170 protein-coding genes, 6 tRNA genes, 2 rRNA genes and 1 riboswitch (1 of these 179 cut by a window edge) are annotated in these 172,905 nt (G+C 28.9%); of the genes, 72 read left to right on the top strand and 106 right to left on the bottom strand.

Going from position 1 to position 172,905, the window contains the following annotated elements; genetic code table 11:
- Nucleotides 1-315 precede the first annotated feature (315 nt).
- Genes ACTTBI_RS07615 through ACTTBI_RS07600 form a run of 4 tightly spaced genes read right to left on the bottom strand, consistent with a single transcriptional unit; the run spans nucleotide 316 to nucleotide 4,333 of the window.
- Entirely contained in the window at nucleotides 316-1,320 is a 1,005-nt protein-coding gene (locus tag ACTTBI_RS07615; protein WP_440653531.1) for a hypothetical protein, read from the bottom strand.
- Nucleotides 1,286-1,543: a hypothetical protein gene (locus ACTTBI_RS07610; protein ID WP_440653529.1), complete on the bottom strand. Its 258-nt coding sequence runs from the start codon at nucleotides 1,541-1,543 to the stop codon at nucleotides 1,286-1,288. The genes ACTTBI_RS07615 and ACTTBI_RS07610 overlap by 35 nt, the downstream gene beginning before the upstream one ends.
- Complete coding sequence (locus tag ACTTBI_RS07605; RefSeq protein WP_440653527.1) at nucleotides 1,543-2,937, bottom strand: aldehyde dehydrogenase family protein; 1,395 nt, start codon at nucleotides 2,935-2,937, stop codon at nucleotides 1,543-1,545. The genes ACTTBI_RS07610 and ACTTBI_RS07605 overlap by 1 nt, the downstream gene beginning before the upstream one ends.
- Entirely contained in the window at nucleotides 2,903-4,333 is a 1,431-nt protein-coding gene (locus tag ACTTBI_RS07600; protein WP_440653526.1) for an AMP-binding protein, read from the bottom strand. The genes ACTTBI_RS07605 and ACTTBI_RS07600 overlap by 35 nt, the downstream gene beginning before the upstream one ends.
- 126 nt (nucleotides 4,334-4,459) lie before the next feature.
- Here ACTTBI_RS07600 and ACTTBI_RS07595 point away from each other — a divergent pair, with 126 nt between their 5' ends.
- The gene (locus tag ACTTBI_RS07595; RefSeq protein ID WP_440653524.1) at nucleotides 4,460-5,584 is read left to right on the top strand and encodes a radical SAM protein; all 1,125 of its coding nucleotides are present in this window, start codon (nucleotides 4,460-4,462) and stop codon (nucleotides 5,582-5,584) included.
- Here the strand turns inward: ACTTBI_RS07595 and ACTTBI_RS07590 are convergent.
- From ACTTBI_RS07590 to ACTTBI_RS07570, 5 genes are all read right to left on the bottom strand, one after another.
- Complete coding sequence (locus tag ACTTBI_RS07590; protein ID WP_440653522.1) at nucleotides 5,581-6,507, bottom strand: class I SAM-dependent methyltransferase; 927 nt, start codon at nucleotides 6,505-6,507, stop codon at nucleotides 5,581-5,583. The two genes, ACTTBI_RS07595 and ACTTBI_RS07590, sit on opposite strands and share 4 nt — an antisense overlap.
- Before the next feature lie 29 nt (nucleotides 6,508-6,536).
- Nucleotides 6,537-9,289: ribosomal RNA gene (locus ACTTBI_RS07585) — 23S ribosomal RNA — on the bottom strand.
- 130 nt (nucleotides 9,290-9,419) lie between these two features.
- Nucleotides 9,420-9,495 (bottom strand) — tRNA-Ala (locus tag ACTTBI_RS07580).
- 12 nt (nucleotides 9,496-9,507) lie between these two features.
- Nucleotides 9,508-9,584, bottom strand: a tRNA-Ile gene (locus tag ACTTBI_RS07575).
- Between the two features lie 98 nt (nucleotides 9,585-9,682).
- Nucleotides 9,683-11,157 (bottom strand): 16S ribosomal RNA (locus ACTTBI_RS07570).
- Together the 16S and 23S rRNA genes with 2 tRNA genes alongside form the textbook arrangement of a ribosomal RNA operon.
- Before the next feature lie 337 nt (nucleotides 11,158-11,494).
- On the opposite strand from ACTTBI_RS07570, the gene ACTTBI_RS07565 reads away from it, so the two are divergent.
- Nucleotides 11,495-12,787, top strand: coding sequence for a peptidoglycan DD-metalloendopeptidase family protein (locus ACTTBI_RS07565; RefSeq protein WP_440653521.1), 1,293 nt, complete (start codon nucleotides 11,495-11,497; stop codon nucleotides 12,785-12,787).
- On the opposite strand, the gene ACTTBI_RS07560 is transcribed toward ACTTBI_RS07565, so the two are convergent.
- From ACTTBI_RS07560 to ACTTBI_RS07540, 5 genes are read right to left on the bottom strand one after another with little or no spacing between them, the layout of a single operon-like run.
- Nucleotides 12,784-13,224 (bottom strand): DUF4167 domain-containing protein, encoded by a 441-nt coding sequence (locus ACTTBI_RS07560; RefSeq protein ID WP_440653519.1) that lies wholly within the window; start codon nucleotides 13,222-13,224, stop codon nucleotides 12,784-12,786. The genes ACTTBI_RS07565 and ACTTBI_RS07560 overlap by 4 nt on opposite strands.
- An 11-nt stretch (nucleotides 13,225-13,235) precedes the next feature.
- Entirely contained in the window at nucleotides 13,236-14,078 is an 843-nt protein-coding gene (prmC, locus tag ACTTBI_RS07555; RefSeq protein WP_440653518.1) for a peptide chain release factor N(5)-glutamine methyltransferase, read from the bottom strand.
- The gene (gene prfA / locus ACTTBI_RS07550) at nucleotides 14,079-15,152 is read right to left on the bottom strand and encodes a peptide chain release factor 1 (protein ID WP_440653516.1); all 1,074 of its coding nucleotides are present in this window, start codon (nucleotides 15,150-15,152) and stop codon (nucleotides 14,079-14,081) included.
- 2 nt (nucleotides 15,153-15,154) lie between these two features.
- Entirely contained in the window at nucleotides 15,155-16,249 is a 1,095-nt protein-coding gene (gene ispG, locus ACTTBI_RS07545) for a flavodoxin-dependent (E)-4-hydroxy-3-methylbut-2-enyl-diphosphate synthase (protein ID WP_440653514.1), read from the bottom strand.
- A 4-nt stretch (nucleotides 16,250-16,253) separates the two neighbouring features.
- On the bottom strand, nucleotides 16,254-17,465 hold the full coding sequence (locus tag ACTTBI_RS07540) for an aspartate kinase (RefSeq protein ID WP_440653513.1): 1,212 nt from the start codon (nucleotides 17,463-17,465) through the stop codon (nucleotides 16,254-16,256).
- A gap of 76 nt (nucleotides 17,466-17,541) precedes the next feature.
- Between ACTTBI_RS07540 and ubiG the strand changes: the two genes are divergently transcribed.
- Nucleotides 17,542-18,264, top strand: a complete 723-nt coding sequence (gene ubiG / locus ACTTBI_RS07535; RefSeq protein WP_440653511.1) for a bifunctional 2-polyprenyl-6-hydroxyphenol methylase/3-demethylubiquinol 3-O-methyltransferase UbiG — start codon at nucleotides 17,542-17,544, stop codon at nucleotides 18,262-18,264.
- Here the strand turns inward: ubiG and ACTTBI_RS07530 are convergent.
- Together ACTTBI_RS07530 and argJ are read right to left on the bottom strand one after the other, a co-directional pair.
- Complete coding sequence (locus ACTTBI_RS07530; protein ID WP_440653510.1) at nucleotides 18,261-18,689, bottom strand: DUF1178 family protein; 429 nt, start codon at nucleotides 18,687-18,689, stop codon at nucleotides 18,261-18,263. The two genes, ubiG and ACTTBI_RS07530, sit on opposite strands and share 4 nt — an antisense overlap.
- A 39-nt stretch (nucleotides 18,690-18,728) precedes the next feature.
- Entirely contained in the window at nucleotides 18,729-20,030 is a 1,302-nt protein-coding gene (gene argJ / locus ACTTBI_RS07525; RefSeq protein ID WP_440653508.1) for a bifunctional glutamate N-acetyltransferase/amino-acid acetyltransferase ArgJ, read from the bottom strand.
- Between the two features lie 65 nt (nucleotides 20,031-20,095).
- On the opposite strand from argJ, the gene secA reads away from it, so the two are divergent.
- Nucleotides 20,096-22,630: a preprotein translocase subunit SecA gene (secA, locus tag ACTTBI_RS07520; RefSeq protein ID WP_440653507.1), complete on the top strand. Its 2,535-nt coding sequence runs from the start codon at nucleotides 20,096-20,098 to the stop codon at nucleotides 22,628-22,630.
- A 3-nt stretch (nucleotides 22,631-22,633) separates the two neighbouring features.
- On the opposite strand, the gene ACTTBI_RS07515 is transcribed toward secA, so the two are convergent.
- Nucleotides 22,634-23,728 carry an acetyl-CoA carboxylase carboxyltransferase subunit alpha gene (locus ACTTBI_RS07515; protein WP_440653506.1) on the bottom strand — a complete coding sequence of 365 codons (1,095 nt, stop codon included), beginning with the start codon at nucleotides 23,726-23,728 and terminating at the stop codon, nucleotides 22,634-22,636.
- 104 nt (nucleotides 23,729-23,832) lie between these two features.
- Nucleotides 23,833-23,920, top strand: a riboswitch (glycine riboswitch).
- Nucleotides 23,921-23,999: 79 nt separating this feature from the next.
- On the opposite strand from ACTTBI_RS07515, the gene ACTTBI_RS07510 reads away from it, so the two are divergent.
- Entirely contained in the window at nucleotides 24,000-26,162 is a 2,163-nt protein-coding gene (locus ACTTBI_RS07510) for a malate synthase G (RefSeq protein WP_440653504.1), read from the top strand.
- Here ACTTBI_RS07510 and recR read toward each other — a convergent pair.
- The 5 genes from recR to kdsB all read right to left on the bottom strand — a co-directional run bounded on the left by recR (nucleotide 26,149) and on the right by kdsB (nucleotide 30,429).
- Nucleotides 26,149-26,760: a recombination mediator RecR gene (gene recR / locus ACTTBI_RS07505; RefSeq protein ID WP_440653503.1), complete on the bottom strand. Its 612-nt coding sequence runs from the start codon at nucleotides 26,758-26,760 to the stop codon at nucleotides 26,149-26,151. The two genes, ACTTBI_RS07510 and recR, sit on opposite strands and share 14 nt — an antisense overlap.
- A gap of 3 nt (nucleotides 26,761-26,763) precedes the next feature.
- Nucleotides 26,764-27,081 (bottom strand): YbaB/EbfC family nucleoid-associated protein, encoded by a 318-nt coding sequence (locus ACTTBI_RS07500; RefSeq protein WP_440653501.1) that lies wholly within the window; start codon nucleotides 27,079-27,081, stop codon nucleotides 26,764-26,766.
- Entirely contained in the window at nucleotides 27,074-28,723 is a 1,650-nt protein-coding gene (gene dnaX, locus ACTTBI_RS07495; protein ID WP_440653499.1) for a DNA polymerase III subunit gamma/tau, read from the bottom strand. The genes ACTTBI_RS07500 and dnaX overlap by 8 nt, the downstream gene beginning before the upstream one ends.
- Nucleotides 28,724-28,864: 141 nt before the next feature.
- The gene (locus ACTTBI_RS07490; RefSeq protein ID WP_440653497.1) at nucleotides 28,865-29,698 is read right to left on the bottom strand and encodes a prephenate dehydratase domain-containing protein; all 834 of its coding nucleotides are present in this window, start codon (nucleotides 29,696-29,698) and stop codon (nucleotides 28,865-28,867) included.
- Complete coding sequence (kdsB, locus tag ACTTBI_RS07485) at nucleotides 29,698-30,429, bottom strand: 3-deoxy-manno-octulosonate cytidylyltransferase (protein ID WP_440653495.1); 732 nt, start codon at nucleotides 30,427-30,429, stop codon at nucleotides 29,698-29,700. The genes ACTTBI_RS07490 and kdsB overlap by 1 nt, the downstream gene beginning before the upstream one ends.
- Nucleotides 30,430-30,522: 93 nt before the next feature.
- Between kdsB and ACTTBI_RS07480 the strand changes: the two genes are divergently transcribed.
- The gene (locus ACTTBI_RS07480; RefSeq protein WP_440653493.1) at nucleotides 30,523-31,062 is read left to right on the top strand and encodes a c-type cytochrome; all 540 of its coding nucleotides are present in this window, start codon (nucleotides 30,523-30,525) and stop codon (nucleotides 31,060-31,062) included.
- On the opposite strand, the gene argF is transcribed toward ACTTBI_RS07480, so the two are convergent.
- Nucleotides 31,054-31,983: an ornithine carbamoyltransferase gene (argF, locus tag ACTTBI_RS07475; RefSeq protein WP_440653492.1), complete on the bottom strand. Its 930-nt coding sequence runs from the start codon at nucleotides 31,981-31,983 to the stop codon at nucleotides 31,054-31,056. The genes ACTTBI_RS07480 and argF overlap by 9 nt on opposite strands.
- A 2-nt stretch (nucleotides 31,984-31,985) precedes the next feature.
- Nucleotides 31,986-33,152: an aspartate aminotransferase family protein gene (locus ACTTBI_RS07470; RefSeq protein ID WP_440653491.1), complete on the bottom strand. Its 1,167-nt coding sequence runs from the start codon at nucleotides 33,150-33,152 to the stop codon at nucleotides 31,986-31,988.
- A gap of 170 nt (nucleotides 33,153-33,322) precedes the next feature.
- Here ACTTBI_RS07470 and ACTTBI_RS07465 point away from each other — a divergent pair, with 170 nt between their 5' ends.
- Complete coding sequence (locus ACTTBI_RS07465) at nucleotides 33,323-33,817, top strand: GcrA family cell cycle regulator (RefSeq protein WP_440653489.1); 495 nt, start codon at nucleotides 33,323-33,325, stop codon at nucleotides 33,815-33,817.
- Here ACTTBI_RS07465 and ACTTBI_RS07460 read toward each other — a convergent pair.
- Nucleotides 33,814-34,800, bottom strand: coding sequence for a complex I NDUFA9 subunit family protein (locus ACTTBI_RS07460; protein WP_440653488.1), 987 nt, complete (start codon nucleotides 34,798-34,800; stop codon nucleotides 33,814-33,816). The genes ACTTBI_RS07465 and ACTTBI_RS07460 overlap by 4 nt on opposite strands.
- 17 nt (nucleotides 34,801-34,817) lie before the next feature.
- Here ACTTBI_RS07460 and ACTTBI_RS07455 point away from each other — a divergent pair, with 17 nt between their 5' ends.
- Genes ACTTBI_RS07455 through ACTTBI_RS07390 form a run of 14 tightly spaced genes read left to right on the top strand, consistent with a single transcriptional unit; the run spans nucleotide 34,818 to nucleotide 47,243 of the window.
- The gene (locus tag ACTTBI_RS07455; RefSeq protein ID WP_440653486.1) at nucleotides 34,818-35,429 is read left to right on the top strand and encodes a ribonuclease D; all 612 of its coding nucleotides are present in this window, start codon (nucleotides 34,818-34,820) and stop codon (nucleotides 35,427-35,429) included.
- The gene (locus ACTTBI_RS07450; protein ID WP_440653485.1) at nucleotides 35,429-36,397 is read left to right on the top strand and encodes a KpsF/GutQ family sugar-phosphate isomerase; all 969 of its coding nucleotides are present in this window, start codon (nucleotides 35,429-35,431) and stop codon (nucleotides 36,395-36,397) included. Before ACTTBI_RS07455 ends, ACTTBI_RS07450 begins: the two co-directional genes overlap by 1 nt.
- A gap of 8 nt (nucleotides 36,398-36,405) precedes the next feature.
- Nucleotides 36,406-36,975, top strand: a complete 570-nt coding sequence (lptC, locus tag ACTTBI_RS07445; RefSeq protein ID WP_440653484.1) for an LPS export ABC transporter periplasmic protein LptC — start codon at nucleotides 36,406-36,408, stop codon at nucleotides 36,973-36,975.
- On the top strand, nucleotides 36,976-37,752 hold the full coding sequence (locus ACTTBI_RS07440; RefSeq protein ID WP_440653482.1) for an ATP-binding cassette domain-containing protein: 777 nt from the start codon (nucleotides 36,976-36,978) through the stop codon (nucleotides 37,750-37,752).
- A 6-nt stretch (nucleotides 37,753-37,758) separates the two neighbouring features.
- Nucleotides 37,759-39,084: a 3-phosphoshikimate 1-carboxyvinyltransferase gene (aroA, locus tag ACTTBI_RS07435; protein ID WP_440653480.1), complete on the top strand. Its 1,326-nt coding sequence runs from the start codon at nucleotides 37,759-37,761 to the stop codon at nucleotides 39,082-39,084.
- Nucleotides 39,081-39,737 (top strand): (d)CMP kinase, encoded by a 657-nt coding sequence (locus tag ACTTBI_RS07430; protein WP_440653478.1) that lies wholly within the window; start codon nucleotides 39,081-39,083, stop codon nucleotides 39,735-39,737. The genes aroA and ACTTBI_RS07430 overlap by 4 nt, the downstream gene beginning before the upstream one ends.
- The gene (locus tag ACTTBI_RS07425; RefSeq protein WP_440653476.1) at nucleotides 39,737-41,464 is read left to right on the top strand and encodes a S1 RNA-binding domain-containing protein; all 1,728 of its coding nucleotides are present in this window, start codon (nucleotides 39,737-39,739) and stop codon (nucleotides 41,462-41,464) included. Before ACTTBI_RS07430 ends, ACTTBI_RS07425 begins: the two co-directional genes overlap by 1 nt.
- 16 nt (nucleotides 41,465-41,480) lie before the next feature.
- Nucleotides 41,481-41,771, top strand: coding sequence for an HU family DNA-binding protein (locus ACTTBI_RS07420; RefSeq protein WP_440633301.1), 291 nt, complete (start codon nucleotides 41,481-41,483; stop codon nucleotides 41,769-41,771).
- Complete coding sequence (gene pyrF / locus ACTTBI_RS07415) at nucleotides 41,761-42,453, top strand: orotidine-5'-phosphate decarboxylase (protein ID WP_440653475.1); 693 nt, start codon at nucleotides 41,761-41,763, stop codon at nucleotides 42,451-42,453. The genes ACTTBI_RS07420 and pyrF overlap by 11 nt, the downstream gene beginning before the upstream one ends.
- A complete protein-coding gene (locus tag ACTTBI_RS07410; RefSeq protein WP_440653474.1) occupies nucleotides 42,450-43,079 on the top strand; it encodes a phosphoribosylanthranilate isomerase in 630 nt (209 codons plus the stop codon). The genes pyrF and ACTTBI_RS07410 overlap by 4 nt, the downstream gene beginning before the upstream one ends.
- The gene (trpB, locus tag ACTTBI_RS07405) at nucleotides 43,069-44,298 is read left to right on the top strand and encodes a tryptophan synthase subunit beta (protein ID WP_440653536.1); all 1,230 of its coding nucleotides are present in this window, start codon (nucleotides 43,069-43,071) and stop codon (nucleotides 44,296-44,298) included. Before ACTTBI_RS07410 ends, trpB begins: the two co-directional genes overlap by 11 nt.
- Nucleotides 44,298-45,098: a tryptophan synthase subunit alpha gene (gene trpA / locus ACTTBI_RS07400; RefSeq protein ID WP_440653472.1), complete on the top strand. Its 801-nt coding sequence runs from the start codon at nucleotides 44,298-44,300 to the stop codon at nucleotides 45,096-45,098. Before trpB ends, trpA begins: the two co-directional genes overlap by 1 nt.
- Nucleotides 45,095-46,024, top strand: coding sequence for an acetyl-CoA carboxylase carboxyltransferase subunit beta (locus ACTTBI_RS07395; protein WP_075505966.1), 930 nt, complete (start codon nucleotides 45,095-45,097; stop codon nucleotides 46,022-46,024). The genes trpA and ACTTBI_RS07395 overlap by 4 nt, the downstream gene beginning before the upstream one ends.
- Nucleotides 45,978-47,243, top strand: a complete 1,266-nt coding sequence (locus ACTTBI_RS07390) for a bifunctional folylpolyglutamate synthase/dihydrofolate synthase (protein WP_440653470.1) — start codon at nucleotides 45,978-45,980, stop codon at nucleotides 47,241-47,243. The genes ACTTBI_RS07395 and ACTTBI_RS07390 overlap by 47 nt, the downstream gene beginning before the upstream one ends.
- On the opposite strand, the gene ACTTBI_RS07385 is transcribed toward ACTTBI_RS07390, so the two are convergent.
- The 4 genes from ACTTBI_RS07385 to ACTTBI_RS07370 are packed head-to-tail and all read right to left on the bottom strand — an operon-like array spanning nucleotide 47,240 to nucleotide 50,865.
- Nucleotides 47,240-47,557, bottom strand: a complete 318-nt coding sequence (locus ACTTBI_RS07385) for a thioredoxin family protein (protein ID WP_440653468.1) — start codon at nucleotides 47,555-47,557, stop codon at nucleotides 47,240-47,242. The two genes, ACTTBI_RS07390 and ACTTBI_RS07385, sit on opposite strands and share 4 nt — an antisense overlap.
- A 34-nt stretch (nucleotides 47,558-47,591) precedes the next feature.
- Nucleotides 47,592-49,028: an exonuclease domain-containing protein gene (locus ACTTBI_RS07380; RefSeq protein ID WP_440653467.1), complete on the bottom strand. Its 1,437-nt coding sequence runs from the start codon at nucleotides 49,026-49,028 to the stop codon at nucleotides 47,592-47,594.
- 15 nt (nucleotides 49,029-49,043) lie between these two features.
- A complete protein-coding gene (locus ACTTBI_RS07375) occupies nucleotides 49,044-49,730 on the bottom strand; it encodes a hypothetical protein (protein WP_440653466.1) in 687 nt (228 codons plus the stop codon).
- A 37-nt stretch (nucleotides 49,731-49,767) separates the two neighbouring features.
- Nucleotides 49,768-50,865 carry a DNA recombination protein RmuC gene (locus ACTTBI_RS07370; protein WP_440653464.1) on the bottom strand — a complete coding sequence of 366 codons (1,098 nt, stop codon included), beginning with the start codon at nucleotides 50,863-50,865 and terminating at the stop codon, nucleotides 49,768-49,770.
- Nucleotides 50,866-50,896: 31 nt separating this feature from the next.
- On the opposite strand from ACTTBI_RS07370, the gene ACTTBI_RS07365 reads away from it, so the two are divergent.
- The gene (locus ACTTBI_RS07365; protein WP_440653463.1) at nucleotides 50,897-51,028 is read left to right on the top strand and encodes a hypothetical protein; all 132 of its coding nucleotides are present in this window, start codon (nucleotides 50,897-50,899) and stop codon (nucleotides 51,026-51,028) included.
- Here the strand turns inward: ACTTBI_RS07365 and hisG are convergent.
- From hisG to ACTTBI_RS07300, 13 genes are all read right to left on the bottom strand, one after another.
- On the bottom strand, nucleotides 51,011-51,706 hold the full coding sequence (hisG, locus tag ACTTBI_RS07360; RefSeq protein WP_440653462.1) for an ATP phosphoribosyltransferase: 696 nt from the start codon (nucleotides 51,704-51,706) through the stop codon (nucleotides 51,011-51,013). The two genes, ACTTBI_RS07365 and hisG, sit on opposite strands and share 18 nt — an antisense overlap.
- Complete coding sequence (locus tag ACTTBI_RS07355; protein WP_440653460.1) at nucleotides 51,696-52,538, bottom strand: sulfotransferase domain-containing protein; 843 nt, start codon at nucleotides 52,536-52,538, stop codon at nucleotides 51,696-51,698. The genes hisG and ACTTBI_RS07355 overlap by 11 nt, the downstream gene beginning before the upstream one ends.
- On the bottom strand, nucleotides 52,535-53,581 hold the full coding sequence (locus tag ACTTBI_RS07350) for an ATP phosphoribosyltransferase regulatory subunit (protein WP_440653459.1): 1,047 nt from the start codon (nucleotides 53,579-53,581) through the stop codon (nucleotides 52,535-52,537). The genes ACTTBI_RS07355 and ACTTBI_RS07350 overlap by 4 nt, the downstream gene beginning before the upstream one ends.
- Nucleotides 53,559-54,953 (bottom strand): histidine--tRNA ligase, encoded by a 1,395-nt coding sequence (hisS, locus tag ACTTBI_RS07345; RefSeq protein WP_440653458.1) that lies wholly within the window; start codon nucleotides 54,951-54,953, stop codon nucleotides 53,559-53,561. The genes ACTTBI_RS07350 and hisS overlap by 23 nt, the downstream gene beginning before the upstream one ends.
- A gap of 312 nt (nucleotides 54,954-55,265) precedes the next feature.
- The gene (locus ACTTBI_RS07340; protein ID WP_075505957.1) at nucleotides 55,266-55,478 is read right to left on the bottom strand and encodes a cold-shock protein; all 213 of its coding nucleotides are present in this window, start codon (nucleotides 55,476-55,478) and stop codon (nucleotides 55,266-55,268) included.
- Nucleotides 55,479-55,559: 81 nt separating this feature from the next.
- A tRNA-Phe gene (locus ACTTBI_RS07335) sits at nucleotides 55,560-55,634 on the bottom strand.
- A gap of 4 nt (nucleotides 55,635-55,638) precedes the next feature.
- Nucleotides 55,639-55,854 (bottom strand): translation initiation factor IF-1, encoded by a 216-nt coding sequence (infA, locus tag ACTTBI_RS07330; RefSeq protein WP_023854397.1) that lies wholly within the window; start codon nucleotides 55,852-55,854, stop codon nucleotides 55,639-55,641.
- Nucleotides 55,855-55,856: 2 nt separating this feature from the next.
- Complete coding sequence (hisD, locus tag ACTTBI_RS07325; protein ID WP_440653457.1) at nucleotides 55,857-57,140, bottom strand: histidinol dehydrogenase; 1,284 nt, start codon at nucleotides 57,138-57,140, stop codon at nucleotides 55,857-55,859.
- A 7-nt stretch (nucleotides 57,141-57,147) separates the two neighbouring features.
- Nucleotides 57,148-57,540, bottom strand: a complete 393-nt coding sequence (locus tag ACTTBI_RS07320) for a DUF2948 family protein (protein ID WP_440653456.1) — start codon at nucleotides 57,538-57,540, stop codon at nucleotides 57,148-57,150.
- The gene (gene murA / locus ACTTBI_RS07315) at nucleotides 57,537-58,799 is read right to left on the bottom strand and encodes a UDP-N-acetylglucosamine 1-carboxyvinyltransferase (RefSeq protein ID WP_440653454.1); all 1,263 of its coding nucleotides are present in this window, start codon (nucleotides 58,797-58,799) and stop codon (nucleotides 57,537-57,539) included. The genes ACTTBI_RS07320 and murA overlap by 4 nt, the downstream gene beginning before the upstream one ends.
- Before the next feature lie 3 nt (nucleotides 58,800-58,802).
- The gene (dcd, locus tag ACTTBI_RS07310; protein ID WP_440653452.1) at nucleotides 58,803-59,363 is read right to left on the bottom strand and encodes a dCTP deaminase; all 561 of its coding nucleotides are present in this window, start codon (nucleotides 59,361-59,363) and stop codon (nucleotides 58,803-58,805) included.
- Between the two features lie 97 nt (nucleotides 59,364-59,460).
- Nucleotides 59,461-59,661 (bottom strand): hypothetical protein, encoded by a 201-nt coding sequence (locus tag ACTTBI_RS07305; protein ID WP_075505952.1) that lies wholly within the window; start codon nucleotides 59,659-59,661, stop codon nucleotides 59,461-59,463.
- Between the two features lie 173 nt (nucleotides 59,662-59,834).
- A complete protein-coding gene (locus tag ACTTBI_RS07300) occupies nucleotides 59,835-60,557 on the bottom strand; it encodes a TVP38/TMEM64 family protein (protein WP_440653450.1) in 723 nt (240 codons plus the stop codon).
- 94 nt (nucleotides 60,558-60,651) lie between these two features.
- On the opposite strand from ACTTBI_RS07300, the gene rpmH reads away from it, so the two are divergent.
- Genes rpmH through ACTTBI_RS07250 form a run of 10 tightly spaced genes read left to right on the top strand, consistent with a single transcriptional unit; the run spans nucleotide 60,652 to nucleotide 68,038 of the window.
- Complete coding sequence (rpmH, locus tag ACTTBI_RS07295; protein ID WP_023854404.1) at nucleotides 60,652-60,792, top strand: 50S ribosomal protein L34; 141 nt, start codon at nucleotides 60,652-60,654, stop codon at nucleotides 60,790-60,792.
- Between the two features lie 4 nt (nucleotides 60,793-60,796).
- The gene (gene rnpA / locus ACTTBI_RS07290; protein ID WP_440653449.1) at nucleotides 60,797-61,138 is read left to right on the top strand and encodes a ribonuclease P protein component; all 342 of its coding nucleotides are present in this window, start codon (nucleotides 60,797-60,799) and stop codon (nucleotides 61,136-61,138) included.
- On the top strand, nucleotides 61,138-61,386 hold the full coding sequence (gene yidD / locus ACTTBI_RS07285) for a membrane protein insertion efficiency factor YidD (protein ID WP_440653448.1): 249 nt from the start codon (nucleotides 61,138-61,140) through the stop codon (nucleotides 61,384-61,386). Before rnpA ends, yidD begins: the two co-directional genes overlap by 1 nt.
- 1 nt (nucleotide 61,387) lies before the next feature.
- Nucleotides 61,388-63,064: a membrane protein insertase YidC gene (gene yidC / locus ACTTBI_RS07280; RefSeq protein ID WP_440653447.1), complete on the top strand. Its 1,677-nt coding sequence runs from the start codon at nucleotides 61,388-61,390 to the stop codon at nucleotides 63,062-63,064.
- Nucleotides 63,064-63,930 (top strand): acetylglutamate kinase, encoded by an 867-nt coding sequence (gene argB / locus ACTTBI_RS07275; RefSeq protein ID WP_440653445.1) that lies wholly within the window; start codon nucleotides 63,064-63,066, stop codon nucleotides 63,928-63,930. Before yidC ends, argB begins: the two co-directional genes overlap by 1 nt.
- Nucleotides 63,927-64,598: a pyrimidine 5'-nucleotidase gene (locus tag ACTTBI_RS07270; protein WP_440653443.1), complete on the top strand. Its 672-nt coding sequence runs from the start codon at nucleotides 63,927-63,929 to the stop codon at nucleotides 64,596-64,598. Before argB ends, ACTTBI_RS07270 begins: the two co-directional genes overlap by 4 nt.
- 4 nt (nucleotides 64,599-64,602) lie before the next feature.
- Nucleotides 64,603-65,430, top strand: coding sequence for a 2,3,4,5-tetrahydropyridine-2,6-dicarboxylate N-succinyltransferase (gene dapD, locus ACTTBI_RS07265; protein WP_440619350.1), 828 nt, complete (start codon nucleotides 64,603-64,605; stop codon nucleotides 65,428-65,430).
- A gap of 1 nt (nucleotide 65,431) precedes the next feature.
- Nucleotides 65,432-66,589 carry a succinyl-diaminopimelate desuccinylase gene (gene dapE, locus ACTTBI_RS07260; RefSeq protein WP_440653441.1) on the top strand — a complete coding sequence of 386 codons (1,158 nt, stop codon included), beginning with the start codon at nucleotides 65,432-65,434 and terminating at the stop codon, nucleotides 66,587-66,589.
- Nucleotides 66,586-67,515 carry a histone deacetylase family protein gene (locus ACTTBI_RS07255; protein WP_440653440.1) on the top strand — a complete coding sequence of 310 codons (930 nt, stop codon included), beginning with the start codon at nucleotides 66,586-66,588 and terminating at the stop codon, nucleotides 67,513-67,515. Before dapE ends, ACTTBI_RS07255 begins: the two co-directional genes overlap by 4 nt.
- Before the next feature lie 31 nt (nucleotides 67,516-67,546).
- Entirely contained in the window at nucleotides 67,547-68,038 is a 492-nt protein-coding gene (locus ACTTBI_RS07250) for an SET domain-containing protein (RefSeq protein WP_440653438.1), read from the top strand.
- On the opposite strand, the gene truA is transcribed toward ACTTBI_RS07250, so the two are convergent.
- From truA to ACTTBI_RS07225, 5 genes are read right to left on the bottom strand one after another with little or no spacing between them, the layout of a single operon-like run.
- Complete coding sequence (truA, locus tag ACTTBI_RS07245; RefSeq protein WP_440653436.1) at nucleotides 68,018-68,758, bottom strand: tRNA pseudouridine(38-40) synthase TruA; 741 nt, start codon at nucleotides 68,756-68,758, stop codon at nucleotides 68,018-68,020. The two genes, ACTTBI_RS07250 and truA, sit on opposite strands and share 21 nt — an antisense overlap.
- Nucleotides 68,759-69,679, bottom strand: a complete 921-nt coding sequence (gene fmt / locus ACTTBI_RS07240) for a methionyl-tRNA formyltransferase (protein ID WP_440653434.1) — start codon at nucleotides 69,677-69,679, stop codon at nucleotides 68,759-68,761.
- Nucleotides 69,680-69,681: 2 nt separating this feature from the next.
- Nucleotides 69,682-70,200, bottom strand: a complete 519-nt coding sequence (gene def / locus ACTTBI_RS07235; protein ID WP_440653433.1) for a peptide deformylase — start codon at nucleotides 70,198-70,200, stop codon at nucleotides 69,682-69,684.
- 24 nt (nucleotides 70,201-70,224) lie between these two features.
- Nucleotides 70,225-71,982 (bottom strand): hypothetical protein, encoded by a 1,758-nt coding sequence (locus ACTTBI_RS07230; RefSeq protein WP_440653431.1) that lies wholly within the window; start codon nucleotides 71,980-71,982, stop codon nucleotides 70,225-70,227.
- Entirely contained in the window at nucleotides 71,957-72,139 is a 183-nt protein-coding gene (locus ACTTBI_RS07225) for a hypothetical protein (protein ID WP_440653430.1), read from the bottom strand. The genes ACTTBI_RS07230 and ACTTBI_RS07225 overlap by 26 nt, the downstream gene beginning before the upstream one ends.
- Nucleotides 72,140-72,196: 57 nt before the next feature.
- Between ACTTBI_RS07225 and ACTTBI_RS07220 the strand changes: the two genes are divergently transcribed.
- Both ACTTBI_RS07220 and aroB read left to right on the top strand, forming a co-directional pair.
- Nucleotides 72,197-72,709, top strand: coding sequence for a shikimate kinase (locus ACTTBI_RS07220; protein ID WP_440653429.1), 513 nt, complete (start codon nucleotides 72,197-72,199; stop codon nucleotides 72,707-72,709).
- Nucleotides 72,696-73,799, top strand: a complete 1,104-nt coding sequence (aroB, locus tag ACTTBI_RS07215) for a 3-dehydroquinate synthase (RefSeq protein WP_440653427.1) — start codon at nucleotides 72,696-72,698, stop codon at nucleotides 73,797-73,799. Before ACTTBI_RS07220 ends, aroB begins: the two co-directional genes overlap by 14 nt.
- On the opposite strand, the gene ACTTBI_RS07210 is transcribed toward aroB, so the two are convergent.
- Nucleotides 73,791-74,051: a BolA family protein gene (locus ACTTBI_RS07210; RefSeq protein ID WP_440653426.1), complete on the bottom strand. Its 261-nt coding sequence runs from the start codon at nucleotides 74,049-74,051 to the stop codon at nucleotides 73,791-73,793. The genes aroB and ACTTBI_RS07210 overlap by 9 nt on opposite strands.
- A gap of 17 nt (nucleotides 74,052-74,068) precedes the next feature.
- On the opposite strand from ACTTBI_RS07210, the gene ACTTBI_RS07205 reads away from it, so the two are divergent.
- Genes ACTTBI_RS07205 through ACTTBI_RS07195 form a run of 3 tightly spaced genes read left to right on the top strand, consistent with a single transcriptional unit; the run spans nucleotide 74,069 to nucleotide 77,360 of the window.
- Nucleotides 74,069-74,602 carry a J domain-containing protein gene (locus ACTTBI_RS07205; protein ID WP_440653425.1) on the top strand — a complete coding sequence of 178 codons (534 nt, stop codon included), beginning with the start codon at nucleotides 74,069-74,071 and terminating at the stop codon, nucleotides 74,600-74,602.
- Nucleotides 74,586-75,560: a cobaltochelatase subunit CobS gene (cobS, locus tag ACTTBI_RS07200; protein ID WP_440653424.1), complete on the top strand. Its 975-nt coding sequence runs from the start codon at nucleotides 74,586-74,588 to the stop codon at nucleotides 75,558-75,560. The genes ACTTBI_RS07205 and cobS overlap by 17 nt, the downstream gene beginning before the upstream one ends.
- Nucleotides 75,561-77,360, top strand: coding sequence for a cobaltochelatase CobT-related protein (locus tag ACTTBI_RS07195; RefSeq protein WP_440653423.1), 1,800 nt, complete (start codon nucleotides 75,561-75,563; stop codon nucleotides 77,358-77,360).
- Here the strand turns inward: ACTTBI_RS07195 and ACTTBI_RS07190 are convergent.
- Together ACTTBI_RS07190 and ACTTBI_RS07185 are read right to left on the bottom strand one after the other, a co-directional pair.
- Nucleotides 77,357-78,637 (bottom strand): ActS/PrrB/RegB family redox-sensitive histidine kinase, encoded by a 1,281-nt coding sequence (locus tag ACTTBI_RS07190; RefSeq protein ID WP_440653422.1) that lies wholly within the window; start codon nucleotides 78,635-78,637, stop codon nucleotides 77,357-77,359. The genes ACTTBI_RS07195 and ACTTBI_RS07190 overlap by 4 nt on opposite strands.
- Before the next feature lie 2 nt (nucleotides 78,638-78,639).
- On the bottom strand, nucleotides 78,640-80,703 hold the full coding sequence (locus ACTTBI_RS07185; protein ID WP_440653421.1) for a DNA gyrase subunit B: 2,064 nt from the start codon (nucleotides 80,701-80,703) through the stop codon (nucleotides 78,640-78,642).
- 294 nt (nucleotides 80,704-80,997) lie between these two features.
- On the opposite strand from ACTTBI_RS07185, the gene ACTTBI_RS07180 reads away from it, so the two are divergent.
- On the top strand, nucleotides 80,998-81,654 hold the full coding sequence (locus tag ACTTBI_RS07180) for an FkbM family methyltransferase (protein ID WP_440653419.1): 657 nt from the start codon (nucleotides 80,998-81,000) through the stop codon (nucleotides 81,652-81,654).
- Between the two features lie 3 nt (nucleotides 81,655-81,657).
- Here the strand turns inward: ACTTBI_RS07180 and ACTTBI_RS07175 are convergent.
- From ACTTBI_RS07175 to ACTTBI_RS07135, 9 genes are all read right to left on the bottom strand, one after another.
- Nucleotides 81,658-81,747, bottom strand: a tRNA-Ser gene (locus ACTTBI_RS07175).
- A 2-nt stretch (nucleotides 81,748-81,749) separates the two neighbouring features.
- The gene (gene lepA / locus ACTTBI_RS07170; RefSeq protein ID WP_440653417.1) at nucleotides 81,750-83,558 is read right to left on the bottom strand and encodes a translation elongation factor 4; all 1,809 of its coding nucleotides are present in this window, start codon (nucleotides 83,556-83,558) and stop codon (nucleotides 81,750-81,752) included.
- 5 nt (nucleotides 83,559-83,563) lie between these two features.
- Nucleotides 83,564-85,972 carry a phenylalanine--tRNA ligase subunit beta gene (gene pheT / locus ACTTBI_RS07165; protein WP_440653416.1) on the bottom strand — a complete coding sequence of 803 codons (2,409 nt, stop codon included), beginning with the start codon at nucleotides 85,970-85,972 and terminating at the stop codon, nucleotides 83,564-83,566.
- Complete coding sequence (pheS, locus tag ACTTBI_RS07160; protein WP_440650647.1) at nucleotides 85,969-87,036, bottom strand: phenylalanine--tRNA ligase subunit alpha; 1,068 nt, start codon at nucleotides 87,034-87,036, stop codon at nucleotides 85,969-85,971. Before pheS ends, pheT begins: the two co-directional genes overlap by 4 nt.
- Nucleotides 87,037-87,076: 40 nt before the next feature.
- Nucleotides 87,077-87,433, bottom strand: coding sequence for a 50S ribosomal protein L20 (rplT, locus tag ACTTBI_RS07155; RefSeq protein ID WP_440633264.1), 357 nt, complete (start codon nucleotides 87,431-87,433; stop codon nucleotides 87,077-87,079).
- A 2-nt stretch (nucleotides 87,434-87,435) separates the two neighbouring features.
- A complete protein-coding gene (gene rpmI, locus ACTTBI_RS07150; RefSeq protein WP_023854436.1) occupies nucleotides 87,436-87,642 on the bottom strand; it encodes a 50S ribosomal protein L35 in 207 nt (68 codons plus the stop codon).
- 53 nt (nucleotides 87,643-87,695) lie between these two features.
- Nucleotides 87,696-88,241 (bottom strand): translation initiation factor IF-3, encoded by a 546-nt coding sequence (infC, locus tag ACTTBI_RS07145; protein ID WP_075505925.1) that lies wholly within the window; start codon nucleotides 88,239-88,241, stop codon nucleotides 87,696-87,698.
- On the bottom strand, nucleotides 88,242-90,158 hold the full coding sequence (gene thrS, locus ACTTBI_RS07140; RefSeq protein ID WP_440653414.1) for a threonine--tRNA ligase: 1,917 nt from the start codon (nucleotides 90,156-90,158) through the stop codon (nucleotides 88,242-88,244).
- Nucleotides 90,159-91,313 (bottom strand): glycosyltransferase family 4 protein, encoded by a 1,155-nt coding sequence (locus ACTTBI_RS07135; protein ID WP_440653412.1) that lies wholly within the window; start codon nucleotides 91,311-91,313, stop codon nucleotides 90,159-90,161.
- A gap of 42 nt (nucleotides 91,314-91,355) precedes the next feature.
- Here ACTTBI_RS07135 and ACTTBI_RS07130 point away from each other — a divergent pair, with 42 nt between their 5' ends.
- Nucleotides 91,356-92,102, top strand: a complete 747-nt coding sequence (locus ACTTBI_RS07130) for an alpha/beta hydrolase (protein ID WP_440653410.1) — start codon at nucleotides 91,356-91,358, stop codon at nucleotides 92,100-92,102.
- Here ACTTBI_RS07130 and gltB read toward each other — a convergent pair.
- On the bottom strand, nucleotides 92,095-96,600 hold the full coding sequence (gltB, locus tag ACTTBI_RS07125) for a glutamate synthase large subunit (RefSeq protein WP_440653409.1): 4,506 nt from the start codon (nucleotides 96,598-96,600) through the stop codon (nucleotides 92,095-92,097). The two genes, ACTTBI_RS07130 and gltB, sit on opposite strands and share 8 nt — an antisense overlap.
- Nucleotides 96,600-98,039, bottom strand: a complete 1,440-nt coding sequence (locus tag ACTTBI_RS07120) for an NAD(P)-dependent oxidoreductase (protein WP_440653407.1) — start codon at nucleotides 98,037-98,039, stop codon at nucleotides 96,600-96,602. Before ACTTBI_RS07120 ends, gltB begins: the two co-directional genes overlap by 1 nt.
- A 182-nt stretch (nucleotides 98,040-98,221) precedes the next feature.
- Here ACTTBI_RS07120 and ACTTBI_RS07115 point away from each other — a divergent pair, with 182 nt between their 5' ends.
- The gene (locus ACTTBI_RS07115) at nucleotides 98,222-98,986 is read left to right on the top strand and encodes an undecaprenyl-diphosphate phosphatase (protein ID WP_440653405.1); all 765 of its coding nucleotides are present in this window, start codon (nucleotides 98,222-98,224) and stop codon (nucleotides 98,984-98,986) included.
- Here ACTTBI_RS07115 and ACTTBI_RS07110 read toward each other — a convergent pair.
- From ACTTBI_RS07110 to aceE, 3 genes are read right to left on the bottom strand one after another with little or no spacing between them, the layout of a single operon-like run.
- A complete protein-coding gene (locus ACTTBI_RS07110) occupies nucleotides 98,983-99,876 on the bottom strand; it encodes a DMT family transporter (protein WP_440653403.1) in 894 nt (297 codons plus the stop codon). The two genes, ACTTBI_RS07115 and ACTTBI_RS07110, sit on opposite strands and share 4 nt — an antisense overlap.
- Nucleotides 99,877-99,882: 6 nt before the next feature.
- Nucleotides 99,883-101,145 (bottom strand): 2-oxo acid dehydrogenase subunit E2, encoded by a 1,263-nt coding sequence (locus ACTTBI_RS07105; protein ID WP_440653402.1) that lies wholly within the window; start codon nucleotides 101,143-101,145, stop codon nucleotides 99,883-99,885.
- Nucleotides 101,145-104,186, bottom strand: coding sequence for a pyruvate dehydrogenase (acetyl-transferring), homodimeric type (aceE, locus tag ACTTBI_RS07100; RefSeq protein WP_440653401.1), 3,042 nt, complete (start codon nucleotides 104,184-104,186; stop codon nucleotides 101,145-101,147). The genes ACTTBI_RS07105 and aceE overlap by 1 nt, the downstream gene beginning before the upstream one ends.
- 147 nt (nucleotides 104,187-104,333) lie before the next feature.
- Here aceE and ACTTBI_RS07095 point away from each other — a divergent pair.
- Nucleotides 104,334-104,410 (top strand) — tRNA-Arg (locus ACTTBI_RS07095).
- A 117-nt stretch (nucleotides 104,411-104,527) separates the two neighbouring features.
- The gene (locus tag ACTTBI_RS07090) at nucleotides 104,528-104,953 is read left to right on the top strand and encodes a PaaI family thioesterase (protein WP_440653399.1); all 426 of its coding nucleotides are present in this window, start codon (nucleotides 104,528-104,530) and stop codon (nucleotides 104,951-104,953) included.
- A 1-nt stretch (nucleotide 104,954) separates the two neighbouring features.
- Here ACTTBI_RS07090 and ACTTBI_RS07085 read toward each other — a convergent pair whose 3' ends face one another.
- The 4 genes from ACTTBI_RS07085 to ACTTBI_RS07070 form a co-directional block, all read right to left on the bottom strand.
- On the bottom strand, nucleotides 104,955-107,276 hold the full coding sequence (locus ACTTBI_RS07085) for a TRAP transporter permease (RefSeq protein ID WP_440653398.1): 2,322 nt from the start codon (nucleotides 107,274-107,276) through the stop codon (nucleotides 104,955-104,957).
- 72 nt (nucleotides 107,277-107,348) lie between these two features.
- Complete coding sequence (locus ACTTBI_RS07080; protein WP_262590104.1) at nucleotides 107,349-108,353, bottom strand: TAXI family TRAP transporter solute-binding subunit; 1,005 nt, start codon at nucleotides 108,351-108,353, stop codon at nucleotides 107,349-107,351.
- Nucleotides 108,354-108,435: 82 nt separating this feature from the next.
- Nucleotides 108,436-109,662 carry a pyridoxal phosphate-dependent aminotransferase gene (locus ACTTBI_RS07075; protein ID WP_440653397.1) on the bottom strand — a complete coding sequence of 409 codons (1,227 nt, stop codon included), beginning with the start codon at nucleotides 109,660-109,662 and terminating at the stop codon, nucleotides 108,436-108,438.
- Complete coding sequence (locus ACTTBI_RS07070; RefSeq protein ID WP_440653396.1) at nucleotides 109,663-111,624, bottom strand: acetoacetate--CoA ligase; 1,962 nt, start codon at nucleotides 111,622-111,624, stop codon at nucleotides 109,663-109,665. It abuts the gene before it with no gap.
- 174 nt (nucleotides 111,625-111,798) lie between these two features.
- On the opposite strand from ACTTBI_RS07070, the gene ACTTBI_RS07065 reads away from it, so the two are divergent.
- Genes ACTTBI_RS07065 through ACTTBI_RS07050 form a run of 4 tightly spaced genes read left to right on the top strand, consistent with a single transcriptional unit; the run spans nucleotide 111,799 to nucleotide 115,882 of the window.
- Complete coding sequence (locus ACTTBI_RS07065; RefSeq protein ID WP_440653394.1) at nucleotides 111,799-114,276, top strand: helicase-related protein; 2,478 nt, start codon at nucleotides 111,799-111,801, stop codon at nucleotides 114,274-114,276.
- A 4-nt stretch (nucleotides 114,277-114,280) separates the two neighbouring features.
- Nucleotides 114,281-114,697: a TerB family tellurite resistance protein gene (locus ACTTBI_RS07060; protein ID WP_440653393.1), complete on the top strand. Its 417-nt coding sequence runs from the start codon at nucleotides 114,281-114,283 to the stop codon at nucleotides 114,695-114,697.
- A complete protein-coding gene (fdxA, locus tag ACTTBI_RS07055) occupies nucleotides 114,694-115,020 on the top strand; it encodes a ferredoxin FdxA (RefSeq protein ID WP_075484280.1) in 327 nt (108 codons plus the stop codon). Before ACTTBI_RS07060 ends, fdxA begins: the two co-directional genes overlap by 4 nt.
- On the top strand, nucleotides 114,962-115,882 hold the full coding sequence (locus ACTTBI_RS07050) for a CarD family transcriptional regulator (protein ID WP_440653392.1): 921 nt from the start codon (nucleotides 114,962-114,964) through the stop codon (nucleotides 115,880-115,882). Before fdxA ends, ACTTBI_RS07050 begins: the two co-directional genes overlap by 59 nt.
- Nucleotides 115,883-116,241: 359 nt before the next feature.
- Here the strand turns inward: ACTTBI_RS07050 and ACTTBI_RS07045 are convergent, their stop codons facing one another.
- Both ACTTBI_RS07045 and ACTTBI_RS07040 read right to left on the bottom strand, forming a co-directional pair.
- Nucleotides 116,242-117,360: an AMP-dependent synthetase/ligase gene (locus ACTTBI_RS07045; protein WP_440653391.1), complete on the bottom strand. Its 1,119-nt coding sequence runs from the start codon at nucleotides 117,358-117,360 to the stop codon at nucleotides 116,242-116,244.
- Nucleotides 117,341-117,940 (bottom strand): AMP-binding protein, encoded by a 600-nt coding sequence (locus ACTTBI_RS07040; protein ID WP_440653389.1) that lies wholly within the window; start codon nucleotides 117,938-117,940, stop codon nucleotides 117,341-117,343. Before ACTTBI_RS07040 ends, ACTTBI_RS07045 begins: the two co-directional genes overlap by 20 nt.
- A gap of 204 nt (nucleotides 117,941-118,144) precedes the next feature.
- On the opposite strand from ACTTBI_RS07040, the gene ACTTBI_RS07035 reads away from it, so the two are divergent.
- Both ACTTBI_RS07035 and ACTTBI_RS07030 read left to right on the top strand, forming a co-directional pair.
- On the top strand, nucleotides 118,145-118,393 hold the full coding sequence (locus ACTTBI_RS07035) for a winged helix-turn-helix domain-containing protein (protein WP_440653387.1): 249 nt from the start codon (nucleotides 118,145-118,147) through the stop codon (nucleotides 118,391-118,393).
- A gap of 189 nt (nucleotides 118,394-118,582) precedes the next feature.
- Nucleotides 118,583-119,944, top strand: coding sequence for an Eco57I restriction-modification methylase domain-containing protein (locus ACTTBI_RS07030; RefSeq protein WP_440653386.1), 1,362 nt, complete (start codon nucleotides 118,583-118,585; stop codon nucleotides 119,942-119,944).
- On the opposite strand, the gene ACTTBI_RS07025 is transcribed toward ACTTBI_RS07030, so the two are convergent.
- A complete protein-coding gene (locus ACTTBI_RS07025) occupies nucleotides 119,913-120,680 on the bottom strand; it encodes a HincII family type II restriction endonuclease (RefSeq protein WP_440653385.1) in 768 nt (255 codons plus the stop codon). The two genes, ACTTBI_RS07030 and ACTTBI_RS07025, sit on opposite strands and share 32 nt — an antisense overlap.
- Nucleotides 120,681-120,728: 48 nt before the next feature.
- Between ACTTBI_RS07025 and ACTTBI_RS07020 the strand changes: the two genes are divergently transcribed.
- Both ACTTBI_RS07020 and ACTTBI_RS07015 read left to right on the top strand, forming a co-directional pair.
- A complete protein-coding gene (locus ACTTBI_RS07020; protein WP_440653384.1) occupies nucleotides 120,729-121,166 on the top strand; it encodes a hypothetical protein in 438 nt (145 codons plus the stop codon).
- Between the two features lie 534 nt (nucleotides 121,167-121,700).
- A complete protein-coding gene (locus tag ACTTBI_RS07015) occupies nucleotides 121,701-122,279 on the top strand; it encodes a tyrosine-type recombinase/integrase (RefSeq protein WP_440653382.1) in 579 nt (192 codons plus the stop codon).
- On the opposite strand, the gene ACTTBI_RS07010 is transcribed toward ACTTBI_RS07015, so the two are convergent.
- From ACTTBI_RS07010 to ACTTBI_RS07000, 3 genes are all read right to left on the bottom strand, one after another.
- Nucleotides 122,276-122,539: a hypothetical protein gene (locus tag ACTTBI_RS07010; RefSeq protein ID WP_440653381.1), complete on the bottom strand. Its 264-nt coding sequence runs from the start codon at nucleotides 122,537-122,539 to the stop codon at nucleotides 122,276-122,278. The two genes, ACTTBI_RS07015 and ACTTBI_RS07010, sit on opposite strands and share 4 nt — an antisense overlap.
- A gap of 10 nt (nucleotides 122,540-122,549) precedes the next feature.
- Nucleotides 122,550-122,634, bottom strand: a tRNA-Leu gene (locus ACTTBI_RS07005).
- Between the two features lie 82 nt (nucleotides 122,635-122,716).
- Nucleotides 122,717-122,896, bottom strand: a complete 180-nt coding sequence (locus tag ACTTBI_RS07000) for a hypothetical protein (protein WP_440653380.1) — start codon at nucleotides 122,894-122,896, stop codon at nucleotides 122,717-122,719.
- 184 nt (nucleotides 122,897-123,080) lie between these two features.
- On the opposite strand from ACTTBI_RS07000, the gene ACTTBI_RS06995 reads away from it, so the two are divergent.
- On the top strand, nucleotides 123,081-123,347 hold the full coding sequence (locus ACTTBI_RS06995; protein ID WP_440653379.1) for a hypothetical protein: 267 nt from the start codon (nucleotides 123,081-123,083) through the stop codon (nucleotides 123,345-123,347).
- Nucleotides 123,348-123,381: 34 nt separating this feature from the next.
- Here ACTTBI_RS06995 and ACTTBI_RS06990 read toward each other — a convergent pair whose 3' ends face one another.
- From ACTTBI_RS06990 to ACTTBI_RS06975, 4 genes are all read right to left on the bottom strand, one after another.
- The gene (locus ACTTBI_RS06990; RefSeq protein WP_440653377.1) at nucleotides 123,382-124,200 is read right to left on the bottom strand and encodes an NUMOD3 domain-containing DNA-binding protein; all 819 of its coding nucleotides are present in this window, start codon (nucleotides 124,198-124,200) and stop codon (nucleotides 123,382-123,384) included.
- Complete coding sequence (locus ACTTBI_RS06985) at nucleotides 124,190-127,558, bottom strand: TM0106 family RecB-like putative nuclease (protein WP_440653376.1); 3,369 nt, start codon at nucleotides 127,556-127,558, stop codon at nucleotides 124,190-124,192. The genes ACTTBI_RS06990 and ACTTBI_RS06985 overlap by 11 nt, the downstream gene beginning before the upstream one ends.
- Nucleotides 127,559-127,639: 81 nt before the next feature.
- Nucleotides 127,640-128,371 (bottom strand): hypothetical protein, encoded by a 732-nt coding sequence (locus ACTTBI_RS06980; RefSeq protein WP_440653375.1) that lies wholly within the window; start codon nucleotides 128,369-128,371, stop codon nucleotides 127,640-127,642.
- A 1-nt stretch (nucleotide 128,372) separates the two neighbouring features.
- Nucleotides 128,373-129,545 carry a hypothetical protein gene (locus ACTTBI_RS06975; RefSeq protein ID WP_440653374.1) on the bottom strand — a complete coding sequence of 391 codons (1,173 nt, stop codon included), beginning with the start codon at nucleotides 129,543-129,545 and terminating at the stop codon, nucleotides 128,373-128,375.
- 82 nt (nucleotides 129,546-129,627) lie between these two features.
- On the opposite strand from ACTTBI_RS06975, the gene ACTTBI_RS06970 reads away from it, so the two are divergent.
- From ACTTBI_RS06970 to ACTTBI_RS06960, 3 genes are all read left to right on the top strand, one after another.
- Entirely contained in the window at nucleotides 129,628-129,891 is a 264-nt protein-coding gene (locus tag ACTTBI_RS06970) for a hypothetical protein (protein ID WP_440653372.1), read from the top strand.
- A gap of 285 nt (nucleotides 129,892-130,176) precedes the next feature.
- Entirely contained in the window at nucleotides 130,177-130,464 is a 288-nt protein-coding gene (locus tag ACTTBI_RS06965) for a hypothetical protein (RefSeq protein WP_440653371.1), read from the top strand.
- Entirely contained in the window at nucleotides 130,461-130,757 is a 297-nt protein-coding gene (locus ACTTBI_RS06960) for a hypothetical protein (RefSeq protein ID WP_440653369.1), read from the top strand. Before ACTTBI_RS06965 ends, ACTTBI_RS06960 begins: the two co-directional genes overlap by 4 nt.
- A gap of 10 nt (nucleotides 130,758-130,767) precedes the next feature.
- Here ACTTBI_RS06960 and ACTTBI_RS06955 read toward each other — a convergent pair whose 3' ends face one another.
- Nucleotides 130,768-132,036 carry a tyrosine-type recombinase/integrase gene (locus tag ACTTBI_RS06955; RefSeq protein ID WP_440653368.1) on the bottom strand — a complete coding sequence of 423 codons (1,269 nt, stop codon included), beginning with the start codon at nucleotides 132,034-132,036 and terminating at the stop codon, nucleotides 130,768-130,770.
- 208 nt (nucleotides 132,037-132,244) lie between these two features.
- Here ACTTBI_RS06955 and ACTTBI_RS06950 point away from each other — a divergent pair, with 208 nt between their 5' ends.
- Genes ACTTBI_RS06950 through ACTTBI_RS06940 form a run of 3 tightly spaced genes read left to right on the top strand, consistent with a single transcriptional unit; the run spans nucleotide 132,245 to nucleotide 133,842 of the window.
- Nucleotides 132,245-132,850 (top strand): YqaA family protein, encoded by a 606-nt coding sequence (locus tag ACTTBI_RS06950; RefSeq protein ID WP_262590097.1) that lies wholly within the window; start codon nucleotides 132,245-132,247, stop codon nucleotides 132,848-132,850.
- On the top strand, nucleotides 132,843-133,325 hold the full coding sequence (locus ACTTBI_RS06945; protein ID WP_440653367.1) for a disulfide bond formation protein B: 483 nt from the start codon (nucleotides 132,843-132,845) through the stop codon (nucleotides 133,323-133,325). Before ACTTBI_RS06950 ends, ACTTBI_RS06945 begins: the two co-directional genes overlap by 8 nt.
- Complete coding sequence (locus ACTTBI_RS06940) at nucleotides 133,309-133,842, top strand: demethoxyubiquinone hydroxylase family protein (protein ID WP_262590095.1); 534 nt, start codon at nucleotides 133,309-133,311, stop codon at nucleotides 133,840-133,842. The genes ACTTBI_RS06945 and ACTTBI_RS06940 overlap by 17 nt, the downstream gene beginning before the upstream one ends.
- Here the strand turns inward: ACTTBI_RS06940 and ACTTBI_RS06935 are convergent.
- The gene (locus tag ACTTBI_RS06935) at nucleotides 133,839-134,408 is read right to left on the bottom strand and encodes an HNH endonuclease (RefSeq protein ID WP_440619280.1); all 570 of its coding nucleotides are present in this window, start codon (nucleotides 134,406-134,408) and stop codon (nucleotides 133,839-133,841) included. The genes ACTTBI_RS06940 and ACTTBI_RS06935 overlap by 4 nt on opposite strands.
- 47 nt (nucleotides 134,409-134,455) lie before the next feature.
- On the bottom strand, nucleotides 134,456-135,106 hold the full coding sequence (locus ACTTBI_RS06930) for an alpha/beta hydrolase (protein WP_440653366.1): 651 nt from the start codon (nucleotides 135,104-135,106) through the stop codon (nucleotides 134,456-134,458).
- Nucleotides 135,107-135,155: 49 nt separating this feature from the next.
- On the opposite strand from ACTTBI_RS06930, the gene ACTTBI_RS06925 reads away from it, so the two are divergent.
- Nucleotides 135,156-135,359: a twin transmembrane helix small protein gene (locus ACTTBI_RS06925; protein ID WP_440653365.1), complete on the top strand. Its 204-nt coding sequence runs from the start codon at nucleotides 135,156-135,158 to the stop codon at nucleotides 135,357-135,359.
- Here ACTTBI_RS06925 and ACTTBI_RS06920 read toward each other — a convergent pair.
- Nucleotides 135,356-135,865, bottom strand: a complete 510-nt coding sequence (locus ACTTBI_RS06920) for a TlpA family protein disulfide reductase (protein ID WP_440648225.1) — start codon at nucleotides 135,863-135,865, stop codon at nucleotides 135,356-135,358. The two genes, ACTTBI_RS06925 and ACTTBI_RS06920, sit on opposite strands and share 4 nt — an antisense overlap.
- A gap of 24 nt (nucleotides 135,866-135,889) precedes the next feature.
- Here ACTTBI_RS06920 and argH point away from each other — a divergent pair, with 24 nt between their 5' ends.
- The 3 genes from argH to ACTTBI_RS06905 all read left to right on the top strand — a co-directional run bounded on the left by argH (nucleotide 135,890) and on the right by ACTTBI_RS06905 (nucleotide 139,336).
- Complete coding sequence (argH, locus tag ACTTBI_RS06915; protein WP_440653364.1) at nucleotides 135,890-137,281, top strand: argininosuccinate lyase; 1,392 nt, start codon at nucleotides 135,890-135,892, stop codon at nucleotides 137,279-137,281.
- Between the two features lie 127 nt (nucleotides 137,282-137,408).
- Nucleotides 137,409-138,623 carry a diaminopimelate decarboxylase gene (lysA, locus tag ACTTBI_RS06910; protein ID WP_440648221.1) on the top strand — a complete coding sequence of 405 codons (1,215 nt, stop codon included), beginning with the start codon at nucleotides 137,409-137,411 and terminating at the stop codon, nucleotides 138,621-138,623.
- An 11-nt stretch (nucleotides 138,624-138,634) separates the two neighbouring features.
- Nucleotides 138,635-139,336, top strand: a complete 702-nt coding sequence (locus tag ACTTBI_RS06905) for a lysophospholipid acyltransferase family protein (RefSeq protein ID WP_440648219.1) — start codon at nucleotides 138,635-138,637, stop codon at nucleotides 139,334-139,336.
- Here the strand turns inward: ACTTBI_RS06905 and dnaN are convergent.
- From dnaN to mutM, 4 genes are all read right to left on the bottom strand, one after another.
- A complete protein-coding gene (gene dnaN, locus ACTTBI_RS06900; RefSeq protein ID WP_440648217.1) occupies nucleotides 139,333-140,445 on the bottom strand; it encodes a DNA polymerase III subunit beta in 1,113 nt (370 codons plus the stop codon). The two genes, ACTTBI_RS06905 and dnaN, sit on opposite strands and share 4 nt — an antisense overlap.
- Nucleotides 140,435-141,853, bottom strand: a complete 1,419-nt coding sequence (dnaA, locus tag ACTTBI_RS06895) for a chromosomal replication initiator protein DnaA (RefSeq protein ID WP_440653363.1) — start codon at nucleotides 141,851-141,853, stop codon at nucleotides 140,435-140,437. The genes dnaN and dnaA overlap by 11 nt, the downstream gene beginning before the upstream one ends.
- Nucleotides 141,854-142,169: 316 nt before the next feature.
- On the bottom strand, nucleotides 142,170-142,430 hold the full coding sequence (gene rpsT / locus ACTTBI_RS06890) for a 30S ribosomal protein S20 (protein ID WP_262590084.1): 261 nt from the start codon (nucleotides 142,428-142,430) through the stop codon (nucleotides 142,170-142,172).
- Nucleotides 142,431-142,478: 48 nt separating this feature from the next.
- A complete protein-coding gene (mutM, locus tag ACTTBI_RS06885) occupies nucleotides 142,479-143,342 on the bottom strand; it encodes a bifunctional DNA-formamidopyrimidine glycosylase/DNA-(apurinic or apyrimidinic site) lyase (RefSeq protein ID WP_440653361.1) in 864 nt (287 codons plus the stop codon).
- A gap of 29 nt (nucleotides 143,343-143,371) precedes the next feature.
- On the opposite strand from mutM, the gene ubiE reads away from it, so the two are divergent.
- Genes ubiE through ACTTBI_RS06855 form a run of 6 tightly spaced genes read left to right on the top strand, consistent with a single transcriptional unit; the run spans nucleotide 143,372 to nucleotide 148,478 of the window.
- Complete coding sequence (gene ubiE, locus ACTTBI_RS06880) at nucleotides 143,372-144,076, top strand: bifunctional demethylmenaquinone methyltransferase/2-methoxy-6-polyprenyl-1,4-benzoquinol methylase UbiE (RefSeq protein ID WP_440653360.1); 705 nt, start codon at nucleotides 143,372-143,374, stop codon at nucleotides 144,074-144,076.
- Nucleotides 144,076-145,644: a 2-polyprenylphenol 6-hydroxylase gene (ubiB, locus tag ACTTBI_RS06875; protein WP_440653358.1), complete on the top strand. Its 1,569-nt coding sequence runs from the start codon at nucleotides 144,076-144,078 to the stop codon at nucleotides 145,642-145,644. The genes ubiE and ubiB overlap by 1 nt, the downstream gene beginning before the upstream one ends.
- Before the next feature lie 8 nt (nucleotides 145,645-145,652).
- Complete coding sequence (coaBC, locus tag ACTTBI_RS06870; RefSeq protein ID WP_440653356.1) at nucleotides 145,653-146,858, top strand: bifunctional phosphopantothenoylcysteine decarboxylase/phosphopantothenate--cysteine ligase CoaBC; 1,206 nt, start codon at nucleotides 145,653-145,655, stop codon at nucleotides 146,856-146,858.
- Nucleotides 146,858-147,295: a dUTP diphosphatase gene (gene dut, locus ACTTBI_RS06865; RefSeq protein ID WP_440653355.1), complete on the top strand. Its 438-nt coding sequence runs from the start codon at nucleotides 146,858-146,860 to the stop codon at nucleotides 147,293-147,295. The genes coaBC and dut overlap by 1 nt, the downstream gene beginning before the upstream one ends.
- A complete protein-coding gene (locus ACTTBI_RS06860; protein ID WP_440653353.1) occupies nucleotides 147,292-148,047 on the top strand; it encodes a HesA/MoeB/ThiF family protein in 756 nt (251 codons plus the stop codon). The genes dut and ACTTBI_RS06860 overlap by 4 nt, the downstream gene beginning before the upstream one ends.
- Nucleotides 148,038-148,478, top strand: coding sequence for an SH3 domain-containing protein (locus ACTTBI_RS06855; RefSeq protein WP_440653351.1), 441 nt, complete (start codon nucleotides 148,038-148,040; stop codon nucleotides 148,476-148,478). The genes ACTTBI_RS06860 and ACTTBI_RS06855 overlap by 10 nt, the downstream gene beginning before the upstream one ends.
- Here the strand turns inward: ACTTBI_RS06855 and ACTTBI_RS06850 are convergent.
- The 4 genes from ACTTBI_RS06850 to ACTTBI_RS06835 form a co-directional block, all read right to left on the bottom strand.
- Nucleotides 148,475-149,068, bottom strand: coding sequence for a DUF3501 family protein (locus ACTTBI_RS06850; protein WP_440653349.1), 594 nt, complete (start codon nucleotides 149,066-149,068; stop codon nucleotides 148,475-148,477). The genes ACTTBI_RS06855 and ACTTBI_RS06850 overlap by 4 nt on opposite strands.
- Before the next feature lie 2 nt (nucleotides 149,069-149,070).
- Nucleotides 149,071-150,402, bottom strand: coding sequence for a (Fe-S)-binding protein (locus ACTTBI_RS06845; protein ID WP_440653347.1), 1,332 nt, complete (start codon nucleotides 150,400-150,402; stop codon nucleotides 149,071-149,073).
- Nucleotides 150,403-150,561: 159 nt separating this feature from the next.
- Nucleotides 150,562-150,978, bottom strand: a complete 417-nt coding sequence (locus ACTTBI_RS06840; protein WP_262590070.1) for a rubrerythrin family protein — start codon at nucleotides 150,976-150,978, stop codon at nucleotides 150,562-150,564.
- Nucleotides 150,979-151,084: 106 nt separating this feature from the next.
- Nucleotides 151,085-151,513 (bottom strand): Fur family transcriptional regulator, encoded by a 429-nt coding sequence (locus ACTTBI_RS06835; protein WP_440653346.1) that lies wholly within the window; start codon nucleotides 151,511-151,513, stop codon nucleotides 151,085-151,087.
- 94 nt (nucleotides 151,514-151,607) lie between these two features.
- Here ACTTBI_RS06835 and fabA point away from each other — a divergent pair, with 94 nt between their 5' ends.
- From fabA to ACTTBI_RS06820, 3 genes are read left to right on the top strand one after another with little or no spacing between them, the layout of a single operon-like run.
- The gene (gene fabA / locus ACTTBI_RS06830; RefSeq protein WP_440653345.1) at nucleotides 151,608-152,108 is read left to right on the top strand and encodes a bifunctional 3-hydroxydecanoyl-ACP dehydratase/trans-2-decenoyl-ACP isomerase; all 501 of its coding nucleotides are present in this window, start codon (nucleotides 151,608-151,610) and stop codon (nucleotides 152,106-152,108) included.
- Nucleotides 152,108-153,319: a beta-ketoacyl-ACP synthase I gene (gene fabB, locus ACTTBI_RS06825; RefSeq protein WP_440653343.1), complete on the top strand. Its 1,212-nt coding sequence runs from the start codon at nucleotides 152,108-152,110 to the stop codon at nucleotides 153,317-153,319. Before fabA ends, fabB begins: the two co-directional genes overlap by 1 nt.
- Nucleotides 153,320-153,322: 3 nt before the next feature.
- Nucleotides 153,323-154,108, top strand: a complete 786-nt coding sequence (locus ACTTBI_RS06820; protein ID WP_440653342.1) for an enoyl-ACP reductase FabI — start codon at nucleotides 153,323-153,325, stop codon at nucleotides 154,106-154,108.
- A 76-nt stretch (nucleotides 154,109-154,184) separates the two neighbouring features.
- On the opposite strand, the gene pnp is transcribed toward ACTTBI_RS06820, so the two are convergent.
- From pnp to ACTTBI_RS06760, 12 genes are all read right to left on the bottom strand, one after another.
- On the bottom strand, nucleotides 154,185-156,257 hold the full coding sequence (pnp, locus tag ACTTBI_RS06815; RefSeq protein ID WP_440648192.1) for a polyribonucleotide nucleotidyltransferase: 2,073 nt from the start codon (nucleotides 156,255-156,257) through the stop codon (nucleotides 154,185-154,187).
- Between the two features lie 57 nt (nucleotides 156,258-156,314).
- The gene (gene rpsO, locus ACTTBI_RS06810; RefSeq protein WP_075485648.1) at nucleotides 156,315-156,563 is read right to left on the bottom strand and encodes a 30S ribosomal protein S15; all 249 of its coding nucleotides are present in this window, start codon (nucleotides 156,561-156,563) and stop codon (nucleotides 156,315-156,317) included.
- Nucleotides 156,564-156,575: 12 nt separating this feature from the next.
- Complete coding sequence (gene rbfA, locus ACTTBI_RS06805) at nucleotides 156,576-156,944, bottom strand: 30S ribosome-binding factor RbfA (protein WP_075485631.1); 369 nt, start codon at nucleotides 156,942-156,944, stop codon at nucleotides 156,576-156,578.
- Nucleotides 156,944-159,160 carry a translation initiation factor IF-2 gene (infB, locus tag ACTTBI_RS06800; RefSeq protein ID WP_440653341.1) on the bottom strand — a complete coding sequence of 739 codons (2,217 nt, stop codon included), beginning with the start codon at nucleotides 159,158-159,160 and terminating at the stop codon, nucleotides 156,944-156,946. Before infB ends, rbfA begins: the two co-directional genes overlap by 1 nt.
- 10 nt (nucleotides 159,161-159,170) lie before the next feature.
- The gene (gene nusA / locus ACTTBI_RS06795; RefSeq protein ID WP_440653339.1) at nucleotides 159,171-160,724 is read right to left on the bottom strand and encodes a transcription termination factor NusA; all 1,554 of its coding nucleotides are present in this window, start codon (nucleotides 160,722-160,724) and stop codon (nucleotides 159,171-159,173) included.
- A 97-nt stretch (nucleotides 160,725-160,821) separates the two neighbouring features.
- Complete coding sequence (metK, locus tag ACTTBI_RS06790; protein WP_440653337.1) at nucleotides 160,822-161,991, bottom strand: methionine adenosyltransferase; 1,170 nt, start codon at nucleotides 161,989-161,991, stop codon at nucleotides 160,822-160,824.
- Complete coding sequence (gene lnt / locus ACTTBI_RS06785; RefSeq protein ID WP_440653336.1) at nucleotides 161,984-163,522, bottom strand: apolipoprotein N-acyltransferase; 1,539 nt, start codon at nucleotides 163,520-163,522, stop codon at nucleotides 161,984-161,986. Before lnt ends, metK begins: the two co-directional genes overlap by 8 nt.
- A 1-nt stretch (nucleotide 163,523) precedes the next feature.
- Nucleotides 163,524-163,985, bottom strand: coding sequence for an rRNA maturation RNase YbeY (ybeY, locus tag ACTTBI_RS06780; RefSeq protein WP_440653335.1), 462 nt, complete (start codon nucleotides 163,983-163,985; stop codon nucleotides 163,524-163,526).
- Nucleotides 163,978-164,973: a PhoH family protein gene (locus ACTTBI_RS06775; RefSeq protein WP_440653333.1), complete on the bottom strand. Its 996-nt coding sequence runs from the start codon at nucleotides 164,971-164,973 to the stop codon at nucleotides 163,978-163,980. Before ACTTBI_RS06775 ends, ybeY begins: the two co-directional genes overlap by 8 nt.
- Nucleotides 164,974-164,976: 3 nt before the next feature.
- On the bottom strand, nucleotides 164,977-166,302 hold the full coding sequence (gene miaB / locus ACTTBI_RS06770) for a tRNA (N6-isopentenyl adenosine(37)-C2)-methylthiotransferase MiaB (RefSeq protein WP_440653332.1): 1,326 nt from the start codon (nucleotides 166,300-166,302) through the stop codon (nucleotides 164,977-164,979).
- Between the two features lie 6 nt (nucleotides 166,303-166,308).
- Nucleotides 166,309-166,719 carry a Fur family transcriptional regulator gene (locus ACTTBI_RS06765; RefSeq protein WP_440653331.1) on the bottom strand — a complete coding sequence of 137 codons (411 nt, stop codon included), beginning with the start codon at nucleotides 166,717-166,719 and terminating at the stop codon, nucleotides 166,309-166,311.
- 9 nt (nucleotides 166,720-166,728) lie between these two features.
- Nucleotides 166,729-167,115, bottom strand: coding sequence for a peptidase M22 (locus tag ACTTBI_RS06760; protein WP_440653330.1), 387 nt, complete (start codon nucleotides 167,113-167,115; stop codon nucleotides 166,729-166,731).
- 7 nt (nucleotides 167,116-167,122) lie between these two features.
- On the opposite strand from ACTTBI_RS06760, the gene ACTTBI_RS06755 reads away from it, so the two are divergent.
- Nucleotides 167,123-168,124, top strand: a complete 1,002-nt coding sequence (locus ACTTBI_RS06755) for a polysaccharide deacetylase family protein (RefSeq protein ID WP_440653329.1) — start codon at nucleotides 167,123-167,125, stop codon at nucleotides 168,122-168,124.
- On the opposite strand, the gene ACTTBI_RS06750 is transcribed toward ACTTBI_RS06755, so the two are convergent.
- From ACTTBI_RS06750 to murJ, 4 genes are read right to left on the bottom strand one after another with little or no spacing between them, the layout of a single operon-like run.
- Nucleotides 168,121-169,188: a glucosaminidase domain-containing protein gene (locus ACTTBI_RS06750; protein WP_440653327.1), complete on the bottom strand. Its 1,068-nt coding sequence runs from the start codon at nucleotides 169,186-169,188 to the stop codon at nucleotides 168,121-168,123. The genes ACTTBI_RS06755 and ACTTBI_RS06750 overlap by 4 nt on opposite strands.
- A 6-nt stretch (nucleotides 169,189-169,194) precedes the next feature.
- Nucleotides 169,195-169,734, bottom strand: a complete 540-nt coding sequence (locus ACTTBI_RS06745) for a NifU family protein (protein WP_440653325.1) — start codon at nucleotides 169,732-169,734, stop codon at nucleotides 169,195-169,197.
- A gap of 56 nt (nucleotides 169,735-169,790) precedes the next feature.
- Nucleotides 169,791-170,792 (bottom strand): tryptophan--tRNA ligase, encoded by a 1,002-nt coding sequence (gene trpS, locus ACTTBI_RS06740; protein WP_440653324.1) that lies wholly within the window; start codon nucleotides 170,790-170,792, stop codon nucleotides 169,791-169,793.
- A 4-nt stretch (nucleotides 170,793-170,796) separates the two neighbouring features.
- A complete protein-coding gene (gene murJ, locus ACTTBI_RS06735) occupies nucleotides 170,797-172,320 on the bottom strand; it encodes a murein biosynthesis integral membrane protein MurJ (RefSeq protein WP_440653323.1) in 1,524 nt (507 codons plus the stop codon).
- 118 nt (nucleotides 172,321-172,438) lie between these two features.
- Between murJ and ACTTBI_RS06730 the strand changes: the two genes are divergently transcribed.
- A protein-coding gene (locus ACTTBI_RS06730; protein ID WP_440653321.1) for an NADP-dependent malic enzyme crosses the window boundary here: on the top strand, nucleotides 172,439-172,905 show its 5' portion. 1,822 nt of this gene lie beyond the right edge of the window; only the first 467 of its 2,289 coding nucleotides appear in the window; it begins with the start codon at nucleotides 172,439-172,441; the stop codon falls past the right edge of the window.

Raw genomic sequence — 172,905 nt, 5'->3', positions numbered from 1 at the left:
GGAGATAGGCTCATAAATTTTTTATATATAATTTTTTCAAAATAAATTAAAATTTTTTTTAAATACTTATTTATAAAATTTTTATCTATATATTCAGTGTTAATTATTAATATATTCTTTGATTGTTTATTTTTTTTTAAAATAATTAAACAATAAAATAGAGAAATTATATTTTTTGGATAAAAAATATTTGGGCTTTTCATTTATAAGTAAAATATATAAAGTATTTCTTTTTGTTTTGCTTCTAAATTTCTATTCGAAAGTTTTTTTTAATTCAAACTCCTTATAGTTACATTAGTTTGATATTATTGGTTTTTATAATATGTTTGGTCTATCTAAATCAGAATCTCCTTTAAAAAATCGAACTTTTCTTTTTATATCTGAAGAGCATTTAAAAGCATAACCTAATTTTATATTTTTTTTAACAAATGGTTCAAAATAATTTGGTATTATAAGTTTTAACTTTTTATACTTTTCTACATTTTCTAGACCTGATTTTTTCAAAATATCCTCCCTTATTCCATATGAATAAATGTCTATATATTCAGAGTCATATTTTTTTAATAAAAACAAAAATAATGATTTACCATAACTGAAATTATTCTCTTCACCTAAAAAGTCTATAATTCTTATTGCAAATCTATTATCAAACTTACAAACCCTAAAAACAAATATTCCAACAGTTTTTTTTTTATTGGTTATTTTGTATAAAATATAATTATAAAAAGGATGTTTTAGATATCTGTTAATTAGATATTTATCTGTTTTCCTTGGATATTGATGTGTGAAAACATTTTTATCAATCTCATTTATTTGTTTTATATTAGTCATTTTCGTAAAGTTATTAGTTATTTTAAACAACTTTTCATTTGTAAAATTTTTTGGAGAAATCAATTTTTTTGATTTTTTTTTTGCTGCCAAAAAATAATGTTTCATATATCCACAATTAAATTTAAGCAATTTTTGAAATAAAAATGACTCATTGGTACCCCCCAAACCAACTAACAATTTAACTTTCAAATTTTTTAATAAATAAAAAAATAATTTTGACCCTTTTGAAATCTCACTAGAAGACCAAATTGACATGAATATTGTATCATTTTCTAAATTTTTGTCATATCTGCTTGTTGGAATATATCCCTGCGCAGCCTTAATTATTTTTTCTGTCTCGAGTACAAAAAAATTGTAATAATTTTTATGTAAATATTGCCAATCAAAAAGTTTTTTAGATTTATACAAAATATGTTTGCTTTTAAAATTTTTTTTTAAAAATTCTAAAAGTACTTTACGTTTTCTTTTTTTTATTTTGTAAATTTTCACTTTTTTGTATTATAGAAGATAGTTGTAAGACAGTTAATTTTTTTTTTTCAAATATTTTTTGATGGTCTAAAACTATTTTATTTTTTTTTTCAATATAAACCAGTAACTCTATAAAACTAAATGAATCTAACTTATCACTTGAAAATAAATCTAGATTATCTTTAATATTAATTCTTTTATTTTTAAGCCAGTGAATTAAAGTTTTAGAGTATTTTTTGTTCATTAATTAACTATTAAAGATTTGATTTCTGAATACGTTTTAATACCCGATACACCCGTCTCTCTATTTAATCCAGATTCCTTAAAACCTCCAATAGAAAGTTCTGGATAATTTTGAGAAATATTTCCATTAATCCAAATTCTTCCAAAATTAATCTCTTTTGCTAAATTTAACGCTTTCTTTTTATTTTTAGTCCATATTAAAGCTGATAAACCATAGTTTGTATTATTCATAAGATTAATTAAATTTTTTGTTTTGTTAAAAGTTTCTATTGTCAATACTGGTCCAAAAATTTCATCGTCTAATATTGATGAATTTTTATTTTTTTTAAATATTATTGGATAAACAACTCGATTTTGATCATCAAATAATTTTTTTCTTTTATACAAAACTGGGATTTTTTTTTTTATACCACTTGAAACAATTTTTTTAATTTTAAGATACTGATTTAATGTAGTTGTGCTTTGATAACTTTTAATTTTGTCTAACTTATATTTCAATTTTTTCATAAAATTTATATAAATTTTAGAGTGAATATATAATCTAGAGCCTGATACACAGCATTGTCCAGCGTTATGGACAAATGAAAAGAGTATATCATCTACAGCTTTATTTAAATTTGCATCATGAAAAATTGCCATTGGATTCTTGCCGCCTAATTCAAGACTTAATCTTTTTAATGATTTGGCAGATTCTTTATAGATTTCTTTTCCTGATTTTGTAGATCCTGTAAAGGATATCATATTGATATCTTTATCTTTAATTAAGTTTTTTCCTGTTTCTACATTTCCTGTAATTAAATTAATTGTTCCAACTGGAAATCCTTTATTTTGAATTTTATCTATAAAATAATTAATTGATAAACTACCATTTTCGCTTGGTTTAATTATGACACTATTACCTGCAGCTAAAATATATGGAAGTCTTTCAGACAATACAATCATGGGAAAATTCCACGGTATTATCAAACAAACAATACCAACTGGATCCATATATTCAATTAGTTTTACGTTTTTTTTATTTATTATTTTATTTTTTTTTTTTTTAACTTCTTTACTCGCATGTTTCCAAAGATCTGCACATGCCAACATTTCTTTTTTTGCGTTAAAAAAATTTTTTCCCAATTCAACACTTTCTTTAAGGGCTAAAGTATTTGCTTCTTTTTTTATAATTGAGGATATTTTTTTTAAAATTTTTGATTTTTTAATATTTGAAAAAGCTTTAAATTTTTTTGCACCAATCTTTGAAGAATTAACGCATTTTTTTATATCTTCTTTATTACAAATCGGTAACTCTACCTCTGTCCCATTGTAAGTATAGTGTTTATAAAACTTGGCACCTAAGGGTTTTTTCCATTGATTATTATAAAATAATTTCTTTAATTTTATTTTTTGCATCTAATTTTATTAATTGTCTTTTAATTATTTTTCCTGAAGAAGTTTTTGGCATTTTTGTTAATAATATTATTTTGTCAGGTTTTTCCGTCTTATACATTTCTTTTTCACTTAATTTAATTAGTTTTTTTATTTTCTTATCTAAATTTTTTTTTGAGTCTAACACAATATATATATTTAATTTTTCGTCTGATAAATCATTTTGGATTCCAACTGCTGCCACTTCTTCAACAAAACTATATCTGATTAATAGATTTTCGATATCTTTCAAATAAATCAATTCTCCTCCTTTTTTTAAAATATCTTTTTCTCTTCCTGTTAAAACAATTTGTTTGTTTTTTACATATCCAGTATCTTGGGAATTGAAATAACCTTGACTATCTAATTTAATTTTTCTTTTTTTGCCTGAAATTAATAAATGCTTACATAAAAAAGTACTTTTAAAAAATAATATTTTCTTATTCTCAATTGTTTTTATTTTAAATTTACATCCACTAATTATCTTTCCCACAGTATCTAATTGTAAATTTCCATAAATTTCATTTGTTAATGGACCTCCCATTTCTGTAATTCCATAGCATGATCTTATTTTGGTTTTAAACTTGCGAAAAAAAGTCTTTCTTATATTAGGATATAAATTATTTGAAGTTGATAAAAATTTAATTTTATTATTTTTAATTATATCTCTTGCATTAGGAGGACTAAAATTTGATATCATCGAATAAATAGAAGGGACCAAGTACACAAGATTTATTTTAAAATTTTTAATGTTAAACCATATTTTAAAAACACTTTTTACACTGAAAGTATCTACAACAAATACTTGACTAGATGTCCAAATACATGAAATGAATGTATTTACTATACCTGCCATATAAAATTCAGGAAGGCAATGCAAAACTCTCGTCTTATTGTTAAGCTTTATAAGTTTGGAATATGAATAAGATGAACCTAAAATATTATTAGCGCTGTGAACTATACCTTTAGGATCTCCAGATGTGCCTGAAGAAAAAGTAATTAAAAAATTATGGTCATTAAAATTTAACTTATTTGTATTTGAATACAGCTTATTTTTTAAAGTAAAATTTTTTAATACTTTAGATGCATTAATTGATTTCTTAATTCTATTAAGCCTATAATTGGGCAAATTAGGGTCTAAAGGGCAGATCGTTATATTAGAAAAAATTGCAGCAAGATAAAATATAAGAGTTAATGATCTATCTTTAAATTGTATAATTAAAGTCTTTTTTTCAAGTTTCTTTTCTTTAATAAAATTATTAATTTGAATGATTTTTGATAATAATTCCTCATAATCAATTTTCTTTTCATTGTAGGTAATTATTTTCGTAGAGGCATTTTTTAAAAAAATATTTAAGAATTTTTTTTTAAAATTTGTCATATATGAATTTATCTTGTTTAAGATATTAATAGTGAATTATTCGGACTTTACAATAATCTAATAGATGGTAAAAAATTCTATATGGCTAAAATGCAATTACTTTCAAAATTATACCAAAAAAAAGTTTTGAATAAAATTAATAAAGATTTAGTTGAAGGTGAAAACAAAGCACCTTTTGTAATCGAATTGGACCCAACTACAGTTTGTGATTTAGCATGTCCTGGTTGCATAAGTGGAGATTTATTAAACCAGAAGAATCCTTTGGACAGGGGTTTTTCAAAAGACAAAATAAAAGAAATCACTGATGATATAATTAAATCTGGAGTATCAGCAGTAATTCTTATAGGCGGTGGTGAACCATTAGCTCATCCAACAACTATCGAACTAATCAAAAGACTTGGAGAAAATGATGTACAAATTGGTTTAACAACAAATGGTACATTAATGGGCAGATATATAGATATAATTGCCAAATACGTATCTTGGACAAGAGTTTCTATGGATGTTGCAACAGATGAAATGTTTAAAAATTTAAGACCAACTAAAACTGGAAAATCAAAATTTAATCTAGTCGTTGAAAATATGAAAAAACTTGCTAATAAAAAAAGAGGAATATTGGGATATTCATTTTTATTAAGAACGATGGCTGATGGATTAATAGAAAATCCTGCTGGGTCAAATATAGGTGTAATTGAACATACAAATGTATATGAAATTTATGATGCAGCAAAACTATCTAAAGAGATAGGTTGTGATTATTTTGAACTTAAACCAAGTTATGACGATTTTCATCAAATAGTTATGCACAGTGAAAAAGACATACAAATAGCAAAAACACAATTAGAAATGTCAAGAAATCTTGAAGATCAAAACTTTAGAGTATTAGAGTCTGTAATGTTGAGATCTGCTTTAAAAAGAGAAAAGGTTGGTGAACAAGAAAAAAAATATAAAAAATGTCAAAGCGCTAACTTAAGGACACTTATAACCCCCTCAGGTTGTTATGTTTGTCCATATTTTAGAGGAGAAAATTCAAAAAAAATTGGTGACTTAAGATTTGAGACACTAAGTGAAATGTGGAATGGAAAACTAAGAAAAAGAGTTATGGATAAGTTAAATCCTAGTATTGATTGTAGTAATTTGCATTGCATAAGACATGAAACCAATCAAGAGGTTGATTTTATAATTGACCAATTTAAACACAAAAAAAAAATTAAAGATAAAGCTCTACCAAGAAAAGATTATTTTATTTAATTTTTTTTTAAGACTATTCTTAAATGATTTCCTAAACCCTTATTATCAATGATTTTTTGTTTTTTTTGTATTTCTTTTTTAATAGAGAGATTTATTTTTAATTTTTTTTTTGATCTTAAATAAGAAAAATAGTCTGCTAAATCAAATCCAAAAGTCTCATTATATAATATTTTAAATTTTTTTTTAATTAACTTTTTAATTGTATTTTTATGAAAATAAGTCAAGTGAATAGGTGGTATTACAAGATTTTGATCTTCCTGCATCAAATAAAATCCTACAGAGTTGCAATTCGGTGTAAAAAATAAAATGATTCCATCTTTATTCAGCATTTTGTGACACATATCTATTATTTCCGCTGGGTCTTCAAGATGCTCTATCACATCAAACAAAGTGATAATGTCGAACTTATATTTTTGTAAGTTTGTAAGATTATTAATAAACGTTATTTTTTTTTTTAATTTTAATTTTTCATTAAGATTTATTTCATAACCAAAGCACTTATAATAATTTTTTGCTAAATCTAAAAACCAGCCATTACCACAACCAAAGTCTAATAATTTTCCTTTGCTTTTAAATTTTTTGATTAAATTTATCCTATCAGTTCCCATAATTTTTTGTCTTAATTTTACAGAACTGTCGTAAAAAATTTTGTACTGATTTAATTGGCTTTTACTATCATAAACATCGGCTAAATTTTTAGCTTTCTTACCGGAATAGCCTGTTAAACAATCTAAACAAGTATAAATATTTATACCGTTCTTTTTTAACCATAATTTTTTATTTGTTGATTTACAAATAGGGCAACTGTTTACAGTAATCCATCCACTATTCAAATTTACGTTTTTGTGAACTTTTATAAGATTTTTTTGAACAGATTTATGGAATGAAATAGATCTCAGTTTTTCAAACAGTCTAATATCCATAAAATTTATTTAAAATTTTTTTCAGTGCATAAATCAAGCCAATTGAGCTATTAGTACTGGTCAGCTGCACGCATTACTGCGCTTCCACATCCAGCCTATCAACGTGGTGGTCTACCACGGCTCTATAGGAAGAACTAGTTTTGAGGTGAGTTTCCCGCTTAGATGCTTTCAGCAGTTATCTCGTCCATACTTAGCTACCCGGCACTGCAGCTGGCGCTACAACCGGTCCACCAGTGGTATGTTCAACCCGGTCCTCTCGTACTAGGGTCAACTCCTCTCAATTCTTCTACACGCATAGCAGATAGGGACCGAACTGTCTCACGACGTTCTGAACCCAGCTCACGTACCACTTTAATTGGCGAACAGCCAAACCCTTGGGACCTGCTCCAGCCCCAGGATGTGATGAGCCGACATCGAGGTGCCAAACACTGCCGTCGATATGAGCTCTTGGGCAGTATCAGCCTGTTATCCCCGGCGTACCTTTTATCCGTTGAGCGATGGCCCTTCCACTCAGAACCACCGGATCACTATGACCGACTTTCGTCTCTGCTCGACTTGTCAGTCTCACAGTCAGGCAGGCTTATGCCATTGCACTCTACGAACGATTTCTGACCGTTCTGAGCCTACCTTCGCACGCCTCCGTTACTATTTGGGAGGCGACCGCCCCAGTCAAACTACCCACCATACAATGTCTTGATGCCGGATGACGGCAATCAGTTAGATACCAAGAAAAACAAAAGAGGTATTTCACTGGCGACTCCACACAAGCTGACGCCTATGTTTCAATGTCTCCCTCCTATACTAAATATGTTTTTCCTAATACCAATGTAAAGTTGCAGTAAAGGTGCACGGGGTCTTTCCGTCTAACTACGCGAACTCCGCATCTTCACGGAGAATTCAATTTCACTGAGTTGATGTTGGAGACAGCGGAGAAATCGTTACGCCATTCATGCAGGTCGGAACTTACCCGACAAGGAATTTCGCTACCTTAGGACCGTTATAGTTACGGCCGCCGTTTACTGGGGCTTCAGAAGTTAGCTTGCACCAACCGCATTAACCTTCCAGCACCGGGCAGGCGTCAGACCCTATACATCCACTTACGTGTTAGCAGAGCCCTGTGTTTTTGATAAACAGTCGCTTCTCCCTGGCTTGTGCCACCCATCTTTAGTTGCCTAAAAACAGGTCTTCCTTATCCCGAAGTTACGGAAGCATTTTGCCGAGTTCCTTCAACATCATTCTCTCAAGCGCCTAAATATACTCTATTAATCCACCTGTGTCGGTTTAGGGTACGGTCTAATGATGGAGCTATTTCTTGGAACCTTTTCGCGGCAAGCTCAATCCATTAAGAACTCACAACTTACAAGATCCGTCACTACCATCTGGTTAAGGAATATTAACCTTATTTCCATCGACTACGGCTTTCGCCCTCGCCTTAGGTGCCGACTAACTCTGCGCGGATTAACCTTGCGCAGAAACCCTTGGATTTTCGGCGAAGAAGTTTTTCACTTCTTTTATCGTTACTTATGTCAGCATTCGCACTTCTGATACCTCCAGGATCCCTCGCGGGTATCCCTTCACAGGCTTACAGAACGTTCCGCTACCAGTTGTAATTTTCGAAAAAATTACAAATCCACAGATTCGGTATATGATTTTAGCCCCGTTACATCTTCGGCGCAGAAACTCTATTAGACCGGTGAGCTGTTACGCTATCTTTAAAGGATGGCTGCTTCTAAGCCAACCTCCCGGCTGTTAAGGAATTTCCACATCCTTTCACACTTAATCATAATTTGGGGACCTTATCTGGTGGTCTGGGCTCTTTCCCTCTCGACCATGGACCTTAGCACCCACAGTCTGTCTGCTGAAGAACAACATTTAGCATTCGGAGTTTTATTAGGTTTGGTAAGAATCTCTTCCCCCTAGCCCATTTAGTGCTCTACCTCTAAATGTCTATTTATTCAACGCACTACCTAAATAGTTTTCGCGGAAAACCAGCTATCTACGAATTTGGTTGGCCTTTCACCCCTTACCACAAGTCATCCAAAGACTTTTCAACGTCAACTGGTTCGGTCCTCCGGTTGGTGTTACCCAACTTTCAACCTGCTCATGGTAAGCTCATTCGTTTTCGGGTCTAATTCATAAAACTAATCGCCCTATTAAGACTTGCTTTCGCTGCGCCTACACCTAGATGGCTTAAGCTTGCTTTATAAATTAAGTCACTGACCCATTATACAAAAGGTACGCCGTCACTCTAAAAAGAGCTTCGACTGATTGTAGGCATGCGGTTTCAGGTTCTATTTCACTCCCCTAATAGGGGTTCTTTTCACCTTTCCCTCACGGTACTAGTTCACTATCGGTCACTGAAGAGTATTTAGGCTTAGAGGGTGGTCCCCCTATATTCGAGCAGGATTTCACGTGTCCCGCTTTACTCAAGAATTTTGTTAAACATTACTCATACGGGACTATCACCCTCTATGGTTAGCATTTCCAAACTATTCAAATTTTTTTAACAAAACTGCTGGCCTAGTCCGCGTTCGCTCGCCACTACTAACGGAATCTCAATTGATTTCTTTTCCTCTGGTTACTTAGATGTTTCAGTTCTCCAGGTTGTCTCTTTAAACCTATTTATTCAGTTTAAAGTACCACATAAAGTGGTGGGTTTCCCCATTCGGAAATTTTCGGATCAAAACTTACATACAGCTCCCCGAAACTTATCGCAGTATATCACGTCCTTCATCGGCTTTCAGTGCCAAGGCATCCACTACACGCCCTTAAACGCTTGATTTATGCACAGAAAAAAATTCTGTGTAGAATCAAATTTTTATTTTGAACATTAGCTAATAACATTACTAATGTTCGGATATAGATATTGATATTAATTAATAATTTTTACAATTTTTTATAACTAAGTGTTTTGGTGGAGGATAGCGGGATCGAACCGCTGACCTCCTGAATGCAAATCAGGCGCTCTCCCAGCTGAGCTAATCCCCCATGATCTTAAATTGGTGGGCCGAGAAAGACTCGAACTTTCGACCCCACCCTTATCAAGGGTGTGCTCTAACCAACTGAGCTACCGGCCCCTATGCAAAGAGAAACACTACTTTAAGAAGAGAAATGAGGACGGTCAACATTACCTGTATATTATTTAGAACGAAATTTGACTTTCATTCATCCTTAGAAAGGAGGTAATCCAGCCGCAGGTTCCCCTACGGCTACCTTGTTACGACTTCACCCCAGTCGCTGACTATACCGTGGTCAAGGGTTTTAAACCTTGCCTTAAGGTAGAACCAACTCCCATGGTGTGACGGGCGGTGTGTACAAGACCCGGGAACGCATTCACCGTGGCACGCTGATCCACGATTACTAGTAATTCCAGCTTCATGCACTCGAGTTGCAGAGTGCAATCCGAACTGAGGTATCTTTTAAGGATTTGCTTGACCTCGCAGTCTTGCTTCCTGTTGTAGATACCATTGTAGCACGTGTGTAGCCCAACACGTAAGGGCCATGAGGACTTGACGTCATCCCCACCTTCCTCCAGCTTATCACTGGCAGTTCTTTCAGAGTGCCCAACTTAATGATGGCAACTAAAAGTGAGGGTTGCGCTCGTTGCGGGACTTAACCCAACATCTCACGACACGAGCTGACGACAGCCATGCAGCACCTGTGTTTCGTCCGGCCGAACCGAAAACTCTAATCTCTTAGAGTTGCGACGAACATGTCAAGTGTTGGTAAGGTTCTGCGCGTATCTTCGAATTAAACCACATGCTCCACTACTTGTGCGGGTCCCCGTCAATTCATTTGAGTTTTAACCTTGCGGTCGTACTCCCCAGGCGGTGTGTTTATCGCTTTCGCTGCGACACTGAAAATAAATTTCCAACGTCTAACACACATCGTTTACGGCATGGACTACGAGGGTATCTAATCCTCTTCGCTACCCATGCTTTCGTTCCTCAGTGTCAGTAATGATCCAGAAAGCTGCCTTCGCAATTGGTATTCTTTCTAATATCTACGAATTTCACCTCTACACTAGAAATTCTGCTTTCCTCTATCATACTCTAGCTGAAAAGTTTTAATGGCAGTTCCAGAGTTAAGCTCTGGGATTTCACCACTAACTTTTTCAACCACCTACGAACTCTTTAAGCCCAGTAATTCCGAACTACGCTAGGTCCCTTCGTATTACCGCGGCTGCTGGCACGAAGTTAGCCGGACCTTCTTATTCGGGTACAGTCATTTTCTTCCCCGACGAAAGAGCTTTACAACCCAAAGGCCTTCTTCACTCACGCGGCATCGCTGCATCAGAGTTTCCTCCATTGTGCAAGATTCCCCACTGCTGCCTCCCGTAGGAGTTTGGGCCGTGTCTCAGTCCCAATGTGGCTGATCATCCTCTCAAATCAGCTATTGATCACAGTCTTGGTAGGCCATTACCCTACCAACAAACTAATCAAGTGCAGGCTCATCCAATGGTGCATAAAGCTTTCTCCGTAAAGACTTATCCGGTATTAGCACAAGTTTCCTCGTGTTATTCCAGGCCAAAGGGTAGATACCTACATGTTACTCACCCGTCTGCCACTAAGTATTGCTACTTCGTTCGACTTGCATGTGTTAGGCGTGCCGCCAGCGTACGTTCTGAGCCATGATCAAACTCTCAAGTTTAAAAACGGCGCACACTAGCTTCCATATAAATTTTAAGAATAAAATTTATATGTGATTGAAGTGTGTACGACAAATTTTTGGTAACCTTAACCGTCCACACTTCTCTTCTTAAATTTTGACTTTTAAAATAGCTAATTGAGCAAAAAAGGCTCAATAATCCTCACTAATTTATTGTGTTAACAATAATTTTACTGAGAAAGTTCAGTGCTTATAGGCTAAAAATAATGGAAATCAAGCATTTAAGAATAAATTTTTAAATAAAAACACCGCATTTTAAGGGCTTTTTTTTGATTTTTACCACTCTCTAAACTAATAATTGTGTTCACTTAAATATAAAATGTTTAAAAATCTATTTAGTAAGATTAAAAAAAATATTGAAATTTTTGGCTTAATTTTATTGATTATTCTTACTGCTATCTCCACTAGTTATTTTAATTCAACAAAAAAAGAGAATTTAGAAATCTATAATAATTTTACTGATAACATCTATTTTAAAAAAACTCTTACACACATAGTTGAAAACCTTGAACCAAAATACAAAAAAATAAAACATAAAATAAGATCTGGTGAAACATTTGATAAAATTTTAGAGAATTATCTAATACAAAAAACAGAAATATTAATAATAAAAAATGCTTTAAGAAAAAAAGTTAATCTTAATAAATTGAATACTAAACAAATTATTGAGTTCAGCTTAGATAAAACTACTAATCAAATTAATGAATTTACCTTTCAGATATCAAATAAACAAAAAATATTTTTAGCAAGAGATAATTCTAAAAATACTTTTAATGATGAAATTATATCAATTAAATTGGATAAAAAAATAATCTACAAAGAAAACTTAATTATACAAAGTCTATATAAAGCTGCGACAGCTGAAAAAATACCAGCAAATATAATAATTGAATTTGCTAGGATATATGGTTTTCAAGTAGACTTTCAAAGAGATATAAGGAAACAAGATAAGTTTCAAATAATGTACGAAGTTTTACTTAATGATAAAAATGAAATCATTGAAACAGGAGAAATACTTTTCGCTAATTTAAAATTAAGTGGTCAAGATAACGGGCTTTATTATTTTGATAAAGAAGGAAGCGAAGGTCATTATGATAAAAATGGCAAGAGTGTTAAAAAAGCTTTAATGAAAACTCCAATTAATGGAGCAAGACTTTCGTCTCCTTTTGGTATGAGAAAACATCCTATAGATGGATTCAATAAAATGCATAGAGGTACCGATTTTGCTGCACCCACAGGAACACCTATAATGGCATCTGGTGATGGTGTTGTAAAAAAAGCTGGATGGTGTGGTGGAGGTGGAAACTGTGTAAAAATAAGACATAATTCAACTTATCAAACAGTGTATGCTCACATGTCAAAATTTGCTCGTGGCATTAAAGCAGGAGTAAGAGTAAAACAAGGCCAAACAATAGGTTACGTTGGTTCTACCGGTAAGTCTACTGGACCTCATTTACATTACGAAGTGATTGTTAACGGAAAAAAAGTTAATTCTCAAAAACTAAAACTTCCTTCTGGTAAAATTTTGAAGGGTAAGGAAAGAAAATTATTTGAAACAAATAAAATTAAACTAGATGTTCTTAAATCAGAAAAAATTATAGGTTTAAATTAATTAGCCTCTGCTGGTGTTTCAGCTTGAATATCTAAGTTAGAATTATCTTTTAAATTTTTTTCAGAAACATCAACATTTTCTGATTGCTTATTTGTTTCTTTTTCATTTTCATCAGACTTCCCTTCTAAATTTCTCTCTTTTTTGAAGCTTTCTCTTTCATTTAGAATTCTCGTAAAATGATCAGCGTGCTGAAGGTAATTTTCAGAAAGAATTTTATCACCATTTGACAAAGCCTCTCTTGCTAAATCATTATACTTTTCAATTAATTTTGGCGCATTATGGTTATTTCTACCTGGTGACTTCCTTTTAAAATTGTCACCGTTAGAAAAATTTGAACTAAATTTCTGTCTATCACCACTTGACTTAAAGTTTCTATCGTTTCTTCTAAAATTATTTCTTCTATTATTGTTATTGCTGTTATTTCTAAATGTTACCATGATTTAAATAGTTATATCTTTGTGCAGATTATACATCGATCATTATAAGCAAGATCTTTTAGAGCACTATTTATATAAAAACCCTCTTTATTTAATAATTTAATTACTTTATTTTTTTGATCAAAACCAATCTCTAAAATAAATTTACCATTTTTTTTAATCAGCTCAGATGATTTTTTAATAACTTTTCTGATTTCTGATAAACCATCTAATCCACCATCTAGTGCTATTTTTGGTTCAAACCTAGCAACTCCTTTATCCAAATATTTTATAATATGTTTTTTAATATAAGGAGGATTAGAAACTATTAAATCATATTTGCCCAAACTAAATTTGTCAACATTAGATTTATATAATTTTAGTCTAGTATGGACTTTTAAAATAGTTGCATTCATATTGGCTATTTTTAGACAATTTTTACTTATATCTATTCCCGTTCCATAAAAATCTTTTCTCTCTTTTAATATAGACAAAAGTATACATCCAGATCCTATGCCAATATCTAAAATACTAAGTTTACTTTTATTTTTTGTTAAATTTAAAATATTTTCAACAATTAGCTCAGTATCAGGACGAGGTATTAAAGTATCTTCTGTTACAAAAAATTCTGAATTCCAAAATAACTTTTTATTAGTTAAATGCGATATCGGCCTACCTTTGGACCTTTCATTAATTAGTTTTTGAAACAAATTTAAATTTATTTCTTCTATTTTTTCTTGAGAATTAAGAATTAAGTATTTTTTATCTTTATTAATTGCTTTTGACATTAAAATTTCTGAGTCCAAATAAGGATTTAAACAAAATTCATCCTTTAATATTTGAGCACCTTGAGTTATTGCTGATTGAATATTCATTTATTTTAAATTACTTAAACTTTCTTCTTGTGCTTGCAGTGTAAGTGACTCAATCATTTCATCAAAGGCTTCACCTTCAAGAAATTCCTCTAATTTGTGCAAAGTTAAATTTATTCTATGATCTGTAACTCTACCCTGTGGAAAATTATAAGTTCTAATTCTTTCTGATCTATCTCCAGTACCAATTTTAGTTTTTCTATCTTGTGATCTTTCTTGATCAATTCTTGATCTTTCAAGTTCATATAATCTTGCTCTTAAAATTTTCATTCCTTTTGCTTTATTTTTGTGCTGTGATTTTTCATCTTGTTGAGAAACTGATAAACCAGTGGGTATATGAGTTATTCTAACAGCGCTATCGGTTGTGTTAACTGATTGTCCTCCTGGACCACCTGCTCGAAAAACGTCAATTCTTAAATCAGAGTCGTTTATTTTTAAATCTACTTCTTCAGCTTCAGGTAATACGGCAACAGTGGCCGCAGATGTATGCACTCTTCCTTGTGTTTCAGTATCTGGAACTCTTTGAACTCTATGTACACCACTCTCATATTTTAATGTTGAATATATATTTGTACCTTTAATAGATGCAATTACCTCTTTTAAACCCCCAGCATCACTTCTTGAAATAGAAATAAGTTCTAATGACCATTTTTTTTTATGACTTACTTTTTCATACATTTTGAAAAGGTCTGAAGCAAATAAACTTGCCTCTAAACCTCCCGTTCCAGCTCTTATTTCTATTATTGCATTTTTTTTATCTGCTTCATCTTTTGGTAGTAGAAATAATTTTAATTTTTTTTCATTGATCTCGTGTTGAGATTTCAAATCAACAAGTTCTAACTCAGCCATATTTTTTAATTCTTTATCTGATGAGTTATCCTCTAATATTTTCTGTAATTCTTTTTTTTCATTTTCGAAAGATAAATATTTTTTAGCATTTAAAATTATTTCATTAACATCTGAATACTCCTTTGACTTTTCAGCAAACACTTTATTATCTAAACTTCCTGATGATAGATCTTTTTCTAGTGTAGAATGTTTTGTAATTAATTCTTCAATAGTCTTTGTTGGTATCATTGTTAATTTTCTAATTCAGAGGCCTTTTTTTCAACTTCTGATACGACTTTATTAACTATATCATTAGTTGATACTTTTTCACTTTGCACTCCAGATAAATAAAGCATATTATTACCTTTTCCACCTCCAGTTATTCCAATATCAGTTAAAGCAGCCTCACCAGGACCGTTCACAACACAGCCAATTATAGATAGGGTAATTGGAGTTTTTATGTGTGATAATTTTTCCTCTAAAATTTTAACCGTATCAATCACTTGAAACGCTTGTCTTGCACAAGATGGGCAAGAAATTATTTTAACTCCTCTATTTCGTAATCCTAAAGATTTAAGTATTTCATTTCCAATCTTAACCTCTTTTACAGGATCATCTGACAAAGAAACTCTTAAGGTGTCACCTATTCCATCTAATAGCAATGAACCAAGTCCTATTGAAGACTTAACACTTCCTGATACAAAACTTCCAGCCTCAGTTATTCCAAGATGAAGAGGATAATCGGTAGCATCTGAAAGCTGCCTGTAAGCAGCAATCGACAAAAATACATCAGAGGACTTGACACTTATCTTGAAATTAAAAAAATCTTGATCCTCTAATATTTTAATGTTTCTTTTTGCACTCTCTACTAATGCCTCAGGGCATGGTTCTTTATACTTTTCTAGAATATCTTTTTCCAGAGAACCTGCATTAACTCCTATTCGAATTGAACAATCATTATTTTTTGCTGCACTTAATACCTCATAGATTTTATTTTTATCGCCAATATTTCCAGGATTTATTCTTAAACACTTCGCTCCATTTTCTGCAGCTTCTATAGCTCTTTTATAATGAAAATGAATGTCTGCAATTACAGGTATCTGAACATTTTTTGTGATTTCTTTTAAAGCTTTTGAAGAATCTTCATCGGGACAGGAAACTCTTACCAGGTCAGCACCCTCTTCATGAATTTTATTTATTTGTTCTATAGTAGCTGAAATATCTGTAGTCAAAGTATTAGTCATTGATTGAACTGATATTGGATTGTCACCACCAACTTTAACATTACCAACGTTAATTACTTTAGTTTTTTTTCGATTTATATTTCTAAATGGTCGTACATTCATAAATTTAATCAAGTTTAAATTCTTTATGAAGAGCAGCTATTGCTTTTTTTACATTTTTTGATGAAACTAATACTGAAATTTTAATTTCAGATGTTGATATAACTAAAATGTTTATTTTTTTTGAAGCTAAAGCTTGAAACATCCTGTAAGTAATTCCAGGTGTTGTAATCATCCCAACTCCTATTATAGAAACTTTGGAAAGATTTTTATCAAAAGAAAGTTTTTTATAAGATATCGATTTATTTTGCTTAATTAATTTCTCAGTTTTTTTCAGATCATCAGATTTAATTGTAAAAGTTAAGTCAGTATCTTTACCGTTTTGAGAAATATTTTGTACAACCATATCAACGTTAATTAAATTTCTTGATAGTGGTCTAAAAACTGAAGCAGCAACACCAGGTCTATCTTTAACTCCTACAATTGTGATCTTAGCATCATTTTTAGTTGAAGATATCCCGGTAATTATTTGATCGCTAAACGCCTTTTTAGAGTCTGTTATTAATGTACCTGGTTTATTAACAAATGAAGACTTAACTTTAATATCAATATTATTTAACTTTGCATCTTGAACCGATGTTGGTTGCATCACTTTTGATCCTAAAGATGCCATTTCCAACATTTCGTTATAAAATATTTTTTTAATTTTCTTTGCTTTTTTATGTTGTCTTGGATCAGTAGTATAAACACCATCGACATCAGTATAAATAATACATTCATCAGCTTTAATAAATTTTGCTAACATTATTGCAGTTGCGTCCGAACCACTTCTTCCTATTGTGGTAATTCTATTTTCATTATTAATTCCTTGAAAACCAGTAACAATTGGGATCCCACCTTGTTTGACATAATTATTTAATTCTTTTGTAATTATCTTATTTATTCTTGCTCCAGAATAAGGTCCATCAGTAATTATTGGTAATTGCCAAGAAACCCATGACCTAGACTTAAAACCATCATGAGTAAGTCTTCCAGCAATTAAAGCACATGAAACTTGTTCTCCAGTGGATACAAGTGCATCATATTCAGATCTGCTAAAATTATTACTAATTTGCTTCGATTTTTTTACAAGCTCATTGGTCACTCCACTCATTGCAGATGAAATCACCAAAACTCTATTTTTTTTCTTTTTATAAGCAGCTATAATTTTGCATACTTTTTTTATCCTATCGATACTACCAACAGAAGTTCCACCAAATTTTAGTACAATAGTTTTCATGATCAGTTGAATTAATATAATTTAATTATAAATTGATAAAGTACATCTTAATTGTTATGTCAACTAATTATATATTATGAACAGTATTAATAAAAAAGAAATAGAAAAATTTTCAAATATGGCGGCCGAATGGTGGGATCCAGAAGGAAAATTTAAAACTCTTCATAAATTTAATCCTATAAGAATAAAATATATTAAAGAAAATATAATTAAAGAATTTCAACTTAAAAATAAAAAATATCCTCTTTCTGGAATAAATGTCCTTGATATTGGATGTGGAGGAGGATTGTTATCTGAGCCCATGTATAGATTAGGAGCTAATGTTACAGCAATCGATGCTTCAAATAAAAATATTGCCATAGCAAACCTACATGCAAAAAAAAACAATCTTAATATAAACTATATATGTTCATCGCCTGAAAAACTAAAAACTACAAAAAAATTTGATGTAATTTTGAATATGGAGATTGTTGAACATGTTGAGGATGTCGATTTTTTTTTAAAATCATGTGCTAATCTTTTAAAAAAAAATGGATTAATGTTTGTTGCAACTATAAATAAAACCTTAAAATCTTATATATTTGCAATTGTTGGTGCGGAATATGTTTTGAGATGGCTTCCTATTGGCACCCATGAATGGGAAAAGTTTGTTAAGCCTGAGGAATTAAAAAGTATTTTAATCAAAAACAATCTAAATCTCAAAAAAATTGATGGAATGAATTTTAACATTCTGAAGGATGAATGGAATGTTTCAAAAGATTTATCAGTAAATTATATTGCTGAATTTAAGAAAAACTAATTTTCTTTTTCATCAACCCAAGGAATTAATTGTGTATCTATGCCCTCTTCTTTGAGCTCTTTAACGTCTTTCTGAGAGGCTTTACCATATATCCCTTTTGTAGGTTTCTTACTATTGTAATGAATAGATCTAGCTTCATAAGCAAAATTATCCCCAACGTACTTAAAATTATCTTTTATAAACTTTTGATAATTTTTAATTGTTTTTTTAATTTTTTTATACTTCTGAGTATCAAATTTTTCTTCATTTTTAGCTTTTCTACTTATTAGCTGAGGAGCCATTAAAGTTTTTTCAACTTTTTCAGAATTACAGTTGTGACAGATTAAAAGTTTTTTCTTTTTTAATTTTTCATATTCTGATGAAGAAGAGAACCAACTATCAAACTTTAATTCACAGTCGTTACACAAAAGTTTGTATTTTATCATAGTATAGAATTAGTTATCAAAATTTAAATTTCAATATGTTCAACTTCTATAATCAGCATTAATCTCAATATAATTTTTTGTAAAATCCATAGTAAAAGCAGTAAAGCTTTTAGGACCAGTAAACAAATCTACATTGATGTCTATATTTTCACCTTTCATATACTCAGCTACTAATTTTTCATCATAGTTCTTGTATAATTTTCCATCCTGAATTATTTGATAATTTCCAAGTTTCAAACCTAATTTATTTAAATTTATTTTTGGTCCTGCTTTTCCTATTGCCATCACTATTCGTCCCCAATTTGGATCTTCTCCCGCAATAGCTGTTTTTACCAAAGCTGAATTTGCTATTGAGAAAGCAATTGTCTTTGCATCTTGTTCACTTTTGCTTTTATTAATATTTATAGTGACAAATTTTGATGCTCCTTCTCCATCAGAAACTACTCTCTTTGCTAAATTTAACAAAACATTGTTCAATGCTTTGTCGAATTTTTTTAGTTTTATATCATTAATACTTTTAATATTTGAATTATTTGCTTTATTTGTTGCAAAAATACTAACCATATCATTTGTGCTAGTGTCCCCATCACACGAGATAGCATTAAATGTATCTGTAATATTTTTTTTTAATAATTTACTCAAAATATCATTCGATAAGTTGGCATCTGTAAATATGTATGCCAAGGTAGTTCCCATGTTTGGAAAAATCATACCCGAACCTTTGGCGACACCATAAATTTTTACCTCTTTATCTCCAATTTTACATTGTTCCATCGCAAGTTTTGGTTTTGTATCAGTGGTCATTATTGCTAATGCTGCTTTCATCCAAAGAAATTTGTTTTGTGTATAGTTGATTTTTTTAATCAAGTTTGGAATTTGAACTATTATCTTTTCACATGGAAATGTTTCACCTATTGTACCTGTGCATCCAAAAATAATTTCCTTTGAAGTAATTTTCTTTGGATAATCTTCATCCTCAGCTTGTTTTTTTGATAATTGCTCAGAAGTTAAATCAGCAATTTTTGCGAGACTTGCATAACCTTGTTTACCTGTGAAAGCATTTGCATTTCTAGTATTTACAATAAGAGAATAAATTTTTTTTGATTTTTGATTTATATTCCATTTAATATTTTCTGAGATAATTTTTGATTGTGTGTAGACAGAGGCATGATTTGCACCATCTCTAAAGTAAAACATTACCAAATCATCTCTTTTAGTTTTATATAAATTTGCGCTTAGAGCTGAAATAGATAAGCCATCTATATGATCAAGGTCCTGGAAATCCATCATTCTGGTATTTTTTGATTTCGAGGTTAAAAAATTTGTTAAATTAATACCCATGATATTTAAAATAATTGTTTAATACATATATTAAACAATATATTTAAAGAATAAATCAAATAGTCATGTTTAACCCACTTAACCTAATTACAAAATTTATCAAATCTAGTAATCAAAAAGAGCTAGATAGAATTGGAAAAATTGTAGAGAAAATAAATTCATACGAGGAACAATTCATAAAATTAAGTGATGAAGACTTTCCAAAAAAAACAGTTGAATTTAAAAATCAATTAAAAAATGGAAAAAGTTTAGACGAAATTCTACCTGAAGCATTTGCACTAGTAAGAGAGGCTGCAAAAAGAACAAGAAAAGAAAAGCACTTTGATGTTCAACTTATTGGGGGGGTAGTTCTTCACGAAGGTAAAATTGCTGAAATGAGAACGGGTGAAGGAAAAACAATTACTATTGCTTTAGCGGCGTATTTAAATGCGCTTTCTGAAGATGGAGTTCATATAGTAACAGTTAATGATTACTTAGCAAAAAGAGATTCGATGGAAATGGGTCTCATATATAATTTTCTAGGTCTTACTTCTGGATTTATAAATAATGACCAAGATGATCTAGAAAGAAAGAAAAACTATAATTGTGACATTACTTATGCAACCAACAGTGAATTAGGATTTGATTATCTAAGAGATAACATGAAGTTTTCTCAAAAAGAAATGGTTCAAAGATCTCATGCATTTTCAATTGTAGATGAAATAGATTCCTGTTTAATTGATGAAGCAAGAACTCCACTTGTAATTTCTGGAGCTGCAGAAGATAAAACTGCTCAATACCTAGCAATAGATAAACTTGTTAAAATTTTAAATAACAAAGATTTTGAAATAGATGAGAAAGAAAAAAGTATACTTTTAACAAACGAGGGTATTGATAATGTTGAAAAACTTTTTTCTAATGCAGGTATCTTAAAAAATGATAATTTTTATGATCCAGAAAATCTTCATTTAGTTCACCACGTAAATCAAGCACTGCGTGCAAATCATTTATTTGAAAAAGGAAAAGATTACATAGTAAAAGATGGAGTTCTTAAAATCATAGACGAGTTGACTGGTAGAATTTTAGAAGGAAGAAGATTTGGAGATGGTCTTCATCAGGCTCTTGAAGCTAAAGAAAAAATTCAGATACAAGCTGAAAATCAAACTTTAGCATCTATTACCTATCAAAATTATTTTAAACTATATAAAAAAATATCAGGTTGCACCGGTACCGCAGTCACAGAGTCTGAGGAATTTTTTGAGATATATAATCTTTCAGTAGTTGTAATACCAACAAATAAAGAAATGATCCGAAAAGATTATAATGATTTGATCTTTAGAACTGAAAAAGAAAAAAATGATGCAATAATTAATAAGATCATTGAAAAACATGAAATTGGTCAACCAATTTTAGTTTTCACATCTAGTATCAACAAATCTGAAGTTTATTCTAAATTATTAAATGAAAAAAATATTAAACACGTAGTTTTAAATGCAAAGAACCATGAAAATGAAGCCGAAATTATTGCAAATGCTGGAAAAGAAAAATCTTTGATAATTACAACCAGTATTTCTGGTAGAGGTGTTGACATCCAGCTTGGTGGTAAAAAAGGATCAATTCCTGATGATCAGTTAAAAATAGATAAAGAAAAAATTAAATCTCTAGGTGGCTTATTTGTAATTGGTACAGAAAGAATGGAGTCTAGGAGAGTAGACAATCAAGCAAGAGGAAGAGCTGGACGACAAGGAGATGAAGGTAGTTCTGTATTTTATGTAAGTTTAGAAGATGATTTGATGAGAATTTTTGGCTCAGAATCTATGAATAATATGCTTGAAAAACTTGGTTTAAAAGATGGTGAAAGTATTGATCACCCTTGGATCAACAAAGCATTAGAAAGAGCTCAGCAAAAAGTTGAAGCCAGAAATTTTGATATCAGAAAAACACTTATCAAATTTGATAATGTTTTGAATGACCAAAGACATGTTGTGTTTTCTCAAAGAAAAAACGCAATGAATAGTGAAAATATTTTTGATTATTCCAACAAATTTTTAAAAGAAATATCAGAAGACTTGATAAAATTAAAAATTCAAAACCTATCTAATCCAAAAAGTAATGAATTTAATAATAAAGTTAGGCAAATTGTTGGGAAAAGTTTTAATGATACTGAACTTGAAAGTTTGATTTCTGCAAAAGATAATGAACTGAAAGAGCAAATATCCTCAAAATTTAATGAGACACGTAATGAAAGAATTAAAGTTCTAAACGAGCAGCATGCAAAAGAAATTGAAAAAAGAATATTTTTGCAAACAATAGATTTGAATTGGAAATCACATATACAATATTTAGAACAACTTAGACAAGTGATTGGATTAAGGTCTTACGGTCAAAGAGATCCTTTAGTTGAATATAAAAAAGAAGCTTTTGATTTATTTTCAAATTTATTAGAAAAACTAAAATTAGACTACGTTACAATTTTAATGAACTTAAAAGTTATAACAGAAGAAAGATCTTCCAATGAGGAAAGAGTAAATCCAAAACCACAAGCCAAAAAAATGGGAAGAAATGAACCTTGCTTTTGTGGATCAGGCAAGAAGTTTAAACATTGCCATGGAGCTTTATAATTCTTAAACAAGAAAAAACAAAGAAGCTAACAATAATAAACCTGCACCAATACCAAATAATAATTTTTTTGATTTGAAAATATTGTCAAAATTGTTTTTCTTAATGGTCAAATTGCTTAAATCTTCTACATTGTTCATAAAACCATCATTTCTTCCAATTTTTAAAAATTTATTTTTTCTTTCATTCATTATTTCTTCTGACGTCATTTCTTTATATTGATCTAAATTTTTAGAAATAGATTTTCTAATATTGTCTAGCATAAGATCTCTATCCCTGTGAGCGCCACCTAAAGGTTCTGGGATTATTTCATCAATAACTTTTAATTTTAATAAATCTTTTGCGGAAAGCTTCATTGCTTTTGCTGCATCAAGCATTTTTTTTGGATCTCTCCATAATATAGTTGCACAACCTTCAGGAGATATAACCGAATAAATAGCATTTTCTAGCATGATAACTTTGTTAGACGATGCTAATGCAATCGCACCACCTGATCCACCTTCACCTATAATTATTGCAACAGTTGGCACCTTAAGTTCCATACAACATTCAATTGATTTTGCTATTGCCTCAGCTTGACCTCTTTCCTCTGCACCAACACCAGGATAAGCACCTGGCGTGTCTATAAAAGAGATAATTGGAATTTTAAATTTATTTGCTAAATTCATTAATCGAATAGTTTTTCTATAACCCTCAGGTCGCATCATCCCAAAATTTCTTTGAATTCTGCTATCCAAATCCTCACCCTTTTCTTGACCAATAACTAAAACTGACTGACCATTAAATTTTGCAAAACCAGTAAGTACAGATTTATCTTCACCATAATAACGGTCTCCAGATAAAGAAATAAAATCTTCGAATAAATTATCTATGAAAAATTTAGACTTTGGTCTGTCTTCATGTCTTGCAACCATGGTGGTTTGCCATGGATCTAGGTTTGAATATATATCATTTAATTTTTGATCTAACTCAACTTGTGTTTTTGAAATTTTTTGCGTATCTACTTCTGACAATCCCTCTTGATTATAGGGATCCTTTAATTTTTCCAATTCTGTCTCTAAATCTTTAATCTCAGTTTCAAAATTAAGATAATTTTTCATAATACGGTTATAGCGGATGGTTAATTCATAAAAAAGGCAATAAAATGATATTTAATTTAAAGTGTAATTGTTATTAATTGACTCTTTTCTAGAAGAAGATACATATTTTGCTATCGGGAGAGACTAATAGATTTAGCACCGAAGGAGCAACCACCCCGGAAACTCTCAGGTAAAAAGGACCGATAGTTGCATAACACTCTGGAAAGAGAATTAATTCCGCCGAAGGAGCAAAACTCTCAGGCAAAAATACAGATGGGGTAATTTAGGTGATATGCAGGAAAAATATGTAAATATAAATACTTTAAAAGTATCTGAAAAACTTTCTCAATTTATTAGCGACGAGCTATTAAAAGAAACAGATCTATCTGTTGATAATTTTTGGTCTGGGTTCGACAAAACAGTCAATGAATTAGCACCTAAAAATAAAGAATTAATAAAATTTAGAGAAGACTTACAAAAACAAATAGACAATTGGCATATAAAAAATAAGGGAAATGAATTTAATTTTTCAGAATATAAAAAATTTCTTACAGAAATTGGTTATTTGAAAAAAGAAGGTGATGATTTTGAAATATCAACTCAAAATGTTGATGAGGAAATAACAAGTATTGCTGGACCTCAACTTGTTGTACCAGTAATGAATGCGAGATACGCATTAAATGCTGCTAATGCTAGATGGATGAGCTTATACGATAGTCTGTACGGAACAGATGTAATTGAACAATCAGAAGATAGTGTATCTGAAAGATACGACCCATTAAGAGGTGAGATGGTAATAAAATATGGAAGAGATTTTTTAGATAAATATTTTCCTTTAGCAGGATTGAGTTGGCAAAAAATTACAAGTTTTGCGGTTAAGTATGGAAAATTTAAAGCTCTAAAAGGTGCTGATATTTATGATTTGGTAGATGAGAATAAGTTTATTGGCCATAGGGGTGAAGCTGACAACCCGTCTGCTATAATTTTAAAAAATAACAATTTACATATAGAAATTTTAAAAGACTCAAGAGCTTTTGCAGCTCAACAAGATCATGCTGGGATTAGTGACATAATTTTAGAATCTGCGATGTCAACTATATGCGATAACGAAGATAGTGTAGCTGCTGTAGATGCAGAAGATAAAATTGTTTGTTACAGAAATTGGCTGGGTCTGATGAAGGGTGATCTAAAATCAAAATTTGAAAAAGAAGGAAAATTATTTGAGAGAAAACTCAACCCTAACAGAAGCTATATTTCAAAAGATGGAAAAGGTTTAAAGCTTCATGGAAGAAGTTTACTGCTAATTAGAAATGTTGGTCACTTAATGACTAATCCATCAATAATATTAAAAGATGGTAGTGAAGTTCCAGAAGGAATTATGGATGCCTTCATTACTACAGCTGCAGCACTTCATGATATTAAGAAAAAAACCAATTCAAGATCTGGTTCTATTTATATCGTGAAACCAAAAATGCATGGACCAGATGAAACTGCATTTACTGATTTGCTTTTCTCAAAAGTTGAAGAAGTTTTAGGTTTACCAAAATACACCTGCAAGATTGGAATAATGGATGAAGAAAGAAGAACCTCAGCTAACTTAAAAGAGTGCATTAGATCGTTAAAAAATAGAGTTTTTTTTATAAATACAGGTTTTCTAGACAGAACTGGCGATGAAATGCATACTTCAATGGAAGCTGGTCCAATGATTAAAAAAGGTGAAATGAAAACTTCAAAATGGATTACAGCATATGAAAATAACAATGTTGATATTGGTTTAAAATGTGGATTTTCTGGAAAAGCTCAAATTGGAAAAGGAATGTGGGCAATGCCTGATAAAATGAAAGATATGATGGAGCAAAAAACTGGGCATTTAAAAGCAGGTGCAAATTGTGCATGGGTTCCATCTCCAACTGCTGCAGCTTTGCATTCGCTACATTATCATGAAATAAATATTTTTGATGAACAACAAAAAATTAAAAATAGAGAACAAGCAAAGCTTGATGATCTTTTAACAATACCTACTGCTGATAGACCAAATTGGTCTGTAGATGAAATTAATAAAGAAATTTCTAACTCAGCTCAAACTTTATTGGGTTATGTTGTGAGATGGATCGATCAAGGAGTTGGGTGCTCCAAAGTACCAGATATAAATAATGTAGGTTTGATGGAAGATAGAGCTACACTTAGAATTTCATCTCAACATATTGCAAATTGGATACATCACGGAATTACAACAAAAATTCAAGTTGTAGAAATTCTTAAAGACATGGCTAAAATTGTAGATGATCAAAATAAAAATGACTCTAATTACGTAAGAATGAGTGATAACTTTGAAAACTCAATTGCATTTCAAACTGCTTGTGATTTGGTATTTAAAGGAAAAGAACAACCATCTGGTTATACTGAACCTTTGCTGCATTTAAATAGACTTACTAAAAAGTCTAATCTGAATTAGAAGCTAAGTTAGAACGATTTTTAAAAGCAGAAAACAAAGTCCCATCGTCTAAACTTTCAATTTCACCACCTACAGGTAAACCCTGTGCAAGTTTTGTAATTTTTACATTAGAATTTTTTAAGCTATCTTGAATGTAGTAAGCAGTAGTTTGACCTTCAACAGTTGCACTTGTGGCTAATATAACTTCTTCAATTTTATCTCGATTAACTCTCTCAACCAGCGAATTTACAAGTAAATCTTCTTTTCTTTGACCTACTGATGAAATGGTGCCTCCCAGAATATGAAAATACCCTTGATAAATATTTGAATTTTCAATCGACCATTGATCGGCAATGTCTTCTACAACACAAATCTTTAAATATTTATTTTTTGTGTTTTCACAATTTATACATCCAGCTGAAATTGATTTAAGTGAACCACAAGAATTACATCTGGTTACATTTTTATAAACTTGAGCCAATGTGTTTGCCATTGGTTTTACTAATTCATCACGGTTATTAATGAGTTTTAAAACAATCCTTTTGGCAGATTTTGGTCCTAAACCTGGAAGCTTTGAAATTAATTTTATTAATTCCTCAATCTCGTTAATATTTTGCATCTACTATAGTGGCCACTTAAAACCAGGTATTCCAAATCCACCTGTAGCTTTTGATATCTCTTCTGATGTTTTCGACTTTAATTGTGATTTGGCGTTATTATGCGCAGCTACAATTAAATCTTCTATTATTGATTTGTCTTCTTTCATTATTTCATCTGACAGTTTAATTGATTGCATTTCACCTTCTCCATCCAAGACGATTTTTGCTGAATTTGAGCCAGAAATACCCTCTACTCTAATCTCCTTAATTTTTTGCTGACTCTCTTTCATTTTTGCTTCGAGTTCTTTTGCTTTATCTAATATTTTATTAAAATCAGTCATTATCTTTATCCTCCTTAATTATCGATTTAACATCTACCAGTTCTGCATCAGGAAAATTTTCCATAAAGTTTTTATAAATTTCAGTTTCTTTAGCTTTTTCAATTAATATTTTTTTTTCATTTTCTTTCTTTTCTCTAATTGAGAGATCCCCTTTTGATTTACTAAGTGTGATAATCCATCTTTCTTTTGTCCAATCAAAAAGCTTTGAGGAAAGATCCTTTACAAAATCTTTATCAAGGCTGTCATTAAATGAAATCTCAATCCTATTTTTTTCAAATTTAACCAAATTGACATTTTTCTCTAATTCAAATTTAAGTTTTAATTCTCTTTTACTTGTGCAAGTAGCAATTAATTCATGAAAAGAATTAATTTGAGTTTTAATTTCTGCTTTAACTTCAGTTTGTATTTCAGGATTCTTTTTTTCTTCTTGAGAAATATTTTTTATTTGGTCAATAATTTTAGTCTCTTTTTTTATTTCAATTTTGCTAGTTGAGTTTTCTTCTTTGGATTTAGTATCTATTTGTTTAACTTGTTTTACAGAACTTAAGTGCATTAATCTAATCAAAAACATCTCAATTGATAAATGTTGATTTGATACAATATCTAATTCTTCTAACGACTTGATAGAAAATTGCCAAAATAAAATTAATACATCTGGTTGGATTTGATTAGAAATATTTTTTATTTTGTTAAATTCTTCATCATTAAGAGAAAAATTTGTGCTTTCTAAAGTTAAAGAATTTATATTTTTAAAGTAATATAATAGTTCTAAAAAATCATTTAAAAATATTTTTGGTTCAACTCCCTGATCATATATTTTTCTATAAATTTTTATTACTTTTTCTTCTTCTCCTCTTAATATCAATTCAAATAAATCAATTAATTGTGATTTATCAAAATAACCAAAAATCTTTTGAGCAGAATTTAGATCTAGTTCTTTATCATTATCTAAACTCAATAACGCTCTATCTAATAGAGATAATGCATCTCTTACTGAACCCTCTGATATTTTTACAATTAATTTTAGAGCGTCATCCGTAACTTTTCCGTTTTCTTTATCTTTAATTTTTTTTATAAAATCTAACAATTCAGAAGATTTAATCCTTGAAAGATCAAAACGCTGACACCTTGAAACAACTGTTATAGGAATTTTTTTTATTTCTGTTGTGGCAAATATAAATTTTAAATATGAAGGTGGTTCTTCTAATGTTTTTAGTAAAGCATTAAAAGCTTGTTTACTTAACATATGAACTTCATCGATTATAAATATTTTGTACTTTGCTGAAGTTGGCCCATATCTAGAAAACTCAATTAGATCTCTAACATCATCAACTCCTGTCTTGCTGGCCGCATCCATTTCAAGTACATCAATGTGACTTGAATTTGCAATCGACTGACAATTTTCACACAAATTATCAATACACATTTTTTCAATACCATTTGAGCAATTCAATGCTTTTGCTACAATTCTTGCAGTTGTAGTTTTTCCAATCCCTCTAATTCCAGTAAACAAATATGCATTGGGTACTTTGTCAGCTTTTATTGAGTTTATAATTGTTTCAGCAACAACTTCTTGACCAATAAGGTCCTCCCATACTTGAGGTCTGTATTTAAGAGCTAGTACTTTTGAATTGTTATTCATAAATTTTTTAAGGAGACTAGAACCTGAATAACTGTCTCTACGACTGCTTCCGTTAAGATCTGGTCGGGTTCAAGCAGCATCCACCTCTAGCCTCCAAATCTATTATAGCAGTTAAAATTTCTAATCTACAAGAAAAGATTATTATTTTTTTTGTCTCAAACTATCCGCTTCAAAAACACCTAGGACGTGAAAATCCTCACAATGTAAGCCCAGCTCCTCAAGAGATTTTTGAACCTTTGGATCTTCTATATGTCCATCCAAATCACATAAGAAAAAATAAGAATCGAAAGAGTTTTTTTCAGGGTAACTTTGAAGCTTGGTAAGATTTACTCCATTGATAGCAAATCCTCCAAGCGATTGATAAAGAGCTGCAGGTTTACTTTTTAGTTTAAATAAGAATGAAGTTATATATTTTTTATTTCCAAACTCAGGTTGAGATATATTTTTTCCCATAACAAGAAACCTTGTTAAATTTCCACTCTCGTCTTCTATATTTTTTTTGATTACATCAAGATTATAAATTTCAGCACTTAAAGATGATGCTATTGCTGCTTGTTTTTTGTCTTTTGTTTTAGAAATCATCTCAGCTGATCCAGCTGTGTCAGCTCTAATATGTTCAGCAATATTATTTTCTTTTATGAAATTTGAACATTGCGATAAACCCTGTGCATGAGAATAAACTTCTTTTATATCAGATAGTTTAGCTCCTGGCTGACCTAATAAATTATGTTCGATTTTTTGAAAGTGCTCTTGGTAAATATTCAACCTATGTTTAAAAATTAAATATTCGACTCCTATATTCCCTGTTATTCTGTTAGACTCTGGTATTATAATTCTACAATCAGGTTCTTCCGAAGCTTTATTAAAACAATCATCAAAAGTTTTGCAAGGTAAAATTTCAGCATCAGGGTCAATTGAAACTGCTGCTAAATGAGAATAGGCTCCAAATGTTCCTTGAAAATATATTTTACCCATCAGGACTTATATTCCATTATTTTTTTTAAGGCCAGATAATCTTCCTCTGTGTCAACTCCTATGGGAGCTTTGTTGGCTAGAGCAACATTTATTTGAATATTATTGTCTAGAGCTCTAAGTTGTTCTAATTTATTTTCAATTTCATTTTTTGATTGTGGTAATTCAACAAAGTTTTTAAGAATTTGTGATGAATAACAGTAAATTCCAATATGGTGATAAACATTTAAGGTATTTTCAGATTTCCTTAGAAATATTTTTGCTTTAGAAAACGGGTCATCTTCTAAATTATTTTCAGTAATAACTTTAACTATATTTTCGTTTGTTAAGTTTAATTTATCTTCAACTTTAGCAGCCAGAGTTCCTATTTTTGCTTTATGATCTATCATCATTTGGTTTAGATTTTTAATATCCTGAATATTTATTGCTGGTTCATCACCCTGAAGATTCATTATAAAATCAACATTATCTAAGTTAAGTTTTTGATAAGCTTCATATATTCGGTCTGTGCCAGTTTTATGTTTATTGTTGGTTAAAATCGCATTTCCTCCATTATTTTTAACATCATTGACAATCTCTTGATCCTCTGCAGCAACAATTACCTCTCCAATATTTGCCTCTTTTGCCTTATTAAACACATGTGAAATAATTGAAATATCATTAATTTTTAATAATGGTTTTCCTGGGAGCCTAGTTGCGGATAATCTAGAGGGTATAATTATAAGAGTTTTCATCAATCACTAATTAAAATAGAGGCAAATTTGTACATTAAATTTTAGTCAAATTTTAATTTATCATGTTATACGTTCAAAACTAAATTTATAAAAATGGATTCTTTTGAAATTAACAAAATTGTAGCTGCAGTTCTAATGGTTGCACTTCTTGTAATTGGTATAGGAAAATTATCTGATGTAATTTTTCATGTAGAAAAGCCAGAAACTCCAGGTTACACGGTGGAAGTTGAACAGGTATCTACCGCATCATCTTCTACAACAACTGCTGCAGAAGAAAAAATCGACATTGCTGCATTAATGGCCATGGGGGATATAGCAAGTGGAGAAAAAATATTTAAAAAGTGTGCAGCCTGTCACTCAATAATTAAGGGTGGGAAAAATGCTATAGGTCCAGCTTTATATAATGTCGTTGGAAGAAAAGTTGGAGCAGTCGAGGATTATAAATATTCAAAAGCATTAGCTGCTTATGAAAAAGAATGGACATTTGAAGAGCTAAATGGATTTTTAAAAAAACCTGCAAAATATATTAAAGGTACAAAAATGGCTTATGCAGGTTTAAGAAAAGAAGTAGATAGAGCGTCTGTAATTAAGTATCTAAATGAAAATTCAGATAGCCCAGTTCCACTACCTTAATTTTCCAAAACAATACAATAGTATACTTTTTTGAACATGAACTCTGTTAAGAGCCTGTATCCATACATGAGATTTTTTTCCTAAGAAAATGTCTTCAGACACTTCATTCCCTCTAGGCAGACAATGCAAAAAAATACAATTCTTATTTGCAAAACCCATTAATTTTTTATCAATTTTAAATTTTTTAAATGCCTGAATTTTTTTCTTTTTGTTTACTTTGTCATTTAGTGAAATAACTTTATCAGAAAAAATTACATCAGCTCCTTTAGCAGCTTTTTTTGGGTCATTATAAATATAAATTTTTCTCTTATTTTTTTTCACCCAACTTCTTACTTCTTTTCCTGGTTCAAAATTTTTTGGACAACCAATGCTTAATTTGAAAGAAAATTTAACTGAAGCAGCAATTAAACTATCCAAAACATTATTTGAATCACCAATCCAGCAAATATTTAATTTGGAAATAGGTTTTTTTGTAATCTCTTCAACTGTAAAAACATCTGAAAGAACTTGAGTTGGATGAGAGGACGGGCTCAAACCATTAATCACTGGAATAGACAAATATTTTTTAAAATCCTCAATTTTTTTGTCACTATCTGTTCTCAACATAAATCCATCACCATAAGTTGATAAAACCTTTGCTGTATCAGATATACTTTCACCACCTTGTCCTAAATGAAGTTCATTGGATCTAAGTGTTACAGTACCTCCTCCAAGCTGTTTAATTGCTAAATAAAAGCTCATTCTTGTTCTTAAGCTTGGTTTTTCAAACATTTGGATCAAAATTTTACCTTTTAGTGGAGCACCTTTATCTGTCTCTAATGTGTTAAGTTTTTTTCTAGAACTTTTTCTTTTTTTTGCATCAGTAATTATTTTTCTTAAATCTTTACTAGGAATATCTTTTAAATTTATAAAATGTTTCATAACTATTTAAATTGGCTGCAAACTTTATTTATAATTTTTAAAGCTTCATCAAGTTCACTTTTTTTGACATTAAGAGGTGGTAAAACTCTGACGACATTTTCTGCAGCACGAATAGTTAATAATTTATTTTCCATTAGTTTTTTAATAAAATTTGTTTGATCTTGATGCAGCTGTATTCCAATTAAAAAACCTCTTCCTCTTATTTGTTTAATAATAGTAGGATATTTTTCCTTAATTTTGTTTAAGTTTGATAAGAAATATATAGATAATTTTTTTACATTATTTAAAAACTTTTTATTTGAAACTATATCCATTACTTTATTACCAACTGACATAGCTAATGGATTACCTCCAAATGTAGATCCATGAGTTCCGGGTACCATGCATGCAGCTACTTTTTTATTCATAAGGACTGCTCCTATTGGAAACCCTCCTCCAATCCCTTTAGCTATTGGGACTATATCTGGTTTTACTTTAGATTTTTCAAATGCAAAAAAATCTCCAGATCTACCTATCCCACATTGAACTTCATCCAGAATTAAAAGAATTTTTTTCTTATCGCACAATTTTCTAAGCTCTTTTAAACAGAAATCTGGAATAACTTTAATTCCTCCCTCTCCCATTATCGTTTCAACCATTATAGCTGCAGTATTTTTTGTGATTTTCTTTTCTAATAATTTGTGGTCTCCAAAAGTAAAGTGATCAAATCCTTTTACTTTAGGGCCAAATCCCTCTGTCATTTTTTTAGAACCACTCGCATAAATTGCAGCTAATGTTCTCCCGTGGAAAGAATTTTTTATACATAAAATTCTATTTTTATTTTGTTTGCCTATTGAAAAAAAATATCTTCTTGCAACTTTAATAGCTGCCTCTGTAGCTTCTGCCCCGCTATTTTGAAACATCACATAATCCGCGAATGTTTTTTTACATAGTTTTTTTGCTAGATTTTCTCCCTCAGGAATTTGAAATGCATTTGATACATGCCAAAGCTTTTTTGATTGGTTGTTTATAGTTTTGATTAAACTTGGATGAGCATGACCTAAAGAATTAACAGCAATACCCATAACAAAATCAAGATATTTTTTTCCATCAGTGGAGTAAAGATAGCTTCCCTTACCATACTTAAATGAAATTTTTTTTCTGTTATAATTTTTTGCTAAATTGCTCATAAATTAAATTTGTTTTTATAAATTTTATTTCATAGATACAAGTTATGATTGAAAAACTAATTTTATTTGGGCTAAGCTTTTATTGTTGATAACTCTAATTTTTTCATTGTTTCAATTAAATTAATAACAGTATATTGTCGTTTTAAAAATAATTAACACAACATATAGATATGAGTTGGACTGAAGAAAAAGTTTCAAAATTAAAGGAATTATGGGGCAAAGGCAACACAGCTAGTCAAATAGCTGAGATCATTGGTGGTATTAGTAGAAACGCAGTAATTGGAAAAGCTCATAGATTAAATCTTTCAGCAAAAATCAAAACTAGAACTGCTACTTCTAATAAGCATTTTGAAAATTCAAATGAGCAAAATAACGTTCAATCAAAAAGAGGTCGTAAAAGTAAATTTAAATCATTAATTATTGAAAAAGATTTTGAACCAGAAAATCCTAAACAATTAGAAGAGCTAGATGAGAATTCATGCAAGTGGCCAATAGGTCATCCAGATGAAAAAGAGTTTTATTTTTGTGGCAGATCCTCTTTAAAAGATTTCTCTTATTGCAAACTTCATTTACTTTATGCTTATCAACCAAAAGGTAAAAAAGAAGAAGTTACAGAAAAAGAGGAAGTTCCAGAGTTTATTGATAATAAAATTCAATCTGCTTAAATTTTTGTTTTAATATCTATATTATCTGAATTATATTTTTCTGTGGAAAATTGACCACCTTCCCTCCACATATAGCAATATTTTTTAACTTCTTCATCGAAGTATCTCAAACTAGGTACGCCTATGTCCGAATTAGATTTATATTTTCCAGATAAAACATTATCATATTTTAGAAGTTTTAACTGATCTCTAGTCAAAAGTGGTTTTGGCAGCATTTCAAAAAATCTCGCTGACACTTGTGCTAAGGGTAAAGGCATTGGTATTAATAATCTTTTCTTTCCAATTAAATTTAATAATTTTTCTATTATTTCTTTAAATGAAATTATTTCTGGACCAACACATTCAATTATTTTGGAATTAACATTATTCGAAATAACATTAAAAATAACATCTGTTAAGTCAGAGCAATGAATTGGTGCAAACTTGGTTTTGCCTTCATAATAGAGTGGAAATATTGGCAATCTATTTAGAATTGTCATAAAATTTGTTGTAAAATTATCATCTACTGAATAAACAATTGAAGGTCTAATAATTGTAGCTAAAGGAAAATGTTTAAGAATCCTTTCCTCTCCCTCTAATTTACTTTTAGCATAATCAGAGTCTATGGCTTCGTTTATTCCAAGTGCTGATAGATGAATAAAATGCTTTAGTTTGTATTCTTTTGAAAGTTTAGATAACAAAGAAGGAAAAATTGTGTGAATATTTTTGAATGTATTTATCTTTTTCGACTCAAATAATATCCCAACTAAATTTATGCATACGTCTGCTTTTTCAAAAAGCTTTCTAAGTTTTTGTTCTTCAAAAATATTAGATTCAACAATATCTATATAACCTGCATTTGCTTGAGTTTTTATAATGTAGCTTTTTTGATGAATGTTTCTCGTAACAACAGTTACTTGATAATTTTTCTTTGTAAGCTTCCTAATTAAATTTCGACCAATTTGACCACTTCCACCAAAAATTAGACAATTTTTTGCTTTCATATATATATGTTTAAAATATGAGTAATAATATTCAACTTCACAAAAACGATCTACCAGATGATTTAAATTTAGGCAATATAATTGCCGTGGATGGTGAGTTTATGGGTCTAAATGTCAAACGTGATCCATTATGCTTAATTCAACTATCTTCTGGCAACTCAGATGCACATATAATTCAATTAGACAGAGAAAGTTATCGTGCACCTAATTTAGTAAAACTATTAAATGATGAAAATATAACAAAAATTTTTCATTATGGACGCGCAGACATAGCGCATATTAAATATTATTTAAGAACAGAAACTAATAATATTCTAGACACAAAAATTGCATCTAAACTTGCAAGATCTTACTCCGATAATCACTCTCTGAAAACATTGATTAAAGAATTTATAAATATTGATATTAGTAAACAATTTCAAAGTTCAGATTTTGGAGGAAATCTAAATCCTGCACAGCTAAAATATTGTGCTAATGATGTAATTTATTTACACAAAATACATGATAAATTAGTAAATATATTAATTAGAGAAAAAAGAATGCAACTTTATGAAGATTGTTTAAAATTCATGAAAACTCGAGTTGATCTAGATCTAGCACTATTTAGAGATGATGTCTGGTCGCACTAATGAATAGAAAAAAATTTATATCTGTAGCAAAAAATGTAATAAATCTTGAAATAAAAGCACTTCAAAATCTAAAAAAAAGTTTAAATCAATCGTTTGATCAGGCGGTTAGTCATATTTCTAAATGTCATTCTAAAGTTATTCTATGTGGAGTAGGAAAATGTGGACACATTGCATCAAAGATTGCAGCTACACTAGCTTCAGTTGGTACACCATCATTCAGTTTATTGGCAAGTGATGCATCTCACGGTGATCTCGGAATGATTTCTAAAAAAGATATATTAATTTTAATCAGCAACTCCGGGGAGAGCAGTGAGCTTAAAAATATAATAAAGTATGCTAAAAGAAACAAAATTTTTTTAATTGGAATAGTATCTAGAAAGGAGTCTATTCTTTACAAAGCTTCAGATATAAAACTTTATATACCTAAAGCAGTTGAGGCCGAAGGTATAATTCCTACTGCAAGCACAACCATGCAGCTCGCCCTAGGAGATTCGCTCGCGATTGCATCTATGAAATATAAAAAATTTGGAAAAATGGATTTCAAAGAGCTTCATCCTGCAGGAAGCCTAGGCGCACAACTCAAAACAGTCGAAGATATTATGATTACAGGAAATAAAATACCTTTCGTAAATGAAAATTTAAAAATAAACGATGTAATAAAGATATTAACAGAAAAAAAATTGGGAATTTTAGTAGTTCTTAATAATAAAAAAAAAACTGTAGGTATTATTACTGATGGACAAATTAGAAGATTTACAGAAAAAAAAATAAACTTTGATTTACTAACAGTTAAAAAGATTATGACAAAAAAACCAATCTTCGTAGATAAAAATGAGTTAGCAGTCAAAGCCCTTTCGGTAATGAACAATAAAAAAATTACATCTTTGTTGGTAAATGTAAAGAGTAAACCCTCTAAAACGATTGGGGTTATACATATACATACTATTTTGCAATCAAATATTACTTAATAATTTAAATGAATTATAAAAATTTTTTTATTATTTTAATAATAATTTTTGCAATTTTTACAATATACACAAAATACATAAAAAAAAATAATTCAATTAAAAGCCAAGAAAATCTAGATAAAAATTATGAAACTAGATATTCCTCAAATATAATTAAAGATGTTGAGTACACTACAAAAGACGATAACGGTAATGAGTATTTGATTAAAGCTTTGGAGGGCGAGATAGATTACGCAAACACAAACATTATTTATTTAAAAGATGTGTCTGCATTAATTAAACTAACTAGTGATGAAGAAGTAATAATTTTTTCAGATTTTGGAAAATATAATTCTACAAATAATGATACAATTTTTTCAAAAAATGTCATAATAAATTACAATAGTGATAAAATAACTGGTGAATATCTTGATTTTTCAATTAATAGAAACTCAATGTTAATTTCTAAAAATGTAACCTATACTAATCAAACAAATTTACTAAAAGCTGATGTTGCTGAAATGAATTTGGAAACTAAAGATATAAAAATTTTTATGCATGAGAAAAATAAAAAAGTAAATTTAAAAAGTCTAAATTAAATGGCAATTATAAAAAAATTTAGAATTAAATCATTTAAAAATAGTAATTCAATTATTGAATTTAATGATATTTCTTTATCATATGGTAATAGATTAATTTTAGACAATTTAAGCTTTAAAATTAATGAGGGTCAAATTTTTGGAATGCTAGGACCCAATGGTGTTGGAAAATCTACAATATTTAATCTCATAACAGGATTAATTAACCCAAAAAATGGAAAAATTAAAATAAATGGACAGGATGTTACTGACTATCCAATTTATTTTAGAACAAAAAAATTTAAACTAGGATATGTTCCACAGTATGGAGGATTTTTTAGCGATCTTACTCTTTATGATAACCTAAGAGCTATTAGTGAAATTGTAGTTGACAATAAAGCATACAGGCTCGAAAGAGTTAATTATTTAATTTCTAAATTCGAACTTGATAACTTAAAAGATATTAAGGCAAAATTTTTATCAGGTGGTCAAAAAAAAAAATTAGTTATAGCCCTTTCTTTATTGAGTGAACCAAGAGTACTATTGTTAGACGAATGTTTTGCTGCTTTGGATGTTTTAACTATAAAAATGTTGCAGGAAACAATAGTAAATTTACAAAGTGAAAATAGAATAACAATTTGTATTTGTGATCATCAGGCGCGAGACTTATTATCTTGTGTGGATGAAGCAATGATACTAAATAATGGAAAAATTGTTGCAAAAGACACACCCTCCAACTTAGTCAATAATATAAATGCAAAAAATGCATATTTTGGCGACAACTTTAAGTTCAATTAATTTGTAATGTCTAATGTTGTAAAAATTATAAAGAAAATTAGGAATTTTAAAAAAACTATTGAGGTGCCTGGTGATAAAAGCTTAAGCATTAGATGGGTACTCTTTGCATCATTGGCAAGTGGAACATCAAAAGCAAAAAATCTTTTAATGTCAGAAGATGTATTAGCTGCGATAGAGGCAGTAAAAAAATTAGGAATTAAAGTAATTATAAAAAAGAAAGTGTGTAAAATTTATGGAAAAGGAATTGATGGCTATAAATATAAAAAAAACCTCACAATAGATGCTCAAAATTCGGGTACTCTTGGAAGACTTATTCTTGGACTGTTAGTAAATTCTCCAGAGCCAATAAATTTAATTGGAGATAAAAGTTTATCAAAAAGAGATTTTAAAAGAGTATCAGATCCTTTAAGCAAGTTTGGAGCTAAATTTAAATTAAGGAGTAATAATTTTTTACCGCTAAAGATCTATGGATCATCTAAGCTAAAACCAATTAAATACAATGAAAACAAAGGATCAGCTCAGTGCAAAAGTTCAATTATCTTTGCAGGAATGAGAACTGATGGCACAACAACAATTAAAGCAAAAAAATCAAGAAACCATACTGAGCTATTATGTAAATTTTTGAAATTACCAATAAGTATTAAAAATAATATAAATGTTGATGAAATTAAAATTAAAAAAGTAAAAAAAATTAATACTTTAAATTATGATATTCCATCTGATATTAGTTCTAGTGCATTTTTCATAGTCCTAACAGCACTCTCTAAAAATTCAGAATTAATAATTAAAAATGTAAATATAAATGCATCTAGGATCGGTATCATAACTATTTTAAAAAAAATGGGAGTGAGAATAATTTTTAAAAATCAAAAAACTTATAAAGGTGAAAAAAAGGCTGACATAAAAGTAGTGAGTGCCAATAATATAAAAGCAATTAATTGCCCTCCTGAATTGAATAGTGGTGCGATTGATGAATTTTTAGTTATATTTTTAGTTGCTGCCAAAGCGAAAGGTGTTTCTTATTTTAGTAATCTGGGTGAATTAAATCAGAAAGAGAGCCCAAGGTTAATGTGGGCTGAAAAAATTTTATCAAATTTAGGAGTAAAAACAATCACAACTAATGACACTATTAAAATTTATGGCAAACCTGACCTAAATTTAGATTTTGACAAAAAAATTACAATTAAAAATTATTTAAAAGATCATAGAGTTTTTATGACAAGCTTGATTGCAGCCTTAAGTTTTGGTGGAAGATGGGCTATTCACGATAAAGATTCAATTAACACTTCGTTTCCAAATTTTTTAAAAATTATTGACGACTTAAAAAAATGATTAAAAGAAAAAATATTTTAAAAATTGCTATTGATTCACCTGCTGCAGCAGGTGCTGGAACACTTGCAAAAGCTATATCAAAACATTATGATCTATTTTATCTTGATACTGGAAAAATTTATAGATTTATTGGTTATCTTAAAATTAAATACCCAAAAAAATTTAATATTAAATTTATAAAATCAAAAATTAAGTTATTAAAAATAAAAGATCTCTCAGATAATAATTTATTGTCTGATGAGGTTGGAACCGAAGCTTCCATAATTTCTAAAATTATATCTATAAGAAAAATGGTTCATTCTTTTCAAATCAATTTTGCATACAACCCACCTAAAAAATATAAAGGTTCTTGTTTAGATGGGAGGGATATCACATACAATATTATTCCTGATGCTGATTTTAAATTTTATATAACTGCAAATGTAAAAACTAGAGCATTAAGAAGATATAAAGAGTTAAAAGGGCTAAAAAAAAAGATAACGTATCCAGAGGTCTTAAAAAGCATTAAAAAACGCGATAAAAGTGATTTTAATAGAAAAATATCTCCGTTAAAGAAAACAAAAGATTCACTATTGATTAATACGACAAACCTTAATAAAAGGTCATGTTTTTTAAAAATAAAAAAAATAATAGACAGGAAAATAAATAATTAATGGAAATTTATAAAGATTTATCTAGTCCAGCATCTCAAGAATTCGAAAAATTACTAAGTAGTCAGCTTTCAAAAGTTCAAATAGAAGAAGGTAAAATAATTGAAGGTAAAATTAATAAAATTACTGAAAAATTTGTATTTTTATTTGTTGAAGGTTTAAAGTCAGAACCAGTACTTGATATTAATGAACTAAAAAGCATGGGTCTTTCTGAAAAGATTAAAGTTGGAGAAACTATACCAGTTTTACTAGAAAAAATTGAAGATAAACATGGTGAGGTTTTAGTTTCTGCAAGTAAAGCTCAAAAAATTAAAGGTTGGGATAAATTAGTAGAAGCATATGAAAAAAATGAGCCCATCATGGGAAAAATTACATCCAAGTGCAAAGGTGGGTGCATAGTCGAACATATAGATACTGGCTCACTTATGTTTTTACCTGGTTCACAGATTAGTGATAAACCTTTAAAAGATATAAGTCATTTAATGAATGAGCCACAAAAATTTGCGCTTATCAAACTAGACAAGGTTAGAGGGAATGCCTGTGTATCCAGAAGAGAAATAATTTCATCCTTCAAAAAAGAAGATAAAGCAAAAATAGTTGAAAAATACAAAGTTGGTGACATTATAAAAGGTGCTGAAGTAAAAGGATACAGCTCATTTGGTTGCTTCTTTAATGTAAACGGTGAATTAGATGTATTAGTACATTTGCAAGAGATTTCTTATTCAAGAGTAAATCATCCTGATGAAGTATTTAATATAGGTGAAAAACATGACCTAAAAGTTATCAGTGTTGATAAAGAAAAATTACAAGTTGGATGTTCGGTAAAACAGTTATCTCCAGATCCTTTTGAGCATATTGAAAATTACGAATTAAATAAAATCTACAAAGTTAAAGTAGTAAAACTAATGGACTTTGGAGCTTTTTGTGAGCTAGAACCAGGTTTAACAACCTTACTTCATTCAAGCGAACTAAGCTGGACTAAAAAAAATATTTCAGCAAAAAAAATGTTTAAAGTTGGAGATGAAATAGATTGTGTAATTACTGAAATTGACAAAGACAAAAGACGTGTTGCAATATCACATAGATTGACTCAAGATAATCCTTTTGAAACATTTGAGAAAAAATATCCTGTTGGTACAATTGTTGAGGGAGAAGTTGTAAATAAAAATGAATATTCTTTATTTGTTAAAATTGAAGATTTAGATATTGATGCTTTTTTACATTGCAATGATTTAACTTATTTAAATAATGGTGAAGAAGAACTTTCTAAGTATAAAAAAGGTGATAAGCTTAAAGTTAAAGTATTGGAAATAAAATCTTCAGAACAAAAGATTAGGGTTGGTCTAAGGCAAACTCAAGCAGATCCGTTTGACTGGTTTAAAGATAAGTCAAAAAATCAAACAATAACTGTTAAAGTTGTTACGACTGATAACAAAGGACTTATAGTAAGACCAGAAGGTTGTGAAATGGACTTCCAGATTAAAAAATCTGCAATAGCAATTAATGCTGCTGATGCTAGACCAAGTAGATGGACAGGTGGTGAGAAATTAGATTGTGCAATCGCAGATTTGGACATGAATAAGAGAAAAGCTACATTAAGCATTAGATTACTTGAAGAAATTGAGAAAAAAGAAGCTCTTGATAAATATGGATCTGAAGGTTCTGGTAAAAACCTACCTTTTTCATCATTATCTGAGGATTTAAAGAAAAAAGAAGAAGAGAAAGAATAATTGAAGAAGTTATAAATTGGCTATTGTAAAATCAAAGCTTTTAAAACAACTCTCTCAAAACTACCCAAATTTCTTAAAAAAAGATTTAGAGAAATTTACTGATATAATTTTAAATGAAATAAAAAGATCACTTCGTAGAGGAGATGGAGTAGAATTAAGAAATTTTGGAACATTTAGAGTTAAGACTCAAAAAGCCTCCATTAGAAGAAATCCAAAAACTGGTGAAAAAGTTGCAGTTCCTGAAAAGAAAGTAATATCATGGAAAATGAGCAAGGAAATGTTTAAAAAGATCAATAATGAAGAATAAAATTATATTCGTTGCATGTGATACTTCTAATTTAGATCAAATAAAGAAAATTCTTAAAAATATTAATACAAAAAAGTTAAAAATTATTCCAAAATTTGGATTACAGTTTTTTTACTCAAAAAATGGAAGAAAATTTTTAGAAAAATACAAATCAGATTTTTGGTTGGATTTAAAAATAAATGATATTCCACAAACAGCTCTTTCTGCAGTTGATAGTTTGAAAGATTTAAAAAAATGTAAATACATTACTGTGCATGCAAATGGTGGGCTTAATATGCTTAAAGCTATCAAGGAAAAAACCAAACAAATTAATAATAACTTAAAAGTACTCGGAGTTACTGTATTGACCAGTCTTAACAATAAATCGTTAAAAGAAATTGGTCATACTAATACAGTTGACCAACTAGTTTTAAAACAAGCTGATATTATTAAAAAATCAGGATGTGATGGGATAGTTTGTTCTGCAAAAGAAGCAAAAATGGTTAGAAAAAAATACAAAAATTTATTGGTCATCACACCTGGTATAAGATTGCCAGGTGACAATACAAACGATCAAGCTAGAGTAACGACACCAAAAGATGCTTTCAAAAATAAAGTTTCGGGAGTTGTAATTGGAAGATCCCTTACACAAGGGAATATAAAAAATAATATTAAAAAATTAATTGATCATTTAAATAAATGATCAAAGGTTGTAAAATCTGTGGGATTTCAGATCCAAATACTTTAAATTTTTTAATTAATCATCCTCACCCACCAACTTTTATAGGATTTATTTGCAACTATCCAAAAAGTTCTAGGTATATTGAATATGAAAATTTAAAAAAACTTTTAAGTATTGGTCCAAAAGAAAGTTTTTACGTTGCTGTTCTCGTTAAACCGAATATAGATATTTTAGAGAAAATTAAAAACTTACCTTTTGATTATTATCAATTGTATGATTGCACACCAGAGGAAATAAGACAAATAAAAGAAAAATATCAAAAGAAAATTATTACAGCTTTCACAATTAAATCAGAGACTGATTTGGACGATTATAAATTATATTTTGATCATACTGATATTTATCTATTTGATAGTAAAGGCTACGAGAAGAGTCAGTCTTTTAATCATGATTTGATTAAAAATATCAAACTAAATAAGGAATTAATGATTGCCGGAAATATTCAATACAATGATGAGCTTAAAAATTTCAAAAATTTGGCAAATTTTATAGATTTATCTGGTGGTGTAGAAACATCTGGATTAAAAGACCTATCCAAATTAGAATTTTTTTTAAATAAAGTTAATGAAATTAAAAATGAAGCTTAAAAAAGGTGTTCCATTAATTGATCAACATGATCAACAGGGGTTTTGGGGAGGAAAATTTGGAGGTAGTTTTATACCTGAAACTTTAAAAAAACCAGTAGAGGATTTAACAAAAGAATTTAAGAAACTTAGAAATAATAAAGCCTTTTTAAAAAAAAAAGATTATTATTTTAAAAATTATATTGGATCCCCAACCTCTTTTGTGAAATTAGAAAATTTGTCCAATCATTTAGGTGGAGCTCAAATTTGGGCAAAAGTAGTTTCTGAAGCAAATGGAGGTGCGCATAAAATCTATAATGCCACTGTTCATGCACTAATTTGTAAAGCTATGGGTAAAAAATATATCGTTGGCGATACTGGAGCTGGATATGCAGGAAAAATGTTAAGTATGGCGGCTAAAAAATTTGGTCTTAAATGTAAAATTTTTATGGGTGCTAAAGATATTAAAAGACAAAAACCAAATTGTGACGCTATGAGAAAAAACGGAGCAGAAATTGTACCAGTTTATTCTGGAAGTCAGACTTTAGTTGATGCAGTGAGTGAATGTATGCGATATTGGGTATCTAATTGTGATAATACACACATGTGCGTTGGTAGTACTGTTGGACCAAATATCTTTGTAAAAATATGTGGTTGGTCAACTGCACAAATTTCTAGAGAATTAAGAACACAGCTTAAAGAAGAATTTAAAAAAATTCCAAATAAAATTAAGTTAATTAATTGTGTTGGAGGTGGTAGTTCTGCATATGGATTTTGGAGTGAGTTTATTGATTTTGATAAAAAACAAATAGAATTAATTGGTGTAGAAGCTGGAGGTCCTAAAAAATCTAAACTTCATGCAGCACCACTAAGTAGAAATGCAAAAGTTGGTATTTTACATGGAGCAGCTTCATATGTTTGCCAAAATAAAGAAGGACAAATTAATGATACAGAATCTATAAGCGCTGGTTTAGATTATCCTGGTGTTAGTCCTATTCATTGTTTTTTAAAAGATACAAAAAGAGCAAGATATACTTATGCAACAGATGAAGATGCACTTAATGCACATGTAATGGTAACTAAATTTGAAAAACTTAATCCAAGTTTAGAACCAAGTCATGCTTTTGCTGAGGCAATAAAAATTGCTCCAAAATTAAGCAAAGATACAATTATAATTGTTAACTCTTGTGGTGATGCAAAAAAAGATAGAGATATTTTAAGAGAAAGATTGGGAAAACATTAATGAACTCTTTACTTAATAAAGCTTTTTTAAATGCGAAAAAAGAAAATAGACCTGCCTTACTGACCTATACAGTTGCAGGTGATAATACTAAAAAAAAATCTTTAGAAATTCTTAATTCTATTTCTGACTATGCTGATATTTGTGAATTGGGTTTTCCTCACAACACTCCCATAGCTGATGGAGGTCAAATCCAAACTAGCGCCTATAGGGCAATTAAAAATGGTATTAAAATTAACGATGTATTTTCAATTGCAAAAAATTTTAAGAAATCAAAAAAAAATACACCAATTATACTAATGGGTTATTACAATATGATATTTCAGTACAATGAAAATAAATTTTTAGACAGATGTAAAAAATCAAAAGTAGATGGACTGATTGTTGTAGATTTACCTTATCCAGAAAACAAAAGTTTTGCATCAAAATGTAAAAAAAAAGGAGTAAATTTTATTCAGCTGGTCTCACCTACTACATCTCAAATCAGATTAAAAAAAATAATAAAAGATTCACATGATATGGTTTACTATATAAGCATGTTATCAACTACAGGAGGAAAATTGAAAGTATCTCCTAAGAAAATCTTGGAAAGATACAACAAAATTAAAAATCAAAATAAATCGAAAAATGTTGTGATTGGCTTTGGTATTACAGAAAAGACGATTAAATCACTTAAAAAAGCTGATGGTTTGGTAGTTGGTAGCGCAATATGTAAAGAAATATCCAAATCAATTGAAAGAAGACAAAATACTGTCACAAATGTTACTAATATCGTTAAAAGATTAAGAAATAAAATTCAATGAACTGGATAACCAAAATTATTAAAGCAGGTGAAAAGATAAAAACTGCTATACGTGAACGAGCTACTAAAGAGGATATTGCAAAAAGTGAATGGACAAGTTGTTGTCGTGGACCAATTCTAAAGAAAGATTTGGAAGCAAACCTTTGGGTATGTCCAGATTGTAATAAACATCATAGAATTAAACCTAAACAAAGATTTGATATTTTATTTGGAAAAAACAATTATGAAGTTTTTAAAACTCCCATTCCAAAAGATGATCCCTTAAATTGGACAGATTCTAAATCTTATAAAGATAGGTTAAAAAGCGCTCGTAAGAAAACTGGATTAGATTGTGGGATGATGGTTGCATCTGGGACAATCAATAATATTAAAATAACAGCTGTTGCATCTGATTTTGATTTTTTAGGAGCATCGATGGCCGCTGCAGAAGGTGAAGCATTTTTATATGGAATTCAACATGCAATAGAAAATCAAACACCATTTATATGTATAAGTGCTGGTGGAGGGATGAGAATGATGGAAAGTTTAATTTCATTATCTCAAATGACAAGAACCACACTTGCAATTAATGAATTAAAGAAAAATGGTTTACCTTACTTGGTCTGCATTACGGACCCTACTGCAGGAGGAATAACTGCTTCCTATGCAATGTTAGGAGATATTCATATTGCAGAGCCAGGCGCTTTAATTGCATTTGCAGGTGCAAGAGTTATCCAAGGAACAGTAAAAGAAGAATTGCCTGAAGGTTTTCAAAAAAGTGAGTATGTTGAGAAAACTGGGTTTGTTGATTTAATCGTAGAAAGAAGAGATCTAGCATCTAAAATAGGAACTTTATTATCAATATTGTTAAAACAAAATTCTGCTATAAGTTCTGAGCAAAATGAAACTTCAGAAGATACTCAGCAATTTTCAAAAGTTGCATCCTAAAGAAATAGATTTATCTTTAGATAGAATTCAAAATCTTTGTAAAAAATTAGGAAATCCCCAAGATAAAATTAAAGCCATATCAGTTGTTGGAACTAATGGAAAAAATTCTACCATCCAGGCTATTTATGCAATTCTTAAGGAAGCAAATTTAAAATGCAATGTTTATACGAGCCCACATATACAAAAAATTAATGAAAGATTTGTATTTAATAATCAGGAATTAAATGACGAGGAATTAGCTGATTTATTAGAAGAGGTTGAAAAAATTAATAATAACAATCCAATAACTGTTTTTGAAATGTTATCAGCTTGTTTTTTTTATAAAGCTGCCCAATCTCCTGACAATATCAACTTAATAGAAAGTGGTTTATTCCACCGTTTTGATGCTACTAATATTTTAAAGAGTAATCTTGCAAGTATAGTAACCTCTATAAGTAAAGACCATCTCGACTGGCTTCCGAAAGAAAATCAAACAATTGAGCAAATTGTTTTTGAAAAAACATCAGCCTTACTTAATTCAAATATTATTATCGCTAAACAAAATAAAAAACAGACAATGGAATGTATTAAAAAAACTATTAAAAATAACTCTTCAAATAAGTTATTTTTTAATGAAGACTATAGTTATTCAATTCAAGAGAATGGTTTTTTTTACTATGAGGATAAATTTGGAAGTTTAAAACTTCCTTCACCGAACGTTCTTGGTCAGTTTCAACTAGAAAATATATCAACTGCTATTGCAACTATAAGAACTTTAAATCTTGGAATTGAAGATACTAAAATAGAAAATGGTATTAAAAAAATACATAATCTTGCAAGATTACAGGAAATTAAATCTGGAAAACTAAAAGAACTTGTAAAAAATAATACATTATTAATTTCTGGAGATCATAATCCTGATGGAGCTAGAGTGGTAAACGAATATCTCCAAACTTTAGATTGTAATAAACACATTATCTTAGGTATGATGTCCAACAAGGATCATAATGAGTATATTAGTTATTTTAAAAATATCTCAACCTTGACCACTATTGATGTTCCAAACCAACCTAATTCAATTGGCGGAAAAGACTTAAAAAACAAACTAAATTCATTCAAAAATGTTCAGTACAAAGAGGATATATTTGATGCAATCAAGTCTATTTCGGTCAAGAAAAACGATGTAATTTTAATTACAGGTTCTCTTTATTTAGCTGGAGAAATACTTAATTTGAATTAGATATTTTTTTCTAAAAATTCTTTCATGTGGCTTTCGGGTACTCCGCCAACTTTTCTATCTACTTCAATACCTTTTTTGTAAATAATAACAGTTGGTACCCCTCTTATACCAGCAGCACTTCCAGTATTTATTCCACCATCTTCTACATCAGCATAATAAAAACCAGCTTTACTTTTGTATTCATCAGCTAACTTATCCATTACTGGTTTTAAAGCTTTGCAAGGTCCACACCAGGCAGCTGAAAACTGGATTACTGAAACATCTTCATTTTTGATTTTACTATCAAAATCTTCATCTTTAAAATCTATAAGCATAAATCCTTTCTATAAATTAAAGTTTTAAAGTCAACTATGCAATTTCATATTTTTTTTCAATAGACATAATAAATTCGTTTATTTCATCTAATTTTTTTAGTTCTTCTTCATCATCTCTATTAGATGCTTGGTCTCTCAAGGTGTCTATTTCGGTGTAAGCCATTGCTATAGTTTGCCACTTTTCTCTATTTTTGCTCAAAATTCTTCTAGCTATTTCACTTTTAATATTTTTATATAAATCAGGTGGTAATACGTGAGGTGCTTCTTGGTAAATAATTTTTTGTCCAAACCAAGCACATCTCTTATCTTGAAATTTATCTAATAATCTTAATTTGTCATCCCATGACGAACTGTGCCAAGTTTTAAATAAAGCAGTGTCTTTGTTTGGAATAAATTTCTCATATAAAGTCTCCTCAGGAAGTAAATCTTCTTGATTTTGAGTTTGTGCCTTCTCTTCTGCAGCTTCTCTATTAATGATTTGAATATTTTTACACAAGTTTTCACTAGATCTAACTAATTTAGCTCTTTTTTGAATTGCCTCTAAATCTAGATCTGCATAGACTTTTTCTTTTAAAGCAAATTTTTTATTCAATACAACAGGCGCTTTATTTGTTTTTATAACTCTTAGAGCTTTTGGACTAATTTTTTTAAGACTAGCTTTAAGCTCATTAACTGACATGTTTAGAAAGGGCTCTGGATCTCTTCTTAAATCCCATAAATATCCCCAAGAAGCATAAGTTGGGTGAAAACAATGTTCTGGATGCAATGTTGATACTAAATACATCATATTTCTTCCTTTAACATTTTCAAATATTGAATAAATACCCTCTCCTTTTAAAATTGATTCCACACTACTTTTTGTAGAGGTAGTTAAAAATTTTTCCCAATTATCGTTATGCTTTTCTTTTATAATCCTTAAAATTTTTAAACTTGTAAATGCATCATGATATGCAGTGTGTTGTTGTGAAGTATCAAATCCTTGTTGTCTTGCTAAACCTTCAAGAGCAAGACTTTCATTTCCAGCATCTGTTAGTTCAGTTTTTAAAGTTTCAGAATTAATTGTTTGTGCAGCTCTTGCAACATGAAGACCGTCGTGTTCTTTATTTGGAGACGAGTGAGTAATATAAGGATATCTGTTACCTTTAAAAAAATTAAAATGAAACATACGTCTATCAAAATTTAAGTTACTCCATCCCATGAATAATGCTGGTGCAGCTTTTGAGAAGAAGTTTTCAACTGCTCCTAAGAATTCATAATGAGAATAGTTCCCTTTTGTAAGTAAATCTATACTTGTTGAGTTTACCAATAGAGCTTTAGCACTTGGCACTTCTCCTTCTGGCATTCTGCCTCTGATATTTAACTTACCAATTTCATTTAAATTTTTATCAACAACAACTGCTCCAACCTCAATAATTGATCCCCAAATAGTGCTATTAGTTGTTTCAGTGTCGTAGATTACAAATTTGTCCATATTTTCTTATATATTTTAAGTTAAATTAGATAGTTCATGAAATTTTTTTAATCTTCCTAAAAACAAATTTTGATAAATGACTAAATCATGTCCTTGAATTTTAAATTCTTGGAATAATTTATCTACAGTGCAGACCAAAATAACACAAGAAGTGATATTGGAGTTATACACAACATTATGAGCTAAAGAATACGCGCTGGTTTGTAATAACCATGAATCGATATACTCAGCTTTCTTTGGTTTATTACTTTGTTTAAAATCTATAATTGTTTCTATTCCCTCATAAACTCCAACACAGTCCGCAGTGCCAGCATACTTATCTGGATAGTACAGTGTACACTCAACACCCCATATTTCTTCCAATCTATTTTTTAAACCATGATCTATTATTTCTTTTGCCATCAATTTATATTGTTCATTATCATCAAAAAAACTTAAATTTTCTCTCCCAAGCAAATAAGATTCTAAGTAGTTATGCATCTGTGAGCCTCTGCTGCTTGCTGCTTTTGTGATTGCTTCAGCTTCTTTATATCCTGTTCTCTCTCTCCAATTTGCTAATGCTGCTTTATCCTCTTCAGATTTAGTAACATCTAAAATTGAAGTGACACTTGGTAATTTTTCTTCTCCCAAAAGATATCTTCTAATGCCATCAACAGTTGCTCTTGAAGATTTTGGATAATCATATTTACGATTCCATTGCATGAGATTTCTTATAAAGGGTATTATCAAAAAAAAGAAATTAATTTTTAATTTGTCTTTGTTTATCAACAAATTTTTCAACGTTATCTGTTTGTACAGCTTTCTCAACTTGTTCTGGATCTTTTATACTTTCCAAAGTTCTATTTATTGATCTTGCATCTGTTCCAAATTTATCAACCACACCCATAGCATCTTCTAATTTTTTTCTAAGAACTACTATGTTGTCAAAGTGTTTTGAAAATCTTGTGCTTATTGTTTTTAAATGATTATAAATTTCAGTTGCTCCCTTTTGAACTTTCAAGGATTGAAATCCCATGTGTAAAGATTGCAAATATGCTGATAAAGTATTAGGGCCACAAATTACAACTTTATATTTTTTCATTAATTCTTGAGTTAATAATTCTTTTGTACTTGGATCTTGGTATTCAGTTAATTCTTTGTACAAACTTTCTGTAGGGGCATACACAATTGCAAAGTCAGTAGTTTTTGGTGGTACAATATATTTTTCATTTACACTTTTAGCTTTTGCTTTAAATGCAGTAGCTAATTTTGCTCTAGCATCGGCAACTAACCTTTTATCTTCCGCGTCATGACCATCGGTAATTGCTTTAAATTTCTCCACCGGAAAATGACTATCAACTGGAACTAAAACATCACCTTGTAGCTTAATAGCAAATTCTACATTCTCACTTGTATTTTCTTTCATTTTCACATTTGTCATGAATTGAGAAGCTGGTAGTAAATCTTTAATCAGTGCATCCAAACTAAACTCTGCAAGAGTTCCATATTTTTTAACTCCAGCCAAAATTTTTGTTATTCCTTCTTGGCTTTGGTTTAATAGTTGAACTTGTTGATTAAAATTTCCAACTTTTTCATCTACTTTAGTTAAAGCTTCTGTCATATCTTTTGTTACTCCAGTAGACAGATTGTTAAATGAAGTGGACATTGCTCCAAGTGAGCTATTGATTGTTGTATTTAAGGTATCCTTTAAACTTGAGATTTCAGATTTTAAATTAGCTATTTCTTCAGCTTCTTTATTTTCTTTTTGATCTTCAGGCTTAGATCTCAAATTTAAGTAAAGAATTGCCGAAACTACTCCAAGCAACAGAATTAAAATAACTAAAAATATAACTTCCATGAATCACTTTATATCATATATAAAATATGTAATGGAATTATTATTAATATTTAAAATTATTATTGGTTTAGGAATACTAGTTGGTATTTATGCAATCCTTAGAAACCTAGATATTATTAAAATTATTCTTATTTATTGGAAAGATTTAATTCTTAGAAAGTAATCTAGCTAAACTTTGAAGTGATTTATTTTTAGACGATGATTTAGATATCATCATACAAGCCTCTGATTTTAATATTTCACCATCTTTTAAAACTCTTAAATTATTGGCTTTTAAAGTTTCTCCTGTTGAAGTGATATCAGTAATTATTTCTGATGAACCAGTAAAAGGATATGCCTCTGTAGCACCTAAACTGTCTACTAATTTAAATTGAGTAACCCCTTTAGAAAATAAAAATTCTCTTGTTAAATTTGGATATTTGGTTGCAACTCTTAATCTTTTCTTTTTCTTATCTCTAAAATCAAATGCTATTTCCTCTAAATCAGCAATAGTTTGAACATCAATCCAAGGATCTGGAATTGCAACCACTAATGAAGCCTTTCCAAAATCATATTTTTTAATAACATTAATTTTCTTTTGAATATTTATTTCACTCTCTTTCAACAAATCGAATCCAGAAAATCCTAGATCTAAAGAACCATCTCCAAGTCTCTCTATAATCTCTCTTGCATGAAGATATAAAATTTTAACATTTTTCTTTTGTTTTATTGAACCTAATAAATCTCTTTCTCCTCTTTCTGAAACTAGATTTAATTTATTTTTTCTAAATATATTTAGTATATCTTTTCTAAGTCTGCCTTTACTAGGAATTCCAATATTTATCATTTCTTTAGTATTCATATTTTTTAATTTGTTCTTTGAATAAAGAATTCATTTTTTCAATTAAATCTTTTTCTAACAATTTTTTGTAATCATTATCTTTTCCAAGATTAAAGAATTTTATCTTTTCACCTGTAAGTTTGCTTGAAATAGCTTCATTAAAGCCAAATTCATTTTCCATTTTTTTTAATTTATTAAATTCACAGCTTGAAATTGTTTTTTTTGCTTTTTCTCTTTGAAAAGAATTTTTTTTATTTGTTAATTTGCTGATAAAACTAATTACTTTTTTGAAAGTAACAAAAGTCTCTAGTTGTAAATCTTCGTATCTAATAGTTAGAACCGGGAATTTTTTACATTCAGACCAACTTTTTTCATGTATAGACCAAGAAAAAAGTGGGTTGAAACCAAGGTATCTGTTATCTTTTTTTTCAACAATTGCTTTTTGCTCTTGCAACATGAATTCTAAGGCATCTAATTTTTTTATCTGATAATGATTAGATAAAGAAGTTAACACGTTTCTTGGATCTCTAACTATATGTATTGCTCCTATTGAATTATTTTCATCAGTAAAACTATTTCCATTTATTTTGCATAAGGCGTTGTGAGTTTTTAAAAATTTAATTTTTTTATCTGAGTTAATAGATCTTTGTTCACTAATCCAATATTTAGCGGTACTTTCAGGTTCCAAAAAATTATCTGAATATTTTTCAAAATAATATGAACTTGGAAATGATTTAATATTATTTAAAATTTGAAAATTAAAGTTACCATCCTTAGTAAAATAATATGTTGACAATAAAGAACGTAACCAAGTGTTCCCACTCTTTGGATAAGATGCAATCCATATAATCATAAGTTTAATGCCGCTCCTACTGCTGGTATTTTTTTTTTTGACCCAAGATCAGAAATTAATCGATCATAACGACCACCATTTATAATATTTTTTAATTTATTTTTTGATTTAATATCAATTTTAAAAACCATTCCTGTGTAATATTCTAATTGTCTTCCAAATGAAGTTGAAAATACAACATTTAATTTTGAAACTTTGTTGTTAGAGACAGGAAAATATCTTTGATCAACCACCAAATTAATTCTATTTTTTTTAAAAAATTTATTTAACACAGATGCAGCCTCATTGATTGGGCATTTGATTTTTAAGAATTCTTTAATAATTTTTGATACACCTTTACCTTTACTAGCTCTTCTTGGATCTTTAATTTTGTTATCAAATCGGTTTAATATCTCATTAATTGTTCTTCCTGCTATTACGTTTGATAAATCTTCTTTTAGCATTTTTAAATATCGCTTTTTATCTATTTCAACGATTGTTGGATCTACATCAGAGTTTGTTTCCAATCTTTTTAAAAGATCATTAAAGTAATCTTCTCTCCAAAAATGTCTTGATAATCTTAACTTCCATCTTTTCGGGATATCTAGTTTTGAAATTAACAAATTAAATATCTCAACATTTCCTATTGTCAATTTACCTGAAGAATATTTAATATTTTGTAGAGATTTTAATGAGGTGTTGATAATTTCTTTGTCATCATTTTTTTCATCTTTAGAGCCTAAAATTTCAAATCCAATTTGATCTCGGATAATAGAATCACTTTTATTTTCAGATTTTCTATAAGCTTGACCACTATAGAAAATTTTTTCTTTTCCTTTTAGATTATTTTCTAAATATCTTAAGCAGGATGCAATAGTTAAATCTGGTCTAAGACACAGCTCACTTCCATTTTGATCAGTAAATGAAAAAATAAATTTTCTAAAGTTTTCACCTGACCTTTGAACAATATGATTAGCCTCAATAACTGAGGGTAAATCTATATATTTGTAACCCTTAGATTTTACTGATCTAAGAATTCTTTCAGATAAGTTTTTTGATTTCATCTATTAAATCTGATTTTGGAAATGTTTTGTTATTTTCACCTTTAACACCTTTAAGATTTTTTATCGTTACTGTGCCTTTATTAAATTCATTGTCACCACATATAACTGCTACATTTAATTCACGCTTATTTGCTAAGGTTAATTGCTTACCTAAATTTTTCTTTGTGTCTAAAAAAATTTCTGCATTAATGTTATTTTCTCTTAATTGATCTACAATTTCGTAATAATTTTTTAGATATTTTTCCTCCATCACACAAACTAAAACAGGCTTTTGATCATCCACATTAATCTGATCCAATTGTAAAAGTGCAAACAACAATCTATCTACACCAAAACTAATTCCTGTGCCTGGAATATCTACCCCTTTAAATCTTGAGATAAGCTTAGCATAAGACCCTCCTGAGCAAATACTGCCTATATCAACTTCTTTTCCTTTATTATTTGTAATTTTAAAATTTAGGTTAGTTTCAACAATAAAATCAGAATAATAAGCTAAACCTCTAACAATAGTAAAATTGGTTTGTACTTGATCTAAATTAGAACCAAATCCTAAAATTTCAAAAACTTCCTCAAGCTCTTTAATTCCTTCTTGAGACAATGGATTTTTTAAATTTTCTTTTAATTGTTTTAAGTCTTTTATTTTTAAAAAATTTAATATTTGTGATGCTTGTTCATCTGTTAGATCAGCGCCTATTGTAACTGCGCCGCTTGCATCTTTTCTCTCTTTTTTAAGAAGATCTTCAACACCTTTTATACCAAATCCAGGTTTATCTAATTTATCAATAGCTCTAATTACTTTTAATTGCTTGTCTTCAGATATTTTTAAATCATCAATTAAACCTTGTACAATTTTTCTATTACTAATATTGATCATAAATTGATCTTTATTCAAACCACAATCTAAGAGTGTACTCGAGATTAAATTGCAAAGTTCTGCATTAGCTTGGGCTGAATTAACATTTCCAACAATATCAAAATCGGCCTGCATGAACTCTCTGTATCTTCCATTTCCTGCTTTTTCATTTCTAAAAACATTTTGAATTGCATATCTTTTGTAAATTGATGGAAGCTCTTGGTTATTTTGAGCAACAAATCTAGCTAAAGGACTAGATAGATCATATCTAAGTGTAATATTTTTATCGCCATCTTTGAATGAAAATACATCAGACATAGGGTTGTCCTCGTCTTCTGCTAAAAACGAACCAATATTTTCGCTGATCTCAAAAGAAGGAGTTTCTAATGGTTCAGCTCCAAATTTTATAAAATTTTTTTCAATCACTTTTAAAAGTTGTTTTTTTAAAACTAACTTTTTATTCCAACGATCTTCAAATCCAGATGGTAAGGAAGGATTGAGTTTTTTATCTTTTTCCATTTTAGTGGTACTTTGGGTAGGTTACGCTCCTACGACTTCGGATCCACAAACCGACGTGATACTATTTCACCACCAAAGCTTATCCTTTAGTTATTATCTTATTTTATGTGGAATGAAAATTATAATATAAATAAATAGCCTAATGGCTATGGAAACAGTTTCTGTGAGTACTTCTATAAGTAATTCTGTATGTAATATTTATATTCATAAGCAGCGTTTTAGACAAAAATTATTAATATACAAGGCTTAAATAAAAAAAGGACGTTGATCTACTAAATGTAGAAATAACGTCCTTTAGAAATTTTACGAAAATTAGTCTATTTTTTTTAAATTTACTGCAGAAGGACCTTTGGGACCGTCTTCTAATGTGAATTCAAGTTTATCACCTTCATTAAGAAATCTCATTCCAGCAGCTTTTACAGCTGAAGCATGTACAAAGGCATCTTTCTCTTTGTCGTCTCTCTCTATAAAGCCATATCCCTTTTTACCATTATACCATTTTATTTTACCTTGTAGTGTACTCATCTTATTTCTTTGTCCTTTTGTTATTTATTATATTAATTAAGTTAATTTCTTTTACAGTTATTTCAAGATCAAACTTTGTGGTGGTGGCTGAGGAAGGATTCGCACCTCCGACACAAGCCTTTTCAGGGCTCTGCTCTACTCCTGAGCTACTCAGCCTTATTTATCCTCTAAAGATAATTCTTCCTTTAGTAAGATCGTAAGGTGTCATCTCCACAGTTACATTGTCACCTTGAAGAACTCTGATTCTGTTTTTTCTTAACTTACCTGCTGTGTGAGCTGTAACCGTATGACCATTCTCTAGCTTAACTCTAAACATTGCATTCGGGAGTAGGTCTATCACAGTCCCCTTGAATTCAAGTAAGTCTTGTTTTGACAAATTTATTTTCTCCTTATTCTTTTTAATACTGATTGAGCATGCCCAACCAGGCCTTCATAATTTGCAAGTGTTATAACTGATGGTCCAAGACTTTCAATACCCTTTTTTGATAGGTTTATGTATGAAATTCTTTTGTAGAATTCGTTTACACTTATACCACTTGAATATTTTGCTGATCCGTTAGTTGGTAAAACATGGTTTGAACCTACATTATAATCCGTCATAGCCATAACAGCATATTTTCCTAAACATATTGATCCTGAATTTTTTATTTTTGAAACAATAGATTTATAATTTTTAACATTTAACTCTAAATGCTCTGGAGCTATTTTGTTAACAATATCTATAATTTTTTTATCTGAATTTACATGCATTAAAATTCCATTATTTTGCAAACTTCTCTTTGCAATAGATTCTCTTGGAATTTCTTTTAATTGTTTAATTATTTCAGTTTTAACTTTATTTAATAAGTTTTTATCTTTTGAAATTAATATGCACTGTGCAAGATCATCATGTTCTGCTTGTCCTATTAAATCACTAGCAATCCATTCTGGATTTGAATACTTGTCACAAACTATTGTAACTTCAGAAGGACCAGCAGTCATACCCTCAATTCCAACATCTCCAAAAACTTCTTTTTTTGCAGCTGCAACGTAAGCATTTCCAGGTCCTACAATTTTATCAACTTTTTTTATTTTTTTAGTTCCGTAAGAAACTGCAGCAATAGCAGATGGTCCACCTATTGAGTAAATTTCATTAATTTTACATTTTTTAGCAGCATACAATACTGCAGGATTTTGTTTTCCTTTATAGCCTGGGTTAATCATAACTATTCTTTTTACGCCAGCAACAATAGCTGGAATTGCATTCATCAATACACTAGATGGATAGGATGCGGTTGAACCAGGTACATAAATTGCAACCGAATCTATTGGCAAATATTTATACTCAAGTTTATTTTTAAATTTATCAGTGTAAGAAATATTTTTGAATTTTTGTAATGAATGAAATTTATAAATCCTGTTGTAAGCAGTATCGATAGATTTTTTTACTTTAGAATTTAATGATTTAATTGATTTTTGAATTTGATTTGAGCTAGGTTCAATTATTGAATTTTTATTAAATTTTTTCTCATATTTTAATAAAGCTTTATCACCATTTTTTTTAACATCTTTAATAATGTTAGTGACTGAAACAAAACTTGATTGAACTTTTCTCTTTCTTTGAATTAACAAATCATCCAATAATTTGTCAAAATTTTTCTTACTGTTATCTAAAACTTTCATCTCTACTTTATTTTATTTCGCTTTGATCCTCTAATATTGCTTCAATCGTTTCAGCGGTCAAAGCGATATGAGCATTGTTACTAAAAAAGAGATTTATTTCATAAACATCGTTATTTTTCAAATAATCTATTCCTACTAATTCTAAAACCAATTCTTGATTTGATTGATCAATATTTTTTGACTTTACCTTATCAACAAAATCAAATCTGCAGATACTATTGACTTTTTTGTCCTCATTTTCATTTTCTACTTTAATACGTTCAATTGATAACAAAAATACTTTATTAGATTCTAAATACTTAATATCTGAAACCTTTACTTTAGCTCCTGAACTACAAGCTGAAATCATTTGTAATCCTTCTTTGTCTGTAGCAATAATTTTAGCTAAATATTTGTTCATCTTTTTAATCTTTTTATTTTAACACCAATATCTTTTAATTTATTTTCAATTTTTTCATAACCACGATCTAAATGATAAATTCTATTAATTACAGATCTTCCTTGTGCAACTGAAGCTGCTAAGACAAGTGCCACTGATGCTCTTAGATCACTAGACATTACTTCTGCACCAATAAATTTCGTATTACCCCCAATATAAGCTTTATTATTTTTAATCGTAATATTCGCACCTAATCTTTGTAATTCAGCAACATGCATAAATCTATTTTCAAAAATATTTTCTGTAATTGAACTTTTTCCTTTTGCTTTACACATTAAGACCATTAATTGCGCCTGTAGATCTGTTGGAATTCCGGGAAACTCTTTTGTTTTAATATTTTTAATAGACTTAATTTTGTCTGGTCCATTAATATGAATTTTATTTTTGCTTACTTTTACTTTGGCGCCAGTTTTTTTTAATAAATTAAGTTCTGTATTTATTATTTTTGGATCTAGATTATTTATTTTTAAATTCCCTTTAGCTAGAGTTGCAGCTACACAAAAAGTACTAGCTTCAATTCTATCAGCCATTACAGAATAATTTGTTGATTTTAATGAACTTACTCCTTTGATAATACAAGTTCTCCCTATCCAATTAATTTTTGCACCAGCTGAATTGAGAAAGTTAGTAAGGTCTTTTATTTCTGGCTCAACAGCACAATTTCTTAATATTGTTTTTCCTTTTGCCAAGCATGCAGCAATTATAGAATTTTCAGTTGCACCAACAGTAATTTTTGGAAATCTAATTAACGCTCCTTTAAGTTTGCCAAAAGATTTTGCTAAAATGTAACCGTCTTTAATTTCATAATTCATGCCAAGTTTTTCTAAAGCTGACAAATGATAATTAACTGGTCTTGCACCAATTAAGCAACCACCTGGTAATGATGTTTTTGACTTATGATATTTTGCAACTAAGGGTCCTAATACTAAAATTGAACCTCTCATTGTTTTAACTAATGAATAACTAGCAAAAGTTTTCATATTTTTATTGTTTGAAATTTTTGCAGTTTTTTTATCTTTAGAAAGTTCAATTTTTGATCCAAGAGACTTAAGTAAATTAAGCATAGTGCTAATATCTTTTACTCTTGGTAGGTTTTTAATAGTTACCGGTAAATCAAAAAGTAGTGTAGCTGCTAATATTGGTAATGATGCATTTTTAGAGCCTGATATTGAAACTTTGCCCTTTATTTTGCTAGGACCATCAATCAGAAATTTGTCCATAACTTACTTTTTAATTTTAGCAACCTGAATAGTAGTTTGTCCCTGATATTTACCGTTCTTAGATTTATAAGTTGTCTCTGGTTGAGTTTCTGATTTAAAAAATAAAAATTGAGCTATACCTTCATTGGAATAAATTTTTGCTGGATTAGGTGTAGTGTTGCTTAACTCTATAACTATATTTCCTTCAAATTCGTTTTCAATAGGAGTTACATTACAAATTATACCTGTCCTTGCATAAGTGCTTTTGCCAACACATATACAAAGTACATCTTTTGGAATTCTGAAATATTCTACTGTTTTAGCCAAAACAAATGAGTTTGGAGGAATAACGCAATGTGGTCCCTTTTTCTCTATAAAGTTGTCATCTGAAAAATTTTTTGGATCAACTAATGAATTATTTACATTAGTGAATATTCTATATTCATCAGAGATCCTAACATCATAACCCATGCTACTTAATCCATATGATATTTTTCCCTCCGCAACTTGATGATCCAAAAATGGTTCAATCATGTTGTGCTCTTTACACATCTTCTTAATCCACGAGTCAGGTTGAATAGACATTACTTAGATTTTTTTTTGTTTTTTTTTTGGAATAGTTTTCTTTTTTTTAAGTTTTTTCTTAAAGCTAAGCTCAGACGCTCATTTTTATCTTTTGAACTCATTCTTTGTTGGGATTAGTCAAAAAATCTAACGATATTGGTTTATTAGGATCTAATGGTTTTGATGTGGGCTCTTCTTTTTTTGGGCCTTCTTTAGCTAAACGTTTAGCTTTTTTTTCTGCAAGCTTTCTTTCTCTTTTAGCTTGCTTCTCCATAAGCTTGTTGCCTTTTGTGGATTTATAATCGTAGTGAATTCCCATAACATTTTTTTTAGTAGATATAGATCATTATAATCAAAAAATTAAGGCAATAATTTGAAAAAAATGCTTTATTATCAATAAATTACTAAATGTATTTTAGCTCCTGTAGTTAAATGGCATAACAAGTCATTGGTAATGACTAGTTCCCTGGTCAGTACAGGGTGGGAGCACCATTAATTTCTGTAAAATTTTTTTCTAAAAATAATTGAAAACACAATTAGTACAAAAAACGCTAAAAGAGGAACATAAATATCTGGGGAAAAGATAATATCCATTATTCCTGGAACTTCTGAATTTTGGTCGATTACTTTTTCAATCCCACTTCCAATTGAAACTGCCAAAAAAATCTGAGGTATTATTCCTAAAAAAGTTGCAAATAGAAAATTTTTTACTCTTACATTAAATAATGTTGGCAATAGACAACTTATTTGCCAAGGAACTCCTCCAATAAATCTGTAAACGAATAAATAAAAAAATTCAGATTTTTTAAATTTAATTTCAAGATTTTGAAATTTATTAAGAAATTTTTCTCTAATTAAATCTCTTAAAAAATAATTTCCAAATATATATAAAAAAGTTGCACCTACACTTAAACCAGTAACCACAACTAATGTTCCAATCCACTTGCCAAAGATAAAGCCGCCCATTAAAGCCACAGGAGATCCAAAGCCTAGAAAAGGAAATACCCAAAGCACTGTTAGAAACAAAAAAGAAATTGAAACTAAAAATAAATTAGAATTCTTCAACTCAATTAAATAAGATCTGTTATTTCTCAAAAAATCATAAGATGTAATCTCCTGAAGACTGAATTTTGAAAAGAAAAAATATAAAAATAAACTAACAATTAATAAGTAAGATAAACCTATAAATAGTTTAATTTTTTTTGTTTTTTCCATGAATATTGTTATTTTATTCCTAAATCTTCTATTTGCTATTTTTATTATTGCTAATATAAAGGGGCAAAATTTATAAAATTTAATCAATTTATTTATGAAAAGAACATACCAACCTTCAAACAAAAAAAGAGCAAGAAAACACGGCTTTAGATCAAAAATGAAGACTAAAGGTGGAAAGAAACTTTTAGCTAGAAGAAGAGCCAGAGGAAGAAAATCTTTAACTGTATCAGTGTAAATTAATGAAAAGCAAAATTGTTGCTCTTTCAAAAAACGAAGAATTTAAAAATTTACTTAAACAAAAAAAGTTCTCGAATAAGTACGTAACTATTTTCTTTGGTAAATTAATGAATAAAAATAATAATAAACTCAATATTAGCTTTGTAACAAAAAAGAAATTAGGGAATGCAGTTAAGAGAAATAAGATTAAAAGAAGATTAAGGAATATTTTTAACGAAGCAGTTAAAAAAATATCAATAAATTTTAACTATTCATTCCTTGTTATCGCTAAGTCATCTATGCTAAATAATGAATACAAATTAATAAAAGAAACTCTATTTCAGGATTTTGAAAAAATAAAATAATGAATATTTTTACAAATATATTAATTAAAATTATCAAAAGTTATAAATATCTGATTAGCCCTCTATTTGGACATTCTTGTAGATATTTACCTACTTGCTCAGAATACAGTATTGATGCACTTAAAGAATTTGGTCTGTTAAAAGGATCATTTTTAAGTATTAAAAGAATCTTATCTTGTCACCCAATCAAATTTTTGGGTGGTGGTGAAGGTTTTGATCCTGTTAAAAAAAATACAAAATTAAAATAATATGGATACTAAAAATATAGTAGCGGCAATTTCATTATCAGCAGCAGTTATAGTTCTGTATTCACTATTTTTTGCTCCTCCACCAATTACTAAAGAAAATATGACTGAAGGAAATAAAGTTGAACAAAACAGCGATACACCTTTACTAGATCAAAAAGAAAATGTTGCTGAAATTTCTAGAGAAGAAGCTTTAAATCAAAGTGAAAGAATTAATTTTGAGAATGAAAGTATTGTTGGTTCTATTTCACTTAAAGGTGGTGTAATTGATGATCTAACTTTTAAGCAATATAATGTCAGTCTAGACTCACAGGAAAAAGTTACACTTCTTTCACCAAGAAATTCAAAAGATGGTTATTTAATTGAAAGTGGTTTTATTACATCTGATAAAAATGTTGAAATTCCAAATTCAAATTCTATTTGGAAAGTTTCAGGAAATAATAAATTAACAGATCAATCTCCTATAAAAATATCTTGGACAAATGATCAAGGTATTACATTTGAAAAAGAGATTGCCTTAGATGACAAATATTTATTTTCAATTAAACAAAGTGTGATCAATCCTACAGATAAAAAGTATGATTTTTATACTTATGGGCAAATCATTAGAAATGAAATGCCTGATATATCTAACTTCTATATCCTTCATGAAGGATTAGTGGCAACACTTGATGATGAACTTATTGAAGAAGATTACGATGATATACAAGAAAAGAAATTCTCAAGAACAGCTCAAAAAGGATGGCTAGGGATTGGAGATAAGTACTGGGTAACTTCACTAATTCCACCTAGAGAAAAAGAATTTAAAACAACATTTGATTATAAAGATAAGTTCAGAGCAAATTTCGTTTCAACTGAGCCATTGGAACTTAATGAAAATTCATTGATTGAAGAAACCTTACAAATCATTGTTGCTGCAAAAAGAGTTGATGTAATTGATGGATATGCTGAATCTTTAAACATTGATAAATTTGACTTAACAATTGATTGGGGATTTTTATACTTTATTACCAAGCCATTATTTTTTGGAATAGATTATTTCTTTAAATTACTTGGAAATTACGGCTTAGCTATCATAGCAATTACAATTTGTATAAGATTAGCATTTTTCCCACTTGCAAACTTTTCGTTCAGAAGCATGGCAAAAATGAAAGCCTTACAGCCTGAAATGGCGAGACTAAAAGAGCTACACAAAGATGACAAAATGAAATTGCAACAATCAATGATGGCTCTCTATAAAAAAGAGAAAGTAAACCCGATGTCTGGTTGTTTACCAATACTAGTACAAATTCCAGTTTTCTTTGCTTTATACAAAGTTTTATTTGTAACGATTGAAATGAGACAAATGCCTTTTTATGGCTGGATACAAGATTTATCTGAGAGAGACCCTACCTCTTTGTTTAATCTATTTGGGTTATTGCCTTATGATGTACCATCATTTTTAGTCATTGGAGTATGGCCTGTTGCAATGGGTGTTTCTATGTGGGTTCAACAAAAATTAAATCCTGCTCCAACAGATCCGATGCAAGCAAAAATATTTATGTTCTTTCCATTATTCTTAACAATAATTTTGGCACCTTTCCCAGCAGGGTTGGTAATATATTGGACAGTAAATAATATTTTAACTATGGCACAACAAGTTTTCATAATGAAACGAACCACTGTTAAAACAACAACTTAATGTTGGATATTAAAGAAGAAGAATTAAAAACAATTCTACCATTAGATGGTCCTTCAACAGAAGAAGTACAGAAATATTTAGAAAAATATAACGATGAATATATTGTTATTAAATGTGGTGGTAGTGTTTTAATTGATCAAAATCTTTTTGATATTTTTATTAAAGATATTTCAACACTAAATAAACTAGGATTTACTCCTATTATTGTTCATGGAGGTGGAAAAAGAATAAGTAATAAACTTAATGGGATAGGTTTAGAAAGTAAATTTATAAAAGGATTAAGGGTAACTGACAAAGAAACTATTAAAGTTGTTGAAGAAGTATTAATTGATTTTAATAAAGAAATCATCAATGCTCTAAATAAGCAAAATTGCGAAAGTCAGAGTATTAATTCTAAAGAAAATAATATTTTAACAGTTATCCAAGAAAATGAAGAGCTTGGTTTTGTAGGCTCTCCTACAAATTTAGATCAATCAATAATAGATAAAATTATAGCAGATAAAAAAGTTCCTGTTATTACACCCTTAGGTTTAGATAAAAATGATCAAACTTATAATGTCAATGCAGATACTGCAGCTGGCTATATTGCTAAAAAAATTAACGCAAGAAGATTAATTATATTAAGTGACGTAGAAGGTGTTTTGGATAAAAATAAAAATCTAATTCCAGAAATTAATTCAGAATCTATAAAAGACTTAATAGATAATGAAACAATTACGGGTGGCATGATCCCAAAAATAAATAATTGCTTAGATGTTGCTAGTAACGGCGTAAAAGGAGTTGTTATAATAGATGGAAGAAAAAATCATTCTGTTCTATTTGAACTTTTATCAGATGGGGGATCTGGAACTTTAATTAGACAATGAAAAATTTAAGCCATATTAAAAATATTTTATTTGATTGTGATGGTGTTCTTTATAGCGACCTAGAGGCAGTATTTGGTCAAGTAAGCCGAAAAATGACTGAATATATCTCGAGTAAACTTAATATAGATTTAAAAAAAGCTAAAGAACTTCAGACAAATTACTTTCACAAATATAACACAAGCTTAAATGGTCTAATGATTCATCATGAAATTGATCCTAAAGAATTTTTAGATTTTGTTCATGATATTGATTTATCTTTTTTAGAAAAAGATACAGCATTAAGGTATGAGTTAGAGAATATAAATTTAAGAAAATTTGTCTTCACTAATGGTAGTTACAACCATGTAAAGCACATCACTACAACATTAGGAATTGACGACCAATTTGAAGGTATATTTGATATCGTGGATGCAGAATATCACCCAAAACCAGAAGCTAAAGCTTTCGATTTAATGGTAGAAAAATTCAAAATTGATCCAAAAGAAACTTTGTACATTGAAGATATAGCAAAAAACTTATCGATAGGTAAAGAGCGAGGAACAATTACTGCTTGGTTAATTAATGATGAGGAATGGGGCAAAAAAGAATCTAATAAAGAATATATTGATTATAAAATTGAAAATCTTACTTTATTTTTAAAAGAAATAAGGTTATTAAAAAACCAATAAAACTATGAGCATAGAAAACATTATAAATGAAGCTTGGGAAAACAAAGATCAAGTTAATCAAAATTCAGATCAAAAATTAAAAGATACTATTAATCAAGTAATAGAAGATCTAGATAGTGGTAAATCTAGAGTTGCTGAAAAAATTGATGGTGAATGGGTAACTCATCAACATCTAAAAAAGGCAATTATGCTAAGTTTTAGAATTCATGGAATGGAAACTTTAGATGGTCCCTACTCAGCTTGGAGAGATAAAGCTCATTTGTTAAAAGGAAAAACAGCCGGATGGTCAAATGCTGATTTTGAAAAAGCAGGTTTTAGAATGGTACCAAATACTGCAATGAGAAAAGGATCATATGTTGCTAAAAATGTTGTTCTAATGCCAAGTTATGTAAATATTGGTGCTTACATAGATGAAGGAACAATGATGGATACATTTAGTCGTGCAGGTAGTTGCTGTCAGATTGGAAAAAATTGTCATATTTCAGCTGGAACTGGTATTGGTGGAGTTTTAGAACCAGCACAAGCACTTCCGACTATTATTGAAGATAATGTTTTTGTAGGTGCTATGTCAGAAGTTGTGGAAGGGGTAATAGTTGGTGAAGGTTCAGTGCTAAGTATGGGTATGTATATTGGTCAATCAACTAAAATCGTTAATAGAAAAACTGGTGAAGTAACTCACGGTAAAATACCTCCATACTCAGTCGTTGTTCCTGGATCATTACCAGACAAAAACAACCCCGCTGCACCCTCATTGTATTGTGCAGTAATCATCAAACAAGTAGATGAAAAAACAAGATCCAAAACATCAGTAAACGATCTTTTAAGAGATTGAAATGCAAACCATTAATGAATTACAATTAGCCAAAGAGCTAATTCGTTACCCGTCTATAACACCAATAGATGCTGGGGTAATGAAATTCTTAGAAAAAAAATTAAGAAAACTTGGTTTCAAAACTAAAATATTAGAGTTTCAGGAAAAAAACACTAAACCAGTAAAAAATCTTTATGCAAGACTTGGAACCAAAGGTCCAAATTTTTGCTACGCTGGTCACTTAGATGTTGTACCTGCTGGAAACTTAAAAGATTGGACAGTAAATCCTTTTAGACCCTCAATTAAAAAAGGACATTTAATTGGAAGAGGGGCAAATGATATGAAAAGCTCTATTGCAGCTTTTGTTTCTGCAGTCAGTATTTTTGTTAAAAATAATAAAAAATTTGATGGATCTATAAGCTTACTAATTACAGGTGATGAAGAAGGAATTGCTATTAACGGTACAAAAAAAGTTGTTGAATACTTAAAAAAAAGAAAAGAGAAAATTAATTTTTGTTTAGTTGGAGAACCAACTAATCCAAATAAATTGGGAGAAATGATTAAAATTGGTCGAAGGGGAAGTATGACCGGCAGACTTTCAGTCATAGGTGTTCAAGGTCATGTTGCTTATCCTCACAGAGCTAACAATCCATCAACTACTCTTGTTCAAATATTGAAAGAATTGAAGGAAATTAAATTTGATAAAGGAACAAAAGATTTTCAGCCAACAAACCTAGAAGTTACAAAAATAAATATTGATAATACTGCTGATAACGTAATTCCAGGTTTAGCTAATGCAACTTTTAACATTAGGTTTAATAACAAACATTCATCGAATTCAATTAAAACAAAAATAAATAAAATATTGAAGAAAATTTGTAATAAAAATAATTCAAATTACAAAATTGAATATAGTGTATCTGGTGAAGCTTTTTTAACTAAACCAAATCAAACTACATATATGATACAAGATATAATTAAAAAGATTACAAAAATTAAACCTGAACTCTCAACAACAGGAGGAACATCTGATGCAAGATTTATTAGAAAAATTGCTCCCTGTTTAGAATTTGGTTTGGTCGGAAAAACAATGCATAAAGTAGATGAGGCAGTTTCTTTAGGTGATTTAAAAAAATTAACTTTAATTTATTCAAATATTTTAAAGAATTATTTTAAGTGAAAACAGCTTTAATTACTTCTGATGCATACAAAAATCACAATACAGGAGATGGACATCCTGAAAAAATAGATAGAGTTACAGCTGTTATTGATAACTTTAAAAGATTAGATAACAAAAATTTAATTTGGAAAAAGCCTTCAAAATTTGAAAAATCAATATTAATAAAAACTCACTCTTCTAAGTATATTGATCATGTCGATCAATCGTACCCTCAAAATGGATTTAATTTCTTAGATGGAGATACAGTTATCTCCCCTGGTAGTAAAGAAGCAACAAAAGATGCTGTTGGATCAATTATAGCAGCGATTGACGGTGTTGAAAAAAAAGAATTCAAAAATGCTTTTTGTGCAGTAAGACCCCCAGGCCATCACGCAGAAAAAGAGAAAGCAATGGGCTTTTGTATTTACAACAATGTTGCAGTTGGGGCTAATTATTTAATTGAAAAATATGGTTATAAAAAAATAGCTATAATTGATTTTGATGTCCATCATGGAAATGGGACACAAGATATTTTTTTCAACAATGAAAAAGTTTTATATATTTCCACTCATCAATTTCCATATTATCCAGGTTCAGGTTCGGAAAAAGAGATTGGAAAATTTAATAATATTTTAAATATTCCACTTGAGGCTGGAACAAGTGCTAGAGAATATTTAAATGCATATGAACTGGTATTAAAAAAATTAAATGAATTTAAACCAGAATTTCTTTTATTTTCTGCAGGTTTTGATGCTCATATTGATGATCCTTTGGCGCAATTAAAACTTAATGCTGAAGATTATTATACAATTACAAAAAGAACTTTAGAAATTTCAAAATCATTTTGTAGAGGTAATGTAGTATCTATACTAGAAGGTGGATATGACTTAAAAGCACTACAAGATAGTACTCAAAGACATGTTGATGCTTTAATAGAATTTAATTGATAATTCCCAATAAAAAACTAAATAAAACTGAATGAAATTATATAAAATTAAAAAATCTGATATCGATAAAAAAGGTAGAGGACTTTATGCTACTAAAGATATCAAAGAAGGTACAAAGATAATCGATTACGTTGGTAAACTAATTACAAAAAAACAAACTGAAGAGTCTGATAAATATGATAATAGTAAACCAATCTATTTATTTACTATTAACAAAAGATATGACCTTGATGGAGATTTTTCATGGAATACTGCAGGATTAATTAATCATTCTTGTGACAATAATTGTGATTATGATGGTAGAGGTCTAAAAATTTGGGTTAAAGCAATTAGAGATATCAAAAAAGGTGAAGAATTTACCTGTGATTATGGTTTTGGTTATGATGAAAATTACAAACAATTTCCCTGTAAGTGTAAGTCAAAAAATTGTTGTGGGTACATTGTAAGAGCAGAATCTAGATGGCGAATAAATAAAAAATTTGCCATGAGTAATAAAAAAAAACTAATAAAAAACTCTAGATAAAAATAATCCTGTAGGTGGTGCTGGTGGAGCGCACAGCGATCTTTTTTTAGACTTTAGAGCTTTATCAAATTTTTTTAAATCCCATTTCTTTTCACCTAAATATTTTAAACAACCAACCATAGATCGTACCTGCTGTTGAAGAAAAGATTGAGATTTAAACTGAATTTCTATTTTATCATTTAAAGATTTTAATTTTACAAAATCCATCGTTCTAATTGGACTCTTAGCATTACAACTTGAGGCCCTAAATGTTGAGAAATCTTTAGTGCCAACTAATTTTTTTGCCCCTAATTTCATCAAATCTAAATCTAATTTTTTTCTTACATGCCAGACTTGGTTTTTTTCAATTACAGGTGAACTTGTTCTATTTAAAATGACATATTTATAAAGTCTCTTTTTTGCAGAAAATCTTGAGTGAAAGTTACTGGTTCTTTTTCTTATTTTAAGGATTGCAATATTTTCATTTTTTAAAAAATGATTAATTGAGTTAATAAATTTATCTAAGCTCAATAATTTATTTTTTAAATCAAAATGTGCGGACTGCTCGATTGCATGTACACCAGCATCTGTTCTACCTGATCCAACTATAGTAATGTTTTCTTTTAATAACTTTCTAATTTTGTCTTGGAGTATTCCTTGAATAGTTTTATTTTTTTTTTGAATTTGCCAACCTTTATAATTTGTGCCTAAATATTCTATCAAAAGCTGATATCTAAACATTTATATCTTTGAACCTTTTTTTATCTGCGAACCTTGCATAAATTCACCAATATTTTGAGGTCTTTTCCCTTGCCTCTGAATTTCCTTAATAATTATCGATTGATTATTACCACAAGCAATTTCAAGATTATCACTCAATACTGACCCTGGATTTCCTTGAGCTCTTCCAACTTGAGCTTTTAGAATTTTATATCTTTCTCCATTAAATATAAAAAATGCTCCTGGTGATGGATATAAACCGTTTATCTTGCCAATAATTTTTTCAGCATTTTCATCCCAATTAATTTGACCTTCAATTTTTTGAATTTTAAATGCATAGGTTGCATTCGAATGATCTTGCTCAATAAAATTTGCTTTACCATCTAAAATATCATCTACGTTATCTAAAATTTTTTCTGCTGCTAAGTTAGAAAGCTTTTCACTAATTTCTAACGCATTCAAATTTTCATTAAGTTGAATTTTATAATTATTACAAACTGGTCCCGTATCTAATTTTTCAGCAATTTTCATTATACTTATTCCAGTTTCTTGATCTAAATTCATAATTGATCTTTGAATTGGTGCGGCACCTCTCCATTTGGGCAGTAATGATGCATGTATATTTATAAAACCTGTTTTAGTTAAGTTTAGAAATTTTTTAGGTATGATTTGTCCGTAAGCAACAACTATTGCTAAATCAACATCTAAAGAATTTAAAAAATTATACTCCTCTTCATTATTTAAAACTGGTGGTGTTCTATATTCTAAATTTAAAGTTTCAGAAATACCTTGTATTGGAGACTTATTAATTTTTTGTCCTCTTTTTGATTTTTGGGGTGGCTGTGTATAGACACAAGAAATATTATATCCATTTTGATATAAAGATTTTAAAATTGGTACAGCAAACATGGGCGTACCCATAAAGACTAACTTTTTTGCCATTTTTAAACTTCAGCTGTATTTGATTTTAATTTTGAAAGTTTCTTTATGATCATTGATTTTTTTAGCTTTGAGAGATAATCGATAAACAAAATCCCTTCCAGATGATCCATTTCATGCTGTATGCATGTTGCAAGCAACCCATCTGCTTTTAATAGATGTTTCTTACCATTGTAATCTAAATATTCTACCTCACATTTGCTTGGTCGATCTATTTCAGCAAATTGATTTGGTACAGATAAACACCCTTCTTCATAAGTTGCCTTAAGCGAGTCTTTATTTTTTATTATTGGGTTTACAAAGTATCTAGGCTCTTTTTTATTTTCATCCTTACTTATATCCATCACTATAATTCTTTTTGGTATACCAATCTGAATTGCTGCAAGACCAATGCCGTTTGCATCATACATTGTATCGAGCATATCATTCATTAGTTTTTGTTCTTCACTTCCTACAGACTCTACAGGCTTTGATACTTGTCGAAGTAATTTGTTTGGTTCTGTAATAATCGTTCTTATCGCCATAAAATTTGTATGTTATTATAATTTTTATACTTTTAAAGGAAGAACTTTTAGTAATAGCTTATTTCTTATTAAATCAGCATTTATTTGATTTAGTGTATTCGAAATAAAATAAAGTCTTTTTTCATCAATATTTTCTATTTTGTTATTACCTATTATCTCAATTATTGACAATAAAACTGTTCCAACTTCATTTGCCTCTATCAAGTCCACTAAACTTCCATCTAGCTCATAAGGCTTTTGTGAAAACAAACTGTCATACTCGCTTGGTATTTCTACTCCATCTGATTTCAGACTTTCTATAAAAATTATATCTTTAGTGGACAAAGTTTCATTACTAAAAATTATTCTATCTAGAAATTTTTTTAAATCTTCTTGTATTTCAGATTTTGAATAATCTCCTCTAAAATAATTTACCCACTTAGATTGATGTAAAATATTATTATTGTATTGAATTTTTTTGAACTCTGAATCCTGATTTTTTGAATAATTATTGTAAAAACTTAAATAATCCGAAGGAACATCATCTACTTCAATTTCTTTCAAAAAGTTATTGAGCTCTATATCAAAAGCTAATCCAATGTTGTTGTCCTCAAATAGCTGCTTCAACAACTGTAAAAATTCCAATTTCAATTCTGTTTCACTCGTTAAAAGTGCTCTTTGATAAATTAATGCTCTTGCTTCTAACGGAGACAGCGACTTGTAAGTATCAGTTGCACTTAACAATTGATCAATATTAAATTGAAATTTTTTATAATATTCAAATAAGTCTTTTTCAGAAAAAATTTTATAATTTGCAGCTTTCTCAATAATTAAGATTTTATCTTGATCATTTATGTCAACATTACTTAGATCTGGTAGTAAATTTGAATTTGATAGATATTTCCAAATTAATTGAGGCGTATTTTCATTGGGTTCAAATGAAAATTCTGGATTTGTTCTATGAGCTAAATGAAACTCAAATACTGAACTTTCAGAGACTTCCTTAGATGCTTCATCAATATAACCAAACAGGTAATTCATTTTATTTTCAAAATATTCATCTTGAAAACCTAACTCTTTTTTAAGATCTAGAATTAATTGGGCTTCTTCATTTTTTCCATAATTAACTAAACAATATAAATTTAATTTAGATAAATATTCATCTTCAACTGGTTCTTTAATTTTTGTAAAAAATTCACAGGTCTTTTTTATATCTTGGCCTGATAAATAGTTGTCTAATAAATGTGTAGTTAGTTTAGGATGAGAATTTACAATTTGATTATTAACCAAAAATTCTTCAATAAGTTCTAAATTAGAATTTTTAATTAACCAATCAGATTTAAATTTTAAAAATTCATTTTCAGTAATATTTTGATTAGGATAATGAGCATTAGTTAATAATGAGATTTCCATAATTTCTAAAGCGTCATTAGAAAGATTAATTTTCTCTAAACTGTTAAATAAATTTTTTAACTTTTGACCATCAGATTTCGTCCACATATCAATAGTCAAACCATATTCTTCGGGATCATATAATCCTACGATTTTGACTTCTTTTGATATTAAATTTTCATCTAATTCTATTGAGCCAGTATTTTTATCTGACTGCATATCAAAGACACTTATTTGATCGTTATTATTTTCATCTTCAATAACAACTACTTCCTCAACAGTTTCATTTTCCTTTTTTTCGAGATTCCATATATCAATTGGATTATCTTCTGCGTGAATAGGATTTAAAATAATTAAATTGCTTAAAAAAATAATAAGGAATTTTTTATTTAACAATTTTAAAATTTTCATTTGGAATAATTTTTTGAATTTCCTTTTTAGGAGCAGGAAAATCAATTGAATTAAGGATTAAAAGAACGCCAAGAACAATTACTAGTCCAAAAATAGATTTAACAACTAGTCCAATTATACTTTTTTTACCTGAACTTGTATTTTTGTTGAATTGCATATAACTTTAGTTAATTTCAAATTAAGACATATTTGTGTTTTTTCAATATTTAAACTTATGAAATCAAAAAAAAATCTAGTTTTTCTAGGTATGATGGGTTCTGGTAAGAGTTCTATAGGCTCTTTGGTAGCAAAAAAATTTAAGTTAAATTTTGTAGATGTAGATAAAGAAATAGAAAAAAATTTAAATACATCAATTCGAAAAATATTCGAGACAAAAGGAGAAGAATATTTTAGAAAAATTGAAGAAAAAACTACACTTAAAAAATTAAAACTTAGTTCTACAGTTATCTCTCTTGGGGGAGGTGCTTTTGCAAATAAAAATATTAGAAATGAAGTTTTAAAAAATCATTATTCATTTTGGTTAAATTGGGATGAAAAAATTTTAGTTGAAAGAATTAAAAATAGTAAAAAAAGACCTTTAACAATTAATGCTACAGATAATGATTTAATTGATTTAATTAAAAAACGAACTAACATTTATTCTAAAGCCTTATATGAAATCAAATGTGATAATCTTACAAAAAATGAAATAGTAAGCAAAATTAAAGAAATTTATGAAACCAATTAAATTAAAAATTGAAACAAAAACACAAAAATACCCAATAATAATTGGATCAAATTTAATTACTAACCTATCAAAGATAACTAAGAATAATTCCTTAACATTTAATCAATGTCTTCTTGTGGTTGATAAAAATATACCAAAAAAATTTATCACTAAAATAAAAAATTCATTAAAAAAAAACAAAATACATATATGTTTTTTTAATGCCAGTGAGGCCAATAAAAACTTTAATATTATTAATAAGATCCTAGAAATTTTATTAAATAAAAACTTTTCTAGAGATGACTGTTTAATATCAATAGGTGGGGGTATTACAGGTGATGTAAGTGGTTTTGCATCAAGTATCTTTAAAAGAGGTATGAAATTTATAAATATACCAACAACACTTTTATCTCAAGTTGACTCTTCGATTGGTGGTAAAACTGGCATAAATTCACATTATGGAAAAAACCTAATTGGTAGTTTTTATCAACCAAACTTAGTGATATCAGATGTTGATTTTCTTAAATCGCTGCCAAAAAGAGAGATTGTTTGTGGATATGGTGAAATTTTAAAGCATTCTCTAATAAGAGACAAAAATTTCTTCAAATTTTTAAATAAGAACGTGAATAAAATTACTAAACTGAGTTCTCCATTTATTGAAAAAGCAATTTATGAAAGCTGTAAAATTAAAAAAAGTGTGGTCGAAAAAGACGAGAAAGAAAAAAATATAAGAAAAGTTTTAAATTTTGGACATACATTTGGTCATGCTTATGAAGCAAGCTTAAATTACAATAAGAAATTAAATCACGGTGAAGCAGTGATTCTAGGCATAAGGACAGCATTAAGTTTTAGTTTAAATTTAAAAATACTTAAAAAAAGTGATTACAATCTAATATTAAATCATATCAATAATTTAAATCTAGCAATATCTGTTAATAAATTTTTTAAAAAAAAAGATATAAATAAAATATTATTTTTCATGACAAAGGATAAAAAAAATAAATCTCAAAAAATTAATTTAGTACTTTTGAAAAAAATTGGATCTCCACAAATTAATATTGAATATCCAAAAGAAAGATTGAAAAAATTTTTTAATGGTTACTTAAGATAGTTGAATTTGAATTGAGTGAATAGTTTCTTTCAATTCTTTCTCTAATACTTTATAAATTTTTTTATTACTTTCAATTCTGTTCATATTTTTTAATTCATCAGAAACTATTCTTAATTTTAAATGATATTTACCTTCTTGATTACCTTTGTGATTTTTATGTAGAAAAGATTTATCTTCTATATCTATACTTTGAACATTTATTTGATCTGATAATTTTTTTTTTATAATTGCAATTAATTCATTTATATCCATATAGTGAATATTATATCATGAAAAATATTTGTGACTGGAATAATTGTAATGAAATTGGTGAATACAGAGCACCGATTGAGAAGGATAATAGCAGGAAATATAGAATGCTTTGTCTAGAACATGTTAAAGAATTTAACAAAAATTGGAATTATTTTTCTGGGATGAGTGATAATCAAGTGATCAATTTTTTAAAGTCAGATATGACTTGGCACAAACCCACTCAAAATTTTAGTTCTTCAGATAATTTTTTTAAAGTCCTATGGAACACAACATTAAAAGATGAATTTGATAAAGATAAATTCAATGGAGACTATAATCATATGCGTCAATTTAAATTTGATCATAAAGATATTAAAGCATTTGGAATATTGGGAATATCTGTGGGTTTAAAGTGGCAAAAAATACAAGAAAAATTCAAAGTGCTTGTTAAAAAATTTCACCCTGATATGAATGCCGGAAACAAAAAATACGAGGAAAAATTAAAACTAATAACTTTAGCTTACACACAGCTAAAAAATACTTATAGAGAAAAAATTGATACCAAATCTTAACATTCAACCTGACATCAAAGTTTCATTAAAACAATCTTTTGGAATAGATTCCGAAATGGAAGTGGATGCCTTTTCAAAAAGAAGTGAATATGTACCTGAAATAGATAAAAATTATAAATTTGATAGAGATACTACACTTGCAATCATTTCAGGATTTGCATTCAATAAAAGAGTATTGGTACAAGGATATCATGGTACTGGAAAATCAACACACATAGAGCAAATAGCTGCAAGATTAAACTGGCCTTGTATTCGAGTAAATTTAGACAGTCACGTTAGTCGAATAGATTTAATAGGTAAGGATGCAATTGTCCTTAAAGATGGAAAACAAGTAACACAGTTTAATGAAGGTATTCTTCCATGGTCAATTCAAAATCCAGTTGCTCTAGTATTTGATGAATATGACGCTGGAAGACCTGATGTTATGTTCGTTATTCAAAGAGTGTTGGAGGCTGAAGGAAATTTCACGCTACTAGATAAAAACAAAGTAATTAGTCAAAATAAGTATTTCAGGTTATTTGCTACATCTAATACTGTTGGGCTTGGTGATACTACTGGACTTTATCACGGAACACAGCAAATTAATCAAGGTCAAATGGATAGATGGAATATTGTAACAACATTAAACTACCTAAGCTTAGATAGAGAAATGGATATAGTTTTATCAAAGAATAAAAATTTAAATAATGCTAAGGGAAAAGAAAAAGTTGCTAATATGATTAAAGTAGCATCCTTAACTAGAAAAGGTTTTATTGCTGGAGATATATCTACTGTAATGAGTCCAAGAACAGTTCTTCATTGGGCTGAAAATTCTGAAATTTTTAAGGATACAGGATATGCATTTAGAGTAACCTTTTTAAATAAGTGCGATGATATTGAGAAAAATACAATCGCGGAATATTATCAAAGATGTTTTGGTGAAGAATTGTCTGAGTCCTTGATCAATATTCAAATTTAAATGAGCAATAAAGATACAAATTTAAAAGAAAAATTTAGAATCGCTTTATCTTCAACAGCAAAAGTTATCGCAGACGATATTGATATAAACAACAAATCTTCTGAAGATAAAAAGACGAAAGATATTTCGTCTTTTGAAATAAATGATCTAACTAGTCCAAGTGATTTTATAAAATTAAGAGCTGAAACAGACTCTACGGCACTTAAAAAAAGATTTTCTAATGAAAAAATTTACAGAAAAAATTTGCCTTCAAACACTTCCTCTAGATCTTTATATAATATAGCTGAAAAGATTAGATATGAAGCCCTAGGAGGCAAAATGTTGAAAGGAATTCAAAAAAATTTTTATGAAAACTATTCACAAATAATTAATCGTAAAAGAAAAGATCAGCTTAAAACGAAAGAAGACGTTCCTGTTGCTGAAGCATTTGAGCTATATATGCTTAAAAATTTTCATAATATAGACCTAAATCCTTTAACATCTAGAATGCTTAATTTCTGGGAAAAAGATTTTGAGCAATCAATTAAAAAACATAAAGAGTTTTTGTTAAATAATTTAGAAAATCAAAATACTTATAGTTCTAAATTTTCCGAAATACTCGAAGAAATGGATATTTTTGAAAGCAATGAAGAAGACCAAGAAGAGGAGGAAAATCAAGATCAAGGTCAAGACAATCCCTCAAATGATGACCAAAATAAAGATAATGAAGATAGCAAAGATGAAAATGATGAACAACAAACAGAGGCATCCGTTGATGCTGATTATAGTATAGATGAGTTTAATTTGGATGAGCAGTTGTCTGATGTTGAGTCTGATGAGCAAAACTCTGAGCAGGTAATTCAAAAGAAAATTGATAATATAAATCTTGATTACAAAATATTTACTACACAATACGACGAAGTGGTTAAAGCTGAAAATCTAGAAAATGCAGATGAGGCTACTAAACTTAGAAAAAATTTAGATCAACAGTTAATTGGTTTCCAAGATGTAATTACTAAGTTAGCTAATAAACTTCAAAGACAATTACTGGCAAAACAAAATAGGGCTTGGGAATTTGATTTAGAAGAAGGATTGCTTGATAGTTCAAAGTTACCAAGAATAATAATGGATCCATATAATTCTTTGTCATTTAAAAAAGAAAAGGACCTAGACTTTAAAGATACAGTTGTAACTTTACTTATTGACAATTCTGGTTCTATGAGAGGAAGACCAATAACGATTGCTGCTATATGTGCGGATATTCTCTCGAGAACACTTGAAAGATGTTCAGTCAAAGTAGAGATTTTAGGATTTACCACAAAAAACTGGAAAGGTGGACAGAGTAGAGAATTTTGGACTAAAAATTCAAAACCAAAAACACCTGGCAGACTTAATGATCTTAGACATATAATTTATAAAGGTGCAGATATACATTGGAGGCAAGCAAAAAATAATTTAGGCCTGATGTTAAAAGAAGGTTTGTTAAAAGAAAATATTGACGGAGAAGCTATATCTTGGGCATACAACCGTATTAAAAAAAGAAAAGAGGAAAGAAAAATTTTAATGGTAATTTCTGATGGAGCTCCAGTTGACGACTCGACACTTTCAGTAAATTCAGGAGATTTTTTAGAAAAACATTTGAAGAAAATGGTCAAATTTATTGAGAATAAATCTGATATTGAAATTTTAGCGATTGGTATTGGACATGATGTTTCGAGATATTATGATAGAGCTATAAAAATTACTGATGTAAATGAGTTGGGAGATGTAATGATATCTCAACTTAGTTCTTTGTTCGAAACAAAGAAAAAATTTCATTAAATATTAAATAAATCTGTATTTCTCCATTTAATTATTACTTCTGCACCAGATCTTGTTTTAGAGTTTCTGCAAATCACAGCAGCAAAATTTTTTTCTAACAGTGTTTTTCCTATAAACAAACCTAAACCAAGTCCTGTTTTTGATTTATCTTGAGGATTATTTGATTTTAAATATGGCTCTCCTATTTTTGATAAAATATCTTTTGGATAACCTGGACCATCATCTTCAATACTGATTTCGGTAATTTCACTATCACTCTTTAAATTTATGAAAATATTTTCATCAGAAAATTTATTAGCATTACCTATAAAATTTCTTAGTCCATAGACAATTTCTATAGATTTAACTATTTTTTTCGAATTAGAGTCTTGATCAAAATTAAAAATAAACTTCTTTGTACTTATCTCTTTAAATGAATTTAAAATTTCATTTAGATAATCTCTAATTGTAATATCTACATCAATAAACTCATCCTCTTCGTCTGGATTTAAAGTTAATTTTTTTAATATTTCATTACACCTTTCAACCTGACTAGATAATAAATTAATATCTTTTTCTACCTCTTTGTTACCCTCAAATTGTTTTAGTAATTCTTGAGTAATTATTTTTATAGTTGAAAGCGGTGTTCCTAATGAATGAGCGGCTGCTGCTGCTTGACCGCCCAAGGACAATAGTTCATGTTCTTTGGCCATTACTTCTTCCATTTTCGTAAGAGCTTCTTTTCTTAACCTAGATTGAGTTCCGAATGTCATTGCAAAATAATTTAAAAAAACAAGAGCAACAATCAAAGCGATTGGAATAGAATAATAATAATAAGGGCTTACATGAAAATGATCCCCAAGTGGAGAAGGTAATTCTGTTGAATAAAAAGTTAAAAATACAATTGATAAAGCTGTTAACAATACAAGCATAGTATTTGTTCTAAAACTTAAATTAGATGATGAAAATACACTTGGAATAATTATAAAAATAACAAATGGATTAAGAATTCCACCTGACAAGTAAAGTAAAATAGCTAATTGCAAAATATCAATAACTAAAAAAATGAAAGCTGATCTGTCTGACAATTGAGTTTTTTTATAAATAAAAATTAAGTAAAAATTACTTACGATTCCAATAAATATAATTAAATTAGAAGTTGTAAAATTAAATTTAAAATCTAATACAAAGTATACAAAATTAACTGCAATTAACTGTCCAATTATACCAATCCATCTTAAGGTAATATAAGTAGATTTTTTGAATGAATGGTGTTTTGAAGTTTCAAAAAACTTCATTTTTAAATATCAAGATTTTTTACATTAATAGCATTTGAGACTATAAAATCTTTTCTTAATGCAACATCACTACCCATTAGTGTGTGGATAAGACTTTGATCTTTTTTAAGATCTTTAGAGTACTGAACTTGAAGCAAATTTCTAGTTTCAGGGTCTAAAGTTGTATTCCACAACTCTTCTGGATTCATCTCGCCGAGACCCTTGAACCTTTGTATGTTCATTTTTGATTTTTCTAAATCTAAAGAATTTAAATAGTCTTTTGACCCCTTTTTCAATTTCTTCAATTCCTTGTTATTATTTACGATATAATCCTCTAATTCTTTTTCATCTTTAATATAAATCCCTTTTGAACCTTTATTAATTTTAAATAATGGTGGTTGAGCTAAATAAACATGACCATTTTCAATTAATTTATTAAATGGTTTGTTATTAAAAAAAGTTAATAACAATGCTCTTATGTGAGAACCATCAACATCAGCATCAGTCATTATAATTATTTTACCATATCTTAAATCTTTTAAATCTATTTCCTGAGATTTAGGATCAAGTCCGAGTGCATTAATTAATGTTACTATCTCATTTGAAGAAATCATTTTTGCAAGAGCTTTTGTTCTTAGATCTGAACCATTACCATTGCCATTACCATTTTTTTTAAAATTTATGTCCTCGACATAAGTATTTAAAATTTTACCTCTAAGAGGCAAAACAGCTTGATTTGCTCTATTTCTTCCTTGTTTAGCGGAACCACCTGCCGAGTCTCCCTCAACTATAAACAATTCAGTACCCTCTTGTTTTCCTATCTGGCAATCAGCTAATTTTCCTGGTAATCCACTTAACTCAAGGGCTCCTTTCCTTCTTACATTTTCTCTAGCTTTTCTTGCAACATCTCTAGCCATAGCTGCCTGAATAACTTTAGCCAAAACTATTTTAGCAACAGATGGATTTTGATCAAACCATATTGATAATTTTTCATTAACCAAAGTTTCAACAATCATTCTTACCTCAGACGACACCAGCTTATCTTTAGTCTGTGAAGAAAACTTAGGATCAGGAATTTTAGTTGAAAGCACACATGTTAAGCCTTCTTTAATATCATCTCCTGAAATAGCTAATTTATTCTTCTTTAATAAATTATTTTCATTAGCATATTTGTTTACGACTCTTGTAAGAGCGCTTCTAAAACCTAATAAATGTGTACCACCATCTTTTTGATGAATATTATTTGTATATGGAAATATATCTTCTGAATAACCTGCATTCCATTTTAATGAACACTCTATTTCAATGTTATTTTTTTTGCCTTCAATGTAAATAGGTTTTCGAAATAAATCATTACCATTTTTATTTTGTAGTTTTTCTCTTTTTTCATCTAAAAAATCTACAAACTCCAAAACACCACCATCGAATTTAAATTCAGATGTTTTTTCTTTTTTTTGACTAGCATCAGTAAAAATTATTTTAATACCTTTATTTAAAAATGCTAACTCTCTCATCCTTTTAATTAAAATGTTTGCACTAAATTTAATTGACGAAAATATATCTTTAGAAGGCAAGAATGTTATTTGGGTACCCGTATTTTTAGATTTTCCAACTACTTTGAGGGGAGATTTTGCTTCACCATTTTTAAATTCTATAAAATGTTTTTTTCCATCTCTATTTATTTCTAATTCTAGTTTTTCTGATAATGCATTAACAACTGAAACACCAACTCCATGTAGTCCACCAGAAACTTTGTAAGAGTCATGATCAAACTTACCACCAGCATGAAGTTGAGTCATAATTACTTCAGCTGCAGATTTTTTTTCCCCTTTATGCATGTCAACAGGAATACCTCTTCCATCGTCATTTACAGTAATTGTTCCATCGGAATTAATTTTTACACTAATATTTTTACAATGACCTGCTAAAGCCTCATCAATGGAGTTATCTACAACCTCATAAACCATATGATGTAAACCTGTACCATCGTCGGTGTCTCCTATATACATCCCTGGTCTTTTTCTGACTGCCTCAAGACCTTTTAGAACTTTGATAGAATCTGCTTGATATGTATTTTTGTTTGTCATTTTTTTAATTTTTTGGAAAAACTAATCATATCACTTTTTAATAATTATTGTTGATAATTAACAACTTTTATCAAAAAAATGCTTTTAAAATACATTTAAAAACAATGAGATTTTAGATATTTAATGTCCTCAAATCATTTATATGTAATTTCATCGGAAAAAATAAAAAATTTAATGATATTCAGGAAACTTCTTAAACTCCCTATTTTAAAAAGGCTTATACCAAGTGTACTCATTAGATTATTAAAATTTTTAAAAAAAAATAGAGGCTATTTCAAAATTAAAAATACTAAAATGTTTCTAGATTTTCTAGATCCAATAGATAGGGAATTAATATTACACAATGAATTTGAAAGTACGGAAATTAATCATCTTATAGAAAAAATTAATATCAATAAAATTAAATTTTTTTTAGATATTGGTGCTAATTGTGGGTACTATTCTTTAACAATTGGAAAAAATGTCAAACATATTTCCATTATAGCCTTTGAACCTAACAAAGAGGCTTTTTATAAATTTTCAAAATCATTAGATATAAATCCTGATTTATCAAAAAAAATTAATTTGAATAATTTTGGATTATCTAATGTTTCAAGTAAGCTAAAGATGCAGACAATGGTTAAATTTGGATATCAACAAACAGGAGGCGCTGGAGTAACCAATAATGATGCTGTTTTAAAAAATCATGATAGTTTTTTTGCAGACTTTAAAATTGGTGATGACTATTTAAATTTAAGAGATGAAAAATTATCCCTAAAAATTGATGTAGAGGGACATGAATTAAATGTTTTGGAAGGTATAAATAAGACTCTTGTGAACAATAAATGTATTTTACAAATTGAAATTTTTGAAAAAAATTTTAATTCAGTTAATAATTATCTCTTAGCTATAGGTTATAAAAAAATTTTTGAAGTAAAAAATAGATCTAATTTTTTTTATAATAATTTTTAATTATGGCGGAGAGAATGGGATTCGAACCCATGAAAGAATTGCTCCTTTACACGCTTTCCAAGCGTGCGCCTTCAACCACTCGGCCACCTCTCCAATTATTTTTCTTTTGAAATTTTAAGAACACCAATAAATGCCTCTTGAGGTATTTCCACTCTTCCAAATTGTTTTGATCTGGCCTTACCCTTTTTTTGTTTTTCTAATAATTTTCTTTTTCTATCTGTAGCTCCACCACCATGAATTTTTGTTAAAACATCTTTTTTAAATCCTTTGATAGTTTCTCTAGCAATAATTTTTCCTCCAATTGCAGCTTGAACAGGAATCATAAAATTATGTCTTGGAATTAAGTCTTTTAATTTTTCACAAACTTCTCTCCCAGTTTTTTGAGCAAAATCTTTATGTATCATCATAGCTAAAGCATCAACAGGTTCAGCATTAACTAAAATACCAAGTTTTACTAGATCACCTTCTCTATGCTCAATAATCTCATAATCAAAACTTGCATATCCACTCGTCATGGACTTAAGTCTGTCGTTAAAATCAAACACAACCTCATTTAGAGGAAGTTCATAATTTACCACTGCTCTACTGCCAGAGTAACTAAGGTTGGTTTGCACTCCTCTTTTGTCCTGGCACATTTTAATTATTGAACCTAAGTACTGATCTGGAGTAATAATGGTTGCCTTTATCCAAGGTTCTTCAATGTATTTTATTAATGTAGGATCAGGTAAGCTTGATGGATTTTGTAAATCCATGGTATCACCATTATTTAAATGAACTTTATAAACTACACCAGGAGTTGTTGTTAATAAATTAACATCAAATTCTCTTTCAAGTCTTTCTGTCACAATTTCTAGATGAAGCAAACCTAAAAACCCACATCTAAATCCTAATCCTAAAGCTGAAGATGACTCTGGTTCAAAAGAAAAACTTGCATCATTTAATTGTAACTTTGCTAAACCATCTTTTAATTTTTGAAACTCTGAGCTATCTACAGGGAACAATCCACAAAATACTACAGGTTTACTTGGTTTAAAACCCGGTAAAGCATCTTTTAATGGTTTTGTTGCATCACAAATTGTATCTCCAACTTTTGTCTCTGATAACACTTTTATACCTGTTGTGATAAATCCTATTTCTCCTGTTTTTAGTTCAGTAATATCAACTGGCTTTGGTGTAAAAACACCAACTTTTTCTACAATATATTCTTGATTTGTAGACATCATTTTAATCTTCATGTGTTTAGAAAGTTTCCCATCAATTACTCTAACTAATATGACAACACCTAAATAAGTGTCGTACCAACTATCAACTAGTAAACATTTTAAATTATATAAACTCTCACCTTTTGGTGCTGGTAAAGTCGTTATAATTTGCTCTAAAATATCTTCTATTCCCTCTCCAGTTTTTCCTGAACAAGGAATTGCATTCTCGGTATCTATCCCAATAACTTCCTCTATTTGTTTTTTTGTTCTTTCTAAATCAGAAGCTGGTAAATCTACTTTATTTAATACTGGGACAATTTCGTGATTTGTATCTAATGCTTGATATACATTTGCTAAAGTTTGAGCTTCAACACCTTGTGTGCTATCCACAATCAAAATTGAACCTTCACACGCATATAATGATCTACTTACCTCATAGCTAAAGTCTACATGACCTGGGGTATCTATAATATTTAAAATATATTCTTTTCCGTCTTTAGCTTTATAATTTAACTTTACTGTTTGAGCTTTAATGGTGATACCTCTTTCTCGTTCAATATCCATTGAATCTAAAACTTGAGCTTTCATCTCTCTTTCAGTCAAACCACCACAACTATGAATTATCCTATCTGCAATTGTAGATTTTCCATGATCAATATGTGCAATAATTGCAAAATTTCTTATATTATCGATTGAACTCATTGGCTTTAGGATCGAATTTTAGCACCAGTTTTATTTTCTACTGTTTCTATAATTAACTTATTTATTTGGTCTAAATCCGCTTCTTTAAGAGTTTTTTCTTGAGATTGAATTGTAACGCTAATCGCAATTGATTTTTGGTTTTGAGGAATATTATCGCCCTCATAAACATCAAAAACATTAATGTTAGAAATCATATGTTTATCAACATTTGATAAGACATTTACTAAATCTTGAGCATTAATTTTCTTATCAACTATAAAAGCAAAATCCCTTTCTGACTTTTGATAATCTGAAACAGAATATTTTGTTTTTTGATCTTTTAATGATTTTTTTGGTAATTTTAAATTATCAAGAAATATTTCAAAACCTACTAGAGATTCAGTCTTCATATCTATTTGCTTAATGATATTTGGATGAATTTCACCAAAGTATGCGGCTACACTTTCTTTACCTCTGTTTAAAAATAATCTTCCTGATTTACCTGGATGATAATAATCAGGTGTTCCATCATCAATATAAAATTTTTCTGCATCGTAACCTGCTTCAACTAAAGTTTGAACTACATCTTTTTTAATATCAAAAACATCTATATTTCTCTCTTTTTCTAACCAAGAAAGTCGAGATTTTTTTCCAGCAGATAAACCACAGACTACTATATTTTGTTCACCAGGTTGTTTTCCAAAAAATGTTGGTCCTATTTCAAAAATAGATAGATCTTTAATACCTCTATCAATATTTTTGCTCATATACATAATTAAATTGGAAAATATCGAATTTCTTAAAACTCCTAATTCTGAACTTATAGGGTTCACAATTTTTAATTCATCATTTTGTCCTTTGAAATAATCATTATATTTCGCATCTGTGAAAGACCAAGTAATTGCTTCCAAATAACCTTTTGAAGCAACAGATCTTTGGAGGAAATGAAACAATTTTTGAGTTTGTGTTAAAGTAGATTTTTTTCTCTCTTTGATAGGTTCTTCTATCTTTATTTTATCATAACCAACTATTCTTACCAATTCCTCAACAACATCTATTTCCTGAGTAATATCTGGTCTCCACGATGGGATACTTAGTTTAAAAACTTTTTTATCTTTTTTGCACGTAAAACCTAAGTTGTCTAAAATTTTTAACATATCTTTTGTTAAAATTTTAAAACCTGTAACTTTTTCAAACGAATTTGGATCAAATTTAATTATTTGATTTTTAAATGTACTGATTTTTTGAATATCTAGCTTACTAATTTCACCACCACAAATTTCTTTAATTAAAAAAGCTGCTTTATTTAAACCTTCTTCAATTGATAATTGGTCTATTCCCCTTTCAAATCTAAATTTTGCATCTGTATCAATATTTAATCTTTTTGCTGTTCTTCTAATTGATCTTGGATCAAAATAAGCTGATTCGATTAAAACATTTTGTGTATCCATTTCTGTTCCAGATCTTGTGCCCCCAATGATACCACCAAGTCCCAACACACCTTGATCATCACTAATTACACACATATCATCTTCAAGTTTATAGGTTTTGTTATCTAAAGCTGTAAACTCTTCGCCAGATTTTGAGTTTCTAACAATTATACCTTTTTCAATTTTATCAGCATCATATGCGTGTAATGGCCGGTTAATATCAATCATTACATAATTTGTAATATCAACAATTGCTGAAATAGGTTTTTGACCTATAGAAATTAATTTATCCTTTAACCACTTTGGACTTTCAGTATTTTTTACATTTGTTACCAAACAGCTTCCAAAAGAAAAACATCCTTGATTTTTTTCGTTTGTAATTTTTACTTTAATTGTTTGAGATTTTTTCGATTTTATTTTTTGTTCTTTAATCTGTTTTAATTTACCAAAGCCTGAAGCTGCTAAATCTCTAGCTATTCCTCTAACACCAAGACAGTCTGGTCTGTTGGGTGTGATTGATAAATCAATCAAATTAGAACTAGATTGAGTAAAAAAACTTTTTCCGATACTGTTGTTGTATTTCGAAGACAAAAGCTCAGTAATTCCATCACTTTCTTCAGACAAATTCAGTTCTGATTCAGAACAAAGCATACCATAGGATGCAACATCTCTAATTTTTGCTATAACTAATTTAGTTTTATTTTTTGGAATAACCGCACCAGGAGGAGCATAAACAGTAATTAAACCTTCTCTAGCATTTGGTGCACCACATACGACCTTCTTAATCTCTTTTTCACCTACATCAACATCACAAACTTTTAAACGGTCTGCATTAGGATGTTTTTCAGTTTTTAAAATTTTTGCTACTTTGAATAAATCTAAACCTTCAGATAAATTTTCAACACTTTCAACTTCAAGTCCAATATCAGTTAATTTCTCAAGTAACTTCTCTTCCTTGGCACTTACAGATAAATGATCTTTTAACCAATCAAATGTTATCTTCATCGACTTAGACCTCTATAATTTGTAGGAACATCAAGAGGATCAAATCCAAAATGATTTAACCATCTGTAATCACAGTCAAAAAAAGCTCTTAAATCATTAATACCATATTTTAGCATAGCTAACCTGTCTATACCTATACCAAATGCATATCCTTGGTATTTAGCAGGATCAACTTTAACATTTTTTAAAACATTTGGATGAACCATTCCACATCCTAAAATTTCAAGCCACTGATCCCCTTCTCCTATAACAATTTTACCATCTTTAATTTCGTAACCAATATCTACTTCTGCAGATGGTTCTGTAAAAGGGAAATGACTTGGTCTAAATCTCATTTTGATTTTTTCCACTTCAAAGAACTCTTTTATAAAATAATTTAAACATCCCTTTAAATGACCCATGTTAATATCTTTATCTATATGAAGGCCCTCAACCTGATGGAACATTGGGGCATGTGTTTGGTCACTATCTGATCTATATGTTCTACCTGGGGCAATAATTTTAAACGGTGGCTTGTCTTTTAACATAGTTCTAATTTGAACTGGTGAAGTATGCGTTCTTAACAAAACTTCCTTATTTTCGTCTAAATAAAAAGTATCGTGCATATCACGAGCTGGGTGATTATCTGGAGTATTTAGTGCAGTAAAATTATTATATTCATTTTCTACATCTGGTCCTTCTTCAACACTAAAACCTATTTCTGAAAATATAGATGAAATTTCATCTATAGTTTGAGATACAGGATGAATTTTTCCTCTAACAAAAGGTCTTCCAGGTAAAGTTATATCAACTTTTTCTTTTTCAAGTTTTTGATTAACTTCTTTTGTTTCTATTTCTTTAATCTTTTCCGAAATTAAAGATTGCAGTTCATCTTTTATTTTATTCAAGTCTGCTGCAAAAGTTTTTCTGTCAGACTCTGGTATTGATCCTACAGTTTTGAATAAAGATGAAATTTGACCATTTTTTCCAAATAACTCTGTTTTGATTGAATTGATTTCATCTAAGCTTAGCTCATTTTTGAGCTTTGATAAAAATTGATCTCTAATATTTTTTATGTCTGACATATTAGTAGATTATTTCCTTAAGAAATAAAAACAATAGAGATTAATTTAAAGCGGATTGAGCTTTTTGTACAATTGTTTTAAATGCTTCTGGACTATCGTAAGCAATTTCAGCTAAAATTTTTCTATCTATTGCAACACCACATTTACTTAAACCATTAATGAATTTTGAATAAGTCATACCTTCTGCTCTTACACCAGCATTAATTCTTTGTATCCATAATGATTTGAAATCTCTTTTTTTATTTCTTCTATCTCTGTAAGCATATTGCATGGATTTCTCCATAGCTTGTTTAGCAACTCTGATAGTATTTTTTCTTCTGCCCCACTGACCTTTTACAGCTTTCAAAACTTTTTTATGTTTTGCTTTGCTTGTTACGCCTCTTTTAACTCTTGCCATTATTACCCTCTTAAACTGTAAGGCATGTATGATTTAACAATTTTGCCATCTTGTTTAGACAAAGTCGTAGTGCCTCTTAATTTTCTAATTTGTGAATTCGTTCGTTTAATCATACCGTGTCTTTTACCTGCTTGAGCAGATATAACTTTGCCCTTAGCTGATATCTTAAATCTTTTTTTTGCTGAGCTTTTTGTTTTTAATTTTGGCATAATTCTGCGGACTTATACAAAGAATGTTGAAATTTTACAACCTCTATTAAGGCTTATAAAGGTTGAATTACCATGATCATTTGCTTCCCATCAAATTTGGGTTGCAACTCTACTCTACCAATATCCTTCATATCCTCTTTAATTTTACCCATCAGTTCATTGCCTAAATGAGAGTGTTGGAGTTCTCGCCCTTTAAATCTGATAGTAAATTTAACTTTATCTCCTTTGGAGATAAATTTTTTTGCATTTTTGACCTTAAATTCATAATCATGAGTTTCAGTTACAGGTCTCATTTTGATTTCTTTTAATGAAATTATTTTTTGTTTCTTTTTTGCAAGATTTGCTTTTTTTTGTGCATCATATTTATACTTTCCCATATCCATTATTTTACAAACAGGTGGGTTGGCATTAGGTGCAATTTCAATTAAATCCAAACCTTGGTTTTTTGCCATTGATATAGCTTCATTAGTGCTTATCACTCCAAGATTTTCACCATCACTTGCAATAACTTGAACGTCAGGTGAAGATATTCGGTTATTAGATCTTGGACCTCTATCCTTTGTTCTTCTTTGAAAGTAATTTTGTTTGAAATCTGCCACTTAGTTTGATGATGCTTTATTTAAATCAGAAAAAGTATTTAAAAATGAATCTATATCCATATTTTCTTGTTTATTAGAGTCTAACCTTCTAATCGTTACTGAATTGGAGTCAACTTCTTTTTTACCACAAATTAATAAAAGAGGTATTTTTGCTAAAGAATGATCTCTAATTTTATAGTTTAAATTATTATTTTTAATATCAACTGCAGAACTAATGCCTGCACCTTTAATTTTTTTAGACACTTCAATAGCATAATTATTAAATTCCTCTGAAATTGGAATTACCATTGTTTGTAAAGGTGAAATCCAAAAAGGAAATTTACCAGCATAATTTTCAATCAATATTCCAATAAATCTTTCTAATGAACCAAACAACGCTCTATGAAGCATAACAGGAACTTTTTTTGTTCCGTCTTTATCAACATATGATGCGTCTAATCTTCCAGGTAAATTTAAATCAACTTGTAAAGTTCCACATTGCCAATCTCTTCCAATAGCATCTCTTAAAACAAATTCAATTTTTGGCCCATAGAAGGCGCCTTCACCTTTATTAATACTATACTCTAACTTAGAAGCTTTAACTGCTTCAAGAAGTGAAGCTTCTGCCTTATCCCAAACCTCATTATCTCCAACTCTAACCTCTGGTCGATCAGCATATTTTAAAATCACATTTTCAAATCCAAGATCTTTATAAATATCTAAGATTAAATTTGTTACATTTAAACATTCACTCGTAATTTGATCTTCCGCACAAAAAATATGCGCATCATCTTGAGTAAAAGCTCTAACTCTAAGCAAACCATGTAAAGCACCTGATGGTTCGTAACGATGAACCTTACCAAATTCTGTGATACGTAATGGAAGATCTCTATAACTTTTCAATCCCTGATTAAATACTTGTATGTGACCAGGACAATTCATTGGTTTTATTGCAAACACTTTCTCATCAGGAGTTTCTGACGTGTACATATTTTCTCCATACTTTTCCCAGTGACCAGATTTTTCCCACAATTGTCGGTCTAAAATTTCAGGTGTATTTACCTCTTTGTATCCAGCAGCATCCTGTCTGCTTCTCATATAATTAATTAATTTTTGAAATAATGCCCACCCTCTCTCATGCCAAAAAACTGAGCCTGGACTTTCTTCTCTAAAATGAAACAAGTCCATTTCTTTTCCTAATTTTCTATGATCTCTTTTTTCTGCTTCTTCTATTCTTTTTAGATGCTCATCTAAATCTTTTTGAGAAGCCCAGCTTGTACCATAAATTCTTTGAAGCATTTCATTGTTGGAGTCACCTCTCCAATAAGCTCCTGAAACTTTCATTAATTTGAAGTATTTTCCAATTTTACCTGTTGAAGAAAGATGTGGTCCTCTACAAAGATCATGCCAATCTCCATGAAAATAAATTGAAACATCTTCATTCTCCGGTATTGCTTCTATTAACTCAGCTTTATAAATTTCACCTTTTTTTTTAAAATGATCTATGGCTTTATTTCTGTCCCAAACTTCCCTTTTGGTAATCTCATCTCGATCAACAATTTCTTTCATTTTATTTTCAATCTCTGTTAAATCATCTTCTGTAAACGGATCTTTTCTAGCAAAATCATAATAAAATCCGTTTTCAATTACAGGGCCAATAGTAACTTGTGTTCCAGGGAATAATTCTTGCACTGCCATCGCTAATATGTGAGCAGTATCATGTCTAATAGTTTCTAGACCTTCAGGATTTTTAGATGTGAAAATTTTTACTGAACAGTCTTTCTCAATTAAATGATCTAAGTCCTTTAACTCGCCATCTATGCTTATAATCATTGCTTGTTTGGCTAATGATTTGCTAATTTTTTGCGCTACTTCCAATCCAGTAACTTTGTTTGGGAAATCAATATTATTTCCGTCAGGTAATGTAATTATAGGCATTTAATTTATTAATCTTTTATACTCTGAATAAGTAGAAAAGCACATTTTTTCAACATTAAATTTTTGAACTATATTTTTTCTTCCTTCAATACCAATTAATTTTAATTGAGTTTCGTCAATAGTTAGAGTTTTTAAAATTTTCTGACTTAATGACTTTGCGTCACCTGCTTTAAATAAATAGCCTGTTTTTTCATCAATGACCGTCTCATTAGAGCCACCAATATTACTTGCAATAATTGGTTTCTCCATAGACTGGGCCTCTACAGAAACTCTACCAAAAGCTTCTGGCTCAATAGAAGCTGAAACAATTATATCAGAAACTTTGTAAGCTAACGCCATATCTTTACAGTGATCGATAAATCTTAACTGTTTAGTCAACCTATATTGTTCTGAAAGCCTTATTAGTTTTTTTTTATACAAATCTCTTCCCTGATCACTTCCAAGGATAACAGCATAAAATGCCTCATAACCTAATTCAATATTTACCAAATTGATTGCTTCAATAAATACCTCTTGTCCCTTCCAGGTAGTCAATCTACCAGGCAAGAGCATAATCTTTTTATCTTTTTCTATTTCCCACTGTTTTAATAATTTTTTCTCTTCAGTTTCAAGTTTTGTAGTAGGGTCAAAATAATCAACATTAATTCCTCTATATATTACTAATAATTTTTTTTTTTGATTTAAGTAATTTGAATAATTTTCTTTGATATGTGAAAAAATAAAGTTTGATCCTGCAATAATTAAGTCAGATCGAACCATTACTGAATTATATAATTTTTTCAAATTACTTTTAAAATTATAAGTTCCATGAAATGTAGTCACAAACTTTCTACTTGTTATCTTGGAGGCCATTAAACAAGACCATGCAGGCGCTCTACTTCTGGCGTGTATGATTGAAATATTATTAAATAAAATAATAAAAGTTAAAATTATCGCATTAATTAAAATTAATATTGGATTTTTACTTTGAACTGGAAGTCTAAAAACTTTTACTTTATTTTTATCTACAAATTTAAGTAACTCACCACCACTAGTAACTATAAATGATTTGCAACCGTTTTCTGGCAAATAGTGAGCAATATCATAACAGCCGGTCTCTGCGCCGCCATATCCAAGTTTTGGAATTACTTGCAAAACTTTTAAATTAGATGACATTTGATATGATTATATATTAATTAGCAATTCTTATAAACGATTATGGCAAATTTCAGATTCCACACAATTTCAAAGTCTAAGAAAATTAGACATATTTGCAAAATTTATAAAAATTCCCCATTCATTGTTTTCTTACATGGATTTATGTCAGATCTTGAAGGAAAAAAGCCAGAAGCTTTTTTAAAATTTGCAAGAAAAAATAAAATAAGTTTTCTTGCTTTAGAATATTCGGGTCATGGAAAATCTACAGGTAAATTCACAAATGGAAATATTTCGAAGTGGACTAAAGAAACTTCTACATTAATAAATAAATATATAAAAAATAATAATTTTTATGTCATTGGTTCAAGTATGGGTGCTTGGATTGCTTTAAGACAATTCAAAATATTTAAAAAACAAATTATGGGATTTTTAGGAATTGGGTCAGCACCTGAGTTTTTAGAAAATTTGATGTGGAAAAAATTCTCCAAAAAAATAAAGCAAGAAACAATCCAAAAAGGTATATATCACCTAAAACATGGGAATTATGAGTATCCAATCACTTATCAGCTTATAAAAGATGGAAGAATAAATAGAGTTTTAAATAAAAAAATAAATTCAAAAATTAATGTTACCATGGTGCATGGTGAATATGATGAAGCTGTACCAGTAAGTTATTCTAGAAAAGTTTTAAATCTATTTCCAAAAGCAAAAAAGAAATTGATCGTTGTAAAAAAGGGTGACCATAGCTTATCAAATAAGAAATGGCTTAATATAATCTTAAAAGAATTAAAATTATTAATTAACTAACTTCTTTTATAACTTTTTTTAAACTGATAGGGTTTTTAAGTTTATCTAACATTTCTTTAGGACAAACTTGAATGAAATTATTAATTTCATTATCATAATTTTTAATTATTTCTTTAGATAACAAAGATCCTGTCTCTTCATGATGTTCTTTGATTAAATTTTTTAAATTTTCTTTCCAAAAATCTGTTTCAACATTCTGCCAAACAACTGACTCTGGGTTTACTTTTTTTTCAAATTCTTGGGATTTATCATAGATAAAAGCCATACCACCTGTCATACCAGCAGCAAAGTTATCTCCAACATCTCCTAGAATTACTACTGTTCCACCAGTCATATACTCACAACCATTCGAGTCACATCCCTCAATAACTGTAACTGCACCTGAATTTCTTACAGAGAATCTTTCACCAGCTTGACCAGCTGCAAAAAGTTTTCCAGATGTTGCTCCGTATAGAACTGTATTTCCTAAGATAGTATTTTCATTTGAAATTAAGTTACTTTCTTCTGGTAGTCTTATAGAAATTGTAGCTCCTGAAAGACCTTTGCCGACATAATCATTTGCATCCCCTTTTAATACCAACTTCAAACCTTTGGATGAAAAAGCTCCAAAAGATTGGCCAGCTGACCCTTTAAAATTTAATACTAAAAAATTATCATCAAGTTTTTCATAGCCATATTTTTTATATAAATGGTGAGAAATTCTTGTCCCAACTGCTCTATGAGTATTTTTAATTAAATATTCTTTTTCAATTTTTTCAGAATTATCTAAAGCCTTTTCAATCTCAGGCCATATTTCTTGGTCTAGAGTATCTGGCACCAAATTAATTTCTTGGTTTTCACAGTATCTAGTATTGTTCCCAGTATCTGCTTGAACAAATAAAGGGTTTAAATCTAAATCATCTAAATTATCTGAACCTTTGCTAACTTGTCTAAGTAAGTCAGTTCTGCCAATAATATCATTTAATGATTTAAAACCTAATTTAGCTAAAATTTCTCTAACCTCAGTTGCTATAAACGTAAATAGATTAACAACCTTATCTGGTGTTCCAGTAAATTTTTCTCTTAATTTTTCATCTTGAGTACAGACACCAACAGGACATGTATTCGAATGACATTGTCTTACCATTATGCATCCCATTGCAACTAGAGCAGTTGTTGCAACTCCATACTCTTCTGCTCCCATCATAGCAGCTATAACAACATCTCTACCTGTTTTGATTCCCCCATCAGTTCTAAGTGTAACTGTATGTCTAAGATTATTTAATGTTAAAACCTGATTAGCCTCTGTTAATCCCATCTCCCATGGAATACCTACGTATTTTACACTTGTTTGCGGGGTAGCTCCGGTTCCACCGTTATGTCCCGAAATTAATATTATGTCTGCTTTTGCTTTAGCAACTCCTGCAGCAATAGTCCCAACTCCTGAGGATGCAACTAGTTTTACTCCAATCCTTGCTTTTGGATTAATCTGTTTTAAATCATAAATAAGCTGCGCAAGATCTTCTATTGAATAAATATCATGGTGTGGTGGAGGAGAAATTAGTGTTACTCCAGGCGTTGAGTGTCTTAATTTTGCTATTTCATCTGTAACTTTGAAACCTGGGAGTTGTCCGCCTTCTCCTGGCTTTGCACCTTGTGCAATTTTTATTTCAATCTCATTGCAATTGTTTAAATAATTAACTGTTACACCAAATCTTGCTGAAGCTATTTGTTTTACTCTTGAGTTTGCACTATCTCCGTTATCTAACACTTTAAATCTTTTTTCATCTTCACCACCTTCACCGCTACAAGAAGCTCCTTTAATTCTATTCATACCTGTAGCCAAAGTTTCATGTGCCTCTTTAGATAAAGCACCATGAGACATGCTTCCGCTTCCAAATCTTTTTAAAATATTTTCTATTGGTTCTACTTCTGAAATATCTATAGCTCCCTTTAATTTTTTTTCTCTAAAATCAATTAAGTCCCTTAAATTTATTGGTGGTAAATTATAAATACCTTCTGCATATCTTTTATAAGCGTCATAAGAATTAGAACCAACTGCACTTTGAAGTAAATGTATAAGTTTGCCCTGATATTGGTGTGTTTCTCCATTTTTTCTATATCTATAAATCCCTCCAATAGGAAGAATTGTATCAGTGCTTTCAAATGCTTCTTTATGAATTGTTCTTATTTTTTTTTCAATTCCAGTAAGTCCAATACCAGAAATTTTAGACACAACTCCTGGAAAATAATCTGAAACAATAGTTCTGCTTAATCCAACAGTCTCAAAATTGCATCCACCTCTGTAAGAACTTAAAACAGAGATACCCATCTTAGACATGATTTTTAATAAACCTGCATTGACAGATTTAATGTATCTTTCAACACATTCTTCAAAGCTAAACTTTCCAAATAATTTTTTTTCAAATCTTTGATATAAACTGTCAAACGCCAAATAAGGATTGACTGTTGTTGCTCCAACACCGATTAAAGTTGCAAAAGAGTGTGTATCTAATGCTTCTCCAGATTGGACATTTATTGACACATAGCCTCTTAATTTTTTCTCAATTAAAAACGAGTTGATTGCGCCAACTGCAAGCAGCATTGGAATTGGAAGTTTTGAAATTGATAAATCTTTATCGCTAAGAATTAATTGTGTAACACCCTGTCTAACAGCAATTTCCGCATCTTTTTGAATTTTTTTAATAGCTTCGTACAAACTACTACTTTCTTCAAAGGTACAGTCAATTATTGTTGAATTGTTTCCAAAAAAATTGATGAATTTTTCAAACTGAGAATTAGATAAAACTGGGCTATTTAGAACGTAAATATTCTGTTTTGTTAGATTATCAAAATCTAGAATATTGCCTAGATTTCCAAATCTTGTTTTTAAACTCATCACTTTGTTTTCTCTCAAAGAGTCTATTGGCGGATTCGTAACTTGGCTAAAATTTTGTCTAAAAAAATGATACAGAGGTCTATATTTATCTGATAGTACTGCTAAAGGAGTGTCATCGCCCATAGATCCTGTAGCCTCTTTTGCATCCTCAGCCATAGGGTGTAAAATTAATTCAAGATCCTCTAAACTAATCCCAAAAGTATATTGTCTTCTTCTTAAATCATCCCCTGAAAAAGAATTTTTTTCATCCTCAATCGTTAGCTTGTCATCTAAATCGATTATTTGTGAATTAAAATGTTTATACTCTTTTGCTAAGTAATCCTTAATTTGTTTATTACTAAATACTTTACCTTTTTCAATTCTTACTCCTATAATTTCTCCAGGACCTAATCTTCCTTTTGATAAAATTCTTTTTTCATTCAGTTCGATCATCCCAGTTTCTGAGCCTGCAAACAACAACTTATCCTTTGTAATTGCATATCTTAAAGGCCTTAATCCATTTCTATCATTTGCTGCAATAACCCACTCATTGTCAGTTCCAGCTATAGCGGCAGGTCCATCCCAAGGTTCCATTGTGCTATTTAAAAAATTAAATAATTGCTGATGATCTTTTGGCAAAGTCTTATTCTTCTTAGACCATGCATCAGGAACTAACATTAGTTTAGCTAATGGCGCAGGTTGACCTGAAATGTTTAATAATTCGAAAACATTATCTAAAGCTGCAGAATCTGAGGCTCCTTGTTGAATAACTGGCTTAAGATTTTCTATATCATCAAATAATGGACTATTCATTTCTTGTTCATGAACTTTCATCCAATTTTTATTTCCTCTATATGTGTTAATTTCTCCATTATGTGCAATTGCTCTAAATGGTTGAGCAAGATTCCAACTTGGAGCTGTGTTGGTTGAAAACCGCTGATGAAATATTGCGTATCTTGATACAAATCTTTCATCATTTAAATCTAAATAAAATTCTGAAATTGCTTCGGCTAAAAACATTCCTTTGTAAATAATTGATTTTGAACTTAACGAACAAATATAAAAATTATTTAATGATTTTTTGAAAGCTTCGTTTTCGATTTTTCTTCTTGTCTCATAAATTCTTCTCTCCAAATCTTTATTGGTAAGTTCTTTATTATGAGGTTTGAAAAGTACCTGAATAATTTCAGGCATAGTTTGAAAAGCTTTTTCACCTAAAACCTTTGGATTAACAGGAACTTGTCTCCAGCCATAAATATTAAAATCATTTTTCGTTAATTCGCTTTCAACAATTGTTTTGCAGCTCTCTTGTGCTGCATAGTCATTACGTGGAAGAAAAATCATTCCTACGCAGATTTCAGAATTATCGTGCTTGTGTCCAGTAACCTCAATTTTTTCAATAAAAAAATCTTTTGGAATTTCTAAGTGAATTCCAGCTCCATCTCCTGTTTTCCCGTCAGCATCTACCGCACCCCTATGCCAAACAGCCTTTAAAGCCTCAATTCCATATTCAACCACATTCCTGGATTTTTTCCCCTCTGTTGAAGCTATCAAACCCACTCCACAAGCATCATGCTCCATATCTTCAGAATAGACATTGTTTTTCTTAAGTAGATCAAAATTTTTTTTATAAGTTTTCATTAAGCAACTTTTTTCTCATTTTTGGATTTTGTTTCTAAATAATTTTTTATTGAATCTGCTGCGTCTCTCCCATCTTTAATTGCCCATACAACTAATGAAGCTCCTCTAACAATATCCCCAGCAGCAAAAACACCACTTAGATTAGTTTCCATAGTATCAAAATCTGTTTTTATTGTTCCCCATTTTGTAACTTGAAGTTCATTGCTATCAAATAAATTAGGTAAATCCTCTGGATCAAATCCAAGAGCTTTAATAACCATATCTGCTTTTATTTCATAACTTGAATCTTCTTGTACTTCAGGTTTTCTTCTGCCAGTTTCATCTGGTTCACCTAATTTTATTTGATCTACAATTAAATTTTCTACCTTATTAGTTCCTTTAAATTCTTTAGGACTAGACAACCATACAAATTCAACACCCTCTTCTTCAGCATTTGCAACTTCTCTTGCTGAACCAGGCATATTTTCTTTATCTCTTCTGTATAAGCATTTTACTGATTTTGCTTTTTGTCTAACTGAAGTTCTCACACAATCCATTGCTGTATCACCTCCGCCAATTACAACAACATCTTTTCCCTCAGCATTTAGAATTCCCTTGTCAAATAATTCAACGTCATCACCCAATCCTTTCTTATTTGATGCTGTAAGAAAATCCATTGCTGGAAAAATATTATCTAAATCATTACCTGGTAAATTAACTTCTCTTGCTTTGTAAACTCCTGTTGCAATTAATACTGCATCATGTTTTTTTCTTAATTGCTCTAAGCTTGCATCCTTACCAACTTCGAAATTTTGTATGAATTCTATTCCACCATCTTTTAAAAGCGTTGTTCGTCTTTCAACTATTTCTTTTTCTAATTTAAAATTTGGAATTCCATATATTAACAATCCTCCAGCTCTATCATAACGATCGTAAACTGTAATTTTATACCCATTTTTTCTTAACTGTTCTGCTGCCGCTAATCCAGCAGGACCAGCTCCTATAATTCCAACACTTTGATTTTTTTCATTTGTAACTTCAATTGGTTTAACCCAACCTTGTTCCCAGGCGTTATCTGTTATATATTTTTCAACGGAACCAATTGTAACTGTTCCATGACCAGACTGTTCAATTACACAATTGCCCTCGCATAATCTATCTTGCGGACAGATTCTTCCACAAACCTCAGGCATATTGTTAGTGCTTTGGGAAAGCTCATATGCTTCTTTTAATCTTCCTTCAGCAGTTAACTTTAACCAATCAGGAATATTATTACTTAAAGGACAATGAACTTGACAGAAAGGAACTCCACATTGAGAACATCTGCTTGATTGTTCTTTAGCTTTTTCATTGATATATTCGTCATATATCTCGTTAAAATCCTTTTTTCTTTGATCAACTTCTCTTTTAGGTGGAGTTTGTTGACCTATTTTTACAAATTTTAACATTTTGTCAGTCATAAAAATTATAATTTTCGGCAAATTATATAATGATTTTATTTAATAAAGCATTAAATAGGTCATATTTATTGACCTTTAATCTCTCATTTTTGTTATAAATAAACAGGTTTCTAATAAATGCATAGCTACTATGATCAAATCGTATTGTTTGAAATATAAGCTTTATAAGCTACGAAGAAATTATGTTTCAGAATATTATAGAAGTTTTAATCCTTTCAGCAATTCAAGGGGTTTCAGAATTTCTTCCGATAAGTTCTTCTGCACATTTAATTTTAGTTTCAAGCTTATATGAATTTAAATCTAGCTCATTACTAATTGATATAAGCCTTCATCTAGGATCTCTTTTTGCAATAGTTTATTACTTTAAAGAAGAGTTATTAAACATAAATAAAAATAAAAGACTAATAAGTTTAATTGTTATTGGATCTATTCCATTAATAATGTTTGGATATTTTTTGTATACCACAGGGCTAATTTATAGTTTACGAAACATTGAAACAATTGCATGGACAACTTTAATATTTGCGATTGTTTTATATATATCTGACAAAAGTCGTTTTGATAAAAAAATTTCTACAAATTTAAATATTCAATCAATTCTATTTATAGGAATGATGCAAATTTTATCATTGATACCTGGAATAAGCAGAGCAGGTATTACAATAACAGCTGCAAGGATTTTGAAATTTAATAGAGTAGATTCGAGTAAAATATCTTTTTTACTATCTATCCCAGCGTTAGCTGGTGCAAGTGTGCTTAGTTTAAAAGATATTTTTAATCAACCAACAGAATTTAATTATTTAGTAATAATTGCAATTATATCTTCTTTTATTCTTTCTTTTTTAACAGTTAAATATTTTTTAATTTTTATAAATAAGTTTTCTATGAATGTATTTGTAATTTATAGAATAATAATTGCTTTAGTATTGTTCGGTTTAATTTATTAAATTTTTTTCCTTTTTATAAGTGGGAGTAATTGTGATAATAAAACTCCACACAAAATAAAAAAACATCCAAATATATTATTTATATCTAATACTTGATTTAAAATAAACCATGCAGCTACAGTTGCAAATACACCTTCAAGGGAGAAAATAATTGCTGCTGGTGCAGGTGTAATATTTTTTTGTGCATAAATCTGTAATACAAATGCAAATCCTCCAGATAATATTCCAGCATATAATATAGAATATATTTCCATTAGAATGTTGTTCCAAACAAATTCTTCATAAAGAATTCCAATGAAAAAAGATAAAATAGCTACGATTAAAGTTTGAATTGCTCCAATTGTAAGTGGAAGATTGTATTTAGAAATAATAATTCCAGTAAATATAATATGTGTGCTCCAAAATAAAGCTCCTAGTACAACCAAAGTATCACCCAACCTAACAGTTGCATCGTAAAAATTTGTTAATAAATATCCTCCAATTAAACACAAAATTACTGAAGGCCAAACACTCCAATGAATTGATTTTTTTCCAAACAAATAAATTATGATAGGCACCATAGGTACATAAAAGATCGTAAAAAAGGCTGCATTTGCAACATCTGTATATAGCAAAGCAACCTGTTGTAATGCAGAACCTAAAAATAAGGACAATCCTATTAAAGACACATAAATTATAAACGTTTTTTTATCTGTTTTTAATTCTGGTTTAAAATTTTTTAATTCAAGTAAAATTACTAGTGGGGTAATAGCTAAAAAACCAACAAAAAATCTAACAGCATTAAATGTAAAAGGACCAATATTGTCCATACCAGTATCTTGAGCAATAAAAGTTGTGCCCCATATAAAAGTGCATAACAAAGCACTTAATAGGGAAATGGGCTTAGACATTTTTAATTATACAGCTAGCTTATAAGCAAAATTTTTGCCTAAATTTTCTTTAAGATCATTGTTAAATCTTGCTGCCTCAGCTCCATCAATAATTCTATGATCATAAGACAAAGAAATCGGTAGCATTGTTCTAGTTTGAAACTTTCCATTTATATAAATTTGTTTTTTCTCTGATCTTCCTACTCCTAAAATTGCTACTTCAGGATAATTTATTATTGGTGTAAAAAATGATCCACCTATTCCACCCAAACTAGTAATGGTCATCGAACCACCAAACAATTCTTTTTTGTCTATTTTTAAATTTCTACAAAGATCGCTTACCTCCCTCAACTCTCTACTAATATGAGAAATTTTTTTATTATTAGCGTTTCTAATTTTTGGAACCATTAGTCCATTTGGAGTGTCTACAGCTATACCTATATGATAATATTTTTTCATTGTCATTTTACCTGTTTCAATTTCATCTATTGAAGAATTAAAACTTGGAAATTTTTTTAACGAAGCAACTAACGCTTTTATAATAAATGCTAAAGGAGTAATTTTAATTTTAGCTCCTGTATAAATGTCAGTCAAAGAATTTCTGAAACTTTCCATTTCTGTAATATCAGCCTCATCATGATTTGTAACATGAGGTATAGTGGTCCATGAATTTGTTAAATACTTTGATGATAATTTTTTAACTCTTGGTATATCTTTGATCTCTATTTGACCAAAATCTGAATGCTCAAATTCGTTTTTGATTTTGCTTGGTTTTTTTTCCTCAACGACTTCAGCGATATTGTTTGATCTTAATGCTACAAATTTTTTGATGTCTTCTTCAACAACTCTTCCATCTCTCTTGCTTCCTAAAACTTTATTTATATCTACACCGAGTTCTCTAGCAAATTTTCTAGCTTTTGGGCTTGCTGATGAAATGTTAGATACATTATTTGAAACTTTAGTTTCTTGTTGAACTTCAGGTTCTATTACTTCAATTTTTTTAAACTCTTTTTCTATTATTGGCTTTTGTTCAACTTTTTGATTTATCTGTGATGACTTTTCTAAAGTTAAAATTAAATCTCCTTCAGATACTTTATCTCCAACTTTTATATTTAAGTTAGAAATTTTACCTTCAAAACTAGATGGTATTTCTACGCTAGACTTATCGCTTTCTATTGTAATTAAAGGGTCATTTTTTTTAATTGATTGGCCTTTTTTTACTAATACCTCAATAACCTCAACATCTTTAAAATCTCCAATATTTGGTACCTTAATTTCAATATCTGACATTATAATTTTGTTGGCATAGGTTTATCGCCATCAATTTTGTATTTTTTCATAGCATCTTTTGCATATTTTGAAGCTATCAATTGTTCTTTTGCTAAAATGCTTAATCCATAAGCTACTAAATGTTCTTTATCTACCTCAAAGAATTTTCTTAAATTTTTTCTAGTATCACTTCTTCCAAAACCATCTGCACCTAGAGAATAAAAGCTCTTATTGTTTGTATAAGGTCTTATTTGATCAGAATTCATTCTCATATAATCAGATGCTGCCATAATTGGTCCTTCGGTGCTTCCAAGACATTGCTCTACATATGATTTTTTAGGAGTTTTGTCTGGATTTAAAAGGTTATATCTTTCAACTTCCATTCCATCTTTTCTTAACTCATTAAAACTTGTAACACTCCATATTTCACTATCAATTTGATAGTCGTTTTGTAAAATTTCAGCTGCTGCCATCATCTCTCTTAAAATTGTTCCTGAGCCCAAAAGTTGAAGTTTTGTTTTTTTATATTTGTTAAATTCCTTTATCTTATACATTCCTTTAAGAATTCCTTCTTCACAATTTTTATCCTTAGGCATTTCAGGATGTGAATAATTTTCGTTCATTGTTGTAATATAATAAAAAACATTTTCTTTCTTCTCATGCATTCTTCTTAGACCTTCTCTAAAAATAGTTGCTAATTCATAATGAAATGTGGGATCATATGTTACACAGTTAGGAATTGTTGATGCAATCAAATGACTATGTCCATCTTGATGTTGTAATCCTTCACCTGCTAAGGTTGTTCTTCCAGCTGTTGCACCAATTAAAAAACCTCTAGCCTGGCTATCACCAGCAGCCCAAGCTAAATCTCCAATTCTTTGAAATCCAAACATAGAATAAAAAATGTATATTGGAATCATTTCAATATCATGATTTGTGTAAGCAGTTGCAGCTGCTATCCAAGAAGACATCGCTCCTGCCTCATTAATTCCTTCTTCAAGTACCTGTCCACTTTTATCTTCTCTATAAGAACTTAGTTGTGCAGCATCTTCGGGTTCATATTTCTGTCCTTCATGAGCATATATTCCAATTTTTTGAAAAAATCCTTCCATACCGAATGTTCTTGCTTCATCTGGGATAATTGGAACTAATCTAGGTGAAATATTTTTATCTCTTAACAAATTAGTTAACATTCTGACCAGTGCCATTGTGGTAGACATTTCTTTTTCACCAGTTGAAACTTTCATAAAATCAAAAATATCTTTTGATGGTGCTTTAATAGGTTTTGCAAAGGTTGATCTCTCTGGCAAATAGCCTCCCAGTTTAAGTCTTCTCTCTTTTATGTATCTAATCTCTGGAGATTTCTCATCAGGCCTAAAGTATTCTATGTTTCTAACTTGTTCATCAGTTAGGGGAACGTCAAAACGATCTCTATAATACATAAGATCATCCACATCTAATTTTTTAGTTTGGTGAGTAGTGTTTACACTTTCACCTGTTTTTCCCATTCCATATCCCTTGATTGTTTTTGCAATAATAACTGTTGGACTTCCTTGGTTTTTAATTGCTTTATCATAAGCTGCGTATACCTTATGAGGATCGTGTCCTCCTCGATTTAATCTCCAAATATCTTTATCTGACATAGATGAAACCATCTCCAAAGTATCTGGATTTTTTCCAAAAAACTTTTCTCGCACATATGCACCATCTCTTGCTTTCATAGCTTGGTATTCACCATCTACAGTTTCATTCATAATTTTTACTAATTGACCAGTTTTGTCATTAGCTAACAATGAGTCCCAGTATGAACCCCAAATAACTTTTATGACATTCCATCCAGCACCTCTAAAGCTACCTTCAAGTTCTTGTATAATTTTTCCATTTCCTCTTACAGGTCCATCAAGTCTTTGGAGATTGCAATTAATTACAAAAATTAAATTATCTAGTTTTTCTCTAGCTGCTAATCCAATTGCACCCATGGATTCTGGTTCATCCATTTCACCGTCTCCTAAAAAAGCCCAGACCTTTCGTCCCTCATCTTTAATCAATCCTCTATTGATTAAATATTTCATGTATCTTGCTTGATAAATTGCAAGCATTGGTCCTAACCCCATCGAAACAGTCGGAAATTGCCAAAAATTTGGCATTAGCCAAGGGTGAGGGTATGAAGATAATCCTCCAGGTTTTACTTCCTGTCTAAAACTATCTAATTGTTTCTCAGTTAATCTGCCCTCTAAAAATGCTCTAGCATACATTCCAGGTGCGCTGTGTCCTTGGAAATATACTAGATCACCTCCAAATTTATTATTTTTTGCTCTCCAAAAATGATTCATTCCAACATCATATAAAGTTGCAGCAGATGCAAAGGTTCCTATATGTCCACCTAATTCTGGAAATTTTTTGTTAGCTCTTACCACCATCGCGGCTGCATTCCATCTGATCAGAGATCTTATTCTCCTCTCAATATTTTGATCTCCATTTGATTTTATTTCAGCCTCAGGAGGGATGGTATTTATATATGGAGTATTTTGTGTGTAAGGAATATTTGCTCCTTCACGATAAGCTTTGTTAATTAATTCCTTAATTAAAAAGTGAGCTCTTTGATTTCCATCTTTTGAAATTACTGCAGACAAAGATTCTAGCCAATCTTGGGTTTCTAGAGGATCTGCATCTAATCCATTTGTAACTTGAATTATAGGTTGTTTTTTTTCTTTTGCTGGCTCTGGTACATTCACCTGCTCCTCTTTTTTGACAGCCATAGCTTCCTCAGCTTGTTTAATAATATTTTCTGTATCTTTAGGAAGATTGCTCTCTGGAAGACTTTTGGTTGAATTACTTAAACTTAAAAGTAAATCACCTTTTGAAACTTTATCGCCTACTTTGACATTAATGGTATCAATTTTTCCTGATATAGTTGATGGAATTTCAACACTAGATTTATCACTTTCAATTGTAACTATTGGATCATTTTCCTTGATTATATCTCCTGGCTTTACAAGTAATTCTATCACCTCAACATTCTCAAAATCACCGATGTCAGGAACAAGTAGTTTTTCGCTCATTATTTAAAAGGCTTATACACTCAAATAAAATATATTTTTATGTTATTTTATCACATTAATTAATCTTTTTATGCAAAGCTGTGTTTTAATTGAACAAAATTTGTTAATAAAACCTCAAAATACAGTATCTTTAATAAAATTAATTTTGGACCGCTGGCCAAATTGGATAAGGCGCTCGGCTACGAACCGGGAGATTCCAGATTCGAGTTCTGGGCGGTCCACCAAAAAAGGATAAAAATGATTGATTGGCTTTTAAAAGCATCTTTACAAAAATCAGTAATTTACTTTTTTATAATTATCGCATTGTTATTATTGCTATTAACAATTGTATTGTAAATTTTATGAGTAATGAATTTGAACAAATAAGCTTAACACCTGGTTTTATGAAACACAATGGAGGTGTTTTGTTTAGAAACATTTCTGAAACTGAATATGAATTTAAATCTACTATAAATGAAAATCACTTAAATGCTGCTGGTATAACTCATGGAGGCTATCTATCAGCATTAATAGATGCAGGTGCCGGAACCGCTGCTCACAGATCTGCGAGTAATGCTCCATGTGTAACTATTTCATTAGATATCAAGTTTATTGGTGCCTCAAAAGTTGGTGATGAAATTATTGGACATACAAAAATTTTAAAAAAAACTAATACATTAATATTTTTATTTTGTGAGCTTAAATGTAATAACAAAATTATCACATCAGCAACAGGTGTTTGGAAAATTTTAAAAGTTAAACCTTCAAACTTAGGTCCAGGTGGTTAATTTATTCTTTTCTTCTGATATTAAAATATCCACAAATAACTAATAAAATTAAAGCGATTGGATAAACTATATTTTTCGATGGTCTATCAAAGTTTTCAATTTTGAATTCACTAATATAATCACCCATTTCAAAACCATTTTTTTTTGCCTCTCCATTCCATTTTAAATTATCAACAATTATTTTTTCATCTTGCACCAATAAAGTAATCCCATAATCCTCTAGAGTAAAATGATCTTCAAAGGTATTTTTTGATATTACAAAAAGTTTATATCTTTCTCCATATAAACTGGGTCTTGTTACTTTAATTTGGATTTCTTTTTTTGAATCAAATTTTAATGAATTGATTTTATTAATTTCTTGATAATTATATTTTGGGTAAAATTTATTTAAAACAAAATCTGGAGACAATAAAGAAATAGAAATAATTAAAAAAATAATTATCTCATACCATTTAAGTCTATTTACAAACCAACCTTGAGTTGCTGATGTAAAAACTAAAATTCCGATTAATGATGTTATAATAACAATAAGCCCATGCCATATATTCTCAATACCAATAAGTAAAAGTTCATGATTAAACAAAAAGACTATTGGTAATATTCCTGTTCTTAAACTATACCAAAATGCTTGAACTCCAGTCCTTAATGGGTCTCCTCCAGATATTCCTGCAGCTGCATAAGAAGCTAGTCCTACTGGTGGTGTTACATCTGCCATCAGTCCAAAGTAAAAAACAAATAAATGAACTGCTATAAGTGGAAAAATAAACCCAGATGCATTTCCAACATCAACTAAAACAGTTGCCATCAAAGATGCAACCACAACATAGTTTGCTGTAGTTGGTAAACCCATTCCTAACAACAAACATAAAATTATTGTTAAAAATAATAGTATTGTGACGTTATCTTTAGCAATAGATTCGATAACAATAATTAAGTTTGTACTTAAGCCTGTTGAGCCAACTGCACCTACTATGATACCAGCTGTAGCAATTGCTATACCAACTGCTACCATATTCAATGCCCCTTTTTCAAAACCAACGATTGTTTGATTAAACCATTCTTTAAAAGAATCTTTAGAGTAATTATTTTTAATAATTAAGTTAATTAGATTTACTAAAATTAAAGTAATTGTTGCATAAAAAATTGAATACGAAGCAGTGAACCTTAAATAAACAAGAGTATAAATTAAAACAAAAATAGGAATTAAAAAGTGAATTCCAGATAAAAATGTTTTTTTCAAATTAGGAACATCGGCATCGTCCATTCCTTTGAGATTTAATTTTAGAGCTTCTAGGTGAGATATATAAAATAGAGCAATATAAGAAATAATTGCAGGTAAAAAAGCATGTTTAACTATTTCAAAATAAGTAACCCCAATAAAACTTGCCATTACAAATGCTGCGGCACCCATCACAGGCGGCATTATTTGTCCATTTACAGATGATGAAACCTCAATTGCACCTGCCTTTTCTTTAGAGAAACCTGTTTTTTTCATTATTGGAATAGTAAATGTTCCTGTAGTTACGGTATTAGCAATTGATGATCCTGAGATTAAACCAGTCATTCCTGAACCTAGAATTGCAGCTTTGGCTGGTCCACCTCTCATTTTACCAACCATCGCAAAGGCTAAATCTAAAAAATATTTACCTCCACCTGCTGTTTCGAGTAAGGCACCAAATAAAACGAACAGAAAAATAAAATCTACAGAAACACCAATAGGGATTCCAAATATTGCCTCTTGATCCAACCATTGAAATCCTACTAATCTATTTAAAGACAAGCCTCCATGAGAAATTATCTCTGGTGCATACCTTCCAAAATATGAAAATAATAAAAAACAAGTTGCAATGATTACCAAAGGTAATCCAATTGCTCTTCTTGTGGCCTCTAAAAGTATTAAAATACCACATCCTCCTAAAATTAATTCCACTGGAAAATTGAATGTATCAGTGATTTTCAAACTTAAAAGAACACCACCCCTCTCTACTAATTGATCATAAAAAAAATAAATATAGAGACAAGAAAAAGCGCCCACAAAACTTATAATAATATCAAAAAATGAAATTTTTTTTCCTTTTGCTACTGGGTAGATTAAAAATGCTAAAGTTAATGCAAATCCTAAATGTATTGCTCTCGCAGGTAAACCTTTAAACATTCCAATATTCAACATAAATGGAAATGGTGATGCGTACCAAAGTTGAAATAAAGACCAAATGATAGCTATTGCAGAAACTACCTTTAAATGAAATCCAGTAATGTTTCTGGTTGGTGATAAATCTTCGCTTATTTTATTTTTTATATTGGTGCTAATTGAATCACTCATAAGAAATATTCATACCATAAAAAAAAGGCCCGGTAAAAATTACCAGGCCTTTTAAAAAGTAAAAAACTTAGATTACATTAATCCAGCTTCTTTATAATATTTAATTGCACCAGGATGTAGTGGAGCAGATAAACCATCTTTAATCATGTTTTTCTTTTCCAAAAATCCAAATGCTGGATGTTGTTTTTTGAAATCGTCAAAGTTTTCAAAAACTGCTTTTGTAACTAAGTACACTAGTTCTTCAGAAACATCTGCTGAAGTTACCACAGTTGCTTTAACACCAAATGTAGTAGCATCTTTTTTCTGTTTAGTATAAGTGCCTTTAGGAATTACAGCCTGTGCATAATAATCAGCACCATCAATTAAGCCTTGAACTTCTGGTCCAGTCAAATTGATTGGAGATGCTTTAGCAGCACAAGTTGCGGCTTGTTCCATTGCACCATTTGGAAATCCAACCGAATAACCAAATGCATCAATTTTACCATCACATAAAGCTTTCACTTGCTCTGAAGAAGTTAACTCTGTCGTTGATTTAAAGAAACTATTATCAACACCCATAGCTTTCATTAGTTCTTCCATAGTTCCTCTCTGACCTGAACCAGGGTTACCAATGTTTACTACTTTACCTTCTAGATCTGCAAAATCTTTAATTCTTGCTTTTTTTCTAGCCCAAATTTGAAAAGGTTCGTTGTGAACTGAAAACACAGCTCTCAAATCACTAAATTGTTTTCCTTCCCATTTGCTTGAACCATTCACTGCGTGATATTGCCAGTCAGATTGAGCTACACCAAATTGAAATTCTCCAGCTGCTATTTGTCCAATATTGTAGTTTGAACCACCTGTCGATGGAGCAGTACATCTATACGCTTTAGCTGTGCCTTTTTTTCTACCGTGCTCAGCACTAATTGCTGATTTATGAAGCATTTTACATATAGCGTTACCTGTTTGGAAATATACTCCAGTAGGTCCACCAGTTCCTATCGTGAAGAACTCAGCTGATTTAGCAACTGTAGTTAAGGACAGTGATGCAAATAAAATCAGTAAAGCACTTGATAGGGATGTTATTATTTTTTTCATTATTTTTCCCTCTCTATTTGTATGTCGTTATTTTTTATAAATTAATCTTACCAAAAAATTACAATAGATGTATAGGCTGATTTTAAAGATTTTCTGACCATTTTTTTAAATTATCAACACCTTCTATAACCTTGGGTGCTAACTTTTCGATTATATTAAAATCAATAGATTGATCTTCCTTAATACTATTCATGAATTTTTCTCCATCAAAATCAGTAAAGCTTAATCTTGCAAGCATTTTACTTTCATTAAATCCAAAATCTGATCCAGGTAATAAAGCAACACCTGTTTCTTTTAAAATATTTTCACACATTTCTGATGAAGTTTTAAATTTAGAATTTAAAAATTCAGGCATTAAATAGAAACCTCCTTGGGGTTCATTAATTAAAATTTTGTTTGATTTTAAATTTTGATAAACATAATTGCCGACAGCCTTTAAAATGTTTCTAGATTTATTAATGTATTTACTATGATTGTTTTCATATGCTTTTATTGCAGCATATTGGATGGGCGCACTTACTGCTGAAAAGGTTTCACTGGCTAAAACATTAATCATATTTTTTATGTCATTTAAGCTCTCTGGAACAATAAAATATCCCAATCTCCAACCACCAGCTCCACACCATTTACTTAGGCCGGTACTGATAATTGTTTTTTCAGGACAAAAATTTGAAATAGACTTATAATTTTTTGTAAAAGTCAGTTCTGAATATATCTCATCAGATAAAATTATAAGATTATGTTTATTTGCAACATTAGAAATCTCTTCCAAATTTTCACAAACTTGTCCTGAAGGATTATTGGGGGAATTTAAAAATAATAAATAATTTTTATTTTTATCTTTTAATATTACTTCCTCTATTTCTTGAGCTGTAGGGAACCAATTATTTTCTCTTTTTGTTTGTAAAATTTGAATTTTGTTTCTTCCTAATATTGCTTGTGGCGCGTAAGAAACCCAACTTGGTGCAGGTAATATAATTTCACCATCGAATATTACATGAAGTAAAAACATCAACTCTTTAGAGCCTGGTCCTATGATAACATTTTTAGAATTATATTCATAATTTTTTTTCTTTGATGTGTATTTTGCAACAGACTGTCTTAGCTCTGAAAGACCTTGCATGGGCAAATATTTGTTTTGATACGCATTATTTTTAAGCTCCTCTACTACGTCTTGAGGAACTTTAAAGGGTGATTGTCCAAAACCAAATTTAAATATTTTTTTTCCTTCATCTTCAAGTTTTTTTGAAGCTTCATTAATTGCTAGCGTAGAAGATGGTTTTAAATCTTTAACTATATTTTTTAACATTTAATAACTTAACTGTTTCAAATTTTTGTATTGTTTTAAAACTTCTGGGTTTGCTAAAGCTTCTTTATTTTTAACAACACTTCCTTCTATAGTGCTTTTAACTGCAAGCTCAACAATTTTACCACTTTTGGTTCTTGGAATATCTTTTACAACAATTACTTTACTAGGGACATGTCTTGGTGATGCATTTATTCTTATTTGAGTTTTTATTCTATTAAGTAAAGAATCATTAAGTATGTATTCATTACTCATTACAACAAAAAGAATTATTCTTATATCATTATCCCAAGATTGACCAACTACTAGTGCTTCTTTAATTTCTTTAAACTTTTCAACCTCAGAATATATTTCAGCAGTACCAAGTCTTACACCTCCTGGATTAAGGGTAGTGTCAGATCTTCCATGTATAATAAAACCATCAGTATTTCTTTTTTCAGCATAATCACCATGATGCCAAATATTTTTATATTTATTGAAGTAAGCTTTTTTATATTTTACGTCATTTTTATCATTCCAAAATTTAAGAGGCATTGATGGAAATGGATTTTTACAAACAAGTTCACCTTTAGAATTTTTTAAAGATTTGCCACTATCATTAAAGACATCAACATCTAAACCTAAGCCAGAATTTTGTATTTCACCAATATTTACTGGCTGATATACATTTCCTAAAACAAAACACGATACAATATCTGTACCACCCGAAATAGATGAGAGATGAACTTTCTTTTTAATATTTTTGTAAACATATTTAAAACCTTCACTTGATAAAGGAGAACCTGTTGAACATATTGTTTTTAGTTTTTGAAGTTTATATTTAAATTTAAGATTAGGTTCTAATTTTCTTAGAGCATCAATATATTTAGCACTAATTCCAAACAGAGTAATTTTTTCTCTTTGTGCTATTTTTAAAAGTAAATCACTTGATTTATACATTGGAGAACCATCAAAAAGTACTATTGATGCCTTTGAAGCTAACGAGCTTACTAACCAATTCCACATCATCCAACCACAAGTAGTAAAATAAAACACGTTATCATTTTCTTTTATATCGCAATGTAATTGGTGTTCTTTCTTATGTTGAAGAAGAACTCCACCAGTTCTGTGGCAAATACATTTTGGTTTTCCAGTTGTTCCACTTGAATATAAAATAGTCAACTCACTTTCGAAATCATACTTTTTAAAATTTATTTTTTCAGATTGATTATGAATAATCTCACGCCATTTAATTAAATTTATTTTCTTATATTTACTTTTATTAGTTACATATTTTTTTCCAGGATAATTAACAATCACAACATTTTTAATTGACGGAATAGATTTTAAAATTTCAGATAATCTCTCTAATACATTAATTTTTTTCCCATTGTAAAAATACTGGTCTGTAATGAACAAAACTTTTGGATTAATTTGAGAAAATCTCTCAACAACACCTTTAATACCAAAATCAGGACTGCATGATGACCAAATGCTTCCTATAGTGCTCGCTGCTATAAACGCCTCAACTGTCTCGATAGTATTAGGCATATAAGCTGCAACTCTATCTCCTTTTTTAATTTTAATTTCCTTTAAAAACTTTACAATTTTGCCTGTACTTAAATTTAATTCTCTCCAAGATTTTTCTTCTCTAAAGCCATTTTCGCTTATAAAAGTAATCGCCTTATCATCATTATTTTTTGACAATAAATTCTCACCAAAATTTAACTTACTACCTGGTAAGAATAAATTTTTATAAAATATTTTAGATTTTTTAATTTTTTTTTTACTTTTCAATCCTTTAATTTCTGAAAATTCCCAAAAATAATTCCAAAACTCAGGAGAATTTTCAATAGTCCAATTTAAAAAAGTTTTGTAATTTAAATTAAATTTTTTTTTGATTTTTTTTGAAATAAATTTCTCAAAAGCATAAAGATTTGAATTTTTTTTCTCTTTAAAAGATGCTTCCCAAAGTTTATTGGTCATTTTTATTTTTTTAAATTACTATTATAGAATTAATCTCAATTATGATATTCTCATTAATATTAATATAAAAATGAGAACTTTTTACCCTCCGATTCGGTCATGTTTTAGTCTATTTTTGTTCTTTAGCACTAACAATATCTGGTAGGTAAAAAAAATTATACACCAAAGATAGAAATGCCTAAAAATAAAATTAAAGCTGTTCTTGGTCCAACAAACACAGGTAAAACTCATCTTGCAATTGACACAATGCTATCTTTTGACAGCGGAATGATTGGGTTCCCATTAAGATTATTAGCAAGAGAGGTTTACGATAAAGTAATAAAAAAAATTAGTATAGACAAAGTTGCTTTAATTACTGGTGAAGAAAAAATAATTCCTACAAACGCAAAATATTATTTATGTACAGTAGAATCAATGCCTATTGAAAAACATTTAGAATTTGTGGGCATAGATGAAATTCAAATGTGTGCAGATCATGAAAGAGGTCACATATTCACAGATAGATTATTAAATTTAAGAGGTGAAAAACTTACAATGCTAATGGGTTCTAGTACTATTAAAAACATCATATCGAAATTAAATGAGGATTTAGAATTTGTTAATAGAGATAGATTATCAAAACTCACTTATGCCGGACATAAAAAGATATCAAGAATAAATAGAAAAACTGCAATCATAGCTTTTTCAGCGGAGGAAGTTTATGCAATAGCAGAATTAATAAGAAGACAAAAGGGTGGGGCAGCTATAGTTATGGGTTCATTAAGTCCTAAAACGAGAAATGCTCAAGTAGAACTTTACCAATCTGGAGATGTCGATTTTTTAGTAGCCACTGACGCTATTGGAATGGGAATAAATATGGATCTAGATTATGTATATTTCTCAAATCTTAAAAAATTTGATGGAAAAAAATTAAGAAAATTAAATTTATCTGAAATAGGTCAAATAGCGGGAAGAGCTGGAAGATATTTGAATGATGGTGGTTTTGGAATAACTGGTGATTGTAAAGAAATTTCACCTGAAGAAGTGGAATTAATTGAAGGACATAAATTTGAAGAAATAAGAACTTTATTCTGGAGAAATTCTGATCTTAATTTCAATAACCCAAATTCACTGATTAAAAGTCTTGAAGAAAGACCCCAGATGGAATGGTTAAGAAAAGTTCACGAATGTGAGGATGAAAGAGCGCTAAAATATTTTATAAAAGATGAAAAAAATAATCTAGAATTTAACGAAAGAACTCTCAAATTATTATGGGAATGTTGTCAGATACCTGATTTTGTTAAAAAAACCTACGGCAATCATTATGAAGTGATCAGAAATGTTTTTAAATTTTTAAACAGTGAAAAAGGTCTAATTTCAGAAGATTACATGAGATTACAGCTCATGAAACTTGATAAATTAGAGGGAAATGTAGATTCTTTATCAAATAGAATTGCAAATGTAAGAACTTGGTCTTATGTTTCAAATAAAAATAATTGGGTAGAAAATCAAAATTATTGGATAGAAAAAACAAAACATTTAGAAGATAGACTTTCTGACAGACTTCATGAAGAACTTACCAAGACTTTTATCGACAAAAGAGCAAGTATACTTGCAAGAGGTTTAAAACAAGACATGGAATTCAAAACTGAAATATTACAGAACAATGACGTTAAAATAGATGATCAGTTTATTGGTAAAATTAAAGGTTTGAAATTAGAATTAGATTTAAAAAAAGGCTCTCTTGAAACTGATATCAAGTCATTAAAAAAAGCTGCTAGACAATCAATTGGACCTGAGTTTGATAAAAGAATTCAGTCAATTGTAGATACAGGATTAATAGATTTAAAAGAGGATTTTAAAATATATTGGAATGAATTTCCAATTGCTAGACTGTTACCAGGAAATGATTATTTAAGTCCTAATTTTACTTTAGTTGTTGATGACATTATTGAACAAAATCCAAAACAAAAACTAAATGATTTTATTCAAAAATGGTTAAACTCTAAAATAGGCGATGTCTTGAAAAGTTTAATAGATTTAAAAAACATTAAAGAAGATAAGTCTTCGATTAAAGCTTTAGCTTATCAGCTTTATGAAAATAATGGTGTTTTAAAAAGAGAACAAGTTTCTGATTATTTAAAAAATCTTGAACAAATAGATAGAAAAGTACTTAGAGAATTGGGTGTAAAATTTGGAAGATACCATGTATTCCTTTATCAGCTTATAAAACCAGATGCTGTATCTTTAAGAACCTTATTGTGGAAAAATTTTCATCAAAAATTCTATAATTTAAAACCACCAACTTTTGGATTAAATTTTTTAGAAGATAAAGATTCTCAAAATAAAAACTTTATGCTTCTCTGTGGATTTGAAAAATTTGATAATCTTTTTGTAAGAATAGATATTCTTGAAAGACTCTTTGTACAAATTATTAATGCTACTTCAAAAGAAAATAATGAAATAAAAATGATACCTGAAATGTTAAATCTTTTAGGGTGCAGCAAAGAGAACTTTAAAAAATTATTACAAAAAATGGGTTATAAAACTTATGAGAAAGAACAAGACATGTTTTTTAAATATAATCCTGTTAAAAAATTTAAAAAAATACAGAACAAAAAAGTTTCAAATGAAAATCCATTTAAAGTTCTTAAAAATCTCAAGCTAGGTTAATTTTATGTTTTTTAAAAAGACAGATAAAAAAGAAGAGAATAATTTTATAGTAAAAGTTTGTGCTTTATTAATCCATGCTGCAAAAATAGATGAAAATTATACTGACAAAGAGGAGGAAATAATTAAAAAAACACTTCTAGAGTTGGGCCTTGAAAGTGAAAAAATCACAAAAACTATACAAGATGCAAAAATTATTGAGGAAAATTCAAACCAAATTTTAGACTTCACAAGAGAAATTAAAAATTTACCTGAAAAAGATAAAATTAAAATAGTGGAAGCTCTTTGGTCAATTATTTATTCTAATAAAGATGCGGATATGTATGAAACAAATCTTATGAGAAGATTAGCGGGACTTTTATACATTGACAGTAAAACTATGGGGGATATTAAGCATAGATTAAAAGAGGAAAGTAAAGAGTGACTTATATTGTAAACGATAATTGTATTAAGTGTAAGCTTACTGATTGTGTAGACGTTTGTCCGGTTGATTGTTTTTATGAAGGTAAAAATATGCTTGTAATTAAACCGGATGAGTGTATAGATTGTGGCGTTTGTGAGCCAGAGTGCCCCGTTGATGCTATAAAAGCAGATACAGAACCTGGAAGCGAAAAATGGTTAGAGATCAATAAAAAATATTCAGAAATCTGGCCAAACATAAGTGAGAAAAAAGATCCCCCAGCGGATCATGAAAAATTTAAAAATGAGCAAAATAAGTACGAAAAGTATTTTAAAGAAAATCTTTAAAGGTAAATCAGATAAAGAAATGACAAAAAAAGTTAAAAAGAAAAAAGTAACTAAAGTTAAAAAAGTTGTAAAAACTAAAACTAAAAAAGTCAAAAAAGTAGTAGTAAAAAAAGCTAAAAAAGTATTAAAAAAAATTCCAAATAAATCTCCTAAAATAAAAAAAGTTTCAAAAACTACTGAAACGCCAGATGAACCGAAAGTTGATAATTTAAGAATATCAAAAACTAATGAGGTTAAACCTGAGATAAAAAAAGTTAAAAAACAAGAAACTGAAAAAAGAGAATTTAAAATTAAAGATTATGTTGTTTATCCAAAACATGGCGTTGGTCAAATTACAGAATTTAAAAAAATAAATATCGGTGGTATTGATGTTGAAACATACGTTATCAAATTTGAAAAAGATAAAGCTAATGGTATGGTACCCGTTAACAAACAGTCTCACCTAAGGCCTTTAGCAACAATTAATCAAGTAAACAAATGCATTTCTATATTAAAAAGTAAGCCAAAAATCAAAAGATCAATGTGGAGTAGAAGAGCACAAGAATATGAGGCAAAAATTTCATCAGGTAAAATTTATGAATTAGCTGAAGTTGTAAGAGATCTAAACAAAGGTGATGATCTTATGGTTGATCAATCTTATAGTGAAAGACAACTTTTTGAAAAAGCTTATGAAAGAATGCAATCAGAATTTCAGATAATTTTAAATTTATCACCAGAAGACACTCAAAAAAAATTAGATAAAGCATTAAAGAGAAATGTTGGTGGACAAGCACAAGCTATTAGCGCTACTCCTAAAACTCCAACTGCTGATTTACCTGTCGAAGAGCCTATTTCTGAAACTGACGAACCTTTAGACGAATAAAAAAAAACGCCTCTCACACAAAAAGTTATGAGAAGCGTTTTTTGTAAAGAATACTAAGTTATTATTTTCTTCTTTTCTTAGCCTTTTTAGCTTTTTTCTTTGCTTTTTTCTTAGCTTTTTTCTTAGTTTTCTTTGCCGCTTTTTTTCTTTTCTTAGGCATCTTTAGCTCCCTTTTTAGTTTAACGAATCAAATTGATTCGCTGTTAACTTATTTTTATTTTTTTATACAACTTATGTCAAATCATTAATTAAAAGCGAATTTTAAAAAAAATATTTTTTATTTTTTATTTTTTATAAAAAATTTTTTTATTAATTTAGTTAATGTTTATGCGGTAAATAAACTCTTAATTTAAAGAAATTTAATAAAGTTTTTCTATTTCACTTTTATACTTTTCAATAATTTTATATCTTTTTAACTTTAAAGTTGGTGTCATTAATCCATTTTCAATTGTAAATTGATCTTTAATTACAAAAAACTTTTTAATTTTTTCTATCTTAGATAAGTTTTTATTTATTGTTTCTATTTCTTTTGAAATGTTTTCATCTGACACATTGCTTTCATTATTATTTAAAACTAAAATAGCTATTAAATATGGTTTGTTATCTCCATAAACTAATGCTTGGTCTACATATTCAATCTTCAGTAAGTCATTTTCAATTTTTACAGGAGAAATATTGTCACCACCTGGTGTAATTAAAATATCTTTTTTTCTATCAGTAATTTTTAAGTATCCGCTTTCAAAATGTCCTATATCTCCAGTGTATAACCAGCCATCCTTTAAAACTTTTTCAGTCTCTTCCTTTTTATTCCAATAACCTAACATAACGTTTTCACCTTTAACCAGAATTTCACCATCATCAGCAATTTTCACCTCATTACCACTAAAAGCAGGACCTACTGTATCTATCCTTATATCTTTTATTGGGTTACAACTTACAACTGGAGAAGTTTCAGTTAACCCATACCCTTGCAAAGTCGGTAAACCTATCGAATTTAAAAAAACACCCACTTCTTTATCTAGCGCACCTCCTCCAGAAATGAATGCTTTTAAAGAACCTCCAAACTGAGCTTTTATTTTTTTTCTAACTATTGTTTCACAGATTGTATTTTGCACTTTTTCAAAAAAAGTAAGTTTTTGATTTGTTAGTACTTTTTCTCCTAGATATAGCATTTTGTTTATTAGAGATTTTTTAAAGCCAGTAGCTTTATTAAAAGTTGAATTAATTTTTTGATACAGATTCTGATAAAATCTTGGAACAGCTGTCATAATATCTGGACTACACTCCCCCATATTTTTAATTAGCTTATCTATACTTTCTGCGTAGTAAACTTCGGCACCTATTGCTATTTGGACAAACTGAACGGTGTGTTCATAAGAATGAGATAATGGTAACCAAGTTAGGAATTTAGGTTTGTAAGATATTATCTCTTTTAAAAGTGAAATAGAACCTTCACAATTATTTAAAATCCCCCCCATGACTAAGCATTACTCCCTTGGGGTTACCTTGGGTTCCTGATGTATAAATAATACAAGCTACATCTTTTCTTGAAATTTCTAATTTTAAAAAATCTATCTCTTCACAGTCGTTCCTCAAAAAAATGTCTTTAACGCATATAGTATCAGATTGACTGTCAATTTGATCAAAGGTGATAACCTTTTTTATAAATGGCTTTATAGAAATTATATTTTTAATTTTATTATATTGAACTTGATCTGAGACAATTATTACTGATGGATTACAATCATTAATTAAATATTCATAATCTCTTTCGGTATAAGTGGTATAGGCTGGCACAGTAATTCCACCTGCTAACATTATCGCTAAATCAGATATCATCCATTCAGGTCTATTTTCTGAAATTAATAAACATCTATCTTTTTTTTGAATTAAAGATTTAAGCTCATTGCTTAATTTTATAATATTCAAATAAGTATCTCTCCAAGAAAATTTATCGTTTGGATTTTTTAAGGATTTTAGAAAAATTTGATCTGCTTTTTCTTTTGTATACTGATTATAAAATAATTCTAAAAGATTATTATAGTTTTTTATATTCATAAACTTTGGTGGGCGAAGAGAGAATCGAACTCTCACTTCTTGCGAAACACGATTTTGAGTTATACGCGTTCACTATTACTCCTTAATTTATTGAATGAATATTATGTTTTTTTTTAGTGTACGACAAGTGTACGATCTAAAAAAGGAAATTTAGTTGACTTTTTAATTGAAAACCTAATCTTTATTGTATACTTTGATTTTATAATGAAAAATAAATATTTATCCAAAATTCAAGCTGCTACTAAAATTTTTAAAGAAAGAAAAATACCTTTAACTTCTAGAGAAATAGTAGAGATAGCAATGAGAAGAAATCTTATTAAAGTAAATGGTAAAACTCCACATGCTACTATGAACGCAGATTTCATCAACGAAGGAATTAGAAGAACGAAGAGAAAACTTAAACCTAGGTTTTTGAGAACTTCTGATGGTAAATGGAGATATGATGGAGACTAAAAAAGATTTAGGACAGTTTTTTACTCCCAAATTTATAGTGGAATTTATGATAGGTTTAATTAAAAAAAAAAACCTAAAATACTAGAGCCATCTTGTGGTGAGGGTATTTTTTGTGATGAATTATTAAAAAAAAAATTTAATCACATCACTGCTTTTGAAATAGACAAAAGATTTTGTCCATCTTACGCGGTGAATCAAAGTTTTATATCATCTGAATTTAAAGAAAAATTTGATGTTATCATTGGAAATCCCCCATACATAAGATGGAAAAATCTAAATAAAAAACTTAAAAATGAACTAGATACGAACATACTGTGGAAGAATAATTTTAATAGACTATGTGATTATTTATATATTTTTATATTAAAGTCTATTCATTTACTTAAAGATGAAGGTGAATTAATTTTTATTACTCCAGAATATTGGTTTAAAAACTTACATTCTCAGAACTTAAGAAACCTAATAATAAATGACTGCTACATAGATGAAATTTATTATTTAAATGAAGTAGATATTTTCAAAAGTGTTAAAAGTTCTTTTATTATTTTTAAGATAATAAAAAAAAAAATTAAGCCAAAAATTAAGTTATTTAAGATAAAAGAAAATTTTAATAAAATTGACACTTTAGAAAATATTTTTTTAAATATTGATCAACACTTTGATTTTTTTGAAATTGATCAATTTAAATTAAACAAAAAATGGCTGCTATTCAAAAAAAACTTAATTGACGAATGTGATCAGTTAGAAGTTTCTTGTATTAAATTTGAAAGAGAAAAAGAATTATTCTCTAGTAATAATCCTAACACTCTTGAAAAAATATCTACTATAGCAAATGGGTTGGTTAGTGGTTTTGATAAAGCCTTTATTTGTAATGATATTTTATATTCTAAATTAAATAAAATAGAAAAGAAATATTTAGTTTCAATTGTTAAATCAAAACATCTTATAAAATATAAATTCATAAATTCTCAAAAATATATTTTATTAAATGATGCTAATACAAAAAATTTTAAAAAAGAATTTCCTAATTTTTATGATCATTTTGAACCTTTTAAAACAAAGTTATTGGAAAGGTATGATTATAAAAATGGAATAAATTATTGGGATTGGTCATTTTTAAGAAGTTATAAACTACAAAAAACAGATCAAAAAAAAATTTGTATCCCTTGTAAGCTAAGAATTAAAAGTTATGAGGATATAAATTTTTCATTGGTTGATGAAAAATATCTTTTAACACAAGATGTTACATCAATTTTTATAAACGAAGAATTAAAAGAGGATATAAGATATGTATTAGGTTTTTTAAATTCTTCAGTTGTAAAAAAATGGATTTTTATAAATAACAATAACAGAGGAAATGTATTAGAATTTTCAGAAGAGCCTTTAAAAAATATTCCAATAAAATTAATTGATTGGAAAAATAAATCTGAAACTAAAATTTATGATAAAATAGTTTATTATACAGATAAAAATCTAAGTGAATATAATACAAAAAATTCTAAGGCTATAGATCTCCTCGTTAATGATCTAATAAATATAAAAAAGGATTAATAAACTTTTTATCAAGTATTTTTTTTCTATTTTGAACACTTTTTATATAAGTTTTTAGATAATCTGATGCCCAATCTTTTTTACTTTTTGTATAATTTTGATCAATAGTGCTAACATCAAATTGAATTTGTAAGGCGGCAGCCCAATTAATATAAATTTTTTCTGGTGTAATTTTGAATAGATCTCTTACAACAATTTCTTTTAAATCTAAAAAATTACCATTTAGCTCCCAATCAATTCCTATGTAATTAATATCTATTTTATTTCCATCATTATTATTAATAATAGACTCAGCAATATGAGCCATTTTATAGGCTGAAATTATATTGGGAGGTTGTCCTTTTTTTGAAATATTTTTGGTTTTAACATCAATTATAATATTCACTTTATCGTCTATAAAAAGAATATCCGCAGTATCATTTTGTTTTTCCTCAAACATTGCTTTGGGCGTCCACTTGTCAAGTGAAGTTTTTCCACGATTAATTATAAAACCAAAAGTTCCTTTGAATAATTCAAGCCTCTCTTGTGCTGTTTTTTTTGAACTATTTTGTTTTAAAAGCTGATTTAAATACTCATATTGTTTAAAAATATTATTATTATTTTTTTTTTTTAAAAAATTATATATTTCATCACAAAAAGGTTCCCCAGAATTATGTCCTGAAAGCTGTCCTTGTGGCTTATTTATTTTTAAATTAGCCAACTCATCAAAATATTTCTTTTCAAATTTGATGCTCATTAATGATGATTATCATAAATAAAGTATGACAGGAATATAAATATATTTATGAAACAAAATATATACTATGAAATGAATACTTGGTTGAATAAACACAAATTTGATATTTTTGGTTCTTTATCATTTAAAAATCATTTTAAGGACAATATTAAACAAAAAAGTTTTCAACACTTTTGGAATAGAGTGGACAGTCACTATTTTGGTAGCAATAGAAGAAATAGAATTGAAAGAATTTGTTTTAATCACGTAGGTTATTCAAACACAAACTTACATTTTCATTTTTTGGCAAAATGTCCAATATTTGAAGATACACAAAAATTTAATGCTGTTTTAAATTTAATTTGGTTTGAAATGAGAGAAAGTGGCAAGTATTCAAAAATAGAATTAATCAATGACAATGTAGCAGTTGCTAAATATGTTGGACATGAAACTTATAAATTAGGCACAGAAACAATTAATACAGAAACTTCTCATCTTACTCACTAGGCAATATAAAAATTCTAATCAGCGATGCTTTTTTGAATTAGTTTATGGAAATATAAATTGGTTATTCATAATAACCTTTATCCATAACTATTGTCTAAAGTATTCAAACTATACCTCTCATCAATTCAAATAATAGAAAAAGAAAACAACTTCGAATACTGATTTCTACTGTTTTTGAGTCAAAATCAGTAGTTTAATGATTTAATAATATGATTGTTTTTAAAACGCTTTGCTCTTTCACGTTCACTTCTTAAACGCAGCTTTAATGCTTCAATACTGCGTCGTATAGCGTTGATAGTATGCTGATTGGATTGATTAAGCAGTAGAGTACTGCGTGGTTTAAATTCGCTAAATCTCATACAAATTTACTTATCTGTTTCAATTTAAGATTAAAACATAACAGAACATACATAATGTTATGTTTTGACGATTTCTCCATATGCTGTGCGAGTTTTAGCGAGTAGTTAAAAATCGATTGCTCTTAAAACATAATGAAACTACTTTTTTTGAAACAAAATCATATGTGAGGAGCAAATGAAACAAGCAAAAATATTAACTCAAAAACAACTAAATTTATTTTTTAAACAGCTCGAAATTTATCCCAACGCAAAGCGAAATCGATTGATTATAGCATTCACTTTTTTTGGCGGATTGCGAATTGGCGAAGTGGCAAAACTATTTTGGAAAGATGTCATTGATATCAACTACTGTGTTAGAGATGAAATAATACTTTTGGCAGAAAATACTAAAGCAAAAGAAACTCAAAAAGTATTCATTAATAAAAAACTTAGAAATGAAATTATTGAATACAAAAGATATTACAGCAACAAATACTCAAAAATTGACTTAGACACTCCTCTATTAATCACTCAAAAAAGAACTCAATTTTCAGCAAACTCACTATGTCAATTAATCAATTCAATCTATAAAAGATGTGGACTTTCTAATGTGACTTCACACAGCGGTAGACGCTCATTTATCACAGCGTTAGCAAATAAAAGCATCAATGCCAAAGTGATAATGAATTTAGCAAGACATCGAAATTTGAGTACTACACAGCGTTATATCGAAGTGAATGACGAACAATTAAAAAATGCTGTAGAATTGATTTAATTTTCTTCTTCAATAGATATAACATCAGCAGTCTCATTAAATTCACTCTCATAAATATCTGCTGCTTTTTTGGAAGCATCATCTTTATCTGTTGCTAGCAAAGTAAATTCAACTAAAGGCTGATTGTCCCCACTATCAGTACAAAGATAATTTTCTACAGAAGCGTCGGTACTTTTAAAATAATGAAAAACTTTTGCTCTCCATTTTTTTTCTCCTTTAAGAATATCTACTAATTTTTTTTTGTCGTCTGAAGTTGTCATAAATTTAAAGTGGTGGGCGAAGAGAGACTCGAACTCTCACTTCTTGCGAAACACGATTTTGAGTCGTGCGCGTCTACCAGTTCCGCCATTCGCCCTATATTAAAATTATATTATAAAAATATCTTAAATGAATAATGATTGAAAGTTATATTTTTTTATATTTAGCAAATTCTTGATTTAAAGATTCATTTTTCTTTTTTTCTTTTTTTCTTTTTTCCAAAGATAAAAAAATATTAAAATTAATAAAGGTTGAATGAAAACAAATATTACAATGTTTGCTAATTCATATCCCATACCTGTGACATTCCCAATTACTTCAAGAACATAAACACACCAATCAAAGAAATCATTTATCATTGAAATATTATGAAAGATTAATTTGGTAAGAATATGTCTGGATTAGTTGAAATTAATTCCTATATAAAATGTATTGATAAATATTGATTATACAAAAGACCTCCACGATTTAAACACCGTTAAATCTGCCTTAAGAGAGTGTATCTATTTAAAGATACTCAGTCATCAAGAGGATTTCATAAATATGATTATTGAAACAGATGAGGCTTATTATTATGCCGAAAAAAATTATAGAAATAAAATTGTTGAATCAACATTGAATATAAAGGTTTTTAAACAACAGAGAGATCGGGTTGTTCACTTACATTTCGTATACTATAAAGCTTTATATTTCTTAGTAGACAGAGTTTCAATTGATTACAAAAAATTTATGATATCTCTTAGAAAAGATAGAATAAGATTTCATAAATGGTTTGAAAAAAATGGAGTTATCAATACGACAACATATTAAATTTTAAAAAAATTTTATTTATCTTATAATCTAATTAATTTTTGGTTTTTTTAGTTATTGTATAACTCTTACCTTTATTCCAAGGTATTCTCCCTGTTTTGTAACTTTTGCCTTTGTTCCAAGGAATTCTTCCTTTTTTTGACAGTGATATTTTTTTTCTAGCTGCCTCTGAATGTGTTTTACCAAACATTGGGTTATTTTTGCCTTTAACCTTCTTCGATATTTTCTTTTTTGTCTCCTTAGATAAAATTTTACCTATAGAACCAGCTGACATTCTTTTCCTAACAGCTTTTGACCATTTTCTTCCTTTGTTAATAAGAGAGATTTTTTGAAGTGTAGTCTTGCTATAAATCCTTGTTTTATTTGACTCTGTAATTCTTTTTTTTTGATAGTCAGTCAATTTCAGATTCATATTTTTTTTAGTCAAAGAAATTATTTTTTTTGTTTTTTTTGAATGTTTTTTTCCATAAAAATTATTTTTTTTTCCTATTCGAGTTCCTTTTAATGCTTTTGAGATATTTGCTATTACCTCATTATCCATATGTATTGCTGGAAATGCTGCTTTATTAGCCCAATCTTCTTTTTTGTATATTTTTTTATTTACTTTAGTTTCATACTGGATTGCTTCTTTTTCAGTGTCAAAAGTCCAACCTAATCTAAAAGTAAAATTTTGAGGATTTTTTTTAAATTCACTACAAATATTTGATTTACTACTTCCAAAATATTTAATTCCAAAATCATTAATAGGAGAAACTTTATTTCTATATCTTACCCCATGATATTTTTTCCCATCTGATTTTCTTGAAATAAAATATGTGTACGGTTTTACTTTATTAAACTCATTAGTTTTCATTTTTATAATCTAAAAATTTAAAAAAATTATTCATTAATTTTATATGATCTAAATTTTTTGGTGAACTATCTAATAAATTTGGATTAAATAATATTATTGAGACAACTTGTGCTCTAGAGATGGCAACATTTAATCTGTTTCTACTAAAAAAAAATTCTTTATTTCTAGGTAATGAATCGCTATCTGAGGAAGTCATTGAAATAATTGTAATTGGAGCTTCTTGACCTTGAAACTTATCAATAGTTCCAACTCTTGGATTCTCAATTTTAGACTCTTCTAATTTTGAAATGAGCAAATTAACCTGAGTATTATATGGACTGATAATTAAAAAATCATCTACAGCTAATTTTCTTATCTTTCCTTGGTCATCAAACTCAAGACCAATCATTTCTTTCATAAGATCTCTAATAACTTCAAATTCCTCAATGCTGGTTTGAACATTATTTGTATGATTCATTTCAATATAATGTATTCCGGTATCTTGGATTTTTGACTTTTTATTAAATTTAATTAATCTTTTGTCTGTTCTTTCATCACTAATTAATCTCTCTTCATAAAAATTTGATGAAATAAAATTATTTAATTTAGAGTTAAGTCTATATGTTTTATTTAAAAAGATACCTCTATCCTCTGGAATAGTGTCTTTACCTTCTAATAAATAATCTAATATTGATTGACCAGACTCATTAGGATGAGTTCCTTTAATTGGTTGTCCAAGTTGATTTTGATCACCAATTAAAATTATATTTTTTGCCACATTTCCAATACTTATTAAATCTGCCAAACTTACTTGTCCCGCCTCATCTATAAAAAGATAATCAATCTTCTCATCATAAAAAGTACTAGCTAAATGATATTTAGTTCCAGCATAGATTTGTCCTACGTTTAATTCTTTTAACGCATCCATGAAAACAGGATCTTTTTCATAAGTTTTAATATATTCGCCGTTGAATACTGTATCTTCATCTTCTAAAGTTCCTCTTTTATATCCTTCAAACTCAAATTGTTTTTCAATCGCCATATCTTCAATTCTTTGAAGTAGATTGTGAATTACTTTGTGAGATAGTCCAGTGATCGCAATCTTTTTATTTTGTTTTAATAATTCAATAATCGCATTTGCTGCTTGATAAGTTTTTCCAGTTCCAGGGGGTCCTTGTATGTAGAGATAACTGTTTTCTAAATTTAGTATAATTTTAGGTATTTCTTTATCAAACTGCTCTGAAGAAATTAATTTATCACCAGTTTTTATACCTTTAATTTTTGGATGTTTTTTTTCTAAAAAATTATTTAACGCATGATATTTTTTTTCTTCATTAATCAAACTATCAATAAACTTATAGGTATTTGAGATTAATTTATTATTTGCTCTAGGTTTATCTGGACCAATGGAAAGAACATAGGGCAGCATACCAGATGCTGTTCCTCTTTTTAAAAGAACTTCTTTTATTTTATAATCAATATCTATAATTGTTCCCGCATTATCTTTTTGTTCAATATCTTGGTTATTTGCGATAATTGCTCTTTTACTTTTTCTTAATTTAAAATCTTGATCTTCAAACTTATAAGAATAGATTAATGATCTTTTTTCTGGAGTAGGCTTTCCGTTTAATCTCATATCTCCTATACACTCTGGATCATCAATTAATTCCTCATCTGATTTTGTTCGTCTATCAAAAAATTCTCGCCAAGAAGGTTTATCTTCTCTGTTATAAAATCCAATTATATCAGCCATTAACTGTTTAATTTGAGGATTTTTAATTTTAGATTTTTCAACTTTATCTTGATAGGCAAGCATATCTACTTCCCAATCTCTTAAATTCATTTCATTATCTTCTTTTTGAGAAGTGAACCATGAGGTCTCTTTTGGCTTTATGTCTAAAAGCCATCTATGAAGTTCATATGTAGATCTACAATCTTGCTTATTATAACTTTCTATTTCATCTAAATATTTTTGGTCCTGAGTTTCGACCCATTCGCTATAATACTCTTGAGAAACATCACCTTTTTGTACATCTCCTTCTCTTTTAAAATTATAAAATTTTTCTACATTTTTTAATGAATAACTATTCTCAGAAATAAACAGTCCTTGAGTATTTACGTTTAATAAATTTACGAACTTATCTAGGTTCATATAATGATCATATTCAATACCTTTTACTTTATGTAAGGATGTTAATTTTAATAAAGCTGTTATTTCATAAGATCCGTAATGATAAATTTTAGAAGATGGGTATTTTTCAAAATGTGACTTAGTGAACTCAAAGAAGTTTATTACATTTTGTTTTTCTTCTTCTTTATTGTGAGACCAAAGAGCTTTAAATTTTTCTTTATTATCCTCTATATAATAAATACCTAATAAATATTCTAATCCACCTGGATAAATGTGATCTTCAACACTTTCTATGTCAAAATACAAATCACAAGCTGAAGGCTCTGGCAATAAATTAAAACCTTTTTTTCCATCTAAATTTCTCGGATTTGGTTGATGAATTGGAACATTAGTTTTTTCATATTCTTTTTGAAGTTTGGCTTGAGTGATTAATTTATATGAAATTTCTTCTCTAAAGCCTTTAAGATTCTTTTTAGGATCTTGTTTTGATAATTTGCTAGCAGTATCTATTTTTAATTGTAGTAATTTTTTTAAATGAACTTTTGTTAAACCACCAACTTGATTTAAGTTATCTTCCTTTATCCATATTTTTTCACACTCCTCTTTCCATGAACAAATTTGACAGAAACTACATTTTTCTGGTTTGGTTTTATCAATTCCATTTGATACAAATTTTTCATAATTTTCTCTATGAGTTTTAAAAAATTCATTAACTTGATTGACTTGTACATTTTCTTCAATCATATCTTTCAGTACAACAGTGAATCTTTTAGGTAATACACCTTGAGTTTTCTCTAACATATATGTGTACATACCTAGTTGAATAATATGATCAGGTTTTGGTTTATTTGAGTTTTTTGTATCTATTACTTCATAACTATAATCACCAAACTTTGATTTAAGATCTTTATTGATAATCAAGAAATCAAACTCTCCACGCCACTTATCTCTTTGTAAATAACCACCATGAATAACCTCCCAACCTTCTTTCATGGCTTGTATTGTTTTAGGAACTTTTTCCTCTTTTGAGAGTTTAGTATTTTTTAAATCTATTACTTTTTTATATTTTTTCTTAAGTTCTTTAAGATAGTTTTTCTCGTGTAGATTTCCTTTTTCTAATCTTAATTGATCATTCTTAGATAATTCTATTTTCTTTAGATTTAACTTCTTTTCATTTACCTCGTTAAAAATAGTGTATTTACAGCTTAAATAACTCTTTAACATTGATGGAGAATAAAGATTTTTCATTTACTTAGTGTAGCTTGAACAACGATTATTAAACAAGGTTATTTTTAATATTCTATTATATTTGTAGTTAAAAAAATTTCTTTATTTTAAAGTCAAAATTTCATTTTTGTAATCTCTTACAAGTAAATATAAATTTGTATATTCGTTAATTTTTTTAATACTATTTTCTAATTTTAGGTAATTTTTATAATCTTTTGAGTTTTTTATTTTTTCTATTTTTTTTTCTTCATCAATTTCTAAAATCTTTAGTATTTGTTTATAATCTTCTTTTTCAACATTGGTTAATAAATTCCATATTTTTTTAATATAATTATCTAAGTCTATAATAAAATTTTTGATAATTTTTTTTTCTTTTAAATCATCAGTCATTTTAGATGAAATAGAATATTTTTCCAGATTTGCTCTAATACTCATTAATGTAAAGTATTTTTCTAAATTGGATTTTTTCAATTTTTTAGTGCTTTCCAATTCTTCATTTAAATTAAAAAAAACTTCCCTTAACAGTTTAATTCTATTTTTTTCTAATTCTTCTTTTTCTATTTTTGCTTTTTCCATAGCAAGTCTTTGATTATTTTGATCTAATAATTTCTGCTTTAAATAAATTTCTTGTTTTTGATTTCTAACTTGTTGTTCTTGAAGTCTATTTTGTTTTGAAAGTTCAATATTTCTAATTTTATCAATTTCCACTTGTTTTTCTTGAACCTCTTTCATTTCCTTCAAGTGTTTTGAACTTTTATAATTTGCTACTAAATTTCCTGTTAATAGAAGATTTGTCATTCTTCTTTGATTTCTATCTTTATCAGAACTTGTCATTTTAACTATTTCCTCTTGCTTTAATTATCTTGTCAATAAATGAATACTTTTTTGATAATTTTTCATAAATTTCTTTCTCTTTTTTAATTTGAATATTATATTCTTTTATATCTTTTAACATATCTTCATACTTTTTGATTAAATTTTGATTATTTTTTCTGAGAGTATTAATTAAATGACTCTTTGTTTTGTTTATAAATTGAGAATTTTCTTTATTCCATTTTTTAATTTCATCTTCATTTTTTCTAATAAATTTAGACTCTTCTACTAATCTTAGACCTAAGTTTTCAGATAAATATTTTTTATGTTCTTCTTTTTTCTTAAATTCTAATTTTTTGATTTCCTTTAATTTTTTTATCTTATTCAATCTGAATAAAATCATTATTAAAGCCAAAAGGATTATTAAAATTGTAATATAAATCTTTATTTTTTTTTGTTTTTCTTTCTCTAATTTTTCTAATTCTTCTTTTTCTTGTTTCAATTTTTCTTCTAGTTTGATACGCTCTAATTCAGCAATTCTTAATGCTTCTTCTTCTTGCTTAATCCTCTCTAATTCCGCAATTCTTAATGCTTCTTCAGCTTCTTCTAGTTTGATACGCTCTAATTCAGCAACACGTTCTGCCTCAATTTTTTCTTCTTCTTTTATCTTAATGATAATTTTTTTAACTTCTTCTCGACGAACTACATTTTCAATTTTTATTAACTGATAATCACTGGGATTTTGTATATTACCTACAACTTTAATTTCTTTTTTTTCAGGCAAAAATACAAATTTAGCATCTCGAATATTACTTCTAAAACCGTTTAAATAAATAAAATCAAAACCATTTCCACGTGAATTATAACCTGGACCAACACCATAACCATTGAGTAATTCCCATTTATCTGATGCTATCAGTTTTCTTCCTTTATAAGGATATGAAAATACCTCATAAGTAAAATCTGAATTAAAAAAATATGAATGTTTTATATTATTATGAACAATTGTTATTTCATTACTTAATAAAAAATTTTTTAAATCATCACCCGTTAAATAAAATTCTTGTTCTTGTAAATACTTTGTATCTCCAGTCACAATAGTATTGAGTATATTTAGTAATTTATTAGAATTTGAATTTTCAGCAGCAAGAATGTTAGGAAATAATATCAATAAAATTAAAAATATTTTTTTCATTTAAACTTCAAGTTGAACAAATTTGATCTGCTTGCCTATCTAACAATTAAATGATAATTTTTTTTAAAAAGGAGGTCAAGTTATGTCTAATCCCGTTGTGCCTATACAAAAAGTAGGAAGTTCATGTCCTAGTGGATATTCAACACAAGGTGGAATGTGCGTACCAACAAGTAGTTCGGCAAAACCAGCAATTATAAAAATTGGAAGTTCATGCCCTAGTGGTTGGTCTACACAAGGTGCGTATTGTGTAGCAAATAGTTCTAATCCTAAGCATGTTATACCTAAAGTTGGAAGTTCATGCCCTAGCGGATATTCAACCCAGGGTTCTTATTGTGTTAAAACTTAATAATTTATAGAAATTATAATTGCTCGGAGAATAATTCTCCGAGCATATTCTTAAATCTTTTGGCAAGATTATATTTAAATTATTTGAAAAATATATTTGTTCTAAATGCTAAAAGCAACTTTCAGAAGTTTAAATATATTTAAATAAACAGTTTCCTATTAAAAAACATTGTTATTTATTTTTGCCAGTCCAAAAAAAATTATGCCAATCAATTGCTAATCTTTTAGATTTCTATGATTTTAATAAATGACTTAATTTGTTAACTTTTAAACTATGAGAATATTAATGTTCTTAATTTTGTTTGTTTTATCTAGTTGTACAAGCCCAAATCAAAGAAGTTCTCAATATTATGAAACGGTTGTAGGTCATATTGTTCAAACAGTTATCTCTGGTGATTGTAATTCAAAGTGTATTAATTCAATTGTAAATAGTGATTTAAAATACGCTACATATGCCCAAGCGATGTATGTATTAGATCAAGTTGGAAAAAAGTTACCTAATGTGTTTAAGGGTGTTAAAAGAGAACTATCAATAAAAGTTGAAGAAAAATATAAAAAGAGTGTAGTGAAATGAGCTTAACATTAAAATACTTATTATTTGGAATAATCGTGTCAGGATTAACTTATTACTTTACAGCAATGAATATAAAAAATTCAGAAAAAACGTATGAAGATTGTGTAATTAATAATGTTAAAGAAGCTCAAGATCAAAGTGCTGTAAATGTCATTAAATCAATGTGTAAAAAAAAGTATGATATTGAGGATACAACTCTGACTTTAGATAAAGATAAAGTTAAAAACCAACTCAATGAAGTTCTTGATTTATTTAAAGAATTTCAACAACAGTTTGAAGAAAAAATAAAGTAAAATTAATATATTATAAAACAATCTTGATTTGTGATCTATTAATTCTAGTTAATCTATCTATGAGTTCATCTGTCTGAACATTAGCAGTATAAAATTTATCAATCATCTCTGTTGAGGTATCTAAATTTTTCGCAATATCAGTAGCGCTAACTCCATTCTGAATTTGAAACAAAATATAAGTGTGTCTAAAACTTTTAGAGTCTCTTTTAACAAATTCATTTCCTATCTTTTTAGTTTTCAAACCAGCATCTAATAACAAACTATTAAGTCCTTCTCTAAAACTCTTATTTTTAAAAATTTTTGTTGAAGGAGAAATTTTAACTTTATTTTTTTGATAAAGTTTAATTATTTCTTCAATAGCAAAATAACACGAACCCATTCCAATATTATTATTTGCTCTTTGTTTTTTTCCAAATGCGTTGTTAATTGTATAATACCTCTCCAAACGATTATAAAAATTATCACTAAATGATTTTTTTAAGTTAGGTTTGACTTGATGTTTGTCTATCAATCTCACATCTTCAAATTTTAAATTTAAACATTCATTAACTCTCAAACCACTGCCTGCCATAAAAATTATAAATTGATGTAACAAACTTCTTTCAAATTGAACTCTTGTGCCTCTTGCTTTAGCAATCCTATTACGAGATGTTTTAAGTAAGTGCTGATATTCTTGTCTTGTAAAATGAACTCTTTGTGTTCTCTCATTCCTCAATTTCTTTTCTAATAACTTTGTTGTTATTTTTTGTAATTTTTCTTTTCTATATCCCTTTTCAGCACTCCAACTTAAAAAATTAGATATAGTAACTAAATCTCCTCTTAATGTTTTTCCACTTAACTGTTTTCCTAATTTATGTGACTCTTCATTTCTCCATATTAAAAATTTCTTCAAATGTTCATAACTAATTTCATCAATTTTTGATTTCATTAATGGTTTACATTTCATAATCACGTTCATACGTGATTTAATGCTTTTATTTGAAGTCTTGCTTCTACTAATGTCATCTTTTAACTCAATTAAAAAAATTGAAAGACAGTCTTCAAAAGTTGATTGATGAACTTGAAGTCCTTCAGCAAGTCTAAAATGAAGTCTATCAAACCATTTTTCTAAAATCTTAATTGCTTGTTTTTTATTGGAAGTTTTTGAGCTTATTTGAATTTGTTTCTTATCGATAAAAGTTCTCGCATACCAATTTTCACTTTTTTTATCTTTACGTTTGTAGATATGAAGTCTTCCATCTTTTCTTTTAAAGAGAGTGTTATCTTTGTAATAAGTCATAAAAACTCGTACACTTTTTAAATATAATTGTATGAAAGTGTACGACTAGTGTACGAATGTAAAGTCTTTAAAAAATAAAGTAAACAAAAGAGTATTAATAATCAGACTCACGTTTTGAGTCGTGCGCGTCTACCAGTTCCGCCATTCGCCCGTTATATTAAATTATAATTAAATAGTATAAGAACTAAAATTATATTAAAACTAAAAAATGTTCCAAAGTCTTTATAAATATTGTTTAAATTTAGCTGCTCACAAAAGTTCAAAATTATACTTAGGAATTGTTTCCTTCACTGAAAGTTCATTTTTTCCTATACCTCCAGATGTAATGATTATTCCTATGGTGATTGCTAAAAAAAAAGAATATTTTAAAATATTTTTAATCGCATCTATATTTTCAGTTTTAGGCGGAGTTTTTGGATATTTACTAGGTTATTTGTTTTATGATTTAGCTATTCATGTAATTGAATTTTATGGTTATGAAAATAAAGTAGAAAATTTGAAGACAAGTTTGTCTCAAGGATCAGGTTTTTTTGCCTGGCTAAGTATTCTTTTTCTAGCAGGATTTACTCCTCTTCCCTATAAAGCATTCACTATTGCTAGCGGTGTTGTTGGTTTTAGTTTACCTGTATTTATTGTTGTAAGTTTAATCTCGAGAAGTCTTAGATTTTTTATTGTTGCTTATTTATCTTATAAATTTGGTGACTTATTTACTGAATTCATGGAGAAGCATGGTTCAAAATGGTTCACTATAATTGGAATTTTAATAGTTATAGTATTAGGAATTATATTTTTAATTTTTAAATTTAATGCTTAATAACAAATCATTGTTTCTTAACCTAATTTTATTAGTCAGTTTCGTTGCTTTAATGTCAGCGTTCTTTATTGAATATATTTTGGGTCATCAACCATGCAATCTTTGTATCTTAGAGAGAATTCCATATGTAATTGCAATAGTAATTATACTCTTGAATTATAAATTTTATCAGTTTGAAAAAATATTTTTGGTTTTATTGGTAGTAGTTTTTTTAACAGCTACTATCTTATCAGTTTATCACTTTGGTATTGAACAAGGATTTATCGAAGAGTCTTTAGTTTGTGACCTAAAAAATGGCTCTGAGGCAACTTCCAAAGAAGAAATTTTAAAACAATTGCAAGAACAAAAAGTGAGCTGCAAAGATGTAACATTTAAAATTTTTGGATTATCACTTACAACGTATAATATTGTAATTTCTATTCTAATTACAATCAATGCATTAAAAATTTATTTAAACTATGCCAAAAGTAAGTAAAAAAAAAATTGAAGAATTTATAAGGGTAGATCATGCTGGTGAGCGTGGAGCAGTTAAAATATATGAAGGTCAATTATTAGCTTTAAATACATTTGTCAAAGATGAAAATTTGAAAAAAATCATAGAAGATATGAAAATTCATGAAAAAGAACATAGTGAATTTTTTGAAAATGAAATTAAAAAAAGAAACATTGCTCCTACAAAACTTTTACCACTGTGGGATTTACTAGGTGTTGGTTTAGGATTTGGTTCTACTTTATTAGGGAAAAAGGCAGCCATGCTATGCACAGCATCTGTAGAAGAAGTAATTGATGAACACTACTTAAATCAAATTAATCAATTAGATGAAGATGAAAAATTTCTCAAAAACAAAATTACAAAATTTAGAGAAGATGAGCTTAACCATAAAGATATCGCTTATGAAAAGGGAGCAACTAAAAAGGGACCTTATAGTATTTTAGATAAAATAATTAAAACTGGTTCTAAAATTGCAATTAATATTTCTGAAAAAATTTAAGTTTCTAATTCAACATCCCAATATAAATAATCCATCCAACTTTTGTGTAAAAAGTTAGGAGGAAAGTTCTTGCCATTTTTATGTAAATCTTCTGTTGAAGGTCTAAATGGATATTGATTCAATTTCATTCCTGAATTTTTTAATAATTTTCCACCTTTTTTTACATTGCAAGCTGAACAAGCTGTAACAACATTGTCCCAATTTGTTTCTCCACCTTTAGATCTTGGAAGCAAATGATCAAAAGTAAGTTCCTCATTACTTCCACAATATTGGCAAGAGAATTTATCTCTTAAAAAAACGTTAAATCTAGTAAAACTTGGTTTCGTTTGGGGAACAATATAGTCCTTCAAAGCTATAACACTTGGTAGCTTCATATTAAATGAAGGACTTCTAATAGTTCTATCGTAATGACTTACAATGATAACTCTATCAAGAAAAACTGATTTCACAGTGTCTTGCCATGACCATAATGATAGTGGGTAATAGCTTAGAGGTCTGTAATCAGCATTAAGAACTAATGCAGGACATTTTTCTAATGATACATCTTGTTCAATAAAGTTGTTCACATTAAAACATTAACTTAGTTTAGCATCATAATCAATATGATCAGATGTTAAATTTTTTTTAAAATATAATTTAATGCTGTACTTGATGCCTCGATAGGAATGTGATGATCACAATTTTTTATTAATAACGTTTCAACAGGAATATTATTTCGAATTAAAAAATCTTTAGCTTCAAGTAAATGTGTTGATGGAACAATTTGATCGACATCACCATGTATTAGTAATGTATCTGTGCTATTTTTGATTCTATCTTTCAAATTAATTTTATCTATTATTTTCCCTGAAAATCCTATGACACATAAAAATTTTTCATTTGAGGTAAGACCAACATTCAAAGACATCATGCATCCCTGGCTAAAGCCTGATAAACAAATTTGTTGATTTGATAAGTTGTATTCAGTTTTAACTTCCTCAATAAGTTTTTTGATAACATTTTCAGCTTTAATTGACTCTTCAAGAATATGAGATGGATCTTCTTTGGTTAAATCAAACCATTGATATCCTGATGGATTAATTGCACATTTTTCATGTCCATTAGGACAAATAAAAATAGTATTTGGTAAATGTCTTTTCCAATTTAAAGTTAACATACTTATGTCTTTTCCATCTCCACCATACCCATGAAGTAAAATTATCGCATTCTTAATTTCTGTTCCTTCTTCTGGTTTGATGATGATTGAATTAAGGCAAAATGTCATAGATGATTTATTATGTTTTTTATTTTTAAAAACACACTACAATAATAATATGTTTTCTGGAATATTAGTTAAAATTTTATCTATTACTCTTTTAATAGCTGTTGGAATAGTTTTGGTTTTGGGTATTGGAACTTTATTTAAAGGTGGAGAAACAAGTAAAAAATATTCAAATAAACTAATGCAGCTTAGAGTACTGCTGCAATTTGTGGCCATACTTGTTTTGGTAGCTTTCGCATATTTTTTTAAAAACTAATTATATTTCTCAATCCACTTTAAAAAATCTTTGTCATTAAAGTCTATGTCACCAAGAACCCTAGCAAATTCCTTGCCTTCTTTATTTATAAATATTGATGTTGGAACTCCTCTTAGAGAAAAAGTTTTAGCTAAAGTTACTTCTGGATCAAAAAAAGGTTCCAAATTTTTTAAGTTTAATTTTACAAAAAATTCTTCAACTTTATTCAGTTTTTCTTTCCCAATATTAATAGGAAAAACTTTTAAATTATTAAGTGATGAATTTGCTTGCATATTGTCTAATGAAGGCATCTCTTCTTTGCACGGGGGACACCAAGTAGCCCAAAAATTTAAAACTAACAATTTTCCTTTGAAATCATTAATTTTAATTTTTTCATTTTTCTTATTTAAAAAAAATACATTTTCATACGTTTTTGGAACTTTATGAATAACAATATTTTTAATGTTCGGTAAATCACTGGCTTCTACAGTTGTAATTAAAAAAATAAATAATGCTAAAATTCTCATATTAATTAGGTATAACTAAATATCATGGCAAAAAATAAAAACAACCAAGCAATATGGAACACGCGAATACAAAAAGAGGCATCAAACCTATTTCAAAAAGTTGGTAATTCTATTGATATAGATAAGAGACTTTACAAAGAAGATATACAAGGATCCATTGCACACGTTGAAATGCTTTTTAGACAAAAGATAATTTCCTTTAAAATAAAAAATAAAATTATTTATGGTCTAAATAAAATTTATAAAGAAATAACTTACAAAAAATTTGAATTTAATAAAAAATATGAAGACATTCATATGAATATAGAGAAAAGATTATTTCAAATAATTGGTGATGAAGCTGGATACATTCATACAGCTAGATCAAGAAATGATCAGGTAATAACTGATTTTAAAATTTGGATTAAAACTGCAACAAAAGATATTAATAATAATATAGATAAAGTAATCAAAAGCACAATTAATCTGGCTGAAAAAAATATAGAGACTATCATGCCAGGTTTTACTCATCTTAAAAATGCTCAAGCTATATCATTTGGCCATTATTTAATGGCTTATGTGGAAATGTTTACTAGAGATAAAAAAAGATTTTTAAACAATTTAAATAGTTTAGATGAAAGTCCATTAGGTGTAGCAGCTCTATCAGGCACTTCGTTTAATATAGATAGAAATTTCACATCTAAAAAACTTGGATTTAAAAGACCAACTAATAATTCAATAGATACAGTTTCAGATAGAGACTTTGTGCTAGATTTTCTTTACGCTATTTCAGTATGTTCAATGCATATTTCTAGAATTGCAGAGGAATTAATTATATGGAATTCAGATGGATTTAACTTAATCAACTTATCAGATAAAGTTGTTACAGGCTCTTCGATTATGCCTCAAAAAAAGAATCCTGATCTCTTAGAATATCTAAGAGGAAAAACTGGTACTTCTTACGGAAATTTTTTTTCTATGCTAACGATACTAAAAGGCTTGCCACTATCCTACTTTAAAGATTTACAGGATGATAAGGAATTGGTTTTTAATTCCAATGATACTTTAATAAATTGCTTAAAAATATTTGATGAAGTTTTAAAAAATTGCAGTGCAAATAAAAAGAAAATGCTTGAACTTGCAAATAAGGGTCATATTACAGCAACAGATCTAGCTGATTATTTAGTTAGAGAACACAATATGTCATTTAGAAAGGCATATCAAAAAACAGCTGCTATTGTTAACATCGCTGAAAAAAGGAAGAAAAATTTAAACGAATTAAGTTTAAATGAACTTAAAAAAATTGAGCCAAAATTGACAGAAAAGGTTTTAGAAATTTTTGATTTAAAAAACTCTATAAATTCAAAAAAATCATTTGGGGGAACTTCTTTTGAAAATATAAAAAAAATGATAACTAAATATAAGAAATTAAAATGATAAAAAAAATCACATTTACGTTAGTTATGTTGCTGCTGTTATTTTCATGTGGCAAGAAAGGTGACCCTGTATACCAAGAAGACAAAAAACAAGTTTATTTAAATCTATTCTCTAAAAATAGAGTGTAATGAAATACATAAATAAAAAATTATCTATTGATAAAGTTAACTTTTTAAAAATTGCAAAAAGATATGGTACACCAACATATTGCTATTCTTACTCAAGGTTAAAAGAAAATATTTTAAATTTTAAAAAAAATTTTAAATCAATATCACCATTGATATGTTTCGCAGTTAAATCAAATACCAATGTAAATTTAATAAATGAGATATCAAAATTTGGTTTTGGAGCTGATGTAGTATCTGTTGGTGAAATGATGATGGCTCTTAAAGCAGGTATTAGTCCAAAAAAAATTGTCTTTTCAGGAGTTGGCAAAACTACAAATGAAATAAGTTACGCAATAGATAAAAAAATTTTACTAATAAACGCAGAGTCTAAAAGTGAAGTAGTAGAAATAAATAGAGTGGCTAGACAAAAAAATAAAATTGTAAAAATTGGTTTAAGATTAAATCCTAATACTGATGCAAAAACATTAAGCCAAATTTCGACTGGTAAAAAAGAGAATAAGTTTGGTGTAAATGAAAAAACATTTTATGAAATAATTGAATATTGCAAAAGTTCACAAAATATAGATCTTAATTGCCTAAGTGTTCATATTGGAAGCCAAATTTTAGATCATAAGCCTTATGAAAAGATGCTTAAAGTAGTCGATAATATTTTAAAGAAAACATCTCATACATTTGAATACATCGATTTAGGTGGTGGTATGGGAATTTCTTATGCAGATAAAAATAAAAAACTTAATTATAAAAAATATAATTTAGCTATTAAAAAATTTTTAAAAAATAAAAAATGTAAAATTATATTTGAACCAGGAAGATCTATAATAGGAAATTCTGGAACATTGATTACAAAAGTAATTTATATAAAAGACAGTGAAAGTAAAAAATTCATTATATTAGATGCAGCAATGAATGATTTAATGAGACCAGCATTATATGGTGCAATTCACAAAACTTTACCTGTTATTAAATCTGGAAAAGTTTCCAAAAAAACTTATGAATTTGTAGGACCTATATGTGAAACTACAGACAAGTTTGTAACTATTAAAAACTTTCAGGAACTTCAAGAAAAAGACTATGTTGCAATATGTGATGTTGGTGCCTACGGAATGTCACTAAGTTCGAATTATAACTTAAGAACAAAACCATTAGAAATATTAATTAAAAACAACAAAATAAAAATAATTAGAAAAAGACAAAAGCATAAAGATTTAATTTAGCTTTTGAGACAATGATAAGAAACATTTTATTTTCAATAATTTTTTTTACTGGAATTATTTTTATTTCTATAATTTTTTTACCTTCTTTTTTCCTACCAAGAAAAATAGTTTTAATTGGTGGTAAATTAATGGGCTATTGGACTGGTGTTTGCTTAAGGTTTATCCTTTCAGTAAAAATCCTTATCAAAGGTGAAGAAAATATAATCAAAGAGGATAAATTTTTTATTGCTGCATCTCATCAATCAATGTTTGAAACTTTTTATTTGCAAACTATTTTTAATTCACCAGTTTTTATTTTAAAAAAAGAGCTTCTCCAAATTCCAATATTTGGTTGGTATTTAAAAAAAATAGGATCAATTTCAATAAATAGAAATAAAACAACTAAAGATAATTTGGGTTTTTTTAATGATATTTCAAACACAATATCACAATCAAATCGTCCATTAATTATTTTTCCTCAAGGTACCAGGGTATTACCTGATGATAGAACTCCATTTAAAAAAGGAGCCTCAAGGATATATGAAGAATTAAAAATAAATTGTTTACCAGTAGCCATAAACTCTGGTTACGTATGGCCAAAAAAAGGTGGAAAAAATAGTAATAGAACAATTACTATATCAATATTAAAACCTATTTCAGCTGGGCTAGAAAAAAATGAATTTTTAAAAACTCTAGAAAAAAATATCTATCAAGAATTAGATTTAATAAATTAACCCTTCATTGGCATCACAACATAAATACTGTCAAAATCGCCTGGATCTTTTATTAAAGCTGGTGAACCCGTATCATTAAAGAAGATTTCGACTCTATCACCATCTAATTGTGAAGCTACATCAATCAAATATCTGGAATTAAAACTTATTTCTAAGTCGTGATCAAATTTAACATTTAATGTTTCTTTTCCGTCTCCGCTATTAGTATTATTTACCGAAAGGTTAAGAGTATCATTTGATAAGTTAAATTTTACACCATCTTTTTTATCCAGAGATACAGAGGCCACTCTATCAACTGAGTTTAAGAAAAGTTTTAAATCAATTTCTAATTTTTTTTGATTATTTTTAGGTATTACCTGAATGTAATTCGGGAATTTTCCATCGATAAGTTTTGAAATTAAAATACTATTATTCAGTTCAAACTTAATTTTTGACTTTAGATTTGATACTTTTACATCACCATCATAACTATCTAACAGTGAACAAAGTTGAAAAATTGTTTTTTTGGGAAGTATAATAGGGTCAAATTCAATTTTTTCATCTAGCCTGATTTTTGAAATCGACATTCTATGACTGTCAGTAGCAACAGCTGTTAAATAATTTTTATCTTCAACTTCAGTTTGGTGAAAATAAATACCACTTAAATAATGTCGAGTTTCATCATTTGAAACAGAAAACTTACATTTGTTTAGAAGTTTCAATAATTGTTTTGATTTTATAATAAATTCATTTTCATTAAAATTTTCATCAGTCAATGGAAACTCGGTAGCACTAATACAATTCAAATTAAAAATAGATTTTTCCGATTCTACTTGTAATTTACTTACATCGGTAAGAGTAAGATTAATTTTTTTTCCTGATGTTAATTTTCTGATTATGTCATACATAATTGACGAGGTTGTTGTTGTTTTTCCTTCTTCAAGAATTTCAACATTATTTAGCTGATGTATAAAAATTAAATCAAGATCTGTAGCAGTAATTGTTAATTTAGAATTACTAGCATCTAATAAAATATTAGATAAAATTGGTAACGTGCTTCTCTTTTCAATTACACCCTGACAATAATTTAGTGCTTGCTGAAGGTCTTGTTGGTTGACGTTAAATTTCATTTTCTTTGTTATTGTATAATATCTGATTTTTAAGTTTATTGATATTATCTACCATTTCTGGATCTTTTTCTTTAATTTTCTCAATTGTTTTAACAGAATGGATAATTGTTGTGTGATCTCTATTCGAGAATTCTCTACCTATTTCTGGTAATGATTTTGAAGTTAAAATTTTAGTTAAGTAAATTGCTGTCTGTCGAGGTCTCACAAGATATCTTGATCTTCTTGAAGAAAGCATTTCATTTTTGCTTATCTTAAAAAACTTACACACAATAGTCTGTATTAAGTCAATTGTTACTTTGTTTTCTGAGATATTTAAAAGATCTTTTAATACCACTTTAGTTTCAGGTAAATTTGGAACTTTGTTATAAATTCTTGAAAAGGATACTATTCGATTAACTGCTCCAACTAATTCTCTAACACTTCCTGAGATCTCATTACTGATAAAATCTTGTATATCTTTTGATACTTGAAGCTGATCTGCATATAAATTGTTTAATTCTTCTGTTTTTTTTTGAACTATTTTTTTTCGTAATTCTAAATCAGGTTTTTGAATGTCAACAACCAATCCACCCGAAAATCTAGATTTAATTCTCTCTTGAATACGCATTAATTTATTAGGTGCTCTATCAGCAGATACTATAATTTGCGATCCTTTATCTAACAAAGCATTGAATGTATGAAAAAATTCTTCCTGCATTGCTTCTTTGCCGCTAATAAACTGGATGTCATCTATTAATAAAATATCAGTGTTTCTAAAATATTCTTTAAACTTAACCATATCATTTGATTTAATTGATTTTACAAACTGATACATGAAACGTTCAGCTGAAATGAACATCACTTTATTTTTTTTCTTCATCTCAAAACCAATAGAATTTAATAAGTGAGTTTTCCCCATTCCTACACCACCATAAATATAGAGTGGATTATAATGAGAGACAGTTTCTGTAACCTTTATAGAAGCTTCATATGCAAGTTTATTGCTTGATCCAGTTATAAAGTTATCAAATCGTTTGTTTGGATCTATTCGGTTGTACTGAAGGTACGAGTCTTTTATAAATGAAACATTTTCATTTTGGGTATTTTCAATATTTGTTGTTTCTTTTAAATCCTTATCAACTTTTTGATCAATAATTTTAAATTCAATTCTAATTATATCTTTTTTGTACAATTTAATTATTTTCAGAATTTGGTCTAAATACCTCGAAGTAATCCAGTCTCTAATAAATCTAGTTGGAACAGATAAAAGTAAATAATTATTATGCTCCTCAAGAAATGATATTTTTTTTAACCAACTTTCATAAATTTCCAAACCTAATTTATTCTTCATTTCAGATTGAATTTGTTGCCAATCGATCTCTTCTGAAGCAAAATTATTAATATTTTTATTTGTAAAAGATTTATTCATAACTTAAGGGAAGATCTCAGTTAGAACGATTTAAAAAATTTTGCAACAAGTATTAAATTTAAAATTAAAAAAAAATTAAATCTGCAATTGTATAATTTATTGTCACAATCATTTTTTTTTATGGACACAAATTTTTAAATTAGTTTTAAATTTTCTTAAAAATAAAATTTTTGATTGAATCAAATACAGATTGAATCAAACATTGATTGTATTGTGTAAGATCAAAGATTTACTAAATCTAAATATAGTAATTTGAAAATATTTAGATCTTATATAATGTGTGTGTGAAATTTATCTTCGAAACAACTTAAGGTTTTTAAATTGCTGCAATCTTTTTAGTTATTCTTGAAACGTTTCTTGATGCATTTTGTTTTTTAATTACACCAGTCTTTGCAATTTTCATCAACTCAGAGTTTAATTTAGGTAAGAATTTTAACGCTTCATCTTTCTTTTTGGTATCAATTAAAGCGTTCATTTTCTTTAATGCATTTCTAAATCTACTTTTTCTAGCTTTATTAACTGCTGTTTGTTTAGAAATACGTCTTATACGTTTAATAGCTGATTTTGTATTTGCCATGCGCAGGGGTATAGCTTGAGAACTGAAAACGGTCAACTAAATATTTGGCTAATTTTGGCAGGAATTACAAAAAAAAGTAGATCTATTTGATACAATTTTTTTCTGTATAGTATCGGTACATCCTATAGTTTTACATCTTAATCCTTCTTGCTGATATACTTTAAACTCTTTTTGATAGTTTCCAGAAGATCCCAACGTATCCTTAAAATCTCTAATACTTGAACCACCTTTTTTAATTGCTCTTAATAAAATTTTTTTTGAATAGTAAATAATTTTTTTACAATCTTCTCTAGTTAACAAACTTGCTTTTTTAAATGGATAAATCTTACTTAGAAATAAAATTTCACTTGCATAAATATTCCCAATTCCAGAAACAAATTTTTGATCTAATAAAAATGTTTTAATATTTTTATTCTTTCCTTTGAAGTAATTAAAAACATAATTCATATTAAAATTTAAATTGAATGGTTCTGGTCCCAAATTTTTAAATCTACTTTCTAATTTTTCACTATTTTCTACTAACTCAAAAAAACCAAATCTTCTTGGGTCATTATAAATTACTTTCAAAGAATTAAATATTAATTCAATATGATTATGTTTTTTTGGTAATATAGGAGAATGATAAAAACTAGCATTAGTAAATTTTAATTTTTTTTTACTATCAATGATGTGTATGGTTCCAGACATGCCCAAATGTATCAAACAAAACTCTCCACTTTTAAAATTCAATATTAAATACTTGGAAAATCTATCTACTTTAATAATTTTTTTATTCATTAAAAAAGAACTAAAATTTTTTGGAAGTGGAAACCTAAGATTTTTATTTCTAATAATTACTTTTTTAATACTTTTTTGTTTAATTTTTTTGTCTAAAGATTGTCTAACAATTTCTACTTCTGGTAATTCTGGCATTTCTCACTATATTCAATATATATTTTTTTATGCAACAATATCTTCAAAATAAAAAAGGCCTTGTGGAAGGTGTTTTTGATCAAGTTTATAGTAAATACGACTTGATGAATGATTTCATGTCACTGGGCATTCATAGATTTTGGAAAAAAAGTCTAATCAATATAATGAAACCATCTCCAAATAGAAAGTTAATAGATGTTGCTTGTGGAACTGGAGATATCGGTAAATTATTTTTGAATAGTACAAATCAAATGTCAGAAGTCACTTGTGTAGATCCAAATAAAGGTATGATTAGTCAAGGCAAACAAAAATTATCTAATTATAAAAATATAAAATGGATCAATGCAGCTGCTGAGAAGCTTCCACTTCTAGACAACGAATTTGATTATTACACAATAAGTTTTGGTCTTAGAAATACAAAGAATTTAGATAAAGCTCTATCCGAAGCTTATAGGGTATTAAAACCAGGTGGAAGATTTTTATGTTTAGAATTTTCAAAAATTCAAAACTCTAACCTAGATTTTGTTTATAAAAACTATTCAAAAATAATTCCTCATATTGGTCAATTTATTGTTGGCGATAAAAAACCATATGAATATCTAGTAAAAAGTATTGAAGAATTTATTAATCAGGAAGAATTAATTGACTTAATGAAAAAGCATAATTTTACGAAATGTAATTATAGGAACTTTTCAGGTGGTATAGTTTCTATCCATAGTGGTTGGAAAATATAATGCTAAGAAAATTAATTACTTTATTTAAATTAGGAAGAAAAATTGCAAAATCTGATATTTTAGATATTGCCTCTAAATTTAAAAAACCTCCGGTCGCAATCACAATTTTATTTCAGCTATTAGCAATATCTTTTGAAAAAAAAGAATTAAGTAATCATGCCCAAGATGATGGTGAAAGACTTTCAAAATCATTAGAGTCGATGGGTACAACTTTTATAAAATTAGGTCAATTTTTAGCTACTAGACCTGATATTATAGGAGAAGAACTTTCTACAAAGCTGGAAAAATTACAAGATCGTGTACCACCATTTTCTATTAATCAAGCAAAAGAAATAATTAAAAATGATTTAGGCAATGATGCTTACAATTCTATTATTGATTTAAGTGAGCCAGTTGCTGCTGCATCAATAGCACAAGTTCATAAAGCTAAAATAAATGATAATGGTACAATTAAAGATGTAGCAATAAAAATTATAAGACCAGACATAAAAAAAATATTTAATGAAGAAATTGATGCGATGATGCTATTTGCATTTATCATTGAGTCATTTTTAAAAAAAACTAAAAGATTAAAACTTGTGGAAGTTGTTTTTTTGTTGAAAGAAATAACTAACCTAGAAATGGATTTAAGGTTTGAGGCAGCAGCCGCAAATGAGTATGCAGAAAATACAAAAAATGATGCTGGATTTAAGGTTCCTGAAATATATTGGAACTTTACTAGTGAGAATGTAATGACATTAGATTGGATAGATGGAGTATCTATTCGTGAAACAGAAGAGCTGAAAAAAAGAAATTTAAATACTAATAAAATTGCTGAGGATATTATCCAACATTTTTTAAGACATGCAGTAAGGGATGGTTTTTTTCATGCTGATATGCACCAAGGAAATATATTTATTGATGAGAATGGTCAAATAGCTCCAATAGATTTTGGCATAATGGGTAGATTAGACAAAATGAGCAAACGTTTTTTAGCTGAAATTTTATTTGGATTTATACAAAGAGATTATAAAAAAGTTGCTGAGGTTCACTTGGTAGCAGGATTGGTCCCTAAAAATGTGCCAATAGACGATCTTGCACAAGCATTAAGGTCAATAGGAGAGCCAATATTTGGTCAAGAGGTTAAAGATATTTCAGGTGGAAAATTATTAAAACAGCTTTTTGATGTTACAGAAAAATTCAATATGCAAACTCAACCTCAATTGTTGATGTTACAAAAAACAATGGTTGTGGTTGAGGGTGTTGCAAGAAAATTAAATCCTAACACTAATATTTGGACAACCTCTAAACCAGTTCTTGAAAATTGGTTAAGAGAAACAAAAGATCCTATAAATAATTTTAACGAAACACTTAAAAATAGTACTGAAGTAATTAAAAGATTACCTGAGTTACCTGAAATAATGGACAAAGCAAATCAAGCTCTAACATTTTTAGCTAGCGGACAAATTCCTCAAAACTCCAATTCTTATACAGCTTTAAACGATAAAAAATCTGAAATGATCGCATTTAGAAACCAATCTATTATTGGTTTATTACTTCTTGTAATTTTTGGTCTTATAGTATTTTAATTCTGCAAATGAAAAATCTTAATAACAAAAAAATTCTTTTTATTATTTGTGGTGGTATTTCAGCTTATAAAAGTCTTGAAACGATTAGACTATTAAAAAAAAATGGTGCAGAAATAAAAACTATACTTACTTCTAGCGCTAAAGAATTTGTAACTCCATTATCTGTAGCATCATTATCTCAAGGTAAAGTTTATAGTGATTTGTTTAGCTTAGAAAACGAAACTGAAATGGATCACATTTCACTTTCTAGATGGGCAGACGTAGTTATCGTTGCACCAACTACAGCAAATACAATTTCAAAATTAGCACAAGGTACTACAGATGATTTGGCTTCTACTGTAATACTTGCTTCAAATAAACAAATTTATTTAGCACCAGCGATGAATGTTAGAATGTGGGAACATAAATCTACAAAAACTAATTTAAAAAAATTAAAAGATTTTGGTTATAAGTTTATTGGTCCAGAAATAGGAGATATGGCATGCGGGGAATACGGAGAAGGTAAGATGTCAGAACCATTAAAAATTGCGGATGAGTTAAACCAATTTTTTTTAAACCAAAGTCAAAATAAAAAATTTAAAGCTTTAGTTACTGCGGGTCCAACAAATGAGTATATCGACCCTGTGCGTTTTATAACAAATAAATCAAGTGGCAAACAAGGGTATGAACTAGCTAAATGTCTATCGAAAAAAGGTTTTGATACAACACTGATTTCAGGACCAACTAATCTAGAAGTAGAAAAAGATATTAAACTCATTAAAGTTGAAACAGCGGATGAAATGTTTGCTGCTACACAAGAGAATTTACCTGTAGATGTAGCAATTTTTTCAGCAGCAGTATCAGATTTTAAAGTAAAAAATAAATCTCAAACAAAAATAAAAAAAGAGGAAGCATTAAATTTAAATTTAGAAAAAAATATTGATATTTTAAATTACATATCAAATCATAATTCTATGAGGCCTGAAATTGTGATTGGTTTTGCAGCAGAAACAAACGAAGTTTTAAAAAATGCAGAAGAAAAATTAAATAAAAAGAATTGTGATTGGATAATTGCTAATGATGTTTCTAAAAAAAATATTGGATTTAACTCTGATTATAATGAAGTTGTAATCCACTACAAAAATAAATCTTTAAAAAGTGAAGTACTACCATACAAAAGAAAATCTGAAATTTCTGAAGAAATAGTTGATAGAATAATTGATCAATTAAATTAATGGCAAAAATCCTTGTTAAAAAATTAGATCCTTCAATAGAGCTACCTGCCTACAAAACAGAAGGGGCTTCGGGAATGGATCTTATGGCATTTATAAAAGAACCTATTATGCTTAAACCTCAAAATTCTTGTTTAGTTCCAACTGGAATTGCCGTTGCTTTTTCAAATGAATTTGAAATTCAAATACGACCTAGATCAGGTTTAGCAGCAAAAAATAATATTAGTGTTTTAAATACACCAGGAACAATAGATAGTGATTACAGGGGTGAGATAAAAGTAATACTTTACAATCACGGAAAAGAAGATTTTTTAATAAACAATAAAGACAGAATAGCTCAAATGGTTCTTGCACCAGTGATAAAAATGAATTTTAAAGAAACAGATGAGCTTCCAGAAACAATTAGAGGCGAAGGCGGATTTGGCTCAACAGGAAAATGAGCAAAAAACTAAACAAAAAACAAATCGAACGTTTTTCAAGACAGATCATATTAAAAAATATTGGTATTTTAGGTCAAAATAAAATTACAAATGCAAAAGTATTAATAATAGGCATGGGTGGTCTCGGGTGCCCAGTAGCAGAATTCTTGACTAGGTCAGGGGTTGGCTCATTAGGAATTGTGGATCATGATCGAATAAGCCTTTCAAATATTCATAGGCAGAGTTTATTCAATCAGAAAGATTTAAATCAACTAAAAGTCAAAATAGCTAAAAAAAAATTAAACAACATTAATTCTTTAACAAATATAAAAATTTTTAATTACAAATTAAATAAATCTAATTTTCAAAAAATTATTAAAGATTACGACTATATTGTTGATGGAACTGATAATTTTGAAAGTAAATTTCTAATTAATGATTTAAGTTTAAAGTATAAAAAGTTTTTGGTAACTGGTGCTATAAGTAAATTTGATGGTCATATCTTTACATTTAATTTTAAAAATAAAAAAGAGCCATGCCTTCGATGTTTTTATCAAGAGGAAAAAATATCAGATGAAATACTCAATTGTGAATATGAAGGAATCCTGGGAACGGTAGCGGGAATAGTTGGCACAATGCAAGCTAATGAAATTTTAAAAAATATTTTAAATATAGGCCAAAGTTTAAATAATTATATTTTAATTATTGATTTATTAAATTCAAATTTTAGAAAAGCAAAAATTAAAAAAAGAAAAAACTGTCTATGCAATTAATTATAAGAATAATTTTAATTTTTATCTTATCAATTTCAATAAGTTCAGCCGATGAAATATTTGTTTCTTTAAAAAAAAATAAAGTAAACGTTAGGTACGGTCCAAGTTTTGATTCAGATGTAAAATATGTTTACAAAAAAATTAACCTTCCTTTAAGACAAATAGATAAAAAAGAAAACTTTAGAAGAATTATAGACCTTAAAAATAATGGTGGGTGGATACATATATCTCAATTAAAAAAAAATAATTCTGTAATAGCAACAAAGGATAAAATTTTATTTAAAAACCCTACATCTTTTGCAAAACCAATTGCTCTTATTAAAGAAGGTAGGTTATTAATATTAGAAAAGTGTGAGCAAGAATGGTGTCAGATAACCTCTGGGGAATTTCAAGGTTGGGTTAAAACAGATAATATCTGGGGATTTAATTAACTAAAATCAACAGAAAGTGACTTTTTGTTCTCTACAGACAGCTTGGTAGTATGGGAATATTCTTTATGATCTATTCCTATTTCAACTTCAATTTCCTCAGATTTAAATTTAGCTATTTGGTCATCTGAAAAATTAAAATGAATAAATTGAACTGAAGAAGCCTTTCCTTCAGCTGATGTTCTATCAACATCTTCCTCTGGAATAGCTTTTATTTTTTCTCCATTAATTTTCATAAATACTGTTTCTTCTATTCCACCCACTTTTCCTAGGAAAGCTGCACGTGATATAGGATTGTCTATTTCAAACATCAAAGTAGCTGTTAATTCTTTACCATTTGGTATTAGAGGATTGTATGCTGACAACTCATCTTTAAGTTGTTCATCTCCACCTTTTTCAATATATAACATTTCCTGAACTTGAGCTAACATTGTCTCGTAACTTTCAAAATAAAAAGTTGCATAAGGCCCTAATGCAATTCTTCTATTTTTTTTAAAATCAACAATATTTTTTCTCAGTTCTCTTCTATTTTTTGTGTAGACATCCAATGGCATAATGTCTTCTTTTTGTATCGCTCTTTTTTCTCTTGGCATAATCATAATTTATAACTTTTTGCCATCAATTCGATAGGATGTAGTGCCTCATCATTGGAGATGTTAGTATCCACTTCTAGCTGCTTTAAGTGCTTTCCTGCTAAAGGACAATCAGAAGCCATGTACTTATTATTTTTTGTTTTAATTTGTCTTGCAGTTGGTCTTCCTACTTTATTGGCCAGATCATGTGTTTCTTTCATCACACCAAAAGTTCCGCCATGCCCAGCACATTTCTCTACAACATCAATTTTAACATTCGGGATAAGTTTAAGCATATCTCTTGCTTTGATACCCATGTTCTGTGCTCTTGCGTGACACGCATGGTGCACTGTCACTCCACCATCTATTTCTTGTAAACCATCTGCTAATCCCTCATTGTTTGCAATATCAACAACATACTCATCAATATCCATAACGTTTGCAGATAATTTTTTTATTTTATTATCATTAGGTAAAAGCAATGGCCATTCAAATTTTAACATTAAACCACAACTAGCAGTTAATGTAACAACTTTGTAACCTTTGTTAATCCATTCAACTAAATCTTTAGAAACTTTTTTAGCCTGTTCCACAACTTTAGGAAGATCAGCTTGCTCTAAGAATGGCATTCCACAACATCCAGGATAGGCTTCTTGAACTTCTACACCATTTTTCTTTAGAACTTTTAAAGCTGCAACACCCGTATTTTTTTTATTAAAATTAACAAAACAGGTAGAATAAATTACAACTTTTCTATCATTAATTTTTGTCTCGTAGTTTATTTTGTCATTATTTTTCTTAAAAAAGTTAGAAAAAGTTTCTGAATTGTATCTTGGAAGTTGAACCCTTTTATCAATACCCACAACTACCTCTAATATTTTTCTGAACAACTTATTTTTTATATCTGATGCCCAATTAATTATTTTAGAAAATAAAACCCCAATTTTTGCGTTTCTATCTATTTGGGCTAATTGCATTGGAACACTTGGTAATTTACCTAATTTTTTCTGTGCCGTTCTGTACCTCAACATTAAATGAGGGAAATCAAGATCAAAATCATGAGGAGGTACATAAGGACATTTAGTCATAAAACACATGTCGCAAAGAGTACAGGCATCAACAACTGGAGCAAATTGCTCACTTTTTAAACTTTCTACGTCTTCATTTTCAGACTCATCAATCATATCGAACAATTTAGGAAAAGAATCACAAAGATTAAAACATCTTCGACATCCATGGCAAATATCAAACACTCTTCGCATTTCTGCATCTAATTTTTCAGGATTTAAAAAATCTGGATGCTCAAAATCAATAGGGTGACGTATTGGGGCGTCTAGACTTCCTTCTTTGCTCATACGATTATATTAGAAATTATAATTAATGATAAAGAAACTAATACCACTGGTTCATTAAACCAATCTTTTATTAATTGTAAAAGTTGCTCTTTCATTTTTTTTGATTTTAGAAATTTTGTTAAATTTAGTGGGCGGTAAACGCCCACTAATGAATATTATTTAGGCAATAGACTCTAAAGTTTTTTGAAATTTACCAGCATGAGATTTTTCAGCTTTTGCTAAAGTCTCAAACCAATCTGCAATTTCCTCAAAACCTTCTTCTCTTGCAGTTTTAGCCATACCTGGGTACATGTCAGTATATTCATGCGTTTCTCCCTCAATTGCTGAAGCTAAATTTGCTTTAGTTTCACCAATTGGTTTCCCAGTAGCTGGATCTCCAACTTGTTCAAGGTATTCTAAGTGACCATGTGCGTGACCAGTTTCACCTTCTGCTGTTGATCTAAATACTGTAGCTACATCATTATAACCTTCAATGTCAGCTTTTTGTGCAAAATAAAGATATCTTCTATTTGCTTGACTCTCACCAGCGAATGCTGCTTTTAAGTTCTCTTCTGTTTTACTTCCTTTTAAAGACATTTTTTTCTCCTTAATTTAACTTTATAGACCATATAGTGTCTAAAACTTTAATGTCAATAGTTTAGAATTATTATAATCTAGATTTTATATAATTGATTTAATTGAATTATTTTTGAGTTTGATTATCACTCGCAACTTTAACCAAAACTTCAACTGAATTTATTTTTTTTCCTGTAATATTTTTTTTAATATTTATTGGATCTATATCATTTTCATCACAATCTATTAGCTGATGAGTATCTTCATCATAAAAATGATGATGAACAGATGTGTTTGTATCAAAATAACTTTTATCGCTGTTAATCGAAATTTCTTTTAAATAACCTTTTTTCTGAAACGCATGAACAGTGTTGTAAACTGTTGCTAAAGAAATTTTTTCATTCATCTCCTCAGAAATCATTTTTACGAGATCATTGATTGTAAAATGAAAAGTTTTTTCTCTATTAAATAGAACTTCACACATTTTAACCCTTTGTTTAGTGGGTCTAAGTCCTAAATCTCTTAATTTTTCAACAAAATTACAGTTTTTTACCATTGTATTTTATAATTATTCTAATGTATGAATAAAAATATAAAGTTTTATTATATTATATTAGCATTAAATCAAGTAATAAGGTTTCTCAAAAAATATGAAAAAAAATTCCTACTCATATGACGATCTAATAAGTTGTGGAAATGGTGATCTTTTTGGACCAGGTAATGCAAAATTACCACTTCCTCCAATGCTGATGTTTGATAGAATAACTGAAATCAACGAGAATAATGGAGATTTCAATAAAGGCTCTTTAAAGGCTGAATTAGATATAAAAAACGATCTATGGTTTTTTGACTGTCATTTTAAAGAGGATCCAGTCATGCCTGGGTGTCTAGGTTTAGATGCTATGTGGCAACTAGTTGGATTTTTTCTGGGCTGGTTAGGAAATCCTGGCAAAGGTAGAGCTCTAGGAGTTGGTACTGTAAAATTTACTGGTGAAGTTTTACAAAATGTTAAAAATGTAAGGTACGAAATAGATATGAAAAAAATTATGTCGCCAGGTGGAACAACTGTTGGTCTTGCCAATGGAATTGTACTTGCTGATGACAAAAAAATATATTCAGCAGAAAGTTTAAAAGTGGGGTTATTTAAATAATGAGAAGAGTAGTAATTACAGGATTAGGAATTGTCTCTTGTTTGGGAAACAACCAAGAGGAAGTTCATCAATCATTAATTAATTCAAAATCAGGAATTTCTTATGCTGAGGAATATAAAGAACATAATCTTAAAAGTCATGTTCATGGCAAACCAAATATAAAATTAGAAGATCATATCGATCGAAAAACAATTAGATTTATGGGTTCAGGTTCAGCTTATAATTATATTGCAATGAAAGAAGCTATTGAGGATTCTGGATTAGAAGAAACTGAAGTTAGCAATTTTAAAACTGGAATCGTTATGGGTTCTGGTGGTCCATCAATTGAAAATGTTATTTTAGCTGCAGATAAAACGAGAGCTAAAACTCCAAAATTAATGGGACCTTTCATTGTTCCAAGAACAATGGCAAGTACAGCTTCTGCAACACTTGCTGTTCCATTTAAAATTAAAGGAACTAACTACACAATGAGTTCTGCATGCGCAACAAGTGGCCACTGTATTGGTAATTCAATGGAATTAATTCAAATGGGCAAACAAGATGTTGTTTTTGCAGGTGGAAGTGAAGAAGTTCATTGGGCTATGACGGCAATGTTTGATGCGATGACTGCGTTATCATCTAAATATAATGATGCTCCTGAAACAGCTTCAAGAGCATATGATAAAACAAGAGATGGTTTTGTAATTGCAGGTGGTGCAGGTGTACTAGTGCTTGAAGAATACGAACATGCTAAAGCAAGAGGTGCTAAAATATACGCAGAATTAACTGGTTATGGAGCAACTTCAGATGGATACGATATGGTAGCTCCATCAGGAGAAGGTGCTGTCAGATGTATGCAAATGGCAATGTCTACTGCTAAAAATAAAATTGATTATATCAATACTCATGGAACTTCTACTCCAGTTGGAGATATCACTGAGCTAAATGCAGTTAAAAATACTTTTGGAGACAATATCCCAAAGATTAGTTCGACAAAATCTTTATCGGGACATCCACTTGGTGCGGCTTCAGTTCATGAAGCAATTTACTGTTTGATAATGATGAAGAATAATTTCATAGCTGGATCTGCAAACATAAGTGAGATGGATGAAGAAGCTAAGAAATTTCCTATAGTTTCAAAAACTGAAACGGAAGCAACTTTAAATACAGTAATGTCAAATAGCTTTGGTTTTGGTGGAACTAATGCAGCTTTAATTTTTGAAAAGGTTTAATTTATGAGTTTAATGAAAGGCAAAAAGGGATTAATCATGGGTGTTGCAAATGAGAGATCTATTGCCTGGGGTATATCTCAAAAACTCGCTGAAGCAGGGGCAGAACTAGCATTTACATATTTAGGCGATGCTTTGAAAAAAAGAGTAGTTCCTTTAGCAGAAAAATTAAATTCAAACGTTACATTTAGTTGTGATGTTGAAAAAAAAGAAGAGGTTGTAAAATTATTTGAAGATATCAAATCCCAATGGGGTGAAATTGACTTTGTAGTTCATGCGGTTGCTTTCTCTGATAAATCAGAGTTATCAGGTGAATATTTAAATACCACTAGAGAAAACTTTTTAAAAAGTATGTTAATCTCATGCTTTTCATTTACTGAAGTAGCAAAAGAAGCCTCAAAGGTAATGAAACAAGGCGGAAGTTTATTAACTTTAACTTACGAGTCTACTAAAGCAATTCCAAATTATAATGTAATGGGTGTTTGTAAATCAGCTTTAGAAGCTAGTGTTAAGTATCTAGCTCGAGATTTGGGTGCCAAGGGTATGAGAGTAAATGCAATAAGTGCTGGCCCTATTAAAACATTAGCAGCTTCTGCGATTGGAGATGCAAAATTCCTATATAAATGGAATGAAGACCATTCTTTTCTCAAAAGAAACGTAGATATCCATGATGTTGGAAATTCAGCATTATATCTATTAAGTGATCTTGCAAACGGAGTTACTGGTGAAATCCACTATGTAGATGCAGGATATAACAAAGTTGGAATGCCTGACCCAAAGAATATTAGCTAAATTTAGTTAATTTTAGTTAAAAAAAACCCCCAGAACTCTCATTCAAGGGGTTTAAAATTTAAATTTAAGCTGTTAATTATTCAGTAGCTTGCTTCATAGAAAGTTTAACTTTACCTCTATCGAAACCTATCACTTTAACTTTAACTTCATCACCTTCTTTGACAACGTCAGTTACTTTAGCAACTCTTTTATCTGCAAGTTCTGAGATATGAACAAGTCCGTCTTGTTTTCCTAAGAAATTAACAAATGCGCCAAATTCCATAATCTTCATTACTTTACCTGAATAAATTTTATTCAATTCAGCTTTTGCAGTTATGTCTTTAATCATCTGCATTGCGATGTTTCTAGATTCTTCATCTGGAGCAGCAACTGTTACCACACCTTCGTCATTTACATCTACTTTCGCACCTGATTTTTCAACTATCTCTCTGATTGTTGCACCACCTTTTCCAATGACAGCAGCAATGTCTTTTTTATCAACATTAACTTGTTCCATTTTTGGAGTGTGTTTTCCAACATCAGATCTTGAAGCTGATAATGCTTTATTCATTTCTCCTAAGATATGAACTCTTCCATCTTTAGCTTGGCTTAATGCTTGCTCCATGATTTCAAATGTAATACCTGTAATTTTGATATCCATTTGAAGAGAAGTAATTCCATCTTTAGTTCCAGCAACTTTAAAATCCATATCCCCTAGGTGATCTTCATCACCTAAAATGTCTGATAAGACACTAAAGTCATCACCTTCTTTAATTAAACCCATTGCAATACCTGCAACTGGCTCTTTAATTGGCACTCCCGCGTCCATTAACGCTAAAGACGTTCCGCAAACAGTAGCCATAGAAGAAGAACCATTAGACTCAGTTATTTCTGAAACTACTCTAAAAGTATATGGAAATGCCTCTTTCGTTGGTAATGAAGAGTTAATCGCTCTCCAAGCTAATTTACCATGTCCGATTTCTCTTCTACCAGTTCCAATTCTTCCAGTTTCTCCAACTGAAAAAGGAGGAAAATTATAGTGAAGCATAAATCGTTCTCTCTGAAGCCCATCTAAACTTTCAATTCTTTGTTCGTCATCAGAAGTTCCAAGAGTTGCAACAACAATTGCTTGAGTCTCACCTCTGGTAAATAATGCAGAACCATGAGCTCTAGGTAAAATACCCACTTCACACTCGATAGGTCTTACATCAGATAAACCTCTTCCATCAATTCTATTTTTATTTTTTAGGATATCAGTTCTAACAATTGATTTTTCTAGACTTTTTAGCTGACTATTAACATCAAGATCTGTGTAGTTTTCATCTTCCTCATAAAGTTTTTTAGCTTTATCAGTAATTTCAGAAATTTGATTTGATCTATCTTGTTTATCTCTTGTAGCAAAAGCTTTTTTAAGATCTTCAGTAAAAGTTTCCTCAAGTTTTTTCTTAACTTCAGATAAATCTTTTTTCTCAACTGTCCATTCAGGTTTTCTACATTCTTTTGCAAGCTCCTCAATCATTTCAATCACTGGAACAAAGCCTTCATGACCAAACTTAACTGCATTTAACATTTCTTCTTCAGTTAAACCGCTTGCTTCTGATTCAACCATAAGCACAGCGTCTTTTGTACCTGCTACAACTAAATCTAATTTTGATTTTTCTAACTCTGCTTTAGATGGGTTTAAAACATATTTTCCATCAATGAATCCAACCCTTGAGGCTCCTACAGGTCCCATAAATGGCATACCTGATATAGCTAATGCTGCCGATGAAGCAGTGATTGATAAAATATCTGGTTCGTTTTCTTTATCGTATGAAATTACAGTAGGTAATAACTGTACTTCATTTTTAAATTCATCTGGAAACAAAGGTCTGATTGGTCTATCTATTAATCTAGAGATTAATGTTTCGCTCTCAGTTGGTCTTGCTTCTCTTTTAAAATATCCACCTGGAATTTTTCCAGCTGCATAATATTTCTCTTGGTAATTTACAGATAATGGAAAGTAATCCATATCAGGATTTACTTTTTTTGCCCCCACTACTGTTGCTAGTACGACTGTTTCTCCACATGTTGCGATTATTGCACCGTCTGCCTGTCTTGCTACTTTACCTGTTTCTAAACTTATCTTCTTTCCCGCTACTTCAATTTCCTTCTTGTATACTTTAAACATTTCATTTCCATTTCGTTTCGTTCGTTTCGTTCCATTCCATTCTATCTATCTTGACTTCTATTTTCTTAAATTCAATTTCGACAGTACATTTTTGTAAGAATCCATTTTGTTTTTTTTTAGGTATTCCAACAACTTCTTTCTTCTATTTACCGCTCTCAACAATCCAACAGATGAATGTTTATCCTTCTTGAATTGCTTAATATGCTTAGAGAGAGTTTCAATTTTCTCTGTTAGCAAAGCGATTTGGATTTCTGAAGATCCAGTATCTTTATCGTGCATTGCTAATTCTTGTGCCTTTTTATTCATGCCTCTTTCTTCCTATTTATTTGTTTGTTTTATTAAGTTTTCTATTTTTTCCGCATACTCAAAAGACTCATCTTTTCTAAAAAGTAATTTTGGTAAAAATTTCATAACCACTTTTTGTGATAAAATTTTTCTTATTAAAAACGAGTATTCTTTCAAAACATTAATTGTTTCTTCAGCATCTTTTCCTCCCAATGGAAGAACATATGCTTTAGCAATTTTTAAATCAGGACTCATTCTAACCTCAGTAACTGTTATAGTATTTGTTTCTAAATTCGGCACCTTAGCCTCATTTCTTATAAAAATCATGCTTAAAGACTGCTTAATCATCTCTCCAACTCTAAGCTGTCGTTGTGATACTGGTTTTCCTATTCTATCAGCCATTAAATTGATCTCTCTGTAGATGTGACACTAAATGCCTCTATTGTGTCGTTTTTTTGGAAATCCATATAATCTTTAACGGTAATTCCGCATTCTTGACCATCACTAACTTGTTTTACTTGGTTTTTTTCTCTGAAAATTGTTGAAACTTTTCCTGTATAAATTATTGCACCGTCTCTAATAATTCTTACATCAGAATTGCTATTTATTTCACCTTCTGTGATTTTTGAGCCTGCAACTTTTCCAGCACCTGAAACTTTAAATATCTCAAGAATTTGCGCTGTTCCAGTAATTGTTTCTTGAACATCAGGAGATAATAGCCCAGACATTTTTTGTTTAACATAATCCAACACTTCATAAATGATATTATAAGAAGAGATTTTTATTTTTTCATTTTCAGCAAGTTTTTTAGCCTCTTTGCTTGGTTTAACATTAAAGGCTATTAGAACAGCATTAGATGCTTTGGCCAATGTAACATCGGTCTCAGTTACCATTCCAATGTCTGCTAAAATTATTTTTGGTTTTACTTCTTCATGTTTAATTTGAGCAATTGCATTTTTGATAGCCTCAGATGATCCTTGTACATCGGATTTAATAATTAAATTTAATTCCTCAGAAGACTTATCTGAAAAAGCAGAATCTTGTGTTGCAAAGGTTAACGGGTTTTTTCCATTTTTGCTCTCTTGAGCTCTATTTTCACTCAAAGTTTTAGCTTCTTTTTCAGTGTCTAAAACAATAAAATCATCTCCCGCTTTAGCAGCACCATTTATACCCAAAACTTCTACAGGGGTTGATGGTGGGGCCTCACTAATATTTTGACCTTTATCATTAATTATTGCTCTAACTTTTCCCCATTTTAAACCACTTACAAAAAAGTCTCCCTTTTTAAGAGTACCTGTTGTTACAATAATATTTGCAACCGGTCCTCTGCCAACGTCTATTTTTGACTCTAAAACGATTCCTGTTGCTTTAGACTCATAATCAGTCTTAAGATCTAAAATTTCAGCTTGTAAAATAATAGACTCAACTAACTTATCTAAATTTTGTTTAGTTTTTGTAGAAACTTCAACCATTAAAGTATCACCAGATAAGTCCTCTGCTATCAATTCATGTTCAAGTAATTGGTTTTTAATTTTCTGTGGATCAGCTTCAGGAAGATCACACTTATTTATAGCAACTACTATTGGAACATTTGCAGCTTTTGCATGTTTTATAGACTCAACTGTTTGTGGCTTTACTCCGTCATCAGCCGCAACAACCAAAACTACTACATCTGTTAATTTTGATCCTCTAGCTCTCATTTCTGTAAAAGCTGCGTGACCTGGGGTATCTATAAAAGTTAATTTATTATTTTGACTTTCAATTTGGTATGCTCCGATATGTTGGGTAATTCCACCAAACTCTCCTGAAACAACATTAGCGCTTCTTAAAACATCTAAAACAGAAGTTTTACCATGATCGACGTGACCCATAACCGTAACAATAGGTGGTCTATTTTTTAAATTTTCTACTCTAGTAGCCTTTATTTTTTGAATAATTTCCTCTGCTTTTTCTTCTCTTATTGGATTATGTCCAAATTCCTTAACTAGAAATTCAGCTGTATCAGCGGCTAAAGTTTGATTGATTGTTACAGTTACTCCCATTCCAAATAAATATTTAATTACATTGCTAGACTGTTCCGCCATTCTATTTGCTAACTCTCTAACAGTAATTGCTTCTGGAATATTGATGTCTCTTTTTACTGGTTTTGAATTTTCTTGTGCCTCTTCTTTGGAAGAGTTTTTCATCTCTTTTTGTCGAGCTCTTTTAACTGATGCTAAACTTCTTTCTCTTGCTTCTATTTCGTCGCTTAATGCTCTTGAAACAGTTAGTTTTAATTCTCTTTTTTTTGTTCCAGCTTTTAAAGTTTTTTTATCTTTTTCACTATCTCCCTTAAGTCTTTTGGTAGCTCTTTGCTCTGCCAGTTTTCTTCTTTCAAAATCGCTTGTAATTGGAGGAGATTTTGGTGCAAAAGATGGTTTTAATGGTGCACTTCTATTAAATGAAGTAGTAGATTTTGATTTTCCTACACCAGGTCTAAACGATCCACCTCTATTGGTGAATTTTCCACCTTGTTTTTCAATAACTCTAGAATTTTTTCCTTGAGTTTTAGCTATCTCAATATTTCTTATAGATTTCTTTGCAGAGCCGGATATTGTTAATTTTGTTTTTTTCTCCATTGCTCATCTCTCAATCTTTATAAATTATATTTCTAGCAGACATAATTAATTCATCTGCCTCTTCTTTAGATAAAGCAAAATCCTCTAAATAACCCTGAATTTTAACTCTCTCTCCTTTAACTACGTCATAGCCACCAGTAAGTTCATCAGATGCAAGATCTGCAAAATCTTCTAATGTTAATATTTTTTGTTCACCCAATGTAACTAACATTCCTGGGGTAAGACCTTTAAGGCTGATAAGAGCATCTTGTAGACCTAGCTCTTTAATTCTTTCAGATATATCTTCTTGATCTTTTTGATGAAACTCTTTTGCTCTATCAATTAAGGCAATAGCTGTTTCTTCTTCAATTCCCTCTATTTTAGTTAAATTTTCTGGCAAGCTGTCTTTAATATCGTCTATTGTTGAAAAACCTTCAGCAACTAATAACTGACCTAAAGTTTCATCTAATTCCAAGTTTTTAACAAAGTTATCTGTCTTTTCTTTAAATTCTAATTGTCTTCTCTCGGAGTCTTCCGCGTCAGTCATAATATTAATTTCATAATTTAACAACTTAGTTGCCAATCTTACATTTTGACCCCTTCGACCAATCGCTTTACTCAAATTTTCTTCTGTTAGAATTACATCAAGTTTTTTTCTTTCTGCATCTACATTCACTCTTTGAACTTCTGCAGGAGATAATGCGTTTGACACTAATATTGCAGCATCCTCTGACCAATTCACAATATCAATTTTTTCTCCTTGAAGTTCATTTACAACTGCCTGAACTCTAGAACCTCTCATACCAACACAAGCTCCAACTGGATCCAATGATGTATCAACCGCTTTAACACAAATCTTTGCCCTACTTCCAGGATCTCTTGAAGAAGATTTAATTTCTATTAATCCATCATATATTTCTGGAACCTCTTGAACAAAAAGTTTCTCCATAAATTTTGGGTGAGCTCTAGATAAGAAAATTTGTTGACCTCTTGGCTCTCTCCTTACGTCATAGCAATAAGCTTTTACTCTATCACCAGCTTTAATATTTTCTCTAGGAATTAATTCATTTTTTTGAATGATTGCTTCTGTTCTACCTAGATCAACAATAACACTTCCAAATTCTAATCTCTTAACAATACCACTTAAAATTGTATCTTTTTTATCAATAAAGTCGTTAAATTGTCTTTCTCTCTCTGCTTCTCTAACATTAAAGCTTATTACCTGTTTTGCAGTTTGAGCAGCTATTCTACCAAAATCAAAAGATGGTAATGGCTGAAGAACTTCATCACCGATTGATTTATCTTTATTATTTTCATTAAGACTTATCGCATCTTCTAATTTAATTTCTGTATTTGCATTTTCAGGATTTTCAGAAATAACAAGTTTTCTAAACAATTCTATGTCTCCATTATCTCTATTAATTGAAACTTTAATTTCATTTTCTTGACCAAACTTAGATTTAGCTGCTTTAGCTATTCCCGTTTCCATAGAACTAATTATAAGTTCTTTATCTATCGATTTTTCCAAAGCTACTGCTTCAGCAATTCTTAATAATTCTAATTTATCTGCTCTTTTATTTAACATTTTTTATCTACTCCAAAAAAAAATGGGCCAAGGCCCATTTTGATAATTCAACAATGTAAAGACAATATAATAAAGTTTTTTTTTAATTCAACTGAAACTATTTAGAAAAAACATTGATTTTATCAGTTTTTTCCCACGAAAATGATCCATCATCTCCTGAGGTTCTACCAAAGTGACCATAGGCTGCTGTTTTTTCATATATAGGTCTATTAAGGTTTAACATCTCTCTAATTCCTCTAGGACTGAGATCAAAATTTTCATTAATCTTTTGAACAACAAATTTATTTTTATCTAAATCATTATCAAACAAATCAACATAAATTGATAAAGGTTTTGAAACTCCTATTGCGTATGCTAACTGTATCAAACATTTATCTGCTATTTTTGAAGCAACAACATTTTTAGCAATATATCTTGCTGCATAAGCAGCAGATCTATCTACTTTTGTAGGATCCTTGCCTGAAAATGCTCCTCCTCCATGAGGCGCTGCTCCACCATAGGTGTCTACAATAATTTTTCTTCCTGTTAAACCACAGTCTCCATCTGGACCACCTATTACGAAATTACCAGTTGGATTTACATAAAACTCTTCCTCATTAAAGTCTTTAAGAAATTTTTCAGGAATTGATTTTAACATGTACGGTCTTAATAATTCTCTTACCTGTGCTTGATTAACATCAGAAGAATGTTGAGATGATATAACAACAGATTTTACTTTGGTTGGTTTTCCATCAACATATTCGAATGTAACTTGGCTTTTTGAGTCAGGTTCAATATTTTTTAATTTACCAGATTTTCTATCCTCGGCCATAAGTCTTAAAATTTTATGCGAATAATGAATTGGTGCTGGCATTAATACATCTGTTTCGTTACATGCATAACCAAACATTATACCTTGGTCTCCTGCACCCTCATCTTTATTTCCAGATGAGTCCACACCCATTGCAATATCAGCTGATTGAGAATGCAAATGACTTTCTATTTTTGTTGCTTCTTTCCAGGTAAATCCTTCCTGATCATATCCAATATCTTTTATGCAATTCCTTACTTTTTCGATTAAATCATCATTTTTAATCTCAGGTCCTCTTACTTCACCTGCGAGCACAACTTTGTTTGTTGTCGTTAAAGTTTCACAAGCAACTCTTGAATAAGGATCTCCAGAAATGTAACTATCAACAACCATATCAGAAATTCTATCTGATACTTTATCTGGATGTCCTTCTGAAACTGACTCGCTTGTAAATAGGAAATTTTTTAAATTACTCATTATTAATTCTATTAAATGAAAATATTAAAAAAATATACAATAAAATTATTAAACCAAAAATTTTATTTCCATATTTAGAAAAGACTGTTGGTTGAATTTTTCTCATTTTCGTAAAATCAATATATCCAACTTCATTGAAGTTAATTTTTTCCTCAACGATACCGAGAGGATTTACTATCGCAGCTATTCCGTTATTAGCTGATCTAATTACATATTTTCCACTTTCGATAGCTCGAAATATACTGTGAACAAAGTGTTGTTCTGGTCCTATTGATTGACCAAACCATCCATCCTCTGAAATATTTACTATTATATCAAAGTCATGATTTTTATATAATTTTCCAGAATAAATTATCTCATAACAAATTAATGGTAAAAATTTTATAGAAAAATTTTTTTGATTTAACTCTATAATTTCCCTTTTTTGACCTTTTGAGTAAGATTGATAATTGTTAGTTAAAGATTTGAGACCTAGTTTTTTTAATAAATTTTCCATGGGTAAAAATTCGCCAAACGGTACAAGATTTATTTTATTATAATAATTTAATAAATTAAGATTATGGTCATAAACTGATAAAGAATTGTAATACTTAACTTGATCATTAACTTTTGATTTATTGTTTATACCTAAAATAAGTAAATGATTTTTGTTAAAACTTTCATTAAATAAATAATCATAACTTTGAATTTGATCCTGAGAAATTCCAGGCAATATGCCCTCTGGCCAAATGAAAATTATTTTCTCTTTCTTGTTTGGTGAGCTAATATTTATAAGATCTTCTATACTTGATAAAGGACCCTCTCCTGAATAAAACCTATCTAAAGAAATATCAGTGCCAACTAATCTTATTTTATATTCAAGTTTTTCAACATCACTATTGTAAAAATCCTGCTTATTTGAATATCCAAAGAAATAAAATAATAAAAATATTAATGGTAAGATTAAGCAAAAAATTAAATCTTTTTTGTCATTCCGTAAAATGAAGAGTGCAGGACTTAGAAACAAAGTTATACAAAATAAGTTGAAAGAATATGTGCCTATTAAAGATGTTATGCTTAGAATTTCTAAATGATTTGAAAAACTATATGCAATTAGGTTCCAAGGAAAACCCGATAAAATTGAACCTCTAATGAATTCTAGAAAGCCAAAGATTACAGAAAACAATAAAATTGAACTCAAAGTTTTATTTGGTTTAAAGAAAATAAACAAATAACAAACAAAACCGTAAAATAACGCAATAAAAGAAGGAACTAAAATTAGAGCAAATGGAATTAAAAATTTAAAATTTTCATCAAATGTGAGTGAAATAGAGATCCAATATATATTTGTTAGAAAATATCCAAATCCAAATAACCAGCCATAGAAAAAAAATAATTTATGTTTACTCTCTTTTTTTTTAATCAAAAAAATAAAGAATAAGCTAAAGGATATAAAATTAATTATTAATAAATTGAAAGGTGGTAAACTTAATGAAGTTATCGCTCCAAGAAACAATAAATAAACTACATCAATATATAAATTTTTTTTCAATTTACTTAATTTTTGAGATAACTGATTTAAATATTTTTTCTTCTTCTTTTAACATTTTTAAATAGTCTTTATTCTTTACATGATCAAATCCTAACAAGTGTAAAAAACCATGAATAAATGTTTTAATTATTTTTTCCTTAAATTGGTTGTCTGTTTGGGATTTTGGTTTATTCATAAAATTAAGACTAATAATTATATCTCCCAGGTAAGTTTGCTTTGATATTTTTAATATTTTGTTAGACGGGAAAGATAAAATATCAGTGGATTTATTTTTATTTCTAAATTTTTTATTTAAAATTTTAATTTTTTTATTATTTGAAAGAAGTATGGATAAACTTATTTTTTTATTTAAAAATTTATATTTTTTTGGAAAAGCATCACAAATACTTTTAAAAAAAAAATCTTTTTTTTTAAGTTTTTTAGACCAAGCCTTCTCTTCTGAGAAGACGTTTAAATTAATCATTTTTAGAGTAGGCTTTTACAATTTTAGAAACCAGTGGATGTCTAACTACATCTGAATGATCAAAGTCTATAACTGAAATTTCATTTAGATGCCCCAATAATTCTTTTGATCTAACTAATCCTGAGATACTTTTGTTAGGAAGATCTATCTGAGTAGGATCTCCATTAACTACAATTTTTGAATTTTCACCGATCCTTGTTAAAAACATTTTTATTTGTGTATCCGTTGCATTTTGTGCTTCATCTAATATAGCAAAAGAATTTTTTAGTGTTCTACCTCTCATAAATGCCAAAGGAGCGATTTCGATATCACCAATTTCGATCATTCTTTGTATTTTTTCAAAATCGAATAAGTCATACAAAGAGTCATATAAAGGTCTTAAATACGGATCTACTTTTTCTTTCATGTCTCCGGGTAAAAAACCAAGTCTTTCTCCTGCTTCAACAGCAGGCCTAGATAGAATAATTCTTTCTATTTTTTTTTCTAACAACATAGTCAAACCAACTGCTACAGCTAAAAAAGTTTTTCCTGTTCCAGCTGGACCTGCTGAAATTACAATATCACTTTGTCTTAGAGCTCTGACATAGCTTTTTTGTTTTTCGGATCTGGGAATAATTGATTTTTTTGGTGTTTTTATAATATCAGTTACATTATTATTTTTAACCTTTTCTTTAATCATAAATTGATCAACTGATGAAATAAGATCTTTATTTTCGATTGAACCATTATTTATAAATTGATTAGTTAAAAATTGAATTGCATTTTTTATTAATTCATTTTTTTGTGGATCTGATTTTATCATTATTGAATTTCCCCTAGAATACAAACTAGAGTTAGTCATCTTTTCTAATTCTTTTAAATTTTTATTAAATTCTCCAGCAACCCCCATAAGTAATTCATTATTGTGAAATATTACACTTAATGAATTGTTGTCTGAGTAAACAAATTTTAAAGTGGTATCGATTTTTTTTTTAATTGTATTATTCAAAGATTATGCCACCTTTTGATCTGGGTTGCTTAACAATTCTCCAAACAGTGTAGTTCTATTACTATTTGTAATTTTTACTTTCACAATTTTTCCAATATGTTCTCTTTTACCATTAAAAATTATTGATGTCATATATTCACTTCTACCAAAAGCTTTGGATTTATCTTCAGTTAAATTTTCAACCAACACATCAATTGTGCTATTTTCTAATTTTTTGTTCATTTGGGTTTGATTTTCAGCTAATAAATTTTGAATAAATTCTAACCTTTTCATTGAAATTTTTTTATCAATTAAATCTAAACCTTCTGCCTTAGTCCCAGGCCTTGGACTAAAAATAAATGAGTAAGAATTTATAAAATTAACTTTTTTAATTAAATCGACTGTACTTTGGAAATCTTCTTCAGTTTCACCAGGATAAGCAATAATAAAATCACTAGAAAATTCAATTGATTGATTAATTTTTTTCAATTCGTCATAAACTTTTAGATAATGATCTATTTTGTGTTTTCTATTCATCAACTTTAAAATCCTATCAGATCCACTCTGAACTGGAAGATGGACTAAAGGCATTAACTTTTTAGAGACTTTATATACTTCAATTAAATCATCAGTCATATCTTTTGGATGTGAAGTTGTGTATCTAATTCTTTTTACATCTTTAATCTTTTCAATTTCTAAAATTAAATCAGATAGCCTTTTACTATTATCATTGTAAGCATTTACATTTTGTCCCAAAAGTATGATTTCTTTTGCTCCATTATCTGATAAATAATTTGCCTCCTCAATTATTTGATTGAATGGTCTAGAATATTCTGGTCCACGAGTATATGGAACCACACAAAAATGACAAAACTTATCACATCCCTCTTGAATAGTTAAAAAAGACGAAACCTTACCTGCCTCATTCTTTATTTTACTAAAATATTTAAATTTTGAAACAGCATCAAAATCTGTTTGTTCAATTTTTTTTCTTTTTTCAATATGATCCAGAATTGTTTCATTAATTTTATGATAGGCTTGAGGGCCAATTACTAAATCTATATAAGGTTCACGTTTAAGCATCTCTTGATTTTCTGCTTGAGCAACACACCCTGCAATTATTACTAGTGGTTTTCTTTTAGCTCTAAAGCTTTTTTTAACTCTTCCTATTTCAGAATAAACTTTTTCTTTTGCCTTATCTCTGATGTGACAAGTGTTCAATAAATAACAGTCAGCTTCTTCTAGGTTTTCACTTTTTTGATAACCAATTTTCTTTACTGAGTCAAAAATTCTATTTGAATCATATTCATTCATTTGACAACCAAACGTTTTAATGAAAATTTTTTGCATTTTAATTTAGGATTTTTTTTTTATCCCGTAAAGTTCAAGCTTGTGATCAACTAAAGTGTAACCATATTTATCTGCTACCTTTTTTTGAAGTTTTTCGATTTCTTCATCAACAAATTCTATTATTTCACCTGACTTCACATCTATTAGATGATCATGATGTCCTTCATTAAGCTCTTCATATCTTGCTTTTCCACCTTTAAACTCATGCTTAGTAAGTATTCCAGTTTCTTCAAATAATTTTACTGTTCTGTAGACGGTAGCAATACTTATTTTATTATCAATCTTTGAAACTCTATTGTAAAGTTCATCAACATCAGGATGATCAGTAGACTCGGACATGACCTGAGCAATTATTTTTCTCTGATCTGTCAATTTCACACCTTTTGCTAAACATTTTTGTTCAATTGTTTCAGACATAATTTAATTTTAACTTATATAAATAGGGTTAATCAAATTTTTTTTAATTTTAAATTTATCACACAAATAAGGGACATTTTCATATTTTACATCTTTTTCACCTTTAAAATCTTTTAAGCTATAGCAATAATAATCGATATTTTTTGCTAATTTGAGAGCCTTCACAACAGAAATAGAATTTCTAATCCCTGCAAAACTTCCTGGGCCTCTGTTAATGTATATTTTATTAATATCCTTCAATTCAAATTTATTTAATTCTAAAAATTCTTTTATTATCAAAGTTAATTTTTCATAATTTATTTTAGTATTCTCATGAGTAATATTGTAAATATGATCATTAGCTATGATCATTAAAAAAATTTTATCTCCAGCTACATCAATTATAAGTTTATTCATTTTATCTTTGTTTTTTAGTTTTAGTTCTAAATCAGATGAAAATAATATCAAATTTTATTCAGAAGATAATGGGATTTTATCAATAATGTATCATCGTTTTAATGAACATAAATACCCGTCAACTAATATTAATATGGAGGTATTTAAGAAGCACTTAGAAATTGTTAAAAATTCTAAATATAATTTTCTTAATCCTAATGAATTTAATTCAAAATTTAAAACTTCAAAATCAGAAAAAGAAGTTTTGATAACAATTGATGATGCATTTGAATCATTTTACAATGAAGCTTGGCCACATTTAAGAGATAACAAAATTCCATTTATACTTTTTGTTTCAACAGAACCAGTTGGGAACAAAGGTTATATGACCTGGGATCAAATTAGAGAAATTGACGCAGTGGATTTTTCTTTAATTGGACATCATTCACATAGCCACGAATACCTAATAGAAGAAACTGAAGAAAATTTCATTTTAGATATAGAAACTGCAAACAAGATTTTTAAACAAGAACTTAATTATATTCCTAGTCTATTCTCTTATCCATTTGGCGAATATTCTAAATTTATGAGAGATTATATTTCTCAAAACTTTAAATACGCATTTGGTCAACATTCGGGGGTTATTGATCTTAACAAAAATAAATTTGAACTGCCAAGATTTCCGATAAATGAAAAATATGGAGAGCTTAAAAGATTTAGATCTATAATTAATTATTATCCTTTAGAATATAAAAGTTTATCTCCAAGTGAAAAACAACTTACAATAAATGATAATCCACCAAATTTTAAAGTTGAATTTTTTAAAGAACAAAAAAATTTAAGCAATATTACATGTTATTCCAACGAAGGAGACAAGTGGGATAAATCTAAAACTAATTTATCTAATCAAATCTTAACTATTGAATTTAGAGAACCTTTTAAACCTAGAAGAGGCAGAATAAACTGTTCTTTAAAAGATAATGGCAAATGGAGATGGTTTGGAGTTCAATTTCCAATCAAGAAAAATTAAATCAAGCTTTCTAGATCCTTACTAGATGGCAATAATCTTGCCTCATCAAAATCTTTCAATTTATTTTGATTTATTATTTTTTGGAGAACTTCGATATACTGATTTCCTGTTTCAGCATATTTATCTAAATGTTTAGATAAAATTATACTATCAAGTGGTTTATCATTACTTCTCAACTCACTCCTAGCTTTTCTTAAATTTATGTAAGATTTATGAGTATTTAAATTTCTTAAATATGCTCTCACAGATAGTTGTAAACTATTAAATTTCATGACTTTATGAGTCTCACCTTTCTCAGCTTCTTTAGGTTTTAAACCTTTGCCAGACCACGTCCATTGACCAAATAAAGCATTTCCTTTTCTTGCAAATCTTGAAGTTCCCCAACCTGTTTCTTTTGCTGCTTGTGCAATTGCTAAAGATACTGGAATTTCATCCATTCTTACCTTTAATGATGAAAAATCATTTTGCCTAACACCATATTGCTTAAATTTTTTCTCAAGCCATTTTTTTTCGATATCAGTATTGCTACTTTTATTTAAAATCGTAAAGAGTCTTTTTCTATCTATTCTAATTTTAGTGTTTTCTTTAACAATCAATGGAAGGATTATTTTAATAAACATCTCCTTTTTTTTCTTTGAACTAGAGATGTCATTTATTTCGTTTGGAAGAAGTCCTATATCGATAGGTTTTACAAGTTTATTTTCCCTCACATCTTTTAAGCTGTAGTTTACTTCTTTAAATAAGGAATTAATTTCTGAGGTGGTATACCTTACAAGATTAATTTCTGAATTATTTTCCTCTAAAATATCATAAAGTAAATCCATCTCATCTACTTCACCTGTAATATTTTCTTCTATTAAATTGTTTGTATTAAGTTTTTTCAATAAAAGATTTTTAGAATTATTGGTAAATTCTTTATGATTAAAATTTTTTTCAGCAAAGTTAATAAACATAGGAGTTATATAAAAAAATGAAATTAAAAAAATTCCACTTAACATAAATCTAGAAATAGAATTAATGCTTTTATTTTTACTAAATTGAAATTTGATTAAATTTTTTTTCATAAAGTTTTAAATCGCGACAACTTCTTTTACCTCTGGAAGATAGTGACATAGAAGATTTTGCACCCCTTGCTTTAAAGTCATTGTTGAACTTGGACAGCCTGAACAACTTCCTTGTAGTTGCACTTTTACTATTCCATCTTTAAATTCTTTAAATTTTATATCACCACCATCTCTTGCAACTGCAGGTCTAATTTTTTGATCTAAAATTTTTATAATTTTTTCCTCAATTTCACTTAGATTTTTATTGTTCTCTTCTTCATCTTCATCAATGACGTATTCTTTACCATCTAAATAAAAATCGTTTATTAATGAAATAACAATATGTTTAATTTCGTCCCATTTGATTTGGTCACTTTTATTAACTGAGATAAAATCCTGTCCTAAAAAAATACCCTCAACCCCATTTACTGATAAGATATTTCTGACCAAATCATTATTTATTTGATCCTTATTTGTAATTTCATAAGGACCACTATTTGATACTTTCTTCCCGGGAAGAAATTTCAAAGAGTTAGGATTTGGCGTTATTTCTGTTTGTACAAACATGTTGTAAATATATATAGAGCTTATTTCTAAAATTTAAACTTGATATTTAAATTATATTAAAATCCTAGTATTTCTTTAATTCTATCTATCTTTTTTGATGCAATTAAGTTTGCTTTTTCAACTCCTTCTAGAAGGATTTTATCTAAATAAGGTTGATCATTTAAAAGTTTTTTTATTTCTAAAGATATAGGTTCAATCTTTTTAACCAATAAATCAGAAAGTTGATTTTTAAATTCAGAAAAATTTTTACCTGAAAAATTTTCGACTGTATTTTGTAAGGTTGAATTATTTAAGCTAGAATATATTCCAAGAAGGTTTCTTGCTTCTAATCTATCATTTAATTCTTCAACACTACTTGGCATTGGTAACGGATCAGTTTTTGCTTTTTTTATTTTATTTACAATTGCATCTCTGTCATCTGTTAAATTAATTCTGCTTAAATCTGATAATTCAGATTTACTCATCTTTTTTGATCCATCTTTTAAACTCATAATTCTAGAAAATTCTTTTTGAATTAAAGGTTCAGGTACTTTCAAAAAGTTATCTTGATCAAAATCGTTATTAAACTTTTGAGCAATATCTCTACATAGCTCAAGATGTTGTTTTTGATCATCACCAACCGGGACATGAGTCGCATCGTACAAAAGAATATCTGCTGCCATTAAAACAGGATATGAGTACAGTCCAACGCTTGCTTTTTCTTTATCTTTACCTGCTTTTTCCTTGAATTGTGTCATTCTATTTAACCAACCCATTCGAGCAACACAGCTCAAAATCCAAGCTCCCTCTGAATGAGCTGCTACACCAGATTGATTAAAAATAATACTTTTTTTTGGATCAATTCCACTTGCTATAAAAGTAGCTACGGTCTCTCGAATATTTTTTTTTAGCTCTTTTGGGTCTTGTTTAACTGTAATTGCATGCAGATCAACCACACAGAATATACAATCATTATCAACGTCATTATTAAGGTCTACAAAGTTTTTGATTGCACCCAAATAATTACCGAGGTGAAGATTACCTGTTGGCTGAACACCAGAAAATATTTTTTTACCCATATTTTTAATAGTTTATTTTAATATCACTAATTTTAAAAGCTTTGATGAAATAACAAATAAATATGTAAAAGAATAGTGCAAATAATACGCTTAAGATTAAATAAATTGATTTAAAGGTATGATAAAATGAAAGTTGATTTTCAAAAAAGTTTAATAGAAAATTAAAAAATAATCCCATTAAAATTGATGCAAAAATTATTTTAAAGAAATTTAAAAAAAAGTTATTTTGAAAATAGAATAAATTATTATTTTTTAAATATATAAAAAGTACTACTGCATTAAACCAAGATGAAATTGAAGTTGCAATTGGAATTATAATAAAACCTATTTTGTTAAAATAATAAATACTAATCAAAATATTTAAAAGGACCGAAATTAACGAAATATAAAATGGTATTTTTGTATTATGATTAGCAAATAAAAAACTTGAAAAAACTTTTATCAAAGCAAAAGCGGGTAAACCTAAAGCAAAATAGAATAAAGAAAGACTTGAATTATTAACAGATTCTTTATTAAAGTTACCATAACCAAACAACGCTGAAATTATTTCCTCTGAAGCAATCACTAAAGCTATCGTTGCTGGAATACTTAAAAATAAACTCAACTCTAAAGCTTTGTTTTGAATAAGAGAAATTTTTTCTTTATTTTTAGAATCTATAAACCTTGAAAGTTGTGGCAAAATTACAACTCCAATAGCAATACCAGCTATTGCTAGATTGATCTGATAAATTCTGTCTGCGTAATAAAGATAAGAGACTGCGCTAGCTTGAAAGGAAGCAATAATTGTTCCAACCAAAATGTTGATTTGCGTTACGCCAGATGAAAAAATGCTGGGTAATAGTTTTCTAAAAAAAAACTTTACTTTTTCATCACTTGCTAATTTAAATTTAAATGAAAAAAATCTTTTAACAAAATAATATAAAAAAATTAATTGTAAAAAACCTGCTAAAGATACACCATAAGATAAATAGTAAACAAGCTCATCTCCTAAAGCTTTAGAAAATAATAAAACAATTATTAAAATAACATTTAATAAAATTGGTGCTGCTGAAGCTGCAGCAAATTTATTATGAGAATTTAATATTGCAGAAAAAAAAGATGCTAAACTAATAAATAATAAAAAAGGAAAAGTAATCCTTGTTAAACTGATAGCTAAATCCATTTTTTCTAAATCATCTACAAAACCTGGGGCAATAATTGATACAAATCCAGGCATAAAAATTTGAACAACTATTGTTAAAATTAAGAGACCTAAAAATAAAAGATTAAAAATATTATTTGCAAAATCGTTTGCAGATTTTTTTCCTTTGTTCATTTCAGAAGTATAGCTAGGTACAAAGGCTGCATTGAAAGTTCCTTCTGAGAATAATCTTCTAAATGTATTTGGAATTCGAAATGCTACAAAAAAAGCATCTGCCAACAAACCTGTTCCAAGAAATATTGCAATTAATATGTCTCTAATATATCCAAGCAATCTGCTAATGATGGTATAAAAGCCAAATGTGCCTGTTGACTTAATTAAGTTCATAAATCATATTAGTCTTAATTTTACCCTAATTGTATACTTATTATCAGAATATATAGATCAAATATTCCAAATAATAAAAAATATAAAATAGATAAAGTTTGTATTCAGTTTAATAAAAATGAAAAAAACAAAGATTGATCATTACACAGATAAAGAAGCTTTAGATTTTCATAAAGATAAGAAACCTGGCAAGATCGAAATAATCTCTTCCAAAAATATGACTACAAAAAGAGACCTTGCTCTTGCTTATTCTCCAGGGGTTGCTGCCCCAGTTAAAAAAATAAGTGATGATCCAGAAGCAGCTTATGATTATACGAGTAAAGGAAATTTAGTAGCCGTAATTAGTAATGGTTCTGCAATTTTAGGATTGGGCAACTTAGGTGCATTAGCCTCTAAACCAGTTATGGAAGGAAAGGCAGTACTATTTAAAAGATTTGCAGATATAGATTCGATTGATTTAGAAATAGACTGTAAAGATGCTGATGAAATTATCAATTCAATTAAAAACTTTGCTCCGAGTTTTGGAGGAATAAATTTAGAGGATATAGCTGCACCAGATTGTTTTATCATAGAGCAAAAACTTAA

Origin of the sequence: Candidatus Pelagibacter sp. HIMB1542, from assembly GCF_052047835.1 — a bacterium.
In the GTDB taxonomy this organism is placed as follows: Bacteria; Pseudomonadota; Alphaproteobacteria; order Pelagibacterales; family Pelagibacteraceae; genus Pelagibacter.
Note: the sequence above shows the minus strand (reverse complement) of the source record. Positions and strands in the feature narration are given on the sequence as shown.

What these genes read in the sequence shown, in the direction of transcription:
- ACTTBI_RS07610 (WP_440653529.1), bottom strand. Translation starts at nt 1,543, where the DNA reads ATGAACAAAAAATACTCTAAAACTTTAATTCACTGGCTTAAAAATAAA.
- ACTTBI_RS07605 (WP_440653527.1), bottom strand. Translation starts at nt 2,937, where the DNA reads ATGCAAAAAATAAAATTAAAGAAATTATTTTATAATAATCAATGGAAA.
- ACTTBI_RS07600 (WP_440653526.1), bottom strand. Translation starts at nt 4,333, where the DNA reads ATGACAAATTTTAAAAAAAAATTCTTAAATATTTTTTTAAAAAATGCC.
- ACTTBI_RS07590 (WP_440653522.1), bottom strand. Translation starts at nt 6,507, where the DNA reads ATGGATATTAGACTGTTTGAAAAACTGAGATCTATTTCATTCCATAAA.
- ACTTBI_RS07565 (WP_440653521.1), top strand. Translation starts at nt 11,495, where the DNA reads ATGTTTAAAAATCTATTTAGTAAGATTAAAAAAAATATTGAAATTTTT.
- ACTTBI_RS07560 (WP_440653519.1), bottom strand. Translation starts at nt 13,224, where the DNA reads ATGGTAACATTTAGAAATAACAGCAATAACAATAATAGAAGAAATAAT.
- prmC (WP_440653518.1), bottom strand. Translation starts at nt 14,078, where the DNA reads ATGAATATTCAATCAGCAATAACTCAAGGTGCTCAAATATTAAAGGAT.
- prfA (WP_440653516.1), bottom strand. Translation starts at nt 15,152, where the DNA reads ATGATACCAACAAAGACTATTGAAGAATTAATTACAAAACATTCTACA.
- ispG (WP_440653514.1), bottom strand. Translation starts at nt 16,249, where the DNA reads ATGAATGTACGACCATTTAGAAATATAAATCGAAAAAAAACTAAAGTA.
- ACTTBI_RS07540 (WP_440653513.1), bottom strand. Translation starts at nt 17,465, where the DNA reads ATGAAAACTATTGTACTAAAATTTGGTGGAACTTCTGTTGGTAGTATC.
- ubiG (WP_440653511.1), top strand. Translation starts at nt 17,542, where the DNA reads ATGAACAGTATTAATAAAAAAGAAATAGAAAAATTTTCAAATATGGCG.
- ACTTBI_RS07530 (WP_440653510.1), bottom strand. Translation starts at nt 18,689, where the DNA reads ATGATAAAATACAAACTTTTGTGTAACGACTGTGAATTAAAGTTTGAT.
- argJ (WP_440653508.1), bottom strand. Translation starts at nt 20,030, where the DNA reads ATGGGTATTAATTTAACAAATTTTTTAACCTCGAAATCAAAAAATACC.
- secA (WP_440653507.1), top strand. Translation starts at nt 20,096, where the DNA reads ATGTTTAACCCACTTAACCTAATTACAAAATTTATCAAATCTAGTAAT.
- ACTTBI_RS07515 (WP_440653506.1), bottom strand. Translation starts at nt 23,728, where the DNA reads ATGAAAAATTATCTTAATTTTGAAACTGAGATTAAAGATTTAGAGACA.
- ACTTBI_RS07510 (WP_440653504.1), top strand. Translation starts at nt 24,000, where the DNA reads ATGCAGGAAAAATATGTAAATATAAATACTTTAAAAGTATCTGAAAAA.
- recR (WP_440653503.1), bottom strand. Translation starts at nt 26,760, where the DNA reads ATGCAAAATATTAACGAGATTGAGGAATTAATAAAATTAATTTCAAAG.
- ACTTBI_RS07500 (WP_440653501.1), bottom strand. Translation starts at nt 27,081, where the DNA reads ATGACTGATTTTAATAAAATATTAGATAAAGCAAAAGAACTCGAAGCA.
- dnaX (WP_440653499.1), bottom strand. Translation starts at nt 28,723, where the DNA reads ATGAATAACAATTCAAAAGTACTAGCTCTTAAATACAGACCTCAAGTA.
- ACTTBI_RS07490 (WP_440653497.1), bottom strand. Translation starts at nt 29,698, where the DNA reads ATGGGTAAAATATATTTTCAAGGAACATTTGGAGCCTATTCTCATTTA.
- kdsB (WP_440653495.1), bottom strand. Translation starts at nt 30,429, where the DNA reads ATGAAAACTCTTATAATTATACCCTCTAGATTATCCGCAACTAGGCTC.
- ACTTBI_RS07480 (WP_440653493.1), top strand. Translation starts at nt 30,523, where the DNA reads ATGGATTCTTTTGAAATTAACAAAATTGTAGCTGCAGTTCTAATGGTT.
- argF (WP_440653492.1), bottom strand. Translation starts at nt 31,983, where the DNA reads ATGAAACATTTTATAAATTTAAAAGATATTCCTAGTAAAGATTTAAGA.
- ACTTBI_RS07470 (WP_440653491.1), bottom strand. Translation starts at nt 33,152, where the DNA reads ATGAGCAATTTAGCAAAAAATTATAACAGAAAAAAAATTTCATTTAAG.
- ACTTBI_RS07465 (WP_440653489.1), top strand. Translation starts at nt 33,323, where the DNA reads ATGAGTTGGACTGAAGAAAAAGTTTCAAAATTAAAGGAATTATGGGGC.
- ACTTBI_RS07460 (WP_440653488.1), bottom strand. Translation starts at nt 34,800, where the DNA reads ATGAAAGCAAAAAATTGTCTAATTTTTGGTGGAAGTGGTCAAATTGGT.
- ACTTBI_RS07455 (WP_440653486.1), top strand. Translation starts at nt 34,818, where the DNA reads ATGAGTAATAATATTCAACTTCACAAAAACGATCTACCAGATGATTTA.
- ACTTBI_RS07450 (WP_440653485.1), top strand. Translation starts at nt 35,429, where the DNA reads ATGAATAGAAAAAAATTTATATCTGTAGCAAAAAATGTAATAAATCTT.
- lptC (WP_440653484.1), top strand. Translation starts at nt 36,406, where the DNA reads ATGAATTATAAAAATTTTTTTATTATTTTAATAATAATTTTTGCAATT.
- ACTTBI_RS07440 (WP_440653482.1), top strand. Translation starts at nt 36,976, where the DNA reads ATGGCAATTATAAAAAAATTTAGAATTAAATCATTTAAAAATAGTAAT.
- aroA (WP_440653480.1), top strand. Translation starts at nt 37,759, where the DNA reads ATGTCTAATGTTGTAAAAATTATAAAGAAAATTAGGAATTTTAAAAAA.
- ACTTBI_RS07430 (WP_440653478.1), top strand. Translation starts at nt 39,081, where the DNA reads ATGATTAAAAGAAAAAATATTTTAAAAATTGCTATTGATTCACCTGCT.
- ACTTBI_RS07425 (WP_440653476.1), top strand. Translation starts at nt 39,737, where the DNA reads ATGGAAATTTATAAAGATTTATCTAGTCCAGCATCTCAAGAATTCGAA.
- pyrF (WP_440653475.1), top strand. Translation starts at nt 41,761, where the DNA reads ATGAAGAATAAAATTATATTCGTTGCATGTGATACTTCTAATTTAGAT.
- ACTTBI_RS07410 (WP_440653474.1), top strand. Translation starts at nt 42,450, where the DNA reads ATGATCAAAGGTTGTAAAATCTGTGGGATTTCAGATCCAAATACTTTA.
- trpB (WP_440653536.1), top strand. Translation starts at nt 43,069, where the DNA reads ATGAAGCTTAAAAAAGGTGTTCCATTAATTGATCAACATGATCAACAG.
- trpA (WP_440653472.1), top strand. Translation starts at nt 44,298, where the DNA reads ATGAACTCTTTACTTAATAAAGCTTTTTTAAATGCGAAAAAAGAAAAT.
- ACTTBI_RS07395 (WP_075505966.1), top strand. Translation starts at nt 45,095, where the DNA reads ATGAACTGGATAACCAAAATTATTAAAGCAGGTGAAAAGATAAAAACT.
- ACTTBI_RS07390 (WP_440653470.1), top strand. Translation starts at nt 45,978, where the DNA reads ATGAAACTTCAGAAGATACTCAGCAATTTTCAAAAGTTGCATCCTAAA.
- ACTTBI_RS07385 (WP_440653468.1), bottom strand. Translation starts at nt 47,557, where the DNA reads ATGCTTATAGATTTTAAAGATGAAGATTTTGATAGTAAAATCAAAAAT.
- ACTTBI_RS07380 (WP_440653467.1), bottom strand. Translation starts at nt 49,028, where the DNA reads ATGGACAAATTTGTAATCTACGACACTGAAACAACTAATAGCACTATT.
- ACTTBI_RS07375 (WP_440653466.1), bottom strand. Translation starts at nt 49,730, where the DNA reads ATGCAATGGAATCGTAAATATGATTATCCAAAATCTTCAAGAGCAACT.
- ACTTBI_RS07370 (WP_440653464.1), bottom strand. Translation starts at nt 50,865, where the DNA reads ATGGAAGTTATATTTTTAGTTATTTTAATTCTGTTGCTTGGAGTAGTT.
- ACTTBI_RS07365 (WP_440653463.1), top strand. Translation starts at nt 50,897, where the DNA reads ATGGAATTATTATTAATATTTAAAATTATTATTGGTTTAGGAATACTA.
- hisG (WP_440653462.1), bottom strand. Translation starts at nt 51,706, where the DNA reads ATGAATACTAAAGAAATGATAAATATTGGAATTCCTAGTAAAGGCAGA.
- ACTTBI_RS07355 (WP_440653460.1), bottom strand. Translation starts at nt 52,538, where the DNA reads ATGATTATATGGATTGCATCTTATCCAAAGAGTGGGAACACTTGGTTA.
- ACTTBI_RS07350 (WP_440653459.1), bottom strand. Translation starts at nt 53,581, where the DNA reads ATGAAATCAAAAAACTTATCTGAAAGAATTCTTAGATCAGTAAAATCT.
- hisS (WP_440653458.1), bottom strand. Translation starts at nt 54,953, where the DNA reads ATGGAAAAAGATAAAAAACTCAATCCTTCCTTACCATCTGGATTTGAA.
- ACTTBI_RS07340 (WP_075505957.1), bottom strand. Translation starts at nt 55,478, where the DNA reads ATGAGTACACTACAAGGTAAAATAAAATGGTATAATGGTAAAAAGGGA.
- hisD (WP_440653457.1), bottom strand. Translation starts at nt 57,140, where the DNA reads ATGAAAGTTTTAGATAACAGTAAGAAAAATTTTGACAAATTATTGGAT.
- ACTTBI_RS07320 (WP_440653456.1), bottom strand. Translation starts at nt 57,540, where the DNA reads ATGAACAAATATTTAGCTAAAATTATTGCTACAGACAAAGAAGGATTA.
- murA (WP_440653454.1), bottom strand. Translation starts at nt 58,799, where the DNA reads ATGGACAAATTTCTGATTGATGGTCCTAGCAAAATAAAGGGCAAAGTT.
- dcd (WP_440653452.1), bottom strand. Translation starts at nt 59,363, where the DNA reads ATGTCTATTCAACCTGACTCGTGGATTAAGAAGATGTGTAAAGAGCAC.
- ACTTBI_RS07305 (WP_075505952.1), bottom strand. Translation starts at nt 59,661, where the DNA reads ATGGGAATTCACTACGATTATAAATCCACAAAAGGCAACAAGCTTATG.
- ACTTBI_RS07300 (WP_440653450.1), bottom strand. Translation starts at nt 60,557, where the DNA reads ATGGAAAAAACAAAAAAAATTAAACTATTTATAGGTTTATCTTACTTA.
- rpmH (WP_023854404.1), top strand. Translation starts at nt 60,652, where the DNA reads ATGAAAAGAACATACCAACCTTCAAACAAAAAAAGAGCAAGAAAACAC.
- rnpA (WP_440653449.1), top strand. Translation starts at nt 60,797, where the DNA reads ATGAAAAGCAAAATTGTTGCTCTTTCAAAAAACGAAGAATTTAAAAAT.
- yidD (WP_440653448.1), top strand. Translation starts at nt 61,138, where the DNA reads ATGAATATTTTTACAAATATATTAATTAAAATTATCAAAAGTTATAAA.
- yidC (WP_440653447.1), top strand. Translation starts at nt 61,388, where the DNA reads ATGGATACTAAAAATATAGTAGCGGCAATTTCATTATCAGCAGCAGTT.
- argB (WP_440653445.1), top strand. Translation starts at nt 63,064, where the DNA reads ATGTTGGATATTAAAGAAGAAGAATTAAAAACAATTCTACCATTAGAT.
- ACTTBI_RS07270 (WP_440653443.1), top strand. Translation starts at nt 63,927, where the DNA reads ATGAAAAATTTAAGCCATATTAAAAATATTTTATTTGATTGTGATGGT.
- dapD (WP_440619350.1), top strand. Translation starts at nt 64,603, where the DNA reads ATGAGCATAGAAAACATTATAAATGAAGCTTGGGAAAACAAAGATCAA.
- dapE (WP_440653441.1), top strand. Translation starts at nt 65,432, where the DNA reads ATGCAAACCATTAATGAATTACAATTAGCCAAAGAGCTAATTCGTTAC.
- ACTTBI_RS07250 (WP_440653438.1), top strand. Translation starts at nt 67,547, where the DNA reads ATGAAATTATATAAAATTAAAAAATCTGATATCGATAAAAAAGGTAGA.
- truA (WP_440653436.1), bottom strand. Translation starts at nt 68,758, where the DNA reads ATGTTTAGATATCAGCTTTTGATAGAATATTTAGGCACAAATTATAAA.
- fmt (WP_440653434.1), bottom strand. Translation starts at nt 69,679, where the DNA reads ATGGCAAAAAAGTTAGTCTTTATGGGTACGCCCATGTTTGCTGTACCA.
- def (WP_440653433.1), bottom strand. Translation starts at nt 70,200, where the DNA reads ATGGCGATAAGAACGATTATTACAGAACCAAACAAATTACTTCGACAA.
- ACTTBI_RS07230 (WP_440653431.1), bottom strand. Translation starts at nt 71,982, where the DNA reads ATGAAAATTTTAAAATTGTTAAATAAAAAATTCCTTATTATTTTTTTA.
- ACTTBI_RS07225 (WP_440653430.1), bottom strand. Translation starts at nt 72,139, where the DNA reads ATGCAATTCAACAAAAATACAAGTTCAGGTAAAAAAAGTATAATTGGA.
- ACTTBI_RS07220 (WP_440653429.1), top strand. Translation starts at nt 72,197, where the DNA reads ATGAAATCAAAAAAAAATCTAGTTTTTCTAGGTATGATGGGTTCTGGT.
- aroB (WP_440653427.1), top strand. Translation starts at nt 72,696, where the DNA reads ATGAAACCAATTAAATTAAAAATTGAAACAAAAACACAAAAATACCCA.
- ACTTBI_RS07210 (WP_440653426.1), bottom strand. Translation starts at nt 74,051, where the DNA reads ATGGATATAAATGAATTAATTGCAATTATAAAAAAAAAATTATCAGAT.
- ACTTBI_RS07205 (WP_440653425.1), top strand. Translation starts at nt 74,069, where the DNA reads ATGAAAAATATTTGTGACTGGAATAATTGTAATGAAATTGGTGAATAC.
- ACTTBI_RS07195 (WP_440653423.1), top strand. Translation starts at nt 75,561, where the DNA reads ATGAGCAATAAAGATACAAATTTAAAAGAAAAATTTAGAATCGCTTTA.
- ACTTBI_RS07190 (WP_440653422.1), bottom strand. Translation starts at nt 78,637, where the DNA reads ATGAAGTTTTTTGAAACTTCAAAACACCATTCATTCAAAAAATCTACT.
- ACTTBI_RS07185 (WP_440653421.1), bottom strand. Translation starts at nt 80,703, where the DNA reads ATGACAAACAAAAATACATATCAAGCAGATTCTATCAAAGTTCTAAAA.
- ACTTBI_RS07180 (WP_440653419.1), top strand. Translation starts at nt 80,998, where the DNA reads ATGTTTCTAGATTTTCTAGATCCAATAGATAGGGAATTAATATTACAC.
- lepA (WP_440653417.1), bottom strand. Translation starts at nt 83,558, where the DNA reads ATGAGTTCAATCGATAATATAAGAAATTTTGCAATTATTGCACATATT.
- pheT (WP_440653416.1), bottom strand. Translation starts at nt 85,972, where the DNA reads ATGAAGATAACATTTGATTGGTTAAAAGATCATTTATCTGTAAGTGCC.
- pheS (WP_440650647.1), bottom strand. Translation starts at nt 87,036, where the DNA reads ATGTCAGACATAAAAAATATTAGAGATCAATTTTTATCAAAGCTCAAA.
- rplT (WP_440633264.1), bottom strand. Translation starts at nt 87,433, where the DNA reads ATGGCAAGAGTTAAAAGAGGCGTAACAAGCAAAGCAAAACATAAAAAA.
- rpmI (WP_023854436.1), bottom strand. Translation starts at nt 87,642, where the DNA reads ATGCCAAAATTAAAAACAAAAAGCTCAGCAAAAAAAAGATTTAAGATA.
- thrS (WP_440653414.1), bottom strand. Translation starts at nt 90,158, where the DNA reads ATGCCTATAATTACATTACCTGACGGAAATAATATTGATTTCCCAAAC.
- ACTTBI_RS07135 (WP_440653412.1), bottom strand. Translation starts at nt 91,313, where the DNA reads ATGTCATCTAATTTAAAAGTTTTGCAAGTAATTCCAAAACTTGGATAT.
- ACTTBI_RS07130 (WP_440653410.1), top strand. Translation starts at nt 91,356, where the DNA reads ATGGCAAATTTCAGATTCCACACAATTTCAAAGTCTAAGAAAATTAGA.
- gltB (WP_440653409.1), bottom strand. Translation starts at nt 96,600, where the DNA reads ATGAAAACTTATAAAAAAAATTTTGATCTACTTAAGAAAAACAATGTC.
- ACTTBI_RS07120 (WP_440653407.1), bottom strand. Translation starts at nt 98,039, where the DNA reads ATGACTGACAAAATGTTAAAATTTGTAAAAATAGGTCAACAAACTCCA.
- ACTTBI_RS07115 (WP_440653405.1), top strand. Translation starts at nt 98,222, where the DNA reads ATGTTTCAGAATATTATAGAAGTTTTAATCCTTTCAGCAATTCAAGGG.
- ACTTBI_RS07110 (WP_440653403.1), bottom strand. Translation starts at nt 99,876, where the DNA reads ATGTCTAAGCCCATTTCCCTATTAAGTGCTTTGTTATGCACTTTTATA.
- ACTTBI_RS07105 (WP_440653402.1), bottom strand. Translation starts at nt 101,145, where the DNA reads ATGTCAGATATTGAAATTAAGGTACCAAATATTGGAGATTTTAAAGAT.
- aceE (WP_440653401.1), bottom strand. Translation starts at nt 104,186, where the DNA reads ATGAGCGAAAAACTACTTGTTCCTGACATCGGTGATTTTGAGAATGTT.
- ACTTBI_RS07090 (WP_440653399.1), top strand. Translation starts at nt 104,528, where the DNA reads ATGAGTAATGAATTTGAACAAATAAGCTTAACACCTGGTTTTATGAAA.
- ACTTBI_RS07085 (WP_440653398.1), bottom strand. Translation starts at nt 107,276, where the DNA reads ATGAGTGATTCAATTAGCACCAATATAAAAAATAAAATAAGCGAAGAT.
- ACTTBI_RS07080 (WP_262590104.1), bottom strand. Translation starts at nt 108,353, where the DNA reads ATGAAAAAAATAATAACATCCCTATCAAGTGCTTTACTGATTTTATTT.
- ACTTBI_RS07075 (WP_440653397.1), bottom strand. Translation starts at nt 109,662, where the DNA reads ATGTTAAAAAATATAGTTAAAGATTTAAAACCATCTTCTACGCTAGCA.
- ACTTBI_RS07070 (WP_440653396.1), bottom strand. Translation starts at nt 111,624, where the DNA reads ATGACCAATAAACTTTGGGAAGCATCTTTTAAAGAGAAAAAAAATTCA.
- ACTTBI_RS07065 (WP_440653394.1), top strand. Translation starts at nt 111,799, where the DNA reads ATGCCTAAAAATAAAATTAAAGCTGTTCTTGGTCCAACAAACACAGGT.
- ACTTBI_RS07060 (WP_440653393.1), top strand. Translation starts at nt 114,281, where the DNA reads ATGTTTTTTAAAAAGACAGATAAAAAAGAAGAGAATAATTTTATAGTA.
- ACTTBI_RS07050 (WP_440653392.1), top strand. Translation starts at nt 114,962, where the DNA reads ATGAAAAATTTAAAAATGAGCAAAATAAGTACGAAAAGTATTTTAAAG.
- ACTTBI_RS07045 (WP_440653391.1), bottom strand. Translation starts at nt 117,360, where the DNA reads ATGGGGGGGATTTTAAATAATTGTGAAGGTTCTATTTCACTTTTAAAA.
- ACTTBI_RS07040 (WP_440653389.1), bottom strand. Translation starts at nt 117,940, where the DNA reads ATGAATATAAAAAACTATAATAATCTTTTAGAATTATTTTATAATCAG.
- ACTTBI_RS07035 (WP_440653387.1), top strand. Translation starts at nt 118,145, where the DNA reads ATGAAAAATAAATATTTATCCAAAATTCAAGCTGCTACTAAAATTTTT.
- ACTTBI_RS07025 (WP_440653385.1), bottom strand. Translation starts at nt 120,680, where the DNA reads ATGAGCATCAAATTTGAAAAGAAATATTTTGATGAGTTGGCTAATTTA.
- ACTTBI_RS07020 (WP_440653384.1), top strand. Translation starts at nt 120,729, where the DNA reads ATGAAACAAAATATATACTATGAAATGAATACTTGGTTGAATAAACAC.
- ACTTBI_RS07015 (WP_440653382.1), top strand. Translation starts at nt 121,701, where the DNA reads ATGAAACAAGCAAAAATATTAACTCAAAAACAACTAAATTTATTTTTT.
- ACTTBI_RS07010 (WP_440653381.1), bottom strand. Translation starts at nt 122,539, where the DNA reads ATGACAACTTCAGACGACAAAAAAAAATTAGTAGATATTCTTAAAGGA.
- ACTTBI_RS07000 (WP_440653380.1), bottom strand. Translation starts at nt 122,896, where the DNA reads ATGATAAATGATTTCTTTGATTGGTGTGTTTATGTTCTTGAAGTAATT.
- ACTTBI_RS06995 (WP_440653379.1), top strand. Translation starts at nt 123,081, where the DNA reads ATGATTATTGAAACAGATGAGGCTTATTATTATGCCGAAAAAAATTAT.
- ACTTBI_RS06990 (WP_440653377.1), bottom strand. Translation starts at nt 124,200, where the DNA reads ATGAAAACTAATGAGTTTAATAAAGTAAAACCGTACACATATTTTATT.
- ACTTBI_RS06985 (WP_440653376.1), bottom strand. Translation starts at nt 127,558, where the DNA reads ATGAAAAATCTTTATTCTCCATCAATGTTAAAGAGTTATTTAAGCTGT.
- ACTTBI_RS06980 (WP_440653375.1), bottom strand. Translation starts at nt 128,371, where the DNA reads ATGACAAGTTCTGATAAAGATAGAAATCAAAGAAGAATGACAAATCTT.
- ACTTBI_RS06975 (WP_440653374.1), bottom strand. Translation starts at nt 129,545, where the DNA reads ATGAAAAAAATATTTTTAATTTTATTGATATTATTTCCTAACATTCTT.
- ACTTBI_RS06970 (WP_440653372.1), top strand. Translation starts at nt 129,628, where the DNA reads ATGTCTAATCCCGTTGTGCCTATACAAAAAGTAGGAAGTTCATGTCCT.
- ACTTBI_RS06965 (WP_440653371.1), top strand. Translation starts at nt 130,177, where the DNA reads ATGTTCTTAATTTTGTTTGTTTTATCTAGTTGTACAAGCCCAAATCAA.
- ACTTBI_RS06960 (WP_440653369.1), top strand. Translation starts at nt 130,461, where the DNA reads ATGAGCTTAACATTAAAATACTTATTATTTGGAATAATCGTGTCAGGA.
- ACTTBI_RS06955 (WP_440653368.1), bottom strand. Translation starts at nt 132,036, where the DNA reads ATGACTTATTACAAAGATAACACTCTCTTTAAAAGAAAAGATGGAAGA.
- ACTTBI_RS06950 (WP_262590097.1), top strand. Translation starts at nt 132,245, where the DNA reads ATGTTCCAAAGTCTTTATAAATATTGTTTAAATTTAGCTGCTCACAAA.
- ACTTBI_RS06945 (WP_440653367.1), top strand. Translation starts at nt 132,843, where the DNA reads ATGCTTAATAACAAATCATTGTTTCTTAACCTAATTTTATTAGTCAGT.
- ACTTBI_RS06940 (WP_262590095.1), top strand. Translation starts at nt 133,309, where the DNA reads ATGCCAAAAGTAAGTAAAAAAAAAATTGAAGAATTTATAAGGGTAGAT.
- ACTTBI_RS06930 (WP_440653366.1), bottom strand. Translation starts at nt 135,106, where the DNA reads ATGACATTTTGCCTTAATTCAATCATCATCAAACCAGAAGAAGGAACA.
- ACTTBI_RS06925 (WP_440653365.1), top strand. Translation starts at nt 135,156, where the DNA reads ATGTTTTCTGGAATATTAGTTAAAATTTTATCTATTACTCTTTTAATA.
- ACTTBI_RS06920 (WP_440648225.1), bottom strand. Translation starts at nt 135,865, where the DNA reads ATGAGAATTTTAGCATTATTTATTTTTTTAATTACAACTGTAGAAGCC.
- argH (WP_440653364.1), top strand. Translation starts at nt 135,890, where the DNA reads ATGGCAAAAAATAAAAACAACCAAGCAATATGGAACACGCGAATACAA.
- lysA (WP_440648221.1), top strand. Translation starts at nt 137,409, where the DNA reads ATGAAATACATAAATAAAAAATTATCTATTGATAAAGTTAACTTTTTA.
- ACTTBI_RS06905 (WP_440648219.1), top strand. Translation starts at nt 138,635, where the DNA reads ATGATAAGAAACATTTTATTTTCAATAATTTTTTTTACTGGAATTATT.
- dnaN (WP_440648217.1), bottom strand. Translation starts at nt 140,445, where the DNA reads ATGAAATTTAACGTCAACCAACAAGACCTTCAGCAAGCACTAAATTAT.
- dnaA (WP_440653363.1), bottom strand. Translation starts at nt 141,853, where the DNA reads ATGAATAAATCTTTTACAAATAAAAATATTAATAATTTTGCTTCAGAA.
- rpsT (WP_262590084.1), bottom strand. Translation starts at nt 142,430, where the DNA reads ATGGCAAATACAAAATCAGCTATTAAACGTATAAGACGTATTTCTAAA.
- mutM (WP_440653361.1), bottom strand. Translation starts at nt 143,342, where the DNA reads ATGCCAGAATTACCAGAAGTAGAAATTGTTAGACAATCTTTAGACAAA.
- ubiE (WP_440653360.1), top strand. Translation starts at nt 143,372, where the DNA reads ATGCAACAATATCTTCAAAATAAAAAAGGCCTTGTGGAAGGTGTTTTT.
- ubiB (WP_440653358.1), top strand. Translation starts at nt 144,076, where the DNA reads ATGCTAAGAAAATTAATTACTTTATTTAAATTAGGAAGAAAAATTGCA.
- coaBC (WP_440653356.1), top strand. Translation starts at nt 145,653, where the DNA reads ATGAAAAATCTTAATAACAAAAAAATTCTTTTTATTATTTGTGGTGGT.
- dut (WP_440653355.1), top strand. Translation starts at nt 146,858, where the DNA reads ATGGCAAAAATCCTTGTTAAAAAATTAGATCCTTCAATAGAGCTACCT.
- ACTTBI_RS06860 (WP_440653353.1), top strand. Translation starts at nt 147,292, where the DNA reads ATGAGCAAAAAACTAAACAAAAAACAAATCGAACGTTTTTCAAGACAG.
- ACTTBI_RS06855 (WP_440653351.1), top strand. Translation starts at nt 148,038, where the DNA reads ATGCAATTAATTATAAGAATAATTTTAATTTTTATCTTATCAATTTCA.
- ACTTBI_RS06850 (WP_440653349.1), bottom strand. Translation starts at nt 149,068, where the DNA reads ATGCCAAGAGAAAAAAGAGCGATACAAAAAGAAGACATTATGCCATTG.
- ACTTBI_RS06845 (WP_440653347.1), bottom strand. Translation starts at nt 150,402, where the DNA reads ATGAGCAAAGAAGGAAGTCTAGACGCCCCAATACGTCACCCTATTGAT.
- ACTTBI_RS06840 (WP_262590070.1), bottom strand. Translation starts at nt 150,978, where the DNA reads ATGTCTTTAAAAGGAAGTAAAACAGAAGAGAACTTAAAAGCAGCATTC.
- ACTTBI_RS06835 (WP_440653346.1), bottom strand. Translation starts at nt 151,513, where the DNA reads ATGGTAAAAAACTGTAATTTTGTTGAAAAATTAAGAGATTTAGGACTT.
- fabA (WP_440653345.1), top strand. Translation starts at nt 151,608, where the DNA reads ATGAAAAAAAATTCCTACTCATATGACGATCTAATAAGTTGTGGAAAT.
- fabB (WP_440653343.1), top strand. Translation starts at nt 152,108, where the DNA reads ATGAGAAGAGTAGTAATTACAGGATTAGGAATTGTCTCTTGTTTGGGA.
- ACTTBI_RS06820 (WP_440653342.1), top strand. Translation starts at nt 153,323, where the DNA reads ATGAGTTTAATGAAAGGCAAAAAGGGATTAATCATGGGTGTTGCAAAT.
- pnp (WP_440648192.1), bottom strand. Translation starts at nt 156,257, where the DNA reads ATGTTTAAAGTATACAAGAAGGAAATTGAAGTAGCGGGAAAGAAGATA.
- rpsO (WP_075485648.1), bottom strand. Translation starts at nt 156,563, where the DNA reads ATGAATAAAAAGGCACAAGAATTAGCAATGCACGATAAAGATACTGGA.
- rbfA (WP_075485631.1), bottom strand. Translation starts at nt 156,944, where the DNA reads ATGGCTGATAGAATAGGAAAACCAGTATCACAACGACAGCTTAGAGTT.
- infB (WP_440653341.1), bottom strand. Translation starts at nt 159,160, where the DNA reads ATGGAGAAAAAAACAAAATTAACAATATCCGGCTCTGCAAAGAAATCT.
- nusA (WP_440653339.1), bottom strand. Translation starts at nt 160,724, where the DNA reads ATGTTAAATAAAAGAGCAGATAAATTAGAATTATTAAGAATTGCTGAA.
- metK (WP_440653337.1), bottom strand. Translation starts at nt 161,991, where the DNA reads ATGAGTAATTTAAAAAATTTCCTATTTACAAGCGAGTCAGTTTCAGAA.
- ybeY (WP_440653335.1), bottom strand. Translation starts at nt 163,985, where the DNA reads ATGATTAATTTAAACGTCTTCTCAGAAGAGAAGGCTTGGTCTAAAAAA.
- miaB (WP_440653332.1), bottom strand. Translation starts at nt 166,302, where the DNA reads ATGCAAAAAATTTTCATTAAAACGTTTGGTTGTCAAATGAATGAATAT.
- ACTTBI_RS06765 (WP_440653331.1), bottom strand. Translation starts at nt 166,719, where the DNA reads ATGTCTGAAACAATTGAACAAAAATGTTTAGCAAAAGGTGTGAAATTG.
- ACTTBI_RS06760 (WP_440653330.1), bottom strand. Translation starts at nt 167,115, where the DNA reads ATGAATAAACTTATAATTGATGTAGCTGGAGATAAAATTTTTTTAATG.
- ACTTBI_RS06750 (WP_440653327.1), bottom strand. Translation starts at nt 169,188, where the DNA reads ATGAAAAAAAATTTAATCAAATTTCAATTTAGTAAAAATAAAAGCATT.
- ACTTBI_RS06745 (WP_440653325.1), bottom strand. Translation starts at nt 169,734, where the DNA reads ATGTTTGTACAAACAGAAATAACGCCAAATCCTAACTCTTTGAAATTT.
- trpS (WP_440653324.1), bottom strand. Translation starts at nt 170,792, where the DNA reads ATGGGTAAAAAAATATTTTCTGGTGTTCAGCCAACAGGTAATCTTCAC.
- murJ (WP_440653323.1), bottom strand. Translation starts at nt 172,320, where the DNA reads ATGAACTTAATTAAGTCAACAGGCACATTTGGCTTTTATACCATCATT.